The 230,686-nt window shown below is 52.2% G+C and carries 223 protein-coding genes, 4 tRNA genes and 2 riboswitches (2 of these 229 only partly in view); of the genes, 89 read left to right on the top strand and 138 right to left on the bottom strand.

Annotated features, from left to right (window positions below):
• A protein-coding gene (locus OH144_RS20650) for a KilA-N domain-containing protein (protein ID WP_266204143.1) crosses the window boundary here: on the top strand, positions 1-68 show its 3' portion. Its footprint begins 334 nt before the window's first position; the window shows 68 of its 402 coding nt (coding positions 335-402); its start codon lies beyond the left edge, outside the window; its stop codon occupies positions 66-68.
• 346 nt (positions 69-414) lie between these two features.
• On the opposite strand, the gene OH144_RS20645 is transcribed toward OH144_RS20650, so the two are convergent.
• A complete protein-coding gene (locus OH144_RS20645; protein ID WP_266204142.1) occupies positions 415-1,683 on the bottom strand; it encodes a tyrosine-type recombinase/integrase in 1,269 nt (422 codons plus the stop codon).
• Positions 1,684-2,214: 531 nt separating this feature from the next.
• Between OH144_RS20645 and OH144_RS20640 the strand changes: the two genes are divergently transcribed.
• The gene (locus tag OH144_RS20640; RefSeq protein WP_266204141.1) at positions 2,215-2,607 is read left to right on the top strand and encodes a hypothetical protein; all 393 of its coding nucleotides are present in this window, start codon (positions 2,215-2,217) and stop codon (positions 2,605-2,607) included.
• 127 nt (positions 2,608-2,734) lie between these two features.
• On the opposite strand, the gene OH144_RS20635 is transcribed toward OH144_RS20640, so the two are convergent.
• The gene (locus OH144_RS20635) at positions 2,735-3,079 is read right to left on the bottom strand and encodes a hypothetical protein (protein WP_266204140.1); all 345 of its coding nucleotides are present in this window, start codon (positions 3,077-3,079) and stop codon (positions 2,735-2,737) included.
• A gap of 355 nt (positions 3,080-3,434) precedes the next feature.
• Here OH144_RS20635 and OH144_RS20630 point away from each other — a divergent pair, with 355 nt between their 5' ends.
• Positions 3,435-3,848: a BrxA/BrxB family bacilliredoxin gene (locus OH144_RS20630; RefSeq protein WP_323670679.1), complete on the top strand. Its 414-nt coding sequence runs from the start codon at positions 3,435-3,437 to the stop codon at positions 3,846-3,848.
• A gap of 90 nt (positions 3,849-3,938) precedes the next feature.
• Here the strand turns inward: OH144_RS20630 and purD are convergent, their stop codons facing one another.
• Positions 3,939-5,228, bottom strand: coding sequence for a phosphoribosylamine--glycine ligase (gene purD, locus OH144_RS20625; protein ID WP_266204138.1), 1,290 nt, complete (start codon positions 5,226-5,228; stop codon positions 3,939-3,941).
• Between the two features lie 209 nt (positions 5,229-5,437).
• Positions 5,438-7,618 (bottom strand): DNA helicase RecQ, encoded by a 2,181-nt coding sequence (recQ, locus tag OH144_RS20620; protein ID WP_266204137.1) that lies wholly within the window; start codon positions 7,616-7,618, stop codon positions 5,438-5,440.
• A gap of 66 nt (positions 7,619-7,684) precedes the next feature.
• On the opposite strand from recQ, the gene OH144_RS20615 reads away from it, so the two are divergent.
• Positions 7,685-8,656, top strand: a complete 972-nt coding sequence (locus tag OH144_RS20615) for a KpsF/GutQ family sugar-phosphate isomerase (protein ID WP_266204136.1) — start codon at positions 7,685-7,687, stop codon at positions 8,654-8,656.
• Positions 8,657-8,658: 2 nt separating this feature from the next.
• Positions 8,659-9,735 carry a mannose-1-phosphate guanylyltransferase gene (locus OH144_RS20610; protein WP_266204135.1) on the top strand — a complete coding sequence of 359 codons (1,077 nt, stop codon included), beginning with the start codon at positions 8,659-8,661 and terminating at the stop codon, positions 9,733-9,735.
• A 141-nt stretch (positions 9,736-9,876) separates the two neighbouring features.
• On the opposite strand, the gene rlmB is transcribed toward OH144_RS20610, so the two are convergent.
• The 4 genes from rlmB to OH144_RS20590 all read right to left on the bottom strand — a co-directional run bounded on the left by rlmB (position 9,877) and on the right by OH144_RS20590 (position 15,676).
• On the bottom strand, positions 9,877-10,719 hold the full coding sequence (gene rlmB, locus OH144_RS20605; RefSeq protein ID WP_266204134.1) for a 23S rRNA (guanosine(2251)-2'-O)-methyltransferase RlmB: 843 nt from the start codon (positions 10,717-10,719) through the stop codon (positions 9,877-9,879).
• Positions 10,692-11,822 carry a GWxTD domain-containing protein gene (locus OH144_RS20600; protein WP_266204133.1) on the bottom strand — a complete coding sequence of 377 codons (1,131 nt, stop codon included), beginning with the start codon at positions 11,820-11,822 and terminating at the stop codon, positions 10,692-10,694. The genes rlmB and OH144_RS20600 overlap by 28 nt, the downstream gene beginning before the upstream one ends.
• A 204-nt stretch (positions 11,823-12,026) precedes the next feature.
• Positions 12,027-14,978, bottom strand: coding sequence for a glycosyltransferase family 117 protein (locus OH144_RS20595; protein WP_266204132.1), 2,952 nt, complete (start codon positions 14,976-14,978; stop codon positions 12,027-12,029).
• A 128-nt stretch (positions 14,979-15,106) separates the two neighbouring features.
• Complete coding sequence (locus OH144_RS20590; RefSeq protein WP_266204131.1) at positions 15,107-15,676, bottom strand: T9SS type A sorting domain-containing protein; 570 nt, start codon at positions 15,674-15,676, stop codon at positions 15,107-15,109.
• 522 nt (positions 15,677-16,198) lie between these two features.
• Here OH144_RS20590 and OH144_RS20585 point away from each other — a divergent pair.
• Positions 16,199-17,725 (top strand): T9SS type A sorting domain-containing protein, encoded by a 1,527-nt coding sequence (locus OH144_RS20585; protein WP_266204130.1) that lies wholly within the window; start codon positions 16,199-16,201, stop codon positions 17,723-17,725.
• A gap of 96 nt (positions 17,726-17,821) precedes the next feature.
• Here the strand turns inward: OH144_RS20585 and OH144_RS20580 are convergent, their stop codons facing one another.
• The gene (locus OH144_RS20580) at positions 17,822-18,571 is read right to left on the bottom strand and encodes a biotin--[acetyl-CoA-carboxylase] ligase (RefSeq protein ID WP_266204129.1); all 750 of its coding nucleotides are present in this window, start codon (positions 18,569-18,571) and stop codon (positions 17,822-17,824) included.
• Between the two features lie 51 nt (positions 18,572-18,622).
• Here OH144_RS20580 and rsfS point away from each other — a divergent pair, with 51 nt between their 5' ends.
• From rsfS to OH144_RS20555, 5 genes are all read left to right on the top strand, one after another.
• Complete coding sequence (gene rsfS / locus OH144_RS20575) at positions 18,623-18,997, top strand: ribosome silencing factor (RefSeq protein WP_266204128.1); 375 nt, start codon at positions 18,623-18,625, stop codon at positions 18,995-18,997.
• Positions 18,998-19,069: 72 nt separating this feature from the next.
• A complete protein-coding gene (ftsH, locus tag OH144_RS20570) occupies positions 19,070-21,193 on the top strand; it encodes an ATP-dependent zinc metalloprotease FtsH (RefSeq protein ID WP_266204127.1) in 2,124 nt (707 codons plus the stop codon).
• Positions 21,194-21,204: 11 nt separating this feature from the next.
• Positions 21,205-21,858: a LutC/YkgG family protein gene (locus tag OH144_RS20565; RefSeq protein WP_266204126.1), complete on the top strand. Its 654-nt coding sequence runs from the start codon at positions 21,205-21,207 to the stop codon at positions 21,856-21,858.
• Positions 21,842-22,612: a UDP-2,3-diacylglucosamine diphosphatase gene (locus OH144_RS20560; protein WP_266204125.1), complete on the top strand. Its 771-nt coding sequence runs from the start codon at positions 21,842-21,844 to the stop codon at positions 22,610-22,612. Before OH144_RS20565 ends, OH144_RS20560 begins: the two co-directional genes overlap by 17 nt.
• Positions 22,602-23,432 carry a hypothetical protein gene (locus tag OH144_RS20555; RefSeq protein ID WP_266204124.1) on the top strand — a complete coding sequence of 277 codons (831 nt, stop codon included), beginning with the start codon at positions 22,602-22,604 and terminating at the stop codon, positions 23,430-23,432. The genes OH144_RS20560 and OH144_RS20555 overlap by 11 nt, the downstream gene beginning before the upstream one ends.
• Before the next feature lies 1 nt (position 23,433).
• Here the strand turns inward: OH144_RS20555 and OH144_RS20550 are convergent, their stop codons facing one another.
• Both OH144_RS20550 and OH144_RS20545 read right to left on the bottom strand, forming a co-directional pair.
• The gene (locus OH144_RS20550; protein ID WP_323134754.1) at positions 23,434-23,763 is read right to left on the bottom strand and encodes a multidrug efflux SMR transporter; all 330 of its coding nucleotides are present in this window, start codon (positions 23,761-23,763) and stop codon (positions 23,434-23,436) included.
• Positions 23,764-23,846: 83 nt separating this feature from the next.
• Positions 23,847-24,719, bottom strand: coding sequence for a GNAT family N-acetyltransferase (locus tag OH144_RS20545; RefSeq protein WP_266204123.1), 873 nt, complete (start codon positions 24,717-24,719; stop codon positions 23,847-23,849).
• Positions 24,720-24,951: 232 nt separating this feature from the next.
• Between OH144_RS20545 and OH144_RS20540 the strand changes: the two genes are divergently transcribed.
• Entirely contained in the window at positions 24,952-25,851 is a 900-nt protein-coding gene (locus tag OH144_RS20540; protein WP_266204122.1) for a glycosyltransferase family 2 protein, read from the top strand.
• 50 nt (positions 25,852-25,901) lie between these two features.
• Entirely contained in the window at positions 25,902-27,152 is a 1,251-nt protein-coding gene (locus tag OH144_RS20535) for a glycosyltransferase (protein WP_266204121.1), read from the top strand.
• On the opposite strand, the gene OH144_RS20530 is transcribed toward OH144_RS20535, so the two are convergent.
• A complete protein-coding gene (locus OH144_RS20530) occupies positions 27,139-28,566 on the bottom strand; it encodes a lipopolysaccharide biosynthesis protein (RefSeq protein ID WP_266204120.1) in 1,428 nt (475 codons plus the stop codon). The two genes, OH144_RS20535 and OH144_RS20530, sit on opposite strands and share 14 nt — an antisense overlap.
• Positions 28,567-28,894: 328 nt before the next feature.
• On the opposite strand from OH144_RS20530, the gene OH144_RS20525 reads away from it, so the two are divergent.
• The 3 genes from OH144_RS20525 to OH144_RS20515 all read left to right on the top strand — a co-directional run bounded on the left by OH144_RS20525 (position 28,895) and on the right by OH144_RS20515 (position 32,069).
• Positions 28,895-30,310, top strand: a complete 1,416-nt coding sequence (locus OH144_RS20525) for a PSP1 domain-containing protein (RefSeq protein WP_323134753.1) — start codon at positions 28,895-28,897, stop codon at positions 30,308-30,310.
• Positions 30,303-30,785, top strand: a complete 483-nt coding sequence (locus OH144_RS20520) for a gliding motility lipoprotein GldH (RefSeq protein WP_266204119.1) — start codon at positions 30,303-30,305, stop codon at positions 30,783-30,785. The genes OH144_RS20525 and OH144_RS20520 overlap by 8 nt, the downstream gene beginning before the upstream one ends.
• A 189-nt stretch (positions 30,786-30,974) precedes the next feature.
• Entirely contained in the window at positions 30,975-32,069 is a 1,095-nt protein-coding gene (locus tag OH144_RS20515) for an endonuclease/exonuclease/phosphatase family protein (RefSeq protein ID WP_266204118.1), read from the top strand.
• A 75-nt stretch (positions 32,070-32,144) separates the two neighbouring features.
• Here OH144_RS20515 and OH144_RS20510 read toward each other — a convergent pair whose 3' ends face one another.
• On the bottom strand, positions 32,145-32,336 hold the full coding sequence (locus OH144_RS20510; protein ID WP_266204117.1) for a cold-shock protein: 192 nt from the start codon (positions 32,334-32,336) through the stop codon (positions 32,145-32,147).
• A 466-nt stretch (positions 32,337-32,802) separates the two neighbouring features.
• Here OH144_RS20510 and OH144_RS20505 point away from each other — a divergent pair, with 466 nt between their 5' ends.
• Positions 32,803-34,611, top strand: coding sequence for a hypothetical protein (locus OH144_RS20505; RefSeq protein WP_266204116.1), 1,809 nt, complete (start codon positions 32,803-32,805; stop codon positions 34,609-34,611).
• A 91-nt stretch (positions 34,612-34,702) separates the two neighbouring features.
• On the opposite strand, the gene OH144_RS20500 is transcribed toward OH144_RS20505, so the two are convergent.
• From OH144_RS20500 to OH144_RS20485, 4 genes are all read right to left on the bottom strand, one after another.
• Positions 34,703-35,578, bottom strand: a complete 876-nt coding sequence (locus OH144_RS20500; RefSeq protein WP_266204115.1) for an SDR family oxidoreductase — start codon at positions 35,576-35,578, stop codon at positions 34,703-34,705.
• Between the two features lie 97 nt (positions 35,579-35,675).
• Positions 35,676-36,521 (bottom strand): hypothetical protein, encoded by an 846-nt coding sequence (locus OH144_RS20495; RefSeq protein WP_266204114.1) that lies wholly within the window; start codon positions 36,519-36,521, stop codon positions 35,676-35,678.
• Between the two features lie 224 nt (positions 36,522-36,745).
• Positions 36,746-40,705: an AAA domain-containing protein gene (locus tag OH144_RS20490; RefSeq protein ID WP_266204113.1), complete on the bottom strand. Its 3,960-nt coding sequence runs from the start codon at positions 40,703-40,705 to the stop codon at positions 36,746-36,748.
• A 29-nt stretch (positions 40,706-40,734) separates the two neighbouring features.
• On the bottom strand, positions 40,735-41,193 hold the full coding sequence (locus OH144_RS20485) for a GNAT family N-acetyltransferase (RefSeq protein ID WP_266204112.1): 459 nt from the start codon (positions 41,191-41,193) through the stop codon (positions 40,735-40,737).
• A gap of 142 nt (positions 41,194-41,335) precedes the next feature.
• Here OH144_RS20485 and OH144_RS20480 point away from each other — a divergent pair, with 142 nt between their 5' ends.
• The 4 genes from OH144_RS20480 to OH144_RS20465 all read left to right on the top strand — a co-directional run bounded on the left by OH144_RS20480 (position 41,336) and on the right by OH144_RS20465 (position 44,748).
• Positions 41,336-42,100: a hypothetical protein gene (locus OH144_RS20480; protein ID WP_266204111.1), complete on the top strand. Its 765-nt coding sequence runs from the start codon at positions 41,336-41,338 to the stop codon at positions 42,098-42,100.
• Positions 42,101-42,237: 137 nt separating this feature from the next.
• A complete protein-coding gene (locus OH144_RS20475; RefSeq protein WP_266204110.1) occupies positions 42,238-43,320 on the top strand; it encodes an alpha/beta hydrolase family protein in 1,083 nt (360 codons plus the stop codon).
• Positions 43,321-43,371: 51 nt separating this feature from the next.
• Positions 43,372-43,851: an NUDIX hydrolase gene (locus OH144_RS20470; RefSeq protein ID WP_266204109.1), complete on the top strand. Its 480-nt coding sequence runs from the start codon at positions 43,372-43,374 to the stop codon at positions 43,849-43,851.
• Between the two features lie 57 nt (positions 43,852-43,908).
• The gene (locus tag OH144_RS20465) at positions 43,909-44,748 is read left to right on the top strand and encodes a class I SAM-dependent methyltransferase (RefSeq protein WP_266204108.1); all 840 of its coding nucleotides are present in this window, start codon (positions 43,909-43,911) and stop codon (positions 44,746-44,748) included.
• A gap of 984 nt (positions 44,749-45,732) precedes the next feature.
• Here OH144_RS20465 and OH144_RS20460 read toward each other — a convergent pair.
• The 5 genes from OH144_RS20460 to OH144_RS20440 form a co-directional block, all read right to left on the bottom strand.
• Positions 45,733-46,677 carry a ComEA family DNA-binding protein gene (locus tag OH144_RS20460; RefSeq protein WP_266204107.1) on the bottom strand — a complete coding sequence of 315 codons (945 nt, stop codon included), beginning with the start codon at positions 46,675-46,677 and terminating at the stop codon, positions 45,733-45,735.
• A gap of 9 nt (positions 46,678-46,686) precedes the next feature.
• On the bottom strand, positions 46,687-46,845 hold the full coding sequence (locus OH144_RS20455; RefSeq protein WP_266204106.1) for a hypothetical protein: 159 nt from the start codon (positions 46,843-46,845) through the stop codon (positions 46,687-46,689).
• 6 nt (positions 46,846-46,851) lie between these two features.
• The gene (locus OH144_RS20450) at positions 46,852-48,504 is read right to left on the bottom strand and encodes a sodium-dependent transporter (RefSeq protein ID WP_266204105.1); all 1,653 of its coding nucleotides are present in this window, start codon (positions 48,502-48,504) and stop codon (positions 46,852-46,854) included.
• A 161-nt stretch (positions 48,505-48,665) separates the two neighbouring features.
• A complete protein-coding gene (locus OH144_RS20445; RefSeq protein WP_266204104.1) occupies positions 48,666-49,577 on the bottom strand; it encodes an SDR family oxidoreductase in 912 nt (303 codons plus the stop codon).
• Between the two features lie 3 nt (positions 49,578-49,580).
• Positions 49,581-50,231: a peptidylprolyl isomerase gene (locus OH144_RS20440; protein WP_266204103.1), complete on the bottom strand. Its 651-nt coding sequence runs from the start codon at positions 50,229-50,231 to the stop codon at positions 49,581-49,583.
• 281 nt (positions 50,232-50,512) lie between these two features.
• Here OH144_RS20440 and OH144_RS20435 point away from each other — a divergent pair, with 281 nt between their 5' ends.
• A complete protein-coding gene (locus OH144_RS20435) occupies positions 50,513-52,069 on the top strand; it encodes an alanine/glycine:cation symporter family protein (RefSeq protein WP_266204102.1) in 1,557 nt (518 codons plus the stop codon).
• 359 nt (positions 52,070-52,428) lie between these two features.
• Positions 52,429-52,731, top strand: a complete 303-nt coding sequence (locus OH144_RS20430; protein ID WP_266204101.1) for a hypothetical protein — start codon at positions 52,429-52,431, stop codon at positions 52,729-52,731.
• A 96-nt stretch (positions 52,732-52,827) separates the two neighbouring features.
• On the opposite strand, the gene hemC is transcribed toward OH144_RS20430, so the two are convergent.
• From hemC to OH144_RS20410, 4 genes are all read right to left on the bottom strand, one after another.
• Positions 52,828-53,778, bottom strand: a complete 951-nt coding sequence (gene hemC / locus OH144_RS20425) for a hydroxymethylbilane synthase (RefSeq protein ID WP_266204100.1) — start codon at positions 53,776-53,778, stop codon at positions 52,828-52,830.
• Positions 53,779-53,948: 170 nt separating this feature from the next.
• On the bottom strand, positions 53,949-55,073 hold the full coding sequence (locus OH144_RS20420) for a DNA polymerase III subunit (RefSeq protein ID WP_266204099.1): 1,125 nt from the start codon (positions 55,071-55,073) through the stop codon (positions 53,949-53,951).
• A gap of 122 nt (positions 55,074-55,195) precedes the next feature.
• Positions 55,196-56,398, bottom strand: coding sequence for a GlmU family protein (locus OH144_RS20415; RefSeq protein ID WP_266204098.1), 1,203 nt, complete (start codon positions 56,396-56,398; stop codon positions 55,196-55,198).
• Between the two features lie 226 nt (positions 56,399-56,624).
• Positions 56,625-56,870 carry a type B 50S ribosomal protein L31 gene (locus tag OH144_RS20410; RefSeq protein WP_073853987.1) on the bottom strand — a complete coding sequence of 82 codons (246 nt, stop codon included), beginning with the start codon at positions 56,868-56,870 and terminating at the stop codon, positions 56,625-56,627.
• A 187-nt stretch (positions 56,871-57,057) separates the two neighbouring features.
• On the opposite strand from OH144_RS20410, the gene OH144_RS20405 reads away from it, so the two are divergent.
• The 6 genes from OH144_RS20405 (at position 57,058) to secDF (ending at position 63,212) form a co-directional block, all read left to right on the top strand.
• Complete coding sequence (locus tag OH144_RS20405) at positions 57,058-57,573, top strand: phosphoribosyltransferase family protein (protein WP_266204097.1); 516 nt, start codon at positions 57,058-57,060, stop codon at positions 57,571-57,573.
• 103 nt (positions 57,574-57,676) lie between these two features.
• On the top strand, positions 57,677-58,261 hold the full coding sequence (locus OH144_RS20400; protein ID WP_266204096.1) for a non-canonical purine NTP diphosphatase: 585 nt from the start codon (positions 57,677-57,679) through the stop codon (positions 58,259-58,261).
• A 70-nt stretch (positions 58,262-58,331) separates the two neighbouring features.
• Entirely contained in the window at positions 58,332-58,952 is a 621-nt protein-coding gene (locus OH144_RS20395; RefSeq protein ID WP_266204095.1) for a uridine kinase family protein, read from the top strand.
• A complete protein-coding gene (locus OH144_RS20390; RefSeq protein ID WP_266204094.1) occupies positions 58,949-59,641 on the top strand; it encodes a potassium channel family protein in 693 nt (230 codons plus the stop codon). Before OH144_RS20395 ends, OH144_RS20390 begins: the two co-directional genes overlap by 4 nt.
• Positions 59,642-59,730: 89 nt before the next feature.
• Positions 59,731-60,063 (top strand): RNA methyltransferase, encoded by a 333-nt coding sequence (locus OH144_RS20385; RefSeq protein WP_266204093.1) that lies wholly within the window; start codon positions 59,731-59,733, stop codon positions 60,061-60,063.
• A 167-nt stretch (positions 60,064-60,230) separates the two neighbouring features.
• Entirely contained in the window at positions 60,231-63,212 is a 2,982-nt protein-coding gene (secDF, locus tag OH144_RS20380; protein WP_266204092.1) for a protein translocase subunit SecDF, read from the top strand.
• A 157-nt stretch (positions 63,213-63,369) separates the two neighbouring features.
• Here the strand turns inward: secDF and OH144_RS20375 are convergent, their stop codons facing one another.
• Entirely contained in the window at positions 63,370-63,984 is a 615-nt protein-coding gene (locus tag OH144_RS20375; RefSeq protein WP_266204091.1) for a NifU family protein, read from the bottom strand.
• A gap of 415 nt (positions 63,985-64,399) precedes the next feature.
• On the opposite strand from OH144_RS20375, the gene OH144_RS20370 reads away from it, so the two are divergent.
• The 3 genes from OH144_RS20370 to OH144_RS20360 all read left to right on the top strand — a co-directional run bounded on the left by OH144_RS20370 (position 64,400) and on the right by OH144_RS20360 (position 67,966).
• On the top strand, positions 64,400-64,525 hold the full coding sequence (locus OH144_RS20370) for a hypothetical protein (RefSeq protein ID WP_266204090.1): 126 nt from the start codon (positions 64,400-64,402) through the stop codon (positions 64,523-64,525).
• A gap of 236 nt (positions 64,526-64,761) precedes the next feature.
• Positions 64,762-66,153: a sodium:proton antiporter gene (locus OH144_RS20365; RefSeq protein ID WP_266204089.1), complete on the top strand. Its 1,392-nt coding sequence runs from the start codon at positions 64,762-64,764 to the stop codon at positions 66,151-66,153.
• Positions 66,154-67,285: 1,132 nt separating this feature from the next.
• Complete coding sequence (locus OH144_RS20360) at positions 67,286-67,966, top strand: peptidase associated/transthyretin-like domain-containing protein (protein WP_266204088.1); 681 nt, start codon at positions 67,286-67,288, stop codon at positions 67,964-67,966.
• Between the two features lie 2 nt (positions 67,967-67,968).
• Here the strand turns inward: OH144_RS20360 and aroC are convergent, their stop codons facing one another.
• Positions 67,969-69,048 (bottom strand): chorismate synthase, encoded by a 1,080-nt coding sequence (aroC, locus tag OH144_RS20355; RefSeq protein ID WP_266204087.1) that lies wholly within the window; start codon positions 69,046-69,048, stop codon positions 67,969-67,971.
• Positions 69,049-69,050: 2 nt separating this feature from the next.
• Positions 69,051-70,469, bottom strand: coding sequence for a BatD family protein (locus OH144_RS20350; RefSeq protein WP_266204086.1), 1,419 nt, complete (start codon positions 70,467-70,469; stop codon positions 69,051-69,053).
• A gap of 396 nt (positions 70,470-70,865) precedes the next feature.
• On the opposite strand from OH144_RS20350, the gene OH144_RS20345 reads away from it, so the two are divergent.
• On the top strand, positions 70,866-71,057 hold the full coding sequence (locus OH144_RS20345; RefSeq protein ID WP_266204085.1) for a hypothetical protein: 192 nt from the start codon (positions 70,866-70,868) through the stop codon (positions 71,055-71,057).
• A 2-nt stretch (positions 71,058-71,059) separates the two neighbouring features.
• On the opposite strand, the gene queG is transcribed toward OH144_RS20345, so the two are convergent.
• Positions 71,060-72,007: a tRNA epoxyqueuosine(34) reductase QueG gene (queG, locus tag OH144_RS20340; protein WP_266204084.1), complete on the bottom strand. Its 948-nt coding sequence runs from the start codon at positions 72,005-72,007 to the stop codon at positions 71,060-71,062.
• 208 nt (positions 72,008-72,215) lie between these two features.
• Between queG and OH144_RS20335 the strand changes: the two genes are divergently transcribed.
• Complete coding sequence (locus OH144_RS20335; protein WP_266204083.1) at positions 72,216-73,097, top strand: DUF2726 domain-containing protein; 882 nt, start codon at positions 72,216-72,218, stop codon at positions 73,095-73,097.
• Between the two features lie 150 nt (positions 73,098-73,247).
• On the opposite strand, the gene ruvB is transcribed toward OH144_RS20335, so the two are convergent.
• Positions 73,248-74,291 carry a Holliday junction branch migration DNA helicase RuvB gene (gene ruvB / locus OH144_RS20330; protein WP_266204082.1) on the bottom strand — a complete coding sequence of 348 codons (1,044 nt, stop codon included), beginning with the start codon at positions 74,289-74,291 and terminating at the stop codon, positions 73,248-73,250.
• 198 nt (positions 74,292-74,489) lie between these two features.
• On the opposite strand from ruvB, the gene OH144_RS20325 reads away from it, so the two are divergent.
• Positions 74,490-74,999, top strand: coding sequence for a phospholipase D-like domain-containing protein (locus OH144_RS20325; RefSeq protein WP_266204081.1), 510 nt, complete (start codon positions 74,490-74,492; stop codon positions 74,997-74,999).
• Between the two features lie 96 nt (positions 75,000-75,095).
• On the top strand, positions 75,096-75,467 hold the full coding sequence (locus OH144_RS20320) for an endonuclease domain-containing protein (protein WP_266204080.1): 372 nt from the start codon (positions 75,096-75,098) through the stop codon (positions 75,465-75,467).
• A gap of 288 nt (positions 75,468-75,755) precedes the next feature.
• Here OH144_RS20320 and OH144_RS20315 read toward each other — a convergent pair whose 3' ends face one another.
• Entirely contained in the window at positions 75,756-76,934 is a 1,179-nt protein-coding gene (locus OH144_RS20315; protein ID WP_266204079.1) for an acyl-CoA dehydrogenase family protein, read from the bottom strand.
• Between the two features lie 642 nt (positions 76,935-77,576).
• Positions 77,577-80,051, bottom strand: a complete 2,475-nt coding sequence (locus OH144_RS20310; RefSeq protein ID WP_266204078.1) for a TonB-dependent receptor — start codon at positions 80,049-80,051, stop codon at positions 77,577-77,579.
• A gap of 61 nt (positions 80,052-80,112) precedes the next feature.
• Positions 80,113-80,209: riboswitch (TPP riboswitch) on the bottom strand.
• Positions 80,210-80,436: 227 nt separating this feature from the next.
• On the opposite strand from OH144_RS20310, the gene OH144_RS20305 reads away from it, so the two are divergent.
• On the top strand, positions 80,437-80,685 hold the full coding sequence (locus OH144_RS20305; RefSeq protein ID WP_073853948.1) for a hypothetical protein: 249 nt from the start codon (positions 80,437-80,439) through the stop codon (positions 80,683-80,685).
• A 178-nt stretch (positions 80,686-80,863) separates the two neighbouring features.
• Here OH144_RS20305 and OH144_RS20300 read toward each other — a convergent pair whose 3' ends face one another.
• Together OH144_RS20300 and OH144_RS20295 are read right to left on the bottom strand one after the other, a co-directional pair.
• Complete coding sequence (locus tag OH144_RS20300; RefSeq protein ID WP_266204077.1) at positions 80,864-81,739, bottom strand: aldose 1-epimerase family protein; 876 nt, start codon at positions 81,737-81,739, stop codon at positions 80,864-80,866.
• Positions 81,740-81,749: 10 nt separating this feature from the next.
• Entirely contained in the window at positions 81,750-82,274 is a 525-nt protein-coding gene (locus OH144_RS20295; RefSeq protein ID WP_266204076.1) for an ATP-binding protein, read from the bottom strand.
• Positions 82,275-82,473: 199 nt separating this feature from the next.
• Here OH144_RS20295 and OH144_RS20290 point away from each other — a divergent pair, with 199 nt between their 5' ends.
• Positions 82,474-82,881 (top strand): hypothetical protein, encoded by a 408-nt coding sequence (locus OH144_RS20290; protein ID WP_266204075.1) that lies wholly within the window; start codon positions 82,474-82,476, stop codon positions 82,879-82,881.
• A 133-nt stretch (positions 82,882-83,014) separates the two neighbouring features.
• Here the strand turns inward: OH144_RS20290 and OH144_RS20285 are convergent, their stop codons facing one another.
• Positions 83,015-83,191, bottom strand: a complete 177-nt coding sequence (locus OH144_RS20285; protein WP_266204074.1) for a hypothetical protein — start codon at positions 83,189-83,191, stop codon at positions 83,015-83,017.
• Positions 83,192-83,421: 230 nt separating this feature from the next.
• Complete coding sequence (gene pnuC / locus OH144_RS20280; protein ID WP_266204073.1) at positions 83,422-84,129, bottom strand: nicotinamide riboside transporter PnuC; 708 nt, start codon at positions 84,127-84,129, stop codon at positions 83,422-83,424.
• A 127-nt stretch (positions 84,130-84,256) separates the two neighbouring features.
• Here pnuC and OH144_RS20275 point away from each other — a divergent pair, with 127 nt between their 5' ends.
• The 9 genes from OH144_RS20275 (at position 84,257) to OH144_RS20235 (ending at position 95,104) form a co-directional block, all read left to right on the top strand.
• On the top strand, positions 84,257-84,574 hold the full coding sequence (locus tag OH144_RS20275; RefSeq protein WP_266204072.1) for a rhodanese-like domain-containing protein: 318 nt from the start codon (positions 84,257-84,259) through the stop codon (positions 84,572-84,574).
• A gap of 339 nt (positions 84,575-84,913) precedes the next feature.
• A complete protein-coding gene (gene guaB / locus OH144_RS20270; protein WP_266204071.1) occupies positions 84,914-86,383 on the top strand; it encodes an IMP dehydrogenase in 1,470 nt (489 codons plus the stop codon).
• Positions 86,384-86,681: 298 nt separating this feature from the next.
• Complete coding sequence (locus OH144_RS20265) at positions 86,682-88,754, top strand: GAF domain-containing SpoIIE family protein phosphatase (protein WP_266204070.1); 2,073 nt, start codon at positions 86,682-86,684, stop codon at positions 88,752-88,754.
• 19 nt (positions 88,755-88,773) lie between these two features.
• Positions 88,774-89,112 carry an STAS domain-containing protein gene (locus OH144_RS20260; protein ID WP_266204069.1) on the top strand — a complete coding sequence of 113 codons (339 nt, stop codon included), beginning with the start codon at positions 88,774-88,776 and terminating at the stop codon, positions 89,110-89,112.
• Complete coding sequence (locus OH144_RS20255) at positions 89,105-89,515, top strand: ATP-binding protein (protein ID WP_266204068.1); 411 nt, start codon at positions 89,105-89,107, stop codon at positions 89,513-89,515. The genes OH144_RS20260 and OH144_RS20255 overlap by 8 nt, the downstream gene beginning before the upstream one ends.
• 168 nt (positions 89,516-89,683) lie before the next feature.
• Positions 89,684-91,984 carry a peptidylprolyl isomerase gene (locus OH144_RS20250; RefSeq protein ID WP_266204067.1) on the top strand — a complete coding sequence of 767 codons (2,301 nt, stop codon included), beginning with the start codon at positions 89,684-89,686 and terminating at the stop codon, positions 91,982-91,984.
• 103 nt (positions 91,985-92,087) lie between these two features.
• On the top strand, positions 92,088-93,458 hold the full coding sequence (locus OH144_RS20245) for a peptidylprolyl isomerase (RefSeq protein ID WP_266204066.1): 1,371 nt from the start codon (positions 92,088-92,090) through the stop codon (positions 93,456-93,458).
• 6 nt (positions 93,459-93,464) lie between these two features.
• On the top strand, positions 93,465-94,430 hold the full coding sequence (locus OH144_RS20240; RefSeq protein WP_266204065.1) for an AAA family ATPase: 966 nt from the start codon (positions 93,465-93,467) through the stop codon (positions 94,428-94,430).
• 245 nt (positions 94,431-94,675) lie between these two features.
• A complete protein-coding gene (locus OH144_RS20235; protein WP_266204064.1) occupies positions 94,676-95,104 on the top strand; it encodes a hypothetical protein in 429 nt (142 codons plus the stop codon).
• A gap of 75 nt (positions 95,105-95,179) precedes the next feature.
• On the opposite strand, the gene OH144_RS20230 is transcribed toward OH144_RS20235, so the two are convergent.
• Positions 95,180-96,043, bottom strand: a complete 864-nt coding sequence (locus OH144_RS20230) for an SDR family NAD(P)-dependent oxidoreductase (protein WP_266204063.1) — start codon at positions 96,041-96,043, stop codon at positions 95,180-95,182.
• Positions 96,044-96,198: 155 nt separating this feature from the next.
• On the opposite strand from OH144_RS20230, the gene OH144_RS20225 reads away from it, so the two are divergent.
• Complete coding sequence (locus OH144_RS20225) at positions 96,199-96,828, top strand: GNAT family N-acetyltransferase (protein WP_266204062.1); 630 nt, start codon at positions 96,199-96,201, stop codon at positions 96,826-96,828.
• Between the two features lie 638 nt (positions 96,829-97,466).
• Here the strand turns inward: OH144_RS20225 and OH144_RS20220 are convergent.
• Positions 97,467-98,618: a hypothetical protein gene (locus OH144_RS20220; RefSeq protein WP_266204061.1), complete on the bottom strand. Its 1,152-nt coding sequence runs from the start codon at positions 98,616-98,618 to the stop codon at positions 97,467-97,469.
• Positions 98,619-98,778: 160 nt separating this feature from the next.
• Here OH144_RS20220 and recA point away from each other — a divergent pair, with 160 nt between their 5' ends.
• From recA to OH144_RS20195, 5 genes are all read left to right on the top strand, one after another.
• Positions 98,779-99,828, top strand: a complete 1,050-nt coding sequence (recA, locus tag OH144_RS20215; protein WP_266204060.1) for a recombinase RecA — start codon at positions 98,779-98,781, stop codon at positions 99,826-99,828.
• A gap of 170 nt (positions 99,829-99,998) precedes the next feature.
• On the top strand, positions 99,999-100,811 hold the full coding sequence (locus OH144_RS20210; RefSeq protein ID WP_266204059.1) for a DUF3108 domain-containing protein: 813 nt from the start codon (positions 99,999-100,001) through the stop codon (positions 100,809-100,811).
• Between the two features lie 227 nt (positions 100,812-101,038).
• Complete coding sequence (locus tag OH144_RS20205) at positions 101,039-101,728, top strand: response regulator transcription factor (RefSeq protein ID WP_266204058.1); 690 nt, start codon at positions 101,039-101,041, stop codon at positions 101,726-101,728.
• Between the two features lie 3 nt (positions 101,729-101,731).
• A complete protein-coding gene (locus tag OH144_RS20200) occupies positions 101,732-102,760 on the top strand; it encodes a sensor histidine kinase (RefSeq protein ID WP_266204057.1) in 1,029 nt (342 codons plus the stop codon).
• A 218-nt stretch (positions 102,761-102,978) separates the two neighbouring features.
• Positions 102,979-103,689, top strand: coding sequence for an RluA family pseudouridine synthase (locus OH144_RS20195; RefSeq protein WP_266204056.1), 711 nt, complete (start codon positions 102,979-102,981; stop codon positions 103,687-103,689).
• 233 nt (positions 103,690-103,922) lie between these two features.
• Here OH144_RS20195 and OH144_RS20190 read toward each other — a convergent pair whose 3' ends face one another.
• Positions 103,923-104,903 carry an NAD(P)H-quinone oxidoreductase gene (locus OH144_RS20190; protein ID WP_266204055.1) on the bottom strand — a complete coding sequence of 327 codons (981 nt, stop codon included), beginning with the start codon at positions 104,901-104,903 and terminating at the stop codon, positions 103,923-103,925.
• Between the two features lie 186 nt (positions 104,904-105,089).
• Between OH144_RS20190 and OH144_RS20185 the strand changes: the two genes are divergently transcribed.
• The 6 genes from OH144_RS20185 to tsf all read left to right on the top strand — a co-directional run bounded on the left by OH144_RS20185 (position 105,090) and on the right by tsf (position 110,210).
• Complete coding sequence (locus OH144_RS20185; protein ID WP_266204054.1) at positions 105,090-105,455, top strand: BlaI/MecI/CopY family transcriptional regulator; 366 nt, start codon at positions 105,090-105,092, stop codon at positions 105,453-105,455.
• 1 nt (position 105,456) lies between these two features.
• Positions 105,457-107,265 carry a M56 family metallopeptidase gene (locus OH144_RS20180; protein ID WP_266204053.1) on the top strand — a complete coding sequence of 603 codons (1,809 nt, stop codon included), beginning with the start codon at positions 105,457-105,459 and terminating at the stop codon, positions 107,263-107,265.
• A 276-nt stretch (positions 107,266-107,541) separates the two neighbouring features.
• Positions 107,542-107,991 (top strand): 50S ribosomal protein L13, encoded by a 450-nt coding sequence (gene rplM / locus OH144_RS20175; RefSeq protein WP_266204052.1) that lies wholly within the window; start codon positions 107,542-107,544, stop codon positions 107,989-107,991.
• A gap of 4 nt (positions 107,992-107,995) precedes the next feature.
• A complete protein-coding gene (gene rpsI, locus OH144_RS20170) occupies positions 107,996-108,382 on the top strand; it encodes a 30S ribosomal protein S9 (RefSeq protein WP_266204051.1) in 387 nt (128 codons plus the stop codon).
• A 21-nt stretch (positions 108,383-108,403) separates the two neighbouring features.
• Positions 108,404-109,171: a 30S ribosomal protein S2 gene (gene rpsB, locus OH144_RS20165; RefSeq protein WP_266204050.1), complete on the top strand. Its 768-nt coding sequence runs from the start codon at positions 108,404-108,406 to the stop codon at positions 109,169-109,171.
• Between the two features lie 205 nt (positions 109,172-109,376).
• On the top strand, positions 109,377-110,210 hold the full coding sequence (tsf, locus tag OH144_RS20160) for a translation elongation factor Ts (RefSeq protein ID WP_266204049.1): 834 nt from the start codon (positions 109,377-109,379) through the stop codon (positions 110,208-110,210).
• 62 nt (positions 110,211-110,272) lie between these two features.
• On the opposite strand, the gene OH144_RS20155 is transcribed toward tsf, so the two are convergent.
• The 17 genes from OH144_RS20155 to dapF form a co-directional block, all read right to left on the bottom strand.
• A complete protein-coding gene (locus OH144_RS20155; protein WP_266204048.1) occupies positions 110,273-110,878 on the bottom strand; it encodes a hypothetical protein in 606 nt (201 codons plus the stop codon).
• 33 nt (positions 110,879-110,911) lie between these two features.
• A complete protein-coding gene (locus tag OH144_RS20150; RefSeq protein WP_266204047.1) occupies positions 110,912-111,154 on the bottom strand; it encodes a hypothetical protein in 243 nt (80 codons plus the stop codon).
• A 221-nt stretch (positions 111,155-111,375) separates the two neighbouring features.
• Positions 111,376-113,190, bottom strand: coding sequence for a MutS family DNA mismatch repair protein (locus OH144_RS20145; protein ID WP_266204046.1), 1,815 nt, complete (start codon positions 113,188-113,190; stop codon positions 111,376-111,378).
• Positions 113,191-113,220: 30 nt separating this feature from the next.
• Positions 113,221-113,646, bottom strand: a complete 426-nt coding sequence (locus OH144_RS20140; RefSeq protein ID WP_266204045.1) for a RidA family protein — start codon at positions 113,644-113,646, stop codon at positions 113,221-113,223.
• A 111-nt stretch (positions 113,647-113,757) separates the two neighbouring features.
• The gene (locus OH144_RS20135; protein ID WP_266204044.1) at positions 113,758-114,915 is read right to left on the bottom strand and encodes a DUF4097 family beta strand repeat-containing protein; all 1,158 of its coding nucleotides are present in this window, start codon (positions 114,913-114,915) and stop codon (positions 113,758-113,760) included.
• On the bottom strand, positions 114,908-115,561 hold the full coding sequence (locus tag OH144_RS20130) for a hypothetical protein (protein ID WP_266204043.1): 654 nt from the start codon (positions 115,559-115,561) through the stop codon (positions 114,908-114,910). The genes OH144_RS20135 and OH144_RS20130 overlap by 8 nt, the downstream gene beginning before the upstream one ends.
• 41 nt (positions 115,562-115,602) lie before the next feature.
• Positions 115,603-116,160 carry an RNA polymerase sigma factor gene (locus OH144_RS20125; protein WP_266204042.1) on the bottom strand — a complete coding sequence of 186 codons (558 nt, stop codon included), beginning with the start codon at positions 116,158-116,160 and terminating at the stop codon, positions 115,603-115,605.
• Positions 116,161-116,773: 613 nt separating this feature from the next.
• Positions 116,774-118,351 carry an L-piperidine-6-carboxylate dehydrogenase gene (gene amaB / locus OH144_RS20120; RefSeq protein WP_266204041.1) on the bottom strand — a complete coding sequence of 526 codons (1,578 nt, stop codon included), beginning with the start codon at positions 118,349-118,351 and terminating at the stop codon, positions 116,774-116,776.
• A 106-nt stretch (positions 118,352-118,457) separates the two neighbouring features.
• Positions 118,458-119,951 (bottom strand): Do family serine endopeptidase, encoded by a 1,494-nt coding sequence (locus OH144_RS20115; protein ID WP_266204040.1) that lies wholly within the window; start codon positions 119,949-119,951, stop codon positions 118,458-118,460.
• 177 nt (positions 119,952-120,128) lie between these two features.
• Positions 120,129-120,632, bottom strand: a complete 504-nt coding sequence (locus tag OH144_RS20110; protein ID WP_266204039.1) for an Hsp20/alpha crystallin family protein — start codon at positions 120,630-120,632, stop codon at positions 120,129-120,131.
• Positions 120,633-120,787: 155 nt separating this feature from the next.
• A complete protein-coding gene (locus tag OH144_RS20105) occupies positions 120,788-121,582 on the bottom strand; it encodes a DUF2490 domain-containing protein (protein WP_266204038.1) in 795 nt (264 codons plus the stop codon).
• 29 nt (positions 121,583-121,611) lie between these two features.
• Positions 121,612-122,802 (bottom strand): M20 metallopeptidase family protein, encoded by a 1,191-nt coding sequence (locus OH144_RS20100; protein ID WP_266204037.1) that lies wholly within the window; start codon positions 122,800-122,802, stop codon positions 121,612-121,614.
• A 152-nt stretch (positions 122,803-122,954) separates the two neighbouring features.
• A complete protein-coding gene (locus OH144_RS20095) occupies positions 122,955-123,470 on the bottom strand; it encodes a sporulation protein (protein WP_266204036.1) in 516 nt (171 codons plus the stop codon).
• Entirely contained in the window at positions 123,463-124,125 is a 663-nt protein-coding gene (gene deoC, locus OH144_RS20090; RefSeq protein ID WP_266204035.1) for a deoxyribose-phosphate aldolase, read from the bottom strand. Before deoC ends, OH144_RS20095 begins: the two co-directional genes overlap by 8 nt.
• Before the next feature lie 113 nt (positions 124,126-124,238).
• The gene (gene secA / locus OH144_RS20085) at positions 124,239-127,613 is read right to left on the bottom strand and encodes a preprotein translocase subunit SecA (RefSeq protein WP_266204034.1); all 3,375 of its coding nucleotides are present in this window, start codon (positions 127,611-127,613) and stop codon (positions 124,239-124,241) included.
• A 944-nt stretch (positions 127,614-128,557) separates the two neighbouring features.
• Entirely contained in the window at positions 128,558-129,073 is a 516-nt protein-coding gene (locus tag OH144_RS20080; RefSeq protein ID WP_266204033.1) for a GNAT family N-acetyltransferase, read from the bottom strand.
• A 103-nt stretch (positions 129,074-129,176) separates the two neighbouring features.
• Complete coding sequence (gene dapF, locus OH144_RS20075) at positions 129,177-129,956, bottom strand: diaminopimelate epimerase (RefSeq protein WP_266204032.1); 780 nt, start codon at positions 129,954-129,956, stop codon at positions 129,177-129,179.
• Between the two features lie 106 nt (positions 129,957-130,062).
• On the opposite strand from dapF, the gene OH144_RS20070 reads away from it, so the two are divergent.
• From OH144_RS20070 to OH144_RS20060, 3 genes are all read left to right on the top strand, one after another.
• Positions 130,063-130,956 (top strand): class I SAM-dependent methyltransferase, encoded by an 894-nt coding sequence (locus OH144_RS20070; RefSeq protein WP_266204031.1) that lies wholly within the window; start codon positions 130,063-130,065, stop codon positions 130,954-130,956.
• A gap of 64 nt (positions 130,957-131,020) precedes the next feature.
• The gene (locus tag OH144_RS20065; RefSeq protein ID WP_266204030.1) at positions 131,021-131,947 is read left to right on the top strand and encodes a PDDEXK family nuclease; all 927 of its coding nucleotides are present in this window, start codon (positions 131,021-131,023) and stop codon (positions 131,945-131,947) included.
• 15 nt (positions 131,948-131,962) lie between these two features.
• Complete coding sequence (locus tag OH144_RS20060) at positions 131,963-132,898, top strand: Ppx/GppA phosphatase family protein (RefSeq protein ID WP_266204029.1); 936 nt, start codon at positions 131,963-131,965, stop codon at positions 132,896-132,898.
• Between the two features lie 848 nt (positions 132,899-133,746).
• Here OH144_RS20060 and OH144_RS20055 read toward each other — a convergent pair.
• Positions 133,747-136,125, bottom strand: a complete 2,379-nt coding sequence (locus OH144_RS20055; RefSeq protein ID WP_266204028.1) for a tetratricopeptide repeat protein — start codon at positions 136,123-136,125, stop codon at positions 133,747-133,749.
• A gap of 207 nt (positions 136,126-136,332) precedes the next feature.
• Here OH144_RS20055 and OH144_RS20050 point away from each other — a divergent pair, with 207 nt between their 5' ends.
• Complete coding sequence (locus tag OH144_RS20050) at positions 136,333-137,400, top strand: Ldh family oxidoreductase (protein WP_266204027.1); 1,068 nt, start codon at positions 136,333-136,335, stop codon at positions 137,398-137,400.
• A gap of 9 nt (positions 137,401-137,409) precedes the next feature.
• On the top strand, positions 137,410-137,760 hold the full coding sequence (locus OH144_RS20045) for a hypothetical protein (protein ID WP_266204026.1): 351 nt from the start codon (positions 137,410-137,412) through the stop codon (positions 137,758-137,760).
• Between the two features lie 200 nt (positions 137,761-137,960).
• On the opposite strand, the gene hscA is transcribed toward OH144_RS20045, so the two are convergent.
• From hscA to OH144_RS19785, 52 genes are all read right to left on the bottom strand, one after another.
• Positions 137,961-139,826 (bottom strand): Fe-S protein assembly chaperone HscA, encoded by a 1,866-nt coding sequence (gene hscA, locus OH144_RS20040; protein WP_266204025.1) that lies wholly within the window; start codon positions 139,824-139,826, stop codon positions 137,961-137,963.
• Between the two features lie 264 nt (positions 139,827-140,090).
• Positions 140,091-140,387: an FtsB family cell division protein gene (locus OH144_RS20035; protein WP_266204024.1), complete on the bottom strand. Its 297-nt coding sequence runs from the start codon at positions 140,385-140,387 to the stop codon at positions 140,091-140,093.
• Positions 140,388-140,475: 88 nt separating this feature from the next.
• On the bottom strand, positions 140,476-141,753 hold the full coding sequence (gene eno, locus OH144_RS20030) for a phosphopyruvate hydratase (RefSeq protein ID WP_266204023.1): 1,278 nt from the start codon (positions 141,751-141,753) through the stop codon (positions 140,476-140,478).
• A 21-nt stretch (positions 141,754-141,774) separates the two neighbouring features.
• The gene (gene carA / locus OH144_RS20025) at positions 141,775-142,890 is read right to left on the bottom strand and encodes a glutamine-hydrolyzing carbamoyl-phosphate synthase small subunit (protein ID WP_266204022.1); all 1,116 of its coding nucleotides are present in this window, start codon (positions 142,888-142,890) and stop codon (positions 141,775-141,777) included.
• Between the two features lie 75 nt (positions 142,891-142,965).
• Entirely contained in the window at positions 142,966-143,499 is a 534-nt protein-coding gene (rplQ, locus tag OH144_RS20020; protein WP_266204021.1) for a 50S ribosomal protein L17, read from the bottom strand.
• A gap of 73 nt (positions 143,500-143,572) precedes the next feature.
• Entirely contained in the window at positions 143,573-144,562 is a 990-nt protein-coding gene (locus OH144_RS20015) for a DNA-directed RNA polymerase subunit alpha (protein ID WP_266204020.1), read from the bottom strand.
• Positions 144,563-144,599: 37 nt separating this feature from the next.
• Positions 144,600-145,205 carry a 30S ribosomal protein S4 gene (rpsD, locus tag OH144_RS20010; protein ID WP_266204019.1) on the bottom strand — a complete coding sequence of 202 codons (606 nt, stop codon included), beginning with the start codon at positions 145,203-145,205 and terminating at the stop codon, positions 144,600-144,602.
• A gap of 21 nt (positions 145,206-145,226) precedes the next feature.
• Positions 145,227-145,619 (bottom strand): 30S ribosomal protein S11, encoded by a 393-nt coding sequence (gene rpsK, locus OH144_RS20005; RefSeq protein ID WP_108212760.1) that lies wholly within the window; start codon positions 145,617-145,619, stop codon positions 145,227-145,229.
• Positions 145,620-145,629: 10 nt separating this feature from the next.
• Complete coding sequence (gene rpsM, locus OH144_RS20000; RefSeq protein WP_266204018.1) at positions 145,630-146,007, bottom strand: 30S ribosomal protein S13; 378 nt, start codon at positions 146,005-146,007, stop codon at positions 145,630-145,632.
• A 10-nt stretch (positions 146,008-146,017) separates the two neighbouring features.
• On the bottom strand, positions 146,018-146,134 hold the full coding sequence (gene rpmJ / locus OH144_RS21600) for a 50S ribosomal protein L36 (protein WP_045688470.1): 117 nt from the start codon (positions 146,132-146,134) through the stop codon (positions 146,018-146,020).
• A 5-nt stretch (positions 146,135-146,139) separates the two neighbouring features.
• Positions 146,140-146,358, bottom strand: a complete 219-nt coding sequence (infA, locus tag OH144_RS19990) for a translation initiation factor IF-1 (RefSeq protein ID WP_025609076.1) — start codon at positions 146,356-146,358, stop codon at positions 146,140-146,142.
• Positions 146,359-147,132 (bottom strand): type I methionyl aminopeptidase, encoded by a 774-nt coding sequence (map, locus tag OH144_RS19985; protein ID WP_266204017.1) that lies wholly within the window; start codon positions 147,130-147,132, stop codon positions 146,359-146,361. It lies immediately after the preceding gene.
• Positions 147,133-147,135: 3 nt separating this feature from the next.
• The gene (gene secY, locus OH144_RS19980) at positions 147,136-148,452 is read right to left on the bottom strand and encodes a preprotein translocase subunit SecY (protein WP_266204016.1); all 1,317 of its coding nucleotides are present in this window, start codon (positions 148,450-148,452) and stop codon (positions 147,136-147,138) included.
• A 12-nt stretch (positions 148,453-148,464) separates the two neighbouring features.
• Positions 148,465-148,911 (bottom strand): 50S ribosomal protein L15, encoded by a 447-nt coding sequence (gene rplO / locus OH144_RS19975; protein ID WP_266204015.1) that lies wholly within the window; start codon positions 148,909-148,911, stop codon positions 148,465-148,467.
• Positions 148,912-148,913: 2 nt separating this feature from the next.
• Positions 148,914-149,093 carry a 50S ribosomal protein L30 gene (gene rpmD, locus OH144_RS19970; protein WP_073853829.1) on the bottom strand — a complete coding sequence of 60 codons (180 nt, stop codon included), beginning with the start codon at positions 149,091-149,093 and terminating at the stop codon, positions 148,914-148,916.
• A 5-nt stretch (positions 149,094-149,098) separates the two neighbouring features.
• The gene (rpsE, locus tag OH144_RS19965) at positions 149,099-149,617 is read right to left on the bottom strand and encodes a 30S ribosomal protein S5 (protein ID WP_266204014.1); all 519 of its coding nucleotides are present in this window, start codon (positions 149,615-149,617) and stop codon (positions 149,099-149,101) included.
• A 5-nt stretch (positions 149,618-149,622) separates the two neighbouring features.
• Entirely contained in the window at positions 149,623-149,970 is a 348-nt protein-coding gene (rplR, locus tag OH144_RS19960) for a 50S ribosomal protein L18 (RefSeq protein WP_266204013.1), read from the bottom strand.
• An 8-nt stretch (positions 149,971-149,978) separates the two neighbouring features.
• Positions 149,979-150,533, bottom strand: a complete 555-nt coding sequence (rplF, locus tag OH144_RS19955; protein ID WP_266204012.1) for a 50S ribosomal protein L6 — start codon at positions 150,531-150,533, stop codon at positions 149,979-149,981.
• A gap of 14 nt (positions 150,534-150,547) precedes the next feature.
• Positions 150,548-150,946: a 30S ribosomal protein S8 gene (gene rpsH / locus OH144_RS19950; RefSeq protein WP_266204011.1), complete on the bottom strand. Its 399-nt coding sequence runs from the start codon at positions 150,944-150,946 to the stop codon at positions 150,548-150,550.
• Positions 150,947-151,036: 90 nt separating this feature from the next.
• Positions 151,037-151,306, bottom strand: a complete 270-nt coding sequence (gene rpsN, locus OH144_RS19945) for a 30S ribosomal protein S14 (protein WP_140620840.1) — start codon at positions 151,304-151,306, stop codon at positions 151,037-151,039.
• A gap of 2 nt (positions 151,307-151,308) precedes the next feature.
• Complete coding sequence (gene rplE / locus OH144_RS19940) at positions 151,309-151,863, bottom strand: 50S ribosomal protein L5 (protein ID WP_266204010.1); 555 nt, start codon at positions 151,861-151,863, stop codon at positions 151,309-151,311.
• Between the two features lies 1 nt (position 151,864).
• The gene (gene rplX, locus OH144_RS19935; RefSeq protein WP_266204009.1) at positions 151,865-152,188 is read right to left on the bottom strand and encodes a 50S ribosomal protein L24; all 324 of its coding nucleotides are present in this window, start codon (positions 152,186-152,188) and stop codon (positions 151,865-151,867) included.
• Between the two features lie 18 nt (positions 152,189-152,206).
• A complete protein-coding gene (gene rplN / locus OH144_RS19930; protein ID WP_073853812.1) occupies positions 152,207-152,575 on the bottom strand; it encodes a 50S ribosomal protein L14 in 369 nt (122 codons plus the stop codon).
• Between the two features lies 1 nt (position 152,576).
• On the bottom strand, positions 152,577-152,831 hold the full coding sequence (gene rpsQ / locus OH144_RS19925; RefSeq protein ID WP_140620843.1) for a 30S ribosomal protein S17: 255 nt from the start codon (positions 152,829-152,831) through the stop codon (positions 152,577-152,579).
• A gap of 14 nt (positions 152,832-152,845) precedes the next feature.
• The gene (gene rpmC / locus OH144_RS19920; RefSeq protein WP_266204008.1) at positions 152,846-153,046 is read right to left on the bottom strand and encodes a 50S ribosomal protein L29; all 201 of its coding nucleotides are present in this window, start codon (positions 153,044-153,046) and stop codon (positions 152,846-152,848) included.
• A gap of 1 nt (position 153,047) precedes the next feature.
• A complete protein-coding gene (gene rplP / locus OH144_RS19915) occupies positions 153,048-153,470 on the bottom strand; it encodes a 50S ribosomal protein L16 (RefSeq protein ID WP_266050566.1) in 423 nt (140 codons plus the stop codon).
• Between the two features lie 29 nt (positions 153,471-153,499).
• Positions 153,500-154,255: a 30S ribosomal protein S3 gene (rpsC, locus tag OH144_RS19910; protein ID WP_266204007.1), complete on the bottom strand. Its 756-nt coding sequence runs from the start codon at positions 154,253-154,255 to the stop codon at positions 153,500-153,502.
• Between the two features lie 5 nt (positions 154,256-154,260).
• Positions 154,261-154,656: a 50S ribosomal protein L22 gene (rplV, locus tag OH144_RS19905; protein WP_266204006.1), complete on the bottom strand. Its 396-nt coding sequence runs from the start codon at positions 154,654-154,656 to the stop codon at positions 154,261-154,263.
• Between the two features lie 2 nt (positions 154,657-154,658).
• Positions 154,659-154,937: a 30S ribosomal protein S19 gene (gene rpsS / locus OH144_RS19900; protein ID WP_025609055.1), complete on the bottom strand. Its 279-nt coding sequence runs from the start codon at positions 154,935-154,937 to the stop codon at positions 154,659-154,661.
• A complete protein-coding gene (rplB, locus tag OH144_RS19895) occupies positions 154,938-155,765 on the bottom strand; it encodes a 50S ribosomal protein L2 (RefSeq protein WP_266204005.1) in 828 nt (275 codons plus the stop codon). It abuts the gene before it with no gap.
• Between the two features lie 10 nt (positions 155,766-155,775).
• A complete protein-coding gene (gene rplW, locus OH144_RS19890) occupies positions 155,776-156,063 on the bottom strand; it encodes a 50S ribosomal protein L23 (protein ID WP_140620848.1) in 288 nt (95 codons plus the stop codon).
• Positions 156,063-156,692: a 50S ribosomal protein L4 gene (gene rplD, locus OH144_RS19885; protein WP_266204004.1), complete on the bottom strand. Its 630-nt coding sequence runs from the start codon at positions 156,690-156,692 to the stop codon at positions 156,063-156,065. Before rplD ends, rplW begins: the two co-directional genes overlap by 1 nt.
• A 1-nt stretch (position 156,693) precedes the next feature.
• The gene (gene rplC / locus OH144_RS19880) at positions 156,694-157,311 is read right to left on the bottom strand and encodes a 50S ribosomal protein L3 (protein ID WP_266204003.1); all 618 of its coding nucleotides are present in this window, start codon (positions 157,309-157,311) and stop codon (positions 156,694-156,696) included.
• Positions 157,312-157,490: 179 nt separating this feature from the next.
• Positions 157,491-157,796: a 30S ribosomal protein S10 gene (gene rpsJ / locus OH144_RS19875; protein ID WP_007654312.1), complete on the bottom strand. Its 306-nt coding sequence runs from the start codon at positions 157,794-157,796 to the stop codon at positions 157,491-157,493.
• Between the two features lie 9 nt (positions 157,797-157,805).
• Positions 157,806-159,908 (bottom strand): elongation factor G, encoded by a 2,103-nt coding sequence (gene fusA, locus OH144_RS19870; RefSeq protein WP_266204002.1) that lies wholly within the window; start codon positions 159,906-159,908, stop codon positions 157,806-157,808.
• 3 nt (positions 159,909-159,911) lie between these two features.
• Entirely contained in the window at positions 159,912-160,379 is a 468-nt protein-coding gene (gene rpsG / locus OH144_RS19865; protein WP_266204001.1) for a 30S ribosomal protein S7, read from the bottom strand.
• A gap of 18 nt (positions 160,380-160,397) precedes the next feature.
• Positions 160,398-160,811 carry a 30S ribosomal protein S12 gene (gene rpsL / locus OH144_RS19860; RefSeq protein WP_073853787.1) on the bottom strand — a complete coding sequence of 138 codons (414 nt, stop codon included), beginning with the start codon at positions 160,809-160,811 and terminating at the stop codon, positions 160,398-160,400.
• A gap of 104 nt (positions 160,812-160,915) precedes the next feature.
• Entirely contained in the window at positions 160,916-161,233 is a 318-nt protein-coding gene (locus OH144_RS19855) for a DUF3467 domain-containing protein (protein WP_266204000.1), read from the bottom strand.
• A gap of 6 nt (positions 161,234-161,239) precedes the next feature.
• The gene (gene rpoC, locus OH144_RS19850; protein ID WP_266203999.1) at positions 161,240-165,556 is read right to left on the bottom strand and encodes a DNA-directed RNA polymerase subunit beta'; all 4,317 of its coding nucleotides are present in this window, start codon (positions 165,554-165,556) and stop codon (positions 161,240-161,242) included.
• A gap of 103 nt (positions 165,557-165,659) precedes the next feature.
• Complete coding sequence (gene rpoB, locus OH144_RS19845) at positions 165,660-169,532, bottom strand: DNA-directed RNA polymerase subunit beta (protein WP_266203998.1); 3,873 nt, start codon at positions 169,530-169,532, stop codon at positions 165,660-165,662.
• Between the two features lie 160 nt (positions 169,533-169,692).
• Positions 169,693-170,073, bottom strand: a complete 381-nt coding sequence (gene rplL / locus OH144_RS19840) for a 50S ribosomal protein L7/L12 (protein WP_266203997.1) — start codon at positions 170,071-170,073, stop codon at positions 169,693-169,695.
• A 44-nt stretch (positions 170,074-170,117) separates the two neighbouring features.
• Positions 170,118-170,642 (bottom strand): 50S ribosomal protein L10, encoded by a 525-nt coding sequence (gene rplJ / locus OH144_RS19835; protein ID WP_266203996.1) that lies wholly within the window; start codon positions 170,640-170,642, stop codon positions 170,118-170,120.
• Between the two features lie 4 nt (positions 170,643-170,646).
• The gene (rplA, locus tag OH144_RS19830; RefSeq protein WP_266203995.1) at positions 170,647-171,339 is read right to left on the bottom strand and encodes a 50S ribosomal protein L1; all 693 of its coding nucleotides are present in this window, start codon (positions 171,337-171,339) and stop codon (positions 170,647-170,649) included.
• 16 nt (positions 171,340-171,355) lie between these two features.
• A complete protein-coding gene (gene rplK / locus OH144_RS19825) occupies positions 171,356-171,799 on the bottom strand; it encodes a 50S ribosomal protein L11 (RefSeq protein WP_266203994.1) in 444 nt (147 codons plus the stop codon).
• Between the two features lie 12 nt (positions 171,800-171,811).
• The gene (nusG, locus tag OH144_RS19820; protein WP_073853771.1) at positions 171,812-172,372 is read right to left on the bottom strand and encodes a transcription termination/antitermination protein NusG; all 561 of its coding nucleotides are present in this window, start codon (positions 172,370-172,372) and stop codon (positions 171,812-171,814) included.
• 11 nt (positions 172,373-172,383) lie between these two features.
• Positions 172,384-172,575, bottom strand: coding sequence for a preprotein translocase subunit SecE (secE, locus tag OH144_RS19815; protein WP_266203993.1), 192 nt, complete (start codon positions 172,573-172,575; stop codon positions 172,384-172,386).
• A gap of 31 nt (positions 172,576-172,606) precedes the next feature.
• Positions 172,607-172,679 (bottom strand) — tRNA-Trp (locus OH144_RS19810).
• 105 nt (positions 172,680-172,784) lie between these two features.
• Positions 172,785-173,972, bottom strand: a complete 1,188-nt coding sequence (gene tuf, locus OH144_RS19805; protein ID WP_266203992.1) for an elongation factor Tu — start codon at positions 173,970-173,972, stop codon at positions 172,785-172,787.
• Positions 173,973-174,045: 73 nt separating this feature from the next.
• Positions 174,046-174,117 (bottom strand) — tRNA-Thr (locus OH144_RS19800).
• Positions 174,118-174,224: 107 nt separating this feature from the next.
• Positions 174,225-174,297 (bottom strand) — tRNA-Gly (locus OH144_RS19795).
• A 91-nt stretch (positions 174,298-174,388) separates the two neighbouring features.
• Positions 174,389-174,471: transfer RNA gene (locus tag OH144_RS19790), tRNA-Tyr, on the bottom strand.
• Between the two features lie 149 nt (positions 174,472-174,620).
• A complete protein-coding gene (locus OH144_RS19785) occupies positions 174,621-177,164 on the bottom strand; it encodes a M1 family aminopeptidase (RefSeq protein WP_266203991.1) in 2,544 nt (847 codons plus the stop codon).
• Between the two features lie 87 nt (positions 177,165-177,251).
• Here OH144_RS19785 and OH144_RS19780 point away from each other — a divergent pair, with 87 nt between their 5' ends.
• The 3 genes from OH144_RS19780 to frr all read left to right on the top strand — a co-directional run bounded on the left by OH144_RS19780 (position 177,252) and on the right by frr (position 179,223).
• Entirely contained in the window at positions 177,252-177,752 is a 501-nt protein-coding gene (locus OH144_RS19780; protein WP_266203990.1) for an acetyl-CoA carboxylase biotin carboxyl carrier protein subunit, read from the top strand.
• Positions 177,753-177,833: 81 nt separating this feature from the next.
• Positions 177,834-178,610: a UMP kinase gene (pyrH, locus tag OH144_RS19775; protein WP_073853760.1), complete on the top strand. Its 777-nt coding sequence runs from the start codon at positions 177,834-177,836 to the stop codon at positions 178,608-178,610.
• Between the two features lie 49 nt (positions 178,611-178,659).
• Entirely contained in the window at positions 178,660-179,223 is a 564-nt protein-coding gene (gene frr / locus OH144_RS19770) for a ribosome recycling factor (protein ID WP_266203989.1), read from the top strand.
• 137 nt (positions 179,224-179,360) lie between these two features.
• On the opposite strand, the gene nadD is transcribed toward frr, so the two are convergent.
• Genes nadD through OH144_RS19750 form a run of 4 tightly spaced genes read right to left on the bottom strand, consistent with a single transcriptional unit; the run spans position 179,361 to position 181,423 of the window.
• The gene (nadD, locus tag OH144_RS19765; protein WP_266203988.1) at positions 179,361-179,933 is read right to left on the bottom strand and encodes a nicotinate (nicotinamide) nucleotide adenylyltransferase; all 573 of its coding nucleotides are present in this window, start codon (positions 179,931-179,933) and stop codon (positions 179,361-179,363) included.
• Positions 179,930-180,514 carry a guanylate kinase gene (gmk, locus tag OH144_RS19760; RefSeq protein ID WP_266203987.1) on the bottom strand — a complete coding sequence of 195 codons (585 nt, stop codon included), beginning with the start codon at positions 180,512-180,514 and terminating at the stop codon, positions 179,930-179,932. Before gmk ends, nadD begins: the two co-directional genes overlap by 4 nt.
• Before the next feature lie 6 nt (positions 180,515-180,520).
• Positions 180,521-180,802: an anti-sigma factor family protein gene (locus tag OH144_RS19755; RefSeq protein ID WP_266203986.1), complete on the bottom strand. Its 282-nt coding sequence runs from the start codon at positions 180,800-180,802 to the stop codon at positions 180,521-180,523.
• A gap of 27 nt (positions 180,803-180,829) precedes the next feature.
• Positions 180,830-181,423, bottom strand: a complete 594-nt coding sequence (locus OH144_RS19750; protein ID WP_073853749.1) for a sigma-70 family RNA polymerase sigma factor — start codon at positions 181,421-181,423, stop codon at positions 180,830-180,832.
• Between the two features lie 307 nt (positions 181,424-181,730).
• Between OH144_RS19750 and OH144_RS19745 the strand changes: the two genes are divergently transcribed.
• Together OH144_RS19745 and OH144_RS19740 are read left to right on the top strand one after the other, a co-directional pair.
• Positions 181,731-182,471: a class I SAM-dependent methyltransferase gene (locus tag OH144_RS19745; RefSeq protein ID WP_266203985.1), complete on the top strand. Its 741-nt coding sequence runs from the start codon at positions 181,731-181,733 to the stop codon at positions 182,469-182,471.
• 60 nt (positions 182,472-182,531) lie between these two features.
• Positions 182,532-183,626, top strand: coding sequence for a glycosyltransferase family 4 protein (locus OH144_RS19740; protein WP_266203984.1), 1,095 nt, complete (start codon positions 182,532-182,534; stop codon positions 183,624-183,626).
• Positions 183,627-183,635: 9 nt separating this feature from the next.
• On the opposite strand, the gene OH144_RS19735 is transcribed toward OH144_RS19740, so the two are convergent.
• A complete protein-coding gene (locus OH144_RS19735) occupies positions 183,636-184,406 on the bottom strand; it encodes a glycosyltransferase family 2 protein (protein WP_266203983.1) in 771 nt (256 codons plus the stop codon).
• Positions 184,407-184,673: 267 nt separating this feature from the next.
• On the opposite strand from OH144_RS19735, the gene OH144_RS19730 reads away from it, so the two are divergent.
• Together OH144_RS19730 and OH144_RS19725 are read left to right on the top strand one after the other, a co-directional pair.
• Positions 184,674-187,664 carry a ligand-binding sensor domain-containing protein gene (locus tag OH144_RS19730; RefSeq protein WP_266203982.1) on the top strand — a complete coding sequence of 997 codons (2,991 nt, stop codon included), beginning with the start codon at positions 184,674-184,676 and terminating at the stop codon, positions 187,662-187,664.
• Positions 187,665-187,693: 29 nt separating this feature from the next.
• On the top strand, positions 187,694-188,440 hold the full coding sequence (locus OH144_RS19725) for a LytR/AlgR family response regulator transcription factor (protein WP_266203981.1): 747 nt from the start codon (positions 187,694-187,696) through the stop codon (positions 188,438-188,440).
• A gap of 114 nt (positions 188,441-188,554) precedes the next feature.
• Here the strand turns inward: OH144_RS19725 and ahcY are convergent, their stop codons facing one another.
• Positions 188,555-189,862: an adenosylhomocysteinase gene (ahcY, locus tag OH144_RS19720; RefSeq protein ID WP_266203980.1), complete on the bottom strand. Its 1,308-nt coding sequence runs from the start codon at positions 189,860-189,862 to the stop codon at positions 188,555-188,557.
• A 156-nt stretch (positions 189,863-190,018) separates the two neighbouring features.
• Entirely contained in the window at positions 190,019-190,714 is a 696-nt protein-coding gene (locus tag OH144_RS19715; RefSeq protein WP_266203979.1) for a DUF4397 domain-containing protein, read from the bottom strand.
• A gap of 159 nt (positions 190,715-190,873) precedes the next feature.
• On the opposite strand from OH144_RS19715, the gene OH144_RS19710 reads away from it, so the two are divergent.
• The 6 genes from OH144_RS19710 (at position 190,874) to OH144_RS19685 (ending at position 194,821) form a co-directional block, all read left to right on the top strand.
• On the top strand, positions 190,874-192,061 hold the full coding sequence (locus tag OH144_RS19710; RefSeq protein WP_266203978.1) for a THUMP-like domain-containing protein: 1,188 nt from the start codon (positions 190,874-190,876) through the stop codon (positions 192,059-192,061).
• Positions 192,062-192,146: 85 nt separating this feature from the next.
• Positions 192,147-192,368: a hypothetical protein gene (locus OH144_RS19705; RefSeq protein WP_266203977.1), complete on the top strand. Its 222-nt coding sequence runs from the start codon at positions 192,147-192,149 to the stop codon at positions 192,366-192,368.
• A 97-nt stretch (positions 192,369-192,465) separates the two neighbouring features.
• Positions 192,466-192,735, top strand: coding sequence for a hypothetical protein (locus tag OH144_RS19700; protein ID WP_266203976.1), 270 nt, complete (start codon positions 192,466-192,468; stop codon positions 192,733-192,735).
• 27 nt (positions 192,736-192,762) lie between these two features.
• On the top strand, positions 192,763-192,939 hold the full coding sequence (locus tag OH144_RS19695) for a hypothetical protein (RefSeq protein ID WP_266203975.1): 177 nt from the start codon (positions 192,763-192,765) through the stop codon (positions 192,937-192,939).
• Between the two features lie 117 nt (positions 192,940-193,056).
• Positions 193,057-194,211: an alpha/beta hydrolase-fold protein gene (locus tag OH144_RS19690; protein WP_266203974.1), complete on the top strand. Its 1,155-nt coding sequence runs from the start codon at positions 193,057-193,059 to the stop codon at positions 194,209-194,211.
• 130 nt (positions 194,212-194,341) lie between these two features.
• Positions 194,342-194,821, top strand: a complete 480-nt coding sequence (locus OH144_RS19685) for a GNAT family N-acetyltransferase (RefSeq protein ID WP_266203973.1) — start codon at positions 194,342-194,344, stop codon at positions 194,819-194,821.
• Positions 194,822-195,784: 963 nt separating this feature from the next.
• Here the strand turns inward: OH144_RS19685 and OH144_RS19680 are convergent.
• On the bottom strand, positions 195,785-196,384 hold the full coding sequence (locus OH144_RS19680; RefSeq protein WP_266203972.1) for a DNA-3-methyladenine glycosylase: 600 nt from the start codon (positions 196,382-196,384) through the stop codon (positions 195,785-195,787).
• Positions 196,385-196,486: 102 nt separating this feature from the next.
• A riboswitch (cobalamin riboswitch) is annotated at positions 196,487-196,690 on the top strand.
• 110 nt (positions 196,691-196,800) lie between these two features.
• Here OH144_RS19680 and OH144_RS19675 point away from each other — a divergent pair.
• A complete protein-coding gene (locus OH144_RS19675) occupies positions 196,801-198,720 on the top strand; it encodes a TonB-dependent receptor plug domain-containing protein (RefSeq protein ID WP_266203971.1) in 1,920 nt (639 codons plus the stop codon).
• A 22-nt stretch (positions 198,721-198,742) separates the two neighbouring features.
• Complete coding sequence (locus OH144_RS19670) at positions 198,743-199,852, top strand: DUF5074 domain-containing protein (protein ID WP_266203970.1); 1,110 nt, start codon at positions 198,743-198,745, stop codon at positions 199,850-199,852.
• A gap of 98 nt (positions 199,853-199,950) precedes the next feature.
• Here OH144_RS19670 and OH144_RS19665 read toward each other — a convergent pair whose 3' ends face one another.
• Positions 199,951-200,247: a hypothetical protein gene (locus OH144_RS19665; protein WP_266203969.1), complete on the bottom strand. Its 297-nt coding sequence runs from the start codon at positions 200,245-200,247 to the stop codon at positions 199,951-199,953.
• A gap of 56 nt (positions 200,248-200,303) precedes the next feature.
• On the opposite strand from OH144_RS19665, the gene OH144_RS19660 reads away from it, so the two are divergent.
• A complete protein-coding gene (locus OH144_RS19660) occupies positions 200,304-200,558 on the top strand; it encodes a hypothetical protein (protein WP_266203968.1) in 255 nt (84 codons plus the stop codon).
• Between the two features lie 52 nt (positions 200,559-200,610).
• Complete coding sequence (locus OH144_RS19655) at positions 200,611-200,835, top strand: DUF2798 domain-containing protein (protein WP_266203967.1); 225 nt, start codon at positions 200,611-200,613, stop codon at positions 200,833-200,835.
• 96 nt (positions 200,836-200,931) lie between these two features.
• Here OH144_RS19655 and OH144_RS19650 read toward each other — a convergent pair whose 3' ends face one another.
• Entirely contained in the window at positions 200,932-201,246 is a 315-nt protein-coding gene (locus OH144_RS19650) for a hypothetical protein (RefSeq protein ID WP_266203966.1), read from the bottom strand.
• A gap of 300 nt (positions 201,247-201,546) precedes the next feature.
• Here OH144_RS19650 and OH144_RS19645 point away from each other — a divergent pair, with 300 nt between their 5' ends.
• Positions 201,547-203,754: a B12-binding domain-containing radical SAM protein gene (locus OH144_RS19645; RefSeq protein ID WP_266203965.1), complete on the top strand. Its 2,208-nt coding sequence runs from the start codon at positions 201,547-201,549 to the stop codon at positions 203,752-203,754.
• 84 nt (positions 203,755-203,838) lie between these two features.
• Here the strand turns inward: OH144_RS19645 and OH144_RS19640 are convergent, their stop codons facing one another.
• On the bottom strand, positions 203,839-204,513 hold the full coding sequence (locus OH144_RS19640) for a hypothetical protein (RefSeq protein WP_266203964.1): 675 nt from the start codon (positions 204,511-204,513) through the stop codon (positions 203,839-203,841).
• Positions 204,514-204,760: 247 nt separating this feature from the next.
• Here OH144_RS19640 and OH144_RS19635 point away from each other — a divergent pair, with 247 nt between their 5' ends.
• Positions 204,761-205,318, top strand: coding sequence for a fasciclin domain-containing protein (locus OH144_RS19635; protein WP_266203963.1), 558 nt, complete (start codon positions 204,761-204,763; stop codon positions 205,316-205,318).
• A 409-nt stretch (positions 205,319-205,727) separates the two neighbouring features.
• Here the strand turns inward: OH144_RS19635 and uvrB are convergent, their stop codons facing one another.
• The 13 genes from uvrB to OH144_RS19570 all read right to left on the bottom strand — a co-directional run bounded on the left by uvrB (position 205,728) and on the right by OH144_RS19570 (position 220,471).
• Positions 205,728-207,755: an excinuclease ABC subunit UvrB gene (gene uvrB / locus OH144_RS19630; RefSeq protein ID WP_266203962.1), complete on the bottom strand. Its 2,028-nt coding sequence runs from the start codon at positions 207,753-207,755 to the stop codon at positions 205,728-205,730.
• 333 nt (positions 207,756-208,088) lie between these two features.
• Positions 208,089-209,093, bottom strand: a complete 1,005-nt coding sequence (locus tag OH144_RS19625) for a Kelch repeat-containing protein (RefSeq protein ID WP_266203961.1) — start codon at positions 209,091-209,093, stop codon at positions 208,089-208,091.
• A 9-nt stretch (positions 209,094-209,102) separates the two neighbouring features.
• On the bottom strand, positions 209,103-210,473 hold the full coding sequence (locus tag OH144_RS19620) for a DUF4270 family protein (RefSeq protein ID WP_266203960.1): 1,371 nt from the start codon (positions 210,471-210,473) through the stop codon (positions 209,103-209,105).
• A 377-nt stretch (positions 210,474-210,850) separates the two neighbouring features.
• Positions 210,851-211,231, bottom strand: coding sequence for a hypothetical protein (locus tag OH144_RS19615; RefSeq protein ID WP_266203959.1), 381 nt, complete (start codon positions 211,229-211,231; stop codon positions 210,851-210,853).
• Between the two features lie 267 nt (positions 211,232-211,498).
• Positions 211,499-213,169: a porin family protein gene (locus tag OH144_RS19610; protein WP_266203958.1), complete on the bottom strand. Its 1,671-nt coding sequence runs from the start codon at positions 213,167-213,169 to the stop codon at positions 211,499-211,501.
• On the bottom strand, positions 213,153-213,731 hold the full coding sequence (locus tag OH144_RS19605) for an RNA polymerase sigma factor (RefSeq protein ID WP_266203957.1): 579 nt from the start codon (positions 213,729-213,731) through the stop codon (positions 213,153-213,155). Before OH144_RS19605 ends, OH144_RS19610 begins: the two co-directional genes overlap by 17 nt.
• A 428-nt stretch (positions 213,732-214,159) precedes the next feature.
• Positions 214,160-214,546, bottom strand: a complete 387-nt coding sequence (locus OH144_RS19600; protein ID WP_266203956.1) for a YkvA family protein — start codon at positions 214,544-214,546, stop codon at positions 214,160-214,162.
• 103 nt (positions 214,547-214,649) lie between these two features.
• Positions 214,650-215,384 carry a shikimate dehydrogenase family protein gene (locus OH144_RS19595; RefSeq protein WP_266203955.1) on the bottom strand — a complete coding sequence of 245 codons (735 nt, stop codon included), beginning with the start codon at positions 215,382-215,384 and terminating at the stop codon, positions 214,650-214,652.
• Positions 215,385-215,402: 18 nt separating this feature from the next.
• A complete protein-coding gene (locus tag OH144_RS19590) occupies positions 215,403-216,356 on the bottom strand; it encodes a DUF368 domain-containing protein (protein WP_266203954.1) in 954 nt (317 codons plus the stop codon).
• Positions 216,357-216,453: 97 nt separating this feature from the next.
• Positions 216,454-217,236 (bottom strand): phosphosulfolactate synthase, encoded by a 783-nt coding sequence (locus OH144_RS19585; RefSeq protein ID WP_266203953.1) that lies wholly within the window; start codon positions 217,234-217,236, stop codon positions 216,454-216,456.
• Positions 217,237-217,242: 6 nt separating this feature from the next.
• Complete coding sequence (locus OH144_RS19580) at positions 217,243-218,640, bottom strand: tetratricopeptide repeat protein (protein ID WP_266203952.1); 1,398 nt, start codon at positions 218,638-218,640, stop codon at positions 217,243-217,245.
• 64 nt (positions 218,641-218,704) lie between these two features.
• A complete protein-coding gene (locus OH144_RS19575; RefSeq protein ID WP_266203951.1) occupies positions 218,705-219,697 on the bottom strand; it encodes an NAD-dependent epimerase/dehydratase family protein in 993 nt (330 codons plus the stop codon).
• Positions 219,698-219,733: 36 nt separating this feature from the next.
• Complete coding sequence (locus OH144_RS19570) at positions 219,734-220,471, bottom strand: tyrosine-protein phosphatase (protein WP_266203950.1); 738 nt, start codon at positions 220,469-220,471, stop codon at positions 219,734-219,736.
• Between the two features lie 258 nt (positions 220,472-220,729).
• Between OH144_RS19570 and OH144_RS19565 the strand changes: the two genes are divergently transcribed.
• The 4 genes from OH144_RS19565 (at position 220,730) to hpf (ending at position 223,492) form a co-directional block, all read left to right on the top strand.
• Positions 220,730-221,869: an acyl-CoA dehydrogenase gene (locus OH144_RS19565; RefSeq protein ID WP_266203949.1), complete on the top strand. Its 1,140-nt coding sequence runs from the start codon at positions 220,730-220,732 to the stop codon at positions 221,867-221,869.
• Between the two features lie 150 nt (positions 221,870-222,019).
• On the top strand, positions 222,020-222,214 hold the full coding sequence (gene rpsU / locus OH144_RS19560; RefSeq protein WP_266203948.1) for a 30S ribosomal protein S21: 195 nt from the start codon (positions 222,020-222,022) through the stop codon (positions 222,212-222,214).
• Positions 222,215-222,286: 72 nt separating this feature from the next.
• The gene (locus tag OH144_RS19555; RefSeq protein WP_266203947.1) at positions 222,287-223,165 is read left to right on the top strand and encodes a tyrosine-type recombinase/integrase; all 879 of its coding nucleotides are present in this window, start codon (positions 222,287-222,289) and stop codon (positions 223,163-223,165) included.
• A 27-nt stretch (positions 223,166-223,192) separates the two neighbouring features.
• Complete coding sequence (hpf, locus tag OH144_RS19550) at positions 223,193-223,492, top strand: ribosome hibernation-promoting factor, HPF/YfiA family (protein ID WP_266203946.1); 300 nt, start codon at positions 223,193-223,195, stop codon at positions 223,490-223,492.
• A gap of 89 nt (positions 223,493-223,581) precedes the next feature.
• Here hpf and metK read toward each other — a convergent pair whose 3' ends face one another.
• Entirely contained in the window at positions 223,582-224,886 is a 1,305-nt protein-coding gene (gene metK, locus OH144_RS19545; protein ID WP_266203945.1) for a methionine adenosyltransferase, read from the bottom strand.
• Positions 224,887-225,145: 259 nt separating this feature from the next.
• Here metK and OH144_RS19540 point away from each other — a divergent pair, with 259 nt between their 5' ends.
• Positions 225,146-225,949 carry a phosphatase PAP2 family protein gene (locus OH144_RS19540; RefSeq protein ID WP_266203944.1) on the top strand — a complete coding sequence of 268 codons (804 nt, stop codon included), beginning with the start codon at positions 225,146-225,148 and terminating at the stop codon, positions 225,947-225,949.
• A 3-nt stretch (positions 225,950-225,952) separates the two neighbouring features.
• Positions 225,953-226,747, top strand: coding sequence for a phosphatase PAP2 family protein (locus tag OH144_RS19535; protein WP_266203943.1), 795 nt, complete (start codon positions 225,953-225,955; stop codon positions 226,745-226,747).
• Between the two features lie 200 nt (positions 226,748-226,947).
• On the opposite strand, the gene OH144_RS19530 is transcribed toward OH144_RS19535, so the two are convergent.
• The 3 genes in view from OH144_RS19530 to OH144_RS19520 are tightly spaced (at most 19 nt apart) and all read right to left on the bottom strand, a layout consistent with a single transcriptional unit that may run on beyond the window.
• A complete protein-coding gene (locus tag OH144_RS19530) occupies positions 226,948-227,826 on the bottom strand; it encodes a DUF1735 domain-containing protein (protein WP_266203942.1) in 879 nt (292 codons plus the stop codon).
• A 19-nt stretch (positions 227,827-227,845) separates the two neighbouring features.
• Entirely contained in the window at positions 227,846-229,396 is a 1,551-nt protein-coding gene (locus OH144_RS19525; protein WP_266203941.1) for a SusD/RagB family nutrient-binding outer membrane lipoprotein, read from the bottom strand.
• Between the two features lie 11 nt (positions 229,397-229,407).
• Positions 229,408-230,686: the 3' end of a SusC/RagA family TonB-linked outer membrane protein gene (locus OH144_RS19520; RefSeq protein ID WP_266203940.1), read on the bottom strand. The gene runs 1,847 nt beyond the window's last position; the window shows 1,279 of its 3,126 coding nt (coding positions 1,848-3,126); its start codon lies off the right edge, out of view; it ends in the stop codon at positions 229,408-229,410.

The following is a 230,686-nucleotide window of genomic DNA, read 5'->3' as shown; positions in this document are numbered from 1 at the left end:
AGAAGATATTATCGGCTGATTATAACCTTACTTGGGAAGAAGATCCGCATTATCAAACTAAAGCATAGCTTCTTTAAGTGGGGCAAGCAACATCCATATACTTTAATCGGAGCTGAATCATCAGCGCTCGAGAATATTTCCAGCAGCTAGGGGCTGCTGGAATGTCTCTTGCAGTAGTTGACTTAAGTCGGGTACAATTCGATGAGATGTGTGAAGATTTAATTTCTAAGCACGGCTCGATGGCTGTGCCGGAGAATACTACTGAATGAGGTACTAATTTTTAAAAGCTTAGGGGGAATTTGTCCCCATTTCGGGATGGTTCTCCCTAGTTTTTTAGTACCCCAAAAACAATGCTCTATAGCCTCTTTTGCTCTTTAGTAGTATTCAGGCTCATGCTAAATAAAATATTCCTATCTATTCTACCTCAGCCTCTTCCCTATCCTTTCTAAAGGCTGTTAGCTGAGCGGCAAAATGCTTCTTGAGATCGCTCTCAAAGCTATCCAGATAGTTCTCGGTTGTTTTCATATCGCTGTGTCCGAGAGACTCTGATATAAGTTCTATTGAGGCGCCTGAGCGTTTGAGTACAGTTGAGAAAGAATGGCGCGCGGTATAGGTAGACACGTTCTTTTCTATGCCTACTTCTGCAGCTATCCTTTTAATGTACTTATTTATGGCCTTCGTTGCGTATCGTACCTGAGCCAGCTCTTCCTCCGGAGATAGCCCTTTCTTCAGGATCGGGAAAATGTAACTATCGCTCTTAGCAGGTTTATTGCCCCAACGTTTAATGATTTGCTTCATCTCAGGGGTCAGGACAGCAACAATAGGTTTTATATTCTGCCTGTTCGTTCGTTCCGTCTTTGCCCTAACGAAGGTAATTTCGTCACCTGTGATATTCTCATACTTTAAGCGAGCCATGTCCTTCACATTGATACCGTTGCACAGGTAGGAGAAAAACCACAAGTCTCTTGCTTTTGCCTCCCCGTCATGCTTGGGCTCATAGGTAACGATCTTCTCAATGTCGCTTATGGTAAGCGCCTTTTTAATATTGCGGCTAGCCGGGATAGTGTACTTTCTTTTGCCAAAAGGATACATTTCAGGATTAACCTCTCCAGATGCTATGGCGTCATTTAAAACGGCACGCAAAGGGCGTAGATATATGCCGACGGTAGTCAAAGATTTACCAGATCCTACCATCCATTTCTCGTATGCCTGCAGGAAGGTTTTTGTAACTGAAGTGAACGGCAGGGACTTATTTTTACAAAATTCGAGCAGAGATTTGTAGGAGCATTCGTAATTGCTTGCTGTTCCAGCCCGCCCCTCTTTTTTGATTTCCGCAATCTTGTATCGGTATGCGGCAAATACATCTCCCTTCTTATAATCTGTTACGTACCTGCTCTCGAAAGCCTCGAAGCTGAAGACCGGCAGCTTCTCGATCACCTCTAATGCTGCGTGTTCTGCTTTGTCCAGACTAAGGCTAACTTCTTTGTAGCCGCCACGAGCCTTCGGGTTACGTATTTTCTCAAACTCAGCTAAGGTGTATCGATAGGGCTCCCCCCTCTCGTTGATAACCGGGTAGTACTTTTGCTTACGCTGATAGGTGATCCTTAGCTTTACGGGATAGAGGCCATCACTATGCGATCTGCGTGTGTCAAGAATGATGGCAGTGGAGACTTTTTGCTTCATACTTTTCACCATTTGTTGTACATACGATGTACATACAATTTGCATACATTTCGCTAGAATGTCAAGAAACGATAGCTACTAACAAGAGTCAAAAACGGCCTCTACAGCTCAGAATCGAACATTTATAAACATCTCGAAACACCTATATATCACTTAGATAAAACTACGAATCAGAAGGTTAGGGGTTCGACTCCCTTCGTGACCACCGAAAAGCCTCTCAGCATGTGCTGAGAGGCTTTTTTATTGCGCGTAGCCTCCCGCGGAAACTTGAAACATGCGCTCAGGAAGTGCTGGGAAATGTAACTGTCTATACTTATCAAGGTCTCAGGTACTGTTCAAGGTATGGCATGCGATGAAGCAAGTGAACCCAGCTTGTTCTAGGAAATGTGTATTATCTCTCGTTCCTGCTGCTATTGGCAGTTGGGCAGGGACAAGGTAATACAGAAGCGAACGATTCGGATTATTTCGCGTTAAATGCCTTAGATTTCTACTTCAAACCCTACCTTTGTATAGTTACTATAGTTTAAGAGGATGTTATCAATAGCTCGCAATCAATTCTACGAAATAGCATATTCAGCTGAAAGAAACCGCCTTTACTTCCGCATAGATGGTTACTGGAAATCTCCTGAGGTGGTACCGTCCTATCTCTCAGATTGGAAGAATGCATTAGCACTGACTAAACCTTCTTTTACGCTGCTTGCTGATTTCCGGAACATGGTGACACATCCAAGCTCTGTGAAAGCCTTGCATCATGAGGTGGCAGAGGGCCTGGCAAAATCAGGCATATCCAGTTTAGCAGAGGTTTCCCCTTCCGATAAAATAGCTGTGCTTCAGACAGGCAGCGTGGCAAAAGACGCTAAGATTTCCCATATTAAGGTAACCGATATCGTACTGGGAGAGCATATCCTGGATAAGTTGTCTTAGCTTTCCGCTCCTGCTTACCAAGTATAAAAAGTATGCTGGTAACTCAGCTCCCTCCAAAACAAAAGCCTGAGAAATAGCTATATGCTTTCTCAGGCTTTTGTTTTGGAGGCTTTATACTTTTCGCCGTCTACGCCGCCATCTCTTCGTGCAGGTCGAAACGGCCCCGGAACCGCAGCAGTTGCTCCATCAGTTCTTCCGGTAGGCCAAACTTGAAGTGGTCCTGCCTCAGTTCTTCCCAGGAGTTAAACAGCTTCCAGGTTTCCGCTTTTTCATAGGCCTCCGCCTCCCTTTCCGACAGGGGCCGGACAAAGAATGCTTGTAGTTCCACATCCTCTTCCCGCATTGGCACTTCAATCGTTTCTGAGTCGCTGTTTAGCACCTCGATAACCTCTGCATAGCGGTCTTTACTCGCGGGCAGGTAGAAGTAACGCACATAGGCGCCACGTGTATCAGGATGAGGTGAAGACATCATAGCTGTGATCTTTGGTAATATTTTTCCGCGTTCTCGGTTCCCTGCCATCTTTGCGTTACAACGCACCATATCTCGGTCACAGGCTTAAAATCCCTGCATAGTATCCTCTTAAGGGTCTCTCCTCCTATGCCATGGCCAGTCATATGGGGTTAAACATCTTATACTTTACTAAGGATACAGATGTTGTGGTGAGGGGGCAAATACCTTTAACAATGCTATTTTATGTGGCTTTCATATTGTATCCTGTGTTATAGGAGAAACGACACGTTTTGCCTCGCCCGTTGCTTGTATCTTTTGTGGTGTAGATTTGTTAACTTTGCATGGTATTAAACATTTAACCCGATTTATTATGGCAATGTACCCTGAATATATGGTTGCCCCTATCCGTGAGGACCTTACCTCTGCCGGTTTCGAGCAACTGATGACCCCGGAGGAAGTGGAGCAGGCGATTAAGGCTGGCGGCACTGTACTGCTGGCGGTAAATTCTGTATGCGGCTGCGCCGCCTCCAAGGCGCGCCCTGCTGTTAAGATGGCGGTGGCTGCCTCTGATAAGAAACCGGCCAAGCTGGTAACGGTATTTGCAGGCATGGAGCAGGACGCCGTGGCCAAGGCCCGCGAGTTCATGCTGCCTTACCCTCCGTCATCCCCATCCATCGCCCTGTTTAAGGACGGCGAACTGGTGCACATGATCGAGCGCTACCACATTGAGGGTAACGACCTGAACCGCGTGGTGGATAACCTGCAAGGTGCCTTCGAGGCATATTGCTAAGCTTCAGGAAAGTATCAAAAGAGAGGGGGCCGGCAGAATCATCTGCCGGCCCCCTCTCTTTTGATTTATTTATACTTGTGTATACCTTGTTTACACGCTCAGCTTACCCAGGTCAAAGCCAATGTCGCGGCGGTAGTAGCGGTCTTGCCAGGTGATGGCCTCTGCAGCTGCGTTAGCCTTGGCCAATGCCTCCTCCATGGTGTCGCCTAGGGCGGTAACGGCAAACACGCGGCCGCCGCTGTTCAGCAGCTTGCCGTTCAGCATGGAGGTGCCCGCATGGAACACCAGCACATCCTTCGGCACATTCTCCAGCCCAGTTATCTCCTTGCCCTTCTCATAACCCTCCGGATACCCCCCTGAGGCAAGTATAACCGTGGTCGCGGTGCGCGGGTCAATCTCCAGCTTATAGTCTGCTAAGGTATGGTCGTGCAGGGCCTTAAACATCATGAACAGGTCGGACTTGATGCGCGGCAGGATGGCTTCGGTCTCCGGGTCGCCCAAGCGCACGTTGTACTCGATCACGTAGGGGTCGCCGTTCACGTTCATCAAACCTATAAAGAGGAAACCGGAGTAATCCATCTGCTCCTCCTGCATGCCGCGCAGCGTCGGCTCTATCACGCGCTCCTTCACTTTCTGCATGAACGCCTCATCTACAAACGGGACCGGCGAGATAGCGCCCATACCGCCGGTGTTCAAACCGGTGTCGCCTTCGCCTATGCGCTTGTAGTCCTTCGCCTCCGGCAGCAGCACGTAACTTTTACCATCGGTCAGTATAAACACGGATACCTCTATCCCCTGCAGGTACTCCTCAATCACCACCTTGCTGCTGGCGTTGCCAAAGCGTTTGTTACGCAACATGGACTCCAGGGCATCGAAGCCCTCCTCGTAATCCTGCGCAATGATCACTCCCTTGCCGGCTGCCAGGCCATCGGCCTTTATCACCGTCGGAAAGCTCTGCTGCTTCAGGTACTCCACGGCCTCCTTAAACGTAGCCTCGGTAAAGGACTGGTAGCGGGCGGTAGGCACGTTATACTTCTGCAGGAACGACTTACAGTAATCTTTGCTGCCCTCCAGCATGGCGCCTGCCTTCTTGGGGCCGATCACCAGAATGTGCTTCAGGTACTCCGACTGCGCAAAATAATCGTGAATGCCCTCTACCAGGGAGTTCTCGGGGCCCACCACCACCATCATGATGTTGAAGTCGGCAGCGAACTTACCCAGCTCTTCGAAATCGTGGATGTCCACGGCGGCAGTGGTATGGAACTCAGCGGTGCCGGCATTGCCTGGCGCTACAAATACTTGGTCGCAGAACTCGCTCTGGCTCAGCTTCCATGCTATGGCATGTTCACGGGCGCCAGATCCTATCACAAGTACATTCATAATGTTATGTTGGATTATTGATTTACGGGTACAAAACTGTTTCGTGCACTGGTGCGAAGTTAAAGATTTATACTGGCACGTACAGCACATTTAACGCTTTATACCACAGATTTATACTTTCGGGCTGCTAAACGAAAAAGCGGCCGATACGCCCGGCCGCTCTTATACTTCATTTCGCTATACTTGCATCAATTTATACCTGTATCTACCTAGTTGGCGTACTCCGACAGGAACTTGATGCGCATCAGCCGCAGGTCTTCCTCGGTGTAGTCGTCGGTTCCGAGTTCCTTCACGGCCACGGCAATGTTGTCGGTGCTCGCGTTCATAAAGTAGTCGTACACCTCCTCCTGGCGCTCATCGTCCAGTATGTTGTTGATGTAGTAGTTCAGGTTCAGCTTGGTACCCGAGTAGCAGATGTGCTCTATTTCCTCGATCAGCTCCGGCATCGTCAGGTCCTTCGCTGCGGCGATCTCCTCCAGGTCCACCTTCTTATCTATCTGCTGGATAATGTAGATCTTGATCTTAGACTTGTTCACCGTTGTCTTCACCACCACATCGGAGGCAGTCACGATGTCATTCTCATCCACATACTTGGTGATCATGTCCAGGAACGGCTTGCCGAACTTCTGCACCTTGCCCATGCCCACGCCGGCAATATGCGCCAGTTCGTCGCGGGTGGTCGGGTATACGGTGGCCATCTCTTTCAGCGATGGGTCCTGGAACAGCACGTAGGGCGGCAGGCCCTTTTCCTTGGCCAGCTTCTTGCGCAGGTTCTTGAGCATATCGAAGAGTACCTCGTCGTGGCCGGCTGATGCCTGCGCTTCCTCCTTCTCCTCGTCCTCCTTCACTTCCTGGTCGTAGTTGTGGTCTTTGGTCAGCTGTATAAGCTGCGGATTCTGGATATATGCCTCGCCTTTCTGCGTCAGCTTTACCACCCCAAAGCTGTCAATATCCTTCTCCAGGTACTCCGACAGCAGGATCTGGCGCAGCACGGAGCTCCAGAACTGTGCGTCCTGCTCCTTTCCGGCGGCAAACACCTCCAGTTTATCGTGGTCGTAGCTGGTCACGTACTGGTTGCGCAGGCCCGTGAGCACATGTGTGATATGTTCGATGCTGAAGCGCTGTCCGGTCTGCTGCACGGCTTTCAGAGCCAGCTGCACCTCTTCCTGCGCCTCAAAGCGCTCTTTCGGATGCAGGCAGTTGTCGCAAAAGCCACAGTCTTTCTCAAAGGTCTCCCCGAAGTAGTGCAGCAGCTGCTTGCGGCGGCACACGGCCGAGTCGGCGTAGGCAGCCATCTCCTGCAGCAGCAGCTTGGAGTTGTCGCGCTCAGTAACGGGCTTGTCTTTGTTGAACTTCTCCAGCTTCACGATATCGTCGTAGCTGTAGAACATGATGCAGTTGCCTTCCAGGCCGTCGCGGCCGGCACGGCCTGTCTCCTGGTAGTAGCCTTCGATGGATTTGGGCGTGTCGTAGTGGATCACAAAGCGCACGTCCGGCTTATCGATGCCCATACCGAAGGCAATGGTGGCCACGATCACGTCCGCTTCCTCGTTCAGGAAGGCGTCCTGGTTGGCCATACGGATGCTGGCGTCGAGGCCGGCATGGTAAGGCAGCGCCTTCACATCGTTTACGCGCAGCAGCTCTGCAATCTCCTCTACCTTCTTGCGGCTCAGGCAGTACACAATACCGCTCTTGCCCTTGTGCTTCTTCACGTACTGGATCAGCTGCTTTTTGGTGTTATGCTTCGGGCGCACCTCATAGTACAGGTTGGTACGGTTAAACGAGGATTTAAACACCGAGGCCTCGTCCATCTGCAGGTTTCGCTGGATGTCGAGTTGTACTTTAGGCGTGGCTGTGGCCGTGAGGGCGATGATCGGCAGGTTGCCGATCTGGTCGATGATGCCCCGGATGCGGCGGTACTCCGGACGGAAGTCGTGGCCCCACTCCGAGATACAGTGTGCTTCGTCTATGGCAACAAAAGAGATATTGGAGGCCCGCAGAAACTCCACCGTCTCCTCTTTCGTTAGCGACTCCGGCGCCACATACAGCAGTTTCACCTCCCCGGCCAGCGTCTCCTTCTTTACCCTGTTCGTTTCTGCTTTAGAAAGCGTGGAGTTCAGGAAGTGAGCGTTCACCCCAAAGGCGTTCAGCTGGTCCACCTGGTTTTTCATCAGGGCGATCAGCGGCGAGATAACGATGGCGGTGCCCGGCAAAGAAAGGGCAGGCAGCTGGTAACACAGCGACTTGCCGGCGCCCGTAGGCATAATCACAAAGGTATTCTTCCCGTTGATAATGTTGTTTATTATCAGCTCCTGATTCCCCCTGAATTGATTATACCCAAAAACTTCTTTTAATTTGTTCTTGAGATTGACCTCTTGTTGAATAGACATGTAATCTTGCAAAAATTTAATCTTGTTGCAACGCACTCCAAAGGGGTGCCCTAACACAAATTTAACTTGAATCTCCCTAATAATATAGCTCTTACCGCAAAAAAAGTATTAACCGCCGAGGCCGAGGCAATCGCCAGACTGGCAGAATTTATCGACGAAAGTTTTGAGGATTGCGTCAAAGCCATTTTGCAGATCAGGGGCCGGGTGGTGGTCACTGGCATCGGTAAAAGTGCTAATATAGCCCAAAAAATCGTAGCAACCCTAAACTCCACCGGCACACCTGCCTTGTTTATGCACGCCGCCGACGCAATCCATGGCGACCTGGGCATGATCCAGCCGGAGGATTTCGTGATTTGCATCTCCAAAAGCGGCAACACCCCTGAAATCAAGGTACTTGTACCGCTGTTAAAGCGCAAAGGTTCCAGGCTGGCAGCTCTTGTTAGCAGCACGGATTCTTATCTGGCCCAGAGCGCCGATTTTATACTTAACGCCAATGTGGAGCGCGAGGCTTGCCCGCACAACCTGGCCCCTACCACCAGCACCACCGCGGCGCTTGCCTTGGGCGACGCACTGGCCGTAAGCCTGCTGGAGGCGCGCGGTTTCAGCAGCTCCGACTTTGCCACCCTGCACCCGGGCGGCTCGCTGGGGAAGCGACTTTACCTGAAGGTGGAAGATATTTATACCCAAAATGAGTCGCCCCGCGTAAAGGAGAACGCAACACTCCGGGAGATTATTATTGAGATTTCGTCTAAGCGCCTGGGAGCCACGGCAGTCGTTAAAAACGGCTCTGACGAGCTAGTGGGCATCATTACCGACGGTGACCTGCGCCGCATGCTGAACAAGTATGAAAAGGTGGAAGGCATCACCGCCACGGATATCATGACGCCGTCGCCGCTTACCATTGAACCGGAAAGCTATGCTGCTGAGGCCATGGCCATTATGCAGGCGAAAAGTATAACGCAACTCATTGTCACAAAATCAGGTAAATTCGAGGGCTTTATTCACCTCCACGACTTACTTAAAGAAGGACTCGTATAAACATGGACAACAACACCTACGTGGTGATCATGGCTGGCGGCATCGGAAGCCGTTTCTGGCCTTTCAGCCGCACCAACTACCCGAAACAGTTTCACGATGTGCTGGGAACCGGCCAAAGTATGCTGCAGACCACGGCACAGCGCTTCGCCAACGTCTGCCCACCGGAAAACCTCTTTGTAGTCACCAACAAGGATTACGCGGCACTGGTAAAGGAGCAGCTGCCCGAGCTGTCTGACAACCAGATCCTACTGGAACCGGTAGGCCGCAACACCGCCCCTTGCATCGCCTACGCTTCCTATAAGATCGCGCAACTGAACCCAAACGCCAACCTGGTGGTAACGCCCGCCGACCACGTGGTACTCAAGCAGGAGGTGTTTACCGAAGTGGTAAAGGAGGCTCTGAAGGCTGCCGCCAAGGATGATGTACTGATTACGCTGGGCATTACCCCAAGCCGCCCCGATACCGGCTTCGGCTATATCCAGTACATCGACGACGAGAACTCAAGGATCAAAAAGGTGAAGACCTTCACGGAGAAGCCAAACCTGGAGCTGGCCCAGATGTTTTTGGACAGCGGTGACTTTGTATGGAACTCAGGTATTTTTATCTGGAACGTGCAGAGCATCCTTAGGGCCTTCCACCAGTACCTGCCGGAGGTTTCGGAGGTGTTTGAGGAAGGCGTAAACACCTATAACTCACCGGAGGAGCAAAACTTTATCACCAGAGCCTACTCGCAGTGCCGCAACGTGTCGATAGACTACGGCATCATGGAGAAGGTAGACAATGTGTATGTGTTGCTGGCCGATATGGGCTGGTCTGACCTGGGCACCTGGAACTCACTCTACACCATAAACGAGAAGGACGAAAACGGCAACGTGATCGATGGCGACGTGATGCTGTATGACACCAGAGACTGTATTGTGAAAACGCCTAAGAACCGCTTAGTAGTGCTGCAGGGCCTGGAGGATTTCATCGTGGCCGAGTATGATAACGTGCTGATGATCTGCCGCAAGGATGAGGAACAGAAGGTGAAAGAGTTTGTAGCCGACGCCAAATCCAAAAAAGGCGCTGACTACATCTAATCTAGGCAAAGGAGCTTTTGACAAAAAGGAAAAAGGAAGCGGGTATCGTACCCTGCTTCCTTTTTTTATGATCCTGGCTGAGTTGAAGGTTTATACGTTGCCGTCTTTTGTCCTTCGTCACAGCACCCTTTGTCTAAATAATTACATTGGCTCCAGCTTGCTGAGGCTGGAGTAGCCGCTGTCTTTCAGGCGCTGACGCATGGCCTCGTAAAGTATGATGCCTGTCGCCACCGATACGTTCAGCGAGCCGATCTGCCCCATGAGCGGGATGCGCAGCCTTACGTCGGCGCGCTTGAGGTACTCCGGGGAGATACCGTCTTCCTCGCTGCCCATCAGGATGGCCGTAGGGCCCACCATGTCCACGGCGAAGTCGGTTAGCTGGTGCTCGGTTTTCTCGGTGCAGGCCACGATCTGGAAACCATAATCCTTCAGGTAATCCATCGTGTCCTTCAGGTTGGGCTCGCGGCACACCGGCACCAGGTTCAGGGCGCCGGCAGATGTTTTCATGGCGTCGGCGTTTATCTGGGCACCGCCACGGCTCGGGATCACGATGGCATCCACGCCCATACACTCGGCATTCCGGGCTATCGAGCCAAAGTTACGCACATCGGTTACGCGGTCCAGTATAAGCAGCAACGGGTTTTTGCCCTGCTCAAAAAGTGCGGTTACGATCTCAGACAGCGGCTGGTAGGAGATCGGTGAGATCAGAGCCACAGCGCCCTGGTGGTTCTTGCGCGTCAGGTTGTTGAGCTTCTCTATGGGTACTGTCACCACCGGCACCTCGCGGCCTTTTGCCAGCTTCACAATCTCGTCGGTGGTGGGGTTACGGGCACCGCGCTGCAGGAAAATCTTCTCCAGCTCCTTTCCGGCCGATAGCGCCTCCAGTATGGGGCGCGAGCCGAAAATCATCTCGCTTTTGTCTTCTTTCGGGGTTCGAGGCCCACCATAGCGGTTGCCTACAAATTTGTCTTTCCTGCTCTCCATTTTGCAACAGAGCTGTACCAGCTGTCTTCGTACTCACGGCGCCGTATCAGCTCATAATAGTTTTCGGTAAAGTTATTCTCTTTTTTGGTAAAAACGAACTTGATGTAAGGCGAGGTGTCCGACTCGCGGTAGATCCAGGTGATGTTAGGGCCTACCTGGCTCACGCTGCTGGGGCGCCCGTAGATAATGTAGATCATGCCCCTGTCGGTGGCCCAGCCGGCCTTGTGCGCCGTGTAGAGCTTGTTGGCCATCTCCACGCGCTTGTAGTAGGCCCGGATCAGCTCCCGCGCCGTGCTTTCGTTACCGCCTACCTCCAGCCAGAACGCATCCACGGCAGCCTTGGGGTCAGGAGCTTTAAATAGCGCCTCTCGCTCCTGCGAGGTAGTCAGGTAGATGAGCGGCGGAATGAGTTCCTCAGCCTTGGTTACGAGCGGATACTTGCCCGGCAGCACCAGTATCCCCCGGGCAAACGCAGACTCGGGGTTAAACAAGTATAAGCCCTCCCGCTCAAAGCTAAGCGTATCGGAGGCTAGAAGGGTATCGGATTCGGCAACGGCTATGGTGCGCGGCACGGCGGGTTTACTCATGCTCATGGGAGGAGCGGCGGGCATAAAGTCCAGCTCAAAGCGGTTTACAAGCATGGCGCTGTCGGAGGGGCTGTAAGAGCGCACCAGTAACTTATCGGAAGTGGTGATGTAATTCTGGTAGATCGGCTTGCCTGTGCCTGCGTGGGTGAGCAGGTAGCCTTTCTGCATCATCGCGCTGTTAAGCGGCACCCTGAACTCGGCACCCATGCGCTCCTGCCCCGACAGCACCTGCCATACCTGTAGGTGCAGCACATTCGGCTCCTGCACCACCCGCCCCGGCAGCGAAAGCTTCACGTGCAACTGCCCCTCCACATCGGTTATCTTTCTGTCCGGCAGGTTTACCGAGTCCTCCAGCAGCACTCGGTCCCGTTCCGAAAGCCCGGTCCTGACCGCATACTCATACGAGGAGGCGGCCTGCAGTATGTCCAGCACCTGACGCACATCCTCGAACTTCATCAGCAGGTGCAGGCTATCGTTGCTGGCGTAGTAGGCGTGCTGCATGCTAACCTCGGGCATAGCCTGCTGCCTCACCTGGGCAGGCCCCGGACTGCTGTAACTACTGTAGCTGGCCCGGCCTCCGCAGCCGCACAGCATGCACAGCATAAACAAACACAAGTACCTCATCTTAAAGGGGGTATAGGTATGATTTATCCTTAAGTATAAAACCCGGACTGCACATGGGCAACCCGGGTTTTTGTACTGCGAAAAACATTATTTTGTTTAGCGGCGCATGCGCTGCAGGTACTGCCTGAACTGTTGCTCCAACTGCTGGGCCCTGTCGTCGAGGCCGAGCTGCTGGGCCGAACCTACCAGTTGCTGCAAAATCACCATGTTCACCTGTATCTCCTGGTCGAACAGGGAGCCTTTGGCAAAGTAATAGTCCAGTGCCTTCTGTGAGCCCTGTGCCATGTGGTCCAGCAGTTCGGTGGCCTTCTCCTTTTCACCGAGCGCCGCATAGATTGGAATAAACTGCGGCGTGTAGTAGTCGTACGGCACGGTCTCCAGCGGCAGCACCTCGAAGCTGCGTTCCACTACTTCCCTGGCGCGGACATCGTTGCCGTCCTCCAGGTAAGCGGCTGCCAGGGTGGCAAACTTATCCCTTGCATTCGCCGAGAAGCGGTAGTAGTTATCGTCGTAGAAGATGTCCTCGCGGTCAAAGTTGCGGAAAGAGAACTTCTTCATCAGGTTCTCATACATCACCTCCTTGTTCACGTTTCCGGCGCCATTCTCGCCGGCCCTCACAGGCACGATGCGGTAAGCCAAGCCCTCGAGTTGGAAGTAGTCCGACAAACCAATGAAGTCGGCGCTGTTCACCGTGGTGGAGAAGTAGATCGGGCGTTCCCAATTGTTGGTGGCCAGCAGGTCGAGCATGACCAGGTGCTTCTTCTCCAGCAGCGATTTGGTGATCGACCATTGCATGCGGTCCACGATCTCATCCTCGCGGTCGGCGGACACGATGTTCATCCCGTCCACTTTCTCCTTATCGATGTTGAGGAAGTAGTTGCGCGTTGGCATGGTAAGCAGCGTGGTGCCGGAGCCAAACTGCGCCTGCAGCGCCGGGTGGTTCTGCTTCACCAGGTTGATGTATTGCTTCAGGTCGATGCCGGCGGCCACCTGCGGACGCTCCACGTACGGCAGGTAGTCGTTGGTGCCCTGGCGGTAGTTCTCTATCTCCAGCGTCAGTGGCCATGGGTCAGATAGGTACGCTTGGTCCATCATTTGGTCGATGTACCAATCGGTGTTGAGGTAGCTGAGCACGGCCACGCGCACGTCGGTACGGTAGCCCTCCACTTCCTGCACATACCACAGCGGGAAGGTGTCGTTGTCGCCATTCGTGAAAAGTATGGCGTTCGGGGCGCAGGAGTCGAGCAGGTTCTTGGCCGAGTCCACGGAGTGGTAGCGGTCGGAGCGGTCGTGATCGTCCCAGCCCTCAGCGGCCATAATGCCCGGCACCAGCAGGCCGATGGCGGTAGCCACCCCGGCACGGGCGGTCGTGCTCTTCAGCGCCCTGCCCAGCAGGTCCGCCAGCCCCAGCACCCCCAGGCCGATCCAGATACTGAAGGCATAGTAAGAGCCGGCGAAGGTGTAGTCCCGCTCACGAGGCTCCGTTGGCGGCTGGTTCAGGTACAGGGCGATGGCCATACCCGTAAAGAAGAAGAGCAGGCCAATGATAAAGGCATCCTTCTCATCCTTGCGCACATGGTAGATCAGGCCCAGTATACCGATCAGCAGCGGCAGCAGGTAGAACATGTTGCGGGCCTCGCTCTCCAGCACCCGCTCCGGGGCGTTCGGGTCAGCTTTGCCGAACCACAGCACGCCGGCATTCTGCACGTCGCTCTCGCGGCCCACGAAGTTCCACAGGAAGTAGCGCCAGTACATAAAGCCCAGTTGGTAGTTCAGCATGAAGCTCATGTTCTGCCCAAAGGTCGGTGTCTGGCCCTCGCGCAGGTCCACCCATTTCTTGTAGGCATCAATATGCTGTGGCTGGTCGCTGTAAATACGCGGCAGCAGCACCTTGTCTTTGGAGTCGTACACCGGCTCCACTTTGTTTCCGGTGTTGATGTACTTATCCTTGCCCTTTACGTAGCGGGGCGCACCTTCCTCCTGGCCTATTGGCTGGGCATTGTACTGCGGGCCATATAGCAACGGGCGGTCACCGTACTGCTCCCGCTTCAGGTAGGACACGAACGTCATGATATCGTCTGGGTCGTTCTCATCGATCGTTGGCTCGTAAGATGACCGGATCGGGATCATCATGTAGGAGGAGTAGCCAATGAGCACGAAAGCCAGGCTCAGCAGGGCCGTGTTCAGGATACGGTTGTTATGCCTGATGGAGTAGCGGATGCCGAACACCAGCGCCCCCACAAACAGCACCAGGAAGAAGATGATGCCAGAGCTGAAGGGCAGACCGAAATCATTCACGAAAAGCACCTCGAACCAGCCGGCGACCGACGGAAGACCTGGGATAACACCCCAAAGTATAACCCCCACGATGACGGCACTGATGGCAAAGGCAATCACGCCACCCCAGAAAGTCGGCTTGTAGAGTCGGAAGTAATAGATAAAGGCCAGCGCCGGGATGGTTACCAGGTTCAGCAGGTGGGCGCCGATGGAAAGGCCTACCAGGTAGGCGATTAGGATAAGCCACTTGTCCGAGTGCGCCTCCCCTACCTTCTCTTCCCAGCGCAGCATCGCCCAGAAAACAATGGCCGTGAAGAACGACGACATGGCGTACACCTCTGCCTCCACCGCCGAGAACCAGGCCGAGTCAGAGAAAGTATAGGCCAGCGCCCCCACGGCACCACTGCCCATGATCAGCCACGTATTGCCTTTGGTTGGCGCGGCCCCCTCTTTCAGGAGCACTTTGCGGGCAAGTATGGTGATGGTCCAGAACAGAAAGAGGGCGGTAAACGAGCTGGCCAGCGCCGAGAGCAGGTTGACCCACCAGGCCACCTGCGTCACGTCGGAGGCGAACATGGAGAACAGCCTGCCCATTAAAAGGTAAAAAGGAGCCCCCGGAGGGTGCGGCACCAACAGTTTGTAAGAGCAGGCGATAAACTCGCCGGCATCCCAGAAGCTGGCAGTTGGCTCCAGTGTTAGCACATAAACGGCTGTCGCGATCAAAAACACGACCCAGCCTACGAGGTTATTTGCCTTCCGATAATCCGTCATAGCGTTAGTAGATTCAGCCCCGAAAATAATAAATTTAAGTAAAGCAGCCGGCTATTTTTAGAAGTTTATAATGAAAAAGCCGGCACAAGGGCCGGCTTTCTATCAGGTTGGCTCCAATGGGGAGCCTGTTATTTCTGAAGCACAAGACGCTTGGTCTCCACTGTTTTGCCGTTTACCAGCAAACTGTAGAAGTATACGCCCGATGGCAGGCTCGTCAGGTCCAGGTCCACCTTGGCTCTCTCGGCCGGGGCAACCTCCTGCACCGCCAGCACCTTTCCGATGGTGTTGGAGATCCTGATCTTATAGTTGTCGTTACCCGGCAGGTTCAGGGCCAACCTTGTAAAACCACGCGACGGGTTCGGATAGGCGTTGATAGAAGGCAGCGAGGCCTTTACGTCATTACCCGGGGCAAAGGCGGCCAGCGTAATGTTGGCGTACATGCTCTTGCTCTGCTTCTTCTCCACCACGTGGAACACCTGGCTTACCGCCGATGCATAGATCTTGGAGCAGGTATGATCTTCCTTAGGCACGAAGGCTGGCCTGGCATTGTTCGCCGACACAGAAAGCTGCGAGGATTTTTCCGGCATCAGCTTCCAGAGCTTATTTCCTCCGTTATAGGTTGGGGTCACGCCGGCGAAGCTCACCAGGTGGGCACTTATAAGCGAGGTCACTAATATCAATCTTGTAAAAATTCTCATACGTTGGCGTCTTGATGTTATAGTATATAGCACTACACTTTCGACTTTCAAACCAAAGATAGCTTAAAAAGCCAAATCTGTAAATTAAATTTTTAAAATATTTGTGAATGAAGCCGGTACGTTTCGGCACACCTTCTTCTTCAGCATCCCTTCAAAAATTGTTCCTCTTTTAAAGACCTGCACCCGCGTTTGCACCACGGATACGCACTTCCTACTTCCCAGGCACACCACGTCCAGAATCAAACCCTCACAACAATAGCATTATTCAGCAAGACACCTTACCAATAACCCACCTCACACCCTCTGTATGTATCGCAGCTAAGTCCAAAATCAGGCAACATAACTTCATGTTCTATAGCTTCAGCAAAGCTTTACAAGAAGCTAAAACAGGCACATCTCTGTAATTTACACAAACACTTACTTCATAATATCCAAAATTACAGTGCAACTACATTTATATTAAGCCGTTAATACAATATAGCACACAATTGCATTTTTTTATTACCCCAAATAACGCACATCATGAAAAAATATATACTTTTATTTGTCCTCACGTTAATTGCTTCCATCCACTGGGCTCAAGCCCAACGCCCCGAGCCGACTGGCGGCTGTATACAGAGGTTTGAATGCTATACCTTTGAGTACCTTGGCGCCACGCAGCCAGAAGAAGGCCTGGTGCAGGTGCAGTTTGGCCTGCAGGTGAACTGCGATGAACTGGCCTACATTGCCTTTGAGCTGCCGGAAGGGTCTGAAGCGGCAGGGCCAGCCAGCATTTACCACGAGGAAGCGCCTAAATACCGGGTAAGGAACGGCAAAACAAGCGAGCAGGGGCCTAACGAGGTAAATACCCCATTTAACGCTATCCAATTTAACGCCAAGCAAACCTACTCCCTGACCGGCGGCGCAGTCGACACTTTTACCTTCAACTTAACGAATGCTGACTTTGAGGCGCTTTCCACCATGCGCGTTCGCGCTACCCTACGAGGAGACACAGACGGTAACAGAAACGAGATCACGCAGAGCCAGCAGGTCGTGTTTGACCTGAATGCCTGCAGCCCGGTTACCCGCCCAGATGCTTGCGTAGTGGAGCGTGACAATGCCAATTTTGCCTTTACTGGCGCAGTAGATAATGGCGATGGCACAACAACCGTGAACCTGATGGTTCAGAACCTGACGGAGGAGAACGTTAACAGCATCACCATTGAAACGACGGATACGCCGGCCCCCATCAGCGTGGCCGGCATGACGAACGGCGGAGTGTACAAAGGCATGAATTACCAATACCAGGTAACAGTGGATCAGGAAGCTAACCTGATCACCTTTGAGGCACAGAACACGAACGGCTATGCCGGCGGAGCCACCGACGTTTTCGCTATTCTGGTTCCGAACGACCTCTATGAATTGGAGCCATACTTCCAGATAACGATGACGGCTGGTGATACTTTCGAAAGCGCTGGCCTGAACACGATCAGCTGTGAGGATGAGCCCATTACGCCACTACCAGTAGAACTGCTGTCTTTTGAAGGCAAAACCACCCGGAGCGGTATTGCGCTGGAGTGGGCCACGGCATCGGAAGACGAGAACGAGAAATTTGAGGTGGAACGGAGCCAGAATGGCAAAAGCTTTGAGAAGATTGCGGAAGTAGCAGGTGCCGGCAACTCGGTTACGATCTTAAAGTATAGCTACACCGACAAGACAGCCGCCCCAGGCACGAACTACTACCGCTTACGACAGGTAGACTTTGACGGGCAGTATGAGTACAGCAAAGTAATAGCCGTAAACAGCAGCGCTGCCTCTGCCAACACCGGCTTACAGGTATACCCTAACCCTGCCACCACTAACTATGTACATGTGGCTTTGAGCAGCAACAGCAACGCCCAGCTAACGATCACGGACAGGAACGGCCGCACCATGTACACGCAGGAAGTGGCGCCGGGCCACCAGGAGATACAATTAAGTATAGCCGAGCTCAATATCCCGAAAGGTTTATACTATGTGCACATGCAGGACGAGAACGAACGACAGGTGCAGAAGCTAATTGTACAGTAATCGGGGCGATGTAACGCAGTATGAATAAGGCCGTGCGGGAAACCCTCCCGCACGGCCTTATTCATACTTTATACTTTTATAGCAGGAAGGATCGGCTTACACCACGTGCGCTATCTCCTTGAAGTCAAAGTATCTTAGCTCCCGTTCAATCTCCACCGCCAGGCGCCCGTCCTCGCCCACGCCCTGTATCTGGCCCTGCACCTGTTGGCTGCCGATCTTAAACGGGTGCACCTCCTGGTAGCGGTAGAGGCCTTGCAGGTACTCATACTTCAGGCGGGCGGCATGGCCGCTGCGCAGCTGCAGGTAGCGTTTTTCCAGCAACTCCAGCAGGCGCATCGTCACTTTCTCCAGGTTAAAAGCATGGCCGCATACGTTAGCCATGGAGGTAGCCGTTGGAGAAGCAAAGCTTGTCTGGTTCACATTTAAACCAATCCCGACGATACTGTGTTGTAGTGTCTGGCTATTTATCGTATTTTCTATCAGAATCCCGCCAAGTTTCTTACCTTCAAAGAATAAATCGTTGGGCCACTTTACCTGGGCCTGCGGCAGGCCCAGTTCGCGCAGCAGGTCGAGCACGCCCAGCGATACGGCCATGTTGAGGTAAAACTGCTGCCGCACCGCCACAAACGTGGGCGACAGGATCACAGAGAGGGTGATGTTCTGGCCCGGCTCCGCCTCCCAGCTATTGCCCCGCTGCCCGCGCCCCTGCGTTTGCCGGTGCGTAATGACGGTACAGCCCTCTGTGGCTTCATTTTTGATAAGAAGCTGCTGGGCCTCTGAGTTAGTGGAGGCGCAAGCTGCGATAAAAAACAGCTGCTGACCCATAAACAGCGTATTAGGCAACATATAATTAGAGGAGAATTTAATACTTTTGTACATCAAATTTAAAGAGCGCAAATGAAAGAAACCAAGGTTGAGGCTACTTCCGACATATTGGCAGAGCTTGTAGTGAAAGGCATGCAGGAGAGAAAGGCTTCCGATATAGTGGTGATGAACCTTAAATCACTTAAAAACGCTGTATCAGATTACTTCGTAATAGCATCCGCAAGCTCCGACACGCAACTCGACGCCATTGCTACCTCTATTGAGGAGGAAGTGTATAAGGCAACTGCCCAGAACCCGTGGCAGACCGAAGGCCGCATCAACAAAGAGTGGGTGCTGCTGGATTATGTGGATGTAGTAGCACACGTTTTCCTGAAAGACAAGCGTGAGTTCTATGCGCTGGAGGAGCTTTGGGGCGACGCCAGGATAGAGCACGTGGAGTCTGTGTAACAACCCGGGCACGGCCTGAAAAACTTTTAGAGCCGGCCCCTGTTTCCCATACAATCGATATTTAAACTATCAATGGCAGAAAAAAATAATAAAGGCAACAACAAGAAGAAAAAGCCGATCATACCAAACACCCCACCGCGCCCTACCATGCAGCTGTGGATGCTGGCTGTGCTGATCCTGCTTATCTTCGGACTGACCTACCTAAACAAGAGCAACTCCTCTGTAGAGACCACGCAGCAGGACTTTGAGGAGATGCTGCTCAGCGGGGATGTCGACAGACTGACCCTCGTGAATGGCAAAACCGTGGAAGTATACCTTGAGAAAGAGGCGCTTCAGAACGATAAATATAAAGCCGAGCTCAACGACCGTGGTATGCTTACCATGGACCAGGGCCCACACTATCACTTCCAGGTGATCTCGGCAGAGTCTTTCAAAGAAGACCTGGATAAACTGCAGGCAGATGTGGCACGCGAGCAAAAAGTACCGCTTACACCGGAAACGCGCACAGGCTTTGCCGACTTTTTCTTCCAGTGGGGCTTCCTAATACTGCTGCTGTTTGGTTTCTGGTTCCTGATGCGCCGCGTCACATCGGGCGGCACGGGTGGCCAGATCTTCAACATCGGCAAGTCCAAAGCAGCCCTTTTCGACGCTGAGAACAAGGTGAAGATCACGTTCAAGGATGTGGCCGGCCTGGAGGAAGCAAAAGAAGAGGTGCAGGAGATCGTGGAATTCCTGAAGAACCCGTCTAAGTTTACCGTACTGGGAGGCAAGATACCAAAAGGCGCTTTGCTGGTAGGCCCTCCGGGAACCGGTAAAACGTTACTTGCCAAGGCCGTGGCCGGCGAGGCGGATGTTCCTTTCTTCTCCCTATCAGGCTCTGACTTTGTGGAGATGTTCGTGGGGGTGGGTGCTGCCCGTGTGCGCGACCTGTTTAAGCAGGCAAAAGCGAAGGCCCCTTGTATCATCTTTATCGACGAGATTGACGCCATTGGCCGCCACCGTAGCCGTGGTGCCACGCCAGGCGGAAATGACGAGCGTGAGAACACCCTGAACTCCCTGCTGGTGGAGATGGATGGTTTCGCCACCGACTCCGGCGTGATCATACTTGCCGCCACCAACCGCCCCGACACCCTAGACTCTGCCCTGCTGCGCCCTGGCCGTTTCGACCGCCAGATCAGCATCGACAAGCCAGACATCAACGGGCGTACCGAGATATTTAACGTGCACCTTGGCCCGCTTACACTGGCGCCGGATGTGGACGCGAAGAAACTGGCTGCCCAGACACCAGGCTTTGCCGGTGCCGAGATCGCTAACGTATGTAACGAGGCGGCCCTGATCGCTGCCCGCCGCAACAAAAAAGCGGTAGACCAGCAGGACTTTAATGATGCCGTAGACCGCGTGATTGGTGGTCTGGAGAAGAAGAATAAGATCATCTCTCCGGAGGAGAAAAAGATTGTGGCCTACCACGAGGCTGGTCATGCTATTGCCGGCTGGTTCCTGGAGCACGCCGACCCGTTGGTGAAGGTGAGCATCGTGCCGCGTGGTGTCGCCGCGCTGGGCTATGCGCAGTACCTACCAAAAGAGCAGTTCCTGTACACCACCGAGCAGTTGATTGACGAGATGTGCATGGCCCTGGGTGGTCGCGCCGCCGAGGAGCTCGTGTTCGGCAAGATCTCCACCGGCGCCCTGAGCGACCTGGAGCGTATCACCAAAATGGCCTACAGCATCGTGACCATGTATGGCATGAACGATAAGATCGGCAACGTTTCGTTCTACGACTCCAAGCAGTCTGAAATGTCGTTCAACAAGCCCTACTCGGAAGCTACCGCCGAGACGATAGACCAGGAGGTGCGCAAGATCATCGACGCCGCCTACCAGCGCACCAAGCAACTGCTAACATCTAAGGCGCCCGAGCTGGAAGTGGTGGCGCAGGAGCTTCTGGAGAAAGAGATCCTGTTCCAGAGCGACCTGGAGCGCCTGGTTGGCCCTCGCCCGTTTGAGGCCCTGACCACCTACCAGGCCCACACCGCCGGAACCGACCGCAGCCAGACCAAGAGCGAGGTGGAGCAGCAGCACCCGGTGGAACTTGGCCAGACAGAGCACCCCGAGCAAGAGGAAGGCTCCGTACCCGGCACGCCGCTGGATAACGGCAACACCCCTGCTGAGCGGGATAACATAAATTCGAGAACAGCTTGATCTAACCAGGCATGTACGAAGCAAAATCAAAGGAAATTGTATTAAGAAGGGTAAGAGAGGCGCTGGCTAAGTCGGCGCCTTTTCTGCCTCCTACCCCCGACTTCGCCTCCCCGCTGCACCCGCCCGTGCCGCTGGAGGATATGTCGGTGGTGTTTGCGGAGAACTTCATCAAAAATGCAGGCGTGTTTGTGTACTGTGAGCACGAGGAAGATTTCTTCGACCAGCTATACGTGTACAAGAAGGAGCAGAACCTGCAGCACCTGTGCATTTGGGAGCCCAATCTGCAAAGTGTTATTCACCAGGCAGGCATCGACTTCACAGCCGATGAGGAAGGGTTTTTGCAAAGTACAGAAGCCGGCCTGACCACCTGCGAGGCACTGATCACCCGCACCGGGAGCATCCTGGTGAGCTCTGCCAACGCCGGGGGCCGCCGCCTGAGCGTATACCCGGCCACGCACCTGGTCGTGGCCAAGGCCAGCCAACTGGTGCCCGATATAAAGGATGGCCTGCAGCGCGTGCGCGACAAGTATAAAGAGAACTTCCCCTCGATGGTGTCGCTGGTGAGCGGCCCGAGCCGCACCGCCGACATTGAGAAAACCCTTGTGATGGGCGCCCATGGCCCCAAGCAATTAGTCTTATTCCTGATTGATGACCTTCCGCATTAACGAGCTGGCGCCAGGCAAAAAAGTATACTTCGCTTCCGACTTCCATTTGGGTGTGCCCGATGCCAAAAGCAGCCTGGTCCGTGAGAAGAAGATTGTGCGGTGGCTGGAGATGGTTCAGCAGGATGCGGCCGCCATCCTTTTGCTGGGCGATATCTTTGATTTCTGGTTTGAGTATAAACATGCCATTCCCAAGGGCTATATCCGCCTGCAGGGTAAACTGGCCGAGCTGACTGATGCCGGCCTGCCCGTGCTTTTTTTCACGGGGAACCACGACATGTGGATGTTTGATTACTTTCCCAGGGAACTCAACATCCCCATCATCCGTGAGCCAATCTCTACCAACATCGGCGGCAAATCCTTCTACATTGGCCACGGCGACGGCTTGGGTCCCGGCGACCATACTTATAAAGTGCTGAAAAAGGTGTTTGACAACAAGATGTGCCAGTGGCTCTTTGCCCGCATCCACCCCAACACCGGAATCGGCATCGCCAATGCCTGGTCCAGAAGGAGCCGCATCAGTAATGTGGAGAAGGACGAGAAGTTTTTTGGGGAGCGGGAGTGGCTGGTGCAGTATAGCCAGGAAGTGGAGCAGCGGCAGCACCATGACTATTATGTGTTCGGCCACCGCCATCTACCCCTGGAAATGCCCATCGGGGAGAACGCGCAGTATGTGAACCTCGGAGAATGGGTCAATTTTTGCACGTACGGTGTTTATGATGGCGACAAACTGGAATTGAAGACCTTTGAAGGCTAACCGATCCATACTTATACTTTGGCTGGTGCTGCTGGCACCGCTGCTGGCGCTGGCACAGGACACGCTGCAGGCGCCCGTACTTACCTATAGCCATAGTCTAAGCACCGGTTCTGCCACCACCATCTCCCAGGACCGCAACGGGAATATATACCTGCTGGACGAACGCCTGAACCTGCTGCGCCTCAACCCGGCAGGCAAGCCCATGGACACCTACTCCCCTCCTTCCCGCGGCCGCATCAGCAGCATACACGCCTGGAATCCGATGAAGATCGTGTTGTTTTACGAGGGCAGCCAGGAAATCACCTTACTAGACCGGTTTCTGCGCCCCATCAGCACCTCCGGCCTGCTGGACCTGCCATACGAGGGCACCGCCAAAGTAGCAGCCCCGGCCGGCGACCTGGGTTACTGGCTTTTCGACGAGACCAGTCTGACGCTGAGTAAACTGAGCTCTGCCATGCGGCAGATAACCGTGGAAACGCCCCTAAATCTGTTGCTTAACCGTGAGGCGTTTGACGTGCGCCAGCTGCGTGAGTACCAGAACCAGGTATACCTGCTCGATTTTAACAGTGGTATCCTGGTGTTCGACAACCTGGGCAATTATAAAAATCAATTGCCCTACACCGGTCTGCACCACATCGGCTTCAGAAATAACGAGTTATACTTTGTAAGGGAGGGCAAGCTATACTTCCATGACCTCTATACTCGGCACGAACGCGTGCTGGAGCTGCCGCTACAGAAGGCATATGTTTCTGCGCTGGTGGGTGATAAGCACCTCTACCTCTTCACAAAAGATACGCTGGAAGTATACCTGATAGAGTAGCCTACTTTGCCCCAGAGAACACCTTCAGCCCTACTACGCCCCCTACGATCATCAGGATGCAGAAAATGCGGATAAGATCGCGGGGCTCATTTAGAAAGAGGATACCAAGTATGGCGGTGCCGGCAGCGCCGATTCCCGTCCAGATGGCGTAGGCGGTGCCCAGCGGCAGCGTTTTCATGGCCTGCGCGAGCAGCACAAAGCTCAGGATCATCACGATAACGGTTACCACACTTACGCCAAGCTTGGTGAACCCCTCGCTATACTTCAGGCCAAAGGCCCAGCCAATCTCACAGATGCCTGCCAGGATCAGGTAAAACCATGCCATGTTCATACGTCAGTCATTTTTATAGTTCAGGCTGCAAAGGTACGTATTTAACCAGCCGCAGCACAACGCCACCCTTTCCCTGTCTATACTTACACGATCGGCATCAGCATCTCATACTGCTTAAGCAAAAGCCTGAAATGGCGCCCTTTCATAAAAGAGAGTATACTTTGGGCAGCATCCTCTATGTTGATGAACATGACTGCCGGAGCCTCCACTTGCTTTACTGCCTCGCGCAGCAGCGTTGTGCCGATCCCTTTGCCGCGCCAGCCTTCGGCTACCCCCAGTTGGGCCACGGCCCCGTTTTTCCGGAAGAAAGAGATATACCCCACCACCTCCTGTTGCATGTTACGAGCCTCCAGGGTGTGTGCTTGCCGCTTGCTCCGCTTAATCGCATTTATGTCGTTCTGCCAGGTTGGCCCCACCTCCCAGAAACTACTATACGTTCCCCAGTCGGGCAGCGTAACCCCCGAAATAGTCACCTGCTCTGGTGACTCTCCCTCCAGCAGCAGCTCCTGTTTAGTGGCCCGGAAACAGCTGAGCGAACGGGTAAGCTCAAAGCCAATCTTCTTATAAGCCCTGACGGCAGGCATGTTCCCTTGGATTACCTCCAACACACACTGCTCCACACCACTCTCGCGCAGCTTTGGCAGCAGGAAAGCATACATTTGCTGCGTCAGGCTATGCCCCCTGTACATGGGCACCACCCCGGTACCCGCATTGTAGGCGGCTGACTTGCCCTGCCACTCCCCCAGCCCGGTAAGTATAAACCCCACCATCTCCGCGCCCACATAGGCGCCCACGCTGAAGCCAGGCACGATCCCTTCCCGCTCCACTTTATCCTTCAGCTGCTCCTCCGAGAGTTGCACCGGCACCACATAGTCGGCAAATGCCTCCAGGAAAGTGTTGCGCAGCTGCGGCAGGTCTTTGGCGGTTAGGAAGGAGAAGCGGAAATTTGGCATCATAAATCGTTCTGGTTAAGGTATACATCTACGGTAAAACTTTCGATATTACAATGCTGAATGAACATGCTGGCTCATAAATCAGGGTATAACCTTTAAATTCACACCGATCATCTTCTGCAAAGGGCTGTAGCCATAAATGGAAGTATATCGAGTTTTTTGTAGAAGCATACCTAAAGCATGCTCCTGTTGTTTTATCTTTATAAGTAAAGTTACTTAACCTGCCCAAAGTTGAATGATTGATGTCTCTATCATAATCTTAAACTACAATACTTTCCAGCTGACATGTGGATGTATTGAGTCTATATATGAAAAGACACAACATGTAACCTTTGAGATTATACTTGTAGACAATGCTTCATCTGAGTGCCCGGCAGAAGCATTCAAAGACAAGTTTTCTGAAATCGTACTTTTGAAGAGCTCTGTTAACCTTGGCTTCTCTAAAGGTGTAAACTTCGGTCTTAGAGAAGCAAAAGGCAAAGCGGTATTACTGCTAAACAGCGATACTAGGCTGATAAACAATGCGGTTTATCTGGCTTATAAAAGACTGTTTTCAGAGAATACATTAGCCGCTGTAAGTTGTAAAGTAGTAACAAGCAGAGGCGAGGTACAGTCCGTTGCGCAACGGTTCCCATCAATAAAGCTACTAGTAGCCGAGTTACTGCGCCTTTATCGCATCATGACTCCCGCAGCCAGGGAAAGTATATTTCTAGGCGACTACTTCAATCATGACAAGGAAGTTTATGCAGACTGGGTTTGGGCAACCTTCTTTATGATAAAAAAAAGCGTTATCAAAAAGCTACCTGGGCAGCAGCTAGACGATACGTTCTTTATGTATGAAGAAGATAAGCTTTGGTGCTACCAGTTTGCCGATTTGGAGTACAAGATACTCTATACCCCGGCTCCTGAAATTATACATTATGTTTCTGGGAGTACCAAAAGTCCGCAAGAGGTTACTTTGAGAAATAAGAGAATTATACAAAACGAATTTACTTGCTTATCTATGATGCGAAGCAAGCCCTACGCGAAATTATACTTTATACTCAAATCTCTGCAGTACAGGTTTTCTGGCTATACTAAAGGCTGGGAGCTCGCCTTACTCTATCAAAAAGTAGCTTTGGGAAGAGAAATATAAAAAGTTATTGCGCTACAGTTTAAACTCTCCCACCTCTCCCCCTGAAAATCATGAAGCTAAAAATTGCGTATTGCGTTGGCCATTTCCCTTACCAGTCTGAAACTTACTTGCTTAATCAGTTAAAAGAGCTGCTCGATGAAGGTCACGAGGTAACGATTTTTTCCTGGGGAAAAACTGATGTAATGCCTATGCATTCCTTACTCATGGAATATGACCTGCTTTCTAAAACTATTGAGCGGCCACACATTCCAAAAAACCTGCTCAAACGGGTGATAAAGGCAATTTATCTTCTTCTCCAACATCTACCTAACTGCTCTCCCTTACTTAGAACACTGAACTTCCCTAAGTACGGCAAGTATGCTGCTAACCTTCAGTTCTTCTACGATGCCGTGCCCTTCCTAGGGAAGGGGCGCTTTGACATAGTGCACTGCCAGTTCGGGCCGAATGGCATCAAGGCAGTAAACTTTCGGGAAGTCGGCTTGCTGCGGGGTAAGCTTATAACTTCTTTCCATGGATTTGATGTAAACGACAAAGATTTCCTCTCCTGGCCTACCCACTACTCCCGAAAGGGCCTATACAGGGACTTGATCCCTCAGTGCGATGCCTTCACTGTTAGCTCAGTTTTCACCAGAAAAACTGTTGAGACACTTGGAATCCCGTCAAATAAAATCACAGTCTTACCCGTTGGCCTGGACACTGATAAGTTCAGGAAGCAACGGTCTCCAAGCAATACTGCCAGCCCAACCGTTGTTACGGTTGCCCGACTGGTACCATTCAAAGGCTTAGAGTATAGCATAGCAGCCATTAAAGTACTCCAAAGTACATATCCTGATATTGCCTACCACATAGTGGGAGAAGGAGTACTGCGGGAACAACTCGAGGAACAGATAAGAGAGCTACAGCTACAAGGACATGTTTTTTTACATGGCGCTGCCACCCAGGAGCAGGTACTCGATTTCTATGATAGAGCACAGGTGTTTGTTTTGGCGGGCATAGTGGCAGAAGACGGCGAAGTAGAGACGCAGGGCTTAGCTGTACAGGAAGCGCAAAGTATGGAATTGCCGGTTGTGGTAAGCGACGCCGGTGGTTTACCAGAAGGTCTAATCGATGGCGTCTCCGGATTTGTTGTTCCTCAAGGGAATGTGCAGGCGATTGCTGCTAAACTTGATATATTGCTGCGCGACGCTGGACTCAGAGCCAAAATGGGACAGGCCGGCAGGGAATATGTAAAACAAAACTTCGATAACAAGGTACAGCATCGGAAGCTCATGCAGCTTTACAGAAAAGTTATGTCAGGCTGACGTGGTAGAACCTGCTTTTATACTTGGAGAATAGCAGGGCCGTAACAGCTAGAACGAAGATCGTAAGTGCCAGTTTCCATCCTACGCTCAACTCTACACCGTAGTAAGCCAGAACAGTAAACAACAAATGCACGGATAGCCACCGAAAAGGGTAGTAGCGTGCGCCACTACGCAGGGAGAACTCTTTAAGCCACAGGCCTGCGTAGCCCATATACATTAACGCAGCAAATGTGGTGAACGCAGCTGCCTTATAGCCGAAAACAGGAACAAATAGCAGGCTTAAGATGATATTGCCCACAACGGCCGCCACTGAGATCCGCCAAAGTTGGTTCGTTCTCTCCTGGTAGAGTAGCAGGTTATTAACCACTATGTAGAACGGTCTGAAATTGTACCCCATCAGCAAAAGCACAGCAATAGGATAGGCTACCTGGAGTTGCTGATTGCGTAATAGCAACTGAAAGATCTCCTTCATCCAGATGCTTCCTGTAAAGGTGGCGACTAGAAACACAGCCCCCAGCCCAAAAGTTAGATCCCTGGCAGCCAGCCGGTACCTTTCATTGTTTCGCGAGAGCATTTGCAGGTAAAAGGGGTTGGCTGCTTCCGACACGGCAACAGAAAGCTGATTAAAGTAAGAACCAAAAATAGCAGCCAGACTATACAGGCCTATCTGCGGCACAGGCACCTTCACCGCGCTGAGCACCAACCTGTCAGAGGTAATCAGCATGCTGGAGGCGAAATAGTGAGGCAGCACAGGTAACGAGACCTTTAAATATTCCCTCATCTGCTTCAGGTTAACCCTGAAAACAGGCCATAGCTTTAAGGAGTAGTAGGTGGTGTAGGCACTGAAGATAAAGGCCAGCGCCAGCCCAAAGAAGTTGCCGTAGAACCACCCCATATAACCTAACCTGAGGTAAGCTATCGCATAGATGTTTACCCCCACCGCTACCATGCCTGCCAGCACAGACCGCACAGCAAACCAAAGGGGCTTCTGCGCAAGCTGGTAATACAGATTTGACTGCACCTCTGCTGTGGTGAAAAGCATGGTAGGCACTGTAAACAGCAAAGCAATCTGTAAGCGGTCCTCGTCAGCCTCCTGGGGAATGGCAAAGTATAAAACAGCGAAAAAGATGAGCCCAAATAGCAGCGTCCATAGAGACAGCAGGCCTCCTACCTGCCGCCACACCCACTTATACCGGGTCGGGTGCTTCACGTAGGCGTTCACCATCACCACGCTCAGCCCCAGCGACTGCACAACGCCCAGCACTGTCACATAGGCGGTCACCACACCGGCCACGCCATAATCGGTCGTGGTGAGGAAGGGGGTGATGATGGGCAGGGCCAGCACACCGGCTATGCGCGGCATTTGCGCCGCCAGGCCATAGATTGCCGCATGAGACAGTAACTTCCGAAGCATCCCCTAAAATTATACTTTATTTCCCAGCGCATAGCTATGTGCGCCTTTTTTCGTAAATAGCTTAATTACCCCGCTTCCGGGGTGGCACCAATGGCGACGAAGCGTTGTTGCCATACTTGTACTTTTAGGAGGCACAAAAGTAAAAGCCTAAAAATTTAGTATATTTGTTGATAATTGATTTTGAAAACAAGAATTAGCCTAGCTATATAAAGGAGATACAATTGTGGGATGTAGTTCATGTTCAAGTGGCGGATGCGGCACTGACACCAAACCAGGTGGCTGCAAAAGCAACGGCGGGTGCAGCACAGGAGGCTGTAACCGTTTAAACGTGTTCGACTGGCTCAGCGACATGGAGATACCAACGTCGTTTGAGGAGTTTGACATTGTCGAGATACGATTTAAGGGGGGCCGAAAGGATTTCTTCCGAAACATAAACCGGTTAGATTTGACGACCGGCGACGCCGTGGTAGTGGATGTGCCGAACGGCCACCACATCGGTTTCGTGTCGCTGAAGGGGGAGCTCGTGCGCCTGCAGATGCTCAAGAAGAAAGTGGATAACAACGAGGAGATCCGCAGCATCTACCGCATTGCCACTGAGCGCGACATGGAGAAGTTTAACGAAGCCCGCGACCAGGAAGGCACCACCATGTACCGCAGCCGCGAGATTATTCAGCAGCTCGGGCTCAGGATGAAGCTCTCGGACGTGGAGTACCAGGCCGACAGAAGCAAGGCCACCTTTTACTACTCGGCCGATGACCGCGTGGACTTCCGCGACTTGATCAAGAAGCTGGCCGAGGAGTTCAAGATCCGCATCGAGATGCGCCAGATAAGCCTGCGCCACGAAGCCGGCCGCCTGGGTGGCATCGGGTCGTGTGGCCGCGAACTCTGCTGCTCTACCTGGCTCACCGACTTCAAGAGCGTTTCCACCACCGCGGCGCGTTACCAGAACCTGTCGCTGAACCCAAGCAAGCTGAGCGGCCAGTGCGGGCGCCTGAAATGCTGCCTCAACTATGAGCTGGAAACATACATGGATGCGCTGAAGGATATCCCGACCGTAAACCGGCCGCTGCAGACCCAGCAGGGTGATGCTATCCTTCAGAAAACCGACATCTTTAAGCGCATGATGTGGTTCGGCTACAAAGGCGACAACAACTGGTACCCGGTGCCGGTAGAGCGCGTGCAGGAGATACTGGAGCTGAACTCGAAAGGTGTCGCTGTAGATACGCTGCTGACCGAGCCTGAGGAGGAGCCAGTGCAGAACGAGTTTGTGGCACAGGTAGAGGGAAGCCTGGAGCGTCTTGACGACAAGTTCAAGAACAAAAAGAAGAAGAAAAAGAAGAAGAAAAAGCCAGGTGCTACCTCAGATCAACCGCAGCAGCCTGAAGGGGTAGCTACGGAGGCTTCTCAACAACCAAAGCGGGAAAGACCGGAGCGCCAGCAGGCACAGCCGCAGGATGGCGCAGCACAGCAGGAGCAGCGGCCACGCCGCCAGCGCCCGCCTCGTAACAAAAATAAGAACAGGGAGGGCCAGGAAGGTGTCGCGCCGCGCGAGAACCGCGAGCCGAGGGAACGACGTGAGCCAAGGGAGCACCGGGAAAGGCCGGAAACTTCCGGCAGTACTCCGGAGGCAGGTGCGCAGCCACAGGCTGATGGCGACCAGCAGCGTTCTAAGAAGCGCTCACGCAAGCCGTTCAGAGGCAAGAAACCAGACCAGGGTAACAAACCACCACGCACTGATGCATAAACTAGTAAGGATGTGGGCAGCGGCACTCGTGCTGCTGCTCTCCGCCTGCGACCCGGCACGGGTATATGAGCAGAACATAGACTTGCCCCAGGGTAATTGGCAGATCGACAATGCCCCTGTCTTTGAGTTTGAGGTAAAGGACACCACGCAGGTGTACGATGTCTACTTTAACGTGCGCTACAACCTGAAGTATGATTACTATAACCTGTACCTGCGCCACCAGCTAATCGGCCCCGACAGTGCAGAGATTTCAACCAAGTTGCACGAGGTGCTGCTGATGGACTCTAAGACAGGCAAGCCGCTGGGCAATGGCTCCAGCGACATCTATGACCTGCAGGCCCTCGCCCTCGACAACGTGAGGTTCGGTAAGCAGGGCACCTACAGGCTAAAGCTGACCCAGTACATGCGCCGCGACCCCCTGCCCAACATTCTGGCGGTGGGCGTGCGCGTAGCCACTGACGCAGACGATAAATAAGGAACACTTCTTCCAAAAGTATAAAATTGTCCCGGTGGCCAATGCATGGCAGCGCCGGGACATTTTTATTTTCCGCACAACAAGTATGATCTTACCTGGTCTGGCTGAAATACGTAAAAGTAGCGCAGGCAACCAATGGCTGCAGATAGTAGTATGCAGTTACACCTGCTATTAAAATACCCTTGCCAAATGCAAACCGCTCTCATTATACTTGGTTTTACCTTCACCCTATTCTCCTTTCTGCCCCTCATCACATCGCCGCTCTGGTGGATCCGGGTGCTGGATTTCCCGCGCCTGCACGTGGCCATCTTACTAACAGGGGTTCTAGTTGCCTACGTGTCCATGTTTGGCATCCAGGGGCCATCCGAAATGATTATGGTGCTGGTGTGGGTGCTGGCCATACTCAACGAACTGCGCTACATCATCAATTTCACGCCGCTCATGAAAGTGGAGGCGCTGCGCACGGAGAAGGAAAACCCCAGCAACTCCTTTACCATGATGATAGCGAACGTGCGGATGGTGAACCGCAAGTATGACAGGTTCCTGGAGCGGGTAAAAGAAGCGCACCCAGATATGCTGATCATGAACGAACCGGACCAGGAATGGCACGACCATGTGTGCAAGGTGCTTGACGAGGCATACCCATACTCCATCAAGAAGCCACTGGATAACACCTACGGCATGCTGCTCTGGAGCAAAAACAAGCTGCACGACAGTGACATCAGGTACCTGGTGGAGGACGGCATCCCTTCATTTTACACGGTGGTGGAGCTACCGGGCGGCGACAAGTTCTGCCTGTTCACAGTGCACCCACAGCCGCCGCGCCTCATGCTCAACACAGAGACCCGCGAGGCAGAGTTGCTCATTATTGCCAAGCAGGCCAAAAAGGCACCCTACCCTGCCGTGGTAGCCGGCGATTTGAATGATGTGGCCTGGTCTAAAACCACCAAGCTGTTTAAGGAGATTAGCGGGCTGATAGACCCGCGCGTGGGTCGGGGCTTCTATAATACCTATAACGCCTATATCCCCGTTTTCCGCTATCCCCTCGACCACGTGTTCTATGACCCGCAGTTCCGGTTGGTGGGGCTGCGCCGCCTCGAAAAATTTGGCTCCGATCACTTCCCCATCCTCATCACCCTGAACTATGAGCCACACCGCGAATACGCCCAGGAACACCCGCGCGCGGACCAGGAGGACAAGCAGGAGGCAAACGAACTGATACAGGAGGGCTTGGAGAAAGGCGAGGAACGCAACCAGGAAAAACAGGGCAGGGATGGCCTGTAAATAAAAAAACCCGCCCAGATGCCTGAGCGGGTAAAAGACTTTTACAATGCCTAACGGCTATTGACAGCTTATAACTTAGATTCTCTCTACGTTGATAGCGTTCAAACCTTTTTTGCCATCCTTAACCTCGAAAGAAACACGGTCGTTCTCGCGGATTTCGTGGATCAGGCCTGTCTGATGCACGAAGATGTCTTGATTAGTGTCATCCTCTACGATGAAACCGAAACCTTTAGATACGTTAAAGAATTTTACTTTACCTGTCTTCATTAGAATGATAATTAATAATTATGAACAAAGGTAAGTATATCTTCCGGAATAGTAGCAAAGATCCCTGTAAATAAATAACAAAAACATCATCAGGCACTTACCCGCTCCCTTTCCTGTACCTCCACTCTTTTTATTTATAGCCTTTTTCATACTTTCTCCAAGTATGAAAGCTGCCTGCGGCAAGTATAAAAACCACGCCGCCCGCCACCTCCAGGGCATGGTGCACAGCACGTGCCGCCCTGGTAGTTCTTAGGGGCTATACTCCAAGATAGCAATAACCATGTGCGGTATGGTTCGTATAGCTAAAACGTTCTGTTACACTCTAAAACAGCTAGTATCACGTAATCTTTGAGCGTAATGGAAACTTAAATCCGGCGCCGGAATATACTCCCGACGGCACCGGGTACAGCAGACAGGGAACAACAAACTTAATAAACGTCAACTATAAACTAAGGAGATCAGAACTATGAAAGAGACTGAAAAAAATCAAAACACGGAGCAAAACTCCAACATGTCGGGTAGCTCATCCAGCAGCCTTAACCCGACTTCCTCATCGTCATCAGGCAGTACTTCAAATAAATCAGGCAGCAGCAGCGACTCTTCCCAAATGGGCAGTTCCGGCTCATCCCAGAAGAGCGGCAGCACTGGCAGCAAAACTACAACCGGCTCTACAAGTAAGTCATCAACAACGAAAGCCAAGTCTGGCTCATCCTCTAAAAAGGAAGGCAAATCCGGCAGCACGACCTCATCCAAGTCTGGCAGTGACTCTTCTGCCTCCGGCAGCAGCTCCGACTCTGACCGTAACAGAAACCTTTCGGAGTATGGCAACTATGGCTCCATGACCAGCGGATCCTCGCAGGGCTTCCAAGGCTCCGGCCAGGGACAGCAGGATTGGGACAGCAGCCAAAACCGAGGAGGCCAGAATCAGAACCAGAACCAGGGAGGCTATGGCAGCCAGGGTGGTTACGGCTACGGGTCGCAGCAAGGTAACTATGGCGGCCAGAGCGGCTACGGTTATCAGAGCGACTACGGCTCGCAGAGCAACTATGGCAGCCAGGGTTCTCAAGGCGGCTACGGCTCATCACAGGGCAGCTACGGGTCTTCGCAGCAAGGAGGCTGGGGCTCGCAGGGGGGCGCTAACTACGGCAACCAAGGCGGCATGGAAGGCAACCGCATGCGTTCGCAGGATCAGTCCGGCGACATGTATGGCAGCCGTGGCGGCATGCAGGGTGGCTACCAAGACCGTGAAGGCGACTTCCAGGGCGGCTATGGTGTGATGAACGACCAGGGTGGCATGGGCCGATACAACCAGCAGAGTGGCCAGGGTGGCTACGGCAGCCAGGGCCGTTACGGCTCACAGGGTGGTTACAGCGGCCAGGGCTCTCAGAGTGGTTATGGCGGCAGTCAGGGCATGAGCGGCGGTAGCTATGGCTCATCACAAGGCATGAGCGGCGGTGGCCAAGGCTCTTCCCAAGGTGGTTACGGCTCCTCTCAAGGTGGCTACGGTTCATCTCAGGGACAGAGCAGCAGAGGCCAGCAAGGAGGCTATCAGCAAAGCTACGGCCAGGGCGATTACGGCCAGCGCATGGGCTATGGCCAGCAAAGTGACTATGGTCGCCAGGGCGGCTATGGCAGCGGCCAGCAAGGCAGAGGCGGAATTCAGGGCGGCTACGGCGACAGAGACCGTTACGGCTCCATGGGCTACGGCTCCAGCAGAGGCATGAGCGAGTACGACAGAGATGACCGTGGCTCGCAGCGTGGCTGGGATTCCCAGAGCTCTATGCAGGGCGGCTACGGCAGCCAGGGAGGCTATGGCTCCAGAGGCGGCTCTTATAACGATGAGTATAGCTCCGGCCGTTCAGCCAGGTATGGTTCGCAAGGCAGCGACTATGGCCAGGACTATGGCAGAAGCTCTGGCGGTTACGGCTCTTCCGGCAGATCGTCTTCTAACAGAGGCGGCTACGGTGATAGCAACTACAGCAGCGGCATGAGCGGCGGCTATGGATATGGCTCCGGCAGCAGCAGCCAGGGTGGCTACGGTTCCGGCAGCTCAAGCCAGGGCCGCTATGGTGAAGGCGGTTATGGACAAGGCGGCTACGGCGGAGACCAAAGCCGTTACGGCTCCATGGATAGCGGCACGTCGTACTACAGCGACAACCGTGGCTCCAGCTCGCGCGAGAACTACCGCGGCTACGGCCAGGGCAGCGGCTCCGACAGAGACCAGGGCAACTACCAGACCCGCCGCAGCGACCGCTATCGTAACCTGGATGAATAACACGGCTGTTTAGCTAATATTATAAAAAATCCCCTCCTGAGTTTTCGGGAGGGGATTTTTGCTTGTTATATGTAAAGCGATGTTCTATAGGCTACACAAAACACTCCTTGTGGTCTTGCAGAAACTGGCGCATGGTGTGCGGCTTGCGTCCGGCCACACGCTCTACAGTGTCAGTGGTTTCGTTGGATTTACCCGCTCTGTACTCCCTGTACACTTCTATCATGGCATCGGCCATAAAGCCCGGAACGCCGTGGTCCGTCATCCCCTTTTTAGCGGCTTCGTCCGGCACATCAACATAGTTCACCGGCTTGCCTGTCACCTCGCCCATCAGCTGCGCCACTTCGTAGTTCGACAGGGCCTCTCCTCCTGTAATGTCATACGCTTTCCCAATGTGGTCATCGTTGGTGAGCGCTTCCACGCCCACAGCAGCTATGTCACGGGCATCCACCCAGCCTACCTTTCCTTCGCCGGTAGCGCCATAGAACCTGCCCTCTTTTTTGATGCTGTCCGCATTATAGTTGATGTAGTTCTGCATAAAAGAAGTTGGCCGCAGGAAAGTATAGCTGAAGCCGCTGTTCTCAATGTACTTCTCGATCTCACGGTGCCAGCGCCCGAGCGCAAGCCCCGGCTCTGCATCGGCGCCTATTACCGAGAGCTTCACGATGTGCTTCACCCCTGCCTCTCTAGCCTCATCCACCAGCGTTTTGGCCATTTGTATCTGGTCTGCGGCAAATGGCGTGATCAGGAACACCTTGTCTACGTGCGTGAAAGCGGCATGCAACGAGTCAGGATCTTCAAAGTCCATCTCCACGATCTCCACTCCCGGCAGGCGCTTCAGGTTTTCGCCTTTTATGATGGAGTGCACCCCGGCCCTCACCCGAATGTCGCCATCCAGCATCGACAGCTGCTTTACCACCTCGCGGCCTACCGTGCCGGTGGCGCCTGTTACCAATATCGTTGTGTGCATAGTTTATTTCGTTGGGTTTATACTCCTACTACGGCGCTTTTAATACAGTAGATCGTTATTTGTCTATCGTTTACCCCTGGATCATAAACCAGGCTTGTTATTGCCGGAAGGTCAGGCGGAATACCTTGCCGTTTTCGTTGGTAAGGAGGAGCTGGTTATCGGAGGTATAAAGTATGGCTTCGGCCTGGCCCGTTCTGCCCACCTTCAGGCAGTGGCGTTTCCCACTTAGGTTGATGTGGCCGTTCTGTACCCCAAACAAGTATACTTTGCCGTAGCCAAGTATGGCGAACTGGCGCTGGTCCGGCGAAAGGGCGGCAGCCGTGGCCATGGCACTGACCGGCAGGCGCTCCTGCAGCTGCGCCACAAAGGTGCCGGGCCGCGCCAGCAAGGTATAAAGCTTTACCTGCATGTTGTTGCCACGGCTTTTGGTGAAGAGGTACAGCGAATCCTGGTAGTAGAAAAAGGCCTCCAGGTCAAAGTGCAGGTTGTTTTTGTCCGGCGGGAAATCCATCTGATCCTCAAAGGAGAAGTATAAGGAGCCTTCCAAAGTATGATTCTGCCTGCTCAGGATGTGGATCTGCAGGTCTTTACGGCTGTTCTGGTTGTTGCCAAAGTCACCGATAAACAGGTGCTCCTCGCTCTCGGCCAGATCTTCCCAATCGCGGTTCTGCAGCTCCAGCGGCAGCGTTTGCTGCAGCTCGCCTTCTAAATTAAACCGATACAGTTCTGCCGGTGTGCCGCTGTCGCCGTGAGTCCAGAAGGTAGAGCTGTCGGAGGCATGGGCAAGCCCGGAGCTTTCCTGTATCTGGCCATCCAGCTGTGCTACCCGCTCCAGTTTATACTTAAAGCCCGGCTTCTCGAAACCACCGTTGCGCCGGTCGGGCCCACATCCGCAGAAAAGGGTTTGAAGGTAGATGTAGGCGGTGAAGATCTTATAGAGCAAGGGGATTTTGAGTTTGAGAGTTAGAGAGTTTAGGAGTTAGAGAGTTTGTACGGAGGGAAGTATAGAAAGTATAAAGTGAGCAGCTTCTGGCGCAAGCGTCCGCTTTTGCCCACATATAGATCTATACTAGCTGAAGCAAAAGCAACCCGATACGATTAGTTGCTTTTACAAAGCAAGACACAAGCGGAGGCTTGTGCCAGAAAAGCCTCCTATACTTATACTTCCTAACTTTCTAACTTTCTAACTTTTACCTTTCTAACTTCTTCTGCCGTTTTCTCGGGTTTCTCCCAGAACTGGCGGCTGTAGACGCGCTTGTACGGCCAGTGGCGCTGGCGCAGCAGCAGCGGAATATCGGCATGCGTGTGGCGCACCGAGAGGGCACTGTAGTACAGGTCATCGTCGGTGAGGACCACGCCCTGGTAGGCAGCCTCTTTCACCAAGGTCAGGTCGGCGAAAGGCACCTCGGGCTTCAGGTACGGCACCTGCCGGGCCAGCACTTCCTTGAGCAGCGGCACCTGCGGCGGCATACTTTCGTGCTTCGGCTCATACTCGAAATAGCGGCGGCTGACCTGCTGCGCGTAGTGCAGGTAATCTTTCAGCACCTTTGGTCCGGCGTGTGTGGTGTGCTCCACCTGCAGCTGCTCTGCCCGGATGCTGCTCACTACCACTACCTCCTGTTTGGCGCGGGTCACGGCCACGTTCAGGCGATTCTCGCCCCCGCTCTGGTTCAGGCTACCGAACTGCATGGCCATTCGGCCCTTCTCATCCGGCGCATAGCCCACCGATAGGATGATCACCTCCTTCTCATCGCCCTGAATGTTTTCGATGTTTTTGACCAGCACGGAGGCAGGTATGGTGATGTTTTGCTCCTGGGCCGCTTCCTCCAGCAGGTCCTGTACCAGCATCTGCTGGTTGTAGTTAAAGGTGATCACGCCCAGTTCCTCCTGCCCGGCCTGCAGGTACTGCAGCACCAGCTCCACCACCCGCTGCGCCTCAGGCAGGTTCTGGTTATCCTGCCACAGCCCATGCACCTTCACAAACGTGATAGCCGGCTGACGGGCATTAGCATCCAGCAACTCCGGTATCAGTTCCAGCTTGTTTTTGTAGAAATAGCGGTTCGAAAACTCGATCAGTTCGGGGTAGCGGCTACGGTAGTGCTGCGTGAGCATGGTCTGCGGCAAGTATAAACCGCACAGCTCCAGCAACGACTCTGCCGACAGCTCCTCCACTTCATCTTCTCCGGCTGCCCCGTTCCAGCGTGCGCGGTAAATATCGGAAGGCTTGAGCTGCTGCGCATCACCGGCCACCACCACCTGCTTGCCGCGCAGCATGGCGGGGATGCCTGTCTCGGCGTAGCATTGCGAGGCCTCATCAAAAATCACCAGGTCGAAGCACCGCTCCAGCGGCAGTACCGCCGACACCGTTTCGGGCGAGGCCAGCCAGCAGGGCACCAGGTCCAGCATTTCTTCGGAAAACAGGGCAAACAGTTTGCGGAGCGGGTAGAGGCTGCGCTTCTTGCTCACCTGCGCGTGCAGGCGGCGGTAGGTGACTGGGTTGCCCAATCGGTTCACCTCGATATCCTTGTAGGCCTGCTCCCGGAGCCGCGACAGCACGATTTCCTGGCTCAGCTCCTGCTTTTGCTGCAAGAGTAATTGCAGTTCTTCCTCCAGCCGCTGTAGCTCGCCGTTGCTGGGCATGCGCAGCTCCGGGTGCTGCCCCTCCAGCTCATGCAGCCAGGCCAGGTAAAGGCTGTTGAGCAGGAGCGCTTCGCCCTCCTCCGCCGTTTTTATACCCTGTTCCTGCAGCAGCTCGGCTACCTTGCGTTCGGGACCGGTAAAGGACGTCAGCAGCGCATCGAAGGCCACCAAATGCTCGAACACCTCCGGCAGCTCCTGCAGCAAGGCCTCTTTATACTTCGCGTCCTGCGTTAACCGCGAAATCTGCCCCTCCGTGAGCCACTGCAACCAGTGGTTATACTTTGTTTCAGCCTCGTTTATACTTTGCACCAGGCGCTGCAAATGCTCCGGCAGCTGCACCAGACTTAACAGCTTTTCGTGCAGCACCTGCTCTTTGTGCAGCTGGCGCAGCAGTTTCTGTGCCTGCAGGGCCTCCTCCACGGCCTTTAGCTTTTGCAGTACCTCGCTGGGGTGCTGCGTTATTTTCAGGTCTGATCTTATACTTTGGTTGATGCCCTGCATAAGTTCCACGGCCTGCTGCCGCAACACCAGGCGCCGCTGCAGTTCGCCCACGCCTGCCTCGTCCAGCTCCAGCTTATACTTGGCCAGCGCCTTTTTCAGCAGCTGCTTCTCGGGGGCAAAGGCCCAGGTAATGCGCCCCAGCAGCTGCTTTTGCTGCTCCTCATACTTGGCCACGGCCGCTTTCACGGAAACCAGGTCCTCGGTGGCAACGGCCGCATCCGGAGCCGGACAAACCAGGTACAGCTCCTTTAGCCGCAGCACCTGCTTTTGCAGCTCCTTTGGCTCCACCTGCCGCTGCAGCAAGAGCTGCAGCGCCTGTCCTGTCTCCTCCTGTGCCAACAGCTCCTGCAGCCGGGCTATTTCCTCTAAGGCAGAAGTATAGGTTGGTAGCTCCCTCAGCAAGAAGGTATAGCCGCTCAGCTCGTTTATACTTCGCTGCAACCTGCCGTGCTCCTCTGGCAGCGCCTCAATCACCTGTTCCAGCTCCTGCCGCTCCTGGAAAGTATACGTTTCCATACTGCGGCGCTCCTTCCACACAAACTCCTCCTTTTGCCAGGGTATGGCTTTTTGCAAATACTGGCGCAAACGCGGCAGAAACTCCGCCACGGTCTCGGCGGTCAGGTTTTTAAAGTATGAATGGAGCGGGATGTGCGGCTGCTGCAGGCTGCTGCGCAGGTACAGCTCCTTAGGCGACCAGCCGCAGCGGCTCATGTCGAACAGGGCGGCTTTGAAGTTCTGTAGCTTCTCCAGGTTTTTGTTGATGCCGCGGCTCACTTCCAGAAAGGTGCGGTCGGTGTAGATGCTGTTGAGCGCCAGGTTCTGCTTTTTGTATTCGTCTAGCCGGTCTATCTGCTCGCGCAGCTGGTTGAAAATAGCTTTGCGGTCGGCGTTGATGTCGTGCACGAGGGCAGCGAAAGCGCCCATCCCCTGCTGCGAGAGCCGCTTATGCACCACATCCAGGGCGGCGCGTTTCTGGCTCACCACCAGCACCTTCTTGCCCCTGGCCGTAAAATCAGACACCAGGTTGCAGATAAGCTGCGATTTGCCCGTGCCCGGCGGCCCCTGCACCACCACCGACTGCCCCTGCTTTACCGCCTGCAGCGCTGCCTCCTGCGCCGCATCCAGGGCAAAGGCCGTGAAGGTATGTTGGGCCTGCGTGCTCCCGTTTATACTTGCCTCGGGCGTGCCGAACAGCTGCTCCATCTCCTGCAGCTCGCCCTGCTCCAGCAGCGCATCGTAATCTGTGAGTAAATAAGACGCAGCCTGCGGGAAGATGCCCAGCACGGCCTCCTGCTCCAGCTCCAGCTGCCCCGGTTTATATTCTGCCTCGTAATCGGCTTTTTTATAGTCTGTAAAGCGTTTGAGCTTATCGGTAAAGAACTCACGGCCCGCGTTTATACTTAGCTGCTGCTCTTTCAGCAGTTCGTATACTTTGGTGCGGAACTCCAGCGGGTGCTGCGGCAGGGTACTCAGATCCAGCTCCAACAGCTCCTCAGCCAGCGGCGTGCCCATGTAGTGCGCGTAAGCCAGCAGAAAGCTCTGGTTAAACTGCGGCGGCTGCGCCTCGTCGGGCTGCAGCTCCCACTCCTGCGCTGCGTTTACCTGCAGCTTCACCGGGAAGAACAGCAGCGGGCTCCGCACCGCCGTGCCATCCGAGAACTTGCCATGCACAAAGGGCCAGCCTAAGTACAACTCCCGGCTGCCGCGCTCCTCAAAAATCATTTCGGCCTTGCGCTTGATAAACCGCAGGCGACGGCTCACAGCGGCCACAGGCGCGTGGCGGCTGTCGGCATAAGGGCTCAGGGGGATCTTTTTCTTGCCGCTCAGCAGCTTCTCCAGCACCTCAAAGGCAGGCTTGCCGTTCACGAAATCCAGCGCTTCCACATCCAGGTGCAGCTCCCGGTACAGGCGCAGCAAGACCAGCGCCCTGTTGCCGGAGCCGAGGTTGAGAAGCCTGCGTCTATAGTTTTTGAGGATGTCTTTCATGATGTACTGTACTTCTTGGGCTTGCAGCATTATCGGGGGAGTTGCATATGCAGGATCGGGTACGGTTTGCCCGTGCCATCCACCTCCGAACGGCCCACGGTGCGAAATCCAAAGTGCTCGTAAAAGCCTACTGCCTGCTCGTTCTGCTCGTTCACATCCAAAGCAGTTGCCTTTAACGCCTGCACGGCGTATTGCAGCAGCTTTTTGCCGATGCCCTGCCCACGGCTTTCCGGGCGGATGAACAGCATTTCCACTTTCCCATCTAAGGTGCCAAGAAAGCCTGCAACACGTCCTTTTGCATCTCTGACATAATGCAGCTCCACCAGCCCCAGGTACTCATGCTGCACCAGGGGTTTATAGAACAGGATATCCTCTTCCGATAAAAAGTGATGTGTGGCCCGCACCGATGCTTCCCATACTTCCGTCAGGGCGGCAAAGTCTTCCGGACCCGCTGTGTAGATGTGCTGCTGTGCCTGTGTCTGCTGCATACTAGGAAACTGTTACTGCCCCGTTAACGAAAGAAGTCGCCTGAAAGTCTAAGCCATTTAAGCAAGTTAGCAGGATTTAATCAGAGTTGGAAAGGAGAAATTACACGGAAGGAATTATCTTGCAGCCACTTATTAACTTCCTATGCTGGCCTCTATTGTTACCGCAGTTATTTTCCTGCTATTGCATGTATTGTTTCCACACAGGCCCAAACCTATAAAAGACTACGACAAGCTGCTGCTGGTAAACGAGCATAAGTATAAGATCTACGAGATTTTCTCCCTCATCCCCCTTTTCTTCTTTATAAGTGCCATATGTTATGTGTTTTACCTGCTGGGCAACGATGTGCAGGCAATATATTTCAGGAGCCGGGAGGCGGACTTAGCCATTTACCCTCCCGCCTCGTTCTGGCTGGTGCCGGGTCTTTGCTTCGGGTTTGGGCTGATCATCCCGCCAATGGAGTTCCTTTACCGGCTGATGCTGCAGGAGGAATACGAGGTGTACACTGCGTACACGAACCGCAAGCATGGTTTTGATGGCTACCGAGCGATGCGGTTTCTGTGCATGGGCTGCGTGACTGCCGGTGTCATCTTATCCTTCCTGGGCCTTGGCTGGTACAAAGAAGTAAGGGATGATAAAATCATTATTGATGACTTTGGCTCGCTATCCCCACAGGAGTATTCTTTACAAGAGATAGAATCCATCACCCACTTCCAGCAAAATACTACGGCTAAGGGAGTGGCAGAGGTGGAGCCGCATTATAAAATTATTTTCTCAGATGGCAGAACATGGGACACATCCGATAACTTCCATGAGGTGGGCGAGGAGAAGTATCAGGCTATCGTGGAGTACATCCTCTCTAAAACAAAGCTGGAAGTAGCGTATAAGGACGTAGACGTTGCGGACTGAAAAGCTAACCGGCTCACTTACATCTTTATCCCCGACAACCTGCTATACTTTATTGCCGCCATGCAACATTTTTAACAGGACGCAGTTCTTGTAGAAGTATAGCCAATCCATACCTTTGCCCGAATAAAACAACTAGAATGAAGATAAACTCCCACCCGGTTAGACTTCTGCTCCCGGTGCTGCTGTGCCTTATACTTTCTGCCTGCAACAGAGACAAACCCATCCCCCCCATTGAGCGCTTAGAGGGCTATACCACCACCAAGCAATACCCCGGCGAGGTAGGAAAAGAGGACCTGGAGGACTGGAAAAAGGACCTGAAGGACATTGAGGTGGTGCGGATAAAGTCTACGATGGATGGGAAAGTGGAGCCGGCCCTATTCTACGAGTCGAAGTCGAGCCGTAAGAAGCCGCTGCTGGTGCTGCTACACAGTTGGAGCAGCGGGTACCTGCAGGTACCTTCCATTCCGTTTGCCCTCTGGGCCGAGAAGTATGACTGGGCTTTTATCCAGCCTAATTACCGCGGCGTGTTTGAGCAGCCGGAGGCCATGGCCTCGGATGTGGCTATCCAGGATATTGTGGACGCCGTGGACTACGCCATGCAACACGCCAACATCGACTCCTCACGCGTGTACCTGGTAGGCTCCTCGGGCGGCGCCATGACGGCCCTGGTGGCCGCCAGCCGCCACCCCGACATCTGGGCCGGTGTGGCCGCCTGGGTGCCGGTGTTCGACATTCCGGAGTGGTACGACTTTAACCTATACTATCCGCACCGCAAGTATAACGGCCAAATCGTGGCTGCTTTGGGAGGAGAACCACTACCCGGAACGCCCGCCGAGGAAGAAGGCAAGCGTCGCAGCCCCAGCACCCAACTTCACCAGGCCAAAGAAGTATCGATCTTCCTGGCGCACGGCATAAATGACCTCCTGGTGCCTCCCAGCCACTCTATCCGCGCCTACAACATCTTAGCCGCCCCTGCCGACACTATCTCCAAGGAAGACATGGAGTATATTGTAAAAGAGCAGGCCATACCGGAAAACTTACAGGGCGAAGCCTCCGATCCATACTTTGGCGAGTCGGACCCGGAGGTAGTCTTTAGCCGCAAATCCAGGAATGTGAAGCTGGTGCTGTATATAGGTGTGCACGACATGGCCTATAACTCCACCTTGCTCTGGCTAAACGACCAGCAGAAGCAACAGCCCGTAATTACCAGCAGCAAGTAAACCTTTGCCCCGGTGCATCAAGTATAAAACCTATACTTTATACTTCAGCTGATGCCCACACAACCAGACGCAAACACCCCGAAGCCAAAACTCCCGACCGTCGACCAGGTTTCTTCGGGGGGCGTGGCCTATCGTAGGGGGGAGCATGGCGTGGAGGTGGCACTGATCTCGGTGGGGCCGCAGCGGCGGTGGCAGTTGCCAAAAGGCATTGTGGATGCCGGGGAGACACCCGAGGCCACGGCCATACGCGAAGTGCGCGAAGAGGCAGGCATCCACACCGAACTCCTCCGGAAAATAGAGACGATCACGTATTGGTACGTGGGCGATAAAGGCAAGCAGCGGGTGCGCTTTCATAAATTCGTGCACTTCTTCCTGCTGCGCTATACCTCGGGTAACATAGCCGAGCATGACTGGGAGGTGAATGAGGCGCGCTGGGTAGCCATAGAGGAGGCAATTAACCTGCTGTCCTTTAAAACAGAGCGGCAGGTGGTGGAAAAGGCAAAACTCCTGCTAAAGGACGCACAGCCCTAAACCTATCCCCCGGTGGATGGTTAATTATTTTGATTTCAGAAATAACAGCAGCATAAAATGTCAACAGCATCGAAAGAATCATCAGAAGAGAAGTACCTGCACGGTTACTCGCAGGAGGAGCAGACGCGCCTCTACAAGCAGGCACGGTTCATGGAGAACAAGATCTACTCCGACATCGACTTTTCTACCGTAACCAAACTGCTGGAGGTTGGCTGTGGCGTAGGCGCTCAGTCAGAGATCCTGCTGCGCCGCTTCCCGCACCTGCATTTAACGGGCATCGACTATTCTGAGAAGCAGATTGCACAAGCACAAAAATACCTGTCCACTATCCCCTACGCCACCGACCGCTACCAACTGCTGAAGGAAAATGCCATGGACATGAGTTTTACTTCGCAGGCTGACTTCGACGGGGCGTTCCTGTGCTGGGTGCTGGAGCACATACCGGAGCCGGCCCGGGTGCTGTCGGAGGTGCGGCGCGTGCTGAAGCCCGGCAGCCCGATTGTGATCACCGAGGTGCTGAACTCCAGCTTTTTCGTGGAGCCCTACTCCCCGAACGTGCTACAGTACTGGCTGCGCTTCAACGACCTGCAGTACGACATGGGCGGCGACCCCTTTGTGGGGGCTAAACTCGGAAACCTGCTGCAGTCGGTCGGCTACCAGCGCATCTCCACCGAAACTAAAACCTACCACCTGGATAACCGCAACCCGGCCAAGCGTGCCGAGATGATCAGTTTCTGGACGGAGTTGCTGCTGAGCGGGCTTCCACAGTTGCTGGAGGCCGGCTATGTGGATGCGGACCTGGCAGAAAAATTAAAGCAGGAGATGCAGGTAGTGGCTAAGAGCCCGAATGCGGTTTTCTTCTATACGTTCATGCAGGCGAAGGCATTTACCTCGTAAGTAGTGGATTAGGGTAAGGATGGTGCTACTGGCGCAAGTACTCAGACTTGTGTCCTATACGGTGTCGCGTATGTGCCCCGGCTGGTTTGAAGAGCCATGCTTTATACTTGGGCCATACTCCCATAGCTTCCGCTTTTCTCAGCTTGATACAAGCTACACCACTCGCTGGCGCGGGTTTGCAGCCCGTGCCTTTATATTCGTTGGGTTTGTAACCCGACTGGCTCGAAACGCCATACTGTATACTTTGGCTGTGCTGCTACACTTCAGCTATACTTTTATACTTAAGTGATACTTCATTCTTCCGCTGGTGCAAGCGTCCGCTTGTGCCTTTGCTGCTGCTTGCCGCAACTGGAAATAAGCTATACTTGCTAGCTACTGTTCATCCTCTGCCTTACAAGCCTATTGTTTCATCTCTGACTTTGGTGCTCTCAAGCCCGAGAGGGCTCGTCCCCGGGCATCGCGCTGGGAGCTTTTCTTGCCCTCGTACCTCGGGCTGCCTCACTCGCGTTCGTCACCAGAAAAACTCGCATAGGCGCTCAACCCAAGGACTGGGATCAGATTCGATAGCCTCGGCCCTTGCTGTCATCTCGACCATCGGGAGAGATCTATCTAGAATTCCGCCTAGATCTCTCGCCCTGCTCGAGATGACAGGGAAGAAGAGGTAAGTATAACTCCCTCTCCTGTTTTTAGGAGAGGGCTGGGGTGAGGTTAAATTCCCCTCCATGGAAGGGTCAGGGGTGGGTTTATACTTGTAGGGACAGGTCGCTACCTGTCCGAGCGATACCAGCAGATACGGAGCTCATACTTCATCCACAGCAATGACAGTCTCCCCTCCTGGGGGTAGGGGCCCTCGAAAAAGATAAGGAGGGGCAGGGGTGGTTGGCCCCGGTAATGCCGGACTCCCTCTTTTTTAACAGATGGTTCGAGGATTTATATACCTGATGTAAGTAGCGGGGAGAGCCTACTATAAGGCAGCTCCTTCTTCTACAGCGTTAAGTATGGCTGCAGCTTTCCGAACAGGTCGGCTGTTACCAACTTCACCTGCCGCACATCCTCCACCTGCTCATAGCCCCCATGCTGCTCCCGGTACGCCACAATGGCCCGCGCCACGTTAGCGGAAATGTAGGGATGCGCCCGCAGTTCCTCGGCAGAGGCCGTATTTATACTTAGCTGCTGCACCGTGTTCGCCTTCGGCACGAAGGTATACTTGTGCAGGCTGTCTACCACCTCCGGCTGCAACCCAAACACCTCACGCAGCTGCTCCATACTATGGAAGCCGCCCAGGCCATTTCTAAAGTTCACGATCCTGGCCGATAGCTTGCTGCCAATGCCCCGGATTTGCTTGAGCTGCGTAGTATCAGCGGTGTTGATGTTGAAGGGAGCAAAGATGAATCTCTCCCGCTTGCCGGTGTTCCAGTTTGGGTTTGGCGTAGGGCGAGACGAGGAGCCGGCTATACTTTCTGAACGTTTATACTTGGAAGGGCGCTCCTCGGGCAGCTCGATGTAGGGGTAGAGCCGCTGGAAAACGGAATCCGGTATGCCGTAGATCCTGCCAAGCTCTGCCTTGTAAGTCAGGTCGCCTACTTTGCTACGGTAGTTCAGGATGCGCTGCGCCAGGTACTTCGGAAGCCCGAACGCCTGCCACTCCTCCACCGTCAGCTGGTTGGGGTTAAGCGGCTGAAGCGCCACCGTGGGCACGCTATACCTGGCGGCTCGCTCCGGCTGCCTTTCATCCAGCTGTGCCGCCAGGCTGTCGAGTAGCTGGCGGTCCAGCGCTGCGCTGAACTCCGGCTGCGGGGAAAGTATCCCGCTAAAAAGAAAAGGTGCCACCGAGAGCAGCACCAGTAAGGTGAGTAGCACCAGAAACGCATTAACCTCGCGCTGCGAAAAGCCAAAGTACCTGCGTATCCAGTGCTGTAATTTGTTCATGTATCGGTTCTACGGTTTTACCTGCCGGTCCGGATCATCATCGTTATCGAGGAATGAGTCGGGCTCAGGTTTTGGCGGCGCGCTCAGCACGCGCGTAAAAAAGTAAATCATCAGGCCGGTTACCAACGACATGGTACCGAGCATCACAACAAGCGCAGATGTATTCATGGTTTCCTAGATTCGTCCTTCTCTAACTCTTTTTTTATACGCAATGTAAACCAGCGCCGCAATACCCAGGAACACTGATACCAGGAGTATGCGCGAGGCGTTCACGAAGAACAGCGTTTCCTGCAGCTGCTCTATCACGGCTGGGTCAGTGGCCTCTGCCAACTGGCGCTTCAGGCTGGAGTTCTTGATCTTGTTGATGATGGAGCCATCGTCCAGCACCCACTCCCCGGCAAAAGCCTTGCCCCAATCACCGCCCTTCGGCGTTACCAGCGAGCCGATGAACACCCACAGCAGCAACAGCGGCGTCACGAACTTGATGATAAACTTATAGATGCCCGGCACCTTGATATCGGAGCCTGACATGATCTCGCGCCAGCCTCTGTCCATGCCGAATACCCAGGCAAACAGGATGGTCTCTACCAGGGCGAACACGACCAGCGACACGGTACCGGCCCAGTAGTCATATTCATCGAACACACCGTAGTGGAAGAAAAGTACGGTTGGCATGCCCAGCACCAGCACGATCAGGCCAAAGGACCAGGCGGCGGATTTACGCTTCCAGTTAAACTCATCCTGCATAAAGCCGATCCAGGGGGTGCCCATCGCCAGCGAGGACGTGATGCCGGCAAAGAACAGCAGGCCAAACCACATCACACCGGCTACTGCGCCCAGCACTTCTCCCCACTGCGTGAACAGGAACGGCAGTGTTTTAAACGCCAGCCCCAGGCCACCGGATTGCACAAGCTCTGTCACACGATCTATACCCAGGTAACCAATGGAGATCGGGATAAGGATAGAGGCACCCAGCACCACCTCCACGAACTCGTTCATCCATCCAGCCGACATGGCGTTCAGGGCGATATCATCTTTAGAGCGCACATAGGAAGCATAGCAATGGATCGTGCCCATGCCTACCGACAGGGTAAAGAAGATCTGGCCGGCAGCGGCCAGCCACACCGTAGGCGACCATAGTTTGGTGTAATCTGGTGTCCAGAGGAAGTTAAGGCCCACAGAACTATCGTTCACGGCACCTGCTTCTCCGGCGGTAATGGTAAAGCCTTTGTAGGCCAGGAACATACCGAACAGAATCAGCAAGGGCATTCCTATTTTGGCCACACGCTCCACCCCTCCTGACAATCCTTTGGAAAGGATCCAGGTGTTCAGCAGCAGGCAGATCACATAAAACACCACCGCCTCATAGGGTATGCCTAACGTAGAATCGCCAATGCTTACATAAGTATCGAAGAAAGCGGCCACCCCCTCCTGATCGAGCCCGTTGAAGGTGCCTAAGATGGAGTGAAACACGTAAGAGAGCGTCCAGGACTCCAAATAGCAGTAATAGGCCGCCACGGCAATGTTAGTCCAGATACCGAACACGCCTATGTATTTCCAGAGGCGGTGTTTGCCCATCGTATCCACAATGTAGGGTGTGGAGTGGTTTCCGAACCTGCCCCCGAAACGGCCCATCGACCACTCGATCCAGAGCAGGGGAATACCCATCACCAGGAAACAGACAAGATAAGGGATGATAAAGGCGCCGCCGCCGTTCTGCACCGCCTGCACCGGGAAGCGCAGGAAGTTTCCGAGGCCTACGGCATTTCCAGCCATTGCCAGGATCAGGCCGACGCGTGAGCCCCAGGATTCTTTGTTAGCACTCATAAAGTAAGGTAGAAGTGTTTAGTTAGTTTAGTTGTTGTAAGGTGTTGATCTTAGGTATTGGTGTTTGGTCGTAACGTGCTGAAATTTAAGCCTACAATATAGGTATTGCTTTGGATAGCTACATTAAAAATCAGATATTTTTAATATTATGCCGGAGCAGGCTACACCTGCCCTGCCGCCTGCTCCGCCACCATGCGAATACCTTCGGCAAACGTATGCGGGCGGTAGCCTAACTCGGTGGCTGCCTTGCGGATGATGAAACCGGTGCGCGCGGGGCGTTTGGCCGGCTGGGAGAAAGTGCTGCCGTCGGCTTTATCGATCAGCGATTTGTCCAGGTCAAAATAATCCGCTACCTGCAGGGCCATGTCGTAAGGGGTTAGCATTTCGGAGCCGGAGATGTGGTAGATGCCCTCGGCGTCTTTCTCGGCGGCCAGCCAGCAGCCCATAGCCAAGTCCTCGGCAAGCGTTGGCGTGCGGAACTGGTCGGTTACCACCTTTATCACCTTGCCCGCCTGCAGGCTGTCGCGCACCCACAGCACAATGTTGGTACGCCCCTGATCATTCACCACGCCGTATACCAGCACCGTCCGCAGTATGGCCCACTTGCACTTGGCCTTCTGCACGATCTCCTCGGCCATCAGCTTGGTCTCCCCGTAGAAGTTCACCGGTTTAGCCTCCGCCGTCTCGTCGTAGGGACCTGCTTCGCCGTCGAAAATAAAGTCGGTGCTGACGTGGATAAGGTGCACGTTATACTTCTCGCAGGTATTTACCAGGTACTGCACGGCATCGCGGTTCAGCAGCAGGGCACCCTCGCGGTCGTTCTCGCACTGGTCCACATTGGTCATGGCCGCGGTGTGGATGATGTGCGTAGGGCGGAACTCGCTTACCACCTGCTCCACCTGCTCCGGGTTGGTCACGTCCATGCTCCGGAAGGGCAGCGTGGGGTATAGTTCGCCCAATTTGTTTTCGCCCCGGCTGGTAGCCAGTAGCGCTATGTCTTGCTTTGGCAGCAGTAGTTCGGCCAGTTTCTGGCCCAGCAGCCCGTTAGAGCCGGTTATAAGGATGCGTTTCATGTGTTATTTCTTCTCCAGTGTCTGGGTGTTGTAATTGTAATTATACTTCTTGGCGATCTTTTTCTTCTTCACGTCTTCTACCGTCACCTTCATTTTAATATCTGATAAAGGGCGGTCGCGGCCATCTTTTGGCTGCTCGGCGATCTTATCCACCACCTCCAAGCCATCTACCACCTGCCCGAATACAGTGTATACTTGATCGAGCATGGGGGTGCCGTCGTGGTTCTCTACAATATAGAACTGGGAGCCACTGCTGGCGCGCGACGGGTTTACGCGATCGTCCTGGCGGGCGGCTGCCACGGCACCCCGCACGTGCTTATGAGCGGCGCTAATTTCGGCCGGCACTGTGTAGCCGGGGCTGCCGGAGCCGTCATTGCGCGGGTCATCGTCTTTGGTGTTCGGGTCGCCGCCCTGTATCATAAAACCGTCTATTACGCGGTGGAAGGTGGTACCGTCGTAGAAGCCTTCTTTGGTGAGTTTGAGGAAATTGGCTTTGTGCTGCGGCGTGTCGTCGAACAGCACCAGCTTAATATCGCCCTGCGGCGTGGAGATGGTCACGAGTTGATCTTTGCCCTTCGGCTTCTGGGCCAGCACCGCCAGCGGCAGCACACAGGCTACCAGCGCGGTTGCGGCCATGCGTTTCAGCAGTCTCATACTTAAAGTTAAATCGGTTCGGTTAATGTATTGCCGGCTAAATAGCAGGATTTCAAATTTAAACCTTTTTGGCACTTATTTATACTTTCAGGGCTTTTTCTACAACCTCCAGCAAAGCGCGACGAATATACTTAGGTATAAACTAAGGCCAAGGAATCCGTTTTATATTGAATTATACTTATTTTTTAATGAACTCACAGAGGCAATCCGGCTTAAAACTTTACTTTGGCAGCAGAAAAAGTTAAATTTAAGAAGAGTGACTAATCAACTAATCCATATAGATGAAAAGAATCTTACTTTCTGCAGTGCTCAGTCTGGGGGCCTGTAGCACCCTTTTTGCCCAGGCAAACAACATGACCATAGACGAGAAAATTGATGCAGCTGTCGCCCCTGCGGCCCAGTTCATCTCCGATATTATTTTTTATGAGGTCCCTGTGGGGGGAATCGGGATTCCGCTGATACTGGTGTGGCTGCTGGCCGGTGCCGCCTTCTTTACCGTATATCTCGGCTTTATTAACATCAGGGGCTTCCGGCATTCGCTCGACATTGTCCGCGGCAAGTATAACCAAGCGGACGCCCCGGGCGAGGTAACGCACTTTCAGGCGCTCACGGCGGCCGTTTCGGGCACAGTGGGCTTAGGTAATATTGCCGGCGTGGCCATTGCCATTTCGCTGGGTGGCCCGGGCGCTACGTTCTGGATGATCGTAGCCGGCCTGCTGGGGATGTCGTCTAAGTTCGTCTCGTGCACGCTGGGCGTAAAGTATAGGAATGTACACGCAGACGGCACCGTATCCGGCGGACCCATGCACTACCTGAGCAAAGGCATGAAGGAGCGCGGCATGGCTGGCGTGGGCAGGTTCCTGGCGGCTTTCTTCGCCGTTATGTGTATCGGAGGGGCTATTGGCGCCGGTAATATGTTCCAGATAAACCAGGCCACGCAGCAGTTCATCGCCGTAACCGGCGGCGAGGCCGGCTCCTGGTTCGGGGACGGCAACGCCTGGATCTTCGGTCTGATCATGGCCGTGCTGGTGGGCCTGGTTATACTTGGCGGCATGAAAAGCATTGCCCGCGTCACCGAGAAAGTAGTGCCGCTGATGTGTGCTGTGTATATTATCGCGGCCATCGCCGTGCTGATCTCCAATTTTACACTTATACCCGGTGCCTTCGCCGCTATTTTTGAAGGAGCCTTCTCGGCCACGGCCATCGGCGGCGGTGTGGTAGGTGTGATGCTCCAGGGCCTGCGCCGTGGCATGTTCTCCAACGAGGCGGGCATCGGCTCGGCTTCTATCGCGCACTCGGCTGTGAAGACCAACGTGCCGGTAACAGAAGGGTTTGTTGGACTGCTGGAGCCGTTTATCGACACGGTGGTAGTTTGTACCATCACAGCGCTGGTGATTGTGGTGACGGGCGCCTACCAGATGGACGCCGCCGGCGACGGCATTGCCCTCACCTCCACGGCTTTTGCCACTGTTATCGATTGGTTCCCCATGATCTTGGCCGCCGCAGTTATCCTTTTCGCATTCTCCACCATGATCACGTGGTCCTACTACGGACTAAAGTCGTGGACCTACCTTTTCGGCCACAACAAAGTAGCCGATGTCAGCTTTAAGCTGCTTTTCTGCACTTTTGTGGTGCTGGGGGCCCCGATGCAACTAGCCAGTGTGGTGGCCTTCTCAGATGCCATGCTGTTTGCCATGAGCATCCCCAACATGATCGGTTTATACTTGCTGTCGCCGTTCGTGAAGCGTGAGATGCAGGACTTCCTGGCCTATGCCCGCTCCTCCAATAATACCCCGCTTACCAAAGAGGCTGTAAAAGCTGAGGCCGCCAAGGCGTAAAGTATACTTTATAACCCAAGTTGCGATTTACTACCCCTACCCTGAAAGGAGCTATCAGGGAGTCTGGACGAAAGACTATCTGCCAAAGGACAAAGTATAAAACCACTTATACTACTCATATTTATTTTATACTTGTGGCAACGCTAAAGCAGCGGCTATCGAAATGACACCCAGTCTTTCCGTTGAGCGCCTTGTGAGATTCCGGTGCCCTGAAAGGGCATTGCGACGAAGGAGCAAAGGAAGGGAACACAGCGCGATGCGGGAAGACGAGCCCTCTCGGGCTGGAGAGCACCAAAGCCAGAAATGAAACGATAGATCTGTAAGTCTGGAGGATCAGCAGTAACTATAAAGTATAGCTTATGTCAAGAGAAAGGAAGCGGCAGCTAGGGAAGTATAAACCGGCAAGTATAAAAGTATGGCTTACGCGGATTAGGAAATCCGCAGCAGAAGTGGTTCCGGACAAAGATGTCCGGAACAGCAAGTATAAAAAGGCACAAGCGGACGCTTGCGCCAGCGGAAGTATAAAATATGGCTTTCCAAGCCAGTCGGGTTACAAACCCGACGCCATGGTAGGACACAAGTCTGAAGACTTGCGCCAGACGAAAAGGCCTGTGGCCAGGTATAAGTTTATACTTCCGAACATCGCAACGTGTGAGGTATAAAGTATAAAGAAGGCCCTCCTGCACCATGCAGGAGGGCCTTCTTTATACTTTACACAGGAACGATTGGATAGTCCGTGACCTGTCCCTACAGGTGTGCTACTCTTCCCGCTCCGCTCTTATATCTTTCAGGATTTCGGCACCTCCCTGGCTCAGGATGATGTTGGCTAGTTTTTCACCCAACTCACCGGCTTCGGAGGTTGGCCCTTCCAGTGTTTCCTGCAACAGCTTCTTTCCATCCAGGCTCACAATGCCGCCGCTTATACGTACGCCTTCATCGGTTAGCCTGGCCAGTGCGAAAGAAGGAATGCTGCAACCGCCTTCCATGGTACGCAGGAATGCGCGCTCAGCCAAAAGGCACACATGGGTTTCGGCGTGGTTGAGCGCCTGCTTCAAGGCTTTTTTCAGCTCGGGCTCCAGGTTCCTGGCACACTCAATGGCTACGCTGCCCTGCCCCACGGCTGGCACAAACTCATCCTCCGGAAAAGTGTACACGATCAGGTTGTCATACTCCATGCGGTGCACCCCGGCAAAAGCCAGCATCAGGGCATCCATCCCCTGCTCCTCCAGCTTGCGCAGGCGCGTTTGCAGGTTTCCCCTCGACTCCACGGTGGTGACGTTCGGGTAGTACTGCTTCAGCAGGGCCTTGCGGCGGGTGGAGGAGGTTCCGATCACTGCCTTGCTGCCCGGCTCCAGCTTAAAGTCCGGGTTCAGGGAGAGGAGTACGTCGTTGACTTTCTCGCGCTCCATAAAGGCCACCAGTTCCAGGTCCTCCGGAATAGAGGACTGCACATCCTTGGCGCTATGCACGGCTATTTCCACTTCGCCGTTACGAAGCGCAATCTCCAGCTCTTCGGTAAACACACCCTTAGAGCCAAGCTTGTCCAGCGACTTGTCGAGGATCTGATCGCCTTTGGTACTGAAGATTACGATCTCCGTTTTAAGTCCCACGGCCTGCAGCTTCTCCGCCGCCGCGTTGGCCTGCCACAGGGCCAGTTTGCTGCCCCGCGTTCCGATGCGTATCGTTTTGTCTGTTATATTCTCTGCCATGTTATACTTTACTTTGAGGCGGCTTTATACTTGCGCTGTGCCTCTGTTTATACTTCTTACTGAGAGATGGGGGTTTATACTTAAACGGTTCCTGTTTACCCACCCCTACCCCTCCCAAGAGAGGAATTATCAGAACCTAATAACCAATAACTAACATCCGACAACCAAAACTACCCCTTACGCAGGAAGCCGGCAATCTGCAGCGAGCTATCCACAAAAACCATCTTTGGGTTGGCGTTGCGCTCAATGTGGTAGTGCGCCTGGTTCAGTTCCTCGGCCAGTTCACCGGCATTGTTGCCTGTTATCACCTTGGAGAACTTCTGCACGAAGTCCAGCTCGGCGGGCGGCAGGAAAGCGACCAGGGAGGCATCCACCCCATACAACATCACCTTTCGGAACAGGTTGAGCGCGTAGAGCAGGAAATTCTTCTGGTTCTCACGCCCCAGCTTCTGAAAGTCCTCGCTCATCTCCACCAGGTTGCTAAACTTGTAGCCATAGCAGTGGCGCATCCATTCGGTGAAGAAAGTGAAGTAGTCGCTGCTGATCTCGCTGGTGAGCTTGGCGGCGGCGTTCAGGCTGCCCTCTGCCAACTGCGCTACCTGCGCGGCGCGGTCAGCCTCCAGGTTATACTTCTGTTGCACATACTGCACCACCTCCTGCTCGGTAAAGTTACGCACCTGCACGATCTGTGTGCGCGAGGTAATGGTGGCCAGCAGCTTCTCGGCCGCCTGCGCTACCAGCAGGAACAGCGTCTGGGCGGGCGGCTCCTCCAGCAGCTTCAGCAGGGCATTGGCCGCAGAAGGGTGCATCAGCTCGGGCAGCCAGATCACCACGATCTTATAGTTGCCCTCAAAGGCCTTCAGCGACACCAGCTTTACCAGTTGGCGGCTTTCGTCCTTGGAGATAGCCCCTTGCTTGTTCTCTGCCCCGATGTGCTGCATCCACTCGTTCAGGCCCTGGTAGGGGCTGGCAAGTATAAACTCGCGCCACTCGTTCATGAACTTGCTGCTCAGCGCATCCTTGCTCACGGTTTTGGTGGCCGTCACCGGCATCACGAAGTTAAAGTCGGGGTGCACCAGCCTGTTCATCTTCACGCAGCTGCTGCATGTTCCACATGAATCGCCGGGCTGTTTGTCCTCGCAGTTGATGTAGGTGGCATAGGCCAGCGCCAGCGCCAGGTTCGCGCTTCCCTCCTGCCCCAGAAACAGCTGCGCATGCGCCACATGGTTCTGTTGCACTGATTTGAGCAACAAAGCTTTTGCTTCCTGATGACCTATGATCTGAGAGAACTGCACGTGCGGAGTTAAAGGTTATGATTTGAGAGTCAATACAAAGATAAAAGACAAAGGACAAAAGACAGCACTTGCGCGCAACTCCTTTGTCTTTTGTCCTTTATTCCAATGTTTGTCAGATAATCTTATACTTTCTTGTCCCAGATACGGTACTGCTCGCCCTGCTCGAAGATGTATTGGAAGATGTTTTGCTCTGTTTCGCCAAAGTGCAGGTTGCGGCGCGACATGACCTTCTCGGCCAGCTCCATCGCCTTTGGCAACTGGAAGGTTACAAAACCAGCCGCCCCGCCCCAGCTAAACGAAGGGATAAACTGACGCGGAAAACCCGGACCGTAGATGTTGGCACTCACGCCCACCACTGTGCCGGTATTGAACATGGTATTGATGCCGCACTTGCTGTGGTCGCCCATAATGAGGCCGCAGAACTGCTGGCCTGAGCTCTTAAAACTGCCTTTGGCGTAGTTCCATACTTTTACCTCGGCGTAGTTGTTCTTCAGGTTCGAGGTGTTGGTATCGGCACCGATGTTGATCCACTCGCCCAGCACGGAGTTACCCAGGTAGCCCTCGTGGCCTTTGTTCGTATAGCCAAAGATCACGGAGGCCGCCACCTCGCCGCCCACCTTGCAGAACGGGCCGATGCTCACGTCGCCGCGCATTTTGCCGCCCACGTTCACATTGCTTTCCTCACCCAGCGCGAAAGGTCCTTTTATAACGGCCCCCTCATGCACCTGCGAGTTTTTGCCCAGGTAGATGGGGCCGTTCTCCGCGTTCAGGATGGCCGCCCGGATCTTCACGCCCTCCTCCACGAAGATGTTCTCCTCGTTGTACACCATGGTGTACCTGTCGTTGATGGGCTGGCTCTGCCGCCCGGCGGTAACCAAGGTATAATCGCTGCGGATCTGATTGCCGTTCTGCAGGAAGATATCCCATACATCCCGGATCACGGTGCAATTGTCGTACGCCTTCGCGTTGGCAGAAGTATAGTTGGCCAGTTCCTCCGGGGTCTCAAACATGAGGTTATCGCTGTGGAGGGCGATCAGCAGGCCGTTGTGGCGAAGCGCCTCGCCCGGCTTCAGCCCGCGCACGGCTGCTGCCAGCTCCGCATCCGGGACAACGGCGCCGTTGATGTAGAGGCTTTGGCCCGCGCCGGCTGTATACTTTGGCTGCAAGTATGGCTGCGTCAGGTAGGCGCCCGTGCCACCTAAGTGCCTGGCCCATTTTTCTGCTATTGTCAGGATACCCACGCGCACCTCGGCCACCGGCCTGGTGAAAGTCAACGGCAGCAGGTCCTGCCGGATAATGGCGTCATCAAAGAGGATGAAATTCATTCTGCAAAAGTATAAAACTTCTCCTTAAAAATGCATAAAACCCCTTATAACGCGGTAATATTTCGGGATGTAAGGGACCTAGGTACGCGTGGCGCTGCGCGTGTGCGTACAACACCACGTCCTGCTGCCAGGCTGCTTTTTTCGTCTACGAGGGGGAAACTAAAAAAGTCTCCCCAAACTAAATTGGGAAGACTTTTCCTGAAACGTTTTAACCGGAATAAACCGCTTATTTTTTCTTGTAACGGGTGTTGAATTTCTCCACACGTCCAGCGGTATCCACGAAGATGTTTTTACCAGTGTAGAACGGGTGGGAAGCAGAAGAAACCTCCACTTTGATTACCGGATACTCTTTACCATCTTCCATCGTGATAGTCTCGTCAGAAGTCATAGTAGAACGAGTGATAAATTTGAAATCACTTGTCATATCCTGGAAAACCACCTGTCTGTACTCTGGGTGAATGCCTTTTTTCATTATCGTAAACGTTAAATAACCTTAATTTCTGAATCGGACTGCAAATTTAACAACATTTTCTGAAAGTAAAACGCTATGCACCAAATTATTTTACGCTTCCGCCAAAAGCTGCGGCCAATCTAATTATCTTTTTAAATTTGCCTTAGCGGCCCTGTTTGCCGCGCCACCAAAGCCAGAACCATACCCTATGACACCAGAATATAAGCAGCAGAACCTGATACTGGACCGCAGCCAGATAGAGCAAAAGGTAAAGCGCATTGCCTACGAGATTTACGAGCGCAACTTTGAGGAACAGGAGCTGGTGCTGGCCGGCATCCACCCCAACGGTTACACCCTGGCCGAGCACCTGGCGGCGCAGCTGCAGCAAATATCGCCTTTAAAAGTGCAGCTGCTGCAGGTTACACTAAACAAAGACACGCCGCTGCAGGAGCCGGTGCAGTTGCAGCCCCAAAGTATAAACCTGGAGGGCAAGGTGGTGGTGCTGGTAGACGACGTGCTGAATACTGGCAAAACGCTGGCCTATACGTTAGATGCTTTTCTGCCACAGAACCCGAAGAAGGTGGAGGTAGCCACCCTTGTAGACCGCCATCACCCGCTCTACCCGATCGCCGCCACCTACACCGGCTACTCGTTGGCTACCACGCTGCGCGAGCGCGTGCAGGTAGTGCTGCAGCCGGATGAGGTAGCCGCGTACTTGCTGTAGAATAATAGTTGCTGGTTAATAGTAGCTAGTTTTTAGACCCGGCCAAAACGAAGTATAACGCCCCTCAACATCATACTACAACAACTGTTAACGAATACCTAAAATGAAGAAACTCTGCTTTGCCACCAATAACCGCCACAAGCTGGCCGAGGTGAGCCAGATGCTGGAGGGCAAGTATGAACTGCTGACCCTGCAGGACATTGGCTGCAACGAGGAGTTGGCCGAGGAGCAGGACACACTGGAGGGCAACTCGCGCCAGAAGGCGGAGTATGTGTGGAATAACTACCACGTGAGCTGCTTTGCCGACGATACCGGTCTGGAGGTGGAGGCGCTGAACGGAGAGCCCGGTGTATATTCGGCACGCTATGCCGGTCCGCAGCGCTCCGACGCAGACAACATAAACAAGCTGCTGGATAGCCTGCAGGGGCAGCCAAACCGCCGCGCCCGCTTCCGTACCAGCATCACCCTGATCCTGGACGGGCAGCAGCACCAGTTCGAGGGCATCGTAACAGGAAGTATAGCCACCGATTGGAAAGGCGACAAAGGCTTCGGCTACGATCCGGTGTTCGTGCCCGACGGCCACGACCGCACCTTCGCCCAGATGAGCGCCGGGGAGAAGAACGCCATCAGCCACCGCGGCCGCGCCACTGAGGAGCTGGTGAGCTTCCTGAAAAGCCTGGAAGTATAAAAATAACGCGCCGGATTAGCCAAGTAGCTGCTAATGTTTTATTTTTGTGGTCTGAAACCAAAGCCTTCTAATGCAAAAGCCATTCATCGTCGGGATTACAGGAGGTAGTGCTTCAGGAAAAACTACTTTTTTAAACAAGCTGCTTACCTCGTTTGCCCCGGAGCACGTTTGCCTGATCTCGCAGGACAACTATTACAAGCCGCGCGAGCACCAGACTGCAGACCTCAACGGGGTGATCAACTTCGACCTGCCCTCCTGCATCGACGACGAGGCCTACGCTCATGATATCCTGAAGGTAAGCCAGGGCGAGACCGTTTACCGCCAGGAGTATACCTTTAACAACCCCGATGTAGTGCCACGACAGCTGGAGTTCAGGCCAGCCCCTATTGTGGTGGTGGAGGGCATCTTCGTGTTTTATTTTGAGGCGATCGCCAACCTGCTGGACCTGAAAGTATACATCGACGCGAAGGAGTACATTAAGCTGCAGCGCCGCATCGTGCGCGACAAAATAGAGCGCGGCTACGACCTGGACGACGTGCTATACCGCTATACCAACCACGTGGCCCCTACCTACGAGAAATACATCAAGCCATACAAAAACGACGCGGACATCATCATCCCGAACAACGCCAATTTTGAGCGCGGGCTGGAGGTGCTCACCACCTACCTAAACGCTAAGATAAAAGCATGAGGAGCAAATTTGCGGTCATCGGCCTGGGTATCTTCGGCCACTCCATAGCCACCACGCTGGCAGAGCGCGGCGCCGAGGTAATCGCCATCGACTACGACGAGGACCATGTGGAGGCCATTAAAGACCAGGTAGCCTATGCCGTGGCCCTGGACGCCACCGATATCCGCGCCCTGGAGGCGCAGAACATACAAGACATGGACGCGGTGGTGGTGGCCATAGGGGAGGATTTTGAGGCGTTGCTGATCGCCACAGCCAACCTGCAGGAGCTGAACGTGAAGCGTGTGATTACCCGTGCCTCCAACAAGCAGCAGCGCCGCATCCTCGAGAAAATGGGGGTGCAGGAGATCCTTTCGCCAGAGGGAGAGGTAGGTAAAACCGTGGCCGAGCGCCTGCTGCAGCCCAGCATCCGCACGTTCCTGCCGCTGCCGGACAACTATGAGATCGTGGAGATTAACGCGCCGCGCAACATCGCCAACCGCAGCGTGGCCAAAATATCGCTCCGCGAGAAGTATAACCTGAACCTGATCACCATCAAGCGCTTTTTTGAGGAGATACAGGACGGCAAGCCCACCCAGGTAGAGCACATCATCGGTGTGCCCAAAGCTGATACCATTATTTACCCTTCAGATATTCTGCTGCTTATCGGCAAGAAGCAGGATGTGAAGCGATTTATTGAGGTAAACCGTTAAATTTTTCTTTTTTAACAGAAAAGATTTCATATTTGCGGTTATACATGCCAAAAGCCAGAAACATATCCAGCCACCTACGGCATCTGCTGATGTCTCTAACCCTGCTGTGGGCGCTTATGCTCAACGGGCAGGAGGTGATGGCATATACCTCGGCCACTGGTGCGGCGCAGCAAAAGAACACCGAGCTAACTCCTGCCACGGATGCGGAGAAAACGCGTGTAAAGCAGAAAGTATCGCTGGAGGGCACCACCTCTTTTGTAGCCCTTAAGAACCTGCAGCAAGACCTGGAGCCGCTTCCGCAGCAACCGGCCTTTGCGCGTACAGCCACTGCGCTGCTGCCTGCAGCCTACACGGCCGTACCTCCGGGGGCTGGTTTTGCTGCCCGTATCTTACCAACTACCGTACAGCCCAACGCCCCGTAGGCTGCCCCCTTTCCTTTCTCTTTCCCCTGCTAACTCCAGGCCTCCGTACTGCTGTATCCGGCAGTCAACGGAACGCACCAGACATCATTATAGTTATTTAAGAGTCCCTGAGGGGGGAAACGTATTTTGTACCCAACAATCAATTAATTCATACTTTTACTTAAACAATGCGGAACAAATCGTTAATTATCGTTCTGACGTTGATCGTATCGGCACTCTGCCTTTACTTTCTGTCGTTCTCATTCGTTGCCAACAGCGTGCAGGAAAAAGCGGAAGCTTATGCCACAGACGCGCAGGGCAACGTTGATCTAGCCAAAAAGCAAACGTACCTCGACTCCATGTGGAAGGAGCCCGTGTTCATGGGCATGACCTACCAGGAGGTAAAGGAAAAAGAGCTCGGACTGGGCCTTGACCTGAGAGGTGGTATGCACGTGGTACTGGAAGTATCGCCTGTAGAGATCGTGAGGTCTATGTCTGGCAACAGCAAAGACCCTAACTTCCTCAAAGCGCTGGACCGCGCCAAGGAAATGCAGCGCAACAGCCAGGAGCGTTTCACGACGCTGTTTGCCCAGGCTTACCGCGAAATCGAGCCGGAAGGCCGCCTGAGCCGCATCTTCTCTAACACGGCGAACCGTGGCAAGATCAGCTACGAGTCTACTAACGAGGAGGTGGTCGACGTAATCCAGGCGGAGGTAGATGACGCCATCGACCGCTCTTTCAACATCCTGCGTACGCGTATCGACCGCTTTGGCGTGACACAGCCAAACATCCAGCGCCTGAAAGGCACCGGCCGTATTCAGATTGAGCTTCCGGGCGTAGACAACCCTGACCGTGTGCGCAACCTGCTGCAAGGCATGGCGAACCTGGAGTTCTGGGAAGTATGGACACCACAGGAGTTTAACCCATACCTGATGCAGGTAGGCCAGCACCTGGACGAGCTGCAGCGCGCCGGCAAACTGAACCTGCGTGGCGCTAGAGCCGCCGCCACCAAAGCACCGGTTGCCGCTGACACGGCCACAGAAGACGTACTGGCACAAGCCGCCGCCACAGACTCTGCCGCTATTGCCGCTACCACACCAACCGACACAGCCGCCGAGCAGGCGGATACTGCCGCCCTTGACCAGCAGGGAGGCGTACTGGCGAATCTGTTCACAGCGATGCCAGGCGGTATCGGTGCCAACGTACGCGACACAGCCACCATCAACGAGCTGTTCAACCGTGCCGACGTGCGTTCTATGCTGCCTCCGAACATGAAGTTCCTGTGGAGCGTGAAGCCGCTGGAGGGCGACAGAGGCCAGGCGTTTGTAGAGCTTTATGCCATCAAGAAAGGTCGTGACGGCAAAGCTCCGCTGAGCGGCGATGTGATCAACGATGCCCGTCAGGACTTTGACCAGGCAGGCCGTCCGGAGATCAGCATGACCATGAACCCGACCGGCGCCAGAAAGTGGGCACGCCTGACAGGTGACAACATTGGCCGCCAGGTAGCCATCGTGCTGGACAACTATGTATACTCTGCCCCGGTAGTACAGGGCGAGATCACAGGCGGCAACTCCTCTATCTCCGGTAACTTTACCATTGACGAGGCACAAGACCTTGCCAACATCCTGAAGGCCGGTAAAATGCCTGCTCCAACCCGTATTGTGGAGGAAGCCATCGTTGGTCCGTCCCTGGGCCAGGAGGCTATCAACCAGGGTTTGATCTCTACACTGGCTGGCCTGTTGATCGTGGTGATCTTCATGGTCGCCTACTACGCACGCGGTGGCTTTATTGCTGACCTTGCCCTGCTTTTCAACGTATTCTTTATACTTGGTGTACTGGCCCAGTTTGGCGCCGCGCTGACGCTGCCAGGTATTGCCGGTATCGTACTGACACTGGGTATGGCCGTGGATGCGAACGTGCTTATTTTCGAGCGTATGCGGGAGGAGGCTGCCAAAGGCCTTAACATACGCGCCGTTATAGACGCCGGCTACGGCAAAGCCTTCAGCACTATCTTTGATGCCAACGTAACCACGTTCATTGTAGGCTTTATCTTATACTTCTTCGGTTCCGGTCCGGTGAAAGGCTTCGCCATTACGCTGATGATCGGTATCGTAACGTCTTTCTTCACCTCCGTATTCATCTCAAGACTGCTGGTAGAACGCACCTTAAAGAAGGCCGGCAAACTGTCTTTCTCCTCTTCGCTTGCCGATAAGATGTTCCGCAACGTGAAGTTCGATGTCATGAAACTTAGAAAGCCAGCGTATGCCTTCTCTATTGCAGTTATCGCGTTCGGCTTCATAGCCATGGCTATTAAAGGGCCAAACCTGGGTATAGACTTTACAGGTGGCCGCTCTTACGTGATTGAGCTTGACAAGGCTGTTCCGGCCTCTGACATACGCTCCACGCTTATGGACGACTTCCAGCAGGCAGGCACGGAGGTGAAGACGTTTGGTGCCTCTAACCGTGTTAAAGTGATTACCAGCTGGCTGGCCGATGACGAGAGCACAGAGGCCGATACGCAGGTGAAAACGGCACTGGAGCAGGGACTACAGGAATACAGCAGCCTGAACCCGCAGATCCTGAGCTCAGCTAAAGTGGGTGCCACGATGGCTGACGATATCCAGAATACTGCCTTGATCGCGGTACTGTTAGCACTGGCTGGTATATTTATTTATGTGATGTTCCGTTTCAGGAAGTGGCAGTTCTCGCTGGGCGGTGTAGTTGCCCTCCTCCACGATGCCCTGATGATCATCTCAGTGTTCTCTATCCTGAACCTGTTTGGCATTTCTTACGAGATGGATCAGGTGTTCATTGCGGCGGTACTGACCATCATCGGTTTCTCTATCAACGACACGGTGGTAATCTTCGACCGTGTGCGGGAGTACATGCAGGATAATCCACGCGCAACAATCAGGCAGATTGTTAACCCAGCCCTGATCAGCACATTCAGCCGTACTGTCATTACTTCCCTGACCCTGTTCCTGGTAGTAGTGATCCTGTTCCTTTTCGGTGGGGAAGTACTGCGCGGCTTCTCACTGGCTATGATCATCGGTGTGTTGGCCGGTACTTATTCTTCCCTGTTCATCGCTACGCCAATTGTAGTAGATACGATTAAGGAGGATACCAAGCAGCCTGTAGCTACACCGCAGGTAGCCCAGAAAGTTCGCTAAGTAACAGCAGCACAAACCAGAAAAGCCCGGAGCAAACGCTTCGGGCTTTTCTGGTTTTAGGAGGTGGCTAAACATTGAGCTGTAAAAAAGCTCTGAAAGCAAAACAGCCAACCCTGATCAGGGGCTGGCTGTTTTTATACTTTATGCGTTGGTGCGGTTAGACCGTTACGCCATCGGCAACAACTTCTTTTACTTCCGGTACCATGCGCTTGAGCAGGTTCTCGATACCAGCCTTCAGGGTTACGGTGGCGGAAGGGCAGCCGCTGCAAGAGCCTTGCAGGTGCACGGTTACCACCCCATCGTGGTAAGACTTAAAGGTGATGTTACCGCCGTCCTGCTCCACAGCAGGGCGCACGTAGTTCTCCAGCAGGTCAATCACCTTTTTAGAGATCTCAGTGTCCTCAGCTGATGCCTCGCCGTGGCCAGCGTCGGCAGGCTGCGACTTGGCGGCAGAGAATCCTTCGTTAAAGATGGGCCCGCCAGCCTCTACGTAAGACTTCAGGAACGTACGCAGCTCCGGGATGATCTTTACCCACTCCAGGTCGGCGCTCTTGGTCACGGTTACGAAGTTGCTTGCAATAAACACACGTGAAACGTAGTCGAAGTTGAACAGCTCCTGCGCCAGCGGCGACTCCAGTGCGCTCTCCACATCGGGATAATCTACGCTCTGGCCATCGGGCAGCATCTGCACGTTCATCACAAACTTCATCGACTCGGGGTTCGGGTTCGCCTCCGCGTATACAGAGACCATCTTTTCTTTATTTTCTAACATGATATTACGCTGTTTAATGTTAAAACCTGTAGGTATTGCATTAAGTTTCCAAAATTAGGCATTATTTGCGACAAGTGCATATGCTTGCCGCTCCTGCTCCAGTGATGCTGCTCCTGCCTCCGTCTGTAAGTATAAAACACAGCACTTCCACAAACCTTCTGGTCATAACCAGATAACACAGTAAGTGTTTTTATGCTATTCATAAGTATAAATCCTGCGCACATCTACCAACTGTAGCCTTGTCGTTAGTTTAAAGTTACAAAGCCCGGCAGCTGTAACACAGGGTATCCGGGTGGTTTATTTTAAGTCTGGGATGAGCTAGAAAAAGTTGGACTTACAGGAATCAAATTTATGACCACAAAAATAAGCAAAGCATGAAAGAGAGCACAAAGGACAAGGAAGACAACAGAAGTCTTTGAAAGCGAAAGTGAAGGATGACACAGGCACGGGAGCCAACCACGGGCAGGAGCCGGATGTGATAAAAGACGAGGACATACCCGTGCTAACAATGGATACGGCACAGCTACGGGAGGAGAAGTAGTACAATTCAGGAGCTTCAAAAGCAGGAATCGCAAAGCCCGAACCACTTTGCGATTCCTGCTTTTGAAGCATTGTGGGTAAAGTATAATTTAACAGGAACAAGCTTTGGTCACTGCTGCTGCTGCTCCATGTAGGTACATTAATTATGCAATCAGGAGCTCACAAAGCCTAGCTATTTAGTGCAGAAAATGTATCTTTGTGCTGCAAGCAAAATCTAACACAGCACTAATCCAAACCATGCTAAACAACTTTATACTACTGGCTCAAGCTCAGCACGCCTTACCCTTGTTCCTGATCGTACCGTTTCTGATTCTGATCGGTATGATCGCTGCCGGACCAATCTTCTTCGGTCATTTCTGGGAGCATAACTACAAAACCGTGGCCGTCGTGCTCGGCCTGACCGTGCTGGCCTACTACCTGTTTGTACTGGGCGACGTACACATGCCAGCGCACACAGCGGCAGAATACATTACGTTTGCGGTACTGCTCAGCTCACTTTATATTGCCGCGGGCGGTATCTACCTGAATGTGAATGCCAATGCCACGCCGCTCATGAATGTGGCTTTGGTGGCAGTTGGAGCCGTTCTGGCAAGCATCATCGGCACAACAGGTGCTTCGCTGCTGCTTATCCGCCCCTTCATCAGGCTCAACAACCACCGCATCAAACCTTACCATATCGTCTTCTTCATTTTTATCGTAAGCAACGCCGGCGGCCTGCTCACACCACTCGGAGATCCTCCCCTGTTCATCGGCTTTATCAAGGGCGTACCGTTCTTCTGGACGCTGGAGCACCTGATCACCCCTTGGTTCCTGAGTATCACGCTGCTTTGCCTGATGTTCTTCCTGGTTGACCGCCGGAACAAGGAGACAGTGTTTACACCTAACCCGGAGGTAGTTGCCAGAAATAACGAGAAGACGGAATTCCACTTCTCCGGTAAGCGCAACATCTTCTGGCTGGCCATCATCATTGGCGCCGTGTTCCTGGATCCGAACGTGGTGGAGGGACTGCCGCACATCTACTACGATGGCACCAAAATTTCTTTCCTGCGTGAGATCATTCAGCTTTCCGCTGCCTTTATGTGCTATCGTTTCTCCAGCAAGACTGCCCTGGCCGGAAACCACTTTAACTTCCACCCTATCCTGGAGGTAGTATTCCTGTTCTTCGGTATCTTCTTTACCATGATGCCGGCCCTGCAGCTTTCCGCTCAGATTGCCTCATCTCCTGAGTTTGCCAAGTATATCACCCCAAGCTTCCTGTACTGGGCCACCGGCTCGCTCTCCGGCTTCCTGGACAATGCCCCAACCTACGCTAACTTCCTGTCGCTGGCCATGGCTAAGTTCGACCTGTCGCAGGGCAGCGTGGCTGATGTGCGCACGTTTGCTGAGGGCACCTCTGCCGCAGGCATGGAGACACTGATCCAGCTAGAGGCAATATCGCTGGCAGCCGTGCTTTTCGGAGCCGTCACCTACATCGGTAACGGGCCAAACTTCATGGTGAAGGCCATTGCCGAAAGCGCCGGCATCAAAATGCCTTCCTTCTTTGCCTATATCCTGCGTTACTCCATCCCGTTCCTGCTGCCAATTCTGGCGCTGGTATGGTACCTGGTAGTACACCTGAGGCTTTTCTAAGCGAAGTATAACGTATAAAAACAGCCGCCTTTGCTTTGCAAGGGCGGCTGTTTTGTTTTCAGTGGATTCTGTAAAGTATAAAATTCAGGTGGTGATTCAGGCATATAGTGAAAGTGTAATGCTATTCCTGACTTCTTTTCATCCACTTCATTTGGCGCAAGTTCTTTCCTGGCGCGAATCTTCAGACTTATATCCTACAGTAGGTGTCGACTCTCTTACTCGACTGGCTTGAAAAGCCATACTTGCTCTGGCTATACTTTTATACTTGCTGCTATACTTTATACTTTCCACGCTGCCGCGGGCTTGCAGCCCGTGTCTTTTTATTTGTTGGGTTTCCAACCCGACTGGCACGCAGAGCCATACTCGCTTCCGCTCTTTCGGATTTGCAATCCGGAAGTATAATAGCCGCGGATTTGTAATCCGCACGAGCCACACTTTTATACTTACCGGTTTATACTTGTGCCAGACTTTATTCTTTGCTTATACTTTCTTAGCCGCTGCTTCCTGCATTTTGACACAAGCTATACTTTGTAGCTACTGCTGATCCTCTAGTTTCCACAAACCTACCGTTTCATCTCATGCATTCTGCTCTCAAGCCCGAGAGGGCTCGTCTTCCCGCATCGCGCTGTGTTCCCTCCTGCCTCCGCTGCGCTACGGCTGCTCAACAAGTTGAGCACCGGATCTCACAAGGCGCTCAACGGAAAGACTGGGTTCAGATTCGATAGCTGCTGCCTTACTGTCACCTCGACCTTTGGGAGAGATCTCTTTAGAATACCGGATAGATCTCTCGCCCTGCTCGAGATGATAGGGAAAGGAGTAAGTATAAACTCCCTCTCCTGTTTCTAGGAGAGGGTTGGGGTGAGGTGAAATGGGGCATGGACGGTTAGATTCGGTACTACAAAAGCTACTTCCAAGTCTCTGGCAGAAGATGGCTGCTGCCGGCCCATACACCACCTGGAGGAGCTGGCGCGTTGGGGCTACGTGCCGGACAGCACGTTCAGCTAAACCAATACTTTTCAGTTAGCCGCAGCCCCGCAGGCAATACCTCAAAGTATGAGCGCGTTACATATAATTATACTTATTTTATTATATTTATACTGCGTCTTATCCTGAAGCACCTGCTACCTTGGCTATGAAAAACAACCCCTTCCGCCTTATTGGCTGCCTGTCTTTTATACTTCTGTGTGCCATCCTTTGGCCAGGGAAAGCAGCGGCGCAGCAGCAAAAGCAGGTGGTGCAGCTATCTGGGTTGGTGGTGGCGGGAGACAGCGCAACAGGCATGGCTAATGTGGCCGTATTTGTGCCGAATACAAACCGGGGCACCCATACCGGTCCAAGAGGCTTTTTCTCGCTGCCGGTGCTCCCCGGCGATAGTGTGGTAGTGGCCGCGCTGGGTTACCGGCGACAGTACTTCCTCCTCCCCGAAACTTTCACGGGCAACAGCTACTCCACACTTCTCCATCTCCTCGAAAGCCCCACCGAGCTACCCACCGTAGACGTGATGCCCTGGGCCACGGAGCGCGACTTGCGTGAGGCTGTCTCGAAACTGAACCTGCCCAGGGAGCAAAAGCCGGAGGTGGATCTGGGGCCGCTAGAGGAAAAGGATCTTACGAAGATGCGGGCTATGGATGCGGAAGCCAATGCAACATACGGCCTGCAGCAGACCATGCGCCAGCAGCAGCGTCGCTACATGGTGCCCAGCGATGTGAAGCTGCTGGGCGTTTCTATTGGCGGCAAAAAGAAAAAGGCCTCCCGCGCAAGTAAAAAACGCGCCAGAGGCCTTCTAAAAGAGCAGGAAGTCAAAAAGGACTGAGCTTATACTTTGTTTGCCTTCTGGCGCAGCAGGAAGTCGGCTATCACCAGCGCGGCCATGGCATCCACGATAGGCACGGCCCGGGGCAGCACGCAGGGGTCGTGGCGGCCTTTGCCCTGCAGGGTTATCTCCTCCCCGGCGTCGTTTATGGTTGTCTGGGGCTGCAGGATGGTAGCCACGGGCTTAAAGGCCACGTTGAAGTAGATGTCCTGCCCATTGCTGATACCGCCCTGTATGCCGCCGGAGTTGTTGGTGCGGGTGCGGATGTTTCCCTGCTCGTCGGTATAAAACTGGTCGTTGTGCTCGGAACCCCGCATTTTCACGCCTTCGAAACCACTGCCGTACTCAAAGCCCTTCACGGCGTTTATACTTAGCATGGCCTTGCCCAACTCGGCGTGCAGCTTATCAAAGACAGGCTCACCCAAGCCGGCAGGCACGCCTTTCACCACACAGCTCACCACACCGCCGATGGTGTCGAGGCTGTCGCGGGCCTCTTCCACCACGCCAATCATGCGGGCTGCCGTTTGGCCGTCGGGGCAGCGTACTTTGTTCGAGTCTATCTGGCTCAGGTCGAGCTCCTGGTAGGGCTTGCGCAGCTTTATACTTCCCACCTGCGACACGTAGCTCTGCACCGTAATGCCGTAGTGCTGCAGCAGCTTTGCAGCCAGCGCACCGGCTGCCACGCGCGCTACGGTCTCGCGGGCCGAGCTGCGCCCGCCACCACGGTGGTCGCGGGTGCCGTACTTAGCCGTATAGGTATAATCGGCGTGGGACGGGCGGAAAGCCTGGGCTATATGGCTGTAGTCGTGGCTATGCTGGTCTTTGTTGTTCACCACCATGGCGATGGGCGTGCCTGTGGTTTTGTCCTCAAACACCCCCGAAAGGATGGTGACCTTGTCTTCCTCCTTGCGAGGGGTGGTAATGTCGGATTGGCCGGGGCGGCGGCGGTCCAAAGCCTGCTGTATCTCTTCCAGGCTAATGTCCAGTCCGGCCGGGCAGCCATCTACTATCACCCCCACTGCCGCTCCGTGCGACTCGCCGAAGGTTGTTATCCGAAAAAGCTTTCCGTAAGAATTACTCATAATTATCGCTTTATAAATATAAAGACAGACACGCCCAGCAGCACCAGCAAAATGATGTTGGTGTAGCGCTTAATCTCGTTAAACAGATGCACGCTTACCAGTGTGTTGTCTTCGTTATTGATGATTTTGTAGAAAGAACCCAGGTCCCGCGACATCACCAGGGCGTCGTTGTCGGGGGCCCCGGTTACGTGCACCTGCAGGGTTGGCCGCAGCGTGTCGTAGGCGGCCGTGGCGGGGTTAAAGTATACCCACTCCATTTTCCGGCTCATGTTATACACCCCTGCTTCGCGGGCAATGATGGTGTAGGCAAAACGTTTGGAACCCATGACCGTGCCTGCGCGCCGGGTAACTTCCTGCTGCACATCGGGCGGGTAAAACTCCAGCCCTGCCGGCGCTGAGGGGTCTGGCGGCATAATGGCGTCCAGGTTCCCGGTGCCCTCCACCTGAAACACGTAGTTAAAGGTCTTGTTCACGGGCACCACCTCCTGCGACAGGCGCTCCTGCAAGCGGTAATCGCCCACGGCTACCACATCGCGCAGCGGGTGCGGCGGCAGCTCCTTTACCTGCACCTCGCGCGGCCTGGAGAAAAACGTCTTGTGGCCCTCCTGCCGGTCCTCGGTGAGCAGCGTCGGGTTCTTGGCCACCTTATACTTTATCATCCGGAGCCTGAGCTGCGGAAATACTAGCGGCTTGGCCATAATGGGGTACAGCACGGCCTCGTAGAGCTTAAAGCGCAGGTAGGGCTCGCCCTGCACCGTTACGTTTTCGGGGGTTATCTCCGTAAAGTCAAAGGTCTCCTCCCACACGTGCGACTGCTTCAGCTGCCGCAGAATGCCGTTCATCTGGTTCGCGAAATCGTAAAAATCCAGCAGGCGCTGGTCCTGCTCAGCCAGGTAAAAGTATAGGGCCACGTTTACGCCCTCCCCCACAAAAACCTCCTCCTTATCAGTATACAGCGTCAGGAAAGCGTTATCCTCCCTGTCCACGAACTCGGCCTCCTGCTCCGGCTGCACCTGCTCCTCCTCCGGCAAAATCATATTGGGGGGCAGGTTGGCATCCTGCGGCACATCGGCCTGCATCTCCGTCACGTTGATCACCATCCCCTCCGACTGCAGGGTCTGCCCGTTCACCTTCATCGTGAAAGGCTTTAATGTATAAACGCCTTCATCGAGGGCGGCATAGTTCTGGGTAATGGTCAGAATAGTGGTGGTGGTACCGCCGGTGATGATGGTCTTGGTGGAGGAATATTTGTTGCTCTTTTTAAAGCCTTCAATCTCGGGGAAAGAAGTATACTCCTGCAGCTGCTGATTCTGCAGCCTTACCGAGATAGTGTAGTACTGGTTTAGCGGCAGCGAACTCTTACCCAGCTCAATAGCTATCTGCTGCGCCAGGGCCGGCACAAGCAGTAGGAGGCAAAGCATAAGGGTCAGAGTTAAGGCTCGCATGGTTCAGGGCCGCTGCGCTGCGGCAAGTCGCTAAGGGGTACAAGGGCAAATTTAATACTTTTTCGGTAGGAACCACGTTCTTAGGATAAAGGCGCGCAAGGTCGCAAAATTGGCTTTAGCTGCTGGCAGTGCCGTTTTCTGTGCGTTAGCTGTTGCGCCATTCTATAAAACGCCGCAGCCGGTGGCAAAAGTATAACGGCAGGAACCGATGGCTTCTGACAGAGGCGAGACCGCCTGAGGGAACGTTATACTTTATGAACAAAATTCAAGGTTTTGCTTATGTTAAATATGATTATAACGAGACGGCACGACCATTTAAAATTTTGCCCGTAAGTATAACCATACTATGAAAATAGCTTACTATTCACAAAAATGCTGGAATACGTTAAAACAATCTTAGTGAAGGTCAGCTTCGATAAGATGTTGTTTGAAAAGGAGCTGCGCAAGGCTTTTAAAGTACTCGTGAAGGAGGAAATTGAGCAACTAAAGCAATGGTGCTACGACCAGTTCTCAGGTGTATACCTGATCATCCTTAACCGTGTTTTCCTGAAGCACCAGGTCTGAGTTTATTTCTCTTCTTCCGGGGTGCCCTGCACAAAGCGGATGTTGCGCATCAGGCCGTTGTAGCCGGTGCGCTTCACAGCTGATTTCTTGAACAGCTGTGAGAACACCTCATGTGTCAGCTCCTGCCAATCGCTGGTCTTCAGCTCTTTCAGATGCGGGTGCGGCGCAAAGGCGGGCTCACTGTGCGGTTTGCTGAAGCGGTTCCAGGGGCACACATCCTGGCAGATATCGCAGCCAAACACCCAGTTCCCGAACTTCCCGTCCATCTCCTGCGGCAGCTGATCCTTCAGCTCTATCGTGAAGTAGGAGATGCACTTGCTGCCGTCCACCACGTAAGGCTCTGTAATGGCATTGGTTGGGCAGGCATCGAGGCAGCGGGTGCAGGAGCCGCAGTAGTCTTTAATGGGCCCGTCATACTCCAGCTCCAGGTCGATGATGAGCTCGGCGATGAAGTAGAAGCTGCCTACCTGCGGCGTGATCAGGTTAGAGTTCTTGCCAACCCAGCCCAGCCCGCTTTTCTTCGCCCAGGCCTTGTCGAGCACCGGGGCAGAGTCTACGAAGCAGCGGCCGCCCACCTCCCCTATCTCTTCGTTGATGTAACTCAGCAGCGTTTTGAGCTTATCCTTTATCACGAAGTGGTAATCGGTGCCGTAGGCGTACTTCGATATCTTGTAGGTTTCCTCCTCCTCCTGCTGCGTCTCCTTCTCCGGGTAATAGTTGAGCAGCAGCGACACCACTGACTTGGCGCCATCTACGAGCAAGCGCGGATCGAGGCGCTTGTCGAAGTGGTTTTCCATGTAGTGCATCTGCCCGTGCATGCGCTGGTTCAGCCAACGCTCCAGCCGGGGCGCCTCCTCTTCCAGAAAATCCGCCTTGGAAATGCCGCAGTACATAAAGCCCAGTTCGCTGGCCTTCTGCTTGATGAGGTATGTATACTTCTCTTTGCTCAATTTATACTTGGTGCCGCTTTATACTTTGGAAGCTATTCTTTCAGAAGAACAAAGTTAGGGAGAAAAAGGTCCGATGCTATTATCAATATAATCACAAGCTACCTTCCAAGTATTCCAATTATTAAATATATTGCTTTTATATCTGCAGCAGTACCAACGTATGCTCTGTAGGTGAATAACATCTCTTCTAAGATATCATACTTCTGTCATGAAACCACCTCCCTTTGATCCTGATATTATTTATCAACTTGTAAGCAATAAAGACTGGGAGAAGTTAATAACCATATTCAAGGACCAGAAAAAGTGTAGTTTAATTTTTGATGACCCAAGATTAAGCTCGTTTATTAATCAGTACTTAATAATAGAATTACTTAGTAATACTTTACAGAATCAGAACCCAAGCTTCAAGTATTATCTCCAAGACTTTTATACACTCTATCATTCAACTAAACACAATTTCACTCTCAACCTAGAAGACTATAAAAGGCTTGTTGTCAAGATAGCTGAATTAGAAGCTACTTATGATATCGAAAAAGCTTTGAACTTTGCCCAGCTATTTCCAGAGGAAGAAATATGTTGCCAAATAATCCAACACTATGAAGAGTCGAAGCCTAACATAATAGGCCATTCTCAGCAAGAAGAGGTTCAAGTAACGTATAACAAGTTTATTATTGAAAATGACGGCAGAATAAGTCTATTCAAATCTAGACAGGAATACCTCTTCTACCGCGCGGTAAGAGACATCTTTCAGAGTTTTATGGTGTTCCCAAACGTTGCATTATCGGCAGTAATAGACTTTGAATCAGTCAAAGATCATCTAACTCAAGAAGAAAAGGATTACTTCTTTAAAGCTCTTATAGATTGTGTCATAATTGACAGCGAAGACAACTTTAGAGCTATTAGATTCATAGAGCTTGACAGTCCTTACCACCGAGATTCTCGGCAAAAGATGAAAGATGGCTGGAAGGATAGAATACTAGGAGTTGCTGGTCAAAGGCTAATTAGAATTGAGAGTATTGTAAAACATGAAAATGAAGAGGCGACTATCGCAACATTTAAAAAGCTAATAAGAGAAGTCATCAACGAATAAGCACATGTTTATCCTGACGGCACTGAAGAAATCAAAAGATAATAGTTTCTGATTTATGTTTACATGATCCAGTAATCATCTTTGAATGATGCTAACAAAAAAAGCAGGCCCATCAGAGCCTGCTTTTTCACTTTATCACAAACAGTTTATTTACTCCGGTTGATTGAACAAGCCACCGGAGGCTATCTCCTGCGGCGGAATCTTGCCCAGGTGCCTGTAGGCAGCTTCGGTTGCCTCACGGCCACGCGCGGTACGCTTGATGTAGCCTTCCTGGATCAGGAAGGGCTCATATACTTCCTCGATGGTTTCGGCTTCTTCGCCACAGGCCGTAGCTATAGTGGAGATACCCACCGGACCACCTTTATACTTGTCGATGATGCAGGAAAGGATGCGCTTGTCCATGTCGTCGAGGCCGTTGTGGTCCACGTCGAGGGCGTGCAGGGCAAACTTGGCTATCTCCACATCGATGCTGCCGTCGCTTTTTACCTGGGCAAAGTCACGGGTACGGCGCAGCAGGTTATTGGCAATACGCGGCGTACCCCGGCTGCGGCGGGCAATCTCGAACGCGGCATCCTCGTGTATCGGCGCCCCCAACAAGGCAGACGAACGCTTCACGATGGTGGTCAGCAGTTCGGCATCGTAGTACTCCAGGCGGCTGTTGATACTGAAGCGGGCGCGCAGCGGCGCCGTGAGCAAGCCGGAGCGCGTGGTGGCCCCGATCAGCGTAAACGGGTTCAGGCTGATCTGCACAGAACGGGCGTTCGGTCCCGAATCCAGCATGATGTCGATCTTGTAGTCCTCCATAGCCGAGTACAGGTACTCCTCCACAATCGGGTTCAGGCGGTGGATCTCGTCGATGAACAGCACGTCGTTGGCTTCCAGGTTGGTGAGCAGGCCCGCCAAATCGCTGGGCTTGTCGAGCACCGGGCCGGAGGTCATTTTGATGCCTGCATCCAGCTCTGAAGCAATAATATGCGAGAGCGTAGTTTTACCCAACCCCGGAGGGCCGTGCAGCAGCACGTGGTCCAGGGCTTCGCCGCGGCGTTTGGCCGCCTGCACAAATATCTTCAGGTTCTCCACCACCTTCGCCTGACCGGTAAAGTCACGGAAGCTGAGCGGGCGGAGGGCCTTGTCTATGTCGCGTTCGGCCGGCGTCATGTAATCGTTTTCGCCGGTGAGATAATCTTCTCTCATAAGTATAATCTTCTACAAAAAATGAGCTTTCGCTGCTTCTAAAGGTAACAGTTTCGGCGGTGCTTTCGCTCCATTTCAGCCTACGAATTTACGTATTTTTGCTAACTAAATTATAGTTATTCGCCACAAATCTAATCACGTTAGCAATTCTAAAACAAAGTATGTTAAAATTGATGCAGCTGTAGTACCTTTCGCTCCATGCAACGTCATCAGCAAAGAATTACGAGCCACGCCTTTTTCAGCCCCGGCGACGACTGCCTCAACGCCATCGTGGAAAGTATGGAGCAGGCCGGGAAAAGTATAAAGATCTGCGTGTTCACGATCAGCGACAACCGCATTACGGAGGCCATTCTGGAAGCGCACCGACGTGGGGTAAGTATAAAGATCATCACCGATAACAACAAACTCCACGACACCGGCTCAGATGTCCGGGAGTTGGCTGTACGGGGGTTGGAGGTGCGGATAGATAAAACCCGAAGCCACATGCACCACAAGTTCGCCATTTTTGACGAGGCCCGCGTGCTCACCGGCAGCTACAACTGGACCCGCAGCGCCGCCCTCTACAACCACGAAAACATTCTTATCACCGACAACCTCAGCATTGTGCAGGACTACAGCCGCGAGTTCGACCGCCTCTGGGAAAGTATGATGAAGTACGTGCCGGGCAAAAAGTATAAAGATAAGTATGGGGAGGAGGAAGAGGAGTAGTGACTATGGGCAACGTTTATAAATTTTAGCCCCAAAAAATAGTGGAGGAACAATTCCCCTCCTCGGAGGGGTTAGGGGTGGGTCAATCGTACTCAGATGAAAAGCAAAATCATCCCCTACGAGCCATACTTAAAAGAGCTGGCAAAACAACTGCGACAGAACAGTACATTGTCCGAGGTTATACTTTGGAATGAACTGAAGGGCCGCCAACTTCTTGGCTATGACTTTGACAGACAAAGACCGCTGGATAGCTTTATAATTGATTTTTATTGCAAAGAGCTACAATTAGCAATTGAAGTAGATGGCGATAGCCACGACTATAGCTTTGAAGAAGATGCAAAGCGGCAGGCAGCTTTAGAAAAACTTGGGATAAGATTCCTGCGGTTTGATGATAGGGAAGTAAAACAAGAGTTGAGTAACGTGCTTCGAACAATTGAAGCATGGATAAGAGCCAACCAGCAGAAGTAAAACCCACCCCTAACCCCTCCAAGGAGGGGAATTAAAAAGGCAGCTACTCCCGCAGCTGCCTTTGCTATACTTTATAACTCAAGTTTCGATTAACCCATCCCTGCCCCTCCCAAGAGGGGAATTTTGCAAAATAACAGGCGATTCCCCTCCTCTGGACTAGCCAAAACGCGAGTTTTGAGCTAGCGAGCGCTGCTCTCAGGGGTGGGTTTACACCTGCTCTGCATCAGTAAATCGCAACTTATACTTTAACCGCCACCCGAATAACGAGCAACGAATAACGATCAACGACTACTTAAATGCTTGAATGCCGGTGATATCTGCACCGGTTATCAGCAGGTGAATGTCGTGGGTTCCTTCGTAAGTGATCACGGATTCGAGGTTCATCATGTGGCGCATGATCGGGTACTCGCCCGTAATGCCCATGCCGCCGTGGATCTGGCGTGCTTCGCGGGCGATGTGCAGGGCCATGTCCACGCTGTTGCGCTTGGCCATGGAGATCTGCTGCGTGGTGGCTTTGCCTTCGTTCATCAGCGTGCCCAGTCGCCATACCATCAGCTGGGCTTTGGTGATCTCGGTCAGCATTTCGGCCAGCTTCTTCTGCGTGAGCTGGAAGCCACCGATCGGCTTGTCGAACTGCACACGTTCTTTGCTATACTTAAGCGCCGACTCGTAGCAATCGATAGCCGCACCAATGGCACCCCATGAAATACCGTAACGGGCCGAATCAAGGCAACCCAGCGGGCCACGCAGACCGTCTACATTTGGCAGCAGGTTCTCTTTGGGCACTTTTACGTTATCAAACACCAGCTCACCGGTGCAGCTGGCGCGCAGGCTCCACTTATTATGGATCTCCGGAGTGGTAAAACCTTCCATGCCACGCTCCACGATCAGGCCTTTAATGCGGCCTTCTTCGTTTTTAGCCCACACCACCGCCACCTGGCACTCGGGCGAGTTGGAGATCCACATCTTGGAGCCGTTGAGCAGGTAATGATCGCCCATGTCTTTGATGTTGGTCACCATGCCGCCCGGGTTAGAGCCGAAGTCCGGCTCTGTCAAACCAAAGCAACCCAGCCACTCACCGCTTGCCAGTTTAGGCAGGTACTTTTTGCGCTGCTCCTCGGAGCCATACTTGTAGATGGGGTACATCACCAGCGAGCCTTGCACCGAGGCTGTGGAACGCATGCCCGAATCGCCGCGCTCGATCTCCTGCATGATAATGCCGTAGCTGATGTAATCCAGGCCGCCACCGCCATACTCTGTCGGGATGGTCGGGCCGAAAGCGCCTACATCGCCAAATTTCTTTACAATTTCGGAAGGAAAGTGTGCATCCTGTGCCCACTGCTCAATTTTAGGAGAGATCTCGCGCTTCACAAAGTCGCGCATGGTCTGCCGGATAAGCAAATGCTCTTCGGTGAGCAGATCATCGATGTTATAGTAGTCAGGCGCACCTGTTGATTCGTAAGCCATAGTTTTGTTTTAAGGTGAATGAGAAGTGTAATACGCAAAGATAAAATATTAAATGAATTGTCTAAATCAGGATTTCCAGGTTTGTAAAAGGTGCTCAGGGTGAATGACTTTAGCGGGTCCAACTGCCCCTCCTTATCCAAGGAGGGGAGCCTGTAACTGCTTTAGCCAAAGTATACGTTTCATAGTTGCTGTTCTTGCGCGGACAGGTCGCGACCTGTCCCTACCTCTACAATTATAACCCACCCCTAGCCCCTCCGAGGAGGGGATTCGGCTGCTACTATACGTCAAGTATAAATGCTATAGCCAAAGTATAAAACACTCTCCTGCCGCAAGTTTAGCGCAGTGTAAATGTGGCTGTACTTGACGCAAGTTTTCAACTTGCTTTCTGCGGAAGCAGAAAAGTATACGTGAGCAGATGTATACTTCCGACTGCTCCAGCCAAAGTATACTCTATAGCGCCAGCGATTGTAGCTTTTGCAAAGCAGTTACAAACTGCGGCCAACCCCAACCACATTTACGCTTTCGCTAATCTTGCGGCAGGAGTAGAAGTATACATCCTGCTCATCTTGAAATCCTGATACTGGCAACAAAGAAGCCCCACCGAATGGCGGGGCTTCTTTACAGAAAGTATGAATTTATACTTTAGAATTTCAGGCCAACGGAGAGCAGGAAATTGCGCGTGGCTTGCGGGTAGTAGAAGTTCTCGGTTGTCTGAGCGCCATCGGCAATGTAGCTGAAAGTATAGCCGTTGGCCGCGTACTTCTCGTTAAACACGTTATTCACCAGCAATCCTAACTCCAGCTCTTTCAGTACATTTTTAAACCCGATGTTATAGCGCAGGCGCAGGTCACCTACCTGGTAAGGCCGGATGATGCGGCTTTCGTTTTCAGTATTGTCGAGGTACTGCTTGCTCACCGTTTTGTAGATGAAGGCGGCACGCAGCCCTTTCAGCACCTCCACCTCCAGCTGGCTGGCAGAAATAAAGGCCGGGGAGAAAGCAATGGTCGTTTCGTTGTAGTTGTTCACGGCCTGGTCGCCGTTGTCGTAGTCATCAATAAACTCGTGGAAGCCTTTTATCTTGTTCTGGCTGTAGGCTAAGTTGGAGCTTAATTTGGCCGTGGTTCCCAGGCGCAGGGCACCGGCAAGCTCTATGCCCTGGCGGTAACTCTTGTCGATGTTGGTACGGGTATAGGCTCCCACATCGTTTATCTGGCCTGTCAGCACGAGCTGGTTTTTGTAGTTCATGTAGAAGTAGTTCGCCTCCAGGTCGGCCGTAAGCGGGTTTGCGCCTACCTCTGCCAAGGCCAGCTGCCCGCGGTAGCCCGCCTCTACGTTGCGCAGGGTCTCGTGCTTCGGCCGGCTGCTTGGGGTAGACTCTGTAAAGTCGTCGCGGACCGGTTCGCGGTTGCCCACCGCATAAGAGGCATACAACTGGTGCGTTGGCTGCAGGTTATAAGTGATGCCGGCTTTCGGGTTCACGAAAGTATAATCCACCTCCTGCTCTATATTTTCCAGGTCGTTGTCGAAACCCACGAACGCGTAGTTGATGGTGCGCACCTGTATATCTCCGAACAGATTCAGTCTATCGGTAAGGCCGTAGGTGGCTTTGGCAAAGATGTTGAAATCTGTTTTTTTAGCGTTGTTGTCGTAGTAACGGTCGCCCAGGTTCGAGGTGGAGGCATAGCGTGCCCAGATCACCTCCCCAAAATGGTCGCCGTCGTACGTGTTCCAGGCGCCGCCCAGGGTCGCGTTCAGGCGGGCGTTCGGGTTATACTGCAAGGCATAGGTCACCCCGTAAAAGCTGTTGTCCAGCCAGCGGCGGCGAATGATGTCCGACGACTCAATGGTGTCCCCGCCGATCTCCACGTTGGGCAAGCCGTAATCGGCCAGGTCGTCATCGGCCTTAAACTGCTCGTAGTAGCCACGCCCCAGGGTGTAATGCAGCGCTCCCGAAAAGGTCAGGCCCGGCATAAAATCATGCGAGAGGTGCAGCTGGTAGTGGTCTTGCTGGTAGTTGTCGGTTTCGTTGTCGTAGGTGTAGTAGTTGTACTTGCGGCCGGCGTTCAGCAGGTTCTCCTTGTCTGCTCCCTCTATCCAGTTGCGGTCTATGTAGGCCTGCAGGTCGGCGGCGTTGCCGTACACCAGGGCCTCCGGGGTGCCATACCACGCCTGGTAGGTCTGCTCTTTACCCGAGAAGGTGACGAACTTAACCGAGGTTTTATCGCCGTAATAGCCTCCCGAAAAGTACAGCGACTTCAGGTCGGAGAAGGCTCTGTCAATGTAGCCATCCGACTTGATGCGCGACAGGCGGCCGTCAAAAGCAAATTTCCCGTTGATCAGGCCCGTGCCGAAGCGTACGTTGTTTTTCCAGGTGTTAAAAGAGCCATAGCTGTTATCAGTTTCGGCATAGGCCTCGCGGCGCACTTGCTGGGTCTGGATATTTATACTTGCCCCGAAGGCACCGGCTCCGTTTGTAGAGGTGCCCACACCGCGCTGCACCTGAATATCTTCTACAGACGACGCAAAGTCAGGCATGTTCACAAAGAAAGTACCGTGGCTCTCCGAGTCGTTAACCGGGATGCCATTCACCGTTACGTTGATGCGCGTGATATCGGAGCCCCGGATGCGGATGCCGGTATAGCCCACGCCTGCGCCGGCATCAGAGTTTACCACCACCGATGGCACCTGCTCGAGCAGGTATGGCAAATCCTGCCCAAAGTTGCGCTCGGCTATCTCCTGTTGTGTTACGTTGGTAAAAGTGGTGCCGGTGGTCTGGTCGGCGCGGGTGGCCTGCACAATTACCTCGCTTGCCTGCTGGGCCTGCGGCTGCAGCTGTATCTGCACCTGCTCGTCCTGGGCCAGGTTTATACTTACCTGCCGCTGCTCAAAGCCCAGAAAACTCACCCTTAGCGTGTAGGTGCCGGCCGGAAGGTTGGGAAAAGAGAATGTGCCGCCGCTGCCGGTGGCCGTAGCGGTGTTGGCCCCTTGCAGCACGACGGTAGCACCGGCCAGGGACTCGTTTGTGTCGGCATTGCTCACACGCCCGCTCAGGGTATGCTGCGCCAACAGTTGCATTGGCAGTACAATCGCTGCCAGCGCAATTAAAAAGCTTTTCATTGGTTATAGAAAAAGAAAATGGTGAAACATACAGACATGCCAGGGGTAGGCAGCCTGCTACTTTGTTTCCCGAACCTCTCCCTTCGCCGGCATTACCCGGATCAGGTTCTATGGGTATGATCTCAGCCCGTAATCTTTGGGCACCCCTGAGTACGGGCAAAGGTATGTCGCTTTCTCTTCTAAACCAAAACAGGATTGATTTATACTTCAGCAACCCATAACACAAGCTTGGCGGCTCCTGCTAAATTTTACCTCTGGCAGATAACCACTTAGCCTGAAAGTACGTTCTAAAGCTTAAAAGGGCACTATAGTTTTTACCTTTCGTAAACAAGCTTTTTGCCGCGCCGAGAGATCAGCAGAAGTTGAAAAATAAAAGAGAACCGTGATGATGATCAGCATATTGTATACAGTAGCCTTGCTAACCATACTGGCATATTATGCCTTTTCCCCACGCACTAAATTCAACCGCCCCCCATCTACCGACAACGACGATGATGGAGGCGAGCCTTTAGGAGATGACTTGCCAGATCTGGACCTTCCACCAGGCATATCACTTCCTGTAAGCGACTTCGAACCGAAGTATGACATCAGGAAGATTACGGTTCCGAAATTCCCGGAGCCATCGCTGCACTAGGTCCTAAGCTTTTCAATCAAAAAGCCCCGCTATGTTGAAACATAACGGGGCTTTTTGATTGAAAAGCTTAGGGAGTTTAGGAGTTGGGGAGGTAGAGAGTTTAGGAGTTAGGCGTGATTTATCGTACTCAACATCTAGTAGCGAGAATCTAATAACGAACAACCAATAACGACTGTGCTTACAGCACCGTGATGGTATAGGTGCGGGCGAAACTCTGCTCCGGGGCCAGTTGGTTGATACCCTCCTTCTCGGTGATGTCACCGCTCTCGCCTACCCTGCCGGCAATGCCGCACCAGGGCTCAATGCACACGTAGCGTGGGTGCTCCGGCTTACCCCAGATGCCCAGGTACGGGAAGCCCTCAAACTCCACCTCCACCCTGCGTGCGTTCCTGTGGCTACCCAGCACCACCTTCTCCGACTGCACCTCCTTAAATACCAGCGCATCTTTGTAGAAGTAGCTGCTTTTCAGGGGCAGCACCCGCTCCTGCTCCATTACCGCCTCGGTGTCGCCGTTCTGCAGGCCATCCTCACTCAGCAGATGGCGGTGCAGTGTTTCCTTTTTCTCAAACTCGATGAAGTAATCCTCATACGACTCGTTGGGGTAAAAGGGCACATTAAAACCTGGGTGGCCACCAACAGAGAAGTATAAATTCTGCTTGCCTGTATTGGCGATGTGGTAGGTAACCGAGAGCTTGTTCCACTCCAATGTATAGGCGATCAGCAACCTGAACTCAAACGGGTACTGCTGCAGCGTCTCCTCGTCCTCGGTCAGCTGGAAAACCAGCTTGTCGTGCTGCTCCTCCACCAGCTTGAACTCCTTGCGGCGGGCAAAGCCGTGGCGCTTCATGCCATACTTTTGCCCCTCGTACGTGTACTGCTGCCCCGGTAGCTCCCCCACAATCGGGAAAAGGTTGGGCGCGTGGCCTGTCCATACCTGCGGGTCGGCCTGCCAGATAAACTCCAGGTTCTCATCTTTCTTGATGAAGTGGTGCAGCTCGGCGCCCAGCGTGTCGACGCCCACTTTGTAGTTCTCGTTCTCGAGGAAGTATAGCATGTCCGGTTGTTTAAGGTTGATGTTTCTGCAGGAGCGCCTCCACGTGCCGCGTAGCCAGTTGCAGCCGCTCCTGCTGCTGGCCGCTTATCTCCACGAACGGCACCTGCAGGGCCTCCAGCTCCCGCTTGTACCACTCGTAGAAGAACTGGCGCAGGTGCGGGTGCTCGCGCTGCGGGTCGGGCTCCCACGGCAAATCAACGCCCATCAGCAGGCAAAGGTTGTAGTCCTGCTGCAGTAATTGCTCCTGTATCCAGGCGGGGCAATGGCCAAAGGCATGCTCGCTCCAGATTTTGAGCACCAGCATATCCGTGTCGGCAAAAAGCAGGGTGTTGGCCTGCTGCTGCAGCTCCCGCTCCAGAGCCAGCTGCCCGCGGGCAATGTTTTCTATATCCTCCAGAGTATAAGGTCGGCCCAGGTTGCCCACGTAGCGGCGGGCATACTCCGGCACCCACACGGTGTCGTACCGCGCGGCCAGTTGCTCGGCCAGGGTGGACTTTCCCGTTGACTCGGGCCCGGTAATGGCAATCTTGATCATAAGCACATTGCCGCTGTTGCGGCGCCCAAAGTTAGGTATACTTATGCTAGTATTTGGCCCACAGTTTGCTACTTGTTTTAAAAGTGTAAATTAGCATGATGCAAACAACCTCATTATTCATCCTCGGAGTTATAGAATCCCTCTTGGCCGGTCTTTTCGGCAGGTACAGGGTTCCGGCTCCGCTTCTCATTCCAAGTAAATGAAAAAAGAATTGCGCAACAGCAATGACGAAGTATACTTCACGGTTGAGGTAGACAAGGAAAACGGCTGGCTAAAGGGCTGCTGGTACGGTGCAGTAACCATAGAGCAGGTGAAGTCGGCCGGGCTGCTTTATGTGGATGCCCTGCAGCGAAGCCCTTACTCCAAGATCCTGAACGACGCGCGCCACTATATCGGCTCTTTCCTGGACGCGAATGAGTGGCTGGAGCGGGTGTGCTTTCCGCCCGCTGTGCAGGCCGGGCTGACATGCCTGGCGAGCCTGGTTCCGGAGGGCCATGAGGGTAGGCTTGCCGCAGAGGACCTGGGCAAACGGGCCCGCCCAGGCTTCAAGGTCTACATCTACGACAACGAGGAGGATGCCGTACAATGGCTGAAAGGCTGCAGGTAAGTTCCCTTAACTTTTGAAAGGACTGTCCTGCCCTCCTGCACGAGGGAGAAACTACTGTATGAACTATAAAAGGGAGGGGAGGCAGCCGCAATGGCTGCCTCCCCTCCCTTTTATGTGCCTGTTATAGGGCGCTCTAATTCTCAGAGAAACTGTAGTCGTAGAAGTTGTACACCTCCACCACCTTAGGTTTTACATCTCCGCTTTGTCTCAGAAAAACAAACTTTGGGCGCTCATCCGGAGACTCGTATCCCCACTTCATCCGATTCTCGAACTTTAGCTCGTCGGGCAATTCCAGTTTACGTTGTTTCATGATGCTGCAGCGTTAGTGGTTTAACAAACTACGCCCGTGCGGGGTCGCAGCAATGGGTAGTCACTCCTTTTACGGGGTAACACCAATCATGTAATTAGATAGTTAAAAGATAAAGTATAACTCTGTAACAACCTTTTACCGTTACTGCCCTGGCTCCTTCTCTATTTTATTTAAATTTCCCAGCTCCATAATCCCAAAAACCGCTTGCCGGCACCATTACCGACACTAACTTAGGCCGGCTCCGACATGTATACTTTCTGCCTGCTGGCCCTTCGCTTCCATTCCACCAGGCCGGCAAAGGCCATCACCAGCAGGATAAAGTAAAACACCGCCGAAAATACCAGGCCCTTCACGAAGTATAACGGCATAGAGGCAATGTTCGTGGCTATCCACCAGTACCAGCTCTCCACCTTTTTGCGGGCCATCAGCCACATGCCCGTGTAGGCCGTGGCGCTGGCAAAGGCGTCGGCCCACGGAATCACGCCCTCGTAGAAGGCTTCCTTCAGGTATACCAGGCAGAAGTAGATAACCACGTACAATACCCCGAAAAAGGCCAACTGCTGCCCCCACTGCCTCTGGTCGGAGAACGTAATGTGAAGCACGTGCTCCTCCTGCTTGTTCTTTCTGGCCCACAGCACCCAGCCATACACGCTCAGGATAGTATAATAAACGTTCACGCTCGCCTCCCCGATCAGGTGATACTTAAAGCTGAGGTATACGTAGATGGTCGTGCTGATCAGGCCGATGGGGTATACCAGGATGTCCTCCTTTCGGGAGTACCACACACTTACGATGCCCGCCACTACGGCAATGTACTCCAGTAGGGAGGTTTGCTGCATGCCCGCCACAAACTGCTGCCATACTTCCGGGGCAGAGCCGCCTATCGCCGCCAGCAGAAGGGCACCGGGGCCCGCCTGTATACTTTGCCAGATTTCCATTGCCGCAATTTACACCCCGAAGGTGCACTTGTAAACAAAAGCTTGCTTAATTTTGAATTCCGGTGCAACCTCTCGCTGTGTGTGCCGCTAAAACTATTCTTTATACTTGCCTTACAGAAAAGGAACGATGGATGAGATTACCGCACAGGAGCTGAAAAACAGGCTGGCCCACAGCAGCAACATCCAACTGCTGGATGTGCGTGAGCCGGAGGAGTTTGAAATCTGCAATCTCGGCGGCGAGCTGATCCCGCTGGGGGAGCTTCCCAGGCAGTCGGCCCGCATCCGCCGCGATATCCCGGTAGTGGTGATCTGCCACCACGGCTTCCGCAGCGCCCAAGCCATTAACTACCTTTCCCAGCGCCTGGGCTTCGACAACCTGCTCAACCTGAAGGGCGGCATCCACGCCTGGGCCACGCAGGTAGATCCTACCATGGCTACCTATTAAGATTTATACTTGCGCCTATACTTTATACTTGTGCCTATCTATACATCTGATAGGTGATCGTTTGGTTCAATCATTTTGCCAGTCTGACAGGATTACGTGTGCCAGCCGCATGGACTCAGTTTCCCTCCCGGCAAGGTTTTAACAGTATAACACTGGTAAGAACTTACAACACCCCCGCCTCTCAAGCCAGCGCCACCCACCGGTTAAATCCCTCTATACTTCCTTTTCTCTATACTTTAATGATAGGCACTCCAAAAAAAATACCGGGGTACTTGCGCAAATATCTCCTTAAGTTTCTGTAACTTTACGCGGCAAATAATAACCCCTAATTTATTTGCCATGCGCTCTGATCAGTCTAAGATTTTATTCGAAGCACTCACTTACGACGATGTGCTTCTCCTCCCGGCTTACTCCGAGGTACTCCCACACCAAACTGATACTTCCACCCAGCTAACGCGCAACATCCGCATCAACATTCCTCTTGTTTCGGCCGCCATGGACACGGTTACCGAGGCCGAGCTGGCGATTGCGATGGCGCAGGAAGGCGGTATAGGCATTATCCATAAAAACATGTCGATCAGGAAACAGGCTGAGCAGGTGCGCCGGGTAAAGCGCTCCGAGAGCGGCATGATTCTGGACCCGATCACCCTCAATGAAAAGGCTACCCTGGGCGACGCCGTGCAGATCATGACCGAGAACAAGATCGGCGGTATCCCGATCGTGAACGATGAAGGCAAGCTGACAGGCATCATCACCAACCGCGATCTGCGCTTTCAGCGGGACCTGACCAAGTCTGTTTCCGACATCATGACGAGCGACAACCTGATCACGGCCAAGATAGGCACCGACCTGGCCAAGGCCGAAGACATCCTGCAGGAGTTTAAGATCGAGAAACTGCCTGTGGTGGACGACAATGGCAAGCTGGCCGGCCTGATCACCTACAAGGACATCCTGAAGAAAAAAGACCGTCCCTTTGCCTGCAAAGACGAATATGGCCGCCTGCGCGTGGGCGCTGCCGTGGGGGTAACTCCCGATGTGCTGGACCGCGTGAAGGCGCTGGTAGACGCTGGCGTGGACGTGATCAGCGTGGACACGGCACACGGTCACTCCAAAGGGGTGCTGGAGGCGGTAAGACGCATTAAAACCGAATTCCCGAACGTGGACCTGATTGCCGGTAACATCGCCACCGCCGATGGCGCCAAGGCCCTGGCCGACGCAGGCGCCGACGCTGTGAAGGTGGGCGTGGGCCCGGGCAGTATCTGTACCACCCGCGTGATCGCCGGTATAGGCATGCCGCAGCTCTCTGCCGTGATGGAAGCCGTTAGAGGACTGGAGGGCACCGGCGTGCCGGTTGTTGCTGACGGTGGCATTAAGTTCTCCGGTGATATAGTAAAGGCGCTGGCAGGCGGGGCAAGCACAGCCATGATCGGCTCGCTGCTGGCGGGCACCGAAGAGGCGCCGGGCGAGATGATCATTTACGAGGGCCGTAAGTATAAGACCTACCGCGGCATGGGCTCTGTGGAGGCCATGGAAGAAGGCTCAAAAGACCGTTACTTCCAGGGCAACGAGAAAGACGCCAAGAAGCTGGTGCCGGAGGGAATTGTGGGCCGCGTGGCGTACAAAGGATTTGTAAACGAGGTGATTTACCAGCTGGTAGGCGGCATAAGAGCTGGCATGGGCTACTGCGGCACAGCAGGCATAGAAGACCTGCAGCATGCCAAGATGGTGAAGATTACGGGCGCCGGCCTACGCGAGAGCCATCCGCACGATGTGCAGATTATGCGTGAGGCCCCGAACTACAGCCGCTAAAGTATACATCCTGCAATGGCCACTCCTAAACCGGTGTCCATAAAGGTTTTAGCAGCCAGCGCCGGAGCGCTGGCTGCTATTCTTTTTTATACATATTTATAAAAATCTATATTTATAGGCTCAGCCGGGCCTGTAAAGCTAACCTACGCAACACGAATTACGTTATGCAAGGTGATTTTCTTTAACGGGACACGACACCTTGGCCGAGAAGCGGAATTTTTTCTTACCTTACACTACAAAAACAGGCCGGGGAGCATCATTTTCAGTCGCAGCCAATTCAAAAACGGATTTCCGTTTTATGCAATTATATAAAAACAACGCAAAAACCTTACTGGCAACTTCCGCGGTCATAAGCTGGCTCTTACTGCTGGTTTATGTGCTGCTGAACGCCGAAAGCAAACTGGCAGGAGCCGGCGTGCCTGGTGTTGCGTTCCCTTTCCTGAGCAACCTGCTCAACGTCGTGTTCATCGTCTCGGTGTTCCTGTTTCAGCGGCTACACACCGACATGCTCAAGGGCATAGACTTTATAGGCTACCTCTGGAACCTGTTCTCGAAGGCAGGTGTGGCGGCTTACCTGAGCGTGGCGCTATACCTGGTGTACCGGGTGTACATTAACTACGCCGAAGTGGAGTACACGCTGTTGCTGCACGTGGTGTACCAGATCAACTTCGGTTTGCTGGTGCTGTTCCTGTCCAAGGCTTTTTATATCTGGCGGCAGCTGCTGCTCTACCACAAAAATAAGTTCCTGCAGATTGCCTGGGACTGGTTTGAGCTTTTGCTGGCCGCAACGCTGCTGCTCACCCTCTTTAACTTCAACTACACCAGCTACGTTTTTCTGCCGCTGCTGGCCCTGATGGGCTTCTACATCCTCTTCCTGTGCACCAACCTGAAGTGGGTGGCCTACCTCACCTTCAACAACAAGAGCCGCTCCCTGGTGCTGTTGGGCGCCATCCTGCTCAGCTGCTACATCTTTGTGCGGTTCTTCTACAACATGTCCGACAACGAGAGCCTGGTGATCGACTACACCGATGTGGGTTTTCTGCTGCTGGCCATGCTGTTTGTGGGCACCTACACGTTGGCCGCCTTCCTGGTGTCGCTGTTCAGCTTGCCCACCTCCAGCGTGTTTGAGCAAAAGAGCGAGGACCTGCTCAACTTCCAGCGCCTGAGTCTGTCCATTCAGCAGGGGCAAAGCGAGGCGCAGGTATACGATATGCTGGTGGAGAGCACCATCAAGGCCTCCGACGCCAGCGCCGCCTGGTTCGACATTATCCGCAACAGCGACCCCCAGGTAACGCACGTGCTCAACATCAATGAGAGCCAGATCAAAAGTATACGGCACCTGCTGCAGGCCTACAACATCCATAACATGGATTACATCAACAACAACCTGGGGCGCAACCCGGGCTTCCGGGAACTGACTCTGCCCTGGAAATCGATGGCCATACTTCCCATCAAAACCTCCAAGCATTTGTCCGGCGTTTTATACTTGCTCAAGGATGTGGAAGGCGGGTTTGACCACGAGACCGTGAACGTGCTACGCACCTTCACCAGCCAAACCACCCTCACCATCGAGAACCTGCGCCTGGTGAGCGAGTCGCTACAGAACGAGCGCTACAAGGAGGAGTTGAAGATCGCCACGCAGGTGCAGGAGAGCCTGAACCCCAAAACATTCCCCACTGATAGTTGGTTTGAGATAAGCACGCACTCGGTGGCGGCCAAAGAGGTAGGCGGTGATTTTTACGACTTCCTGCAGCTGAGCGAATCGCGAATCGCCATCATTATCGGCGACGTGTCGGGCAAGGGCATTTCGGCGGCGTTCCACATGGCCCAGATGAAGGGCATCTTCCATGGGCTGATGCAGCAGGACATGGCCCCGAGCGAGTTTATGAAGCAGGCCAACAGCGCGCTTAGCCGCTGCCTGGAGCGAACCTCTTTCATTACCTCTTCGCTATATATCATAGATTACCGTATGCAGGGCTTTATGTTCGCCCGCGCGGGCCACTGCCATACGTTGTACTATAACTCCATGATGGACGATGTGTTCTACTTCAAGACCGATGGGCTGGGGCTAGGCATCATCCGCGACGATAAGCGCTACGCCGCCCACATCCGGGAGATGTACTACGACTATAACCCTGGCGATGTGATGGTGATCTACACCGATGGCATTGTGGAGGCCCGCAGCCCGGGAAACGAGGAGTACGGCGAGGACAGGCTGCAGTACATGCTGAAGCAAACGTACCACCTGGAAGCCGACGACATAAAGTATGCTATTATAAACGACGTAAATGATTTTACCGGTCCTGACAACGTTTATGACGACCAGACGCTACTGGTCATTAAGTTCAGGCCCATCCAACAAAACACATGAATAACCGTAAAGTAGGCCGATGAAAATTACACAAGAAATCAAGGAAAATACCGTCATCATGACCCTGGACGGTGAACTGGATGCAAGCTCCTCCGTTATTCTGGACGAAGAGTTATCAGACCCGGAAATTATGAAATATGCCAAGGTGCTGGTTAATTGCCAGGATCTTAACTATATTTCGTCTGCGGGCCTCGGGGTATTTATTTCGCACCTGCAGCGGTTCGAGGACGCCCAGATCAAGCTTATCTTCTATAACATGCAGGATAAAGTACGCAACGTGTTCGAGATACTTGGCCTGGACCTGCTCATGACCATCGTATCCGATTACGAGGAAGCAAGAACCATTGCAAATGAATAACTCCATTCGGGTAAGTTGTACTAAAAAAAATCTGAAGCTGATACGCGACTTCGTGACGGAGTATCTGAAGGCACTCGCGCTTTCGGATATCCTCATGAATCAGATCGTGTTGGCCGTGGACGAGATATGTGCTAACCTCATCATACACGCCAACCACGAGGACCCCAACAAGTACCTTACCCTGAAAGTGCAGACGGTTAAAGACCAAGTGAAGTTCGAGATAGCCGACCAGGGCCGGGCCTTTGAGCGGAGCAACTACAAGGAGCCCAACATTCAGGAGCATATCAAGATGGGTAAGAAAGGCGGCGTGGGCATCGCCCTGGTAAACCGCATCATGGACAAGGTGGAGTTCATCACGGATGGCTCCCAGAATACCTGCCTGCTTTACAAGAAAATCAAATAAAGGCACTTACATACTTTGGCTGCGCCTCCTTCCGTTATCCGGGAACAAATACCTCTGCAATTGTATTATGGTTATAGTTTTTGATTTATCTGTCAGAAATTTTAGCTAAAATTGCACCGTCCGGCCCCCGGATCAACAACAAAGAAAATCTTGATTTTAAATCAACCTATGCGCAGCAACTACCTACTGGCTGCGGTAGCCGCCCTGGCCCTTGCCGGCTGCACCGCCTCCAATAAGAACAGCAGTAAAGAACCCGCAATCGCTACGCTTGGCTCCCAGCCTATCTCCACTTCCGAGTTCCGTTATGTGTACGAGAAGAACAACGGCGGCAACGACGATGCCTACACCCGCGAGAGCGTGGCAGACTACCTGAACTTGTACACCAATTTTAAGCTGAAAGTGATGGAGGCCGAAAAGCGCGGCCTGGACACCACCATGGCTTTTAAGCGCGAGCTGGAAGGTTACAAAGAGCAGTTGGCACAGCCCTACCTGACCGAGAAAAGCGTAACCGACCAGTTGGTGAAGGAGGCCTACGAGCGGATGAAGCAGGAGGTGAACGCCTCGCACATACTTATCTCGCTTGCTCCCGATGCTGCGCCGGAAGACACGCTGGCGGCCTACAACCGCGTGATGGAGCTGCGCAGGCGTGCCCAGGGCGGCGAGGACTTTGGCCAGCTGGCAAAAGAGCATTCGCAGGACCCATCTGCCGCCGATAACAAAGGCGAGCTGGGGTACTTTACCGCCCTGCAGATGGTGTACCCGTTTGAAGACGCCGCCTACAAAACTGCAAAGGGAGAGATATCCATGCCGGTGCGCACCCGCTTCGGCTACCACCTAATAAAGGTGAACGACAAGCGCGAGGCCCGTGGCGAGGCGAAGGTAGCCCACATCATGGTGCGCTCCAAGCCGGGCGCCCCTGCCGCTGACTCGCTGGCAGCCAAGCAGCGCATAGACGCCATTTATCGCCGCCTGCAGCGAGGCGAGAACTGGGGAAAATTAGCCACTGAGTTCTCCGAGGATGCCAACACAGCCGGCAACGGCGGTGAGCTGCCATGGTTCGGCACCGGCCGCATGATTCCGGCCTTTGAGGAGGCCGCTTTTGGCCTGCAGAAAGCTGGGGATATCTCCAAACCCGTGTACACGCCCTATGGCTGGCACATCATTAAAATGGTAGAAAAGCGTAGCCTGCCGCCTTACGAGGAGATGGAGCAGCACCTGCGCAACAAGATAGCCAAAGATTCCCGCTCCGAGCTGAACAAGGCTGCTTTCCTGAAGCGCATTAAGCAGGAGAACAACTTTACGGAGAACACCGAGGCAAAAGCCGCCGCGCTGGCCAAAGCCACTGACGAGCTGCTGCAGGGCAACTGGACCTATAATGATAGCGACAAGGCACTGAAGCAGACACTCTTCTCCATTCAGGGCAAAAACTATACGGTGGCTGATTTTTATACTTACGTAAAGGAGGAGCAGCGCCCGCGCACCAACGGCAGCGCTGCCCATGCCATGAACCTGCTCTACGATAACTTTGCTGAGCAGAGCTTGCTGGAGTATGAGCGCAACAACCTCGAGAACAAATATACCGACTACCGCATGCTGGTGCAGGAGTACCACGATGGTATCCTGCTGTTCCAGCTGATGGACGAGAAAGTATGGAGCAGAGCCATTGAAGACACCGTTGGCCTGCGCACTTACTTTAACCAAAACCGCGAGAAGTATAAATGGGGCGAGCGCGCCGACGCTATCGTGATCAGCGCGGCCAGCAAGGAGCTGCTACAGCAGGCGCAGCAGCAGTTAAGCAAGCGCCGCTACCCGGTATCGTTTGCCAAGGTGAACGACGTGCTGTTTGAGCAGAACAAGGCCGAACTTACGGCTGATGGTAAAGCGGAGCTGGGTAAGCTGGCGGAGCTGCTACAGCAGAACGAAACCCTGACGCTGGAGATTACGGGCCACACCGACGCCCGCGAGAACACCAAAGTGGCGGAGGCCCGTGCCAATGCCGCCAAAGTATACCTGCAGCAGCAAGGCGTGCCGGCCGCGCAACTTACCAGCAACAGCCTGGGCAAAAGCAAGCAGGCAGGCTCCGACAACACGGAGGCTGGCCGCCGCCGCAACCGCCGCGTCTCCTTCACGCTTTACACTCCGGAGCTGGCAGCCCTGGCCGAGAGCCTGAACAAGGACAACCCGCTGGCCGTGCAGTTAATGGAGAAGAAATTCCAGCGCGGCGAGAACAAAGCGCTGGATGCCGTGGAGTGGAAAGAAGGCACCTACGCCGCGCAGCAGAACGGCCGCGAGTACCTCATCATCATAAAAGATGTGCTGGAGCCGGCTTACAAAGAATTGAGCGAGGTGCGCGGCCCGGTTATCTCTGACTACCAGAACTACCTGGAGGAGCAGTGGGTGCAGGAGTTGCGCAGCAAGTACCCGGTTGAGGTGAAGGAAGACGAGGTAGAGAAACTGGTACGTCAGTAACCCCGGCCCCGTTCCCTATTTTGCCCCGCTTTTCGGGTATTTCAGAATAAAGAAGTAACTTGTGCGTTATTTCCGAGCATAAGTATAAATTAAGATAGATCCCTTGAAAAAGATTCATCAGTTCGCCCTATCGGCCTTTGCAACACTCTGCCTCATCGTCTTATCTGCACAGGCCCAGGCCCAGGCACCTGTGCAGCAGGTGCAGGTGGATGGCATCATCGCCAAGGTGGATAACCACGTCATCCTCCGCTCCGACTTGGAGTTTGGCTACCTGCAGTACCTGGCCCAGTCCAAGCAACAGCCCAACGAGGGGTTGAAGTGCCAGGTGTTTACCTCGCTGCTGCAGGACAAGCTGCTGCTGGCCCGCGCCGAGATCGATTCTATCACAGTAGAAGATGGTATGGTTGCAAGCGAGCTAAACGACCGGATCAACTACCTGGCCAGCCAGGTGGGCGGCACCGAGCGCCTGGAGCAATACTACAACAAAAGCCTACGCCAACTAAAAGACGAGTTGCGCAAAACTGTGCGTGAGCAGCTGGTAATGGAACGCATGCAGCGTGAGATCACGAGCAAAGTATCCGTAACTCCTAAAGAGATCAAAAGGTACTTTAACAACATCCCGAAGGACAGCCTGCCCTACTTCTCCACCGAAGTAGAGATTGGCCAGATCGTGAACATTGCCGAGATTGGCCGCGAGCAGAAGCAGGAGGCGCGCCAGAAACTGGAAGAGCTGCGTAAGCGTATACTGGCCGGTGAGGATTTCGCCACGCTGGCCAAGCAGTACTCGCAGGACCCGGGCTCTGCCCAGGACGGAGGTACGCTTGGCTTCTTTAAGAAGAAGGAACTGGTACCGGAGTACGAGGCTGCCGCCCTGCGCCTGGAACCGGGCGGCATCTCCAACGTGATCGAGTCGCAGTTCGGGTTCCACCTGATACAGCTGATCGAGCGCCGCGGGCAGGAGTTTAACACGCGCCACATCCTGATAAAGCCGGCCACCGCCACGGTAGACATTGCCGCCGCCTCCGCCGAGCTGGACAGCATCCGTACGCTGATCGTGAACGATAGTATTTCATTTGCCAAGGCCGCCAAGGAGTACTCCGACGATACCAACACCAAAGACAATGGCGGCATGCTCACGAGCCGTGCCACTGGCACCACCTACATCCCGATGGACCAGGTGGACCCGGCCATTTTCTTTGTGATCGATACCCTTGAGGTAGGCGAGATTTCCAGGCCTGTGGCCTTTACCACGCCAGATGGCAAGGATGCCGTGCGTATTCTGTACCTGAAGTCGAAAACGCCCCCGCACCTGGCGAACCTGACGGACGATTACCAGAAAATTGCCAACGCGGCCCTGGCCGAGCGGCGCAGCAAAGCCGTAAACGAGTGGTTTAAGAAGAACATCAACACCGTTTACATAGAAGTAGACCCGGAGTACCAGGATTGCAGTGGGCTCCAGCAACTAACGCAATAACAGACTATGACGCAGTTCACCTCTGACAAAGAAGCAGCCGACGCCCTGCACCACTCCTACCGGGAGCTCACTTCTGAGATATCAAAAGTGATTGTAGGCCAGGACGAGGTCGTAAGGTTGGTACTTACAGCTGTTTTTTGTCAGGGGCACTGCCTGTTGGTGGGGGTGCCGGGGCTGGCCAAAACGCTCCTCATCCAAACCATCGCCTCCACGCTGGATATGAGCTTTAACCGGGTGCAGTTCACGCCCGACCTGATGCCCTCCGATATCGTGGGGGCCGAGACCCTGGACAACGAGCGCAACTTCCGGTTTGTGACGGGTCCTATCTTTGCCAACATCGTGCTAGCCGACGAGATTAACCGGACGCCCCCTAAGACGCAGGCCGCCCTGCTGGAGGCCATGCAGGAGCACGCCGTAACCGTGGCGGGCCACAGGTACCGCCTTCCGGAACCATTCTTTGTGCTGGCCACCCAAAACCCGATCGAGCAGGAGGGCACTTATCCCCTGCCCGAAGCGCAGCTCGACCGCTTTATGTTCAACATCACACTAGGCTACCCAAGCTACGAGTCAGAACTGCAGATCGTAAAGAACACCACGGGCGCTGCCACCCACCAACTCCGCAAGATCCTGCACGCCGACGACATACTTGCCTTTCAGCAGCTGGTGCGCCGCGTGCCGGTTACTGACAATGTGGTGGAGTATGCCGTAAAGCTGGTGCACCAGACTCGCCCGAACATGCCGATGGCCTCTAAGCAGGCAAATCAGTTCCTGGAGTGGGGCGCGGGCCCAAGGGCCTCGCAGCACCTGATCGTGGGCGCCAAGTGCAACGCCATCCTCAACGGTAAATATAGCCCCGATATTGAGGACGTGCAGGAAGTGGCGCTGCCCATACTTCGCCACCGCATCGTGCGCAACTTCAAGGCCGAGGCCGAGGGCGTTACAGAAGAACAACTGATCCGGGAGCTGCTGTAGGCTAATTTTGAATGCGTGAATTTTGAATGAGTGAATGGGATGCTCTCCCAGTTCTGTTATCTTGTAAAGATCTTGGTTGCCTTGTATACAAGCAGTAGCTACTCGCCAACAAGATCCTTCCAGGATGACATGGAGAAGATTCACTCCATCGCTCATCCCCTCATTCAAAATCCCGTTAATTGCAATTCAAACTTATTGGTGTAATTTTGCGCCCATACTTATAGTTTAATTTACCTGATAGAGATATGGAAGCGGCTGCTTTATTCCTTCGCTTTAAAGATAACCTGGCCCGCATTGCGAGCGCGCTTAACAGTAAACTGGAAGTGCGTACCATGCCTTACAACACCTCCATTCCGCTGGAGGTGGACCTGCTGGCTGATGTGCTGCGCCTGCACGGACTGGATTTTACGTCAGCCACGCCGGGAGCAGCCCGCCTGTTCGATTTCCAACAGTGGTACGCCCAAAACGAGGAGCAGGCAAACGAGGTGATGCACCGTGTGCTGGAGGATAAGAAAGCCTACATAAGAACCGCCACCGGCACTGTGCTGCAGAAAGAGATGCTCTACCGCCGCCTGGAGTTCTTTAAAGAAACGGCCCATACCCTGGAGGTCATGATGATTCAGCAGAACCTGCACAGTCCGAAACACTTTAATTACCCGTACCTGAACGCGTAGCCAGTATAAAGTATAAAACCGGAAAGCCACTCCCATACTTACAGGAGTGGCTTTCCGGTTTTAGAGCTGTTTTACCTACTTCCTGATCGAGGTATGGCTTTCCCTGGAGTGCTTCAGTTTCAACTCCCCATCCGGCTGCGTTTTCATACTTTGTGCAGCCATGTCGCCGGCTGGGCCTTTGGCGATAAGCGTGCCGCCATCTACCGGGAAGATGGCACCGGTTACATACGAGGCCTCCTCCGAAGCCAGGAACAGGTATACGTTAGCCACTTCCTCCGGCGTGCCCCGCCGGCCCATCAGTGTGCCTTGCGTCACCATCTGCTCCATTTGCTTGTCCATCGGACCGGTTTCCTTGTGGGTCCAGCCGGTGTCGATGGGGCCGGGCGCCACAATATTGCAGCGCACGCCCTTCTGCGCCTGCTCCGCCGCCAGCCCCTTGGTAAAGGCGTGCATGAAGCCCTTGGTGCCGCCATACGGCGCATTTTGCGCAATGCCCAGTGCACCCGACTCGGAGCCGGCGCAAACGATGTTCCCTTTGGTTTTCTGCAGCTCCGGCAGCGCTGCCTTGCTCATCACAAAGGCTGTCCGGATGTTGTTTTTGAGCAGGTAGTCGAAGGCCTCCTCCGAGTAATCGGAGAGCATGTTCACCTCCGGAAAGGTGCCCGCGTTGTTGATCAGGATGTCGAGTTTGCCGTATTGCTTCACGGCCAGCTGCACGCAGCTCTCGGCGTTGGCCAGCAGGGACAGGTCGGCGGTGAAAGGGATGGCAGTACCTCCCTCCTCCTGTATTTCCCGCGCCACGTCCTCCACCGGGTCTTCCGGAAAACCAGCCACAACCACCATGGCTCCTTCACTGGCGAATTTCTTACTGATGGCTTCGCCGATACCCGCGCCACCGCCTGTCACGATGGCCACCTTTCCTTTAAGTCTGTTTCCCATTTGCTTTAAATAATTTGCTGAACAATTAGATTGTATTTTTTAACGGCATAAGTATAGTTACAGTTAAAGAAGTATAAACATACCAGCCTAGCAGCACGTTTTATAGTGATTAGCGTATGACGGAACAACAGCATCACACATATACATCAGACTACATGAGCTTTTTATACAATACTATTGCTGAGGACTTTGATGAGCAGTTAGAGACAGAACACCTGCTTCTGCGGCCTTACCAGGAGGGAGACGAGCAGGATTTTATGCGCCTGCTGCAGGAGAACATGGCATACCTGAAACCTGCTTTCTCTGGCCGCCTGGCGCGGGTGCGCATGCTGGACGATGCCCGCTCGCAGGTGCAGCAACTACGCACCGACTGGGAGAATCGGCGCATCTTCGACTTTGGCGTCTGGCAGAAAGAGGACAACCATTACATCGGCGACATCGCCCTCAAGAACCTGGACCGCACTATCCCTAAGGCTGAGCTGGGTTTATACTTTGCTGCCTGGCCTGCCACCCGGCAACTGGCACAGGAGGCACTGCAGGAGGTGATCCGGTTTGCCTTCGGGCCGCTGGGACTGAATAAAATATACCTGCGCTGCACCAGTGCCAACGAGAGTTACGGCTCGCTGGCCCAGGGCTGCGGATTTGTGAAAGAGGGTGTACTGCGCAGCGACTACCGCGGCGCCGACTCCGACAAACTGTTGGATCTAAGCTATTACGGCTTCACCCGCCAGGACTTCGAGAAAGTACAGCAGCAGGAGAAAGCCAGCTCGACGGCTATAGTGTAGTAAATCTTGGTTTAAAGTACCGGGGCCAACCACCCCTACCCCTCCTTGTCCAAGGAGGGGAGCCTGTCATTGCTTTAGCTGAAGTACAAGTTTCATAGTTGCTGCCGAAAGCGGACAGGTCGCGATCTGTCCCTACAAAGTATGAACCCACCCCTAACCCCTCCAAGGAGGGGAATCATACTTGCCACACTCCCTGTCCTCTCGAGCAGTGCGAGAGGATCTATCGGGAATTCTAAAGTGATCTCTCCCAAAGGTCGAGATGACAAATAGCGGTGGCTATAGAATCTGGTCCCAGTCTTTCCGTTGAGCGCCTCGAGAGGTTCCTGTGACGAGCGGCAGCGAGGCAGCCCGAGGCACGAGGGCAGGAAGCGAAAGCAGCGCGATGCGGGAAGACGAGCCCTCGCGGGCTTGAGCGAGCCAAAGTCAGAGGTGAAACAATGCAGGTTGTAAAGCCGTGGATGAACTGTAGCTAGTAAGGATAGCTTGTCTCAATTCACGGGAAACAGCGGCAGCAAAGCCACAAGCGGACGCTTGCACCATGGAAGTATAAAGTATAGCCGAAGTATAAACCGATGACAAACTGCAGCTACGCCAGCTTAGGACAAAGCACCTTATCAATCAACTCCGCCTTCTCATACTTATCGCTTTGCCTTGGCCAGGAAAAAGTCTGTATTGAAGCTGAGGTAGAAGCCACTGGAGAATTCTAGCTTTGGGTCGTTGAAGTCCCAGAGCGGCTCGAGGCGCAGGGTCAGGGTCAGGCCTTCTTCTAGCTCAACGTCCTTCATCAGCCGTAGAATAAGCAGCTCCCGCTCCTCCTCCAGGTGATCGGGGTGCTTGAAGGTGGTGGAGGCCGACTGGTAAAGCTTGCCACCCAACTCAGATATGTACCCATCACCGCGCCAGTAGCTCAGCATCACATCCTGGTATTTGGTATCGGCGCCAACGTTAAAGTATACCCCGTGTCCCTGCTCATAGGGCAGCTGCAGCTCGTTAGAGAAATCCTTGAAGCCAACCATATAATTCTTGGTGTACAACCTGTGTAACACGCGCCGGTTATACTTCTTCTCCAACTCCAGGCCTATGGCTACGTTAGCTACGGTGGTTAGCGGCAGGTCGGAGGCATCTATCTGCCCGCCTTTATGCTGGGCGGTAAACTGCACGGGCAGCGTCAGGTATAAGCTGTCGGCCAGGTTGCCGCGCCCCTCCCGCTCCAGTAGAAGTATGGCCACGGCCGCGCCGCCGTTTACCTGCTCCTGGTCGTCCTCACCCCGGTAGAGCATGTTCGCCCAGTCGGCCCAGGCATCGAGGCGCAGGCGGGGCGTGTTCAGTTTATACTGTATGCCATTCTCCAGCCGGTTAAGTATGAGGCGCTCAAAATCGTAGAGGGGCTCTATGTAGCCGTGGTTCAGATGGCCCTCCAGCGTCCCGAACAGCAAGGCCCAGCGCTCCCGCTGCACCTTTACCGTAAAAGTCGGTGCGATCTCCTCATAGCCCGAGGCGCCGAAGTCTTTCCAAAGCAAGGCCCCCGCTTCTATTACTACATCTTTAGTGGGCTGGTAGGTGATTCGGGGGTTAAGCTGGTAGCCGAATAATGTATAACCGTCGGCGATTTTGTTGAAGTACTCGTTGTTCCTGAGAAAGCCCAGCGCCTGCACCGCGATCCTAATATCATTAGCATTTTGCTCCTGCACCCGTACTGGCTGCAGCAGGACGCGGTTATTTAGCTGCGCCTTCGCAATATGGCTTACAATCAGCAAAATCAACAGAAAAAAAACTTTCGGAAAGCGCATAAAAAAGGGCTAGGTATGGCACAAAAAGAGGTGCAGCTATGTTATGATCAGACGGCGCCAAACAACTAAAATAATTAGCAAAATACTTGAAAACTATTTTGTAGATTGGTGCCGATTTAGTAATTTCACCTTCAATATAAAGCTATTTAACAAAACACACATGAGCGTAAGCAACGAAAAACTGAAGGCCCTGCAGCTGACCATGGACAAGCTCGACAAAACATACGGTAAAGGCACCGTCATGAAGCTGAGCGACAACAAGGTTGAGGACATTCCGGCCATCTCCACTGGTTCGCTGGGTCTGGATATAGCGTTGGGTATCGGCGGTTTGCCACGCGGCCGTGTCGTAGAGATCTACGGTCCTGAATCCTCTGGTAAAACCACGCTTACTTTGCACTGTATCGCAGAAGCACAGAAAAAAGGCGGCCTGGCAGCATTCATTGACGCTGAGCACGCATTCGACCGAATATACGCCCAGAAATTAGGCATCGATACTGAAAACCTTCTGATATCGCAGCCGGATAATGGTGAGCAGGCGCTTGAGATCGCCGACCACCTGATCCGCTCCGGCGCTATCGACATTATTGTAATTGACTCCGTGGCTGCCCTCGTGCCGAAAGGCGAGCTGGAAGGCGACATGGGTGACAGCAAGATGGGCCTGCAGGCGCGTCTGATGTCGCAGGCACTGCGTAAGCTGACCGGTACGATCAACAAAACCGGCTGTACCTGTATCTTCATCAACCAGCTGCGCGAGAAGATCGGGGTAATGTTCGGTAACCCGGAGACGACCACTGGCGGTAACGCCCTGAAGTTCTACGCCTCTGTACGCCTGGATATCCGCCGTGTGGGCCAGATTAAGGAGAGCGCCGATAACATTACCGGTAACCGCACCCGCGTGAAGGTAGTGAAGAACAAAGTGGCGCCTCCGTTCAAGGTAGTAGAGTTTGACATCATGTATGGCGAGGGCATTTCTAAAGTAGGCGAAGTGCTCGACCTGGGCGTTGAACTGGGCATCGTGCAGAAATCAGGCTCCTGGTTCTCCTACAACGGTGACAAGCTGGGCCAGGGCCGTGACGGTGTGAAGCAGATCCTGCTGGACAACCCCGAACTCATGGATGAGATCGAGAACAAGATCAGAGCGATCGTGAAAGGCGAGCCGGAAAAAGTAGCCGCCGCACTGGACGATGCCGCTGCATCATCAGCCGAGTGAACTCTATTTCCCGACCTGAAATAAAAAAAGGTGCTACTTTGGTAGCACCTTTTTTGTTTAAAATCAGTTGAATAGCAAAAGGAGATTCTATAACTTAAGCCTTGAGAAACAGTTGGTACAAAACTTGATTGATGACAGGTATTGACTCTAACACCTAAAGGAAGGCACTCATGATGAAAAAGTTTTTCCCTGTACTCATACTTCTTTCGCTCGTAATTTTTGGCTTTGCCACCAAAGACAGGATGCGCCAGCTGCCAAACGACAGCTTTAGCACCGGTGAGGTGCTGAAGTATAAGGTACACTATGGTCCCATCACGGCTGCCGAGGCTGTGATCGACATATCCCCGGAAATACACACGATAAACAACCGCGCCTGCTACAAGGCAACCGTTTACGGCAAGACCAATAGCTCCTTCGACCTTTTCATCAGGATACGCGATACCTGGCAGTCCTACATCGATACGGCCGCCATTGTGCCGCAACGCTCGTTCCGCAACATAGAGGAGGGCAATTACCGAAAACGCGAAACCGTGGATTTTGACCATTACGCCAACAAGGCGCATGTGGAGAAAAAGAAGAAGTCGAAGAAGGTAGAGAAGAAGACGTACAAGGTGACCGACAACGTGCAGGATATTGTGAGCGGCTTTTACTACCTGCGCACCCTCAACTTCGACAACATGCGTGTGGGCGATAAAACCACCGTGCAGGGCTTCTTTGATGAGGAGAACTTTAACATGGAGGTGGAGTACCGCGGCCGTGAGGTGGTTAGCACCAAGGCCGGCAACATCAAAGCCATCAAGCTGGTGCCGCGCATGCCAAAAAACGAGATGTTTAAGGGCGAGAACTCCATTACCGTTTACCTCTCTGACGACAAGAACAAGATACCGGTGCTGATACAGGCAGAGATGTTTGTGGGCTCTGTGAAAGTAAACCTATATGATTACAAGAACCTTAAGAACGAGCTCTTGTTTGCCAGAAACTGATACCAAAGCCAGCTACAGCAGCTGGCTTTTTTCTTGCCGACTGCCCCGGCCACTTTAAGGATTTGTTAACAAACCGTTATGATTTGATGATGCTGCCCCGGAATGCTGTAATGTGTGGTATCTTTACAGAGGAGACAAGGCCTGGCAGGCACAGCCCGCCCAGCCTGACACAGCGCATTGATTAGCGCAGGTGTAATCTAAAATCACTAAACATAACTCCCTATACCGTGCAAACAGCATCACATTACAAAATCCTTGTGGTAGATGACGATCCGGATATCGTAGAGCTGCTACAGTACAATCTGACCCGCGAGGGATACGAGGTAGAAACCGCCGACAACGGCAGGAAGGCCATTGAGGTGGCCAAGCAAATAAAGCCGGAGGTGATTCTCATGGACGTGATGATGCCGGTAATGGACGGCATTGCCGCCTGCCGGCAGCTGCGCGAACTGGAAGAGTTCCGCCAGACGCACATCATTTTCCTGACTGCCCGCTCTGAGGAATTCTCCGAGGTGGCCGCTTTTGAGGCTGGCGCCGACGATTACATCACCAAGCCCATAAAACCACGCGCACTGCTGAGCCGCCTCACAGCTTTTGCCCGCCGTGATGCGCACCAGGAAGAGCAGGACCAGGTGATCGAGGCCGGCGACCTGAAGATAGACCGCACCAGCTTTGCCGTGTATAAAGGCGACGAGAAAATAACGCTGCCGAAGAAAGAGTTTGAGTTGCTGGCCTTTCTGGCCGCCACGCCCAATAAAGTATACACGCGCGAGGAGCTGCTAAGCAACATCTGGGGCAACGACGTATACGTGATAGCCCGGACAGTGGACGTACATGTGCGCAAGGTGCGTGAGAAAGTGGGCGAAGAGAACATTAAAACCATTAAAGGTGTTGGCTACAAGTTTAACACCGACTAATACATGAATTTAAACTCCCGTACGCTTGCCCTTATAACCTCATTGGCGGTAGCAGTTGTGCTCACCGCCTTTCTTGCTTTAGCCAGCTCTTTCTCCTCCCGTGGGTTTGTGGCGGCGCTGGTGATCGTGTTTGTCTGCTGCTTTGTGCTGCTGCATTTCTCGTACGAGGCGCTCGTGTTCCGCGAGGTGAAGAACGTCTACTCCAGCCTGGAGAAGCTGAAGCGGCAGGATTTTAAGAAGGTGGAAAGCCGCTCCACCTTCGCGGCTGACCCGCTCAAAAAGATAAAGGACGAAATCTACATGATTGCGGAGGGGAAGCAGCAGGAGATTGATGAACTGAAGCGCCTGCAGGTCATGCGCCGCGAGTTTCTGGCCGACGTATCGCATGAGCTGAAAACACCGATATTTGCGGCCCAGGGCTTTATTCACACCTTGCTGGACGGTGCTATGGACGACCCTGTAGTGCGCGATAAGTTTCTGCAGAAGGCAGCCAGAAGCCTTGACGGACTCGACGCGCTGGTGCAGGACCTGATCAGCATTTCGCAGTTTGAAAAAGGCGTGGTAGAGTTGGCCAAGCGCAACTTTAACGTGGTGCAGCTTGTGCACGAAGTAGCCGAGCAGCTGGAGCAAAAGGCCGCCGAGCAGCAGATGACCCTGCACGTGGAGACTGAGGAGCCGGTGATGCTTTACGCAGACCCAAACCGCATCCGCCAGGTCTTGATCAACCTGATCGACAATGCCATCAAGTATGGGCGCAAGGGCGGCAACGTCTGGATCACGTTCGACGAGGGCAAGCGCAAGTACACCATCACCGTTAAGGACGACGGCACCGGCATAGCCGAAGAGCACATCAACCGCATCTTCGAGCGCTTTTACCGCATCGACAAGAGCCGCGCCCGCGACAACACCAGCACCGGCCTGGGCCTCTCCATTTGCAAGCACATCATAGAGGCGCACCGCTCCTTCATCGCTATTAAAAGTGAGATAGGCAAAGGCACTACCCTCCGCTTTAAGCTGCTGAAGGCAAAATAGTTTTTAGTTATTAGCTGTTGGTTGTTGGTTATAGTATGATATAGCTCGGTTTAAACTTGCTGCATCCCTGGCCATACTTCCGGAGGCCTTATTTTATACCTGTCTTACTCACGCCTTTCCTACTAATAACCGATAACGATCAACCAATAACTATAATCCGTATCTTTGCAGGACGCCCGGCTACAAGTATGGCTGGGCCTAAACAAAGTATAAATCACATGAAGTACCCGGTTTTTAAGGACCTGATCATATTCGAGAATGAGGATTACGTGGTGGTGAACAAGCCGCCGTTTCTGGCCACGCTGGAAGACCGTACGCCTAACACGACCAATTTGCTTAAGATAGCGCGCCAGTACAACCCGGACCTGCAGGCCTGCCACCGCCTGGACAAGGACACCTCAGGCTGCCTGGTTTTCGCCAAAAATGCGGAGGCCTACCGCCACCTGTCGATGCAGTTTGAGCACCGCCAGGTGTACAAAGTATACCATGCCGTGGCCTGGGGCGTGCATAAATTTGAGGATGAGCTGGTAAACAGGGCTATACTGCCCAACGCAAAGGGTGTGGCACACCTGAACCCGAAAGGGAAACCGGCCGAGACCTACTTCACCACGCTGGAGAGTTTTGCCCGCCATACCTTGGTGGAGTGCGTACCGGTAACCGGCCGTCTGCACCAGATACGGGTGCACCTGGCGTTCTTGAATGCCCCGATCGTGGGCGATGCGTTGTATGGCGGCGAGAATGTGTACCTGAGCAACCTGAAGCGCGGGTATAACCTAAAAAAGGACACCGAGGAACTGCCCCTGATCAAGCGGTTTGCGCTGCACTCCTTCAACATCGGCTTTACGCTACTCAACGAGGAGCCTATTAAAATAGAGGCGCCTTACCCCAAAGACTTCGGCGTGCTGGTAAAGCAGCTGCGGGCACATTAAAACCTTGACAAAAGACTGTTAGACAAAGGACAAAGGAAGTATGGATTGGCTGCTTCTTTTGTCCTTTCATACTTTAGAACCCAAGTATAAGGCATGTGCACCTATGCTTTCAAAGGCATGCATAGCTCCAAACCCGCCTGCATACTCTTATACTTCGCCAAAGTATAAAGCTAACTCTTCAGAAGTATGATGCTTTCTCCTTTGTCTTTTGTCAAAAATTCCTTTGTCTATACTTAGCCCACCCGCAGCACGATCTTGCCGATATTCCTGTTCTGCTCCATGTAGCGGTGTGCCTCGGCCACATCTTCCCAATCATACACAGAATCTACCACCGGCTTTAGCTTTCCTGCCTTAAAGAGTGGCAGGGCAAAACGGCTCATATCCTCCGTAAGCTTAATCTGGTAATCTTTGGAGCGAGAGCGGAGCGTGGAGCCGATCACCTGCAGGCGCTTGGAGAGTATCTTGCGCAGGTCTACCTCCCCTACCTTACCGCCACCCAGGCTGGCAAGTATAACCAGGCGCCCGTCCAGGCGCAGGCAGTCGAGGTTCTGGTTAAAGTATGGCCCGGCTATAAAGTCCACGATCACGTCCACGCCCTCGCTGTTTGTATGCGCCAGCACCTCGTCCTCAAAAGGCACTTCTTTATAGTTAATGGCTTTGTGTGCCCCAAGGTCAAGACAGGCTTGCACTTTCTGTGCCGACGCCGTTACCAGCACCTCGGCCTTTAAGGCGCGCGCCAGCTGTATGGCTGCCGTGCCCACGCCACTTGCCCCCGCATGGATGAGCGCCCGCTCCCCCGCCTGCAGTTTCGCCAGCCAGGCCAGCGCCTGCCACGCCGTTAAGAACACCTCGGGTATGGCGGCGGCCTCTCCCATACTTAGATTCTCCGGCACCGGCATGGCCATGGCCTCATCTATCACGGCATACTCAGCGTAGCCCCCACCCGGCAGCAGGCCGAACACTTTATCCCCTTTTTTATACTTAGTGCAGTTTATACCTGCCTCCACCACCTCGCCGGCAATCTCAAGTCCAAGTATAGGGCTGGCCCCTTTGGGTGGTGGGTACTTGCCCTGGCGCTGTAGCGTATCGGCGCGGTTAAGGGCGGTGGCGTGCACTTTTACCAGCAGTTCGGTAGGACTGGGCAGGGGCTGCTCGTACTCCCCGAGTATAAGCTGCTCGGGGCCGCCCGGCTGTTTCACAAGTATGGCTTTCATAACAGAACAAAGTTTTTAATGTAGGTTATACTTTAGACGCTGCTCTGCCCAGGAAGTTACCGCCTGTTCTGAAGAGCATCTACAACCCATTTTTCAACGGGGTCAGAAAAATAGTCTGAAAATAATTGCGGAACACCTTTACTTTATTACGAAAGTTTCGTAACTATACGAAAACATCGTAATACTATGGAGAAGCTAACACAACAGGAGGAAGAGGCCATGCAGGTAATATGGGCTACAGAGGGAGGGTTTATCAAGGAGTTCCTGGAAAAGCTGCCGGAGCCGAAGCCCCCTTACACGACGCTGGCCTCCACGGTGAAAAACCTGGAGAAGAAGGGCTACGTGCAGGGCGAGAAGCTGGGCAACTCGTACCGTTACCTGCCCCTGATAAAGCAAGAGGACTACAAGAAACGCTTTATGAAGGGGTTTGTGGGAGACTATTTCAAAAACTCCTACAAAGAGCTGGTGGCTTTTTTTGCCAAGGACCAGAAGATCAGCGCCGAAGAACTGAAAGAGATTATCGACATGATCGAGAACAAAAAATCGAACTAACATGCCTGAATTGCTCCTATACCTGCTAAAAGTGAACGTGGCGCTGGTGCTGTTTTACCTGGCGTACCATGTGGCACTCCGACGGCTCACGTTTTACCAACTCAACCGCCTGTTCCTGGTGTTCGGCATTGTGTTTTCCACAGTATACCCTTTTATAGATCTATCGACCCTATTTGCCAATAAGCAGCAGATGGCGGCGGCCTACCTGGTAACCATGCCTGCGTGGGCCTATGCCACACCAACTGCCACCCCTGCACCCGCAGCCTTTGATTATTGGCAGCTGCCGGTGTATGTGTTCTGGGCTGGAGTAAGTGTGATGCTTGTGCGGTTTATACTTCAGCTGGCTTCACTCTACCGGATACATGCCGCTTCGGAGCCCGTAACGTATAAAGCTGTGCCTTTCCGGAAAGTAAAAAGCATCACCCAGGCCTTCTCCTTCTGGCAAACCATCTACCTGAACCCCTCGCAGCACAAGCCGGAAGAACTGGAGTCCATACTGCGGCACGAGCTGATCCACGTAACCGGCTGGCACACCTTGGATGTGCTGCTGGCAGAGTTGAGCGTGGTATTTTATTGGTTTAACCCAGGGGCCTGGCTCATGAAAAAAGTCATGAAGGAAAACCTGGAGTTCATTGCCGACCACAACGTAGTGAACGCCGGCATAGACCGGAAAGAATATCAATACCTTTTACTGAAAGTTGTAGGCGCCACACAACCTCAGATTGCCAATCAATTCAATTTCCCATCCCTAAAAAGAAGAATTGCCATGATGAACAAAATGCCTACCCATAAGGTCAGCCGGCTCAGGTTGCTGATCGTGCTGCCGCTTGTTACTGTTTTGCTTTTTGCTTTCAGAAGCGCTGTGCCTGACACTGAAGTAATAGCCGGCACTGAAGCAGAGGCTCCGCAACAAAGTGGAGACATCCCGCTACCGGAAGAGTTTGTAAAACAGCTAAAGCAAAACCCCAGTGTAAAGAGCGTGCGCGGCAGAAAGGTTAACAACCGGAGCGCCATAGTACTTAGCCTGAAAGGCGGCGGCACGGAAGTGTACTACCTGGATGATGCCAAAAGCGTAGCCGAGCTCGAGCGCAAGTATAACCTGCCTGCGCTCCCTCCGCCACCACCACCAGCACCAGAGGCCCCAGATGCACCGGAGTTACCGGCTCCACCCCCACCAGTACCAGCAAACGAGGCCCTGCCAGCTCCACCTCCCCCTGCTCAGGAGAAAACTGAGGCAAAGGCAGGCTTGCCAGAATCAGCCTTATATTACATTGATGGGGTGGAGGCATCAAGTGAGGCTGCAAAGAAGTTAGACCCGAAGGAGATCCACAGTATCAATGTACTTAAAGGAGAGGCTGCCACGAAAGAATTTGGCAGCAAAGCGTCCAATGGATTGATTTCCATCATAACCAAGGAAAACCAGAACTCTCCCGGAGTGAAAGAATTTAGCAAGAGGCTTTCTGCACAGACTATAGCAAACCCAGGAACTCCGCCACCGCCGTCGCAAGAGGAGAATGCAGATGAAGCCTTTGTGTTTATACTTGACGAGGTGCCTTATTACAAGGACAGGTCGAACTGGCCTACGGATTATAAAGCGTTCTTAAAGAGGAACCCAACTGTAGAAAAGGTAGGCTGGAAGTTTAGCAACAGGAGAGAGTACAACCTGGAATCTCTCGTTCTCTTCCTGAAGAGCGGCAAAGTGGAGACCTATGCTTACAACGGGAACCCGCGCATACCAGCCGCAGAAGCCAAGTATGGCCAGCTGCCTCAACTGCCTCCACCGCCACCGCCTGCAAAAGCGAACGAGTAGCATTGGTAAAGCATAACTGCCTGGTAACATGAAGCTGCCAGGCAGTTATACTTTGTACCTACGCTCTCCCCTATCAAAGCCAGCACCTGACACCTACAGCACCAGCAAAAAGCATAGCCCCGGAACAATCGGAGTAATTTCATACTATTTACCTGTATTCCAGCATATTTCCCACTATCTATTGCATATCAAATAAATAGCTTCTATCTTTGTGTCCATTTTCGATAGACCGAAAGTTCATAATTCAAATAAATAAATCGCTTACAACCACTAAAAATGGATCATTTAAGTTATAAGACCCTTACTGTCAGCAAGAAGACAGCCAACAAAGGCTGGGTGATTGTTGATGCAGGGCAAGGAAGCTTGGGTCGTGTGGCATCTGAAGTTGCCAAGATCCTGAAAGGCAAGCACAAGCCTTCGTATACTCCTTTCGCTGACTGCGGCGACAACGTGATCATTATCAACGCTGATGACACACGTTTCACAGGCCGTAAGTGGGATCAGAAGTACTACCTGACGCATACGGGTTACCCAGGCGGCCAGAAGAGAACTTCTCCACGTGAGCTTAAGGCTAAATCATCTACGCTGCTTGTAGAGCGCGCTGTTCGTGGCATGTTGCCTAAAAACAGACTGGGCCGCGAGCTGTTCCGTAATCTTCATGTTTTTGCAGGAAGCGAGCATCCGTTCGCCGCTCAGCAGCCAAAAGAATTAACCCTCAATATCTAATTTAATGGAAGTTATCAATACATCTGGTAGAAGAAAAACCTCGGTGGCTCGTATCTACATGACGGCCGGGCAAGGGAATATCACTATTAACGGTAGAGATATCAAGGAATACTTCCCTAGCGAAGTACTTCAAACTATTGTGAATCAGCCGTTCAGAACCTTAGAAGCAATTGGCAAGTACGATGTGAAAGCCAATCTTAAAGGGGGTGGTGTAAGCGGCCAGGCTGAAGCACTTAGACTTGCTATCTCTAAAGCACTGGTAGTAGAAAACGCCGAGACTAAATCAGCTCTTAAGAAAGAGGGCTTCATCACGCGTGACCCACGCATGGTAGAGCGTAAGAAGTTCGGTAAGCGTAAAGCGCGTCGTTCATTCCAGTTCAGCAAACGTTAATATTAAAGGTGTATCAACAACATGGCAAGTACTAATTATAAAGAATTACTTGAGGCAGGTGTTCACTTTGGCCACCTTACCCGCAAGTGGGACCCGAAGATGGCTCCATACATCTTCATGGAGAAGAACGGTATCCACATTATTGACCTGAACAAAACTTTGGTTGCGCTGGATGAGGCTACGGCCGCTATCAAGAACATCGCAAAGTCTGGTCGTAAGATACTTTTTGTAGCAACCAAGAAGCAAGCGCAGGAAATCGTGGCTGAAGAGGCCCGTCGCCTGAAGATGCCTTACGTAACCGAGCGTTGGCTGGGTGGTATGCTGACAAACTTCGCCACTGTGCGTAAGTCTCTGAAGAAAATGTCTACCATCGACAAAATGATGAAAGACCCGGAGCAGTCTAAGGCACTGGCGAAGCGTGAGAAGCTGATGCTGTCTCGTGAGCGTGAGAAACTGGACCGTGTACTAGGTGGTATCAACGACCTGTCTCGCCTGCCAGCGGCTCTGTTCGTGGTAGACGTGAAGCGTGAGCACATCGCGGTGAAAGAGGCTCATAAACTGAACCTGCCAGTATTCGCTATCTGCGATACGAACTCTAACCCAGAGCAGGTAGACTTCCCAATCCCGGCAAACGACGACGCTTCTAAGTCTGTAGCCCTGATCGTATCGATCGTAGGCAAGGCTATCGAAGAAGGTCTGTCTGAGCGTAAAGTGGACAAAGAGGAAACTGAGCGCAAGCGTTCTGAAGAAGAAGGCATCAAGGAGAAGCAGGAAGCTGACGAGCAATAAGAAGTAATTTATATTGCACTATATCAAACTGAACATTGGGCAAACGGCGCTTCAATGTTCAGTTTGTTTTAGGGGAACAGGAAAGAGACAAAAGAGATTTTGACAAAGGACAAAAGAAGGATTTACAACCAGTCCTGCATCTCTTTCTGAAAACCACCACTAGAAAATCTTAATTATTAATTTCGTAATTCATAATTATAAAATCATGGCTATTACAGCACAAGACGTTAATAAACTCCGTCAGGAAACCGGAGCCGGTATGATGGACTGCAAGAAAGCACTTACTGAAGCTAACGGCGACTTTGAGGCAGCTAAAGATATTCTGCGTAAGCAAGGCCAAAAGATTGCCAGCAAGCGTGCTGATAACGCTACCTCTGAGGGTATCGTGCTGACACACGTAAGCGAAGACGGCAAAAACGGTAAAGTAATTGCCCTGGCTTGCGAAACGGAACCGGTATCGAAGGTAGCTGACTTCCAGAACCTGGCTAAAGCTGCTATGGAAACTGCCGTTTCTACAAACGCCGCCACAAAAGAAGAACTGCTTGCTGCTCCTCAGGCTGATGGCCGCTCACTGCAGGACCACATCACGGATCTGATGGGTAAAATCGGTGAGAAAATCGACGTTGTTTCTTACCAGACTGTAGCTGCTGAGAAAGTGGTGAACTACAACCACTCTAACGGCAAACTAGGTGTATTGGTAGGCCTTACGAACACTGGCGGTGCTGAGGTAGAGGAAGTAGGTAAAGACGTGGCGATGCAGATTGCTGCTATGAACCCAATCGCGGTTGACAAAGACGGCGTTGACTCTGCTACTGTGGAGCGCGAGATCGAGGTTGGTAAAGAGCAGGCGCGTGCCGAAGGCAAGCCAGAGCAAATGCTGGAGAAAATCGCGATGGGCAAGCTGAACAAGTTCTACAAAGACAACACCCTGTTGAACCAGGACTTCGTGAAAGATCCTTCTGTTTCTGTAGCCAAGCTACTTGACAACACAAGCAAAGGTATGACTGTAACGGAGTTCAAGCGTGTAGCTATCGGTTAATTACAGCTGAAAGTATAAAGGAAAAGCCCGCCGTAAGGTGGGCTTTTTTTATGGGATGACGTCTACTCCAGTTGACTGTTTAATAATGGTGGTGGCAGAGAATTAGGTGGCAAGGGGTGCCATGACAGCACATGCTTCCTTACTACACTATCATAAGTAGCTATCAAGGAGACTGAGTCTACTCTCTTTGCCCTCATCCCTTCTTTTACTTGGTACAGTAGCAAAGAATCTGAGATAACTCTTAATGCTCCCTCAGCTTTTCTTGGGGAGAAGCTGACTACTGTTTCTTTTCCCTTGGTATCTGTCAGAAGCAGCATGTACATAAACCCATGGCTTAACTCTCTGCTTTCTACGTTCAACACCAACAACGATGTGTCAGAGGGAAATCTTTGAATTAACTCAGACAGAGGCTCGGTCAGGTTTTTGGCAGTTGACGTGTAGGTGCGGAGCGGAGCATTTAACATGCCTCTTCTGACGAGTGTAATACTACCATCCGATGATAGTTGGTGAAAGTTGGCCAGATAAAAATCATACCCATTCCTTTCTTCGTTTTCTCTGTATGTGTACTCTACAAGAGAAGCGTTCTCCAAAGACTTATGCTCACATTCTATTCGAGATTGGGAGCAACCAGCCAAGAGCAGCAATGCGAGTAGGAGGTTATTTTTCATCTATTTTTGCCAACTACCACATAAAGTTTCCCCTCACCCATTCCGCCTCACCGTACTTACAAAAGCATCGCGCATATCCACGAAACGGTTTACAACTGCCTCTATAAATTCTTCATCGATAAGAGCTTTCGCTCCTTCGTCTCCCATTACTTCGGTTTCTTCAATTTTATAGATCTGCTCCAGGTTGGCTTTCTCCAGCTTCAGGATATACTTGCCGTTATAGGAATGCAGCGTGATCTTCACGTGCGGATTTGGTATGTCGGCTACTACTCTCATAGTTTATGGTGTTGGCTTGTGAATTGGTTAAAGTATCTAATGTAACAGATTTTGTCATTCTGTTAAGAATCTTCTTGGATGGGTGAAAAGCTATCACTACTGGCTCACATGATCCTTTCAGGATGACAGAACAGAAAAGCACAGACTTAACCTGCCCTTCCGAGTATGGGAATTTGCAGTGTAGTCTTTTGTCCTTTTTCTAAAATTCCTATGTCATACAATCAGGCTTCTTCCTCAATTTCAATGCCCATCAGCTGCATCAATTTACTGGCGTTAAAGCTGCGACAGAGGCCGGGCGTCAGTTTATAGTCGAAGTTGATCTCGTTGCCGATGATGTCGCTGTTGAAGCTGTAGTTTTCTACGCTGCCCCGCAGTTCCTGTTCCATCGCGCCCAGCTCCAGGTCGTGGGTGGAGATGAGGCCGGAGGCGTTGCGTTTGTGCAGCTGCCGTATCAGCGACATGGCCCCGATGTGACGGTCGCGGGAGTTGGTGCCCTTCAGGATCTCGTCGAGGAGGTAGAAAACCGGCTGCCCCTGCTCCGTCAGCTCCAGCAGCACGCGCAGGCGCTTGAGTTCGGCGTAGAAAGAGGAGGTGTTCTCAGACAAATTATCGGCGGTACGCATGGCTGTGTATACTTGCGCCGGGGCCACGGTCATACTTTTGGCACACACCGGAGCGCCCATCAGCGCCAGTACCATGTTAATGCCTACCGTTCGCAAAAAAGTAGTCTTGCCCGACATGTTGGAGCCCGTGATGACGATGGTATGGCCAATCCCCTGCATCTCGAAATCGTTGGCAACAGGCTTAACCGAGAAGATGAGCGGGTGCGCCAGCGCCGAGGCCTGGTAAAGGAAAGGCGACTGGCTGAGGCGCGGCACGGCGAAGTGCGGGTGCGCGTGCTGAAAGGCTGCCATACTTGCCAGCGCCTCAAACTCCGCCAATACCTCCAGGCTCTGCTCCAGCTGCTGCAGGTGCTGTTCCTTCCAGCTCTCCAGGCGGTACATCCACACAAAATCCCACAGCAAGATGTTGTTTAGGAAAAAAGCCATCAGGGTGCTCAGGCGCCAGGAAAAGAAATCGATGATGTTGGCGAGCCTGTTTATACTTACCGAGGACCTGGTGCCGGATTTGATTAGCTTCTGCTGCATTTCCTGAAGTACAGGCGAGCTGAACTGGTGCTGCTCCAGGTGCTGTAGCTGTTTGGTGTAGCTGCGCATAGCCTCGTAAATGCCGATGCTCTTTTCGTAATACTCGTCGCGCTCCACCCGGAACTTGTAAGCCAGAAAGAACTGCACCAGCAGCAAGCCGACTGCTATCCAACCGGTAAAGCCATAAAACCAAGCCGCAATGGCCGCCAGCGTAAGTACCGGAAGTATAAACAACAGCGGTTTCAGCCAGCCATGCTGCCGGAAAAAGGCCTTGTTCTTAAACCAATGGATAAATCCTGCGGCCGACTCCGCATCGTGTTTGTAGTGCATGGGCAGCGCCAGGAATTCCTGCAGCCACTCCAGCCTTAAAGGCGAGGCCAATTCGGAAACAGCCTCCTGCCGCCGCAGCACCTGCTCCGGTAATGCGGCCTTGCGCAGCCACAGGGCCAGTTTATACTTGCCAATGCTGGTAACGGAGCGATTGAGCAGCTGGAAAAGCGAACTTTGCCCAAAAATGTCAAGATCAGAAGTATAAGGGTGGTGATCATCCACGAATTCCTGACCGCCGTCGAACTTGCTTAGCTTGCCCTGCAGCCGCTCCACCTCCTGCTCGTTTACCTGCCGCAGCAGGCGCAGTTGCTGATACCGAAAGTTTAGGCGACTGTGCCAGCGCATTACAAGTATAAAAAGGGAGTAGAAGCCAAGTATGGCCAGGGCACCGGCGTTGTTGTTACCGCTCTTAAAGAGAAGATACGCCAGCACAGCACCGGCCACAAACACGCCCACCCGCAGCCACGAAACGGCACTGGAGGTAGCGGCCGCTTTTTTTTCCTGTCCGGCAAAGGCCGAAGCCCTGTCTAAGTATAAACTTTCTCTGTTTTCGCTCACAAATATACTTTTTAACGCTACCTATACTTCTTAGTCAATCATAGCGATACACTTCAGTTCGATGGCAATGGGCGTGGGCAGCTTGTTTACCTCCACGGTGGTGCGGCACGGCTGGTTGTCCTTAAAATACTCGGCATACAGGCGGTTGTAAGTGGCAAAGTCATCCTTCATGTTCGTCAGGAAAACCGTCACGTCCACCAGGCTCTCCCAGCTGGAACCGGCGTCCTCCAGAATGTAGCGCACGTTCTGAAACACCGAGCGGCACTGCGCCTCTATGTCGTAGCGCAGGATGTTGCCCTGCTCGTCCAGCTCCACGCCGGGTATCTTCTTGGTGCCGCGCTCCCGTGGCCCCACGCCCGACAGAAACAGCAGGTTGCCTACGCGCCGCGCGTGCGGGTACAGGCCCACCGGCTCCGGTGCCTTACTCGAGTTGAGTAGCTCTTTGTTAGTTGCCATAGCCAAATATACATAAATAAAGAGTGATTCTCAGGTACGCCCCAAAACAGGAAGAGCCGGCGGTTGCCAGCTCTTCCATCACCTTAAACAAACTATTATAAATGCTTTTTATTACTTTGTGAACTTCACATCGCCATACCTGGAGGTGATGCTTACCATCCCTTGCGGCGACGGGCCACCGAACCTGCCTTTGTATTCGGCTGAGGTATAGTCCTTTTCGAGCGATGTTATTGTAACCAACGACTTATCAACGTTAAAGTTGCCGAACTGCACATTCACATCGAAGTTGAAGTTCGTGTTGTCCGCGAAGTTCAGGTTAAGCGGGGTGAATCCGCTATCCAGGGATATCTTGCGGATGTTGTTGCTGATGTTGTCGATCCGGAAAGAGCCGTACTGTACCTTCATGTCCATTGTCTCCTGTAGGCTGCCCACACTAAAGTCACCATACTGAGAAGAACCTTGCAGGCCGCCGGCTTCCTCCACTTTCATGTCTGCATAAGCCACACTAATAACACCGCCGTTAATATAGGCACAGTTCCCAGAGCCGTACGTCAGTTTTACGTTGTTGCTGGAGTTTGCCAATCGGTCGCATTTCAGGTTTCCGTACTGCATGTCTACATCCACCTTACCTTTCATAGAGGCCAGGTACACATCGCCGAATTTGTTCTTTACGGCAAGGGCATTCTCGGCTGGCATGTAGATGGTATAGTTTATCTCCAGGCTTCTGTTGTTGTTGTGCCCGTTGATGCGCATCGGGCTCTTCTCGGTGCGGAAAGAGTAGGTACTGCCTTCGCGGCTTTCCTTGATAGTAACGTTGTCCAGCATCATCTGGGCTCTATCCTCGGTGGCAGCGCGGGCAATTACATCCACCTTTACCCTGATTTCATTCTTGTCCCAGGTGTTCACGTGCACTTTGCCCCACTGGTTCTCGATGTTCAGGGCATCTTTGCTACTCACCTTAAAGGTCTTGTCGATGGTTTTGCGCTTCTCGGCATCAAAAGCAGCTTCTGCACCCATGTTTCCGGTCTGGTCAATTATTACCAGGTGTTTCATCTCTGCCAGGTGCTTCAGTTCCGACAGGCTTTCCAGCGCGGCCAGGCTCTTCAGCTCCTTCAGGTCAGCCAGGTTCTCCAGCTTCATATCTTCCAGCACACGTAGTCCGGACAGGTCCACTGTTACATCCGGACAAGGCGCGCTGTCTTTGGCCTGTGCCATGGCCAGCATAGGTGCCAGTAGCAGCACCAGCATAAGGCGTAGAGCGTTATACATTTGTGGTATCATCGTTTTGTGGTTCTTGAATAGGTTGTTGTTTGTTTGGCTCCAGTTTCTGGAGTACTTCCAGCTGACGATTCAGCACCTTGATCCGTATCTGCAGGTTCTGGATCAGGGCACCTACTATCTCATTGGTATTGGGAGAAGTATAGAGTTGGTTTTTGAGGGAGACATAGCTGCTGTCGAGGCGGGCCAGTTCTTGGTCTATCACCTGCTGCTCGTCCAGGCCCAGCACTTTCAGGTCATACTCGCTCAGCTCCGATTTCTTGGCTTCTATCTGGCTGGCATAGTAGGCCTCGATTTCTGGTAGCTCCGGCGCAATAGTGCTTACGTCAGAAGCAGGGGCATTTATACTTTGTGTGGATGCCAACGTGTTGGCGGTATCAGGGGTCTGCTGCTTCATCAGGAAGATGGTGAGGCCGCAACCCAGCAGCAATACAATGGCCGCCGCCACGCGCATAAAGAAGAAATCTGCACTGAAGCTGGCGCGCTCGCCAAAGTTGAACTTAATAACTTTGGTCTCTTTTTCGGGTGATTTTTGGGGCAGCTCCTGGCATATGTGCTGCCACAGTTCCGGCCGAGGCTCGAACACGTCGAACTCCTCCCGGTTATTCTGTACAAACTTTTCTAATCTATCTTTCATGGTAAATTTCTGTCATAGTTCAGCCAATCTTATACTTTCACTTATGCCATAAACTGCGGCTCCTTCATTATCTCCAATAGCTTTTTGCGTGCCCTGCTGTACTGCGATTTAGAGGTAGACTCCGAGATGCCCAGCACCTCGCCTATCTCAGCATGGTCGTATCCCTCCAGCAAGTATAAACTCAGCACCACCCGATAACCATCGGGTAGCTTCTGGATGGCACGCCGCACCTGCTCCACCTGCCACTCCGAGTCGTCCTCCGTTACCTCATCCGGCACCTCGGCCACGGTGCGGTCATCCATCGGCACCAGTTCCGAGCGACGTTTGCGCACCGCGTTGATGGCCGCGTTGATCACGATCTTCTTCAGCCAACTGCCGAAGCTCGCCTCGCCCTTATAGTGGTGCATGTTCCTGAAGGCACTCAGAAAAGCCTCCTGCAGCACATCCTCGGCCTCGGCGTAATCGTTGGTGATGCGCATGCTCACGTTAAACATAGCTTTGGAGTAGAGTTTGTACAGTTCATACTGCGCCCGGTGTTCACCGCTTTTGCAGCGCTGCACCACCTGCTGGTTCACATCCTGGTAGCCAATTTTTTCCAAAGTTTAATGCTTAACCGGTTAATCGCACTCACTCACCTTAGTGTCTTCCCATCCGCCTTTCCTAATCTCTGCCCTAAAGACATGCTTATCTATCCGAAGTTGCATATAGGTTACAAATATTTTCAGATTTTTTTCGTTAGGCTTCTTTATCCACATTATCCACAGCCCTGTGTGGAAAAGCTAAAACGCCTTATCATCTTCATCTTCTTCATGTTATACTTTAAAAGGTGCGATAACATAGGAAAAGGTTGCTTCTTAGGAAGCTCTCCCAACTGCCTCTAGGCAAGTATAGGCACAGGTTATCCACATATCCACAGGCGGCTTGTCCACAATTGTGGATAAGTAAGGTTCACACCTTTCTAGAGGAGAGCGCTATAAAGTATAAGTATGGGTAAACATAGCATGACAAGAAGCAATTCCGGGAAATTTGTGTAAAACAAGTGAGATTACAGAAGTATAAATGGGTAGGAGTTGTATAGAATCCCCTGCCGCTGACACAAACTTACCTTATCCACAGGCGTGCATAAAAAACGCCAGCCCCATGGTAGAGCTGGCGTTTTATACTTGTAGCTAACAAAACGCTCGCAGGAGCTGCAAGGTTTGTGCCTTTGCCTTAGTCCATGATGTCGAACCGGATGCCTTGTGCGAGCGGCAGCTCACGGCTGTAGTTGATGGTATTGGTCTGGCGGCGCATGTATATTCTCCAGGCATCGGAACCCGACTCACGGCCACCACCTGTGTCTTTCTCGCCACCAAAGGCACCGCCGATCTCGGCACCCGATGTACCGATGTTCACGTTGGCAATGCCGCAGTCAGAACCCCAGTGGCCCAGGAAGGCCTCGGTCTCGAGCAGGTTAGTAGAGAAGATAGCCGAGGACAGGCCCTGGCGCACGCCGTTCTGCAACTCAATGGCATTCTCCACATCGCCGCTATACTTGATCAGGTATAAGATCGGGGCAAATGTCTCTTCCTGCACCATCTCATAGTGGTTTTCGGCCTCCACGATGGCTGGTTTCACATAGGTGCCGGTTTCATAGCCTTCGCCGCTCAGGATGTCGCCACCCGTCAGCAGGGTGCCTCCCTCCTGCTGCACCTTCTCCAGCGCACTGGTAAAAGCGTCAACGGCATCTTTGTCGATAAGTGGGCCCACCAGCGTCGTGCTGTCCAGCGGATGACCGATAGGCAGATTCGGGTATACTTTCAGCAAGCGCTCTTTTACCTGCTCGTAGATGTTCTCATGAATGATGAGGCGACGGGTGGAGGTACAGCGTTGTCCGCAGGTACCCACGGCACCGAACACGATAGCGCGCAGGGCCATTTCCATGTCAGCACTCTCGGTAAGTATAATGGCGTTGTTACCGCCCAGCTCCAGCAGGGATTTACCCAGACGGGCACCAACGGCCTCGCCTACCTTCTTGCCCATGCGTGTAGAGCCCGTAGCCGATACCAACGGCACGCGCTTGTCGTGGCTCATCAGGCTGCCGATCTCGGCATCGCCGATGATCAGGTTAAAGATTCCCTCCGGCAGCTCGTTCTCAGCCAGTACCTCCTTGATGATATGCTGGCAGGCCACGCCCGTCAGCGGCGTTTTCTCTGATGGCTTCCAGATCACCACATCGCCGCAAACGGCAGCCAGCATCGCGTTCCAGCTCCAAACCGCCACCGGGAAGTTGAAAGCTGAGATCACACCCACGATGCCCAGCGGGTGGTACTGCTCGTACATGCGGTGCTGCGGTCGCTCCGAGTGCATCGTGTAGCCGTGCAGCTGGCGTGAGAGGCCAACGGCAAAGTCGCAGATGTCGATCATCTCCTGCACCTCGCCCAGGCCTTCCTGGTATATTTTGCCCATTTCGTAGCTCACCAGCTTACCCAGTGCTTCTTTGTGCTGGCGCAGCTTATCGCCGATCTGGCGCACTACCTCGCCGCGCTTCGGGGCGGGCACCTTGCGCCATACTTTAAAAGCTTCCTCGGCCTGCACCACCACCTTGTCGTAATCTTCGGCGGTAGCCATGTTCACGGTGGCAATGGTGTTGCCGTCTGCCGGTGAGTTGATGGTGCGGGTAGTACGCCCTTCGTGGCCGCCCCACGAAAGGCCGGTGCTATAGGCCGGGTTCACTTCTTTAATGCCCAGTTGGTGCAGTACGTCGGAAATCTCCTTTACCAGTGGTGCTGCGTCTATGGTTTGCTTCATGGTTTTATCGCTTTAAATCTCTTTTAACATGCTCTTATACAAAGCTAAAAAATAAAAAAGCTTCTGCAAGGCTGCAGAAGCTTTCTCTGTTATTCGCTAGGGTTTGTTAACCTTTCCCGATCGGGTAGTATGCCTTCAGGCCATCCGGATAGACACCCTCAATGTACACCACACCACTGTCAAAATTCTTCAGGTGCTTCTCCACGTCGGCTGGCTCGTTCACTTCATACTTGTCGATGCGGGTAATGATGAAGCCATCCTTCATACCTGTGTCGCGGAATTTGCTGTCGGCCACATCTTTGATCTTGGCTCCCCCCGTAATACCCAGTTTGCTCATCTCCTGCCGTGTTACCGGCTCAAAGGTAGCCCCATCAAACGTAACAGACTTGGCGTTGCTACGCTTCACCAGCTCGGTGCTGTTGTCCAGGTTCTTGAGCGTCACATTGGCAGTTTTGCTCTTTCCGTCCCGGAGGTAGGCAATTTTCACCTTATCGCCTGGGCGGTAGCGGGCAATCTGCTCCAGCAGCTGGGACGACTTACCCACTTTCACATCGTTTACGGCTGTAATCACGTCACCGGCCTTCAGGCCAGCCTCCTCGGCACCGCTTCTTTCCTGCACTGCCGCCACGTACACCCCATTCAGGGTTTTGATACCTTTTTCTTTCGCAAAGGCCGCGTCAATCTCCTGGATAGAAGCTCCTAGCAGCGCGCGTTGCACTTCGCCATACTTGAGCAGGTCATCTACCACCTTGCTCACAATAGCCGACGGAACGGCAAAAGAGTAACCGGCAAAAGAGCCTGTTTGTGAGGCGATGGCAGTGTTGATACCTACCAGGTCACCGTTCAGGTTTACCAAGGCACCACCTGAGTTGCCCGGGTTCACGGCAGCATCCGTCTGAATGAACGACTCGATGCTCATATCCTGGGTGGCGCTGGTGCGCAGGATGTTGATGTTACGTCCTTTGGCACTTACGATACCGGCTGTAACGGTAGAGGTCAGGTTCATGGGGTTACCCACGGCCAGCACCCACTCGCCTACCTGCAGGTCATCGGAGTTCCCGTAGCGGACGGTTGGCAGGTTCTCGGAGTTGATCTTTAACAGCGCGATGTCGGTGGTTGGGTCGGAGCCCACAAGCGTAGCCTCAAACTTGCGCTTATCGTCCAGCACCACCTCTATCTTATCGGCTCTGTCGATCACGTGGTTGTTGGTCACAATATAACCGTTAGAGGCCACAATAACCCCGGAGCCCGAGCCCACCTGCGGGCCACGCGGCACGCTCCGGCCAAAGCCATCGCCAAAGAACTCACGCAGGAACGGATCCATGGGGCTGCTGTAGCGGTCGGAGGAGCGCACGCTGTACTCCGTCATAACATGCACGACAGCGGGTGTGGACACCTGCGCGGCTTTTATAAAATTAAGGCCTTCCGGCACTACCACGTTGCTGCTGCGCATGTCGCTGGTGTAGCGGACAGTGGGGTACTGCTGCTCTGTCTGAACAACGTTATGATCATCCTCCAGCAGTTTGTAGCTTCCAACAGCCACGCCACCGCCTACTACAGCCGAGAGCGCAACGCCAAGTATAAACTGTTTCGTCTTCATATGGTGATTTTAAACTTTACTATATATAATATCTTGAATGGGATATATCCCCTTATTATGAACGCCATAGCTTTATACGGTAGTATGTTACTACCTGATAGATATTTCGTGCACTTCTCTTGATAAACAAAAAAGAGGCCAATTTTGATGGCCTCTTTTTAAGTTTATACATGCTCTTTATTTAGTCGCACCATTCTCTGAGAGTGTTTTTTCTTTTTTCTTCTCAGATTTTACTTCTCTGGTCTCTCCGGATGCGATGTTGATCTGGCGCTTCATTGTCTTCTTCTCATCCTTTGGTACGTTCACCAACAAAATACCATCCCTGAACTCGGCTGAGATCTTATCCGGGTTCACGTTATCTGGCAGATAGAAGGTCCTGCTGAAGGCGCCATACTGGGTTTCCAGCATGTGATAGCGGCGATTCTCCTCGTTCTTCTCGAGTTTGCGCTCACCGGTGATCGTTAGCCTTCCTTCCTGAAAGTCAATGGAGATATCCTCTTTCTTCACACCCGGCAAGGCAGCCTCAATCTCATAGCCGTGCTCTGTCTCACAGGCATCCACATGTGGGGTAAAACCTGAGAAGCCCCTGGAGTTGACAGACTCGTTAAAGAACCTGTCCAACATCGCGCTGAACGTATTCGGCATGTTCTCCTGCATGCCGCTGTATCTTGTAAGTGCCATTTTTACCTCCTTTTTTTAAGTCCTGAAACTCATTTTCAAAAAGAATACAGGAAAAAGCATACCAATCGAATTATCATGCAAAAACATGAAATAATGTCATTTTAAAAACATAAATACGAGGTAAAACACTGACTATTTTACAGTTACGCTTTCCTTTAGTAAGTAATACTGGCAGTGTCGGGGGTTCGGCTTAGGGTATACTTCAACTCCAGGCCCACCACCGGGGTGATGCGGTTGCGCTTAGTGGTATAGCCTTCCTCCTGCAGCTGCCCCAGCTCACTGTACACTGGCGGGATGAGCACGTAGTAGTAGTCCGTCTGGCGCATGAAGTATGGGTTGAGGCGCAGCTTCTCCGTCAGCTCATAGTTGAGGCTGAGGCGCAGGCGCGTGCGGTCGATCGTGCGTTGCTGTATGTTGCCCTCCTTCTCTTTGCCCAGGCTGGAGCGCAGCATGGCTTCGTAACGTATACTTGGGGTGATAAATGTGCTGCCCAACGGCAGGCGCTTGCCCAGCTCCGCCGACAACCGGAAGCGGCCGGACGCGTCCTGGCTCTCCTGATCCACATACTCAAATAGCAGCTGCTTGTTAAAGTATAAACCCTTCACCTGCCCGTTGTGGCGCAGGAACAACGAATAGAACATGGTTTTCGGGAAGTCCTCGGCGGCATAGCGAAGCATGGCCCCTCCCCGCCAATGATCTGATAAAGTATGCTCATAGCCCAGGCTCAGTTCCACCCGCTCAAAACTGCTCAGGATGCCGGAATCCTTCAGGTCGTTAAAATCGCTGTCGGTATTGATACGGTAGCCGTTGCGAAGAAACAGCAGTCCCTCTTCGCCCAGGCCATAACTTACCTGCAGTTCCGGCCAGATGGAGGTGGGGGCAGTCACTTTGCTCTGTGCCTGCGCCAGTACGGGCAGGAGAAGCAGCACCAGAAAGTATAGTTTTTTCATACGTGTTCATTAAGTCCTCTTGTAGGGCATCATCCCTCCAGCTCCTGCAGCGCCACCCATGCCATCAGGCCGATGCCTGTTTCCAGGGCTGCCTCCTCCACATCAAAGGTTGGCGTGTGTACGCCGGAGGTAATGCCCCGCTTCTCGTTGCGGGTGCCGAGGCGGTAGAAGCAGGCCGGTACCTGCTGGGTGTAGTAGGCAAAATCCTCGGCCCCCATCCACAGGTCCAGATCCACCACGTTCTCGGCGCCCAAGTATGCCTCTGCGGCTGCACGGGCTATCCTTGTTACCTCCGGGTCGTTTTGCAGGAAGGGATAACCGAACTTAATGTCGATGTCGCAGCTACCGCCCATACTTTCGCAGAGGCTCTCGGCCAGCTTCTTTATTTTCTGGTGTGCCTCCCGGCGCCACGCCTCGTTCATGGTCCGGAAAGTGCCCTCCAGCTTCACCTCGTTCGGGATAACGTTGGTAGCACCTTTGGCCTCCACCTTGCCAAAGGAGAGCACCGTCGGCACTTTCGGGCTGGCATGGCGGCTCACGATCTGCTGCAGCGCCACTAGCAGGTGCGCTGAGATCAGCACCGGGTCAACGTTCATCTCTGGCAAGGCTGCATGTCCTCCCTTTCCTTTTACCGTGATGTAGATCTCGTCGGCACTGGCCATGTACATACCAGACTTAAAGCCCACCTTGCCGGCAGGCAACAGCGGAAACACGTGCTGGCCGATGATACTTTCAGGGGCTGGGTTCTGCAGCACGCCTTCTTTAATCAGAATGGAAGCGCCTCCCGGAAATTTCTCCTCCCCCGGCTGGAAGATTAGCTTCACCGTCCCCTCAAATTCACTGCGCAGCTCCTGCAATATACGCGCCGTGCCCAGCACCGAGGCCGTGTGCACATCGTGGCCGCAGGCATGCATCACGCCTTCGTTCTTCGACTTATACGCCACCTCGTTCGCCTCCACTATCGGCAGGGCATCCATGTCGGCGCGCAGGGCAACGGTTTTCTTTTCGGGGTTGCGGCCTTTTATTAGGGCTACTACCCCGGTGTTGGCCATACGCTGGGCCTCTATGCCGTACTGCGCCAGCAGCTGCTCTACATAGGCGGCGGTGTTGTGCTCCTCAAACGAGAGCTCGGGGTTGGCATGGATGTGGCGGCGCACCTGCACCGTTTCCGGCGCATAGGCATTGGCAAGTTTCTTTATACTGTCTATGGATATCGGCATGGTACTTATTTCTGAAAAGCAGGCTGTTTATACATTGGCCTGGCACACAATAACTGTAAAACAAGGTAACAATTATACTTTATGGCATCAAACATAAAAAGCGTTGCAGCATTTCCGCCACAACGCTTTTAAAGCCTTTTGCCTTACGCCCCCTAGTTCTTACGGAGGTTGATCTTATCCGGCACGATCTGCGCATTCGGGATCAGGTCTGAGATTTGGTTGAGCACCTGCTGCGCCTCCACCCGGCTAAAGAAATCGCCCACTACCAGGCGGAAATTGGGTTGCTGGTACGTGAGGTAATCCTGCACATCGGGCACCCTGGAGATAATGGCCTTGCGCAGGTCCATCACCGTCTGGCGCTGCGACCCGTTGTAGGCCAGAATGCGGTAGCCCTGCGCATACTTGATGTTCTTGTTCACACTGGCCACAGTATCCATCAGCACCGCTACCTGGTCGTTGTTATGCTTTGTAGGCTCTATGCGGGCCACCGGCCCCGGCTCTGCCACCTCATACCTTGGGCGGTACTGGCTCAGGTCCTCCATCACTCGCTCTGACTTACCTGTGCCTACTTTTGCCTCGCTGCCCACGCGGCCACCACCTTTGGAGGGGGCGCAGGACGAGCCCGCCACAAGGAGCAAAACGAGCGAAAAACTAAGAATTCTATTCATGGGAAACTATTTGAATGCTGGCCGAGCAGCCTAACCTGTCGGCGCCAGCCTTTATGAATGCTTCTGCTTCTGCTTTTGTCCGTACACCGCCGGCTGCCTTTATCTTCATTTTGCTGGGCAGCACGCGGCGCATCAGCTTGATGTGCTCTACGGTAGCCCCCTTGGAGGCAAAGCCCGTGGAGGTTTTCACGAAGTCCACGCCGGCACTGGTACAGATGCTGCAGGCTTTCACGATCTCCTCCTCCGTTAGTAGGGCGGTTTCGATGATTACCTTCAGCTCTGCCTCCTTTAGGTGGCAGAACTTGGCTAAATCACTCAGCTCGTTCTCCACCTCCTTATACTTGCCCGACTTAAAGTAGGAGATGTTCATCACCACGTCTATCTCGTTGGCGCCGTCCTCTATGGCCTGGTGCGTTTCCAGGAACTTCACCTTGGGGTGCTGGTAGCCCAGCGGAAAGCCAACCACGGTGGCGATCTTAACCAGCGTGCCCACGCCCAGCCGCTCTTTGGCCTGCTGCACGTAGCAGGGCGGTACGCAAACGGCCGCGAAGCCATAGCTGCGAGCCTCGTCGCAGAGCTGCATTACCTGGTCTGCGGTAGCCTCGGGGCGCAGCAGCGTGTGGTCTATATAAGAAGCGATGTCTTCTCCTGCCATAACGTTGGATAAAAGACAAAGGACATAAGAGGAAAGTAAACTTTCTCCTACATCCTCTGCCCAGAACAAACATGAAGCAGCCACTAAGTATACTTAGTGGCTGCCGTATTCTTTTAATCTTCTATAAGTACGCAGCGGTTATTATGCAGATCGTCTTCCACACTCTTAAACTTCACGTCCTTCAGCACACGGCCATCGGTATACTGCACGCTTACGCGCTCGTTACGCCCGGCTACCTTCTGGGAGTGGGCCGGCATAATGCGCTCCGGCTCGGCTGCTGGCGCCGAAGTATGGCCAGCTTCATCCTCCAGAGAGGAATGCACCTCCTGCTTCTGCTCCTTTAGTACCGGCGGCTTAGGAGCCATCGGCGGCTTTATCGGCTGCTGCATCTGCTGTGGCGCCTGCACAGGTATAAACGCACGGAACAGGAATTCAATTGTCTGCTCGTTCACTTTTCCGATCATGCGCTTAAACAACTCAAACGACTCGAACTTGTAAATCAACAGTGGGTCTTTCTGCTCGTACACGGCGTTCTGCACACTCTGCTTCAGGTTATCCATCTCACGCAGGTGGTCGGTCCAGGCCTGGTCGATAGTGCCCAGCGTGATGATCTTCTCCATGGAACGGATCAGCTCCAAGCCATGCGTCTCGTAGGCCTTGGTCAGGTTCGCCACGGCAGCCAGCTGGCGCTTGCCATCTGTAAACGGCACGGCTATGTTCTCGATCATCGGACCGCGGTTCTGGTGGATGTCTGTGATGATCGGGTAAGCCTGTTCCCCTATTTGCTTGTTGCGGTTCAGGTAATGGTTCAGGGCCTCGTTGTACAGGCGCTCTGCCAGCTGGTTCGCCGGTGAAGACTTGAACTCTTCTTCGGTGATGGCGGACTCAATGCCGAACACGCGCAGCACGTGCAGCTGGAAATTCTCGTAATCGCTGGTGTTCTTGTAGCTCACGATCACATCCTCGCTGATGTCGTAGATCATGTTCCAGATGTCCAGCTCCAGACGCTCGCCGTACAGGGCGTTTCTGCGGCGCTTGTACACCACTTCGCGCTGGGCGTTCATCACGTCGTCATACTCCAGCAGGCGCTTACGCATGCCAAAGTTGTTTTCCTCCACTTTCTTCTGGGCACGCTCAATGGAGTTGGTGATCATCGAGTGCTGGATCACCTCGCCTTCTTCCAGGCCCATACGGTCCATCAGGCGGGCAATTCTATCAGAGCCAAACAGGCGCATTAGGTTATCCTCAAGAGACACGAAGAACTGGGAAGAGCCCGGGTCTCCCTGGCGGCCGGCACGGCCACGCAACTGGCGGTCTACGCGGCGGGACTCGTGGCGCTCCGTACCGATAATGGCCAGACCACCCGCAGCCTTAGACTCCGGCGTCAGCTTGATGTCGGTACCACGACCGGCCATGTTCGTAGCAATGGTTACCGTGCTAGGCTTACCGGCTTCGGCTACAACCTCCGCCTCTTTCTGGTGCATCTTAGCATTCAGTACCTGGTGCTTGATGTTGCGCAGCTTCAGCATGCGGCTCAGGAGCTCCGAGATCTCTACCGAAGTAGTACCTACCAGCACCGGACGGCCTTGCTCTGTGAGCTGCACTATCTCGTCGGCAACAGCGTTATACTTCTCGCGAACGGTTTTATATACCTTATCGTGCTCATCTTTTCTTGATATTGGGCGGTTGGTTGGGATCACCACCACGTCCAGTTTATAGATGTCCCAGAACTCACCCGCCTCTGTCTCGGCAGTACCCGTCATACCGGCTAGCTTGTGGTACATGCGGAAGTAGTTCTGCAGCGTAACGGTGGCGTAGGTTTGTGTGGCGTCCTCTACCTTCACGTTTTCTTTCGCCTCAATGGCTTGGTGCAGGCCATCGGAGTAGCGGCGGCCTTCCATCACACGGCCAGTCTGCTCATCCACTATCTTCACCTTGTTATCCGGCGTTACGATATACTCCGTATCCTTCTCGAACAACGTATAAGCCTTCAGCAATTGGTTGATGGTGTGGATACGCTTCGACTTCTCCTGGAAATCGGCGATCAGTTTCTCTTTGGCATGCAGCTGCTCCTCATGCGAAAGCGCGTTGTTATGCTCAATCTCGGCGATCTCCGTACCGATGTCCGGCATGATGAAGAAGTTCGGATCCTCGCCCTGGCCTGTGATCAGGTCGATGCCTTTCTCGGTGAGTTCGATCTGGTTATGCTTCTCATCGATGGTAAAGTAGAGCGGCTCGTCGGCCTCCGGCATTTGGCGTGAGTTATCCTGCAGATAGAAGTTCTCCGTTTTCTGCATGATCGCCCGGTTACCCGTCTCGCTCAGGAACTTGATCAGCGGCTTGCTCTTCGGCAGACCACGGTAGGCGCGGAACAGGGCCAGGCCACCGTCCTGCGTGTTTCCTTCTTTGATCAGGCGCTTGGCCTCTGTCAGGAAGTTCTGCACTACCTTACGCTGCGCCTCCACCAGCATAGAGATGCGTGGCTTCAGCTGGTAAAACTCGTGCTCATCGCCTCGCGGCACAGGGCCGGAAATAATCAGCGGCGTACGGGCATCATCGATCAACACGGAGTCCACTTCGTCCACCATGGCGTAGTGGTGCTTGCGCTGCACCAGGTCCTGTGGCTCGCGGGCCATGTTGTCGCGCAGGTAATCGAAGCCGAACTCGTTGTTCGTGCCGTAGGTGATGTCTGCTTTATAGGCGTTGCGACGGGCCTCTGAGTTGGGCTGGTGCTTGTCGATACAGTCGATCGTGAGGCCGTGGAACTCAAACAAGGGCGCCATCCACTCGGAGTCACGTTTGGCCAGGTAGTCGTTTACGGTTACCACATGCACGCCGCGCTTGGCCAGGGCGTTGAGGTAGGCAGGCAGCGTTGCCACCAGCGTTTTACCCTCACCTGTGGCCATCTCGGCAATCTTGCCACGGTGCAGCACGATACCGCCTATCAGCTGTACGTCGTAGTGCAGCATGTCCCAGGTAATCTCGTTGCCGGCAGCCATCCATTTATTGGCCCAAGTGGCTTTGTCTCCCTCGATCTGCACGTTTGGCTTGCGGGCCGCGATCATGTGGTCGTGGTCGGTGGCAGTTACCACCAGCTGGCCATTCTCCTTCCAGCGGCGGGCGGTTTCTTTTACAACGGCAAAACCTGTTGGCAGCACCTCCATCAGCACTACTTCCAGGTCTTTGTTGCGTTGCTTCTCCAGCTCGTCAATTTCCGAAAAGATGTTCTCCTTCTGCACAATATTAAGCTCCGTTTCTTCAGCCACCCGCTTGTGCAACGCCGCGATCTTGTCGTCGATCGCCTTCAGGCGCTCATCAATAATGCCCTTTATCTCGAAGGTCTTCTGACGGAGCTCGTCGTCTGTAAGTGTGGTTAGCTTGGCGTATTCCTCGTTAACTTTAGATACATAGGGTAGTACTTCCTTTATATCTCTGTCAGACTTGGTGCCGAATAGTTTTGCAACGGTTTTACCGAAAAAATCAAACATCTGTATATGTTGTTCTTAAATGAATTCTTCTGTTCGCAATATCGTCAAAAATAGCTGTTTTTCCGATATTTCTAATGTTCTGTACTAAAACAATACCAGAACAAACGGCACTTTGCCCTTCTGCCATATTTACCGATAAGGTATAGCGGTTTTACTATTTACTTCTTCAGGGGCTAATTCGCTATGCCATAATAGGTAACATGTGGCAGTGTGGCAGAAGTTCGTTTTGGAGCTGAGGTTATACTTTATACTTGCCAGTTTATACTTCATAGCTCCTGCTGGCGCAAGGGTCCGCTTGTGCCTTTTTATACTTTGGCTATACTTTATACTTTCATAACTTACTTCCGCTGGCGCGGGCTTGCAGCCCGTGTCTTTTTATTCGTTGGGTTTCCAACCCGACTGGCTCATAGAGCCATACTTATATACTTGCTGTTCCGGACATCCTTGTCCGGAACTCTGCCTGCTGCGGATTTCCTAGTCCGCGTAAGCCATATTTCATACTTGCTGACTTATACTTTCCTGGCCGCTGCCTCCTGCAACCTGAGCCAAGCTATCTTTGCTAACTTCCGCTGATCCTCTAGTTCCCACATACCTACCGTTTCATCTCATGCATTCTGCTCTCAAGCCCGAGAGGGCTCGTCTTCCCGCATCGCGCTGTGTTCCCTCCTGCCTCCGCTGCGCTACGGCTGCTCAACAAGTTGAGCACCGGATCTCACAAGGCGCTCAACAGAAAGACTGGGATCATATTCGATAGCCGCTGCCTCCTGCAACTGTCCCCTTGAGGACAAGTGAGAACGAGAGTTCGAAACTTGCGACCATAGGTCAATAGGGGTGTAATCGTTACCAGAACTCCCTCCCCTGTTTTTAGGGGAGGGCTGGGTGGGGTGAAAGTAGTTGGCGCCGAGGCAGCCTATAGCCCCTATGAACAACAAATAACTCCCAACCTAAAACACTTTCTGAAACTCCACTACATCCTCCCAGCCATCTAAGGTACGCAGCCATTCTTTCCGCACGCCCACTTGCTGGAAGCCGGCCTGGGTGAAGAGGTGTATACTTGGCAGGTTGGTGGCGGTAACGGAGCAGTATACCTGGTGCAGCTGCAGCTTGCTGTGGCAGTAGTCCAGCAGCAGTTGCAGCGCCTCGCGGGCATGGCCGTTGCCCCGGTGCTCTGCCATCACCACAATGCCTACGCCGGCGCGGCGGTGCAGCGGGTCAAAGTCAAATAGGTCGATGGCGCCTATGGCTTCGTTGTTGCTGTTGCAGATGACAAGGCGCAGCTGCTTTACCGTATAGATGTCGAGGGCGGCGTTTTCGAGGTAAGCCTCCAGCACGAATTTAGAGTAGGGCGTGAGCGTGTTTCCCACATGCCACACAGAGGTGTCGTTCTCCAGTGAGTACAAGAAATCCAGGTCGGCGGGCTCCAGGGCACGCAGGTAGGTTTGGTCAGCTTTCAGGAACACGGGTTTATACTTTATACTTTCACACAAGCTACACAAAAAAAAGAAAAGACTTCCAGTTTATACATCCTGAAAGTCTTATACTTTAAAACGGCTTATACTTCCCTCAGACAGTGATACTGCCGGTAAAGACTAATTTGGCCGGGCCAATAAGGTAGATATATTTAAAGCTGCCATCACCGCTTCTCTCGAAGGCCACCTGCAACTCGCCTCCCGGCACTTTTACCTTTACCGGGCTCTGCATGTCTTTTAGACCACCTGCCACCAGCGCTGCAGCTGTTACACCTGTTCCGCAGGAAAGCGTCTCGTCCTCCACGCCGCGCTCATAGGTGCGCACAAAGATCTTGTCATCGGCCAGGCGCTGTACGAAGTTGGCATTGGTGCCCACTTCCCTGAAGCGCTCGTTGTAGCGAATGGTGCGTCCTTCCTCGTACACATCCAGGTTCTCCACATCCTCTACAAATCGCACGTAATGCGGCGATCCGGTATTTAGGTAGCAATCTTCCCCGATCCTCTCCACAACTTTCACGTCGTTCATCTTCAGCTGGATGAGGTCCCGCTCCACGCTGGCCTGGTGCTCGCCGTCGGCAGCAAGGAAACAAGCCACGTCTTCTATCACGCCCAATTGCCTGGCGAACCGGACGGTGCAGCGCGCGCCGTTTCCGCACATGGAGCCCACGCGGCCATCGGCGTTGTAGTACACCATCTCGAAGTCGTAGTCCGGGTGGTCCTGCAAAAGTATAAGCCCGTCGGCACCAACACCCATGCGGCGGTCGCAGAGGTGTTTTACCAGCGCTTCGTCCTGTGCAGGAAAAGTAAGCTTCCGGTTGTCGATCATCACGAAATCGTTGCCGGTACCCTGGTATTTATAAAAGGTGATTACCATATAGCTGTAACAAATAAGTCGGTGGCTGCGTGCCTTTTTAAGGTTAAGCGGATAATGCGTAATTTTACCGCATACTGGCGCTGAGCCTGAAATAAACGACAAAGATATGTATTCCTTTCTAACAACAGAAAACTGGGCTGACTATGAGTTGGTTGATTCCGGGAATTTTGAAAAACTGGAGCGATTTGGCCAGTACTATGTGGCGCGCCCCGAGCCTCAGGCCATCTGGGACAAGCACCTGCCCGAGCAGGAGTGGCAGCGCATGGCCAATGCCGTGTTCACCCGCGACAAAGGCAGCCAGGAGAAAGGCCAGTGGAAACTGAGGAAAGGAATGCCGGAGCAGTGGTTCATCAACTACACCTATAACGACCTGAAGCTGCGTTTCCGCTTAGGTCTATCCTCGTTTAAGCACGTGGGTTTATTTCCGGAGCAAGACAGCAACTGGAAGTTTATCTATGATACTACTAAAAGGCTGAAAACGCCGCAGCCGAAGGTGCTGAACATGTTTGCCTACACCGGTGCCGCCACGCTGGCCGCCAAAGCCGCCGGGGCCGACGTAACCCACCTTGACTCAATCAAACAGGTGAACTTCTGGGCCCGCGACAACATGGAAGCCAGCAACCTGGACAACGTGCGTTGGATTGTGGAAGACGCCATGAAGTACGCCCGCCGCGAAGTAAAGCGTGGAAACACCTACAACGGCATCATCCTGGACCCGCCCAGCTACGGCCGCGGCCCGAACGGTGAGAAGTGGCAGCTGGAAGACGAGCTGAACGAGATGATTAAACTCTGCCGCGAAATGCTGGACGGCACCGACTATTTCCTGCTGATAAACCTCTACTCGATGGGCTTTTCGGCGATGGTACTGGATAACCTGATGCGCGATACATTTGGGGAGCGAGTGCAGAATGAAGAACTGGGCGAGTTATACTTGCACGACAGTGGTGACAGAAGACTGCCGTTGGGAACGTTCTTTCGATTTAGTTCGGTGGGGAGGTAGAGCAGCTTATTTGCTTTACATCAGCCTTTGCAGGTCATTAGCATGAATTAACCTTTGTGAAGGTATGAAGAGCTCAGAATTAGACAATAGACATAAGAACCACATCAATGGGAAGATTGCTCAGTTCATGGATGCATTTATCCGACAGAACAAGGTCTGGACTCCAGAGCAAATGCATGAAGCTTTTTATGAAAAGGTGGAAGGTGAAATATCTAACGACTGGTTTCTGAGAGAGCAAAATGAATTTGGACTTTGGTCTTCGGAGCCTGCTATTAAGTGGCTAAACTCTAATGATGGTAGGAAAGCAGCCATGGAGCGCTTCCAGAATAAGTATAGTAAACATAAACCAGTTGCTCATCGCAAAAGCCCATTAATAGAAAGAGTAAGATTTGGCCTGAATTGGGATGACCGGAAATACTATGACTTAAACTTCGGTCTAAAAGACGGTTACAACTTTATCAATACCAATGCTCTTGAAGATCTGAGTTCCATTCCATGGACTATTGAGCATGTAAATGGACAATTACGCACAAAGTATCACACAAATCTTGTTAAATGCCTTGATCAGTTATCAACTAGTTACCTTGAGCGACTTTTTGTAAAGCACTGGATTAAATACTATCATCATAGTCCAACCAATCCAGCTATAATACCAGAAGTCTGTAGTTTGAGACAAAAATTTTACTACTACAAGTATAGCAGCGGAATCTACACCACACTTCAAGAAATTCCTTACAACGATTCGGAAGAGAAAGTTAAACCTATCAACTTTAGATATGATTTCTTAGTAGCAAACTTTACGAGGCAGAAAATTGCCTTTATTGAGTTAGATGGCTTTGAACATCATAAAAGCCGAGAGCAACAAACTATCGACAGCATCAAGCGAAATAAAGCATCCTCTTTGGGTATTTCACTTTTAACATTCACATCCAAAAGAATCAAAGAAGATATTGATGCGGTATTTAAAGAGCTACAAGACTATTTAACCTAATAAAATCATCACTACATGACCAACCGCCTCGCACTTATCGACATGGGCACCAATACCTTTCACCTGCTGGTAACAGAGGTGGATGAACAGGGCCAGCTTACGGAGCTTTACAAAACCAAGGTGCCCGTGCGGCTGGGGCAGGGCGGCATCAGTAACGGAGCCATTACGCCCGAGGCCTCTGAGCGTGCCCTCAAAACCCTGCGCGGGTTCCGTAAAATCATAGATGAATTCGGGGCGAAAACGGTTCGGGCCATGGCCACCAGCATGGTGCGCAACGCCAGCAACGGCGACGATTTTATAAAGGACATCTTCAAGCAAACCGATATACAGGTAGAGGTGATAGACGGTGCCCGCGAGGCCGAATTGATCTACTACGGCGTGCGCTTCGCCGGCGTACTGGACGAGCAGACAGCTCTCATCATGGATATTGGCGGCGGCAGCGTGGAGTTTATACTTTGCAACCAGAACGAAATCTTCTGGAAGCAGAGCTTTGAACTGGGGGCGCAACGCCTCATGGACCAGTTCTTCACCGCTGATCCGATCCCTGCCGAAAGTATAGCCGCCGAAAAAGCGTACCTGGACGAGCGTCTGCAGTCCCTTACCGAGGCCGTGGCTAAGTATAAACCCACTATCCTGGTAGGCTCCTCCGGTACCTTCGACACACTCTGCGATATGGATGCCCTTCGCAAAAGCGACACTTCGCGCCAGCAAAGTATCCCCGCCGCCGCTGCACTGGCTGTAGAAGATTATTATACCATTCACCACGACCTGCTCCGCAAAAACCACGACGAGCGCCTTGCCATTCCCGGCATGCTGGAAATGCGCGTAGACATGATCGTGCTGGCAAGTATAGCCGTGGATTTCGTGCTGCAGAAGTATAAGCTGCAGGAAATTAGAGTATCATCCTATGCGCTGAAAGAGGGCGTGCTGTACGAGATGCTGCAGAAGTAGCGTTTTCTTTTGTCTGCTTCAGGATTTGCAGATCGTATCCTGAAGACCTCGCAGCGTGCGCAGCTCCTAGGAGTGGCTGCCTGCATTAGGTCCAACCTATATCACCCCACCGCCGGAAAGAGTTCGGGATTCTAGTCTTTTCTAAGGAGGGGAGTTCGTAATAGCTTTGGCTGAAGTATAAGTTTCATAGTTGTTATACTTGTTGCTATACTTTGCTGTCATCCTGAAAGGAACTTGTGGGAAGGGAGGTGAGGCTCAGAGCTTCGAAATCCAACCACCCCTACCCCTCCTTGTCCAAGGAGGGGAGCCTGCTGTTACTCATGCCTAAGTATTTCTACAGCCTTCACGCGGACAGGTCGCGACCTGTCCCTACAAAGGATTAACCCACTACTTCAGAGAAGGGAATTCCGTGCTTGTTATACTTCCTTGTCATCTCGAGCAGCGCGAGAGATCTAAACAGAATTCTAAAGAGATCTCTCATTCCATTCGAGATGACAGAAAAGGCAGCGGCTATCGAAAACTGATCCCAGTCCTTGGGTTGAGCGCCTTGTAGATTCCCGGTTTCGCTTCAGCGAAATTGCGGAGACCGCAGGTCAAGCAAAGGAAATGTACACCGCGCGATGCCAAAGCACGAGCCCACCCGGGCTGGAGAGCACCAAAGTATACTATGAAACGAGCAGGTTGTAAAGCCGTGGATGAGCAGCAGCTAGCAAGTATAGCTTGCTTCCAGTTGCGGGAAGCAGCGGCTAAGAGAAGGTACAAGCGAATGCTAGCGCTAGAAAAGTATAGCTTGCTGCAAATTGCAAAAAATAGCCCCGGAAATATAAACTCCCTGGGCTACTGAACTTTTACCCTTTCCCCAGCCGCTTCCGCTCCTTCTCATATGCTTTCTTCAGCTGCTTCAGCCCCCGGTTGTTCTGGCTATACTTTACGGACTGTACTTTAGCATCCAGCAACTGCCCCTGCTGCACATCTTTCAGCGCCAGTTGCTGGCCCAGTTGCTGCTGCACTTGCTTGGTTTTGCCTTTACGGTAGCCTTTCTCCAGCAACATCGACAGCAGTTGTATCGACACCTGCTCCTCCCCTTGGTTAGCGAAATAACCTGCCACAGCCGCTGTAAAAGGCTGGTTGGGGTGATCTTTGCCAAAGTTGAAGAGCGAGATGTGGTCCAGCCCGAACCTGTTTACCTGCTGCGCCAGGTAGTATATTCTTGCCTCATCATACTTCAGAATTGCTTCGTTATACTTGTTCCTGCTGATCAGGCGGTTGGCCTCCTCCAACTTGCGCTGGTAGTTAGCGGCTACGGCAATGGCTGCCTTCCCATCCTTTGCGGTGAAGGAAGCAATACCACATTCCGACATTCCCGCTGCCGCCCCGATTGCCGCCTCATAAGCCTGGTCGGCGGCAATGAACTTCTTCTCCCGCACCAGCGCCTGCGCGTTCTGGAAGTGCTTGTCGTACGTAGCCTGCGTGTTGATGCATTCCTGGGTAAAGATGCGCTCGCGCAGCAGTTTATACTTGCTGGCCACCTCCGCATCCTGCACCAGCGCAAAGCGCTCCTGCATAGCGGTGGCATCGGCGGCGGTCTGGCGGGCATTGCTTAGCCTGTTCTGCATGGCCTGCTCATAGCCCTCCCCCAACATGGCCAGCAGCACCGGCTTGGCCGCCCTTTGCGACAGCAACCGCAGTTCCTGCACCGGCCTGAACGTATACTGCTGTTCCAGCGTCAGTGCCTCTTCAAACTGCCCCAGGGCCGCCCGATGGTTCTGCTGCGCCAGGTAGCGCTTGCCCTCATCTATAAAACTAAGGTAACACTGGAACTTCACCTGGTTCAGCAGGTCGCCGGCCTCAGTGGCGTTGTGCAGCACGTAATCATACTCCCGCTGGAAAACCAGCGCCTCCTGTGCCACCCGCTCCGCCTCCTGCAAATCGTTGCGTGCCAGCAGACGCCTGCCGTTATCCACCATACTTCTGTATACGCCGCTGGCTGCACGGGCCTCTCCGTCATTCAGGGCCTGCATGCTGCAACGCAGACCGCCAATGGTGCTGCACAGGTCGCGCGCTTCGGCGTAAGCTTCCAGTGCATTGTGGTACTCACCCCGAGTGGTAAGGCGGTTTCCTTCGATGATGTGAGCGGCATAGATGTCATGGGCCAACGTGAGCGCCATTTGCTCTGTCTGCGGGTCCACGCGCATGCGGGTGAGTACGTCGCGGGTGCGGTTGGTAGCCTCTCGGATGTAACCGTTGTGCAAGTCGATGCGGGCAAGCTGCACGTGCGCCGGGGCAAAGTTCGGGTTGGCCTCCACCGACTTGGCAAAGTAGGTCTGCGCCACCGAGCCATTGCCATTGTTCAGCAGGCTCACACCCCGGTTGTAGAAATGCTCATGGATGGTGGCTAACGTATAGTTAACAGCCTTGCGGCGCTCCCCCAGCACCTGCCCAAGCTGCTCCATTTTATACTTCAGGCGCTGCGGGTCCTGCTGTTTCAGGTTAAGCTTTTCGGTGTAGTTCTCTTTTTTCAGGAGCTCATACTGCTTCTCCAGCTCGTGCAGTTTGCGGTCGTGCAGGGGCAGGCGGTCAATATCATCCGGAAGTATAAGCGCCACCTCCTTCAGGGCCTGCAGCACGTTGGCATCGGCGGCAAAATACGCCCGCACCAGGTTCAGTTGCTCCCGCAGTTGCTGCACATCCACGGCCGTGTACTCCACCTGCTCCTCTACCACCTGCAGTTTATAGTTCTGGTGGGCAGCGGTATCAGGCAGCTGCTCCTGCAGCAGCGCCACGCCGTTTGGCTTCAGCGCCACGGTCCGGTCGTATACCTGCACTACCTCGTTCTTGGCATTCAGCAGTTGTACCTTGGCCTTATACTTATCCGGCAGCAAGGCATCGCCCAAATCAAAGCCTTTGTAGTCGGTGCTGCCGCTTACCTGTACTTTTGCCACCTGCACCTTTAGCTGCAGCTTGTCGCCGGCATCCGCCACCTGTGCCTGCTGCTCAAAGCGGAGCGTGAACTCTGGCGTGCGGGGCGGCCTGCCGCTACGGGTGGTCACCTGGTTTTCTTTAAGTATATTGATGATGCTGTTGAGCTGGGCCTGACTGGCGCCGGAGCCGGTTCCATACTTCAGCAGGTAGGCCTCGGCTGTCTTCTCCTCGAACAGCAGCTTGTGCTGCGCCTGGGCAGTAAAGGCCGCGAGGGCAGCGGTGAAAAGTAGTAGTGCTTTTTTCATAGTATAAGGGGCTAACTTTCTGAGGCAAAGGCAAAGCCTGTTCCAGTTTTGCAAAATCAGCCCGAAAAGTATAGAAAAAAAGTAATATAGCTGGTGAAGAGGCCATAAATTATAGTTTTAGTCGTTCGAGGAGAAGGGAACAAAGTATAAGCTAAGGCATTGGCCTGATAATTTCTTAATTTGCCGCCCTTAACAGAAGACGCTCTCATGTACCCATACCGACAACTTTTCGATTTTACGCAGGAGGTGTTCCTGCACATGGGCTGCCCGGCGGACGATGCCCGTCTGGCTGCCGAAGTACTGCTTTCCGCCGACCTGCGCGGCGTAGACTCCCATGGCGTAGCCCGCCTGAGCGGCTATGTGAGGCTGTGGGAGGCTGGCCGCATCAACCCGAAACCAAACATCCGCGTGGTGCACGAAACACCCAGCACCGCCACTGTGGATGGTGACGCAGGCCTTGGCCTGGTAGTGGCGCCGCGCGCCATGGAGATCGCCAAAAAGAAGGCGGAGCAGGCCGGCACCGGCTGGGTGTCGGTAAAAAACTCCAACCACTTCGGCATTGCCGGCTACCATGCCATGATGGCCCTGCAGAGTGATATGATTGGCATTGCCATGACTAACGCCTCGCCGCTGGTGGCCCCTACCTTCTCCACAGACCGCATGCTGGGCACCAATCCGATTGCCGTAGCCGTGCCCGCCAACCGCCAGCCACCTTTTGTTGCCGACCTTGCCACAGCTGCCGCAGCCAACGGCAAACTGGAGATCCTGCAGCGCAAGGAGAAAAAAGCCCCTACAGGCTGGATCCAGACAAAGGAAGGGAACGAATCTACAAATCCCAACGAACTAAAGGACGGCGGCGCGCTGCTTCCCCTCGGCTCAGACCGCGACCATGGCAGCCACAAGGGGTATGCTCTGGCCGCTGTGGTAGATATCTTGTCGGCGGTGCTTTCCGGTGCCAATTACGGACCGTGGGTGCCGCCGTTTGTGGCCTTCCTGCCGGTGGCAGACAACCTGCCCGGCGAAGGAATCGGCCACTTCTTAGGAGCCATGCGCGTGGATGCTTTTCGCCCGGCCGATGAGTTCAAGCAGCACATGGACAACTGGATCGAAGCCTTCCGGAGCGCAAACGTGGTTCCGGGCGAGAGTGCCGTCTTGATTCCGGGCGACCCGGAGCGGGTAACGGAAGAGATACGCATGATTCAGGGTATTCCGCTGCTGACACCCGTGGAGCGCGACCTGGAGTCGCTGGGCCAGCGCTTCGGAATTAAACTGTAAGGATAAAATATGGCAGCGGGAGAAGGCACAGCAGCGGCAAAGTTTTTCAGAAGTATAGGCTTAGTGTCAGGGCGGCGCAGCATCCTGATGCTGGTCGTGTCGTGGACGCTGAACTTGTTCTGGCTGGGCCTGAACTACTTCTGGCGCATCGCCTCCGTGGAGGTGCTGCTGGCCATACCTGCTCTGCTGCTGCTCTACGCCCTGCTGGCCCTTATCGGCTACATCTACTGGGGTGTGCGGGAAGTGCAGGAACAGGATGCGCCCTACGCCAACGTGATGGTCGGGGTGATTGTGGCCATTACGCTGCTATACTTTAACTTCAGCCTGCTGCAGTTTGTGCTCCAAGCCATAGCACAATAACCAGAGCCATTGCCTGGTTTAGGCTGAGCTGGCTTCCACTGCTTCGGCACCTCATCAGGTAAAGGGAGCATCCAAAGCTGAAGTACCGTCTATCATACTTATAAGTATAAAAGAGAAGCGCTGGCTAAAGTATAGCCAGCGCTTCTCTTTTATACTTTGCGCAGCTCCGGGCTTGTATCTTCCCAGGCTGCTTTATACTTCTACTCGATCTTCTTACCGGCCATGGCCTGCTTGATAGAGATCTGCATCACGCGCTCGGCAAACGGGCTGGTCTGTTCCTCCAGCCTGTCGATGGCTGCGTAAATGGCATCTTTATCGCCCCCGGCTGCCAATACTTCGCGCAGCTTCTGCAGGTTCTCGCGCGTCAGGTTGATCTCCTCCTCCGTCAGGTGCTGGCCGTTCTTCTCCACAAATCGCTCTACCTGGTAGAGCATCTGCTCAGCCGTGGTGCGCGCCTCAATTTGCATACGGGTGGCCACGTCGTCCTTGGCGTGGGTGATGGAGTCCATCAGCATCTGCTCCACCTGCTGGTCGGTCAGGCCATACTGCGGCTTCACCTCCACCTCCTGGCGCACGCCCGAGCGCAGCTCCACGGCCTCTACTTTAAGGATGCCATCAGCATTCAGTATAAAGTTTACGTCCACCTTCGGGAAGCCGGCCGGCATGGCAGGTATGCCCTTCAGGTCGAACTCAGCCAGCTTGCGGTTCTCTTTCACCACATCGCGCTCGCCTTGGTAAACCGAGATCTTCATGTTCACCTGGCCGTCCACCGAGGTGGTATACTGGCGTCCGGCTTTGGTCGGTATTTTAGAGTTTCGGGGGATAATCGGGTCCATCAGGCCGCCCATGGTTTCGATGCCCAGCGTGAGCGGGGTTACGTCCAGCAGCAGGATGTCCTTACGGTTGCCCGCCAGGATGTCGGCTTGGATCGCTGCGCCCAGGGCCACTACCTCATCCGGGTTCAGCTGGTTGTTGGCTGGCTTACCAAAGAACGCTGACACTGCCTCGTATACCATCGGCACACGCGTGGAACCGCCTACCATGATCACCGCATCGATCTGCTCCGGCTGCAGCTTGGCATCGGCCATGGCCTGCTTACAGCTCTCAATGGTGCGGGCAACAGTTGGCGCGATCAGCGTCTCAAAGGTATGGCGTTCGATGTGGCAATCTATAGCTCCGTTTATGGTTCCGGTGTAGACTGGCTGGGAACTGAGGGTTCTCTTAGCTTCTTCGGCTCGGAGTCGTAACTCCTGCTGCAAGTTTTTATCTTCGTTTATCGTATCCGCGATCAGCTGGTTTTCCTGAATCCAGTGGTTGATGATGGCACGGTCGAAGTCATCGCCGCCCAGGTAGGTATCGCCGTGCGTGGAGAGCACTTCGAAAATGCCTTGGTGGATGCTCAGGATAGAGATATCAAACGTACCGCCCCCTAGATCATACACGGCCACGGTTTTCTCCTCGCTTGGGTCGATGCCGATGCCATAGGCCAGCGCCGCTGCGGTGGGCTCATTTACGATGCGCAGCACCTCCAGCCCGGCCAGCTTTCCGGCATCACGGGTAGCCTGGCGCTGAGAGTCGTTAAAGTAGGCCGGCACCGTGATCACCGCACGGTTCACCGGGGTTTTCAGGGAATGCTCGGCCCGCTCGCGCAGTTCTTTCAATATCTCCGCCGACAGATCAATTGGGGAGTGAAAGGTGTCCTGCACCCGTATCTTCACCAGGCCCTCTGAATCATCGTCGATGATTTTGTAGCCGAAGTAATCCTTGTGCTCGCCCAGGTCTTTGTACGACTTGCCCAGCAGGCGCTTTACGGAGTAGAAAGTATTCGCCGGGTCAGTGGTCAGGTACTCCTTCGCCTCGGTGCCCACAATCGTATCGCCCTGCTGCGTAAAGTGCACCACCGACGGCACAATCGTGCCACGGCCCTGGTCGTTGATCGCGATCGGCTTTTTATCTTCAGGATGGATGTAGGCCACCAAGCTGTTGGTCGTTCCTAAATCTATACCTACTATTACCTCTTCCTGCTGAAGAGCTCCGGTAGAAAGGTTTATTGCAACTTTTGCCATAGTATCTATATTTACGTGAGCCCGCCGCCATTTGGCAGCAGCGCTATACTACAAAGTTACAAATTATTTGGGGAGGGATTTGTTTTGAGAAGGGGGAGGTTAATTCGGTTTATACCTGAAGTATAAAATTTATACTTAGCGCTTCCGGCACCAATGCTCTTCAGCATAGCCGCTATGGAAGCTGAGGCGCCCGGCGGTCGCCTGCGCCATACAAAGGGGCTGGATGTACGTTAGAGCAGCGCTGCCTGCTTTTAACTATACTTCCTACTCCGCCTTCGGCACAATAATGAACACGTCTTCGTTGGGGCGCTTCATCAGGTATTTTTCACGGGCGAATTTCTCCAGCAACGCCGGGTTGCCCATCAACTCTTTGCGGTCTTTCTCCACCTCCGCCATCTTCTCCAGGTAATGCTCCTTGTCACGCTCCAGTTCGCTCAGTTGGCGGCGCATCTGGTACTGGGTCACAAAATCGTTGGAGTCGAAGAACAGCATCCATACGACAAACAGAAAGGAAACAATGAGATAGAAGTTCCTGAATATTTTGGGGATGCGCTGTATCATAACATTGGGCTAAGGTGTGCATACAAAAATAAGGCTGTGAGTCTTATAACCCACAGCCTTACAAAATATATTTTCTAAAAATGGTATTTTAGAACTTCCTGCCAGGGAAGTATGCCACCTCACCAAGTTCCTCCTCTATGCGAAGCAACTGGTTATACTTGGCCATACGGTCTGAACGGGAAGCCGAGCCAGTCTTGATCTGACCTGTGTTCAGGGCAACAGCCAGGTCGGCAATGGTGTTATCCTCTGTCTCGCCTGAACGGTGGCTCATCACGCTCTTATAGCCGTGGCGCATGCCCAGGTTAATGGCGTTGATGGTTTCGGTCAGCGTTCCGATCTGGTTCACCTTGATCAGGATAGAGTTAGCCACGCCCTCATCAATTCCTCGCTGCAGACGCTCCACGTTCGTTACGAACAGGTCGTCGCCTACCAGCTGGCACTTGCTGCCAACTTTATCAGTCAGTTCTTTCCAGCCTGCCCAATCGTCTTCAGCCATACCGTCCTCAATCGAGATGATCGGGTACTTGTTCACCCACTCGGCCCAGTAGCTCACCATGTCAGAAGAAGACAGTTTATCACCCGTGGACTTCTTGAAGTGGTATTGGCCCGAAGAGGCATCATAGAACTCAGAGCTGGCCGCATCCATAGCGATCATAAAGTCGTCGCCAGGCTTGTAGCCGGCGGCCTCGATCGCCTGCAGCACCACCTCAATGGCCTCCACGTTAGAAGCGATGTTCGGCGCGAAACCTCCCTCATCCCCCACGTTCGTAGACAGACCTTTTTTCTTCAGTACGTTCTTCAGGTGATGGAACACCTCGGAGCCCATACGCAGCGCCTCGGAGAAAGAAGGAGCACCTACCGGCATGATCATGAACTCCTGGAAATCGATGGCGTTATCCGCATGGCTACCGCCGTTGAGGATGTTCATCATCGGCACAGGCAGGGTATTGGCATTCACACCACCCACGTAGCGGTACAGTGGCAGGTTCAGTTCCTGCGCAGCCGCGCGTGCAATAGCCAGCGACACGCCCAGTATGGCATTGGCGCCCAGGTTACCTTTGTTCGGCGTACCGTCCAACTCGATCATGATCTTGTCGAGCAGGTTCTGGTCAAACACCTGGAATCCCACCAGTTCCTCGGCTATCTTGTCGTTCACGTTCTTTACGGCCTGCAGCACACCTTTGCCCATGTACTTGCCCTTGTCTCCATCGCGAAGCTCTACAGCCTCGTGTATGCCTGTAGAGGCGCCAGATGGTACAGCAGCGCGGCCCATAATGCCTGTCTCAGTCATTACATCAACCTCCACCGTGGGGTTACCACGCGAATCGAAGATTTGTCTGGCTTTAATGTCAGTGATTAAGCTCATTCGTTTTGTTTTTTACTATAGTTATACTTTGTTTTTACTCTTCTCAAGCAGGGCCACAAACTCATCGAACAAGTAAGTAGAGTCGTGTGGTCCTGGCGATGATTCCGGGTGGTATTGCACGGAGAAAGCCGGCTTGGTTCTCATGCGCATCCCTTCCACGGTGTTATCGTTCAGGTTGATGTGCGTAATCTCCACCTCCGGATGGTTCTTGAGTTGCTCCATGTCCACCACAAAGCCGTGATTCTGGCTGGTTATCTCGCTTCTGCCGGTCAGTAGGTTCTTTACCGGGTGGTTAAGGCCTCTGTGGCCGTTGTGCATCTTGTAAGTGGCAATGCCGTTTGCCTGCGCCAGCACCTGGTGCCCCATGCAAATACCGAACATAGGCTTCTCCTTCTCCAGGATCTGCTTTACACTGTTCACCGCGTCTCTTGTGGCAGCCGGATCGCCGGGTCCATTCGATATAAAGTAGCCATCCGGGTTCCACTTCTCCATTTCCTCAAATGGCGTGTTAAACGGATACACCTTCACCTCGCATCCGCGCTGCATAAAGTTGTTCAGGCTATTGCGCTTCACTCCCAGGTCGAGCACAGCCACTTTATATTTTACTTCTTCCGGCACCATATGATAGATCTCCGGTGTACTTACATGCGAGGACAGCTCCAGGCCTGCCATAGACGGCACCTCTGCCAGCCTCTTACGCAGTTCCTCCACATCCGTTATCTCCGAAGACACGATCGCATTCATCGCTCCTTTGTCCCGGATGTGGCGCACCAGCGAACGGGTGTCGATCTCGCAGATACCTACCACGCCTGCCTTTTCAAAATAATCCTGCAAGGACCCTTCAGCTGTCTTTCTGGAGAAGTGATGTGAAAAGTCTTTACAAACCAATCCATTGATTTGTATCTTGTCAGACTCCACCTCCTGGTGCTGCACGCCATAGTTACCTACGTGTGATACCGTGTTTACCACAATCTGTCCGTAATAGGATGGGTCCGTAAATATTTCTTGGTAGCCGGTCATACCTGTATTGAAGCAAAGCTCTCCGCCAGACGTGCCTATCCGTCCTAAGCTCTTGCCCTTGTACATCGTACCATCTTCTAATAAAAGAATTGCCTCTGAGGAAGTATGTTTTTTCATGTTAAAGGATTATTACAAACATAAAAAAGGGACACGACTTACGCCATGTCCCTTTAAGATATTTACAAACAGAGCTTATTTAGCATCTTTTGTCTCTTCGTTAGCTTCGTTAGACTCAGCAGCAGGAGCATCAGTGGCCTCTGGGGCCTTAGCCTCAGCAGCAGCAGTGTCCTCAGCCTTCTTCTTACCGCCACGACGACGCGTTTTCTTGGCACCGGCAGCAGCAGTACCAGTTGTTGCCAGCATATCCTCGTTGTAGTCTACCAGCTCGATCACACACATTTCTGCGTTGTCACCAAGTCTGTAGCCAGTTTTCAGGATACGTGTATAACCACCTGGTCTGTTTGCGATCTTCACCGATACATCATCAAAAAGCTCCTTAACAGACTCTTTGTTCTGAAGATAAGCAAATACTGTTCTTCTGGAGTGCGTTGTGTCGCTTTTAGATTTAGTAAGCAGCGGCTCCACGTATTTACGAAGCGCTTTAGCTTTTGCTACTGTAGTAGAAACGCGCTTGTGCAGGATAAGGGATGATGCCAGGTTTGACAACATTGCCTTACGGTGTGAAGCAGTTCTTCCTAAGTGATTAATTTTTTTACCGTGTCTCATTATTTTGAATTGTGCACGTGCATACCGTCGATCAACCTAAGCGGGATCGGGAATTATGCCGTAGGATTAAATTTTATTCTTCCTCTAATTTATACTTAGAAAGATCCATACCGAAAGTCAGACCTTTCTCCTGAACCAGATTCTCTAGTTCTGTCAAAGACTTTTTACCGAAGTTTCTGAACTTCATCATGTCCGCGATGTCCAACTGCACCAGGTCGCCAAGTGTTTTGATATCGGCGGCCTTCAGGCAGTTGTAAGCACGAACAGAAAGGTCCATGTCCTGCAGTGGTGTCTTCAGAACCTTGCGCATATGCAGTAATTCCTCGTCTACAGCCTCCTCTTCTTCAGGCTTGGCTGTCTCAAACGTCATGGTGTTGTCAGAGAACAACATGAAGTGCTGGATCAGGATGTTAGCTGCACCCTTCAAGGCATCTTCCGGATGAATAGAGCCGTCTGTCTGTATATCAAGAACAAGTTTCTCGTAGTCAGTCTTCTGCTCCACTCGAGTATTCTCTACACTAAACTTCACGTTCTTGATCGGAGTGTAGATGGCGTCGATAGAAATCTGACCAAACACCTGCTCAACTGGCTTATTCTCTTCAGCAGGCACGTATCCACGGCCTTTCTGAATTGTCATCTCCAACTCGAAGTTCACGCTGGAGTCCAGGTGGCAGATCACCAACTCTGGGTTCAGCACCTCGAAGCTTGAAGTGAACTTATTGATATCACCAGCTCTGAACGTATCCTGGCCACTGAAAGAGACAGTGATCCTTTCGTCCACCACTTCGCTTATCTTCTTAAAGCGAACCATCTTCAGGTTCAGAATAATATCCGATACATCCTCAACCACCCCTTCAACAGACGAGAACTCATGCAGTACACCACCTAAGCGAATGCTGGTAATGGCATATCCTTCCAAAGAAGAAAGAAGGATTCTTCGCAGCGCATTACCGATGGTTACCCCGTAACCTTTTTCAAGCGGCTTGAATTCAAATAAACCATGAAAGTCGTCGGCTTTTTCCATTACAACTTTCTCTGGCATTTGAAATGCTAATATTGACATACTTGCAGTGTTAAAGGTTATAAATTGATTATGCGGCTTACTTAGAGTAAAGCTCAACGATCAGCTGCTCCTGAATTTTCTCAGGAATTTGGTCTCTCTCCGGAGTAGACACAAACTTACCAGCCATCTCGCTAGCATCCCACTCTAACCAGTTAAACTGACGCGCATTACGCACAGTCAAACTGGTAGTGATAGCCTCAAGAGATTTCGACTTCTCACGTACAGCCACAACATCACCTACCTTAAGAGAATAAGAAGGGATGTTCACAATTTCACCGTTAACTAAAACGTGCTTATGTAGCACAAGCTGGCGTGCAGCTCTTCTGGTTGGGGCGATACCTAAACGGTAAACAGTGTTATCCAGTCTAGCCTCCAGCAGGGCAAGAAGGTTCTCACCTGCAATGCCGCCTTTTCTTTGTGCCTTCTCGAACAGGTTAGCAAACTGCTTCTCTAGAACACCATATATATATTTTGCTTTTTGCTTTTCAGCAAGCTGAATCGCATACTCCGACTGCTTCTTGCGGCGGCCACGTCCGTGCTGCCCTGGAGGATAGCTTTTCTTCTTCAGCGCCTTACTTGGGCCAAATATTTCCTCGTTGAAACGTCTAGAGATTTTACTCTTAGGACCTGTATATCTTGCCATTTCTTGTTCTCTATTTTGGAATTAAACTCTTCTGCGTTTTGGAGGACGGCAACCGTTGTGCGGCAGTGGTGTAACGTCTTTGATGATCGTTACTTCGATACCTGTGTTTTGCACAGTACGGATAGCAGACTCTCTACCTGCACCTGGACCTTTAACAAAAACTTCTGCTTTACGCATACCAAGGTCATAAGCAACCTTTGCGCAGTCAGCAGCGGCCATTTGTGCAGCATAAGGAGTGTTCTTTTTAGAACCCTTAAAGCCCATCTTACCAGCAGAAGCCCAAGAAATAACTTGTCCTGCGTTATTGGTTACTGATATAATAATGTTGTTGAAAGAAGCTTTGATGTGTACTTGGCCAGTAGGTTCAACAACTACAACACGCTTTTTAGCTTTATCTTTTCTTTTCTGAGCCATGATCTAGAGATTATTTAGATGCTTTCTTCTTGTTAGCTACTGTCTTACGCTTACCTTTTCTCGTGCGAGAGTTGTTCTTAGTTCTCTGACCACGAACTGGCAAACCTTTACGGTGTCTTAACCCACGGTAGCAACCAATGTCAAGAAGACGCTTAATGTGCAGCTGTACTTCGGATCTTAATACACCCTCCGTTTTAATGTCAGCAGCAATTACATTTCTAATCTCACCGGCTTCGTCCTCAGTCCAGTCTTTTACCTTTTTGTCAAGATCCACCCCGGCTTTGCTCAAGATCTGCTTTGAAAGGCTGCGTCCGATACCAAAAATATAGGTCAGCGCAATCTCTCCTCTCTTATTATCCGGAATATCTACTCCTGCTATTCTAGCCATAAATAATTAATTAACCTTGTCTTTGTTTATATCTTGGATTCTTCTTGTTGATGACGTAAAGCTTCCCCTTGCGGCGGATAATCTTACAGTCAACACTTCTCTTTTTAACTGATGCTTTAACTTTCATTGGATTTATTTATATCGGTAAACAATTCTGCCTTTAGTTAGATCATAAGGAGACATCTCCAACTTAACCCTGTCACCTGGAAGTATCTTGATGTAATTCATGCGCATCTTACCAGAAATATGAGCTACTACCTGATGACCATTTTCAAGCTCCACCCGAAACATGGCATTAGACAAAGCTTCTACAATAGTTCCGTCTTGCTCTATGGACGACTGTTTTGCCATTTATGATTTTTTAGCTTGTTCTATATAATCGAAAGTTGTTAATATCTCCGGTTTATCCTTACGGATCACAATTGTATGCTCAAAATGCGCGGAGGGTTTATTGTCCTTGGTGCGGATCGTCCATCCATCCTCTTCCTGCACAATGTGCCTCCCCCCTAAATTGACCATCGGCTCAACAGCAATAACAAGGCCGTTCTGTAACTTAACTCCCTGACCTCGCTTTCCATAGTTAGGGACCTCCGGGGACTCATGCAGGTTCCTGCCTATCCCGTGGCCCACTAATTCGCGAACCACCGTGAAGCCGTTAGCTTCCACATACTCCTGTATCGTGTAACTCACGTCTCCTAACCTGTTTCCAGCTATAGCCTTCTCCAAGCCCAAATACAGTGATTGTTTAGTAACCTCAAGCAACTTTTGCACTTCAGGAGAAACCTCTCCAACCGCATGGGTGTAGGCACAGTCGCTATGGAAACCATTTTTATAAACACCTCCATCAACAGAAATTATATCCCCATCGTTCAAAACATAGTTGCCCGGAAATCCATGCACAACTACGGAGTTAACAGAGATACACAAACTATAAGGAAAGCCATTATAGTTCTTGAAGGAGGGCTTGCCGCCGTTATCAAGTATAAACTCTTCAGCTAGTTTATCCAGTTGAAGAGTGCTGATACCCGGTTTTATTACACGAGCAATTTCGCCATGTGCTTTGCTTAAGATCAAAGCACTTTGGCGAATCAGCTCAATATCTTCTTCAGTTTTATATACAATCATGGATTAGGATACCATGGCAATATTCTCAGTCCTGCCGCGCAGCTTTCCTGATTTCATCATGCCATCGTAGTGGCGCATCAGCAGGTAGCTTTCTACTTGCTTCAGGGTATCAAGCACAACGCCAACCATGATTAGCAAAGAGGTACCTCCGAAAAACTGAGAGAACTCTCTGGTGACGCCAAACAACATGGCAATAGCCGGGAATATCGCTACGAGTGCAAGATAAATAGCACCAGGTAAAGTTATCTTGGTTAAGATAGCATCAATATACTCAGAGGTAGAGCGACCAGGTTTAACACCAGGTATAAAACCGCCGCTACGCTTCAAGTCATCCGCTATCTGATTCGGGTTAACACTAATAGCCGTGTAGAAATAAGTAAACACGAGAATAAGCAGACCAAAAACCACATTGTACTGCCAGGATGTAAAATCAGAGAAGGTAGCACCGATGTAATTGGCAGTCTCATTTGACTCTGCCCAGATAGAAGCTATCATGGAAGGCAGGAACATCAGGGACTGTGCAAAGATAATGGGCATTACACCGGCTGCGTTTACCTTTAGCGGTATAAACTGGCGCTGACCGCTATAAAGCGAGCTTGCGCCAACCTGCTTGGCATACTGTACTGGTATTCTTCTTACTGCCTGTGTTAACATCACTACTGACATTACAACCAAGAACAGAACTACTAACTCAAAGATGAAGAGCAGTGCGCCATCCAGTTGCTTCGAGGTTGCCTCGAAAAGTATAGCTCCGGGAAAGCGGCTGATAATACCGATCATGATCAGCATCGAAATACCATTCCCTATACCTTTATCAGTAATTTTCTCTCCCAGCCACATACAGAACACAGTTCCGGAGGTGAGCACGATCATGGACGTAATTGTGAACAAAGTCTGGTTGATCACAATCGCTTCGGCATTGATAGTAGCCACGAAGCCAACGGCCTGGGCAAGTGTAATAACAATTGTCAGAACGCGAGTGATCTGGTTGATTTTCTTTCTTCCAGATTCACCCTCTTTCTGCATTTTTTGGAAATAAGGAACAGCTATGGTAAGCAGTTGCAGTACGATAGAAGCTGAAATATACGGCATGATACCCAATGCAAAGATGGAGGCATTGCTAAATGCTCCACCTAAAAAGGTATCTAACAACCCGAAAATTCCGGAGGTGTTAGCTTGTAGTTGACCAGGATCAACGCCGGGTAAAACAACAAAAGAACCAAGTCTGAAAATAGCTATAAAGAAAAGGGTATTAAGGATTCTCACCCTTAAATCCTCTATAGCAAAAATGTTCTTTAACGTTGTTATAAACTTCTTCATACCTCCTACTGATTAAAGAGCAACTGTTTTACCGCCTGCTTTTTCTATTGATGATGCAGCAGTTCCGGAGAAAGCATGAGCATGTATCTCAATGGCTTTGCTAATCTCTCCTCTGCCCAATACCTTAACCTTGTCCTTCTTCTGAACAAGACCATGTGCTTTGAAGAAATCAAAGTTCATCACAGTCTCATTTGTTGACTCAGCAAGAGCCTGAATAACATCTAAGTTTATGGCTTTATACTCAACGCGGTTGATGTTTTTAAAGCCGAACTTAGGCACACGTCTCTGAAGTGGCATCTGGCCACCTTCAAAGCCAGCCTTCTGTGAGTAACCAGAGCGGGACTTAGCACCTTTGTGTCCACGTGTAGAAGTTCCACCTCTACCTGAACCAGCACCTCTACCAATTCTCTTTCTGGTTTTAACAGAACCTTCTGCAGGTTTTAAAGAATGTAAGTACATGATTATTGTTCTTTTACTTCTACCAAATTGTGGACTTTCTTTACCATACCAGCAATCTGTGGAGTATACTCAACAGACACTGATTTGCTTATCTTGCCAAGACCCAGCGCTTTGATAGTCAGCTTTTGAGTCTTTGGTCGGTCGATAATGCTCTTAACTTGAGTGATCGTTACTTTAGCCATTTCAATTACCCGTTAAATACTTTCTGTAAATTAACACCGCGTTGCTGCGCTACCGCTAAAGGATCACGCATTTTAGCAAGAGCATCGAAAGTAGCTTTAACCACGTTGTGCGGGTTAGAAGATCCTTTAGACTTGCAAAGTACATCTTTGATACCAGCACTCTCCAGCACAGCACGCATTGCACCACCGGCGATTACACCAGTACCTGGAGCAGCTGGCTTAACCAGAACAAAACCACCAGAGTATTTGCCTTCCATCGCGTGAGGCACCGTGCTATGGTAAACAGGAACCTTTACAAGGTTCTTCTTTGCATCATCAATGCCTTTGGCAATAGCGTCTGTTACCTCATTGGCTTTGCCAAGACCATAACCAACAACACCATTTCCATCACCAACTACCACGATAGCGGCGAAGCTAAATCTTCTACCACCTTTAACAACCTTGGCTACACGGTTAATGGCTACTACTCTCTCTTTAAGCTCGATTTCGCTTGCCTTTACGCTACGTATATTATTCTTCAACATATTCTTTAGAATTTAAGGCCTGCTTGACGAGCGCCTTCTGCCAATGATTTTACTTTACCGTGATAAAGGTAACCGTTACGATCGAACACTACTTCTGAGATTCCCTTCGCCAACGCTTGCTCAGCGATAGTCGTTCCAACCTTTCCTGCAGTTTCGATGTTAGCTTTTGCATCATCAAGTTTAACTGAAGAGGCTGCCGCTAGTGTCACACCAGTAGTATCGTCAACTAGCTGCGCATAAATAGCTTTGTTGCTACGGAACACAGTCAGTCTCGGCCTTTCAGAAGTACCAGAAATTTTATTTCTGATACCTTTTTTAATTCTTAGTCTTCTGCTTATTTTATTAGTAGACATGATGACGATTATTTAGACGCTGTCTTACCAGCTTTTCTTCTAACAACTTCTCCTACGAAACGGATACCCTTACCTTTGTATGGCTCAACCTTACGCAGTGATCTGATTTTAGCAGCAACCTGACCAATCAATTGCTTGTCGTTGCTCTCCAGCGTTACAATCGGGTTTTTACCTTTCTCAGTAACAGCCGTAGCAGTTACTTCGTCAGGCATGCTCATGTAGATGTTGTGTGAGTAACCAAGAGCCAGTTCAAGCACTTTGCCCTGAACTGAAGCTTTATAACCTACACCCACCAGCTCAAGCTGCTCTTTGTAGCCTTCGCTAACACCAACTACCATATTATTGATCAGGGATCTGTAAAGACCGTGCATAGCTCTATGACGCTTCTGCTCGGTTGGACGCTCTACAATAATAGCACTTTCGTCCTGCTTTACAATCATGTCCTTATCAATAGTAGTAGAAAGCTCGCCTTTAGGGCCTTTCACTGTTACTACATTGTTATCACCGATGGTAACTTGTGTATTGTTAGGCAGGGTGATTGGCAATTTTCCTATACGTGACATTGTCTATCCTCCTATTAATATACATAACATAACACCTCGCCACCTACATTCAGTGACTTAGCCTCTTTCTCTGTCATCACACCCTTAGATGTAGACAAAATGGCTACACCAAGTCCGTTCAGTACTCTTGGCAGGTTCTCTGTGCCAGTATACTTACGAAGCCCTGGCTTACTTACCCTCTCCAGTTTCACAATAGCAGATTGCTTAGTGTTAGGGTTATACTTCAGAGCTATCTTAATCGTGCCTTGTACGCCAGAGTCATCAAATTTATAACTTTGGATATACCCTTTGTCGTACAATACTTTTGTGATCTCTTGTTTAATCTTGCTAGATGGTATCTCAACTATTCTGTGGTTAGCTTTTATAGCGTTACGCACTCTAGTTAAATAATCTGCTATTGGATCTGTGTTCATTATGAATGAATGTAATAATGAATGCTTTATCTAAGCGAGGGGCAAAGATAGTAATATCTTTTTAAGATTCTTAGTATGAATCCTAAAAAATTACCAGCTCGCTTTTGTAACACCAGGAATTTTACCCATAACCGCCAGCTCTCTGAAAACCACACGAGAAATACCGAATTTTCTCATATATCCTCTTGGTCTTCCTGACAATTTGCAACGGTTATGTAGTCTTACAGGAGAGGCGTTACGGGGCAGCTTATCAAGTGCCTCGTAGTCACCTTTGGCTTTTAGCTCAGCTCTTTTTGCAGCATACTTAGCTACAAGCTTTTCTCTTTTAAGCTCTCTGGCTTTTACTGATTCTCTTGCCATGGTTATTTCTTGATATTGGCGAATGGCATACCGAATGCTCTCAGCAGTTCGTAGCTCTCTTCGTCTGTTTTAGCTGTAGTTACAAATGTAATGTCCATACCAGAGATCGCTTTGATCTTATCGATGCTGATCTCTGGGAAGATAATCTGCTCTTTAACACCCAGCGTATAGTTACCACGGCCGTCGAAGCCTTTGTCATTTACACCTCTGAAGTCACGAACTCGTGGCAAGGCCACAGTAAGCAGACGATCCAGGAATTCATACATTTTCTCCCCTCTCAGGGTAACACGGGCGCCGATTGGCATTCCTTCGCGCAATTTGAAGTTCGAAACCGACTTCTTTGCAATCGTAGGAACAGCTTTCTGGCCAGTGATCGTGGTAAGTTCCTCCACGCCAATGTCTACCAACTTCTTGTCGGCAACGGCAGCGCCGATACCTTTGTTGATGGAGATCTTTGTGATCTTAGGCACCTGCATGACGTTCTTATACTGGAACTTCTCTTTCAAGGCAGGCACTACCTCGTTCTGATATTTCTCTTTTAATCTTGCAGTTGCCATCTTAGATTACCTCTCCTGTCTTTTTAGAATAACGCTCTGTTTTACCTTCGCTGTTCTTTCTTCTAGCAGCCTTAGTTGTCTCCCCTGATTTAGGGTCAACAAGCGCCACGTTGCTAGCATGAATAGGAGCTTCTACTTTGTTGATGCCGCCTTGTGGATTCTGAGCACTAGGTTTCTGGTGCTTGGTTACCATGTTCAGGCCCTCAATAGTTACTCTCTGCTTCTCAGCGTTTACAGCGATAATGCGGCCAGTCTTACCGCGCTCGTCACCGGCTATTACTTTAACTGTATCGCCAGTCTTTACATGAAGTTTTTTCTTATTCATTTTAATCTGAATTTGTAGTTATAGAACTTCAGGAGCTAACGAAACAATTTTCATGAATTGCTTTTCACGAAGTTCACGGGCTACCGGTCCGAAAATACGCGTCCCGCGTGGTTCGTTATTGGCATTCAGAAGAACGGCCGCATTATCGTCAAAACGAATATAGGAACCGTCTTTTCTTCTAATCTCTTTCTTAGTTCTTACTATCACTGCCTTAGAGACAGTACCTTTTTTAACGTTACCAGAAGAAAGGGCAGACTTCACTGTTACAACAATTCTGTCGCCAACAGATGCATACTTCTTACCAGTACCGCCCAACACACGGATGCAAAGAACTTCTTTGGCACCGCTGTTATCAGCTACACTTAGTCTTGATTCCTGCTGTATCATCTTATTTAGCCCTTTCTATAATTTCTACTAAACGCCATTTCTTGTTCTTGCTGAGCGGACGCGTCTCCTGAATGCGTACCACATCACCGATGTTGCAGTCGTTGTTCTCGTCGTGAGCCATGAACTTGGTCGATTTGCTAACAAATTTACCATACATCGGGTGCTTCATTCTGCTCTCCACCAATACAGTAATCGACTTGTCCATTTTATTGCTAACAACCTTACCGCTTCTTTCTTTTCTTAGGTTTCTCTCCATGATCTTAATCATTATTAAGAGTTAGCTTCTATTTCACGACGACGAACTTCAGTACTCAGTCTGGCGACAAGTCGCTTCGTCTCGCGGATTTTCATTGGGTTCTCCAGTGGAGATATAGCATGTGCAAAACGCATGGTTTGCAGGTTAGCTTTCTCAGTGTTAAGCTTCTCTTGCAGTTCTTCCGCAGATAAAGCCGTTATCTCTGAATTTTTCATCTTATTTCTCAACGTAATCTCTACGTACTACAAACTTTGTTTTAACTGGCAGTTTCTGAGCAGCAAGTCTCAACGACTCCTTTGCTACTTCCAGAGGTACACCATCAGATTCAAACATGATTGTACCCGGCTTAACCACTGCTACCCAATATTCAGGAGAACCTTTACCCTTACCCATACGAACCTCTGCAGGCTTCTTCGTGATAGGCTTGTCAGGGAAAATACGGATCCAAACTTGACCCTCACGTTTCATTGCTCTGGTCATGGCGATACGGGCTGCCTCAATCTGGCGCGACGTGATCCAAGTTGACTCAAGAGACTTGATAGCGAAAGAACCAAACGCAATAGAGCTGCCTCTGTGAGCCAGACCCTTTACGCGGCCTTTCTGCATTTTTCTATATTTAGTCCTTCTAGGCTGTAACATTTTCTAAAACTTATAATGTTAACACTTGATTATTGACGACGCTTGCGCTTCGGTGCACCTTCACCACTTTTCTTGTTGCGAGGTCCTCCACCACGTCTGTCGCCAGAGGCTGAACCAGGTCCTTTGCTCTCCAGGCCGGCATTTGGAGTAAGATCTTTCTTACCGTATACCTCACCTTTGAAGATCCAAACTTTGATACCCAGTTTGCCATATACTGTCTGTGCCTCAGATAATGCGTAGTCAATATCTGCACGTAAAGTATGAAGTGGGGTTCTGCCCTCTTTGTAGTGCTCTGTTCTTGCCATTTCAGCACCACCCAGACGACCAGAAACCTGTACTTTTATACCTTCGGCACCTACACGTAGCGCAGAAGCAATAGCCTGCTTCATGGCACGGCGGAAAGAGATACGAGCCTGCAACTGCTGAGCGATTGACTCACCTACCAGCTTGGCATCGAGCTCCGGACGCTTAATTTCAAAGATATTGATTTGGATATCTTTGTTCGTAAGCTTCTTAAGCTCTTCTTTGATCTTATCTACTTCCTGGCCGCCTTTACCGATCACAACACCTGGTCTAGCCGTGTTGATTGTGATGGTGATGCGCTTAAGCGTTCTCTCAATTATAATTTTAGAAATACCGCCTTTAGGAATACGAGCGAGTATGTATTTTCTGATTTTCTCGTCTTCGATCAGCTTCTCAGCGAAATCTTTGCCGCCATACCAGTTAGAATCCCAACCTTTGATAACACCTAGTCGAAAACCTATCGGATTAACTTTCTGTCCCATAATTCTTACTTGTTGGCTTTTTTAGATTTCTTAGACTGCTGCTGCTCTAGCTGCTCCTCTGTCATGCTGTCGATTACCAGCGTAACGTGGTTAGATCTCTTTCTGATTCTGTACCCACGTCCCTGTGGAGCAGGACGAAGACGCTTCAGCATTTTACCTTCATCAACAAAAATTGTCTTGATGTAAAGGTTTGCATCCTCGATTCTAGCATCCTCATTCTTCTGCTGCCAGTTTGCTAATGCCGAAAGAACAAGCTTCTCAACTTTGGCTGCACCAGCATTGGCTTCAAATTTCAGAATACCAAGAGCTTTCGATACGCTTTTCCCGCGCACCAAGTCGGCTACCATTCTCATCTTGCGAGGAGAGGTAGGGACATTTTTAAGTTTTGCTACTGCTTCCATTATTAACGCTTGCCTTTATCTTTCTTAGCAATATGACCTCTAAAGTTTCTAGTCGGAGCAAACTCACCCAGCTTGTGGCCTACCATGTTTTCGGTAACATAAACAGGGATGAATTTATTTCCATTATGAACTGCAAAAGTATGCCCTACGAAATCCGGAGAAATCATGGATCTACGAGACCAAGTCTTGATAACAGACTTCTTGCCAGCCTCGTTCATTACAGTTACTTTCTTCTCGAGCCTAAAGTCAATATAAGGCCCTTTTTTTAATGATCTAGCCATTTACTTTTTCTTTCCTCTATTAACTATAAGCTTCTCAGAATATTTATTCTTGTTTCTCGTCTTAAGACCTTTCGCATACAGGCCTTTACGTGAACGTGGGTGACCGCCTGAAGACTTACCTTCACCACCACCCATAGGGTGATCGACAGGGTTCATGGCAACACCACGTACTCTTGGACGTCTGCCCAACCATCTCTTACGGCCAGCTTTACCAAGCTTCACGTTCATGTGTTCGCCGTTGGATACTGTACCTACAGTTGCAGAGCAGTTAACAAGAACCATTCTCAACTCGCCAGAAGGAAGCTTGATCGTTGCATAACGTCCTTCACGTGCTACCAGCTGTGCATAAGAACCAGCGCTTCTTGCAAGCGTGGCACCAGCACCTGGCTGCAATTCGATGTTGTGAATGATAGTACCTAGAGGAATGTCAGAAAGCGGTAAGCAGTTACCTACCTCCGGAGCTACACCAGGGCCTGAGGTTACCACGGTTCCCACCTGTAGTCCTGCAGGAGCGATGATATATGTCTTCTCTCCATCAGCGTAGTGAAGCAGCGCAATACGGGCTGTTCTGTTCGGATCGTACTCGATTGTCTTCACTGTAGCGGGAACACCATGCTTGGTGCGCTTGAAGTCAATCACTCTGTACTTTCTCTTGTGACCACCGCCCATATAGCGCATGGTCATTCTACCTGAGTTGTTACGTCCACCAGATTTTGATAGGGGTGCCAACAAAGATTTCTCAGGAGTAGTTGCTGTGATTTCATCAAAAGCAGGGGCTACTCTAAATCTTTGACCTGGTGTTATTGGTCTTAACTTTTTTAAAGCCATTTTAACTTAATTATATGCCGCTGTAAAAGTCTATTACTTCACCCTCTTTCAGGGTTACTATTGCTTTCTTGATCAGAGAGGTACGGCCAGTTACAGCTCCAGACTTTGTATATTTCGTCTTCTTCTTACCGATAGAGCGCATTGTGGACACTTTGTCAACAGTTACACCATACATCTTTTCAACTGCCTTCTTGATCTCTACTTTGTTGGCATTTCTCTCTACCTCAAAAGCATATTTACCAACCTCGTTCAAGGCAGCGTACTTCTCAGTAATAATTGGTCTTTTCAGAACGTTCATTATTTCGCGCTAAGGAGGTTTTCTAATTCATTTACTGATTGCTCGACAAGAAGCAGCTTCTCTGTGTTCAGCAGGTCATAAGTATTCACATCCTTTACAGTTGATACTTTTACCTTTGGAAGATTTCTGCCGGACAGAACAATGTTCTTATCAGCAGCAGGAAGCACTACCAGCGTTTTGCCAGTTGACTTCAGGTTGTCCAAAATACCTCTGAATTCTTTCGCCTTTGGAGCCTCCATAGAGAAGGACTCTACCAGAGCCACACGGTTGTCACGTGCTAACAGAGAAAGAGCTGAAAGACGGGCTACGCGCTTCAGCTTTTTGTTCAGTTTGAAGCTATAGTTTCTTGGCTTTGGACCAAACACGCGGCCACCACCAACAAACACAGGCGACTTGATGCTACCGGCACGGGCACCGCCGGTACCTTTCTGCTTCTTGATCTTTTTAGTTGAGCCAGCAACCTCGTTACGCTCCTTTGACTTGTGCGTACCTTGTCTTTGGTTAGCCAAGTACTGCTTCACGTCAAGATACATGGCATGCTCATTTGGCTCAAGTCCAAAAATAGCATCAGAAAGAGTAACCTTTCTGCCTGTATCTTCACCTTTAATATTTAATACAGAGAGCTCCATTTTATTTCTCAATTAACACGTAAGAATTTCTGGCACCAGGAACAGAGCCACTAACTACAATAAGGTTTCTTTCAGCGATGATGCGCAGCACAGTAAGGTTCTGAACCTTCACTCTGTTACCGCCCATTCTGCCTGCCATGCGCATACCTTTGAATACTCTTGATGGCCAAGAACATGCACCGATTGAACCTGGGTGTCTTGCTCTGTTGTGCTGGCCGTGAGTCTGACCGCCAACACCAGCAAAGTTGTGGCGTTTTACAACACCCTGAAAACCTTTACCTTTCGATGTACCTACTACATCCACGAATTCGCCTTCCTCAAACAGGGTAGCGTCAACTGTGTCGCCCAGGTTGTAAGAAACTCCTTCTACATCAAACTCAGCTACCTTCTTCTTAGGAGCAGTGTTAGCTTTCTGATAGTGACCAGCTTCCGCTTTTGTAACTCTTTTGAGTTTCTTGTCACCATAGCCAATCTGCACTGCAGCGTAGCCGTCATTCTCAACCGTCTTCACCTGAGTAACTACACACGGGCCTGCTTGAATAAGCGTCACTGGTGTGTATTTACCATCTGCTGTGAAGAGGCTTGTCATTCCGATTTTTTTACCGATAATTCCAGGCATTCAACTTTTGTTTAGAGATGGATACAATAATTCATTGCCCCCTATTTTCGCTAAGGGAGTGCAAAGTTAATAATTTTTTAGGCTTCTTTTCAAACTTTCTCTAAAATATTTATTCTCAAGCAGGTATAAAAAAAGAGGAGAGCCGGGGCTCTCCTCTTTTTCTGCTATATATGCTGTTATCAAACCTTGATCTCAACATCCACGCCGCTTGGCAATTCAAGCTTCATCAGCGCATCTACAGTTTTAGAGCTTGTAGAATAGATATCTACTAATCTCTTGTAAGTGCAAAGTTGAAACTGCTCGCGAGATTTCTTGTTCACGTGTGGTGAACGAAGAACTGTAAATTTATCCTTCTCGGTTGGAAGAGGAATTGGGCCGCTAACGATGGCACCGGTAGCCTTTACTGCTTTCACAATCTTCTCGGAAGATTTGTCTACCAGATTGTGATCGTAAGACTTAAGCTTTATTCTGATTTTCTGATTCATCTTATACTACTATTTTGCTGCTGTTCCCTTTATTTTGGCAATGATAGCATCTGCTAAGTTCTGCGGTACTTGCTCATAGTGTGAGAAAGTAAGCGAGGCAGTAGCTCTACCAGAAGTAATGGTACGAAGGTCAGTTACATAACCAAACAGTTCTGAAAGTGGAACGTCAGCCTTAACCACCGAAGCGGTACCTTTTGTGTCCATACCTTTCATGATACCTCTTCTTCTGTTCAAGTCGCCTGTTACCGGACCAGTGTACTCGTCTGGTGTAACAACGTCAACGGCCATAATTGGCTCCAGAAGTTTAGGGGCACACTGCTTACCAGCCTCTTTGAAACCTTGACGAGCAGCTAATTCAAATGATAGTGAATCAGAGTCCACATCGTGGAAAGAACCATGGAACAGACGCACCTTCATGGAGTCTATCGGGAAGCCAGCCAGAATGCCGTTCTTCATAGCATCTTCGAAGCCTTTCTGCACAGCTGGGATGAATTCTCTTGGAATCACACCACCCACGATACCGTTAACGAACTCCAGGCCTTGCTTGCCGTCCTCACGTGGTCCCATTTCGAACACGATGTCGGCAAACTTACCACGACCACCCGACTGCTTCTTGAATACCTCACGGTGCTCAACGCTTTTCGTGATAGTCTCTTTGTAAGCCACCTGCGGCGCACCCTGGTTCAGTTCTACCTTGAACTCACGCTTCATACGGTCAATGATGATCTCCAGGTGAAGTTCACCCATACCACGCAGGATCGTCTGACCAGTTTCCTCGTCTGTGTTAACCTGCAGCGTCGGATCCTCTTCAATAAGTTTGGCAATAGCCATACCCATTTTATCTGAGTCAGCCTGAGACTTAGGCTCAATGGCATATCCAATAACCGGCTCAGGGAATTCCATAGACTCCAGTACGATTTTAGCATTCTGATCGCACAGCGTGTCACCGGTTTTGATGTCCTTAAAGCCTACTACTGCACCGATATCTCCAGCCTCCAGCCTTTCAATCTGGTTCTGCTTATTGGCATGCATCTGGAAAATACGGGAGATACGCTCCTTGTTGTTCGAACGTGTATTAAACACATAAGAACCTGACTCAAGAACCCCTGAATAAGCTCTAACAAAGCAAAGACGCCCTACATATGGATCTGTTGCGATCTTGAATCCAAGACCAGCAAATGGCTCATTAACACTTGGTTTGCGAGCTATTTCTTCACCAGTATCAGGATTTGTACCTTTGATGCTTTCTTTATCTAATGGAGATGGACAAAGCGCCATCACATAATCCAGCATTGTCTGAACCCCTTTGTTCTTGAATGAAGAACCGCAGAGCATCGGCACAATTGCCAGGTCAATGGTAGCAGCTCGAAGCGCAGCAAGAATTTCATCCTCTGTTATAGAGTTTGGATCGTCAAAGTATTTTTCCATCAACGACTCATCGTACTCAGCTACAGCTTCCAGCAGCTTCTCTCTGTATTCTTCAGCTTCTTCCATCATATCATCAGGAATAGGCACTTCAGTAAAGGTCATACCCTTATCTGATTCATTCCAAACTATACCACGGAAGTTCACCAGGTCAACTACACCTTTGAAGTTATCTTCTGATCCAATTGGCAACTGAAGTGCTACAGCATTGCTGCCAAGCATTTCTTTTACTTGCTTACAAACGGCTAGAAAATCAGCGCCTGAACGGTCCATTTTATTTACGAAACCGATACGGGCTACTTTATAGTTGTCTGCCAGTCGCCAGTTCGTTTCAGACTGTGGTTCTACACCATCTACTGCACTAAATAGGAATACCAGACCATCCAGTACACGCAGGGAACGGTTCACCTCTACGGTAAAGTCCACGTGTCCAGGCGTATCAATGATGTTGATATGGTAATCATTACCTCTGTATGGCCAGTTTACAGTTACAGCGGCTGAAGTAATGGTAATACCTCTCTCCTGCTCCTGCTCCATCCAGTCTGTAGTAGCACCACCTTCGTGTACCTCACCTAACTTGTGTGATTTACCCGTATAGTAAAGAATACGTTCCGTAGTAGTGGTTTTACCAGCATCAATATGTGCGGCAATACCGATATTTCTTGTATATCTTAAATCTCTTGCCATTGATTAAAATCTAAAGTGTGAGAATGCTTTGTTCGCTTCTGCCATTCTGTGCGTATCGTCTTTTTTCTTCACGGCAGCACCTTCACCCTTAGCAGCTGCAATAATCTCACCTGCTAATCTGTCTTTCATTGTCTTCTCACCTCTCTTGCGAGCGTATGATATCATCCACTTGATACCAAGAGATACTCTGCGGTCCGGTCGAACCTCAGTCGGCACTTGAAAAGTAGCACCCCCAACCCTGCGGCTTTTAACTTCGACGCTAGGCATGATGTTGTTCAATGCCTTCTTCCAAGTCTCAAGACCGTTTTCTTTTGTTCTTTGCTCTACTATTTCTACAGCATCGTAGAAGATACCGTAGGCAACACTTTTCTTTCCGTCTTCCATCAGGTAGTTAACGAAACGTGTTACCAGGGTCTCTTTATATTTAGGATCAGGAAGGAGTATTCTACTTTTTGGCTTTGCTTTTCTCATTGTATTAAAACGCTATGATTATTTCTTTTTACCTTTTCCTGCAGCTGCTGCCGCCTGTCCTGGCTTAGGTCTCTTCGCACCATACTTAGAGCGTGACTGAAGACGACCGTTTACACCGGCTGTATCCAGAGCTCCGCGTACGATATGGTAACGTACGCCTGGAAGATCTTTTACTCTACCGCCCCTGATCAGCACGATGGAGTGCTCCTGAAGGTTATGTCCTTCACCAGGGATATAGGCGTTCACTTCTTTGCCGTTTGTGAGTCTAACTCTGGCTACTTTACGCATAGCTGAGTTTGGCTTCTTAGGCGTAGTAGTATATACTCTTGTACATACTCCACGGCGCTGCGGGCATGAATCTAGGGCCGGAGACTTCGAGTTATATGTTAACTTTTCTCTTCCCTTTCTTACTAATTGCTGTATAGTAGGCATTTATAATTTGTTAATTATAGATTTTTCCACTTTTATTTTTGGTCTGCAAAGGTATAAAATTCGCTTTGCAAATTCAAAATTTTAATTCATTAATTCTCTGCATCTTAGGCCTCTCCCACTGTTCCCCCGAAGTTCATCGGGAAAGAGGGAGTGTCCTGAGACTGTTTTATCTCGCCGAAGCTGGACTCAAATTTTTTGACGTTATCGGCCAGAGCAGCCAAAAGTCTTTTGGCATGCTCTGGTGTGATAACTATTCTTGATTTGACTTTCGCTTTTGGCAGGCCTGGCATCAATCTTATAAAATCAATCACAAACTCGCTGCTCGAATGAGCGATCATGGCAAGGTTTGCATACTCGCCCTCGGCCACCTCTTCAGATAGCTCGATATTGATTTGATTCTGTTTCTGCAGATCTTCTGCCATAGCTACTTATTTGTTTTGTAGTTCCTGCTGTCTTGTTTTTGCCGATGTTTTTTTCGACTCGACAAGCGCCTCGTACTCTTCCTTGCTTCCTACTATCAGATTCTGGTATTCTCTCAGACCAGTACCAGCAGGAATCAGGTGGCCTACGATCACGTTCTCTTTCAGGCCGAGCAGTTCATCCGCCTTACCTTTGATCGCTGCTTCGCTCAGTACTTTTGTTGTTTCCTGGAACGAGGCCGCAGAGATAAAGCTTTGCGTACCCAAGGAAGCCTGTGTGATACCTTGCAGCGTCGGACGTGAAACAGATGGCTGTGCGTCACGCACGGTCACTAGTTTTAGGTCGCGGCGCTTCAGGCTGGAGTTCTCGTCGCGCAGCCTGCGTGGCGTTACTATCTGGCCCGGCTTCAGGTTGGTTGAGTCACCGGCATCTTCCACAACTTTCATGTCGATAATGTGGTCGTTCTCCTCCATGAAGGTGATCTTATCCACGGTCTGATGCTCCAGGAAGCTTGTATCACCCGGGTCAACGACAACAACTTTCTGCATCATCTGGCGAACTACCACCTCTATGTGCTTGTCGTTGATTTTCACACCCTGCAGACGATATACTTCCTGTATCTCATTTACCAGGTACTCTTGCACGGCACCCGGTCCCTGGATATTCAGAATGTCTGTTGGCGTAATAGCACCGTCTGACAGAGGCATACCGGCACGGATAAAGTCATTATCCTGCACCAGGATGTGCTTAGAAAGCGGCACCATATACTTCTTCTTCACACCGTCCTTAGACTCAATGAAGATTTCACGGTTACCGCGCTTCACACTGCCATAGGTTACCACACCATCAATCTCAGACACTACCGCCGGGTTAGATGGGTTTCGGGCCTCAAACAATTCAGTAACGCGTGGCAGACCACCCGTGATGTCTCGTGTTTTACCGATCGCACGCGGGATCTTCACCAGGATTTGGCCAGCCTTGATCTTCTCACCATTCTCTACTGTCAGGTGAGCTCCCACCGGAATGTTATAGCCTTTTGGCTCGCCATTCTTCGGAGTAACCACGATGGCCGGGTTCTGTGTTTTGTCTTTTGTATCAACAATCACTTTCTCCCGGTATCCTGTCTGCTCATCAGACTCCTCACGGTATGTTACACCTTCAATAATCGACTCGTAAGAAATCTCACCGTCAAACTCTGAAAGTATAACCGCATTGTATGGGTCCCAATTACATAGAACAGCCCCCTTCTCTACGACCTGTCCTTCATTTACATGCAGGAAGGAGCCATACGGCACGTGGTTGCTGATCAGCAGTTTGCCCGTGTTAGGGTCTACGACTTTAAGCTCGCCTGAACGACCCATTACTACTTTCACCGGCTCCCCTTCGTTATTCACTGTATCCAGTGAGCGGATGTCCTCGAACTCGATCTTACCGCCGAACTTCGCCATGATGGTTGCCTCTACCGCAATGTTAGAAGCTGTACCACCTACGTGGAAGGTGCGGAGTGTCAGCTGTGTACCAGGCTCACCGATAGACTGTGCGGCAATTACACCAACAGCCTCTCCCTTCTGCACCATAAATCCTGTTGCCAAGTTACGGCCGTAGCACTTGGCACATATGCCACGCTTAGACTCACAAGTCAGCACAGAGCGTATTTCCACAGACTCAATTGCCGTATTCTCAATGTCACGCGCAACGTCCTCCGTGATCTCTGTACCAGACTCAACGATCAGCTCATTCGTGATTGGATCATACACATCATGTACAGCCACTCGACCGAGAATTCGCTCTGACAGCGACTCCACGATGTCCTCGTTGTCTTTCAGCGCACTTACTTCCAGGCCACGCAGCGTACCGCAATCTTCCTCGTTCACGATCACGTCCTGAGACACGTCTACCAGACGACGGGTCAGGTAACCGGCGTCAGCCGTTTTAAGGGCCGTATCGGCAAGACCTTTACGTGCACCGTGGGTAGAGATGAAGTACTCGATTACATCCAGTCCTTCCTTAAAGTTAGAAAGGATCGGGTTTTCGATGATCTCGCCTACTGATCCCTGAAGCGATTTCTGAGGCTTGGCCATCAGACCACGCATACCACCCAGCTGACGGATCTGCTCTCTTGAACCACGGGCTCCGGAGTGCATCATCATGAAGATAGAGTTGAAGCCCTGATCCTCATTCTCCAGGCGGCGCATCAGCGTTTCAGTGATCTGGTTGTTGATACGTGTCCAGATATCAATTACCTGGTTGTAACGCTCGTTATCCGTGATCAGACCCATAGAGTAGTTCTGCCAAACGGCATCTACATCTTTCTTAGCCTGCTCAACCAGAATTTCTTTCTCAGCCGGGATATTGATATCACCCAGACCCATTGAAAGACCACCTTTATAGGCAGACTGGAATCCAAGTGTCTTGATATCGTCCAGGAACTGAGCAGTACGAGCCATGCCCGTTTCTTTGAACACCCTGGAGATTACCTGCTGCAGTTTTTTCTTTGTCAGCAGTTCATCCAGGTAACCTACCTGCTCAGGCACGAACTGGTTGAAGATAACGCGTCCGGCAACTGTCTCTATCAGTTTCAGTTCCAGTTCGCCTTTCTCATTCCTCACCTTGGTTCTTACCTTGATGTATGCATGCTTCGATATTCTTCCTTCGTTGATGGCGATGATCACTTCCTCCGCAGAGTAGAAGCTCATGCCTTCGCCGGCTATTGTTTCATTCTCTGTGCTGCGCTTTCCTTTGGTTACATAGTATAACCCTAGCACCATGTCCTGAGACGGCACCGCAATAGGGGCACCGTTTGCAGGGTTCAGGATGTTGTGCGAAGCAAGCATCAGCATCGAGGCTTCCAGTACAGCAGCAGGTCCCAGTGGAACGTGCACCGCCATCTGGTCACCGTCAAAGTCGGCGTTGAATGCCGTACACACCAGTGGATGCAGCTGGATCGCCTTACCTTCAATCAGTTTTGGCTGGAAGGCCTGAATACCTAATCTGTGTAGGGTAGGGGCACGGTTTAGGAGTACCGGGTGGCCTTTCAGCACGTTCTCCAGGATATCCCAAACGACAGGGTCCTTACGGTCAACTATTTTCTTTGCTGACTTTACCGTCTTAACGATTCCTCTTTCAATCAGCTTGCGGATGATGAACGGCTTGAAGAGCTCAGCTGCCATGTTCTTTGGCAGACCGCACTCGTGCAGCTTCAGTTCAGGACCAACCACAATTACCGAACGGCCGGAGTAGTCCACACGCTTACCAAGCAAGTTCTGACGGAAACGACCCTGCTTACCTTTCAGCATGTCAGAAAGTGACTTGAGCGCACGGTTGCCTTCTGCACGAACAGCGTTCACTTTACGTGAGTTGTCGAACAGGGAGTCTACCGCTTCCTGGAGCATACGCTTCTCATTACGAAGGATTACCTCAGGCGCTTTGATCTCGATCAGACGCTTCAGACGGTTGTTACGGATAATAACGCGTCGGTACAGGTCGTTCAAGTCAGAGGTCGCGAAACGGCCACCATCCAACGGAACAAGCGGACGAAGCTCCGGCGGAATAACGGGCACCATGCGGATGATCATCCACTCTGGTCTGTTCTCAATTCTTGTTGTCGCATCACGGAAAGCCTCCACAACACGTAGACGCTTTAACGCCTCTGCTTTACGTTGCTGAGAAGTCTCATGTGCAGCAGCGTGACGCAGCTCGTAAGAAAGGTCATCCAGGTTAATGCGCTCCAGCAGCATTTGCAGAGCGTCAGCACCCATTTTGGCGATGAACTTGTTCGGGTCGTTGTTATCCAACACCTGGTTCTCGCGTGGCAGCTTATCCACCATGTCCAGGTACTCATCTTCTGTCAGGAAGTCCAGCGTGTTCACGCCGTCCTCTGCCAAAATGCCTGGCTGGATAACTACATATCTTTCATAATAGATGATCTGGTCAAGCTTCTTGGTTGGCAAACCCAGCAGATAACCTATTTTGTTTGGAAGGGATTTGAAGTACCAGATGTGCGCTACTGGAACCACCAATTCAATGTGGCCCATACGCTCGCGGCGCACTTTCTTTTCGGTCACCTCCACGCCGCAACGGTCGCAGATGATGCCTTTGTATCTGATTCTTTTATACTTTCCGCAGTGGCATTCCCAGTCCTTTACGGGCCCGAAAATTCTTTCGCAGAACAGGCCACCCATTTCAGGCTTATAGGTTCTATAGTTTATGGTCTCAGGTTTTACTACCTCTCCGTTGGAACGCTCCAGGATTGACTCCGGAGAAGCCAAGCTGATCGTAACTTTTGAGAAGTCCTGAGTTAGCTTTTTGTTTTTCGCAAATGCCATATTATTAGAATAATGTCGATACAATGAATATGCCTTACAGCTTAACCAGTATAAGTATGCAAAGCGCTTTGGCTCATGCCGCAGCGCTTTGCTTTATACTTTACTACTCCAGTGTTATCTCTAGAGCCAGGCCTCTTAACTCGTGAATCAGTACGTTGAATGATTCCGGTATATTTGGCTTTGGCAGCACGTCGCCTTTTACAATAGCCTCGTAGGCTTTTGCTCGGCCTATCACGTCGTCTGACTTCACTGTAAGTATCTCTTGCAGCACGTTGGAAGCACCAAAGGCCTCCAGTGCCCACACCTCCATCTCACCGAAACGCTGACCACCGAACTGGGCCTTACCACCCAATGGTTGCTGTGTGATGAGCGAGTATGGACCGATAGAACGGGCGTGCATCTTATCATCAACCAAATGGCCCAGCTTCAGCATGTAAATCACACCCACTGTAACCGGCTGGTCGAATCTGTCGCCTGATAAACCATCGTAGAGGTATGTTCTTCCGAACTTAGGCAAGCCAGCCTCTGCCAATTCTGCGGACACCTGGTCTTCCGTGGCACCGTCGAAAATTGGCGTCGCGTACTTGCGGCCCAACTTCAAACCTGCCCATCCAAGCACCGTCTCGTAGATCTGACCGATGTTCATCCTTGAAGGCACACCCAGTGGGTTCAGAACGATATCCATTGGCGTTCCATCCTCCAGGAATGGCATGTCCTCGTCGCGCACGATACGGGCTACGATACCCTTGTTACCGTGACGGCCGGCCATCTTATCCCCCACTTTCAGCTTACGCTTCTTAGCGATGTACACTTTGGCAAGCTGCACGATGCCTGCTGGCAGTTCGTCTCCCACCTCCAGCGTGAAACGCTCGCGCTTAAAGTGTGCTGAAACGATATTGCGGCGCTTGTTATAGTTCTTCACCAGCTCCACCAGCATGCTGTTCACCTTCTCGTCTGCGCTCCAGTTTTCCAGGATAAGGTCCTTAAACATGTTCACCTCTTCCGGAACTGCGTAGTTGCTTTCGTCCTTGTAAGGGTTCTTCTCCGGGAACAAGGCCTCTGTGATATTCTTGCGCGAGAACTTCACGCCTTTGCTCAGGATTTCGTCTCCGAACTTGTGGCGGATACCCTGTGAAGTTTTGCCTTCCAGCAATGCCACCAGCTTGTCCACCATCACGTTCTTGATAACGGTCAGCTCCTTGGCATACTTCACCTTCAGCTCTTCCACCTCTTTCTTGGACTTGGCGCGCAGGTTCTTGTCTTTCTTAGGACGGGAGAACAGCTTGGTCTCGATAACCACACCGTTCAGTGATGGCGGCGCCTTAAGCGAGGCATCCTTCACGTCACCAGCCTTATCACCGAAGATCGCACGAAGCAGTTTCTCCTCCGGTGTTGGGTCTGTCTCTCCTTTCGGCGTGATCTTGCCGATCAGGATGTCTCCCTCACGAACCTCTGCACCGATGCGGATAATACCATTCTCATCCAGGTTACGAACAGCCTCTTCGCTCACGTTCGGAATCTCTGAGGTCAGTTCTTCCTCTCCACGCTTCGTCTCACGTACCTCCAGCTCAAATTCCTCGATGTGGATAGAAGTAAAGATATCATCGCGAACCACGCGCTCAGAAATTACGATCGCATCCTCGAAGTTATACCCTTGCCATGGCATGAACGCTACCTGCATGTTTCTTCCGATGGCCAGTTCACCCTCATTTGTGGCATAGCCTTCGCAAAGTGGCTCTCCCTTGGTTACGCGCTGTCCTTTCTTAACTAGCGGTGTCAGGTTAATGCAGGTATCCTGGTTTGTTCTTCTGAATTTAACCAGCTTGTAGGTAACATACTCCGCATCAAAAGAAACCAGCTTCTCCTCTTCCGTAAGATCATACTTGACAACGATCTTGTTCGCGTCTACAAAGTCGATCACTCCGTCTCCTTCTGCGATCACCAGTGCTCTTGAGTCAATAGCGGCTCTTCTCTCCAGGCCTGTACCCACGATCGGGGCTTCCGGCTTCAGAAGAGGCACTGCCTGGCGCTGCATGTTCGAGCCCATCAGGGCACGGTTAGCGTCATCATGCTCCAGGAACGGGATCAGAGAGGCTGCCACCGATACGATCTGGTTCGGCGCAATGTCCATATAAGTATAGGTTGATGGTTCTTCCACCGGGAAGTCACCCTCAAATCTACCTTTCACTCTTTCATTGATGAAGTTACCCTCCTCGTCGATCAGCGCGTTAGCCTGAGCGATGTGATGCGTATCCTCTTCCTCAGCAGTCAGGTACTCTACCGTGCCATCCACCTGTACCTTACCTTCTACAACCTTTCGGTATGGAGTTTCGATAAAGCCCATGTGGTTTACGCGGGCGTGTACGCAAAGCGAGGAAATCAGACCGATGTTCGGTCCTTCTGGTGTCTCGATGGTACACAGACGGCCATAGTGCGTGTAGTGTACGTCGCGAACCTCAAAACCCGCACGCTCCCTTGACAGACCGCCTGGCCCGAGTGCAGATACACGACGCTTATGCGTCACCTCTGCCAGCGGGTTCGTCTGGTCCATGAACTGAGACAGCTGGTTGGTTCCAAAGAACGAGTTGATCACCGAAGACAGCGTACGCGCGTTGATCAGGTCAACTGGCTTGAAATCTTCGTTATCCCGCACGTTCATGCGCTCCTTAATGGTACGGGCCATACGGGCCAGACCAACGCCGAACTGCGCATACAGCTGCTCCCCTACCGTTCTTACACGGCGGTTGCTCAGGTGGTCAATATCATCTACTACAGCCTTGGAGTTTATCAATCCGATCAGGTATTTCACGATCAGGACGATGTCCTCGTTAGTCAGAACCTTCGCATCCCAGTTTGTATCCAGGCCGAGCTTCTTGTTGATTCTGTAGCGACCTACTTCTCCAAGGTCATAACGCTTATCGGAGAAGAACAGCTTTTGGATAATATCACGTGCTGTTTCTTCATCCGGAGCCTCTGTGTTACGAAGCTGACGGTAGATCTGCTCTACCGCTTCTTTCTCAGAGTTAGAGTTATCCTTCTGAAGCGTGTTATAAATAATGGCGTAATCAGCGATGTTCACATTCTCGCGGTGCAGGATGATAGACTGCACGCCCGAGTCAAGTATTACATCTATATCTTCTGGAGTGATTTCAGAGTCACGCTCTAAAAGCACTTCGTTACGGTCGATAGAAACAACCTCTCCTGTATCCTCATCCACGAAGTCTTCCGTCCATGTTCGCAGAACACGGGCAGCAAGTCTGCGTCCGATGGAGTTCTTCAGGGTGTTCTTATCTGCCGGCACCTCCTCAGACAGTCCGAAAAGATCCAGGATGTCTTTATCTGTACCGTAGCCGATGGCACGTAGCAGCGTCGTTACCGGGAATTTCTTCTTGCGGTCAATATACGCGTACATCACGTTGTTCACGTCTGTCGCGAATTCAACCCAGGAGCCTTTGAAAGGGATGATTCTGGCAGAATAAAGCTTCGTTCCGTTGGTATGCTTGCTCTGCGCAAAGAATACCCCCGGAGAGCGGTGCAACTGAGATACAATAACACGCTCAGCCCCATTGATCACAAAGGAGCCTTTTTCTGTCATGTATGGGATGTTGCCTAAGAACACCTCCTGTTCAATCGTCTCAAAATCCTCGTTGTCCTCATCGTTGCAGATCAGGCGAAGCTTTGCTTTTAGCGGAACAGAGTAGGTAAGGCCCCTGTCAATACTTTCATCAACAGAGTATTTTGGAGGATCTATATGATAGTCGATAAACTCCAGTACGAAGTTCTCGCGTGAATCTGAGATAGGAAAGTTCTCGGCAAACACCTTGAACAATCCTTCTTGCGCTCTATTCTCAGCCGGGGTCTCCAGCTGAAAGAAGTCCTGGAATGACTGCACCTGAACATCCAGAAAGTCAGGATAGTCAATCACCGACTTTATAGAGGCAAAATTGATTCTATCTGTCGTTTTATTCTTAGCCAAAGCTTTGGAATTTTACGTTTATAATCATTTACAAGCACACAGAGTCCAAAACAGCTGTGGGCAAAAAAAAGATCCAATTAATTTGAATCTGTATACAAACAGGAAAAGACCTGACGAATATGCCAGGTCTACCTGTTCTCAGTATGTTGATAAAGCGGGATTATTTTACCTCCACTTCAGCACCAGCTTCTTCCAAAGATTTCTTCAGTGATTCAGCTTCGTTCTTGTCAACACCTTCTTTCAGTGCTTTAGGAGCGCTGTCAACTAATTCTTTAGCCTCTTTCAGACCAAGACCAGTCAGCTCTTTTACAAGCTTAACTACTGCTAGTTTCTGAGCACCAGCTGACTTAAGGATTACGTCAAAAGAAGTTTTCTCTTCTGCAGCAGCTCCTCCTTCAGCAGCACCACCACCAGCAACCATCACTGGAGCAGCAGCAGCAGGCTCAATGCCATACTCATCCTTAAGGATAGTAGCTAGTTCGTTAACTTCTTTAACAGTCAAGTTTACTAACTGCTCAGCGAATGCTTTCAAATCTGCCATTTTTATAGAAATTAAAAGTTACTTATTGATTACGTTTTTTTAAATTATTCTTTTTCTGATAATGTTTTCAAGATACCCGCTAGCTTACCGCCGCTGCTCTGAAGGGCCGAAACCACATTCTTAGCAGGCGACTGAAGAAGACCGATGATCTCGCCAATCAGCTCGTCCTTAGACTTGATCTCTGTGAGTGTCTTCAGCTGCTCATCGCCAATGAAGATACCACTGTCGATAAAAGCACCTTTAAGGAGAGGTAGCGGATTGCCTTTCTTTCTGAAGTCCTGAATCAGTTTTGCTGGTGCATTGCCTGACTCTTGCGAGAACAGGATACCGGAAGCGCCCTTTAAAACATCATCAAGCGCAGAAGTATCAGCTTCTAAAGTATCCAGCGCTTTCTTGATAAGTGTATTCTTATACACTTTGTATTCGATACCACGATCGAATGCCATTCTTCTGAACGCGTTGATGCCAGCTACGCTCATAGTGGAGGCATCAGTAATATAGAAGTAGTTTGTGTTAGCTAGCTTCTCGCTCAGGTCTTTAACAATTATCTCTTTTTCTTCCCTGGTCATTTTCTTAGATAGTTGCGTTCTTGTCAACGATTACGGCCGGGCTCATTGTGCTAGACAATGTGATGCTCTTGATGTAAGTACCTTTAGCGGAGGAAGGCTTCAGACGGTTAAGTGTCTGAATTACCTCGTTTGCGTTGGCAGCAAGCTGCTCTGCAGAGAAGGAAACTTTACCAACACTCGTGTGGATGATACCGAACTTGTCAACTTTAAAGTCGATCTTACCAGCTTTAACCTCTTTAACGGCTTTAGCTACATCCTGAGTTACTGTACCCGACTTAGGGTTTGGCATCAGGTTACGAGGGCCCAGGATTCTACCAAGACGACCAACTTTGGCCATTACGGCAGGCATGGTGATGATCACATCCACATCTGTCCAGCCTTTCTCGATCTTCTGGATATAGTCATCCAGACCAACGTAGTCAGCGCCAGCGTCCTTTGCCTCCTGCTCTTTGTCAGGAGTAACTAACGCAAGTACCTTTACTTCTTTACCAGTTCCGTGCGGCAGCGTTACAATTCCACGAACCATTTGATCGGCCTTGCGTGGATCTACGCCCAAACGTACATCAATATCAACAGAGGCATCAAATTTTGTGAAGGTAATGTCCTTTACAACTGAAGCGGCATCTGTTAAAGAATACTCTTTTGCTAGATCGGCTTTGGCTAAAGCCGCTTTTCTATTTTTTGAAATCTTCGCCATTATCCTTTAACTGTTATTAAGCGTTCCACGGAGCTGTACCAGAAACTGTGATACCCATGCTTCTAGCTGTACCGGCAACCATCTTCATAGCTGCATCCAGTTCGAAAGCATTTAAATCAGGCATCTTCAGTTCCGCTATCTCACGAACCTGATCCCATGTAACTGAACCTACCTTGTTACGGTTTGGCTCTTTTGAACCACCCTTAATCTTAGCAGCATCCATTAACAATACCGGAGCAGGGGGCGTCTTAATAACGAAGTCGAAAGACTTATCTGCGTATATTGTAATCAACACTGGTAACACTTGTCCCGGCTTATCCTGGGTTCTGGCATTAAACTGCTTACAGAACTCCATGATGTTAAGACCTTTAGAACCAAGTGCAGGTCCAATCGGTGGCGATGGATTCGCGGCACCTCCCTTTACCTGAAGTTTCAGGTAACCTTTTATTTCCTTTGCCATTCTATGTATTTACTACGATTCTTTTTCTACTTGCATGTAGTTCAGCTCAACCGGTGTATTTCTTCCGAAAATTTTCACCATCACGTTAAGCTTCTTACGCTCCTCGAACACTTCCTCCACTGTACCGGAAAAACCGCTGAACGGACCATCCATTACCTTCACGATCTCTCCCACTACAAACGGCGTATCCAGCACTTCTGCCTGCTCTTCTGCCTCGTCTACGGTGCCCAGGATCCTGTTCACCTCCGACTGACGCAATGGAACTGGCTTCTTGCTAGGTGAGCCCTTCTCATCTGTTCCCAGGAATCCGATCACCCCAGGCGTACTGATGATGATGTGCTCTGCTTCACCGTGCGAAAGGTCCGCATGAACCAGCACATAGCCTGGAAAGAAGCTACGCTCTCTGATTCTTTTCTTCCCGCCACGCATCTCGTATACTTTCTCGGCAGGGATAAGCACCTGCGGAACATATTCTCCGAGATTGTGGCGCATGATTTCATTCTCCAGGTAAGCTTTCGCTTTTTTCTCCTGGCCACTAACGGCGCGCACTACATACCACTTTAAATCAGTCATGTATCTCTAATTTAAAACTGGTTGTAAAACCATGTCAGCACTGTATCGAACCCAAAGTCCATAGCACCAACAACCAAAGCGAAAATCAGGGAACCTATCAACACCAGCACAGAGCTATTCTGCAACTCCCCGTATGAAGGCCAGGAGACCTTGTTCTTCATCTCCTCGACAGTGTCGTTAATATAAGTTCTAATATTGCTCATCGCTTCGCTTACCAGATAGTGAAAAAAATTGCACGGGTGGAGAGACTCGAACTCCCAGCCAATGGTTTTGGAGACCACTACTCTACCAATTGAGCTACACCCGTAAAAAAATGCACGCCAATTTTAATTGGAGTGCAAATTTATTCATAAGTTTTATGAAAACAAACCCGATCTCAAAAAACTTTCAAGATCGGGTTTGAAACATAGTATTAGCTAAGGATTTCAGTCACCTGACCGGCACCTACTGTTCTACCACCCTCACGGATAGCGAAGCGCAGACCTTTCTCCATGGCTACAGCGTTGATCAGGTTCACCTCGATAGTGATGTTATCACCTGGCATAACCATCTCTACGCCTTCTGGCAGCATGATCTCACCAGTAACGTCTGTCGTTCTGAAGTAGAACTGTGGACGGTACTTGTTGAAGAATGGCGTGTGACGACCACCTTCTTCTTTAGACAGTACGTAAACCTCAGCTTTGAACTTCGTATGAGGCTTCACTGAACCTGGCTTACAGATTACCATACCACGACGGATATCGGTTTTCTCAATACCACGCAGCAACAGACCTACGTTGTCACCAGCTTCACCTCTGTCAAGGATTTTACGGAACATCTCCACACCAGTAACTACTGACTTCAGGTTCTCAGCACCCATACCCAGGATCTCTACTGGCTCACCTGAGTTGATTACACCACGCTCGATACGGCCAGTTGCAACTGTACCACGACCAGTGATAGAGAACACGTCCTCCACTGGCATCAGGAATGGAAGGTCAACCAGACGCTCTGGAAGTGGAATCCAAGAGTCAACGGCAGCCATCAGCTCCTCGATAGTCTTCACCCACTTCTCGTCGCCGTTCAGACCACCAAGAGCAGAACCCTGGATTACTGGAATGTTATCGCCGTCGAAGTCGTAGAAAGAAAGTAGCTCACGGATTTCCATCTCAACAAGCTCAAGAAGCTCCGGATCGTCCACCATGTCCACTTTGTTCATGAACACCACCAGCTGAGGTACACCTACCTGACGGGCAAGAAGGATGTGCTCACGCGTTTGTGGCATCGGGCCATCAGTAGCAGCAACCACCAGGATAGCGCCGTCCATCTGGGCAGCACCAGTAACCATGTTCTTCACGTAGTCAGCGTGACCTGGGCAGTCAACGTGTGCATAGTGACGGTTTTCTGTGGCGTACTCTACGTGTGATGTATTGATAGTAATACCTCTTTCTTTTTCCTCAGGAGCGTTGTCGATTGAAGAGAAGTCACGGATTTGAGCAAGGCCTTTCTTTGCCAGTACAGTAGAAATTGCAGCAGTCAAAGTAGTTTTGCCGTGGTCAACGTGACCGATAGTACCGATATTTACGTGCGGTTTGGAACGGTCAAATGTTTCTTTAGCCATTGTATGATATTAAATTAAGGTTAAAACGTTTAAGTTTATGTCGCGCTTTTAAATATACACGTAACGGACTGTGAGCCAACGATGGGAATTGAACCCACGACCCCTTCCTTACCAAGGAAGTACTCTACCCCTGAGCTACGTCGGCTTTTAAATCCGTCAGAAAAACCACACCTCTATTTACACTAAAAAGGAAGCTCATCTGCATGAATTTCCTTCTCCAGTTCTTATTAGCAAGCATTTCTGACTTTAAAGAGCGGGAGACGAGGGTCGAACTCGCGGCCTATAGCTTGGAAGGCTATCGCTCTACCAACTGAGCTACTCCCGCTTACTTTACAATTCTGAATGATCAAATTTTGAAGGGGTGAAAAAAAAATCACCTAACTCATTCGCTCATTCAGTTACTCTAAATCAAACTGTGGGGAGAGCAGGATTCGAACCTGCGAAGTCGTAAGACAACGGAGTTACAGTCCGTCCCATTTGGCCGCTCTGGAATCTCCCCGAAGCTAATTCTACATCAAATCAGCAGAACTTTCCCTTAGCGATCCACTGCCTTTGCCGTGTTCTTTGTTCTAAGGAGATGCAAAATTAAGCCCTTTTTGTTTCAAGTCAAATATTCATGCAAAAAAATGCGAAAAAATTTCCTGCCGCCTACTTTCCATACATCTGCAGCAGGCGCTCATCCTTCTCCTGCGCCTTTATTTCCTGCATCAGCCGCTCCACCTCCGGCTTCTCCGACATCACCATAAGCGCCTGATAGGCAGCGGCCCGGACGTAGTACAGACGGTGCTCTTGTGCTATCTCGCCCAGCATGGCGATCACCTCCGGCGTGTTGGTCTGGCTGTTGCTGGCCAGGTAGGCGCCAAAGCTTTGCAGCAGGTAGTATAACTCCCCACCGCTGGCGGATTTCAGTTTCTGCATGAACCAGTCATACTTCTCCGGCCCTGCCTGCACGGCATAGATGGTGGCTAGCGCCAGTACCACTTCCTCGTTGCTTTCGTCTTCAAACTGGGCCATCCGCTGCTTCGCATCGGCGGCACCCGTGCTGGCATAGGCAAGTATGGCTGCCGCAGCTACCTGGTACGAGCTGTCGCTTAGGGCCTGCCTGAACAAGTCCTGATGCCTGCTTCCGCCCCAGCCTGCCAGGGCAAGTATGGCTTCGGCGCGCACCGACCCCTTCTTATCCTGTACGGCCATCTGCTTTATCGTTGGCTCCAGCGATGCCGCCTGCCCTTCTTTTAGCCTGCTCAGCATACTTAGCGCTGTGCTGCGCACCGCCCAGTACTCATCCTTAAGGGCCTCTTTGTAGATACTTTGCACCTGTGGGCGACTTACCTGCTCCTGCAGCTCCGACAGCGTCTCCAGCTTTGGAGCCAGGTGCCCGGCATGGCGGAATTGGAATAGCAGCTCCTCCTCTGTCTTCTCGTGCTCCACCGTTCCCAGTAGTTGCTGCTCCGCGTCGAACAGCACCAGCTGCGGCTGCGTGGCCACGTCAAACGTAAAGGTCTGGCTGGCCTTCTCGACCACGATCGGGTGCAGCTGTTTTTTACCTTCCGTCCAGATGGCTACCTGCAGGGGCAGGCGGTAAACAGGCGTATAGGCTGTGTCCTGCAGCTGCTGCACGTTTAGCTGTAGCTGTCCTTTGTTGTAGCGCTGCGTCACCAGTAGTTCCGGGTGTCCTGGCTTCATAAACCATTGGTCAAAGAACCACATCAGGTCCTTGCCTGTCACATCCTCGAAGGCCATGCGCAGCTCCGCCACCTCCACATCGCTGTACTTGTTGCGGGTCAAGTATAAGTTAAGGGAAGCCCACCAGGCATCATCGCCAACGAGCTTGCGCAGCATGTGCAGCACGCGGCCGCCCTTAGCGTAAGAGTGGCTGTCGAACATATCCTCGCGGTCGTTGTAGTAGTAGCGGATGAGCGGCTCACGCTTTGTCTCCGCCTCATCCAGGTACTGCTCCAGTTCCTCCATGTTCAGGTAGGCGGCCTCGTCGGCGCCATACTTGTGCTCGGCCCACAGGTACTCCGAGTAATTGGCGAAAGCCTCGTTCAGTGGCAGGTTGGCCCATGACTCGGTGGTAACCAGGTCGCCGAACCACTGGTGGAACAGCTCGTGGGCGATGATGCCGTCCCAGCTCTTGTCAAGCAGCTCACGCTCATTCAGCTGCAGGTCTTCCATAAAGGTAGAAGCCGAAGTGTTTTCCATCGCTCCGGACACAAAATCGCGCACCACTACCTGCGCGTACTTGGCCCAGGGATAGTCCACGCCCAGCTTCTGGGAGAAGAACTCCATCATTTCCGGCGTGTTGCCAAAGATTTTCTTGGCCGTTTTCTCATACGCCGGCTCCACATAGTAATTCACCTCCACGTCGCGCCACCTATCCTCCACCACGGCATACTCGCCAATGGCCAGCATGGCCAGGTAGGGTGCATGCGGCTTTTCCTGCTTCCAGTAGTCGGTCTTGGTGCCGTCGGCGTTCTGCCGTGAGTAAACGAAGGTGCCGTTGGAGAGCGTGGTATACTTTGGATCAATGGTGATGTAGATGTCCTGGGTCATGCGCTCGTTCGGGGCATCGATGGTCGGGAACCAGGCAGAGCTCGCTTCCGTTTCGCCCTGGGTCCAGATCTGCTGCGGCTTGTTCGGTTCCTCCCCCAGCGGGTTGATAAAGTACAGGCCTTTATCTTCGGTGATGGCATCGGAGCCTCCGGCTGCCAGCTCGTTTGGCTTGGCCGTGTAGTCTATCTCTATTTTATACTCCTCGTCGCGGGTGTACTCCTTGCCCAAGTCGATGGTCAGTTTCTGCCCGTCATACTTGTACTCCAGCGCCGTACCGTCGTAGCCCTGCATCAGGTGCACGCTGTGGATATCCATGCCCTTGGCATCGAGCGTGAGCCGGTTCTGAGGGTAAAAGTATGGTTTCAGGGTAAGTTCGGCCAGGCCGTGCAGGTACTGCTTTTCCCAGTCGAAGCTGACGCGCAGGGTGGTGTGCAGCAGGTCGTGCTCACGGGTGCGCGAGGGGTTGAAGGCATGCTTCTTAGGCGCCCATGCAGGCACTGCGCCCGCCGGTGCACCGGGCTTTGCAACGGCTGGAAGCGGGGCTTTTGCGTCTACAACTGATTTGTTGGTGCTGCAACCTCCGGTAAGTGCCATGGCAGCGGCAAGGCCAACTATATTCAGAAACCTATGATTCATGCGCTGAAAGTTTTAAAATTTGAGGTGAAGTTCTAAAATTACTCTGAGAAAACACTAACTTTAAGGTCGAAACCACACGAAAAGAAGATGCTCCAGGTAAAAACCGGTAACGGCAAAACATGGCAGGTTGATATCCAAAAAGATACTATACTTCTCAACAATACTCCTTTCGACTGGGACATCTCCCCTATCGGGCCTAACACGTTTCACATCATCAGGGGCGCACGCTCCTTTACCGCAGAGGTGGTTTCAGCTAACTACCAGGAAAAATCCTTTACCTTTAAGATAAACGGCGCGCTACAAACCGTTAGCGTGAAAGACCGCTTCGACCTGCTGCTCGACAAGCTAGGCATGAGCAACGCCAACGCCCACAAGGTAAACGACGTAAAAGCGCCGATGCCGGGGCTTATACTTGACGTGAAGGTGCAGCCGGGCCAGGAGGTGAAGAAGGGCGACCCGATCATGATCCTGGAGGCCATGAAGATGGAGAACATCCTCAAGTCGCCGGGCGATGGCGTGGTGAAGGAGGTGAAGGTGCAGGTAAGGCAGAACGTGGAGAAAAACCAGGTCCTGATCCTGTTCCACTAACCTTATGTTTGCATAAGCGGCTGCCACGGTAGCCGCTTTGTTGTGTTAAAAAGAATTCATAACCTATACAGAGAGTTTACCGTGAAGTATAAACGAATTTTGCTGAAGCTGAGTGGCGAGGCGCTGATGGGCGAGCAGCAGTATGGCATTGACTCTAACAGACTGCTGCAGTATGCCAAAGAGATTAAAGAAGTAGCCGCCCTTGGTGTAGAGGTGGCCGTGGTGATAGGCGGAGGCAACATCTTCAGGGGCGTGCAGGCCGAGCAGGTTGGCCTGGACCGTGTGCAGGGAGACTACATGGGCATGTTGGCCACGGTGATCAACAGCATGGCGCTGCAGAGCGCTCTGGAAAAGCTGGGCGTGTACACGCGCCTGCTCTCGGGCATCAACATCCAGCAGGTATGCGAGCCCTACATCCGCCGCCGTGCGGTGCGCCACCTGGAAAAAGGCCGCGTGGTGATCTTCGGGGCCGGCACCGGCAACCCATACTTCACCACGGACTCAGCCGCCTCGCTCCGGGCCATTGAGATTGAGGCGGACGTGGTATTGAAAGGCACCCGCGTGGACGGCATCTACTCTGCTGACCCGGAGAAGGACCCCGATGCTGTTTTCTACCGAAACATCTCGTTTAAGGATGTATTTGAAAAAGGCCTGAACGTGATGGACATGACCGCCTTTACGCTCTGCAAGGAGAATGGCCTGCCGATCATCGTTTTCGACATGAACACGCCGGGCAACCTGAAGCGACTGGTGGAAGGCGAGCAGGTGGGTACCCTGGTAAGTATGGACGACCTGGGCGACACGCTGAAGGAAACCGTAGACAAACTGCAGCCAAGCGCTAAGACTGATAAAATATAATTTGCTATTTTTGACCCTAAATTTTTCAGAACTCAATAAGTAAACCGATATGACGGAAGAAATTCAGTTTTACCTAAGCGAGGCAGAGGAGTCTATGCAGAAGGCGGTGCAGCACACCGGCAACGAACTGTCTAAAATCAGAGCAGGCAAGGCCTCGCCTGCCATGGTCGAGCACCTGCGCGTAGATTATTACGGAAACCCAACCCCTATCTCTCAGGTGGCGAACATTGCTGCGCCGGATGCGCGCACCCTGCTCATCAAGCCATGGGAGAAGAACATGCTGGGCGAGATCAACAAAGCCATCAAGAACAGCGACCTGGGCCTGAACCCGCAGCAAGAGGCTGACGCGGTACGCCTGAGCATCCCGGCCCTAACCGAGGAGCGCCGCCGTGACCTGGTGAAGCAGGTGAAAGCTGAGACGGAAAACGGCAAGATCAGCATCCGCAATATCCGCAAGGATGTGAACGACACCCTGAGGAAGCTACAGAAAGAGGGCACTGCCGAAGACGCCGTTCGCGACGCCGAGGGCAAGGTGCAGAAGCTGACAGACAACTACATCGTGAAGATTGACGAGCTGCTCTCTAAGAAAGAGGCGGAGATCATGACGATCTAAATGCGTATCTCGTAGCACGTATCAAGTAGCACGATTACAGAAAAGGCCTTCGATCAAGATCGAAGGCCTTTTCTGTTTTTCTTTCAAGTTATAAATTGGTCGTGCTACGTATATCCTGCTACCTGATACGAGAAAAGCTACTGGTACAGCCGGTGCACCTTAATGTACTCAGCCACCTCGTCGGGGAGCAGGTACTTGATACTTTTCTCCTCGCGGATGCACTGTCGGATAAAGGTTGCCGAGATATCCAGGATGGGTGCCTTCACAAAGCTTACATTGGGCATGTCCGGCAAATCAGTGGTGATGGAGCCGGTGCGCGGGTACACGTATACTTTGTGGTACTCCAGAATACGCTCATAGTTCTTCCACTTCGGAAACAGCGGCAGGTTGTCCTCCCCCATGATCAGCACAAACTCGTAGCTCGGGTACTTCTCCTGGAGGTAGGTGAGCGTGTCGATCGTGTAACTCGGCTTAGGCATGCTGAACTCAATGTTCGACACGCCCAGGTTCGGGTTATCCGCTATCGCCAGGCTTACCATGTGCAGCCGGTCGAACTCGTGCTGCAGCGTGTTGCTGGGCTTGAACGGGTTCTGCGGCGACACCACCAGCCACACCGTGTCCAGGTCGGTGTTGGTGGCCATGAAATTGGCAAGTATAAGATGCCCGATGTGGATGGGGTTGAAGGAGCCAAAAAGCAGCCCTACCTTCATACGATCGCAGGTTCTGACTTGAGGAAATCGTTTACCAGTTTCTGGGCTTCGGCACAGGCACGCTCCAGGTCATCGTTCACGATCACCTCATCGAACTGGTCCTCAAAACCCATCTCAAACTTTGCCTTGAAAACGCGGCTGCTGATGCTGGAGGCCGAGTCGGTGTTGCGGGCGGTCAGGCGCTTGGCCAGCTCGTCTATACTTGGTGGCTTCACGAAAACGGCCAGCGCTCTTTCTTTGTAAAAATGCTTTATACTTAATCCTCCTTTTACGTCTACGTCCAGTATCACATGCTTGCCGCTTTTCCAGATGCGCTCTATCTCAGACTTGAGCGTGCCGTAAAAAGCGCCCTCGTATACTTCCTCCCACTCCACGAACTCATCGTTGGCGATCTTCTTCTTGAAATCCTCCGGTGTTATGAAGTAGTAGTCTTTGCCATTCTCCTCGGTGCGGCCGCGCTTATCGCGGGTGCAGGCCGAAATTGAAAAGCTCAGCTGTGGGTTTGTGCTGAGCAGGTGCTTTACAATAGTGGTTTTGCCGGCGCCGGACGGCGCCGAGAAGATAATAATCTTGCCTTGCATTAGGGGTTATAACGTTTCTTGAATCCTCGCTTTAATTGACTGCACCAGGCTTTGTGGGACAATCACGCGCTTCAGGTGGCCGGAGACCAACCCTTTCAAGAGCTTTTGTTTCTGATGGTTCTCAAAGCAACTGACACACTCCTCAATGTGGTCGTTAAAGAACCTTTGCTCCTCACAGGAGGCTTCACCGTCAATCATCAGGTCCAACATGTCGGACACTTTTCCGCATTCAGTCTCCCTGGCTCCATCCGCTGCCTTTGGATACGCTTCTGTAAATTTTGCTTCCATCTTAGCTCAAACTCTTAAATTTCTTGTCTAACTGTTATATCCCATGCTTTTCGCATACTTTTCCAACTTCTCTTTCAAAGAGTTCCGGGCTCTGTGCAGCCTTGAGCGAACGGTGCCAATGGGGATGTCCAGTATCTTGGCCATCTCCTCGTAAGTAAACCCCTCCAGGTCGCAAAGTATGATCACGGTCCTGAAGTCAACAGGGAGTGCGTTCAGGGCACTGGCCACCTCGTCGCCGATCAGGTCCTGCACACTTTCGGTGCGCATGTCGGTGGTGGTCGCCACCCCGCCCTCTCCCTCAACGTCGTCGGTGTTGTAATACCCCTCTACCTCGCTATAGTCTACTTTGGCGGGCTGCTTGCTCTTTTTCCGGAACTCGTTAATGAAGGAGTTCTTCAGGATTCGGAACAGCCACGCTTTTGCATTAGTTCCTTGCTCGAAATAGTCGAAAAAGCGATACGCCTTGAGATAAGTCTCCTGCACCAGATCGTTGGCGTCGTCCTCGTCTAAGGTAAGCCTGTAGGCAAAATTGTACAGGGGGTCGAGCACGGGCAGCAACTCGGCCTCGAACCGTGCGTCTTTTTCCTCCTTACTCAGCTGTTTACCTGTTTGATCGCTCATCTACTTTACTGGATTTTGTACTTTGGTGAAGCCCTCCATCGCGCGTTAGACGCAAATATAGGAATTTTAATTACATACCACGCTTGGCGCTTTAGGGTTGCAGTTTATGCTCTCAAACGTGGCGTAAGGTTTTATACGTAGCATTTTTAAAGTTGCGCCATTTTTAACCACTTGTTCCGTAAATTCCGGCCCAGCCTTTAGTTTTAGGCATCTTCATGTACAATTTATATATTGATACGCCTGTTTTGTACTTGCTTGTATAGGTGCAGCGGGCTCAATCTATAATTGCACCAACGAATGCTTGTTTATGAGAAGAAGTTACAAAGGAATTCCGATCAACACCTCCAGGAACACCCACGAGACCGTGTTTAACCTGCTGCCCCCGAATAAGCACGCTCGTATACTTGACATTCCCTCCGGCGCCGGCGCCTTTACGCAGCGCCTGAAAGACAATGGCTATAATAATGTGCTGAGCGTGGATGTTGTGAATGGCCTGCAGATAGCACACGACCAGTTTATCCAGGGCGATATGACCAAGCCGCTGCCCTTTGAGGATGACTCACTGGATGTGGTGGTGTGCATCGATGGCATTGAGCATATCAGCAAGCAGTTCGATTTTGCCAAAGAGGTGAACAGGGTGCTAAAGCCCGGAGGCTGCTTTATAGTTTCCACCCCCAACATCAGCTCCTTCCACTCCAGGTTCAGGTGGCTTTTAACGGGGCATCATAACAAGTGCAAAACCCCTTTGGATGAGCAGCGGCCCAACCCCTCCCACCACATTGCCATGGTTTCCTACCCCGAGATGCGTTACCTCCTGCACTCCAGCAATTACAGGATTGACACCATCACAACGAACCAGACCAAGTTTGCCTCGTGGCTGTACCTGCCACTGGTGCCGCTGTCTTACCTCACCACGAAAGCGGTTTACCACAAAGAGGAGAAAGACCAAAGCCAGCGGGAGAAGAACAGGGAGGTTATCTCGCAGATGCACTCCAAGGCCGTTATGTTTGGGGAAACAATGATTGTCAGAGCCAGAAAGGCTGACTAACTTTGATGGTCTAAATGCCTGCGGGCACGCTATACAACAGTAAAAATTAACCCAACGGGGATGCGCGTATTACATCTGGTATCAGAGAAAACATGGAGAGGCGGCGAGCAACAGGTGGCCTATCTGATAGAGGAACTGAGGCAGGAGGGGGTAGAGAGCTTTGTGGCGTGCCGCAAGGGCTCTGCCTTTCATACATATTGCCAGCAACAGCAGCTCCCGCACACGGCCTTGCCCTTTGCAAACGAGTTTGATGTCGTTACGGCGCTCCGGGTAAAGGCCTACAGCAGCCAGCATCGTATCGAGTTACTGCATGTGCACAGCGGCCATGCCCATGCCATCAGCGTGCTGTCGCATGTGCTTGGCAATAAACTGCCCATCATACTTAGCCGGCGTGTCGATTTTCCTGTGAAGAGGAACCTGCTCTCGCGGCTAAAGTATAACTATGGCGGCGTTAAACGCGTTGTCTGCGTCTCGGATAAAATCAAAGAGGTTGTATCGGAGAGCCTGCGGCACCCCGAGCTGTGCGTGACAGTGTACAGCGGCGTAGACCTTAGCCGGTTTGCCAACAGCTCTAAAACAGGCCGGCTCTACCGCGAATTTAACCTGTCACCAACTGCCCCGCTTATCGGCAACATATCAGCCATCGCCCCGCATAAAGACTATTATACTTTTGTGGACACCGCCGAACTGGTGCTGCGGCAGCACCCTGATGCCATGTTTTTTATCATAGGAGATGGCCCGCTGCGCCAGGATATAGAAGCCTACGTGCAGCAAAAAAACCTACAGCGGTACATCATCTTCACGGGCTTTAGAAAAGACATCCCACAGCTGATGCCTGAGCTGGATGTAATGCTGGTTACCTCCGAAACGGAAGGATTGGGAACCACCATTCTGGATGCCTTTGCCTGCCAGGTGCCCGTGGTGGCCACCAAAGCCGGAGGCATCCCCGAGATTGTACGGGATACGGAAACCGGCCTGCTTGCGCCGATAAAATCCCCAGCCATACTTGCGGAGAAGGTGCATCAGGTGCTGATGGACAGCGCCACCCGAAACAAGGTTATTCAGGGGGCCTCCACGCTGCTGCAGGAGTTCTCCAAAAGGAACACGGCCTTGCGCACGCTGGCAGTCTATAAAGAGGTGCTGCAGAAAGTATAAACGGGCGTTTTACCCCTGCCTCCGCTGCTGCCGGTTGTGCATATACAGCTTCACGTACTTATAGTATACCGACACAGCCGACGATACCGAGATAATAAATCCCTCCGGCCCGTCCAGAAAGCCACGCTTTAATACATAGGCCCTGAAAAAGCGAAACAGCGGCTTTAAGATCACCATGGGCAGCGATACGGTCTTCCCGTCCCGGGCCATGGCCTTGGACGACGCATCCGTAAATTTATTGATCTGCCCCAGGTGCTGCGACACGCTATAATAAGAGTAGTGCAGTAAATCGCCGCGAAGGTGCTGCAGTGTGGCTCCTTTACTAAGAATGATCTTATCGTGCGGGTTCTCGCCGCCCCATACAGCTTTACTGCGGTCGAAGAGGCGAACTTTAGTGTCGGGGTACCAGCCGGAGTGGTGGATCCACTTGCCGCAGTAGTTGGTGAGGCGGTTCATACCATAGGCATCGGCCTGCCAGTTGTTTTTAGCCGCCAGCACCGCCTGCTCCAGCTCGGATGTCAGCGCCTCATCCGCGTCCAGCGACAGCACGTGCGGGTATGAGGCCTGCGTGAGGGCATAGTTCTTCTGCTCGATGTGCCCCTCAAAGGGATGTTCCATGAACTTGGCGCCGTAGCGAAGGCTGATCTCTCTGGTGCGGTCTGTGGAGAAGGAGTCCACCACCACGATCTCATCCGCCACGTTTTTGACGGACTCCAGGCAGCGGGCAATGTTGCGCTCCTCGTTAAAGGTGATCACAACAACAGAAAGTTTTACAGGCATAACAGGGGGCTTCGGTAAAGGAGGCAAGTATCTTTCATCATTTCTGATACCGGATGAAGCCGGATCATTTATACTTCAAAGCTAAATAAATTCCTGGGTTGTTCCCCTCACCCATCAAAAGTATACCATTTACAAGGAAGTTGTTTCTCATCGCCATTAAAATGTAACCCTTGCCGCCATACTTTTTACCCTTTCCTGCGTAAGCATTTATACTTTAACTGCTCCTGTGTTGGACCTTGGAAAGAGACACCTGCCACCTGGGCTTTTGTGTGGAGACTGACAATGTACTTATCGCGTATCATCCTTATCCTGTGCCTGCTCCTGGCTACTGCTATCGCGTATGCGCAGCAGTACAACATTCGCAGCTGGACACTGGAGCAGGGTTTGCCGCAGTCGCAGGTGATGGCCATACAGCAGGACCACAACGGGTTTCTCTGGCTGGCCACCCGGGCGGGCCTCAGCCGGTTTAACGGCATCAATTTCCATACTTACACCAAGGATGACGGCCTGAGCAGCCACAACATCGCCACCTTGTACGTAGATAGCCGCCACCGCCTCTGGATTGGCACTACCGATGCCGGGCTGCAGCTTTTTGATCGCTCCTCGTTTAAGCAATATGGCCCGGACCAGGGGTTGGATGCGCAGAGCATCGCCGGCATTTCCGAGGACAAGGACGGCAAAGTATGGCTGGCCACCGGCAACGGCGTTTACTACCTCACCGACACCAGCGTGGAGAAGTATGGCGCGCTTCCCGACATCAGCTACACTACTATCATCCATACGCCCTCCGGTGACCTGTGGGCCGGAACACAGGATAGCGGCGCCTACAACGTGTCGGAAAGCGAGATCTTCCGCTACAGCTCCACAAACAGCGGCCTGCCGCATGACCATGTCACAGCCATCACCTGCGACAAAAGCGGCACCGTCTGGGTCGGCACGGCGGCGGGCCTGGCGAAAATCAGCGGCGGCGCCCTTAGCCTGCCGCAGCTGCCCGGGCAGCTCGGCAACAGCCACATCACCAGCTTCACTCACGACAGCTACGATAACCTTTGGATAGGCCTGCAGCGCAACGGCCTGCTGAAGTATGACGGCAGCAGCTTCACCTACATTACCCGCCGCAGCGGCCTGCGCACCAGCCGCATCACAGCACTGGCCGCCGACACAGAGGGCAATGTATGGATTGGCACGAACGGCTACGGTTTGCAGCAGTACAGGGCGCCCTGGTTTGTGCATTACTTTGATTTTGGCGCGATCTCGGAGCCACGCGTAACGGCTGTAGGCCGGGACGGCAACGGCACGGTGTGGTTTGGCACCGACGAAGGGGAACTGGCCCGGATGCTCCCGCAGGGGCCGGAGTGGCAGGCCTCCACACCGTGGCCGCGCGGCGCCACGATCTACAGTTTCCTGCCTGTGGCCGAGGAGATGTGGGTGAGTACCAGCAACGGCATCTGGCGCCTGGGCAGTGGCGCCCCCAGGCGCTACGCCGCCGAGCAGGGCCTCCCTGCCCCCGATGTTTTCCAGGCCGCCACCGGCCCCGACGGCAAGCTGTACTTTGCCACGGCCGGCGGCGTGGTTACGCTTGCCCAGGACTCGCTCAGGCTTATTCCCTACGCCGATGGCAGTATCAAAGCCAACACCATCTTCCGCGACAGCAAAGGCAGGCTGTGGGTAGGGGCCGACCAGGGGGCCTTCCTGGTGGAGCAGGGGCGCCTGGTGCAGCCGCAGGAGCTAAAGGGGCTCCACCTAACCGAAATTCGCTCCATCACCGAGGATGAAACGGGGGTGCTATACTTTGCCGCCTTCAATAGTGGGCTGCTACTGCTACAGAACAACAAGCCAACGCTTTATACTTCCTCCGAAGGATTCCCGAACGAGGCCATCAAGAGCGTGTATGCAGATGAAAAAGACAACCTGTGGGTTGCCACCAACCGCGAGCTGCTGAAGGTGCAACTGCCGTTGCTGCGCCAGCAGGGCAAGTTTGCGTACCGCCTCTACACCAGTCCCAGCGGCTTCAGGGGGCAGGAGGTATGCGACAACGCCATGCTGCAGACAGCGGACGGCCACATGTGGTTTGGCACTACCAAGGGCCTGACACATTACCTGCCGCACCTGGATCGCCAGCAGCCCCTATACCCTCAACTGGTGCTTACCAATGTGCTGCTACACTCCAACCCCACCGACTGGCAGGCCCTCGGCTACAGCCTGGACAGCATCACGGGTCTACCTCAGGACCTGCGCCTGCCCCACACCCAGAATCACCTCTCGTTCAACTTCCACGGCATCTCCCTCTCGGACCCCGAGCAGGTGGTTTACAAGTACAGGCTAAAGGGGTACGACGATACCTGGTCGCAGGTAACGGAGCGGTCTTTTACCACCTATGCCAACCTAGCGCCGGGGGAGTACACCTTTGAGCTGCTGGCCCGCAACACCGACGGCGACTGGACGCCTGAGCCGCTTACTTATTCTTTCTCTATTGTGCCGCCCATCTGGCGCCGCGAGTGGTTTGTGGGCGTGCTACTGCTGGTGTTTGCCGGGGCCGTGCTGAGTGTGGTGCGCCTGCGCGAGCGGAGTTTGGTAAAGATGAATTCCCTGCTGGAGATGAAGGTAGACCACCGTACCCGCTTGCTGGAGCGCCAGAACCGCGAAAAGGAGATTCTGCTGCAGGAGATCCACCACCGCGTAAAGAACAACCTGCAGATCGTGATCAGCATGCTGAACCTGCAGGCCCGCCACGTGCAGGACCCCGAAGCTAAAGACGTGATGCAGGCGCTGCGAAGCCGGGTGCGCTCCATGTCGCTGCTGCACGAGCGCCTTTACCGCCACGACGACCTGGAGCAGATCAGCCTGGAGGAGTACTTTCTGGAGATTTGCGAAAGCCTTTATGCCTCCTATGGCGTAAGTATGGATAGAGTTGAGTTAGAATTAGACATTCCTTATACAAAAGTAGACTTAGACGCCGCTATTACGTTAGGATTAATTGTAAACGAACTAGTATCCAACACCCTAAAATATGCTTTCCCGAGAGGAGAGAACGGTGTGCTGCGCATTGAATTGATACGACACGACGAGGTGCAGTATACGCTGACCATCAGTGATAACGGGCGCGGCCTGCCAGAGGACTTCTTTGAGAAACAACAAACTGGGCAATCGTTTGGGCTGAAGCTGGTGCAGTCGCTAAGCAGAAAGCTTGATGGGAACATTAGTTTTTATAACAACCATGGCACAAAATCAATATTTTATTTTGTTTTGCCATCATAATATTTTTTTTTACGTATGTACCTAATGCTATGACAAAACCTAAAATCCTTATATCGGAAGATGAGGTCATCATCGCGGAAGATCTTGCGGCAAGCCTGGAAGAATTAGGTTATGAGACGTGCGCCATAGATACAGGAGAGGACACGATCGACATGATACGGGAAACCCATCCCGACCTGGTACTGCTGGACATCAACCTGCGAGGCGATGCCGATGGCGTGGATATTGGCTCTCGCATCCGCGAGGAATTCGGTATTCCCTTTATTTACCTCACCGCCTATGCTGACCCGGCCACCATCGACCGCGCCAAAAAGACCGAGCCCGATGGGTTCCTTGTGAAACCCTTTGATGAGAAGAGCCTGCGATCAGCCATTGAGATTGCTCTCTACAAGCACGACAGCAACCATAAAGACAGCAAGCCTGCCAACGGCGCTAACCATAACGCAAAGGACAAGGACGTAGCCACCGACTATATCTTTGTGAAGGTGAAGCACCGGATCATAAAAGTGCATTACAATGATATCCTTTGGGTGGAAGCTTATGACAACTATTCCTTTATCGTTACCGCTGATCAGAAGTACCTGGTAAGCTCTACCCTGAAGGATATGGAGCAGAAGCTGCCGTCGCAGAACTTTGTGCGGGTGCACCGCTCCTACATTGCCAACCTCGATAAGATCGAGGCGCTGGAGGAAAACTCCGTGGTGTTCTCCAAAGGCGAGATCCCGATAGGAAAATCCTACAAGAAGGCGCTGATGTCGCGGTTTAACATCATCTAAGTAAAAACGCTGCCGCACCGGCAGGCATTATCATGCTACTACTAAAAAGAAAAAGGCCAGTGCTTTGCAGCGCTGGCCTCTCTTTACTTTATGCTTATTTAATAGCAGTTATACTTAGTAACGGTAGTACTCCGGCTTGTACGGCCCCTCTACCTCTACACCGATATAGCGTGCCTGGTCTGGCGTAAGCTCATCCAGCTCCACACCAATTTTGCCCAGGTGCAGGCGGGCCACTTTCTCGTCCAGGTGCTTGGGCAAAGTATACACCTTGTTCTCGTAAGCATCAGTGTTTGTCCAAAGCTCCAACTGGGCCAGTGTCTGGTTAGAGAAAGAGTTAGACATCACGAACGATGGGTGCCCGGTGGCACAACCCAGGTTCACCAAGCGGCCTTCTGCCAAAACGATGATATCCTTGCCATCGACGTTGTAGAGGTCTACCTGCGGCTTGATCTCGTCTTTGGTGTTGCCGTACGCCTTGTTCAGCCAAGCCATATCGATCTCGTTGTCGAAGTGGCCGATGTTACACACAATGGCCTTGTCCTTCATCAGGCGAAACTCACGCTCCCCGATGATGTCTTTGTTACCAGTGGCGGTTACCACGATGTCAGCCTCTTTTACGGCGTCTACCATACGCTTCACGGCAAAGCCGTCCATAGCGGCCTGCAGCGCGCAGATTGGGTCGATCTCAGTCACAATCACGCGGGCACCAGCGCCTCTAAGAGAAGCGGCAGAGCCTTTGCCTACGTCACCGTAACCAGCCACAACCGCCACTTTACCGGCCATCATCACGTCCGTGGCACGGCGGATTGCATCTACCAGCGACTCCTTACAGCCATACTTGTTATCGAACTTAGATTTGGTAACCGAGTCATTTACGTTGATGGCAGGCATGGGCAATGTACCGTTCTTCATGCGCTCGTACAGGCGGTGCACCCCGGTGGTAGTTTCCTCAGAAAGGCCTTTGATGCCATCGGCCAGCTCCGGGTACTTGTCCAGCACCATGTTGGTCAGGTCGCCGCCGTCGTCCAGGATCATGTTCAGCGGCTTGCGGTCTTCGCCAAAGAAAAGCGTCTGCTCAATGCACCAGTCAAACTCCTCGGCGGTCATCCCTTTCCAGGCGTAAACCGAGATGCCGGCAGCGGCAATGGCAGCGGCCGCGTGGTCCTGCGTAGAGAAAATGTTGCACGAAGACCAGGTAACCTCAGCACCCAGTTCCACCAGCGTCTCGATCAGCACAGCTGTCTGGATCGTCATGTGCAGACAGCCGGCGATGCGCGCGCCTGCCAGCGGCTTGCTTGGGCCAAATTCCTCACGGATCGCCATCAAACCGGGCATCTCAGCCTCAGCTAGTCTAATCTCCTTGCGGCCCCACTCAGCCAGTGCTATATCTTTTACTTTATACTTTAAATATGTCTCTACCATCTTTCTCGTTTTTTCAATTAAAACACAAATTTACGCAATTTGTTGCAGTTCATCAATACTAACTGGTTTATAGCCTGTGGCGGGTGGCAAGCATCAAAAAAACAGCGCCTGCCAACATATGGCAGGCGCTGCAGCTATAGGTAGTAGAGGAGTTTCTTACTCTTCGTTCACAATGATCTCTGCTCCCAGGGTATTGTTGTTGCCCTCCGGAGCCTGCAGGAAGCCTTTTGCAAATACGGTGTAAATAAAGCCGTCCCGTAGCTCCACGTCGGGAATGGTAAGCGCTACGGTCATGGTGCCGGCAGGGCGAACTTCTAACGTATAGGTTCCGGCTGCAACCGGGGTAAAGTCGGTGGCAGACTTAAAGGCCCTGTTGCTGAACAGCACTGGGCCTCCGGCCACCGCAATATCCACTGCCGGTGCATCCGGCGACAGGTGCACGAAGCGCACGTGCGCCATACCGGCGGCCGGATCGGTCAGGTCATCCTCCAGCACCAACGGCTCAATATTATCCAGGGTATTGATGGCGAACACCGTGTAATCCTTATCCTGCTCCAGGTCCAGGTCCGCCTCTATCACGGTAGTAGCGGTGCCGGCGGCGTTCACCTTCACGTTCTGCATACCAGCAGGCACCTCCAGATAACCTGTGTTGTTAGGATAAGTAAGGGCGGAGGAATTCACCTTCACATCGTTGATCAGCAGGTCAACGCCGGGGGCGTCGGGGGAGGCATGCACCACCATCACTTCGGCGTTATCCACCTCCAGCACTACATCATCATCGTCGTCATCGCAACTTGCCAGGAACAGCATTGGCACTACCGCTAGCACTGTCATTTTCATCCAATACTTCATAGCCTTAAAATTTAAAGTTTAAAATTTGTTTTATTTAAGGTATAAACTGCTCTTGGGAAGTTTTGTTTAACTTTTATCAAAAAAAATTAAACAAAATATTTTACGGTGGTCTCTTTTTGATTTAAGTATCTTTGCCGGAAGCACAGAAACAAAGCAGCCATGCGCATTTTTACCCCCGAGGAGCAGGACTTTATACTTCGGCACCAACAGCAAGACGTGGCCCAGCTGATGCTGCAGGCCGGCCGCTACCCGCAGCTGCCGGTGCAGGAGTTGGTGCAGCAGATTAAGGCGCGGCAGAAGGCGACCCAGAAGCTGCCTACCTGGGCAGCACACCCGCAGGCGGTGTTTCCGGTGTCGCTGTCGGTGGAGCAAAGCTCGTCGGAGGTAACGGCCGCTTACAAGGCCAGCCTGGTAGGTGGCAGGCTGCTGGTGGACCTGACAGGAGGCTTTGGGGTAGACAGCTTCTACTTTGCCCGTCGCTTTGCGGAGGTGGTGCACGTGGAACAGCACCTGGAGCTGCAGGAGGTGGCCAGGTATAACTTCGGGTTGCTGGGCGCTGCCAACATCCAAAGTATAAACGCCACCGCCGAGGACTTCCTCCATACATTTGAAGGTAGGGCCGATGTACTGTACCTGGACCCCGCCCGCCGCGGCCACCACGACCAGAAGCTGCACCTGCTGCAGGACTGCGAGCCGGACGTGCTGCACCTGCTGCCGCTGCTCTTCCAAAAAGCCGATGCCGTATTGCTGAAAACATCGCCCATGCTGGACATTGAGCAGGCGCTGCAGGAACTGGGCCACGTGGAACACGTGTGGGTGGTAGCGCTGCAGAACGAGGTGAAGGAGGTTTTATACTTGCTCAAGCCCACATCCCCTGCCCTTGCCGATGTGCCCCGCACCGCTGTAAACCTGCTGGTAAACGCCGAACCGCAGCTGCTTACCCTTACCCGCGCCCAGGAAGATGCCGCCGTGCCAACCTATACCGATCCGCAGGAGTTTGTGTACGAGCCCAACGCTGCCCTACTTAAAGCCGGTGCTTACCGCTACCTGGGCCAGCACCTGCAGCTATGCAAACTGCACCCCAACAGCCACCTGTATACCTCAGCGCAACTACTACCCCAGTTCCCGGGCCGAAGCTTCCGGTGCCTGGCCGTGAGCCGTTACAACAAAAAGGAACTGCTGAAACAGCTGCCGCAGAAAAAAGCCAACATCACCGTGCGCAACTTCCCCGAGTCCGTGGCCGACATCCGCCGCAAAACAGGTATCAAGGAAGGTGGCCATACGTACCTGTTCTTCACCACCGACAGGCACCAGAAACCCATCGTGCTCATCTGCGAGAAAGCCTAACTCCTCAACAAGCCTGTTTGCAGTGCGTACAACGGATAAATGCCGTGCCCCAGGTATGGCCGTTATACTTTTAATACGATAGGCTATGAAACAGGAGAAAGACGAGGACCAGCAACCGCAGCCAAAGGGAAAGAAGCAGGAAGCCAGCAAAGCGCCCCGCACCATGAAAACCGGCAAATCCGTGAAGGGAAGCAGCACAAGTTCGCAGGGCGATGCCACCTCCCCCACTGTAGGGGGCACCGGGGGCGGCATCACCAACATCCGCACAGGCAAAGATGCAGAGGAGAACAGCGACAAGCGGTACTGAGCCGGCGGTAACAAAACATGCACAGCCAACTGCCGTACACTGTAGGACGGCCTCAGACAGAAGGCCTTATGTTTCACCAATAAATACATGAGAACGGATGAAAGATCAGAAAAACAGAAGCTGGGAATTCCATGGCTTCGCTAGTAACCCTGAGAAATCTTTTGAGGCGGGCAAGAAAGGCAACCGACTGGCCGTGGAGAACTCTCTGCGAAACAGCAACAACAATCCCAACAATCCTATGGCCCAAAACCGCACCGCTTCCAAGGCAGGCAACCAGAACAAGCCTTCGCAGGGCAAGGGCTGGCAAAGTGTCAAAGCCGGATCCGAGGATGCGGGCAACAAAGACCAGAGCTCTGCTGAGGAGTAAGCCGTTTTAATTTAACCGATGAGCACGATGAAAGATCAAGATAAAAATAAAAAGCACGACCTGGCCGATAAGAGCAAAGGCAACAGGAAAGACATTGGCAACAGCCTGGAGCGCGATGTGACGAGCTCCAAGCAAACCGGAAAGACCCCGCAGGCCCGCACCGACAACGAGCAGGATCGTGAAAGCAAGAAGCGTAAAAGCTAGCTTCAGACACTATACTCCCCTAAACAGCCACAGCACCCGATGCTGTGGCTGTTTTGCTTTACACATCTCTTCGATTATGCTTATCTTTCCTGTATCCATACTTCAGCGCCTACGACTATGAAAAACGCAATCCTGCTCCTGCTTTTACTGCTCTGTACGATGGCTGCCCCGGCACAGGCCCCAACCGAAAAAGTGGTGACATTCATGCTGCACACCCCTGGCCTGCCCGACACAGCGCAGGTATACATTACCGGCAACGCCCCCGAGCTTGGCAACTGGAACCCGGCCAAAGTAGAGATGGAGCGCACCGGCGACGCCACCTGGGAGAAAGAGATCCTGTTGCGCGACCCGATGCTGCTGGAGTACAAGTATACCCTCGGCAGCTGGGAGCAGGAGGCCACCGACAGCACCGGAAGCCCGCTCCCCAACTTCACCGTGAAGGTGGAGAGCAGCCTGCAGGTAAAGAACCAGGTAATGCACTGGCGCAGCGGCAACAGCAAGGCGCCTGTCAGGGGAGGAGGCGTGACAGGCAACATAGCCTATCACGAGAAAGTGGGCAAAAGCACTGCCGTACCTGCCCGCGACCTGGTGGTGTGGCTGCCCCCCAACTATGAGCAGGAAAGGAAGAAACGCTACCCGGTACTCTACATGCACGACGGCCAGAACCTCTTCGACCCCACTACCAGTTCCTTCGGCGTGGATTGGCGCCTGGATGAGACGGCCGATAGCCTGATCCGTGCCGGAGAAATGGAACCGATTATTATTGTAGGCATCAACAATACCGAAAACCGCATGCAGGAGTACGTGCCCGGCGAGCAAGGCGCAGCATACGTGGCATATGTGGTGAACACCGTGAAGTCCTTTATCGACAGCACCTACCGCACCAGGCCAGGCGCAAAGCATACCGCCACCGGCGGCTCCTCGGCGGGCGGCACCGTTGCCTTTATGCTGGCCTGGGAGCACCCCGATGTTTTCTCTAAAGCCATCTGTATGTCGCCAGCCTTCAAGGTGTATGACATCGATTACGTGGATGACGTGCTGGCGTACAAGGGCAGGAAGAAGCCACTATTTTTTTATATCGATAACGGGGGCGTGGAGCTGGAGGAGCAGCTGCAGCCGGGCATAGACGAGATGCTGCAGGCGCTGAAGCAACAAGGCTACCGCGAAGGCAAGGACTACACCTGGGTCAAGGATGAAAAGGCCAAGCACTTTGAGTCGGCCTGGGGCAAGCGGATGCCCCAGGCGCTGAGGCTGCTTTTCCCGGCTAAATAGTACCTGCGCCAGCCTATAAAACATTTCATTTTCTTAACATCCCATCTTTGCCCAACGGCCTTTTGTAGCTATATTGCTTCTCCCTTCATGCCTGAAAAGGATGGTAGGGTAAGCGATAGAAGCGAAGGCAATGTTTGTGATCAAATACCTGTACGAGGCCCCCCAGCACTTCGACACTGTGGCCGACTGGATTTACCGGCAGTGGTGGCAGAAGCCCGGCAATACCGCCGAGGTGGTGAAGGCGCCCCTGCGCGAGCATCTGCAGGCGCAGCCTTTCCCGGCAGCGTTTGTGGCACTGGACGGCGAAAAGCCAGTGGGCTCCGTGCTACTGATCGAGAACGACGGCGTGGACGCGCTGCCCGACCTGAAGCCGTGGCTGGGCGCGCTCTACGTGCTGCCTGAGTACCGGGGGCAGGGCGTGGGTAAGCAACTGGTGCAGGCACTGGAGCAGCATGCCCGGCAGGCAGGCTTTGCAGATTTATACCTGGTGGCTACCGACAGGGTAAGCTTTTACTATGAGCTCGGCTGGCGCGTGTACACCAAACTGGTCGGCAAAAACGGCATCACCATCATGCACAAAAGTATGGATGCGCCTCCTGCTGCCTCCTGAACAACACAAGGAGTAAGTCCCAGGGGTTTTCTTCGGTAATACATAGCTTTCTACCTCAGCCATTCTCAAAGTAGGGGATTTCCGTTCAAGCTCCGGTTCCGATTCCCCCTACCTCCCTGTCTAAGGAAGGGAATCCTGTAGCTGCCAGTGCTCAATTATAAACTCCATGGCTGAGGGTAAAGCCTGAAAGCCCCTACAAAGTGTAAACCCACCCCCAGCCCCTCCGAGGAGGGGAATCTGTAGCACCGGGTCCAACCACCCCTGCCCCTCCTTATCCAAGGAGGGGAGCCATACTTACTACTTCACCTGTCATCTCGAGTACTCTTGAGGCGGGAGCCGAGGAGAGCCAGCGTAGCTGTGAGAGATCTATCTGGAATTTTAAAGAGATCTCTCCCAAAGGTCGAGATGACAGCAAGGGCAGTGGCTATCGGATCTGTTCCCAGTCCTTGGGTTGAGCGCCTTGTAGATTTCTGGTGCCGGAGGCAGCCCGAGGCACGAGGGCAGGGAATGTACACAGCGCGATGCCAAAGGACGAGGCCTCCCGGCCGTGAGGGCACCACAGCCAGAGATGAAACGATAGGTTGGTAAGGCCGTGGATCAGAGGCAGCTACTAAGTATAGCTTGGTTCCAGTTGCGGAAAGTAGGTGCTAGTGAAGTATAGCCGAAGTATAAAGCATGGCACTGCGATCCAGCCGGGTTGCGAACCCGACACCATAGCAGGACACGAGTTGCAAACTCGCGCCAGCGGAGAATGCAGCGCAGGAAAAGGTGCACCAAAGCATAGATACAACGATAGTAGGGATGTATGTCTGGTGGATGAACGGCAGCTATCAAGTATAGCTTGTTTCAAAATGCGGGAAGCAGGAGCTAAGAGAGGCACAAGCCTACGCTTGCGCCAGGGAAGTATAAAGTATGGCTCAGCCAGGCAAGTATGAAGTAGAAACCACAGCTATACGAAAGACCTCACCTCTTCTTACTCACCCATTTATTCCCCTTCACCCAGAAGCGCCAGGGCAGCTGGGCGTCCTCGCCGGCGTATTCTACGCCGATGCGTGGGCCGGTGGCTATACTCTCTTCAGGCAACACGGTGCCTTTGTCCTCCAGCCAGATGGTGTCACCGGTGAGATTGGCGCCGTAGAGCTTCCTGTCTATCCCGAGGGCTATACTTAACACTCCCGGCCCGGCCGTCAGGTTTGGCTTTATACTTTGGAAGCCCCGGCGCAGCACCATCTCCTCCACCCCCATTTCCGGCTCTATGGCGCGTATCAGTACGGCGTCGGCTTTGTCTTTCTTGTTGGTGATGATGTTGAAGAGGTGGTACATGCCGTAGATTAAGTATACATAGGCCACCCCACCCTCCTGGTACATGATCTCGGTGCGCGCGGTGCGGCGGTTGAGGTGGGCATGGCAGGCGCGGTCGTTCTCTCCGGAGTAGGCCTCCGTCTCCACAATCATCCCGCCGGTAAGCATGCCATCCACACAAGTATACAAGCGCTTACCCAGCAGTTCCTGCGCCAACTGCACCACATCGGGGCGGGTATAAAACTCCTTCGGTAGCTTCACGATTAGTTATTGGTTACTCGTTATTCGTTGTTGGGGTACGTGCTCTTAAGTTCAAAGTTAACAGCAATGGTAGTTGGTAACTGATAAATGAAAAATGTTCCCTACCTTTGCCTTTAGATTGGTGGCCGTAAAACTGCCGTTTTATGGCCTTAAAAGGGAAGCAGGTGTGAGTCCTGCGCTGTTCCCGCAACTGTCATCTTCTTAAAAAGGGTTAGCCAACACCTTGGCCACTGTGCGGCGCACGCTGCATGGGAAGGCGCGCTAACTGAAGAGAGCCAGGAGACCTGCCAGTCCGACACTGAATTTGTCGTATGCTTTCGGGTAAAAAGCTGCACGGCCACCGCTATACTTTAGCGCGATCGCTGTTCCTGCCTTTCTGCCCTTAAGTATGCTTCGGGATGTAAGCACACTGTATTTTGGCAAAATTCTCTTTCCTGAAAGTATGGCTTTGCGCCTGCCTGGGCACTATACCTGCCGTTGCCCTGGCGCAGCAGGATACCACTGCTTACGAACTGCGCACCGTGGAGGTATTTGGCAAGCCCGCTGAGGTGTACGCCGCCGGCAGCCGCGTGGTGCAGCTCGATAGCGCCTTCCTGAGCACCTATAGCTCCGGCTCTCTGGCCGAGGCCCTGCAGGCCCGCACTCCCCTTTACTTTAAAACCTATGGCGCCAGCGGAAGTTCTACGGTGGCTTTCCGGGGCACTAATGCCTCCCAAACGGCTGTACTCTGGAACGGGCTCCACATCGCTTCTCCTATCCTAGGGCAAGCCGATTTCTCTGTCTTACCCCTGAGCGGCATCGGGGATGTGGCCCTGCAGCACGGCGCGGCTGCGGCTACCTATGGCAGCGGGGCCATAGGCGGAGCTGTGCTTCTAAATTCTCCCAAGTATAACATTGAAGGTTTTGGCGGTGACCTGAAGCTGGAGACAGGCAGCTTTGGAAAATACTTTGGCAGCGGCAGCCTGGGCTACGGCAGCAAGGACTTCAGCTATGCCCTCAGCGCCTACGGGAACCTGGCAAAAAACAACTTTACCTACAGAGACCTGAGCCGATTTGGCACGCCCGAAGTACGGCAGGAGCACGCGCAGGTGCAGCAGCACGGGCTTACGCAGGATCTGAACTGGCAGATCTCCCCCAGCACCGAGTTGAGCCTGCATGGCTGGTATACCTTCTCGGACCGGGAGCTGCAGCCGGCCATGGGTTCTGTGAATACCAATGCCATGCAGCTGGACGAAAGCCTGCGCCTGATGGCAGCGCTGCAACACCAGAGCCAACTGGGGCAAACAGACGTGAAGCTGGCCTACTTTAACGATCTCCTGCACTATACCGATAATAGCACCGACTCAAAGGCGGATGTGGATACCTACCAGTTGCAGGCGGAGCAGACCTATACCTATGGCGAGCGCTGGAGCCTGCGCGGTGGAGTTAACCTGCAGCATTTTGTGGCAAGGAATGATGGCTACGCCAGTGAGCAAGAGGAAAGCCGCGCTTCCTTGTTCGCCCTTTTCCGCTACGACCCGGTGCAGCCCCTGCAACTTACCCTGAACTTGCGCCAGGCACTTGTCGAAAACTATAATCCGCCATTAACTCCGGCACTGGGCTTTAACTGGAAGTTTTTGAACAGCAACCGGCACCAGGTATCGCTCAAAGGTAATGCCAGCGGCAGTTACCGCGTGCCCACCCTCAACGACCGCTTCTGGGCAGGGGCCGGCAACCCCGACCTGAAGCCGGAGCAGGGCTGGAACTACGAACTCGGCCTGCGCCACGTGCTCGTGCAGGGCAACACCTTCCTATTAGAAACAGAAGCTACCGGCTACTACATGCTCATTGACGACTGGATTCAGTGGGCCCCGAATCGCACCGGCCTCTGGCGCCCGACCAACCTGCAGAAAGTGGAGAGCAAGGGGATAGAACTCAGCACCACAGCCACCGCCACGCTCGGCGATCTCAAGCTCCGTTCCACGGCTGGCTATACGTATACCTCGTCGGTACAGGCAGCAGTATACGAGGGCAGCGGAAGCGACAAAGGCAAGCAGCTCATGTATGTGCCGCGCCACAAAGCCATACTTGCTGCGGATGCCAACTATAAAAACTGGAGCCTGTTGGGCAATTTAAACTACACCGGCCTGCGCTATACCTCCAACTCCGAAACCAGCCACCTCGACGACTTTATGCTTCTGAACCTTTCCCTGAGCCGGAAACTACAACTGGGGCAAAACACGCTGCTGCTCACGCTCCGCTCCGACAACCTAACCAATGCCGCCTACCAAACCATGGCTTACCGGGCCATGCCGCCACGCGGCTATACGTTCAGCCTACGCTTTATTATTCCTTAATTATACTCTTACTTAAACCATAATGAAAAAAACCAATTTTTTCCGCAGCTTTTTCCTGGCAGCCACGCTGGCTCTTACCTCCATTGGCTTTACCAGTTGCGACGACAAAAATGATGTAGAACCGGAACTCCCTGTCGAGGTTCGGGGGCCATATGACCAGAAGGGCGTATTTGTACTGAACGAGGGAAACTACACGCACACCAACGCCTCCGTTTCCTTCATGAGCGACAGTGCCGGGCACACGGTTGCCAATAATATCTTCAGCAAAGCCAATGCGGATAGACCATTAGGCGATGTGTTGACGGACCTGGACCTGGTGGAGGACCGCGCTTACATCACGGTAAACAATAGCAACAAGATTGAGGTGGTAAACGCCTATACTTTCAAGACGGAGGCTGTGCTGGAAAACCTGAAGCAGCCCCGCTACTTTGCAGCCCTGGATGCCGACAAAGCTTATGTAACCGAGTGGGTTGTATATGGCGAGCCGGGCCGGGTGTCGGTTATCGATTTAAAAACGATGCAGATAACTAAAAGCATACCGGTAGGCCCACAGCCTGAAGAACTTATACTTGTCGATAGCAAACTGTATGTGGCCAATAGCGGGGAGAACACGATTACGGTTATCAACACGGCAACAGACGCGGTGGAGAACACCATCACCGTATCCGACTCTCCTACTAACCTGGTCCTGGACCGCAACAAAAACCTTTGGGTGCTGAGTGCAGGTAAAGTTATGTATACTTCCGATTGGTCTGCGATAGACTACACGCTGACAACTGCGGGAGCCCTTAACAGGGTGACGCTGACCACTCAGAACGTGCAGACCTTTACCTTTGACAGCAACAGAACCATGCCCGCAAACCTGGCTATCAACGGAAGCGGCGATAAGCTATACTTTAACTATGACGGCAAAACCTTGGTGCAGGACATCAATGCTTCCAGCCTGAGCAGCACCGTGATCATTGATAGAAGCTTTCATGGCATGGGCGTAGATCCGGAAACGGGTAATATCTACGGAGGTGATCATAACAACTGGTCTGGCGACGGCACTGTATATGTATACAGCCCGGACGGCACACAGGTCAGCAGTTTTAAAGCGGGCATTGGCCCGAACGGCTTTATGTTCAACTAAGTCTGTCTACATTACATGCCTTATTAAGTATAAACAAAGCAGCCTGCTCCGAAAACCGGGGCAGGCTGCTTTGTTTATACTTGCCTGTAGGTTAGCCGCTACTGATCCTCCTTCTTCACATCGTCGCGTTCTGTGCCTTCGCCTGTGCCATCGCCGGCATGCACGGCAGAGCCTTCCTCGGCGCGCTCATAAGGCTGCTCCATGGTATCGCGCTCCGCTTCTACCCGGTTCTCATCATTATCGCCCACTATACTCCCTTCGTCAACATGATCGCTTCGTTCAACGTTCGTCTCGCCGGGGCTGGTGCCGGTGTCGCAGGCTGCCAAGCCAAAAGTGGCCACAGCTGTGGCTATCAGTGCAAAAAAAGCTGATCTTATCTTTTGTGTATTCATCATCTAAACTATTCCAGTTAAACATACTTGCCTATACCAGCTGTACCTGGCTGTGGCTTATGAGAGTGTACGTCTGGGCAGAGTTTATTGTTGAAAACTACACCGATGAGAAGCCTTACCCGTACATTAGCCTAGAACGATACCTTATACTTGCCATGGAGGAGAACAAGCCAAAACAACCGCCCAGGGAAAACACCAAAGACGACTCGTCGGACATAGAGAAAGTGCGGCAGGACAAGCAGGCACCGCCACCGGAGCCGGAGCAGCAGCCAGATGCCGAAGAGGAGAGCGAGGCAGAAAAAGGCCATTCCTGATTTTCTAATATGTCTGCCGCTTCCCTATCTTTGGGTGTAAACAACGCCTGCTATGCCAAAGCCGATCCTTAAACCACAGCTGCGCCGCAAGCTGCTGCTCATCGCCCTTAGCTGCCTGCTGCTGGCATTAGCGCTGGAGCTCTATACGTTCGGCCTGCACGCCGACTTTCCGGGGCGCTTGCTGCGCAGTTTCTTTGTGCTCTTCGTGCTGCTCTCGCTCACGGTGCTGGCCATCGTACCGGGCGTTAGCAAAGCTGTGGATAAAGTACTGAAGTAAAGATGGACAACCTATACCTCCGGGGAAATAAAAAAAGCCTGCGTATAACAACGCAGGCTTTTGCTTTACAGGGTATTAGTTGGTAAGGGGGATCCTTTAATTAAGAGACGCCGCAATGTGCCTGGCAGAGTCAGCCTCCAGCAGCATCAGAGTCCCGAGCTGAAACACCTGTTCCACATGCTTGAGGTGGATCTGACCGGTGAAGGTATCTCCGCCCTCCGCAGCCTGCAAGGCGTGCTGCAAGCAGCAATCCGCGTACACCGGCTCCTTAACAGGCGCAGCTTCCTCCTTTGGGTCGCCATCCGCCACCCGGCTTTTCTGACCAACGCCCTCCTGCCAATGCAGAGCAAGTATGGCAAGTACCAATAGCAGCGTGGTCAGTACCATCTGCAGGGTTTTCAGGGTGTTCATGGTAGCGGGCTTTTGCATGGCGGTGTAGCGGTTAACTTCCTCAGCAGCAATTATCTTTCATCAAACAAATATAATCAGCTAAATAATAAATACCAAATACTTTATATAAAATATATTTTAAGTATAAAACACACCTCCATCACTTTTTTCATCGCAGTGCTGCCTCTATAAAAGAGCAGGGTGAACCTCTACCCCTACCCCGGCTGTTGCATAAGGGCGGCTCTTAATTGTGCGCCATTATCCGTACTTTTGTGCTTTGGCCCTGCCGCCGCCATATTCATACTTTAAAGCTGACTTATCTTGGAGAAGAAGCCAACCATCCTGCTCATAACGCCACCGCTCACCCAACTGAACACGCCATACCCCGCCACCGCCTACCTCAAAGGCTTTTTAACCGGCCGCGGCTATAAGGTGGTGCAGGCCGATTTGGGCATAGAGCTGGTGCTGCGCATGTTCTCCCGTAAAGGGCTTCAGCGTATTTTTGAGGCGATAGAGCAGGGCGATTACGAGCTCTCCGACAACAGCCTCCGCATTTTGCATCTGAAGCGCGACTACCTGAATACCATAGAGCCGGTCATCCGCTTTCTACAGAACAAGGACCACACGCTGGCACAGCAGATCAGCTACAGCCGCTTTCTGCCCGAGGCATCGCGCTTCGATCAGGTGGAGGACATCGACTGGGCTTTCGGAAGTATGGGCATTACCGACAGGGCCCGCTACCTGGCTACTTTATACTTAGAGGATCTGGGCGACCTGATCAAGGAAACCATTTCACCCTACTTTGCCTTTAGCCGCTATGCCGAGAAGCTGGCTCTTTCAGCCACGTCCTTCGATCCGCTGGAGGAGGCGCTGCAGGAACAGCCGAGCCTCGTGGACCTTATGTTACTGGAGCTATTGGAAGAGCGCCTGCAACAGGTACAGCCTGATGTGGTGGGCTTCTCCATCCCTTTTCCGGGCAACCTGTATGGCGGCCTGCGCATGGCCAAGTATATTAAGGAGCACTACCCAAGTATAAAAACAGCGATGGGCGGCGGCTACCCTAATACGGAACTGCGCAGCCTGCGCGAGCCGCGCCTGTTTAAGTATATTGATTTCGTGACGCTGGACGACGGCGAAGGTCCATGGCTAAAACTGCTCGAGCACCTGCAGGGCGAGCGCGGGGCCGGGCAGCTGCAGCGCACGTTTATACTTGCCGATGGCGAGGTAAAGTACCTGAACGGCTGCACCGACCCGGATATTCCGCACAACGAAGTAGGCACGCCCGATTACAGCGACCTGCCTTTGCCTGATTACCTGTCGGTGATAGACGTGATCAACCCGATGCACCGCCTCTGGAGCGATGGCCGCTGGAATAAGCTCACCATCGCCCACGGCTGCTACTGGAAACGCTGCTCGTTCTGCGACGTTACGCTGGATTATATCAACCGTTACGATGTGGCCCCGGCCACGCTGCTGGTAGACCGCATCGAGCAGATCATCGCCCAGACCGGCCAAACTGGCTTCCATTTTGTAGACGAGGCCGCCCCGCCTGCTCCACTCCGCGACATGGCCATCGAGCTGATTCGTCGTGGCGTGAAGATCAGCTGGTGGGGGAACATCCGCTTTGAGAAGACCTTTACGCCTGATTTGTGCCGCCTGCTGGCTGCCTCAGGCTGTATTGCCGTGTCGGGTGGCCTGGAGGTGGCCTCGGATAGGCTGCTGCAGCTCATGGCCAAAGGCGTCAGTATAGAGCAGGTGGCCCGCGTAACCGATAGCTTTACGCAGGCGGGCATTATGGTGCACGCCTACCTCATGTATGGCTTCCCAACACAAACGGCCCAGGAGACGATAGACTCGCTGGAGGTGGTGCGGCAGCTGTTTGAAACCGGCGTGATCCAGTCAGGTTACTGGCACCGCTTCAGCATGACGGCACACAGCCCCATCGGCAAGAACCCGGAGAAGTATGGCGTGGTGAAGGTGGGCCCGCCCGAAGGCGATTTCGCCAACAACGACCTGTGGCACGACGACCCCAAGGGCACCGACCATACGTTGTTTGGCGAGGGACTGGCCAAGGCACTCTACAATTACATGCACGGCGTAGGCCTGGAGGAGAAGCTCTCCTTCTGGTTTGATTTTAAAGTGCCGCGCACCACGGAGAGTCCCAACCTGATTGCCGAGGCCATCTCTGCCCCGCACCGCCCCGACAGCACCCGACCCAACGCGCGCGTGCTCTGGCTGGGCAACACGCCGGCCATCGACTTTACCATAATCGCGCAAAAAGGCCAGACCCTTGAGCGCTGCCTGCTCACCTTCTTCGAGAAAGGCGAGGACTTTGAGGTGAAAACCACCGCTACTATAGGCCAATGGTTATTTGATATGCTACAGAAAGTAACGCCCGACTATCCGGAATCCATCACATTAAAGCAACTGGAGGAAAGTTTCCCAGCAGAGGCACACCTGAACTTCTCGGAGTTCCTCAGCTCGCCGAGCTGGTTCGATTTGCGGGAGAAGGGGTTGTTGTTGCTGTAGGGGATAGACTTGTAGATGAGGTGTGCGAGGCTAAGCCGAAGGAGGTCTTTTATGCTTTGTTAGCTAGTTGTACCTTGTTCTTCTTCATATCATAGTCCCTACCAGCCTTTGCTTCAGTCCATCTTTAGTAAAGACCCACACAACCTGATAAGCACCAGCTCCATCGCTGTTCCATTGGTACACGATATAAGAATCACCATTCTTATAGACCTTGAAGGTGTTCGTGCATTCGTAGATGTCGCTGTAGAGAGGTGTGTTTATTTCAACCTTCTTTCCCTCAACTATGGCAGTAACCCCTTTTACTTGTGTTCTTGGAAAGTTTCCGTCCGTTCCCCATACGGGTCTGCCTGCAATTGTTTTTACCCACTTCCCTTCATGCTTTTCAACAATTCGGTTATTGAGCTTAAAGGGCTCCAGAAGATATTCAAATTTAAAATCTGTACCTTGGTAGGGCTGTAGCTTTTCCAGCGGCTGTAGCCTTGACTTATGTATGAACCCTTCGATGTAGTCAGGCTGCGAAGAACTGAAGGAGAAGGCATTTATAGGTATGTAGACAGGAATCCACTCGTTTGTATCATGACCTTCTTCATAGTCAAACCAGAAGGCTTCATTACTGTATAGTTTATGAATAACCTGTGATTGTCCATTCGGTTTCTCCCTAACATTGGTGTACCCGTCCTTATCCTGAATAATAGCTACCTGCGCTGTTGCCACAAAAGTAGTAAGAAGCACGGCTATCAATAATGTCAGGTTTTTCATACTTATAAATGTGGTACAACTACGATATATACATTACTATAACATATATCTGTCTTATGAGTAGGCTATGTAAACTCAGTGCAAGCTCCAAAGTATAGCCACATCAAGATATAAACTATATATTAAATCCTCTCCCTTCCCTCCTACAAATTCTAACCAAAGTCATTTTCGCGGCTAACCAAAATCATATTTCCTTAAGTGTTTGTGTAGCAATATTGTACTTACAATACACTTCAAACTAAAGGATATGAAAAGGATCTTACCAATGGCCTTCGTGATAGCGACAGGTGCTGTGCTGGCCGCATGCAGTTCTTCGGAAGAACAGACTACTAAACAAGAAGTACAACATGAAGCCACAGCCACCGGAGGCCAATCTGCCGTACAGGACGAGGAGTCGCAGAAGAACGTGGTGCAGGTAGCCGCCGCCTCCCCCGACCACACCACGCTGGTAACAGCCGTTAAAACAGCCGGGCTGGTAGACGTTCTCACCAACGCCGGGCCATTCACCGTGTTCGCGCCCACCGATGAGGCCTTCGAGCAACTGCCTGCCGGCACAGTAGACGGCCTGCTGAAGCCCGAGAAACGTAGCGACCTCCGCAACATCCTGCAGTACCACGTGTATGTAGGCGTGCTGAATGCCGACAGATTTGAAGATGGCCAGAGCCTGGGCCAGGTAAACGGCGGTCGCGTAACCATGGGCGTGAAAGATGGCAAGGTGACTGTGAACGGCGCCAATATCGTGGCATCTATCCCGACATCAAACGGCGTGATCCATGTGATCGACAAAGTGCTGCTGCCGCAATAAGTATAAAAGTAGTAGGTATAACGCTGACAGAAGAGGCACCCGCTGGCTGGCTAGTAGCTGCGGATGCCTCTTCTGTTTTATTTGAAAAAATTTTATAGCTCTTGCAACCCCCGCCGCAGTTTAGGCATCTTATTATCGGAAGCCGGCACTAAAGCTGCCAGCTTTCAGACTACTACCTTTTTCTGCTACCAAATAAAACTATGATGAAAACCTGGCCCTGCTCCTGCTCCGTGTGAGACAGGAGCAGGAAAACCAGGCCTCTTGCTGCACCTAACCCTACTCTATAAAATCAGAAAAGCACCTACAGCCCAGGCCGCAGGTGCTTTTCTGATTTTATACTTCCTTTTTATACTTTCTAACTCTTAAGACGCAATTGCGTCTCTCCAACTCCTAAACTCTCTGACTTGCCTTAGTCTCGCTTCGTCTTCAGCAGCTTTCGCAGCTCCGCCAGCTCGTCTCTATACTTGGCGGCCTGCAGAAAGTCGAGGTCTTTGGCGGCGGCCTCCATCTGCTTCTCGGTCTTCTTGACCAGCTTTTCCAGCTCCTCGCGTTTCATGGTCTGGATAATCGGCTCGGCAGCGATAGACACTTCCTCCGGACCGGCGTACATTTTCACCTCTTTCTTTTTAGAGTCTGCAACAGAGGTTTGGCCGTGAATTTCGTCACTTGTCTTAAGGATGGTGCGTGGGGTGATGCCGTGCTCTTCGTTATAGGCCATCTGCGTAGCGCGCCGGCGATTGGTCTCATCGATCGCGCGTTGCATGGAGCCCGTCATTCGGTCGGCATACATAATCACTTTGCCTTTCTCGTTTCGGGCGGCGCGGCCCATAGTCTGTATCAGCGAGCGTTGGTCGCGCAGGAAGCCTTCTTTATCCGCATCCAATATAGCCACTAAACTCACTTCCGGTAAGTCCAGGCCTTCGCGCAGCAGGTTCACACCTATCAGCACGTCAATGATGCCTAAGCGCAGTTCCCGCAGAATCTCCACCCGGTCCAGCGTTTTCACCTCGGAGTGCAGGTACTTTACCTTTATGTTGAGGCGCTCCAGGTACTTGGTCAGCTCCTCCGACATACGCTTGGTAAGCGTGGTCACCAACACGCGGGCACCTTGCTTCACACGCTCATCGATCTCATCGAGCAGGTCGTCCACCTGGTTTGTACTTGGCCTGATCTCGATCTCAGGGTCCAGCAGGCCGGTTGGCCGGATGATCTGCTCTACAATAACCCCTTCGGATTTCTGTATCTCGTAATCGCCGGGCGTGGCGCTCACAAACACCACCTGGTGCATCATACTCTCGAACTCGTTGAAGGTGAGCGGGCGGTTGTCCATGGCGGCCGGGAGCCGGAAGCCATACTCTACCAGCGCCACTTTCCTCGATCTGTCGCCTCCCCACATGGCGCGCACCTGCGGTACCGTTACGTGGCTCTCGTCAATTACCATCAGGAAGTCGTCCGGAAAATAATCGAGCAGACAGAACGGGCGGGCACCCGGCGCGCGGCGGTCGAAGTAGCGGGAATAGTTCTCGATACCCGAGCAGTAGCCCAGCTCGCGGATCATCTCCAGGTCGAACTCGGTTCGTTCCTTAATGCGCTTGGCTTCTGCCGGCCTGTCCTCCTTCAAAAAGTACTCATGCTGCGCCACCATGTCGTACTGAATCTCCGAGATGGCCTGCTGCAGCGTGTCTTTACCGGTTACGAAGAGGTTGGCCGGGTACAGCGTGACGGCTTTCTCATCCGACAGCTTTTTACCCGACTGCGGGTCGATGCGGTGTATCTGCTCCAGCTCGTCGCCGAAGAAGTATAAACGGTAGGCAAAATCCGCGTAAGCCGGGAAAATATCCACCGTGTCGCCCTTCACCCGGAATGTTCCACGTGTGAACTCGGCCTCGGTGCGGCTGTAGAGGATCTGCACGAAGGTATATAATAAATTATTACGGCTATAGCGCTGCCCGGGCGCCAGGTGAATCACGTTCTTGCCAAACTCCTCGGGGTTGCCGATACCGTAGATGCACGACACGGAGGCCACCACCACGATGTCGCGGCGACCCGACAGCAGCGCCGAAGTGGTATGCAACCGCAGTTTCTCAATCTCCTCGTTTATTTGAAGGTCTTTCTCGATAAATACATCTGAAGAAGCAATGTAGGCCTCCGGCTGGTAGTAGTCGTAGTAGGAGATAAAGTACTCCACGGCGTTATCGGGAAAGAACTGCTTGAACTCGCCGTACAACTGGGCGGCCAGCGTCTTGTTGTGGCACAGCACCAGCGTCGGCTTGCCGGTGTTCTTGATCACGTTGGCCATGGTAAAGGTTTTACCGGTTCCTGTGGCACCCAGCAAAACCTGTGCAGGCTCCCCGTTATTTATACCTTCTGTGAGTTGTGCAATGGCCTTGGGCTGGTCGCCGGTCGGCTCGAACTCTGATGTAAGTCTAAAATCCATTCGCTTGTTTTACAGAATAGTAAAGATAAACTATAACAGTTAAAATTTGCCGTAAGTTTATCCTGGCGCCAAATTATACCCTCTGTACGAGGGTAGCTGCAAAAGACTAGGGGCAAAGAAAAAGCCTGCTGCAGAACAACAGGCTTAGTGCACTACATTACAGAAAATCATTCTAAGTACCAGGTATCCTGATGCCATGCAACGTCTAGCTATACCCAGGGCAAAAGATCCTACCTGCATAACCGGCTACTGCCCAGTTAGGTTACAGGCAAGTATAAAAAAATAGCCCGGCTTTGCTGGCCGGGCTATTCTGCTTCTGGTATGTATTAGCTATTATTCATTTACCACCGTTGGGTTTAGCTGCCACAGGTCGTCGTAACGCTGGGCGCCGGTGTTGCCGAGACCGATGTAGCCAAACTCACCAATGCCAAATCCTATGGCTGCCTGTCGCATTCCTCCCTTAAAGTCGCCAAGCTTCGTCCAGGTGTCTGTGGCAGGGTCAAACTTCCAGACATCATTCAGCGGGGCGCCGTTGGTGCCTCCCACCAGGTAGGCGTTGTTGTGGATGGAGAAGGTGGCGGCATAGGTGCGCGCCCCAGGGAATACCTTATCCGGGCGCTGCTCTTCCGTGAGGGTCTTCAGCTCTTTCCATTGGCCTGTGGCAGGGTCGAACTCCAACAGGTCGGTCTGGTACACGTTGTTGTTCTGGCCGCCGCCAACGTAGCCCTTGCCGTTAACCGTAAATGTAAAACCGTTCACGCGCTTGGCACCAATCAGACCGATCTGCTCCGTCCAGGTGGCGGAGGCCGGATCATACTTCCAGAAGTCTTTCTGGTAATTGCCATCAAAGCCGGCGCCTACATAGCCCGCGTTAGCAAAAGACATAGCAATGGCTCCGTAACGCGCTGTGGCCGGGAATTCCTCGATCTGCGTCCAGGTATTAGCGGCAGGGTCATACTCGTAGAAATCATTCAGGTAACTGGTGCCGTCGTAACCGGTGCCAATGTAGCCCTTGCCGTTGGCCGTGAAGCCCACCGCGGCGCTACGGGCTGCCCCCGGGAAATCGGCCTTCCTTACCCAGTTGTTCATGGCCGGGTCAAACATCCAGAAGTCGCTCAGGCGCCTGGAGCCATCGTGGCCGGTGCCCACGTACGCTTTGCCGTCGATCACGAAGGATACCGCGCTGCTGCGGGCCACTCCGGCAAAGTCAGACCGCTTCTGCCACTCTCCCAGCAGCACTTCGTCGTCACTGTCGCTATCGCAGGAGGAAAGCATGCCCACCGACAGCAGCAAGGCCACCATCATAAAGAGGCGTGAGTTTTTAAAGGGATTTTTCATAGTAGTAGATTATTGGATAGTAGTATAGTAGATGCGGAGGCGTACGTTTTTGATGGCCGGGTTCTGGGCACCCACCACCAGGCGGCTGACGCCGTTCTTGAACTCAGATGCAGCTGGGGCCAGGTAGAGCGGCAGGTTGGTGCGGTAATCCGTCTTCAGCTTATTGATAAAGAACTCGGTAACTGAGAATTCGTAACGCCCGTCTGTCGCCGTTTCGCTGGACTTGATGAAGTTCGAGGTCAGCAGAAGGCCGTCTGGATTATACTCTGTCACCAGCGGCGAGTACAGCAAACCACTCATGCCGGTTTCGTACAGGCCCATTGATGACGGCACCGGGAAAGGGTATACCGTCGTAGCGCCTCTGAACGGCTCCACCACCAGGGTGACCTTATTGATGAACTCCGGCTTCACCTTCTCTTTCAGCTTATCCAGGTGTGGTATCTCCAGCTTGATCATCAGGCCGGTGCCGGCCTGTGCCACGCTGATTTCGTTTGTCTGGCTGGCTGGCAGCTCTCCGCTCTCCTGCAGGCCCTCCAGTGGGCTGCCCGTGAAATCACCGTCTAGCTTGTTAAACTGCAGGTTGGAGTTGATCAGCGGGAAAGTATACATCTTAACGGTTCTGGCTCCGCCCGAGGCAGATGGCTCGGAATAGTAAAGGGTAACCAAAGCGCCCGCCGCCGGGAAGCCAAGCACGGCATTCCCGCTGGTGGCAGTGATGCCCAGGCCCTTAAAGAATGCGGTGAAGTTGGCGTTATCCTTCAGTTTATCATCACCGGCCTTTTGCAGGTCGAACCACTGCTGGCCCAGTTCGTCGCTCAGGTCTATGACCAGCGTATCTTTTCTAACCGGTCTTGGCGCAAAAGTATGCGTTCCAATCGGCTCCGGTTTCACCGCTACGTTGGTTTTGTTGTAAAGCGCGGGGTTCTGGTAGAAGTATGAACTCGGCTCCTCATTCGGGATGGTTGGCGGCAGCGCACGCGCTGCGAGCGTAGAGCTTAACTCGTGTATGCTATAGGTTACAGCCTGCGTGGTATCACCATAATAATATCCTGATGTAGGCAGGAACAGCTTCAGCGAGTCGTAGGTGGCTTCCGCTGCCGGTGCGGCCAGCGAACCCCCAGGACCTATCTGGAAGTAGGTAGCGGCGTGCAGGGTGCCGGTTTGCGGCGTGGTATACTGCCCCACCACCATGTTTCCTGTTCCGGAAGTGGCAATAGAATCCACCATCACCGTGGACAGGTTAATGGTCAGCGTATCCGTAAACGTGCCGGACACATTATCTTCTACCAGCGCCAGGCCCAGCTCGTTCGGGTCCTCGCAGGAGGACAGCAGCAGCACCGCGCCCAGGCAGTAAAACAGGTAATTGAACTTTTTCTTCAAAAGAGATTTTGTTGCGGGAAATAACATATAATGACCGTGAAAAACAGGTTTTCCTCAAACTAATGTGGTGGCTTTTGCAAGCTTACCTCAAACGATTATGAAGAGAAACATCGTGTATAGATTCTTTACTAATTTATAGCTACAAAGCCACAATTAATTCAGCCTCAAATATAACACTATATTTTCTTCAACAGAAAGATATTACCTTCTGTAAACTGCAAACCCCTTAGATTATTGCACCGCATGAGGCATGGAGACCGGCACCGGCAGAGAATAGCGTTTGGCCTGGGCGTGAGGCAAACAAAAGGCCCGCCATGCAGGCCTTCTGTATTCGCTCACCTTAGTTAATCAATCACATTACACTTAACAATTCACTTTTATAGCTGCGCGCTCTCCGGCTTTCCGCACACGTCCACCACCTTCACGGCTGGGTACATCATGTAGTTGGCTGTGCAGCGGGGGCCATCCGAGCCGCTTAGTTCCAGGCGCAGGCTTACTTTTGCACCTACCTCCCGGTACTGTTCAGGCAGGTTATGGGTGGTAACAAAGCCACCGTGCAACTGCCCCACATAAGCACCGCTCTTGCCGGCCACCTCCTCCGAGTTATCCTCCAGCTTAAGTATGAACCAGCCAGGCTGGCAGTCCTGAGCCACAACCTCTGCGGTAGTGCAGGCTGGCACGGGTGCTGTTTTGGAACAGCCCGAAGCCAGCAGGGCAAGGCAAAGGTATAGTATGGTGATGCAGCCTAGGGTTTTCATGGTTACTGATGGTGGTATTTAAGGGTATTGACCTGCCTGGCAGCTGCAGGCTTTGTTCATAGCTTAGAAGATGGCAGCGGATTTATAGTACGGTAAAGAGCAGCAGCGCCAACAGCAGGTACCACCCATATAGGTTTTCGCGCGCCGCAAAAGCGCATAGCTCCATCAGGTTCAGCAGTGGTTTCATAGGCAGCAGGCTTTTGTCTTCTATACTTTTATGACCCCAAAGTATACCTGCGCGTTGCAAGCTACCGGAAAAATAATCGGCTATCTGCGGCCCGGTCCTATGTCGTAGTTCAGGGCCATGTTGAAGCCCATGGTGTAGGGCTTGCCCTGCGGCGCCTGCGCCTTCTCCGGCGAAGAAAGCATCGTATCGAAGTATCCCCTGTACTCCGGCCCGATGGCAATGGACAGGTTGTTGGAAAGGCGCTTGCCCACACCGGCAGTTACGTTGCCAGACCACTGCAGCTTACGGAACGGGGAGTTGTCGTCGTTGAGTTCGTAGTCCGTATCGCGCACCTCGGCGGCAGAGGCCAGGATAGACGTCTGGAGCAGGATGTTGGCCGCTACGCCACCGCCGGCAAACCAGAACCAGTCTTTGCCCAGGTTGCCCTCGTACTGCACGCCCACCGGCACGGTAAGGTGGCGGTAGCGGTACAGCACGTTAAACTCGTCGGTTTTGGCCACGCTAAGCGAGTCGGAGGCGTAGTTGCTGCTAAGCGACGGCACAAAGATCGTGGTGGCCCCCGGCGACTCGGCCTGCTCTGTGCCCGGCCTGCGCCAGAACTGCTGTATCACGTAGCTGGATTTGGAGCGGGCGGTGTTTTGTGTAAAGCCCAAGCCGCTCAGCAATTTCCATTTTTTGCCCAGCCTAAAGCCCGCCTTGGCCTCTATGCCGAATGAGAAGCCGGGTTCCACTTCCTCCTCATGCTCCTCGCGGGCCTCGTCCATCATGCGGGCCGACTGCTGCATGGCTGTGGCGGGGGCAAACGAAGCAAAGCTGTTCATGGGACCCATCATCTGGGAAGGGATGCCGATGTTTTGCTCAAAGTAGCTCGGTGCATAGGCCATCCCCAAAGACCATCTCCCAGCAGATGTATTCTCTTTTTCTGTATCGGCAGCAGCGGTAGCCAGTGCTTTTTTCTCTGATTTATACATCTGCTGCACCGCCTCCTGCTCTGCCTTCAGCTGCTTCATGCGGTTCATCACGATCTCGTTCAGTGTCCTGAAATCTTCCGGAGCCTCATGTGACGCTCCGGCGAGGGCAGGCGCTCCGCCAGCAACAAACCTGGAAGCACCGCTTGGGCGCTCTGTAAACACCCGGCTCATACTTTCGAGCCTGGAGAACATACTACGGGCATCCATACTTTCGCGGCCTCCCCGCGCGTTCTGAGGGGCCATGCCGTACTTGCCGGCCGGCACGCTATGCCAGGCGCCAGGGTCGGGGGTAGCGGCTGTAGTAGTGGCAACGGCAGTGATGTTGGCAGTAGTCTCTGACTTTATACTTGCAGCCACTGGCTCTTTGCCAGCTTTTGCGGCCCTGGCTATAATTTGGCTCGCTAAGGCTTTAGGCTCTATTGATGCTGGCTCCTGCATGGCGGCGGCAATGGCTTCGTTGGTAGCAGCGGCTTCTTCCCTGGCAGGTTGTACGGCGGCGAAAGTTCGGTTTGGCTGCTCCACCTGGGCCACAGGCGCCACGGCAGGGCCGCCAAAATAGTAGGCGGCAAAACCACCCGCTATCAGCAGCAGCGTCACGCAAGCGGCTGCCAGCTGCCTGTAAAAAAGCATTCCCCGCTTGTACTGCCCGTTTTCCTGCACGGTCAGGCTGTGGTCTATGCGGGCCCAAAGGTCTGCGGACGGAGAAGCCTCAGCGTCCTGCATGCGGCGGCGGAACTCCTCCTCCAGCCCTCCGCGCTTATTGTTAGTTGCTGATGACATGTTCCTTAAGTTTTTCTTCCTGGCGCAGCAGCATACTCTGCAGTATGGCCCTGGCGCGCGAATATTGTGATTTTGAAGTTCCCTCCGATATGCCCAGCATCTCGCCGATCTCCTTGTGGTTGTAGCCCTCTATCGCGTAGAGGTTAAATACCATCCGGTAGCGGGGTGCCAGACTCTGTATCATGCCCAGGAGCTCGTCCATGGTATAGTCGCTCAGGCTCATATCCCCGGAGCTGATGTTGGCCACCTCCTCCGCCTCATGCGACACGGTGAGCAGTTGCTTGCTGCGCAGGTGCTTCAGGGCGGTGTTCACCATGATGCGGCGGATCCAGAACTCCAGCGGGCAGTCCTTCTTAAAGTTTTGGATATGGTTGAACACCTTGATAAAGGCATCCTGCATGATATCCTCGGCTTCGAAGGTAGTGGGAGCGTAACGCAGGCACACCACCATCATCTTTTTAGCATAAAGGTCATAGAGCAGGCGCTGCATGTCGCGCTTGCCCGCGATGCACCCTTCTATGAGCCTCTCCTCATCTGACTTTGGTTTGGTAAAAAGCTTCAAATGCCGCCTGCTTTACGTTTGTTTATACTATGATTCCTGCCAGGCACTTAAGGTTGCAAGCAGGCAAAAAATATTTTCAGGAAGGGGCCAAGCCTCTGGGAAAGACCCGCTTCTGCGAGTAAAGATAGGAAAATACCATAGCAGCAACAGCTGCACCTGCTATGATTATTTTAAAGTTTACTGATTTAAGTACCAGACAGGGTCCAGAAAGTGCGTTTATACTTTAAGCGGGAAGTTTTAGCAGGACAACGAATGAAAGTATAAACGGCTACTCATCCAAAAGAAGAGAGCAAAAGAATCACAGATCACACGAAGTATAAACCCCCTAAAAAAGTAAAGCCTCCCGGGCGGGAGGCTTTCTTCTTTCGCAGCAAGCATTTTAGTAGTTGTAAATCATCTTAAACCTCGCTCAAAAGATCTTATATACCTTAATAGGGTAGATGCAGGAACTTGTAAAAAAGTATGCCGAGCAATGTCAGCAGCAGTAGCCAGGCATAACTGATGGCCTTTATCGCCAGAACGGACTGCCCCATTTCCTCATACGCCTGCAGCCTCGCCTCCTGCAGCACCGCCTTGGGCAGCAGCCTGTACGAAACCGACAAGCCCAGCGCCACAATCACCACATCATCCAGGTAACCGAAAACCGGAACCAGGTCAGGCAACAGGTCAATCGGGCTAACCGCGTAGGCGATGGAAACCGCCAGGAGCACCTGTACATACCACCTCACGCGGCTGTCGCGGTAAGCCAGGTACAGGGCGTAGATATCAGTATGTAACGAATGTGCTTTTTGTTTTAGGGTGTATAGTTGCGTCATGCAGTAGGGTTTAAGAGCTCGTACTACTTAAACGCATATAACACCGGGTAAAGTTGCACTGTCCCGGCCTTTTTTATACCCTTGACAATTGTAATATTAAATATTAAGAATTCCAAATATCCCAGGCGGCTTCCGCCTGCAGGTGCAGCATGGGCAAACCGTTGAGTGTGCTGGCCCCCTGGGCGGCGCAACTCTGCAGAAAAAGCGTTTGGATGGGATTGTACACCAAATCGTAGCAATAGTGCCCGGCGGTGATGTGCTCATACGGCAGCGGCGGCTGCTCCTGCACGTGGGGGTACATGCCCAGCGGCGTAGTGTTGATGACAAGGTTATAGCTGAGCAGCAGCTCCGGCGTTAGCTGTGCGTAGCTCAGCTGCCCCTCCGCCTCTTTCCTGGAAACACGCAGGTACGGGATGCCCAGCGCGTCCAGCGCGGCCCACACGGCCTTGGCTGCACCGCCTGTGCCCAGCACCAGCGCCTGCCCCCGCTCCTGCTCCGGATAAAACTCCTCCAGGGAATTCCTGAAGCCGATATAGTCGGTGTTATACCCTTTGGTGCGCCCGCCGCTTATCTTAATCGTGTTCACGGCGCCGATGGCGGCGGCAGCCTCATCCAGCTCATCCAGCAACGGGATTACCTGCTCTTTGTAGGGCACCGTTACGTTCAGGCCCACCAGCTCCGGCTCCTGCTGCAACAGCCCCGGAAGCGCTTGCACCCCGGGCAGCTCGTACAGCCCATAAACGGCGTCAGTTATGCCTTCCCGCTCATACTTCTCGGTAAAGTATTTTTTGGAGAAGGAATGGCCAAGCTTTTTACCAATGAGCCCGAATTTGCGCATATAATTTATACTTGAGAGTTACACCCGCACCTGCTGGGTAGCGGTATCGTTGGAGAAGCGGTCCAGCAAGTATACCATCAGGAACCCGAAAATGGCCAGCAGAGCACCGTAGAGTAAGTATGCATCATGACCGGTTATAGCCTCATAATTGGTTGGCAGCACATTCTCCTGCACCAGCGGTTTCACCTCGCCATGACGGTCGGTGTAGGTTTCTAGCGTTTGTTTCCAGGGCCATACCTTGTTCAGGGAGCCGACCATGAAGCCCGTGAGCAACGCCACCGTGACGTTATGGTACTTCCTGAGCATCCAGTTCAGCACATGCGAGAAAGTAAGGATGCCGGTAACGCAGCCAAGCCCAAACGTAAGGATAATACTTATCTTCAGATCCTTGAGCGCCAGCATGATGTACTCATACTTAGCCAGCAGCACAAGTATAAAGCTACCCGATATTCCCGGCAGAATCATAGCACAGATAGCAATGGCACCGGACAAAAACACAAACCAGTACGCCTCCGGCGTTTGCGCCGGGGTGGCCACCGTGATATAATAGGCTATGGCAATGCCAAGCAGCCCGGCCAGCACCACGCCCAGGGTCCAGCGGGTAATCTTTTTGGCCACCACCACAGCAGAGGCTACGATCAGCCCAAAGAAAAAGGCCCACAGCATCTCTGCGTGAAACTCTAGCAAGTATAAAATCAGCCTTGAGAGGGAAGCGAAAGACACCCCGATTCCTGCCAGCAGCACCACCAGGAAGTTCCCGTTGATGTGCTTCCAGAACCCTTTCAGGTCGAAGCGCAACAGCAGCTTCAGGGCCTGCCCGTTTACAGAGCGAATGGAGCCCAACAACTCCTCGTAGATGCCGGTGATAAAGGCAATGGTTCCGCCTGAGACGCCGGGCACCACATCGGCAGCACCCATGCCCATGCCTTTGGAGAACAGCAACAAATACTCTTTCAGCGATCTTCTTTCCATAAAATTGATTCAGCTATACTTGGTGTAGCATCCTATAAGACAAAAAATTGCCCGTGCGGCCACACCGACGGGCAATTTATACTTTCAATTTTATACTTTATATCTTCTGTCCTGCCTTTTCCATGTTCAGGAAGTGGTCGAACGTGTCGCCACGCAGGCCCAGGCGGATCGTCTCCAGCGGAATAACTTCGCTTGGCGCAATGTTACCCAAGTTCACGTTGGCGCCCAACAGTTTGATAAACCATACCTGCTGCGCCTTCTGCGGGGCCTCCCACAAGATCTTCTCGAAAGGCACCTGCGTCAGGATCTCCTCCACCAGGCCGCTACGCACCTCGCCGGTAGAGCGGAACAGGCCTACATTACCTCCCTCGCGGGCCTCCCCGATCACCTTCCAGGCGCCGGCCTCCAGTTCCGCCTTCATCAGCCTGATCCACATGTAGGGCGGAATGATCTTCTCGGCATCCTTGGAGCCCACCTCCGACAGCACCGTTACCTGCTCTGCCAGTTTGGCGATGTACGCGCACTTTTCGTCGTGCGGCATATCCAGCGAGCCATCCGATACCTCGGCAAACGTCATTTGGTACTTGTCCAGCACCCGGCGGTAGTCCTCGAACTGATTGCGGGCGATGAACGCCTCAAACAAGGTACCTCCGAAATAGGTTGGGATACCGGCAGCCCTGTAGACATCCAGCTTCTTGGTAAGGTTAGGCGTAACGAAAGACGTGGCCCAGCCCAGTTTTACAATATCTACGTACTCTCCGGCTACCTCCAGGAAGTCCTCCACCTCCCGTACGCTCAGGCCTTTGTCCATGGCCATGGTAAATCCACGCTCACGGGGCTTGGCCGCGCGCTCCGGAATGCTCTTAAGGGTATAATTCATCTGATTTTATTTGCGGTACTGATCTATTAATCGGGCTAATGCGCGCTGCGACTCCAGCTCGGGAAAGAACTCGAATAGCAGCCTGTGCTTGTCGAAGTCCAAAATTAACGCATTTTCCAGATAATTATAAGCTTCGCGGTATTTTCCTGCAGAAAGCATGTAGGCGCAGGCTCTATAGTATAGCTCCGCCTCCTTTGGCTGCAGCTCTATGGCGTTGAGTATGATGTCGGTGGCCTCCTCAAAATTGCCCTGCTCATAAAGTATAACCGACCAGTTCAGGTAGATATTCTTATCGTCGGGCCGGATCTCGGATGCCCGCTCATAGCTCTCCAGCGCCGACACCACATGGCCTACGTGATATTCGGCACCGGCCAGGGCCACCCAGTAATCGGCGCTGTCGTCGTACAGCTCCACGGCTTTCTTGAAGAAGTGCACTGCCTCGTACCACTTTCCCTGTGCATCCAGTATGACACCGATGCCGAACCAGGCTTCGTCCATCTCCGGGTCCAGGTCCACGGACTTCTGGTAGTAGCGCCGCGAGAGGTCCCATTGCTGCATTTTCTCATAGCACTCGCCAATGTTACAGTAGATCTCAGCGTTCGGCTCCCCATGCTCGATCATGGCGTTGAAGGCCTCGATGGCCTTGGTATACTCGCCCATGTATACCAGGGCGTTGGCCATGTTGTTGTAGGCCGTGATAAAGTCCGGGCGGATGATGGTGGCGTAGTCGTAGGCGGCAATGGCCTTATCGTAGGCGCCCATCTTATTGTACACGTTGCCCAGGTTAAACCAGGCCACATACGAGTAGGGCTCGTCGTCCACAAACTTCTGGAAGAAGGGTACATTCTCGCTCACGGTATTGGTCACATCCAGGCAGTAGAGTATCTCCTGCATAGCTGCCTCGTTCTCGGGGTTCAGCTCCACGCATTTCTTGTAATACTTCACCGCCGACGACAGCTTGCCCCAGGTCTGGTAGGCCAGGGCAATGTTGAAGTATATATCGTCGCGGTCATCAGCGTAAGCCAGCGCCTTCTTAAAATAGTCGATGGCATCGCGGAATTCCCCCCGTTGGGTATAGATAATACCGCGCGTCAGCTGCACATCCGCGTTCTCGGGCTCCACCTCCGCCACTTTATTAATCAGCACAAGGGCCTCCTCGAAGCTACCCGACATGGCCAGCAGCTGCGCCTTGTCTATCTGCAGCTCCGTAGAGAACGGGTACTGCACCAGGGCCGAGTTACAGGCCGCCAGCGCCTTCTTGTATTCAAAGTTTGCGGTATAATGATCTATGATATACTCAAAATCGGTGAGGTCGAAGAAAGCCGCTTCGTTGTTGCCGAGCATGCGCTCGTAACGCTGTATCAGTTCCAGCTCCTCGCTGTGTTCGTCAAAGTTTTCTTTCATCTCCGGTATCCAACAAGCTGCGCAAACAGCCTTTTTCTTACTACATTATAACACTGCAAATAGTTTATTTACCCCCTTGCAGACTGCCAGCGCTCATTTGCCCCTGCAACTCCCGGCAAACCCAATTCACTGACTCTGAAACAGGTCTGAACTCAAACCCGATCGCCTTCCGCAGCTTATCGTTGCTGAAGAAGTGGGTTTTCCGGGATACCCGGGCCGTGTCTTTGGTGATGAGCGGGCGGGCGCCCGTAAGCCAGGCGCGGGCATGCTCCAGCCGCCACACCACTTCTGCCAGCGCCGACGGCACTCTCATGCCTGGCGCTCTCTTGCCGAAGCAGGCTGCCGCCTTCTCAAAAAAATTCTTGTAGCTCACCCGCTCCGCATTCAGGATAAACCTTTCCCCGGATAAGTCCGAGAAGGCGAGGCGCAGCATAGCCTCCACCACATCGCGCACATCCACGAAGTTGGCCTCGCCAGCGGTATAAAAGGGGCGTTCGTTGTACACGTACCGGAACAGTTGAGTGCTGCTGCGGCTCCAGTCGGCGGGGCCAAGTATAATCGAGGGGTTCACGATAACGGCATCCAACCCCTCGGCCACGCCGCGCCATACTTCCAGTTCCCCAAAGTACTTGGAGCTGGCATAAGCCGATACCTCTGCCGCAGGGTCCCACTTGGCGTCCTCGTTGAGCACCTCCGTGTTTTTGGGCCGGCCAACCGCCGCGATCGAGCTCACGTGGCAGAGCTTTATACCTCCGGCCTCCAGGCAGGCATCCACCAGGTTGGCGGTGCCCTCTATGTTCACCTGTTTCAGCAATTCTCCGTCCTGCGGCGCGTACGACACCAAGCCGGCACTATGGAAAACATACTTCACACCCACCAGCGCCTCGCGCAGCAGGGCCGGGTCCAGGATATCGCCCTCCACCCACTGCACCTGGTCTGCACCGGCCACAGCGGGTATTTGGTTGCGGTAAAGCGCCTTTACCTGGTGCCCGCGCTGCAAGAGCTCCGGAATCAGAAAACTGCCGATCAGGCCACTGCCGCCCGTTACAAATACCATGGTTTGTGGAAGTATAGCGTATGAAATGAGGTAAAATTAGAGCTGCCTGTTGCGCAGCGGCAAGGCCAGTGCCTTAACCAGGTACTTAGAACCGAGCACCTTGTGCAAAGTGGCGATATGCTTCATGCCATGGGTGTCGGTGCCCAGAAAATCAACTAAGCCCTGCTCTACCAACCGCTCGGCCACATCCCTGGCACCGGGGGAGTAGTAGCCGACCAACGAGTTGAGGTTGGGCTGAAACAGCACGCCATGCTCCCGTAGTGCCACCAGTTCCTCGAACTTGCCATAGAAATACGTGTACCGCTCCGGGTGCGCCAGCACGGGCTGGTACCCCTTGGAGCGCATCTTAAAGATCGTCTCCCGCAGGTTCAGGGGCTCATTCAGGAACGATGTCTCGAACAAGAGATAGTTCTTGCCGAAGGTCAGCAGCTCCTCATCGTTGTCGAGCTTATCGAGCAGGCCCTCGTCCAGGTAATACTCCGCCGCGCAGTCCAGCTCTATCTCTATACCCGCCTCTTTTACCGCCTGCCGCAGCAGCTGCAGCTTCTCGCGAATAATCTCCGGCGTGTTTTTGTAGAAGTCGCTCATGATGTGCGGCGTCATGATCAGTTTGCGGTAGCCCAGCTCCTTCATCCCCTGCACGAGTTCCAGCGACTGCGCCAGGCTTTCGGAGCCGTCGTCTATGCCCGGAAGAATGTGCGAATGCATATCCGCGCCAAGCTCGCCAAGCGAGACCTCCAGCGCAGGCTCATTCCCTCCAAACAGGTTCTTCAAAAACTGTATCATCTTACCCAAACCGATTCCTGTGGCCCTGCTGCAAAGGGCAGCACAGCAAAACAATCCTCAAAATAACAGAAATTAAAATCACGGTCAAAATAAAGCTACCGCCATGCAGTCGGCTCTATTACATACGATTAAATCTATATAGATGATTGTTGCTCCGCCCTTATTTATATAGCTTTGTAAACAACGGATAGGGCAAAACCGTTATACAAGCTACGCATCACCTTAATTAACAACCCAAAACTATACATGGAATTAAAAACAACAGAAAACCAGCGCATGATTGCGGACATGGTCCGTGACTTTGGCGCCAAGCACATCAAGCCTAAAATGCGGGAGTGGGACGAGTCTCAGGAGTTTCCGGTAGAGGTATTTAAAAAACTCGGAGAGCTGGGGCTGATGGGGGTGCTCGTGCCAGCAGAGTATGGCGGCTCAGGCTTTGGTTACCTGGAGTACGTTACGGCCATCGCGGAACTTTCCAAGATCGATGGCTCCATCGGCCTTTCTATGGCCGCGCATAACTCGCTTTGCACCGGCCACATCCTGGCTTTCGGCAACGAGGAGCAGAAAAGAAAGTACCTGCCTAAGCTAGCCACCGCCGAGTGGATCGGGGCCTGGGGCCTGACGGAGCCAAACACGGGCTCAGACGCGGGCAACATGCGCACCGTGGCGGTGCAGGACGGCGACTACTGGGTGATCAACGGCGCCAAGAACTTTATCACGCACGGCAAGTCGGGCAATGTGGCGGTGGTGATCGTGCGCACTGGCGAGGTAGGCGACTCCCATGGCATGACCGCTTTCGTGATCGAGAAAGGCACCGAGGGCTTTAGCGCCGGCCGCAAGGAAGACAAACTGGGCATGCGTGCCTCTGAGACCACGGAGCTTATCTTCCAAGACTGCCGCGTGCACAAAGACCAGATCCTGGGTGAGGTGGGCGATGGCTTCGTTCAGGCGATGAAGGTGCTCGATGGCGGCCGTATCTCGATTGCTGCACTTTCGCTGGGCATTGCGCAGGGCGCATTGGATGCCGCGCTGGCTTACTCGAAAGAGCGCCACCAGTTCAACAAGCCTATCTCCAGCTTCCAGGGCATTGCCTTTAAGCTGGCCGACATGGCCACCGAGGTAGAGGCGGCCTCTTTGCTCACCTACCAGGCCGCCGACATGAAAAACCGTGGGCTGAACGTGAACAAGGAATCGGCCATGGCCAAGCTGTATGCCTCCGAAGTATCGGTAAGGGTAGCCAACGAGGCGGTGCAGATCTTTGGCGGCTATGGCTTTACCAAAGACTACCCGGCTGAGAAGTACTACCGCGACGCAAAGCTTTGCACCATAGGTGAAGGAACCAGCGAGATACAGAAGCTTGTTATATCCAGGGCCATGTTAAAGTAAAAAGCCGTGGGAGAGGCTAATTAAGGGCTTTTCCCCTGCTTTCCTGGCTAAAACAAGGCTGTTTGATAAATATTTAGCAAACAAGTTGATTATTAAGTATAAGATTGTTTAAATTTGCAACCCTAAATCCAAAGAGAAGCGAGGAAAAATATGATTATTGTAAACGTAAAAGATAACGAGTCTGTAGACCGTGCTCTGAAGAGATTCAAGAAGAAATTTGAGAGAACTGGTGTTTTGAAAGAACTGCGCTCAAGAGCGTACTTCGAGAAGCCTTCTGTTGCCAAGAGAAAGCAAAAGGAGAGAGCCGTGTACAAGCAGCAAATGTTTGTAGACCAAAACTACTAGTATCTCTAGCTAGATACTTTATTTTTCCATACATTCGTATACCCTGCCTCACCCAGCAGGGTATACGAATGTATGGATTTATTTTTCAAGTACCTGCAGTACGAAAAGCGGTACAGCCCGCACACCCTTACCTCTTATCACACCGATCTGGGCCAATTCGCCGGTTACCTGCGTGAAGTATACCAGATCACCGATGCCGCCGAGGCCGACCACACCATTATCCGTTCCTGGATACTGACGCTGGTGCAGAACAACATCAAGCCGCGCTCCATCAACCGGAAGATTGCCTGCCTCCGCTCCTACTACAGGTTTTTACTGGCACAGGAGCGCATCAAAGCCAACCCCATGCTGCGCATCAAAGCGCCAAAGGCCAGCAAAAAGCTTCCCGCCTTTGTGCAGGAGGAGCCATTCAACAACCTGCTCGACACCTTTACCTTTGAGGATACCTTTGAGGGTCAGCGCGACCGGCTCATCCTGGAGTTCCTCTATGGCACCGGCATACGCCTTGCCGAGCTGATCAATATTGAGCCTGCTGACATCACCCTAGGCGCCAAAACAGTACGCGTTCTGGGCAAGGGCAACAAGGAGCGAATTGTGCCCCTGAACGACTCGCTGCTGCTGGCGCTGGATGCCTACCAAACTGAGAAAAGTCATTTTTTTGGTGATAACAATTCGGTAAAATTGCTCGTTACTAATAAAGCAAGGCCCCTTTACCCGAAGTTCGTTTATCGTGTCGTAAAAAAATATATCAGCTTGATCACCACCTCTGAACACAACAGCCCACACGTTCTGCGACACTCCTTCGCCACTCACTTACTCAACAAGGGAGCCGATCTTAACGCGATCAAAGATCTACTGGGGCATGCCAGCCTGGCGGCCACTCAGGTTTACACACACAATTCCATCGAGCAACTCAAATCCATTTTTGAGAAGGCTCACCCAAAAGCATAATCAGTTTAACTTTTAAATGTAAAGCATATGAAACTACAGATGCATTCCATCCACTTCGAGGCAGACCAGCAACTTGCTGATTTCGTTCAACAGAAAGTAGACAAGCTCGAAACTTTTTATGATCGCATTGTGGAAGGCGAAGTGTTTCTTAAACATAATAACAAAGAAGGCATAGCCAACAAGACCGTAGAGATCAAGCTGTTTGTTCCAGGCTCTACGCTGTTCTCCCAGGAGGATGCCCCGTCCTTTGAAGCTGCCGCCGATGCTGCCGTAGAGGCCATGCGACGCCAGCTAAAGCGCTTTAAGGAAAAGCAAATGGCTCACTAGCCTAACGTCTAAAGTATAAAAACAGCGGGGCCTGCTAAAGTATAGCAGGCCCCGCTGTTTTTATGTAAGAGCTGGTCTAAACGACTTGGCTACAGGCCAAACTCTGCTTTGATCCTATCCACGTAATCAAGCTTCTCCCAGGTAAAGGTCTCGAACTCTCTAGTTTCTTTCTTGCCTTTCACAGAGGTTTCCACCGATTTTTTTCCTGGTGTTCTGCCCATGTGGCCGTAAGCGGCCGTTTCGGAGAAGATCGGGTTCTGCAAACCAAAGCGCTGTACGATGGCATAAGGGCGCATATCAAACAGCTTATTCACCTTCTCAGCTATCTCGCCGTCGCTCATGGTGTTTCCGCTGGCGTCTTTCGCCTTGGTGGAGCCATAGGTGGTAACATACAGGCCCACCGGTTTGGCTACCCCGATGGCGTAAGCCACCTGCACCAGCGCCTGGCTGGCCACGCCGGCTGCTACCAGGTTCTTGGCGATGTGGCGTGCGGCATAGGCCGCCGAGCGATCCACTTTAGAGGAATCCTTGCCCGAGAAGGCGCCACCACCGTGCGCTCCCTTACCGCCGTAGGTGTCTACAATGATCTTGCGACCCGTCAAGCCTGTATCGCCGTGCGGGCCACCAATCACAAATTTACCGGTTGGGTTGATGTGGTAGATGATGTCAGAGTTGAACAGTTTCTGGATGCGCTCCGGCAGTTGCTTGAGCACGCGCGGGATTAGAATGCTGTCCACATCCTCTTTGATCTTCTCCACCATTTGGCGCTCTGCCTGGTTCCTGGCTTCGGTGCTCTTGTCGTCTGCCTGCACAAATTCATCGTGCTGCGTTGAGATCACGATCGTATCGATCTTCTCAGGCACGTGGTTATCGCTGTAGCGGATCGTTACCTGAGACTTGGCATCCGGACGCAAGTAGGTCATCTCCTTGCCTTCTTTGCGGATGGCAGCGAGCTCCTGCAGCAGCAGGTGCGAGATGCTCAGCGCAAGCGGCATATAGTTATCTGTCTCGTCGGTGGCATAGCCGAACATCATCCCCTGGTCACCAGCACCCTGGTCTTCCGGATTGGCACGCTCCACGCCCTGGTTAATATCGGCAGACTGCTCGTGGATGGCGGAGATAACGCCGCAGGCATCCGCGTCGAACATATATTCTGATTTCGTGTAGCCAATACGCTTGATCACCTCGCGGGCGACCTTCTGCACGTCTACGTAAGCTTCTGTCTTCACTTCTCCGCTCAGCACCACCAGGCCTGTGGTTACCAAGGTCTCACAGGCAACTTTAGACTGCGGGTCCTGCTTCAGGAACTCATCCAGAAGAGCATCCGAAATCTGATCAGCCACTTTATCCGGGTGTCCTTCTGACACAGACTCAGATGTAAATAAATAAGGCATTTTTCCTTTGGGTTTAGGTACAAAGTATAAACCGGCTGCCCCCTTTGGCAGCGGGTACAAAGCTAAGACAAATCTGCCATACTTGAAACTGAATATCAGGCCTGCACAGTTGCTTGTAACGTTTTACAGGCAAAAGGTTGCGGGCTAAAGTATACTTTGGCGTCACCACCAAACCGTGGCGCAGCAGGAGCCGGGGCACAACCTTTTAAAATGGCGCCCCGTTCATTTACTCTAAATAAAACACTTGAAATAATCCTCTATGAAACATATACTTTCTGTATTCTGCATACTAACCCTTCTAACGGGCAGCGCCTCAGCACAAGACGACTCCCCCTATAAAACGAGTTTCAAGGTGGATGCCCCCATAATTGCTGCCGGTATGGGCCTGAGCGCCTATGGCCTGTCGCTGATGCAGGACAAGAGCGGCATGAGCGAAGAAGAGATTATGGCATTGAGTAAAAAAGATGTTAACGGCTTTGACCGTTTTTCGGCAGGCTATGATTCAGAGAGCGCCAAAAAGATTAGCGATTTTCCATTTTATGGCTCTTTTGCAACCCCATTCCTGATGCTGCTTAACAAGAACGTGGGCAATAAAGCAGGCCAGGTACTGGTGCTGTATGTGGAGACAATGGCTGTAACAGGTGCCTTTTTCACGATGACGAACGGCAACGTGGAGCGCGCGCGCCCGCTCGTTTATAGTAATGAGGTGGATATCTCAGACAAGAATGATGCGAACGCACTTAATTCGTTTTACGCCGGCCACACTGCCGCCACTGCCAGCGCCACGTTCTTCGCCGCCAAGATCTTCCACGACTTTAACCCGGACTCCCCCGCCCGACCTTATGTATGGGCCGCCGCCGCCGCCGTGCCGGCCGCTGTCGGGTACCTGCGCCTGAAAGCCGGCAAGCACTTCCTGAGCGATAACTTGCTGGGCTATGGCATGGGCGCCGCCGCCGGCATCCTGGTGCCGCAGCTGCACAAAAAGACGAACAAGCGCAACATCAGCCTGATGCCGGTTTCCGGGAAGTATTTTAACGGGGCGCTGATGACGTATACTTTCTAGGGCATGAAACTGCTGCTGTGGCTCCTGGTCCTGTTGCCCTGCTTTGCCCGGGGCCAAGCCGCCACCGGCTCTCCCTATAAAACAGACTGGCTTCGCGATGGCGGTGTCACGGTTGGGGCTATAGGAGCCACAGTGGCAGGAAACATACTTATTGAGAAAAAGGAAAGGCTTACCCCTGCGGATGTCGCTACTCTATCCAAGTATGATGTGAACGGCTTTGACCGGTTTGCGGCAGGCAACTACAGCGCCAGCGCCGAAACCATAAGCGACTTTCCCTTTTACGGCTCCCTTCTGGCTCCGCTCCTGTTGCTGCTGGATGACGACGTGAAGCAGAATGCCCCACAGGTGTACCTGCTCTACGGCCAGGCACTATCTATAGCGGGAGGCATATACAGCATGACGGCTGGCCTTACCAGACGAAAACGGCCTTACGTATACGCCATCAACGCGCCTGTTGGGACCAAGACAGACAAACAGGCAACCAACTCCTTCTATGCGGGCCACACCGCCGCCACCGCTGCTGCGACGTTCTTTATAGCCAAAGTATACCACGACTTTAACCCTGACTCCCCCGCCCGCCCCTACATTTGGGCCGCTGCTGCCACAGTTCCAGCCACCGTGGGCTACTTACGCATCAAAGCCGGCAAGCATTTCCTAAGCGACAACCTTGTTGGCTACGCCATAGGTACAGGCATCGGCATTTTGGTGCCGGAACTGCACAGGGTTGACTCCCGCTTCTCGTTGGTGCCGGAGAGCAATGGTTGGTATGATGGGATGGCGGTGGTGTATCGATTCTGAGTGTCTTGCACAAAAAAAGGCCACCCGAGTGGGTGGCCTTTTGTGCAATAGGAGAAGTAACGTTACCCATCATAAGTTATGGGATATACACTATTACTTACTAATAAGGCTCTTAAAGTATCTCTTGTTATAGCTACCTAATGATATTGATAAATATTGCTCAACATCATTTGCTCTTAAGGACTCTAAGAACATACTTGTTAGTCAGCTTTTCTCACAAGTGTTTGCTCGAAAGTTCTCCCTCCACCATTTGATGTCCACTTTAGATAAAATGTTTTGGTTTCAGGATCATAATAGCTCGATGGATCAGTAGCAACTGGTAATAAAGTATTCATCTCTATAGTAACTTTATTAGTATTTGGGTCAACATTCATAAACCATTCGTTACTATAAACACCTATTAAACCAGGTATCATTTTTACGGAATATGGTCCAGTTGTTACTAGTTCTATTTCATTAGTACCTGATCCGAGCGACCCACTATACGTGTTCGTATAGACACCATCCCATGGGTTCTTGAGCCCTACTGCAACAACTGCTGTGTTGAAGTTACCGCTAACTACACCATAGTTTGACTCTACTATTTTAAAAGGCAGAGCATACTCATTATCAAAATCCAGAAGGCTCGGATTAACTTTTACATTAAGAATTACCTCACGCTGACCAGCAGGAATAGTAACAGTCGTAGTGGGTATCTCATACACAGCCTCAGGCAACATTATGTAACGATCATGATCCTCCTCTTCATTTTTAGGATCCTCAGACTCATTATACCATGCATTGTAGCTGCCCAGCACCTCCGGGTCTATGGCAATATTTACTGTAATATCTTTCGGAGCAGTGCCTGCACCAGAATAGCTTATAGTAACAGGAACGATTGCCTCTTGCAGGTCGCTAACAAAAGTATTGATATAGACAGGGTTCGGCGCTGTAACAGGAGACTGAATGGCGCCGCCTCCACTTTTAATCTCAATGATATTAGTGGAGTCATCCGGGTTGAATATTGGATCTTCATCCAAACACGATGTTAGCCCTGTAACAGCCAGCAGTATAGTAATATAGTTTAATATCTTTTTCATCTTTATACAATTAATACTGTTAATCTAGATCCCAGAAGATGTTTGTAGTAAACTGATTAACACTTCCTCCGCTTGGAACATTGTTTTGGTTATACTGATACTCTGTATTTGGATAGAGTAACCTTACTGGCAGCCTGTCTGGTCTTGTAGAAGTTGACTGAGTAGAGGCAAATGTAGAAGAAGATGTTATAGTAGGGTATCCTGTTCTCCTAAATTCACTCCATGCTTCATGACCATGGATAAAGTTTAAGGCTATATACTTCTGAGTGATGATAGCTTCCAACTTTTCAGTTTCAGTACCTGCAGCCTCAAAGTCAACAAGGCGGCTCCCCTCATTAGCTGCAAAATACTTTGCTGCATCTGCTGCAGGGTTAAGGCTGGCTATAACAGTTCCTGCTGCATTTTTATAAAGGTACGTGAAAGACTCCTCCACTCCCTCTTCATAGGCTGCCTCAGCATTTCCTGCGAGGTATCCTTTTAAGAAAGCTTCGGCTTGCAGAAAATAGCTTTCTGAGGCAAGAAGAATTGGCTGCCCCATTGTAGCACTTTTAAGTATTCCTGCTTCATTAGCACTTGTATACCAAACGCTACCACTTGGAGCCTCATCTATGTCCTCACCAGTTACACCCAGCTGGTTACTCGCTGTATTAGGGAAACTATTATATGTTACTGTTCCTCTGAAAGTATCACTGATTCTACCATTATAAAAATCCAGGATAAAATCTGTAGCAATACGAGCACGCCCATTCTGAGCTGCTGATCCAGCAGCATCTGTATGATACATCATCCACATCGGGTTTTTCTTATTCCCGCTAGTAGTGTATCCCGGCTGAACTATAGCATCCTGAGTAAGAAAGGCTGGATTAGAGCCAAAAGTAGCAAAACGCTCATTAACAAAAGAAGAAAGCTCTGCCACACCAGACATACGCAACAGCATTCTCAATTTCAATGTGTTTGCAAATGCTATCCACTGATCCATATCACCTTTAAACATAACATCGCCAGAGGCTACAGCATTAGCATTCTCTGAGTTATTAATGATGTACACAGCTGAGTCTAGCTGAACAACTAAGTCCTGGTAGATATTTTCTGCTTTTTCATAAGCAGGCGTTATATTATCTCCTCCATTCAAGGCTTCTTTGTAAGGAATATCGCCATACTGATCTACTAATAACTGGAAATTATGCGCCTTCATGATTTTAGCGATAGCATTATAGTACGCCATTGCTTCATCGGCCTTAGTAGTTCTTTCTATGTAGTCATAATCCGTAAGATTATCATAGGCTCTACTCCAAAGCGTTGTCCAGTTCGTAGTTGTGTAGTTATAGGTTAGCTCTGGCCCTTGTCCACCCCAGCCATAGGCGTTAGCCTGATACCCTGCAACCTGTGCGCCATAATCATGATAACTAACGATAGTGGCTGCAGTAGATGTTAAGGCATTAGGCAATACCTGCTGGGCAGATGATGATGTGGCCTGATTGGGGTTCTCATTTATATCCAGATAGCTCTCACATGAGAATAAAGAGAAAGCCATCATACTTAGTGCAAGTAGACTTGATATTTTCTTCATGATAATTTTAATTAGAATGTAACTGAAACAGTTGCTCCATAGTAACGTGTTGGAGGAGTCTGGCCCAGAGTCGTAATACCAATAGCATTAGTATCTGTAAAGTTGTAGTCTGGGTCAGTATACTGATTCGACTTTGGCAGCCAAAGAGCAAGGTTTCGACCTTGAACACTTACAGTAGCGCCTTTTACAAAGCCAGTCTTGCTCAACCACGTCTGAGGCACGTCATAAGACAGGGAAGCTTCACGCCATCTCCAGTAATCACCTCTTGTAACATAGTTAGAAGCAACGTTCATGTTATAGTTACCGCTGGCAAAGAATCCAGCCCCACCATCACGAACCGTAATATTGGTGTTGGGAACATATTGCCCAGTTTCAGCATCCAGATAAGAGGAGTTTGGTATTACAAAACGGTCACGGTTGTATTGAGCACTTCTGGCAGAAGAGCCAGAGAAGTCATAAGTAGAACCACCATTATGGTATCTATAGAAATCCCCTCTGTATTCGAATAGCGTTGAGAATCGGAAGTTCTTAAATCTTACATTAAGATCAAGGCCAAGACGGTGTAGAGGTTCAGTATTACCGAGTACAACTGGCTCAGCTGCGGCACTAGGGTAGCCTGAAATAGGATCTACAATAATTCTTCCCTGGTCGTCACGGTTATAATCTGTACCAATCAATACAGGGAACAGATTTCCAGCAGCAGCATATACTTGCGCATACCCGCCTGATGATAAAGCTAATCTTTCTAAGTCTTGAGAAATGGAAAGTACCTCACCCTTATTATAAGTATAGTTACCGCCTACAGTTACAGTCCAAGCATCAGTATTGATCGGAGTTACATGTAACGCAGCTTCTACACCGCTGTTTTGTGTTTCACCGGTGTTTGTCAGGTAGGAAGAATAACCGGAAGCAGAAGATACACCTGTTGCTACGGTTTGATTTTCTGTTCTTGTTCTATAGTAGGTAAATGTGGTATTAATTAAGTTGTTCAGCAAGACAGCATCAAAACCAAATTCATAACCTTTAGTCATTTCAGGCTTCAGGTTTGGAGATACAAGTTGGTTACCAACAGAATAACCAGTTTGGTCACCATAAGGGAAACCCTCTGACGGTGTAAATACAGGCAACAGGCTATAAGCGCCCCAAGTACTGGTCGTGCTGCTACCTAAGTTAACCTGACCTACTTTAGAGACACCCGCACGCAACTTCAGATTATTGATAACATCACTATTTTGTAAGGCAGGAATAGCTTCTGTCGCAGTGAAGGAGATATCCGCAGATGGATAGAAG

The organism is Pontibacter kalidii (assembly GCF_026278245.1).
Lineage (GTDB): Bacteria > Bacteroidota > Bacteroidia > Cytophagales > Hymenobacteraceae > Pontibacter > Pontibacter kalidii.
This window is presented reverse-complemented; position numbering and strand designations above follow the sequence as displayed.

Coding starts and splice junctions, on each gene's coding strand:
- OH144_RS20645 (WP_266204142.1), bottom strand. CDS start 1,683: ATGAAGCAAAAAGTCTCCACTGCCATCATTCTTGACACACGCAGATCG.
- OH144_RS20640 (WP_266204141.1), top strand. CDS start 2,215: ATGTTATCAATAGCTCGCAATCAATTCTACGAAATAGCATATTCAGCT.
- OH144_RS20635 (WP_266204140.1), bottom strand. CDS start 3,079: ATGATGTCTTCACCTCATCCTGATACACGTGGCGCCTATGTGCGTTAC.
- OH144_RS20630 (WP_323670679.1), top strand. CDS start 3,435: ATGTACCCTGAATATATGGTTGCCCCTATCCGTGAGGACCTTACCTCT.
- purD (WP_266204138.1), bottom strand. CDS start 5,228: ATGAATGTACTTGTGATAGGATCTGGCGCCCGTGAACATGCCATAGCA.
- recQ (WP_266204137.1), bottom strand. CDS start 7,618: ATGTCTATTCAACAAGAGGTCAATCTCAAGAACAAATTAAAAGAAGTT.
- OH144_RS20610 (WP_266204135.1), top strand. CDS start 8,659: ATGGACAACAACACCTACGTGGTGATCATGGCTGGCGGCATCGGAAGC.
- rlmB (WP_266204134.1), bottom strand. CDS start 10,719: ATGGAGAGCAGGAAAGACAAATTTGTAGGCAACCGCTATGGTGGGCCT.
- OH144_RS20600 (WP_266204133.1), bottom strand. CDS start 11,822: ATGCCCGAGGTTAGCATGCAGCACGCCTACTACGCCAGCAACGATAGC.
- OH144_RS20595 (WP_266204132.1), bottom strand. CDS start 14,978: ATGACGGATTATCGGAAGGCAAATAACCTCGTAGGCTGGGTCGTGTTT.
- OH144_RS20590 (WP_266204131.1), bottom strand. CDS start 15,676: ATGAGAATTTTTACAAGATTGATATTAGTGACCTCGCTTATAAGTGCC.
- OH144_RS20585 (WP_266204130.1), top strand. CDS start 16,199: ATGAAAAAATATATACTTTTATTTGTCCTCACGTTAATTGCTTCCATC.
- OH144_RS20580 (WP_266204129.1), bottom strand. CDS start 18,571: ATGTTGCCTAATACGCTGTTTATGGGTCAGCAGCTGTTTTTTATCGCA.
- rsfS (WP_266204128.1), top strand. CDS start 18,623: ATGAAAGAAACCAAGGTTGAGGCTACTTCCGACATATTGGCAGAGCTT.
- ftsH (WP_266204127.1), top strand. CDS start 19,070: ATGGCAGAAAAAAATAATAAAGGCAACAACAAGAAGAAAAAGCCGATC.
- OH144_RS20565 (WP_266204126.1), top strand. CDS start 21,205: ATGTACGAAGCAAAATCAAAGGAAATTGTATTAAGAAGGGTAAGAGAG.
- OH144_RS20560 (WP_266204125.1), top strand. CDS start 21,842: ATGACCTTCCGCATTAACGAGCTGGCGCCAGGCAAAAAAGTATACTTC.
- OH144_RS20550 (WP_323134754.1), bottom strand. CDS start 23,763: ATGAACATGGCATGGTTTTACCTGATCCTGGCAGGCATCTGTGAGATT.
- OH144_RS20545 (WP_266204123.1), bottom strand. CDS start 24,719: ATGATGCCAAATTTCCGCTTCTCCTTCCTAACCGCCAAAGACCTGCCG.
- OH144_RS20540 (WP_266204122.1), top strand. CDS start 24,952: ATGATTGATGTCTCTATCATAATCTTAAACTACAATACTTTCCAGCTG.
- OH144_RS20535 (WP_266204121.1), top strand. CDS start 25,902: ATGAAGCTAAAAATTGCGTATTGCGTTGGCCATTTCCCTTACCAGTCT.
- OH144_RS20530 (WP_266204120.1), bottom strand. CDS start 28,566: ATGCTTCGGAAGTTACTGTCTCATGCGGCAATCTATGGCCTGGCGGCG.
- OH144_RS20520 (WP_266204119.1), top strand. CDS start 30,303: ATGCATAAACTAGTAAGGATGTGGGCAGCGGCACTCGTGCTGCTGCTC.
- OH144_RS20515 (WP_266204118.1), top strand. CDS start 30,975: ATGCAAACCGCTCTCATTATACTTGGTTTTACCTTCACCCTATTCTCC.
- OH144_RS20510 (WP_266204117.1), bottom strand. CDS start 32,336: ATGAAGACAGGTAAAGTAAAATTCTTTAACGTATCTAAAGGTTTCGGT.
- OH144_RS20505 (WP_266204116.1), top strand. CDS start 32,803: ATGAAAGAGACTGAAAAAAATCAAAACACGGAGCAAAACTCCAACATG.
- OH144_RS20500 (WP_266204115.1), bottom strand. CDS start 35,578: ATGCACACAACGATATTGGTAACAGGCGCCACCGGCACGGTAGGCCGC.
- OH144_RS20490 (WP_266204113.1), bottom strand. CDS start 40,705: ATGAAAGACATCCTCAAAAACTATAGACGCAGGCTTCTCAACCTCGGC.
- OH144_RS20485 (WP_266204112.1), bottom strand. CDS start 41,193: ATGCAGCAGACACAGGCACAGCAGCACATCTACACAGCGGGTCCGGAA.
- OH144_RS20480 (WP_266204111.1), top strand. CDS start 41,336: ATGCTGGCCTCTATTGTTACCGCAGTTATTTTCCTGCTATTGCATGTA.
- OH144_RS20475 (WP_266204110.1), top strand. CDS start 42,238: ATGAAGATAAACTCCCACCCGGTTAGACTTCTGCTCCCGGTGCTGCTG.
- OH144_RS20470 (WP_266204109.1), top strand. CDS start 43,372: ATGCCCACACAACCAGACGCAAACACCCCGAAGCCAAAACTCCCGACC.
- OH144_RS20465 (WP_266204108.1), top strand. CDS start 43,909: ATGTCAACAGCATCGAAAGAATCATCAGAAGAGAAGTACCTGCACGGT.
- OH144_RS20460 (WP_266204107.1), bottom strand. CDS start 46,677: ATGAACAAATTACAGCACTGGATACGCAGGTACTTTGGCTTTTCGCAG.
- OH144_RS20455 (WP_266204106.1), bottom strand. CDS start 46,845: ATGAATACATCTGCGCTTGTTGTGATGCTCGGTACCATGTCGTTGGTA.
- OH144_RS20450 (WP_266204105.1), bottom strand. CDS start 48,504: ATGAGTGCTAACAAAGAATCCTGGGGCTCACGCGTCGGCCTGATCCTG.
- OH144_RS20445 (WP_266204104.1), bottom strand. CDS start 49,577: ATGAAACGCATCCTTATAACCGGCTCTAACGGGCTGCTGGGCCAGAAA.
- OH144_RS20440 (WP_266204103.1), bottom strand. CDS start 50,231: ATGAGACTGCTGAAACGCATGGCCGCAACCGCGCTGGTAGCCTGTGTG.
- OH144_RS20435 (WP_266204102.1), top strand. CDS start 50,513: ATGAAAAGAATCTTACTTTCTGCAGTGCTCAGTCTGGGGGCCTGTAGC.
- OH144_RS20430 (WP_266204101.1), top strand. CDS start 52,429: ATGTCAAGAGAAAGGAAGCGGCAGCTAGGGAAGTATAAACCGGCAAGT.
- hemC (WP_266204100.1), bottom strand. CDS start 53,778: ATGGCAGAGAATATAACAGACAAAACGATACGCATCGGAACGCGGGGC.
- OH144_RS20415 (WP_266204098.1), bottom strand. CDS start 56,398: ATGAATTTCATCCTCTTTGATGACGCCATTATCCGGCAGGACCTGCTG.
- OH144_RS20410 (WP_073853987.1), bottom strand. CDS start 56,870: ATGAAAAAAGGCATTCACCCAGAGTACAGACAGGTGGTTTTCCAGGAT.
- OH144_RS20405 (WP_266204097.1), top strand. CDS start 57,058: ATGACACCAGAATATAAGCAGCAGAACCTGATACTGGACCGCAGCCAG.
- OH144_RS20400 (WP_266204096.1), top strand. CDS start 57,677: ATGAAGAAACTCTGCTTTGCCACCAATAACCGCCACAAGCTGGCCGAG.
- OH144_RS20395 (WP_266204095.1), top strand. CDS start 58,332: ATGCAAAAGCCATTCATCGTCGGGATTACAGGAGGTAGTGCTTCAGGA.
- OH144_RS20390 (WP_266204094.1), top strand. CDS start 58,949: ATGAGGAGCAAATTTGCGGTCATCGGCCTGGGTATCTTCGGCCACTCC.
- OH144_RS20385 (WP_266204093.1), top strand. CDS start 59,731: ATGTCTCTAACCCTGCTGTGGGCGCTTATGCTCAACGGGCAGGAGGTG.
- secDF (WP_266204092.1), top strand. CDS start 60,231: ATGCGGAACAAATCGTTAATTATCGTTCTGACGTTGATCGTATCGGCA.
- OH144_RS20375 (WP_266204091.1), bottom strand. CDS start 63,984: ATGTTAGAAAATAAAGAAAAGATGGTCTCTGTATACGCGGAGGCGAAC.
- OH144_RS20365 (WP_266204089.1), top strand. CDS start 64,762: ATGCTAAACAACTTTATACTACTGGCTCAAGCTCAGCACGCCTTACCC.
- OH144_RS20360 (WP_266204088.1), top strand. CDS start 67,286: ATGAAAAACAACCCCTTCCGCCTTATTGGCTGCCTGTCTTTTATACTT.
- aroC (WP_266204087.1), bottom strand. CDS start 69,048: ATGAGTAATTCTTACGGAAAGCTTTTTCGGATAACAACCTTCGGCGAG.
- OH144_RS20350 (WP_266204086.1), bottom strand. CDS start 70,469: ATGCTTTGCCTCCTACTGCTTGTGCCGGCCCTGGCGCAGCAGATAGCT.
- OH144_RS20345 (WP_266204085.1), top strand. CDS start 70,866: ATGCTGGAATACGTTAAAACAATCTTAGTGAAGGTCAGCTTCGATAAG.
- OH144_RS20335 (WP_266204083.1), top strand. CDS start 72,216: ATGAAACCACCTCCCTTTGATCCTGATATTATTTATCAACTTGTAAGC.
- ruvB (WP_266204082.1), bottom strand. CDS start 74,291: ATGAGAGAAGATTATCTCACCGGCGAAAACGATTACATGACGCCGGCC.
- OH144_RS20325 (WP_266204081.1), top strand. CDS start 74,490: ATGCAACGTCATCAGCAAAGAATTACGAGCCACGCCTTTTTCAGCCCC.
- OH144_RS20320 (WP_266204080.1), top strand. CDS start 75,096: ATGAAAAGCAAAATCATCCCCTACGAGCCATACTTAAAAGAGCTGGCA.
- OH144_RS20315 (WP_266204079.1), bottom strand. CDS start 76,934: ATGGCTTACGAATCAACAGGTGCGCCTGACTACTATAACATCGATGAT.
- OH144_RS20310 (WP_266204078.1), bottom strand. CDS start 80,051: ATGAAAAGCTTTTTAATTGCGCTGGCAGCGATTGTACTGCCAATGCAA.
- OH144_RS20305 (WP_073853948.1), top strand. CDS start 80,437: ATGATGATCAGCATATTGTATACAGTAGCCTTGCTAACCATACTGGCA.
- OH144_RS20300 (WP_266204077.1), bottom strand. CDS start 81,739: ATGCTATACTTCCTCGAGAACGAGAACTACAAAGTGGGCGTCGACACG.
- OH144_RS20295 (WP_266204076.1), bottom strand. CDS start 82,274: ATGATCAAGATTGCCATTACCGGGCCCGAGTCAACGGGAAAGTCCACC.
- OH144_RS20290 (WP_266204075.1), top strand. CDS start 82,474: ATGAAAAAAGAATTGCGCAACAGCAATGACGAAGTATACTTCACGGTT.
- OH144_RS20285 (WP_266204074.1), bottom strand. CDS start 83,191: ATGAAACAACGTAAACTGGAATTGCCCGACGAGCTAAAGTTCGAGAAT.
- pnuC (WP_266204073.1), bottom strand. CDS start 84,129: ATGGAAATCTGGCAAAGTATACAGGCGGGCCCCGGTGCCCTTCTGCTG.
- OH144_RS20275 (WP_266204072.1), top strand. CDS start 84,257: ATGGATGAGATTACCGCACAGGAGCTGAAAAACAGGCTGGCCCACAGC.
- guaB (WP_266204071.1), top strand. CDS start 84,914: ATGCGCTCTGATCAGTCTAAGATTTTATTCGAAGCACTCACTTACGAC.
- OH144_RS20265 (WP_266204070.1), top strand. CDS start 86,682: ATGCAATTATATAAAAACAACGCAAAAACCTTACTGGCAACTTCCGCG.
- OH144_RS20260 (WP_266204069.1), top strand. CDS start 88,774: ATGAAAATTACACAAGAAATCAAGGAAAATACCGTCATCATGACCCTG.
- OH144_RS20255 (WP_266204068.1), top strand. CDS start 89,105: ATGAATAACTCCATTCGGGTAAGTTGTACTAAAAAAAATCTGAAGCTG.
- OH144_RS20250 (WP_266204067.1), top strand. CDS start 89,684: ATGCGCAGCAACTACCTACTGGCTGCGGTAGCCGCCCTGGCCCTTGCC.
- OH144_RS20240 (WP_266204065.1), top strand. CDS start 93,465: ATGACGCAGTTCACCTCTGACAAAGAAGCAGCCGACGCCCTGCACCAC.
- OH144_RS20235 (WP_266204064.1), top strand. CDS start 94,676: ATGGAAGCGGCTGCTTTATTCCTTCGCTTTAAAGATAACCTGGCCCGC.
- OH144_RS20230 (WP_266204063.1), bottom strand. CDS start 96,043: ATGGGAAACAGACTTAAAGGAAAGGTGGCCATCGTGACAGGCGGTGGC.
- OH144_RS20225 (WP_266204062.1), top strand. CDS start 96,199: ATGAGCTTTTTATACAATACTATTGCTGAGGACTTTGATGAGCAGTTA.
- OH144_RS20220 (WP_266204061.1), bottom strand. CDS start 98,618: ATGCGCTTTCCGAAAGTTTTTTTTCTGTTGATTTTGCTGATTGTAAGC.
- recA (WP_266204060.1), top strand. CDS start 98,779: ATGAGCGTAAGCAACGAAAAACTGAAGGCCCTGCAGCTGACCATGGAC.
- OH144_RS20210 (WP_266204059.1), top strand. CDS start 99,999: ATGATGAAAAAGTTTTTCCCTGTACTCATACTTCTTTCGCTCGTAATT.
- OH144_RS20200 (WP_266204057.1), top strand. CDS start 101,732: ATGAATTTAAACTCCCGTACGCTTGCCCTTATAACCTCATTGGCGGTA.
- OH144_RS20195 (WP_266204056.1), top strand. CDS start 102,979: ATGAAGTACCCGGTTTTTAAGGACCTGATCATATTCGAGAATGAGGAT.
- OH144_RS20190 (WP_266204055.1), bottom strand. CDS start 104,903: ATGAAAGCCATACTTGTGAAACAGCCGGGCGGCCCCGAGCAGCTTATA.
- OH144_RS20185 (WP_266204054.1), top strand. CDS start 105,090: ATGGAGAAGCTAACACAACAGGAGGAAGAGGCCATGCAGGTAATATGG.
- OH144_RS20180 (WP_266204053.1), top strand. CDS start 105,457: ATGCCTGAATTGCTCCTATACCTGCTAAAAGTGAACGTGGCGCTGGTG.
- rplM (WP_266204052.1), top strand. CDS start 107,542: ATGGATCATTTAAGTTATAAGACCCTTACTGTCAGCAAGAAGACAGCC.
- rpsI (WP_266204051.1), top strand. CDS start 107,996: ATGGAAGTTATCAATACATCTGGTAGAAGAAAAACCTCGGTGGCTCGT.
- rpsB (WP_266204050.1), top strand. CDS start 108,404: ATGGCAAGTACTAATTATAAAGAATTACTTGAGGCAGGTGTTCACTTT.
- tsf (WP_266204049.1), top strand. CDS start 109,377: ATGGCTATTACAGCACAAGACGTTAATAAACTCCGTCAGGAAACCGGA.
- OH144_RS20155 (WP_266204048.1), bottom strand. CDS start 110,878: ATGAAAAATAACCTCCTACTCGCATTGCTGCTCTTGGCTGGTTGCTCC.
- OH144_RS20150 (WP_266204047.1), bottom strand. CDS start 111,154: ATGAGAGTAGTAGCCGACATACCAAATCCGCACGTGAAGATCACGCTG.
- OH144_RS20140 (WP_266204045.1), bottom strand. CDS start 113,646: ATGGCAACTAACAAAGAGCTACTCAACTCGAGTAAGGCACCGGAGCCG.
- OH144_RS20135 (WP_266204044.1), bottom strand. CDS start 114,915: ATGTATAACGCTCTACGCCTTATGCTGGTGCTGCTACTGGCACCTATG.
- OH144_RS20130 (WP_266204043.1), bottom strand. CDS start 115,561: ATGAAAGATAGATTAGAAAAGTTTGTACAGAATAACCGGGAGGAGTTC.
- amaB (WP_266204041.1), bottom strand. CDS start 118,351: ATGAAGCAAACCATAGACGCAGCACCACTGGTAAAGGAGATTTCCGAC.
- OH144_RS20115 (WP_266204040.1), bottom strand. CDS start 119,951: ATGAAGACGAAACAGTTTATACTTGGCGTTGCGCTCTCGGCTGTAGTA.
- OH144_RS20110 (WP_266204039.1), bottom strand. CDS start 120,632: ATGGCACTTACAAGATACAGCGGCATGCAGGAGAACATGCCGAATACG.
- OH144_RS20105 (WP_266204038.1), bottom strand. CDS start 121,582: ATGAAAAAACTATACTTTCTGGTGCTGCTTCTCCTGCCCGTACTGGCG.
- OH144_RS20100 (WP_266204037.1), bottom strand. CDS start 122,802: ATGCCGATATCCATAGACAGTATAAAGAAACTTGCCAATGCCTATGCG.
- OH144_RS20095 (WP_266204036.1), bottom strand. CDS start 123,470: ATGAATAGAATTCTTAGTTTTTCGCTCGTTTTGCTCCTTGTGGCGGGC.
- deoC (WP_266204035.1), bottom strand. CDS start 124,125: ATGGCAGGAGAAGACATCGCTTCTTATATAGACCACACGCTGCTGCGC.
- secA (WP_266204034.1), bottom strand. CDS start 127,613: ATGTTTGATTTTTTCGGTAAAACCGTTGCAAAACTATTCGGCACCAAG.
- dapF (WP_266204032.1), bottom strand. CDS start 129,956: ATGGTAATCACCTTTTATAAATACCAGGGTACCGGCAACGATTTCGTG.
- OH144_RS20070 (WP_266204031.1), top strand. CDS start 130,063: ATGTATTCCTTTCTAACAACAGAAAACTGGGCTGACTATGAGTTGGTT.
- OH144_RS20065 (WP_266204030.1), top strand. CDS start 131,021: ATGAAGAGCTCAGAATTAGACAATAGACATAAGAACCACATCAATGGG.
- OH144_RS20060 (WP_266204029.1), top strand. CDS start 131,963: ATGACCAACCGCCTCGCACTTATCGACATGGGCACCAATACCTTTCAC.
- OH144_RS20055 (WP_266204028.1), bottom strand. CDS start 136,125: ATGAAAAAAGCACTACTACTTTTCACCGCTGCCCTCGCGGCCTTTACT.
- OH144_RS20050 (WP_266204027.1), top strand. CDS start 136,333: ATGTACCCATACCGACAACTTTTCGATTTTACGCAGGAGGTGTTCCTG.
- OH144_RS20045 (WP_266204026.1), top strand. CDS start 137,410: ATGGCAGCGGGAGAAGGCACAGCAGCGGCAAAGTTTTTCAGAAGTATA.
- hscA (WP_266204025.1), bottom strand. CDS start 139,826: ATGGCAAAAGTTGCAATAAACCTTTCTACCGGAGCTCTTCAGCAGGAA.
- OH144_RS20035 (WP_266204024.1), bottom strand. CDS start 140,387: ATGATACAGCGCATCCCCAAAATATTCAGGAACTTCTATCTCATTGTT.
- eno (WP_266204023.1), bottom strand. CDS start 141,753: ATGAGCTTAATCACTGACATTAAAGCCAGACAAATCTTCGATTCGCGT.
- carA (WP_266204022.1), bottom strand. CDS start 142,890: ATGAAAAAACATACTTCCTCAGAGGCAATTCTTTTATTAGAAGATGGT.
- rplQ (WP_266204021.1), bottom strand. CDS start 143,499: ATGAGACACGGTAAAAAAATTAATCACTTAGGAAGAACTGCTTCACAC.
- OH144_RS20015 (WP_266204020.1), bottom strand. CDS start 144,562: ATGTCAATATTAGCATTTCAAATGCCAGAGAAAGTTGTAATGGAAAAA.
- rpsD (WP_266204019.1), bottom strand. CDS start 145,205: ATGGCAAGATATACAGGTCCTAAGAGTAAAATCTCTAGACGTTTCAAC.
- rpsK (WP_108212760.1), bottom strand. CDS start 145,619: ATGGCTCAGAAAAGAAAAGATAAAGCTAAAAAGCGTGTTGTAGTTGTT.
- rpsM (WP_266204018.1), bottom strand. CDS start 146,007: ATGGCTAGAATAGCAGGAGTAGATATTCCGGATAATAAGAGAGGAGAG.
- rpmJ (WP_045688470.1), bottom strand. CDS start 146,134: ATGAAAGTTAAAGCATCAGTTAAAAAGAGAAGTGTTGACTGTAAGATT.
- infA (WP_025609076.1), bottom strand. CDS start 146,358: ATGGCAAAACAGTCGTCCATAGAGCAAGACGGAACTATTGTAGAAGCT.
- map (WP_266204017.1), bottom strand. CDS start 147,132: ATGATTGTATATAAAACTGAAGAAGATATTGAGCTGATTCGCCAAAGT.
- secY (WP_266204016.1), bottom strand. CDS start 148,452: ATGAAGAAGTTTATAACAACGTTAAAGAACATTTTTGCTATAGAGGAT.
- rplO (WP_266204015.1), bottom strand. CDS start 148,911: ATGTACTTACATTCTTTAAAACCTGCAGAAGGTTCTGTTAAAACCAGA.
- rpmD (WP_073853829.1), bottom strand. CDS start 149,093: ATGGCTAAAGTAACGATCACTCAAGTTAAGAGCATTATCGACCGACCA.
- rpsE (WP_266204014.1), bottom strand. CDS start 149,617: ATGTTGAAGAATAATATACGTAGCGTAAAGGCAAGCGAAATCGAGCTT.
- rplR (WP_266204013.1), bottom strand. CDS start 149,970: ATGTCTACTAATAAAATAAGCAGAAGACTAAGAATTAAAAAAGGTATC.
- rplF (WP_266204012.1), bottom strand. CDS start 150,533: ATGTCACGTATAGGAAAATTGCCAATCACCCTGCCTAACAATACACAA.
- rpsH (WP_266204011.1), bottom strand. CDS start 150,946: ATGAACACAGATCCAATAGCAGATTATTTAACTAGAGTGCGTAACGCT.
- rpsN (WP_140620840.1), bottom strand. CDS start 151,306: ATGGCAAGAGAATCAGTAAAAGCCAGAGAGCTTAAAAGAGAAAAGCTT.
- rplE (WP_266204010.1), bottom strand. CDS start 151,863: ATGGCAACTGCAAGATTAAAAGAGAAATATCAGAACGAGGTAGTGCCT.
- rplX (WP_266204009.1), bottom strand. CDS start 152,188: ATGAATAAGAAAAAACTTCATGTAAAGACTGGCGATACAGTTAAAGTA.
- rplN (WP_073853812.1), bottom strand. CDS start 152,575: ATGATACAGCAGGAATCAAGACTAAGTGTAGCTGATAACAGCGGTGCC.
- rpsQ (WP_140620843.1), bottom strand. CDS start 152,831: ATGGAGAGAAACCTAAGAAAAGAAAGAAGCGGTAAGGTTGTTAGCAAT.
- rpmC (WP_266204008.1), bottom strand. CDS start 153,046: ATGAAAAATTCAGAGATAACGGCTTTATCTGCGGAAGAACTGCAAGAG.
- rplP (WP_266050566.1), bottom strand. CDS start 153,470: ATGTTACAGCCTAGAAGGACTAAATATAGAAAAATGCAGAAAGGCCGC.
- rpsC (WP_266204007.1), bottom strand. CDS start 154,255: ATGGGACAGAAAGTTAATCCGATAGGTTTTCGACTAGGTGTTATCAAA.
- rplV (WP_266204006.1), bottom strand. CDS start 154,656: ATGGAAGCAGTAGCAAAACTTAAAAATGTCCCTACCTCTCCTCGCAAG.
- rpsS (WP_025609055.1), bottom strand. CDS start 154,937: ATGGCTAGATCATTAAAAAAAGGGCCTTATATTGACTTTAGGCTCGAG.
- rplB (WP_266204005.1), bottom strand. CDS start 155,765: ATGGCTTTAAAAAAGTTAAGACCAATAACACCAGGTCAAAGATTTAGA.
- rplW (WP_140620848.1), bottom strand. CDS start 156,063: ATGAACGTTCTGAAAAGACCAATTATTACTGAGAAGTACGCTGCCTTG.
- rplD (WP_266204004.1), bottom strand. CDS start 156,692: ATGGAGCTCTCTGTATTAAATATTAAAGGTGAAGATACAGGCAGAAAG.
- rplC (WP_266204003.1), bottom strand. CDS start 157,311: ATGCCTGGAATTATCGGTAAAAAAATCGGAATGACAAGCCTCTTCACA.
- rpsJ (WP_007654312.1), bottom strand. CDS start 157,796: ATGAATCAGAAAATCAGAATAAAGCTTAAGTCTTACGATCACAATCTG.
- fusA (WP_266204002.1), bottom strand. CDS start 159,908: ATGGCAAGAGATTTAAGATATACAAGAAATATCGGTATTGCCGCACAT.
- rpsG (WP_266204001.1), bottom strand. CDS start 160,379: ATGAGAAAAGCAAAGCCAAAAAGTAGAATACTCCTTCCTGATCCTAAA.
- rpsL (WP_073853787.1), bottom strand. CDS start 160,811: ATGCCTACTATACAGCAATTAGTAAGAAAGGGAAGAGAAAAGTTAACA.
- OH144_RS19855 (WP_266204000.1), bottom strand. CDS start 161,233: ATGGCAGAAGATCTGCAGAAACAGAATCAAATCAATATCGAGCTATCT.
- rpoC (WP_266203999.1), bottom strand. CDS start 165,556: ATGGCATTTGCGAAAAACAAAAAGCTAACTCAGGACTTCTCAAAAGTT.
- rplL (WP_266203997.1), bottom strand. CDS start 170,073: ATGGCAGATTTGAAAGCATTCGCTGAGCAGTTAGTAAACTTGACTGTT.
- rplJ (WP_266203996.1), bottom strand. CDS start 170,642: ATGACCAGGGAAGAAAAAGAGATAATTGTTAAAGACCTGAGCGAGAAG.
- rplA (WP_266203995.1), bottom strand. CDS start 171,339: ATGGCGAAGATTTCAAAAAATAGAAAAGCGGCTTTAGCCAAAGCCGAT.
- rplK (WP_266203994.1), bottom strand. CDS start 171,799: ATGGCAAAGGAAATAAAAGGTTACCTGAAACTTCAGGTAAAGGGAGGT.
- nusG (WP_073853771.1), bottom strand. CDS start 172,372: ATGACTGATTTAAAGTGGTATGTAGTGCGCGCCGTTAGTGGCCAGGAG.
- secE (WP_266203993.1), bottom strand. CDS start 172,575: ATGAGCAATATTAGAACTTATATTAACGACACTGTCGAGGAGATGAAG.
- tuf (WP_266203992.1), bottom strand. CDS start 173,972: ATGGCTAAAGAAACATTTGACCGTTCCAAACCGCACGTAAATATCGGT.
- OH144_RS19785 (WP_266203991.1), bottom strand. CDS start 177,164: ATGAATCATAGGTTTCTGAATATAGTTGGCCTTGCCGCTGCCATGGCA.
- OH144_RS19780 (WP_266203990.1), top strand. CDS start 177,252: ATGCTCCAGGTAAAAACCGGTAACGGCAAAACATGGCAGGTTGATATC.
- frr (WP_266203989.1), top strand. CDS start 178,660: ATGACGGAAGAAATTCAGTTTTACCTAAGCGAGGCAGAGGAGTCTATG.
- nadD (WP_266203988.1), bottom strand. CDS start 179,933: ATGAAGGTAGGGCTGCTTTTTGGCTCCTTCAACCCCATCCACATCGGG.
- gmk (WP_266203987.1), bottom strand. CDS start 180,514: ATGCAAGGCAAGATTATTATCTTCTCGGCGCCGTCCGGCGCCGGCAAA.
- OH144_RS19755 (WP_266203986.1), bottom strand. CDS start 180,802: ATGGAAGCAAAATTTACAGAAGCGTATCCAAAGGCAGCGGATGGAGCC.
- OH144_RS19750 (WP_073853749.1), bottom strand. CDS start 181,423: ATGAGCGATCAAACAGGTAAACAGCTGAGTAAGGAGGAAAAAGACGCA.
- OH144_RS19745 (WP_266203985.1), top strand. CDS start 181,731: ATGAGAAGAAGTTACAAAGGAATTCCGATCAACACCTCCAGGAACACC.
- OH144_RS19740 (WP_266203984.1), top strand. CDS start 182,532: ATGCGCGTATTACATCTGGTATCAGAGAAAACATGGAGAGGCGGCGAG.
- OH144_RS19735 (WP_266203983.1), bottom strand. CDS start 184,406: ATGCCTGTAAAACTTTCTGTTGTTGTGATCACCTTTAACGAGGAGCGC.
- OH144_RS19725 (WP_266203981.1), top strand. CDS start 187,694: ATGACAAAACCTAAAATCCTTATATCGGAAGATGAGGTCATCATCGCG.
- ahcY (WP_266203980.1), bottom strand. CDS start 189,862: ATGGTAGAGACATATTTAAAGTATAAAGTAAAAGATATAGCACTGGCT.
- OH144_RS19715 (WP_266203979.1), bottom strand. CDS start 190,714: ATGAAGTATTGGATGAAAATGACAGTGCTAGCGGTAGTGCCAATGCTG.
- OH144_RS19710 (WP_266203978.1), top strand. CDS start 190,874: ATGCGCATTTTTACCCCCGAGGAGCAGGACTTTATACTTCGGCACCAA.
- OH144_RS19705 (WP_266203977.1), top strand. CDS start 192,147: ATGAAACAGGAGAAAGACGAGGACCAGCAACCGCAGCCAAAGGGAAAG.
- OH144_RS19700 (WP_266203976.1), top strand. CDS start 192,466: ATGAAAGATCAGAAAAACAGAAGCTGGGAATTCCATGGCTTCGCTAGT.
- OH144_RS19695 (WP_266203975.1), top strand. CDS start 192,763: ATGAAAGATCAAGATAAAAATAAAAAGCACGACCTGGCCGATAAGAGC.
- OH144_RS19690 (WP_266203974.1), top strand. CDS start 193,057: ATGAAAAACGCAATCCTGCTCCTGCTTTTACTGCTCTGTACGATGGCT.
- OH144_RS19685 (WP_266203973.1), top strand. CDS start 194,342: ATGTTTGTGATCAAATACCTGTACGAGGCCCCCCAGCACTTCGACACT.
- OH144_RS19670 (WP_266203970.1), top strand. CDS start 198,743: ATGAAAAAAACCAATTTTTTCCGCAGCTTTTTCCTGGCAGCCACGCTG.
- OH144_RS19665 (WP_266203969.1), bottom strand. CDS start 200,247: ATGATGAATACACAAAAGATAAGATCAGCTTTTTTTGCACTGATAGCC.
- OH144_RS19660 (WP_266203968.1), top strand. CDS start 200,304: ATGAGAGTGTACGTCTGGGCAGAGTTTATTGTTGAAAACTACACCGAT.
- OH144_RS19655 (WP_266203967.1), top strand. CDS start 200,611: ATGCCAAAGCCGATCCTTAAACCACAGCTGCGCCGCAAGCTGCTGCTC.
- OH144_RS19650 (WP_266203966.1), bottom strand. CDS start 201,246: ATGAACACCCTGAAAACCCTGCAGATGGTACTGACCACGCTGCTATTG.
- OH144_RS19640 (WP_266203964.1), bottom strand. CDS start 204,513: ATGAAAAACCTGACATTATTGATAGCCGTGCTTCTTACTACTTTTGTG.
- OH144_RS19635 (WP_266203963.1), top strand. CDS start 204,761: ATGAAAAGGATCTTACCAATGGCCTTCGTGATAGCGACAGGTGCTGTG.
- uvrB (WP_266203962.1), bottom strand. CDS start 207,755: ATGGATTTTAGACTTACATCAGAGTTCGAGCCGACCGGCGACCAGCCC.
- OH144_RS19625 (WP_266203961.1), bottom strand. CDS start 209,093: ATGAAAAATCCCTTTAAAAACTCACGCCTCTTTATGATGGTGGCCTTG.
- OH144_RS19615 (WP_266203959.1), bottom strand. CDS start 211,231: ATGAAAACCCTAGGCTGCATCACCATACTATACCTTTGCCTTGCCCTG.
- OH144_RS19610 (WP_266203958.1), bottom strand. CDS start 213,169: ATGTCATCAGCAACTAACAATAAGCGCGGAGGGCTGGAGGAGGAGTTC.
- OH144_RS19600 (WP_266203956.1), bottom strand. CDS start 214,546: ATGACGCAACTATACACCCTAAAACAAAAAGCACATTCGTTACATACT.
- OH144_RS19595 (WP_266203955.1), bottom strand. CDS start 215,384: ATGCGCAAATTCGGGCTCATTGGTAAAAAGCTTGGCCATTCCTTCTCC.
- OH144_RS19590 (WP_266203954.1), bottom strand. CDS start 216,356: ATGGAAAGAAGATCGCTGAAAGAGTATTTGTTGCTGTTCTCCAAAGGC.
- OH144_RS19585 (WP_266203953.1), bottom strand. CDS start 217,236: ATGAATTATACCCTTAAGAGCATTCCGGAGCGCGCGGCCAAGCCCCGT.
- OH144_RS19580 (WP_266203952.1), bottom strand. CDS start 218,640: ATGAAAGAAAACTTTGACGAACACAGCGAGGAGCTGGAACTGATACAG.
- OH144_RS19575 (WP_266203951.1), bottom strand. CDS start 219,697: ATGGTATTTGTAACGGGCGGCAGTGGCCTGATCGGCAGTTTTCTGATT.
- OH144_RS19565 (WP_266203949.1), top strand. CDS start 220,730: ATGGAATTAAAAACAACAGAAAACCAGCGCATGATTGCGGACATGGTC.
- rpsU (WP_266203948.1), top strand. CDS start 222,020: ATGATTATTGTAAACGTAAAAGATAACGAGTCTGTAGACCGTGCTCTG.
- OH144_RS19555 (WP_266203947.1), top strand. CDS start 222,287: ATGGATTTATTTTTCAAGTACCTGCAGTACGAAAAGCGGTACAGCCCG.
- hpf (WP_266203946.1), top strand. CDS start 223,193: ATGAAACTACAGATGCATTCCATCCACTTCGAGGCAGACCAGCAACTT.
- metK (WP_266203945.1), bottom strand. CDS start 224,886: ATGCCTTATTTATTTACATCTGAGTCTGTGTCAGAAGGACACCCGGAT.
- OH144_RS19540 (WP_266203944.1), top strand. CDS start 225,146: ATGAAACATATACTTTCTGTATTCTGCATACTAACCCTTCTAACGGGC.
- OH144_RS19535 (WP_266203943.1), top strand. CDS start 225,953: ATGAAACTGCTGCTGTGGCTCCTGGTCCTGTTGCCCTGCTTTGCCCGG.
- OH144_RS19530 (WP_266203942.1), bottom strand. CDS start 227,826: ATGAAAAAGATATTAAACTATATTACTATACTGCTGGCTGTTACAGGG.
- OH144_RS19525 (WP_266203941.1), bottom strand. CDS start 229,396: ATGAAGAAAATATCAAGTCTACTTGCACTAAGTATGATGGCTTTCTCT.